Origin of the sequence: Mucilaginibacter jinjuensis, from assembly GCF_028596025.1 — a bacterium.
GTDB lineage: Bacteria > Bacteroidota > Bacteroidia > Sphingobacteriales > Sphingobacteriaceae > Mucilaginibacter > Mucilaginibacter jinjuensis.
The window spans coordinates 285,732-516,417 of record NZ_CP117167.1 but is presented as its reverse complement, the minus strand read 5'-3'; the positions used below and the strand labels follow the sequence as shown (position 1 = coordinate 516,417).

Annotated in this window: 219 protein-coding genes (2 of these 219 only partly in view); 87 read left to right on the top strand and 132 right to left on the bottom strand. The window is 42.5% G+C overall.

The window, feature by feature from the left end; genetic code table 11:
* The 28 genes from PQO05_RS02415 to PQO05_RS02280 all read right to left on the bottom strand — a co-directional run.
* Positions 1–607 carry the 5' portion of a 16S rRNA (uracil(1498)-N(3))-methyltransferase gene (locus PQO05_RS02415; protein ID WP_273631048.1) on the bottom strand. 101 nt of this gene lie to the left of the window's left edge, so 607 of the gene's 708 nt are visible here — the first part of the coding sequence; the start codon lies at positions 605–607; its stop codon lies beyond the left edge, outside the window.
* Positions 608–620: 13 nt separating this feature from the next.
* A complete protein-coding gene (locus PQO05_RS02410) occupies positions 621–1,964 on the bottom strand; it encodes a hemolysin family protein (protein ID WP_273631047.1) in 1,344 nt (447 codons plus the stop codon).
* Between the two features lie 6 nt (positions 1,965–1,970).
* Positions 1,971–2,519, bottom strand: coding sequence for an inorganic diphosphatase (locus PQO05_RS02405; RefSeq protein ID WP_273631045.1), 549 nt, complete (start codon positions 2,517–2,519; stop codon positions 1,971–1,973).
* Positions 2,520–2,540: 21 nt separating this feature from the next.
* The gene (locus tag PQO05_RS02400) at positions 2,541–3,182 is read right to left on the bottom strand and encodes a DedA family protein (RefSeq protein WP_273631043.1); all 642 of its coding nucleotides are present in this window, start codon (positions 3,180–3,182) and stop codon (positions 2,541–2,543) included.
* A 50-nt stretch (positions 3,183–3,232) separates the two neighbouring features.
* Positions 3,233–4,615 carry an NADH-quinone oxidoreductase subunit N gene (locus PQO05_RS02395; RefSeq protein ID WP_273631042.1) on the bottom strand — a complete coding sequence of 461 codons (1,383 nt, stop codon included), beginning with the start codon at positions 4,613–4,615 and terminating at the stop codon, positions 3,233–3,235.
* Positions 4,616–4,665: 50 nt separating this feature from the next.
* On the bottom strand, positions 4,666–6,153 hold the full coding sequence (locus PQO05_RS02390) for a complex I subunit 4 family protein (RefSeq protein WP_273631041.1): 1,488 nt from the start codon (positions 6,151–6,153) through the stop codon (positions 4,666–4,668).
* A 24-nt stretch (positions 6,154–6,177) separates the two neighbouring features.
* The gene (nuoL, locus tag PQO05_RS02385; RefSeq protein WP_273631040.1) at positions 6,178–8,079 is read right to left on the bottom strand and encodes an NADH-quinone oxidoreductase subunit L; all 1,902 of its coding nucleotides are present in this window, start codon (positions 8,077–8,079) and stop codon (positions 6,178–6,180) included.
* Positions 8,080–8,179: 100 nt separating this feature from the next.
* The gene (gene nuoK / locus PQO05_RS02380) at positions 8,180–8,512 is read right to left on the bottom strand and encodes an NADH-quinone oxidoreductase subunit NuoK (protein WP_174311993.1); all 333 of its coding nucleotides are present in this window, start codon (positions 8,510–8,512) and stop codon (positions 8,180–8,182) included.
* A complete protein-coding gene (locus tag PQO05_RS02375; RefSeq protein ID WP_273631039.1) occupies positions 8,512–9,012 on the bottom strand; it encodes an NADH-quinone oxidoreductase subunit J family protein in 501 nt (166 codons plus the stop codon). Before PQO05_RS02375 ends, nuoK begins: the two co-directional genes overlap by 1 nt.
* 58 nt (positions 9,013–9,070) lie before the next feature.
* Positions 9,071–9,583 (bottom strand): NuoI/complex I 23 kDa subunit family protein, encoded by a 513-nt coding sequence (locus PQO05_RS02370; protein WP_273631038.1) that lies wholly within the window; start codon positions 9,581–9,583, stop codon positions 9,071–9,073.
* A gap of 17 nt (positions 9,584–9,600) precedes the next feature.
* Positions 9,601–10,629, bottom strand: coding sequence for an NADH-quinone oxidoreductase subunit NuoH (gene nuoH / locus PQO05_RS02365; RefSeq protein ID WP_273631037.1), 1,029 nt, complete (start codon positions 10,627–10,629; stop codon positions 9,601–9,603).
* Positions 10,629–11,630: an NADH-quinone oxidoreductase subunit G gene (locus PQO05_RS02360; protein ID WP_273631036.1), complete on the bottom strand. Its 1,002-nt coding sequence runs from the start codon at positions 11,628–11,630 to the stop codon at positions 10,629–10,631. Before PQO05_RS02360 ends, nuoH begins: the two co-directional genes overlap by 1 nt.
* 2 nt (positions 11,631–11,632) lie before the next feature.
* Positions 11,633–12,025, bottom strand: a complete 393-nt coding sequence (locus PQO05_RS02355; RefSeq protein ID WP_273631035.1) for a gamma-glutamylcyclotransferase family protein — start codon at positions 12,023–12,025, stop codon at positions 11,633–11,635.
* Positions 12,026–12,150: 125 nt separating this feature from the next.
* Positions 12,151–13,512 (bottom strand): NADH-quinone oxidoreductase subunit NuoF, encoded by a 1,362-nt coding sequence (nuoF, locus tag PQO05_RS02350; RefSeq protein ID WP_273631034.1) that lies wholly within the window; start codon positions 13,510–13,512, stop codon positions 12,151–12,153.
* A complete protein-coding gene (locus PQO05_RS02345; protein WP_273631033.1) occupies positions 13,512–14,036 on the bottom strand; it encodes an NADH-quinone oxidoreductase subunit NuoE family protein in 525 nt (174 codons plus the stop codon). The genes nuoF and PQO05_RS02345 overlap by 1 nt, the downstream gene beginning before the upstream one ends.
* A complete protein-coding gene (locus PQO05_RS02340) occupies positions 14,029–15,240 on the bottom strand; it encodes an NADH-quinone oxidoreductase subunit D (RefSeq protein WP_273631032.1) in 1,212 nt (403 codons plus the stop codon). The genes PQO05_RS02345 and PQO05_RS02340 overlap by 8 nt, the downstream gene beginning before the upstream one ends.
* A gap of 3 nt (positions 15,241–15,243) precedes the next feature.
* Positions 15,244–15,750 (bottom strand): NADH-quinone oxidoreductase subunit C, encoded by a 507-nt coding sequence (locus PQO05_RS02335; protein WP_273631031.1) that lies wholly within the window; start codon positions 15,748–15,750, stop codon positions 15,244–15,246.
* Positions 15,750–16,292 (bottom strand): NADH-quinone oxidoreductase subunit B, encoded by a 543-nt coding sequence (locus PQO05_RS02330; protein WP_273631030.1) that lies wholly within the window; start codon positions 16,290–16,292, stop codon positions 15,750–15,752. Before PQO05_RS02330 ends, PQO05_RS02335 begins: the two co-directional genes overlap by 1 nt.
* Positions 16,293–16,397: 105 nt before the next feature.
* Positions 16,398–16,775: an NADH-quinone oxidoreductase subunit A gene (locus PQO05_RS02325; RefSeq protein ID WP_273631029.1), complete on the bottom strand. Its 378-nt coding sequence runs from the start codon at positions 16,773–16,775 to the stop codon at positions 16,398–16,400.
* Between the two features lie 87 nt (positions 16,776–16,862).
* On the bottom strand, positions 16,863–18,554 hold the full coding sequence (locus tag PQO05_RS02320; protein WP_273631028.1) for a tetratricopeptide repeat protein: 1,692 nt from the start codon (positions 18,552–18,554) through the stop codon (positions 16,863–16,865).
* 28 nt (positions 18,555–18,582) lie between these two features.
* On the bottom strand, positions 18,583–19,503 hold the full coding sequence (locus PQO05_RS02315; RefSeq protein ID WP_273631027.1) for a PstS family phosphate ABC transporter substrate-binding protein: 921 nt from the start codon (positions 19,501–19,503) through the stop codon (positions 18,583–18,585).
* On the bottom strand, positions 19,493–19,723 hold the full coding sequence (locus PQO05_RS02310) for a hypothetical protein (protein WP_273631026.1): 231 nt from the start codon (positions 19,721–19,723) through the stop codon (positions 19,493–19,495). Before PQO05_RS02310 ends, PQO05_RS02315 begins: the two co-directional genes overlap by 11 nt.
* A 6-nt stretch (positions 19,724–19,729) precedes the next feature.
* A complete protein-coding gene (locus tag PQO05_RS02305; protein WP_273631025.1) occupies positions 19,730–20,557 on the bottom strand; it encodes an energy transducer TonB in 828 nt (275 codons plus the stop codon).
* A 41-nt stretch (positions 20,558–20,598) separates the two neighbouring features.
* Entirely contained in the window at positions 20,599–21,132 is a 534-nt protein-coding gene (locus PQO05_RS02300) for an ExbD/TolR family protein (protein WP_273631024.1), read from the bottom strand.
* A gap of 3 nt (positions 21,133–21,135) precedes the next feature.
* A complete protein-coding gene (locus PQO05_RS02295; RefSeq protein ID WP_273631023.1) occupies positions 21,136–21,747 on the bottom strand; it encodes an ExbD/TolR family protein in 612 nt (203 codons plus the stop codon).
* 93 nt (positions 21,748–21,840) lie between these two features.
* Positions 21,841–22,674: a MotA/TolQ/ExbB proton channel family protein gene (locus tag PQO05_RS02290; RefSeq protein ID WP_273631022.1), complete on the bottom strand. Its 834-nt coding sequence runs from the start codon at positions 22,672–22,674 to the stop codon at positions 21,841–21,843.
* Between the two features lie 387 nt (positions 22,675–23,061).
* Positions 23,062–23,403: a translation initiation factor gene (locus PQO05_RS02285; protein WP_273631021.1), complete on the bottom strand. Its 342-nt coding sequence runs from the start codon at positions 23,401–23,403 to the stop codon at positions 23,062–23,064.
* 4 nt (positions 23,404–23,407) lie between these two features.
* On the bottom strand, positions 23,408–24,295 hold the full coding sequence (locus PQO05_RS02280) for a diacylglycerol/lipid kinase family protein (RefSeq protein WP_273631020.1): 888 nt from the start codon (positions 24,293–24,295) through the stop codon (positions 23,408–23,410).
* A 221-nt stretch (positions 24,296–24,516) separates the two neighbouring features.
* On the opposite strand from PQO05_RS02280, the gene metK reads away from it, so the two are divergent.
* The 3 genes from metK (at position 24,517) to PQO05_RS02265 (ending at position 27,263) form a co-directional block, all read left to right on the top strand.
* Positions 24,517–25,767 carry a methionine adenosyltransferase gene (metK, locus tag PQO05_RS02275; protein ID WP_273631019.1) on the top strand — a complete coding sequence of 417 codons (1,251 nt, stop codon included), beginning with the start codon at positions 24,517–24,519 and terminating at the stop codon, positions 25,765–25,767.
* Positions 25,768–25,871: 104 nt separating this feature from the next.
* Positions 25,872–26,435 (top strand): NUDIX domain-containing protein, encoded by a 564-nt coding sequence (locus PQO05_RS02270; RefSeq protein WP_273631018.1) that lies wholly within the window; start codon positions 25,872–25,874, stop codon positions 26,433–26,435.
* 45 nt (positions 26,436–26,480) lie between these two features.
* Entirely contained in the window at positions 26,481–27,263 is a 783-nt protein-coding gene (locus PQO05_RS02265; RefSeq protein ID WP_273631017.1) for a lysophospholipid acyltransferase family protein, read from the top strand.
* Between the two features lie 74 nt (positions 27,264–27,337).
* On the opposite strand, the gene PQO05_RS02260 is transcribed toward PQO05_RS02265, so the two are convergent.
* The gene (locus tag PQO05_RS02260; RefSeq protein WP_273631016.1) at positions 27,338–28,069 is read right to left on the bottom strand and encodes a LytR/AlgR family response regulator transcription factor; all 732 of its coding nucleotides are present in this window, start codon (positions 28,067–28,069) and stop codon (positions 27,338–27,340) included.
* 2 nt (positions 28,070–28,071) lie between these two features.
* A complete protein-coding gene (locus PQO05_RS02255; protein ID WP_273631015.1) occupies positions 28,072–28,992 on the bottom strand; it encodes a sensor histidine kinase in 921 nt (306 codons plus the stop codon).
* Positions 28,993–29,286: 294 nt separating this feature from the next.
* Between PQO05_RS02255 and PQO05_RS02250 the strand changes: the two genes are divergently transcribed.
* Genes PQO05_RS02250 through PQO05_RS02240 form a run of 3 tightly spaced genes read left to right on the top strand, consistent with a single transcriptional unit; the run spans position 29,287 to position 31,174 of the window.
* Positions 29,287–29,493, top strand: coding sequence for a hypothetical protein (locus tag PQO05_RS02250; protein ID WP_273631014.1), 207 nt, complete (start codon positions 29,287–29,289; stop codon positions 29,491–29,493).
* The gene (locus PQO05_RS02245) at positions 29,487–30,392 is read left to right on the top strand and encodes an ABC transporter ATP-binding protein (RefSeq protein WP_273631013.1); all 906 of its coding nucleotides are present in this window, start codon (positions 29,487–29,489) and stop codon (positions 30,390–30,392) included. Before PQO05_RS02250 ends, PQO05_RS02245 begins: the two co-directional genes overlap by 7 nt.
* Positions 30,389–31,174, top strand: a complete 786-nt coding sequence (locus PQO05_RS02240; RefSeq protein WP_273631012.1) for an ABC transporter permease — start codon at positions 30,389–30,391, stop codon at positions 31,172–31,174. The genes PQO05_RS02245 and PQO05_RS02240 overlap by 4 nt, the downstream gene beginning before the upstream one ends.
* 78 nt (positions 31,175–31,252) lie before the next feature.
* Here PQO05_RS02240 and PQO05_RS02235 read toward each other — a convergent pair whose 3' ends face one another.
* Entirely contained in the window at positions 31,253–31,801 is a 549-nt protein-coding gene (locus tag PQO05_RS02235; RefSeq protein WP_273631011.1) for a transposase, read from the bottom strand.
* Between the two features lie 116 nt (positions 31,802–31,917).
* Positions 31,918–33,270 carry a M28 family metallopeptidase gene (locus PQO05_RS02230; RefSeq protein WP_273631010.1) on the bottom strand — a complete coding sequence of 451 codons (1,353 nt, stop codon included), beginning with the start codon at positions 33,268–33,270 and terminating at the stop codon, positions 31,918–31,920.
* Between the two features lie 124 nt (positions 33,271–33,394).
* Here PQO05_RS02230 and PQO05_RS02225 point away from each other — a divergent pair, with 124 nt between their 5' ends.
* On the top strand, positions 33,395–34,237 hold the full coding sequence (locus PQO05_RS02225) for an NAD-dependent epimerase/dehydratase family protein (protein WP_273631009.1): 843 nt from the start codon (positions 33,395–33,397) through the stop codon (positions 34,235–34,237).
* Positions 34,238–34,355: 118 nt separating this feature from the next.
* Here the strand turns inward: PQO05_RS02225 and PQO05_RS02220 are convergent, their stop codons facing one another.
* The 4 genes from PQO05_RS02220 to PQO05_RS02205 form a co-directional block, all read right to left on the bottom strand.
* Positions 34,356–37,514 (bottom strand): ATP-dependent helicase, encoded by a 3,159-nt coding sequence (locus PQO05_RS02220; protein ID WP_273631008.1) that lies wholly within the window; start codon positions 37,512–37,514, stop codon positions 34,356–34,358.
* 51 nt (positions 37,515–37,565) lie between these two features.
* Positions 37,566–37,850: a type II toxin-antitoxin system RelE/ParE family toxin gene (locus tag PQO05_RS02215; protein ID WP_273631007.1), complete on the bottom strand. Its 285-nt coding sequence runs from the start codon at positions 37,848–37,850 to the stop codon at positions 37,566–37,568.
* Positions 37,847–38,068, bottom strand: a complete 222-nt coding sequence (locus PQO05_RS02210) for a hypothetical protein (RefSeq protein WP_273631006.1) — start codon at positions 38,066–38,068, stop codon at positions 37,847–37,849. The genes PQO05_RS02215 and PQO05_RS02210 overlap by 4 nt, the downstream gene beginning before the upstream one ends.
* An 80-nt stretch (positions 38,069–38,148) precedes the next feature.
* On the bottom strand, positions 38,149–39,876 hold the full coding sequence (locus tag PQO05_RS02205) for a glycoside hydrolase family 3 protein (RefSeq protein WP_273631005.1): 1,728 nt from the start codon (positions 39,874–39,876) through the stop codon (positions 38,149–38,151).
* 127 nt (positions 39,877–40,003) lie between these two features.
* Here PQO05_RS02205 and PQO05_RS02200 point away from each other — a divergent pair, with 127 nt between their 5' ends.
* Positions 40,004–40,678, top strand: coding sequence for a porin family protein (locus PQO05_RS02200; RefSeq protein ID WP_273631004.1), 675 nt, complete (start codon positions 40,004–40,006; stop codon positions 40,676–40,678).
* Between the two features lie 70 nt (positions 40,679–40,748).
* Here the strand turns inward: PQO05_RS02200 and PQO05_RS02195 are convergent, their stop codons facing one another.
* Positions 40,749–41,570 (bottom strand): glycosyltransferase family 92 protein, encoded by an 822-nt coding sequence (locus PQO05_RS02195; protein WP_273631003.1) that lies wholly within the window; start codon positions 41,568–41,570, stop codon positions 40,749–40,751.
* Between the two features lie 193 nt (positions 41,571–41,763).
* On the opposite strand from PQO05_RS02195, the gene PQO05_RS02190 reads away from it, so the two are divergent.
* On the top strand, positions 41,764–42,852 hold the full coding sequence (locus tag PQO05_RS02190) for an acyltransferase family protein (RefSeq protein ID WP_273631002.1): 1,089 nt from the start codon (positions 41,764–41,766) through the stop codon (positions 42,850–42,852).
* Here the strand turns inward: PQO05_RS02190 and PQO05_RS02185 are convergent.
* The 6 genes from PQO05_RS02185 to PQO05_RS02160 form a co-directional block, all read right to left on the bottom strand.
* Positions 42,829–43,767, bottom strand: coding sequence for a glycosyltransferase family 2 protein (locus PQO05_RS02185; RefSeq protein ID WP_273631001.1), 939 nt, complete (start codon positions 43,765–43,767; stop codon positions 42,829–42,831). The two genes, PQO05_RS02190 and PQO05_RS02185, sit on opposite strands and share 24 nt — an antisense overlap.
* A gap of 14 nt (positions 43,768–43,781) precedes the next feature.
* The gene (locus PQO05_RS02180; RefSeq protein ID WP_273631000.1) at positions 43,782–44,714 is read right to left on the bottom strand and encodes a nucleotide-diphospho-sugar transferase; all 933 of its coding nucleotides are present in this window, start codon (positions 44,712–44,714) and stop codon (positions 43,782–43,784) included.
* Positions 44,715–45,311 (bottom strand): glycosyltransferase family 4 protein, encoded by a 597-nt coding sequence (locus PQO05_RS02175; protein WP_273630999.1) that lies wholly within the window; start codon positions 45,309–45,311, stop codon positions 44,715–44,717. It abuts the gene before it with no gap.
* A 124-nt stretch (positions 45,312–45,435) separates the two neighbouring features.
* Complete coding sequence (locus PQO05_RS02170) at positions 45,436–47,268, bottom strand: ABC transporter ATP-binding protein (protein ID WP_273630998.1); 1,833 nt, start codon at positions 47,266–47,268, stop codon at positions 45,436–45,438.
* 182 nt (positions 47,269–47,450) lie between these two features.
* The gene (locus tag PQO05_RS02165) at positions 47,451–48,425 is read right to left on the bottom strand and encodes a glycosyl transferase family 90 (RefSeq protein WP_273630997.1); all 975 of its coding nucleotides are present in this window, start codon (positions 48,423–48,425) and stop codon (positions 47,451–47,453) included.
* A 4-nt stretch (positions 48,426–48,429) separates the two neighbouring features.
* On the bottom strand, positions 48,430–49,452 hold the full coding sequence (locus tag PQO05_RS02160; RefSeq protein WP_273630996.1) for a glycosyltransferase family 4 protein: 1,023 nt from the start codon (positions 49,450–49,452) through the stop codon (positions 48,430–48,432).
* 127 nt (positions 49,453–49,579) lie between these two features.
* Between PQO05_RS02160 and meaB the strand changes: the two genes are divergently transcribed.
* Positions 49,580–50,464, top strand: coding sequence for a methylmalonyl Co-A mutase-associated GTPase MeaB (gene meaB, locus PQO05_RS02155; RefSeq protein ID WP_273630995.1), 885 nt, complete (start codon positions 49,580–49,582; stop codon positions 50,462–50,464).
* A 5-nt stretch (positions 50,465–50,469) separates the two neighbouring features.
* On the opposite strand, the gene PQO05_RS02150 is transcribed toward meaB, so the two are convergent.
* On the bottom strand, positions 50,470–50,976 hold the full coding sequence (locus PQO05_RS02150) for a hypothetical protein (RefSeq protein ID WP_273630994.1): 507 nt from the start codon (positions 50,974–50,976) through the stop codon (positions 50,470–50,472).
* Positions 50,977–50,985: 9 nt separating this feature from the next.
* Entirely contained in the window at positions 50,986–52,275 is a 1,290-nt protein-coding gene (locus PQO05_RS02145) for an aminopeptidase P N-terminal domain-containing protein (protein ID WP_273630993.1), read from the bottom strand.
* Between the two features lie 149 nt (positions 52,276–52,424).
* On the opposite strand from PQO05_RS02145, the gene PQO05_RS02140 reads away from it, so the two are divergent.
* From PQO05_RS02140 to PQO05_RS02115, 6 genes are all read left to right on the top strand, one after another.
* Complete coding sequence (locus PQO05_RS02140) at positions 52,425–53,786, top strand: OmpA family protein (RefSeq protein WP_273630992.1); 1,362 nt, start codon at positions 52,425–52,427, stop codon at positions 53,784–53,786.
* 67 nt (positions 53,787–53,853) lie between these two features.
* Positions 53,854–53,997, top strand: coding sequence for a DUF6728 family protein (locus PQO05_RS02135; RefSeq protein ID WP_273630991.1), 144 nt, complete (start codon positions 53,854–53,856; stop codon positions 53,995–53,997).
* A gap of 11 nt (positions 53,998–54,008) precedes the next feature.
* A complete protein-coding gene (locus PQO05_RS02130) occupies positions 54,009–54,389 on the top strand; it encodes a RidA family protein (RefSeq protein ID WP_273630990.1) in 381 nt (126 codons plus the stop codon).
* Between the two features lie 9 nt (positions 54,390–54,398).
* Positions 54,399–56,504: an ATP-dependent DNA helicase RecG gene (recG, locus tag PQO05_RS02125; RefSeq protein ID WP_273630989.1), complete on the top strand. Its 2,106-nt coding sequence runs from the start codon at positions 54,399–54,401 to the stop codon at positions 56,502–56,504.
* A gap of 256 nt (positions 56,505–56,760) precedes the next feature.
* Complete coding sequence (locus tag PQO05_RS02120) at positions 56,761–58,155, top strand: M20/M25/M40 family metallo-hydrolase (RefSeq protein WP_273630988.1); 1,395 nt, start codon at positions 56,761–56,763, stop codon at positions 58,153–58,155.
* Between the two features lie 60 nt (positions 58,156–58,215).
* Positions 58,216–59,532, top strand: a complete 1,317-nt coding sequence (locus PQO05_RS02115; protein ID WP_273630987.1) for an MFS transporter — start codon at positions 58,216–58,218, stop codon at positions 59,530–59,532.
* 281 nt (positions 59,533–59,813) lie between these two features.
* Here PQO05_RS02115 and PQO05_RS02110 read toward each other — a convergent pair whose 3' ends face one another.
* From PQO05_RS02110 to rplM, 10 genes are all read right to left on the bottom strand, one after another.
* Positions 59,814–60,026, bottom strand: a complete 213-nt coding sequence (locus PQO05_RS02110; RefSeq protein WP_174312125.1) for a PLDc N-terminal domain-containing protein — start codon at positions 60,024–60,026, stop codon at positions 59,814–59,816.
* A gap of 4 nt (positions 60,027–60,030) precedes the next feature.
* Entirely contained in the window at positions 60,031–61,800 is a 1,770-nt protein-coding gene (locus PQO05_RS02105) for an ABC transporter ATP-binding protein (RefSeq protein WP_273630986.1), read from the bottom strand.
* A 77-nt stretch (positions 61,801–61,877) separates the two neighbouring features.
* Positions 61,878–62,441 (bottom strand): ribosome recycling factor, encoded by a 564-nt coding sequence (gene frr, locus PQO05_RS02100; protein ID WP_273630985.1) that lies wholly within the window; start codon positions 62,439–62,441, stop codon positions 61,878–61,880.
* 127 nt (positions 62,442–62,568) lie between these two features.
* Positions 62,569–63,078, bottom strand: a complete 510-nt coding sequence (locus tag PQO05_RS02095; protein ID WP_273630984.1) for a lipocalin family protein — start codon at positions 63,076–63,078, stop codon at positions 62,569–62,571.
* A 323-nt stretch (positions 63,079–63,401) separates the two neighbouring features.
* Positions 63,402–64,106, bottom strand: a complete 705-nt coding sequence (pyrH, locus tag PQO05_RS02090; RefSeq protein WP_273630983.1) for a UMP kinase — start codon at positions 64,104–64,106, stop codon at positions 63,402–63,404.
* A 38-nt stretch (positions 64,107–64,144) separates the two neighbouring features.
* Complete coding sequence (nagA, locus tag PQO05_RS02085) at positions 64,145–65,260, bottom strand: N-acetylglucosamine-6-phosphate deacetylase (protein WP_273630982.1); 1,116 nt, start codon at positions 65,258–65,260, stop codon at positions 64,145–64,147.
* Between the two features lie 192 nt (positions 65,261–65,452).
* Positions 65,453–66,304 carry a translation elongation factor Ts gene (tsf, locus tag PQO05_RS02080; protein WP_273630981.1) on the bottom strand — a complete coding sequence of 284 codons (852 nt, stop codon included), beginning with the start codon at positions 66,302–66,304 and terminating at the stop codon, positions 65,453–65,455.
* A gap of 149 nt (positions 66,305–66,453) precedes the next feature.
* The gene (gene rpsB / locus PQO05_RS02075; RefSeq protein ID WP_273630980.1) at positions 66,454–67,275 is read right to left on the bottom strand and encodes a 30S ribosomal protein S2; all 822 of its coding nucleotides are present in this window, start codon (positions 67,273–67,275) and stop codon (positions 66,454–66,456) included.
* An 18-nt stretch (positions 67,276–67,293) separates the two neighbouring features.
* Positions 67,294–67,680, bottom strand: coding sequence for a 30S ribosomal protein S9 (gene rpsI / locus PQO05_RS02070; protein ID WP_273630979.1), 387 nt, complete (start codon positions 67,678–67,680; stop codon positions 67,294–67,296).
* Positions 67,681–67,706: 26 nt separating this feature from the next.
* The gene (gene rplM, locus PQO05_RS02065; RefSeq protein ID WP_273630978.1) at positions 67,707–68,144 is read right to left on the bottom strand and encodes a 50S ribosomal protein L13; all 438 of its coding nucleotides are present in this window, start codon (positions 68,142–68,144) and stop codon (positions 67,707–67,709) included.
* 458 nt (positions 68,145–68,602) lie between these two features.
* Between rplM and PQO05_RS02060 the strand changes: the two genes are divergently transcribed.
* Positions 68,603–69,274: a hypothetical protein gene (locus PQO05_RS02060; protein WP_273630977.1), complete on the top strand. Its 672-nt coding sequence runs from the start codon at positions 68,603–68,605 to the stop codon at positions 69,272–69,274.
* Positions 69,275–69,442: 168 nt separating this feature from the next.
* On the opposite strand, the gene PQO05_RS02055 is transcribed toward PQO05_RS02060, so the two are convergent.
* Positions 69,443–69,877, bottom strand: a complete 435-nt coding sequence (locus tag PQO05_RS02055) for a response regulator (RefSeq protein ID WP_273630976.1) — start codon at positions 69,875–69,877, stop codon at positions 69,443–69,445.
* A 22-nt stretch (positions 69,878–69,899) separates the two neighbouring features.
* Complete coding sequence (locus tag PQO05_RS02050; protein WP_273630975.1) at positions 69,900–71,069, bottom strand: sensor histidine kinase; 1,170 nt, start codon at positions 71,067–71,069, stop codon at positions 69,900–69,902.
* A gap of 387 nt (positions 71,070–71,456) precedes the next feature.
* On the opposite strand from PQO05_RS02050, the gene PQO05_RS02045 reads away from it, so the two are divergent.
* From PQO05_RS02045 to PQO05_RS02030, 4 genes are all read left to right on the top strand, one after another.
* Positions 71,457–71,912, top strand: a complete 456-nt coding sequence (locus PQO05_RS02045; protein ID WP_273630974.1) for a ferritin-like domain-containing protein — start codon at positions 71,457–71,459, stop codon at positions 71,910–71,912.
* Between the two features lie 269 nt (positions 71,913–72,181).
* The gene (locus PQO05_RS02040; protein WP_273630973.1) at positions 72,182–72,913 is read left to right on the top strand and encodes an acyl-CoA desaturase; all 732 of its coding nucleotides are present in this window, start codon (positions 72,182–72,184) and stop codon (positions 72,911–72,913) included.
* A gap of 61 nt (positions 72,914–72,974) precedes the next feature.
* Positions 72,975–74,228 carry a pyridoxal phosphate-dependent aminotransferase gene (locus tag PQO05_RS02035; RefSeq protein WP_273630972.1) on the top strand — a complete coding sequence of 418 codons (1,254 nt, stop codon included), beginning with the start codon at positions 72,975–72,977 and terminating at the stop codon, positions 74,226–74,228.
* Positions 74,229–74,435: 207 nt separating this feature from the next.
* Positions 74,436–75,527 (top strand): AI-2E family transporter, encoded by a 1,092-nt coding sequence (locus tag PQO05_RS02030; protein WP_273630971.1) that lies wholly within the window; start codon positions 74,436–74,438, stop codon positions 75,525–75,527.
* A gap of 56 nt (positions 75,528–75,583) precedes the next feature.
* Here PQO05_RS02030 and PQO05_RS02025 read toward each other — a convergent pair whose 3' ends face one another.
* Positions 75,584–76,297, bottom strand: coding sequence for a hypothetical protein (locus tag PQO05_RS02025; RefSeq protein ID WP_273630970.1), 714 nt, complete (start codon positions 76,295–76,297; stop codon positions 75,584–75,586).
* 59 nt (positions 76,298–76,356) lie between these two features.
* Between PQO05_RS02025 and PQO05_RS02020 the strand changes: the two genes are divergently transcribed.
* The 3 genes from PQO05_RS02020 to PQO05_RS02010 all read left to right on the top strand — a co-directional run bounded on the left by PQO05_RS02020 (position 76,357) and on the right by PQO05_RS02010 (position 79,104).
* Entirely contained in the window at positions 76,357–77,067 is a 711-nt protein-coding gene (locus PQO05_RS02020) for an SAM-dependent methyltransferase (RefSeq protein ID WP_273630969.1), read from the top strand.
* Positions 77,067–78,671, top strand: a complete 1,605-nt coding sequence (locus PQO05_RS02015) for an FAD-dependent monooxygenase (RefSeq protein ID WP_273630968.1) — start codon at positions 77,067–77,069, stop codon at positions 78,669–78,671. Before PQO05_RS02020 ends, PQO05_RS02015 begins: the two co-directional genes overlap by 1 nt.
* Before the next feature lie 67 nt (positions 78,672–78,738).
* Positions 78,739–79,104, top strand: a complete 366-nt coding sequence (locus PQO05_RS02010; protein ID WP_273630967.1) for a response regulator — start codon at positions 78,739–78,741, stop codon at positions 79,102–79,104.
* A gap of 2 nt (positions 79,105–79,106) precedes the next feature.
* Here the strand turns inward: PQO05_RS02010 and PQO05_RS02005 are convergent, their stop codons facing one another.
* The 5 genes from PQO05_RS02005 to PQO05_RS01985 form a co-directional block, all read right to left on the bottom strand.
* The gene (locus PQO05_RS02005; protein WP_273630966.1) at positions 79,107–79,706 is read right to left on the bottom strand and encodes a MiaE family protein; all 600 of its coding nucleotides are present in this window, start codon (positions 79,704–79,706) and stop codon (positions 79,107–79,109) included.
* Between the two features lie 103 nt (positions 79,707–79,809).
* Positions 79,810–79,989 (bottom strand): hypothetical protein, encoded by a 180-nt coding sequence (locus PQO05_RS02000; RefSeq protein ID WP_273630965.1) that lies wholly within the window; start codon positions 79,987–79,989, stop codon positions 79,810–79,812.
* 143 nt (positions 79,990–80,132) lie between these two features.
* Positions 80,133–80,705 carry a nicotinate (nicotinamide) nucleotide adenylyltransferase gene (gene nadD, locus PQO05_RS01995; protein WP_273630964.1) on the bottom strand — a complete coding sequence of 191 codons (573 nt, stop codon included), beginning with the start codon at positions 80,703–80,705 and terminating at the stop codon, positions 80,133–80,135.
* Positions 80,706–80,798: 93 nt separating this feature from the next.
* Positions 80,799–81,368, bottom strand: a complete 570-nt coding sequence (gene gmk, locus PQO05_RS01990) for a guanylate kinase (protein WP_273630963.1) — start codon at positions 81,366–81,368, stop codon at positions 80,799–80,801.
* Positions 81,369–81,467: 99 nt separating this feature from the next.
* Positions 81,468–82,343, bottom strand: coding sequence for a YicC/YloC family endoribonuclease (locus tag PQO05_RS01985; RefSeq protein ID WP_273630962.1), 876 nt, complete (start codon positions 82,341–82,343; stop codon positions 81,468–81,470).
* A 270-nt stretch (positions 82,344–82,613) separates the two neighbouring features.
* Here PQO05_RS01985 and PQO05_RS01980 point away from each other — a divergent pair, with 270 nt between their 5' ends.
* Positions 82,614–83,303, top strand: a complete 690-nt coding sequence (locus tag PQO05_RS01980; RefSeq protein WP_273630961.1) for a hypothetical protein — start codon at positions 82,614–82,616, stop codon at positions 83,301–83,303.
* On the opposite strand, the gene rnc is transcribed toward PQO05_RS01980, so the two are convergent.
* From rnc to PQO05_RS01965, 3 genes are read right to left on the bottom strand one after another with little or no spacing between them, the layout of a single operon-like run.
* Positions 83,300–84,025, bottom strand: coding sequence for a ribonuclease III (gene rnc, locus PQO05_RS01975; RefSeq protein ID WP_273630960.1), 726 nt, complete (start codon positions 84,023–84,025; stop codon positions 83,300–83,302). The two genes, PQO05_RS01980 and rnc, sit on opposite strands and share 4 nt — an antisense overlap.
* Before the next feature lie 11 nt (positions 84,026–84,036).
* On the bottom strand, positions 84,037–85,290 hold the full coding sequence (gene fabF / locus PQO05_RS01970; protein ID WP_273630959.1) for a beta-ketoacyl-ACP synthase II: 1,254 nt from the start codon (positions 85,288–85,290) through the stop codon (positions 84,037–84,039).
* A 20-nt stretch (positions 85,291–85,310) separates the two neighbouring features.
* A complete protein-coding gene (locus PQO05_RS01965) occupies positions 85,311–85,547 on the bottom strand; it encodes an acyl carrier protein (protein ID WP_008508386.1) in 237 nt (78 codons plus the stop codon).
* A 150-nt stretch (positions 85,548–85,697) separates the two neighbouring features.
* Between PQO05_RS01965 and PQO05_RS01960 the strand changes: the two genes are divergently transcribed.
* The 3 genes from PQO05_RS01960 (at position 85,698) to PQO05_RS01950 (ending at position 89,039) form a co-directional block, all read left to right on the top strand.
* A complete protein-coding gene (locus tag PQO05_RS01960; protein WP_273630958.1) occupies positions 85,698–86,123 on the top strand; it encodes an IPExxxVDY family protein in 426 nt (141 codons plus the stop codon).
* Positions 86,124–86,197: 74 nt separating this feature from the next.
* Complete coding sequence (gene pyk / locus PQO05_RS01955) at positions 86,198–87,634, top strand: pyruvate kinase (RefSeq protein ID WP_273630957.1); 1,437 nt, start codon at positions 86,198–86,200, stop codon at positions 87,632–87,634.
* 775 nt (positions 87,635–88,409) lie between these two features.
* Positions 88,410–89,039, top strand: a complete 630-nt coding sequence (locus tag PQO05_RS01950) for a porin family protein (protein WP_273630956.1) — start codon at positions 88,410–88,412, stop codon at positions 89,037–89,039.
* Positions 89,040–89,111: 72 nt separating this feature from the next.
* Here the strand turns inward: PQO05_RS01950 and PQO05_RS01945 are convergent, their stop codons facing one another.
* Positions 89,112–91,220: an LruC domain-containing protein gene (locus PQO05_RS01945; protein WP_273630955.1), complete on the bottom strand. Its 2,109-nt coding sequence runs from the start codon at positions 91,218–91,220 to the stop codon at positions 89,112–89,114.
* Positions 91,221–91,495: 275 nt separating this feature from the next.
* Here PQO05_RS01945 and PQO05_RS01940 point away from each other — a divergent pair, with 275 nt between their 5' ends.
* Complete coding sequence (locus PQO05_RS01940; protein ID WP_273630954.1) at positions 91,496–92,287, top strand: DUF3108 domain-containing protein; 792 nt, start codon at positions 91,496–91,498, stop codon at positions 92,285–92,287.
* On the opposite strand, the gene PQO05_RS01935 is transcribed toward PQO05_RS01940, so the two are convergent.
* Together PQO05_RS01935 and PQO05_RS01930 are read right to left on the bottom strand one after the other, a co-directional pair.
* The gene (locus tag PQO05_RS01935) at positions 92,284–94,008 is read right to left on the bottom strand and encodes a M56 family metallopeptidase (protein ID WP_273630953.1); all 1,725 of its coding nucleotides are present in this window, start codon (positions 94,006–94,008) and stop codon (positions 92,284–92,286) included. The genes PQO05_RS01940 and PQO05_RS01935 overlap by 4 nt on opposite strands.
* 9 nt (positions 94,009–94,017) lie before the next feature.
* On the bottom strand, positions 94,018–94,389 hold the full coding sequence (locus PQO05_RS01930; protein ID WP_273630952.1) for a BlaI/MecI/CopY family transcriptional regulator: 372 nt from the start codon (positions 94,387–94,389) through the stop codon (positions 94,018–94,020).
* 184 nt (positions 94,390–94,573) lie between these two features.
* Here PQO05_RS01930 and PQO05_RS01925 point away from each other — a divergent pair, with 184 nt between their 5' ends.
* Complete coding sequence (locus PQO05_RS01925; RefSeq protein ID WP_273630951.1) at positions 94,574–95,971, top strand: MBL fold metallo-hydrolase RNA specificity domain-containing protein; 1,398 nt, start codon at positions 94,574–94,576, stop codon at positions 95,969–95,971.
* Here PQO05_RS01925 and PQO05_RS01920 read toward each other — a convergent pair.
* The 3 genes from PQO05_RS01920 to PQO05_RS01910 all read right to left on the bottom strand — a co-directional run bounded on the left by PQO05_RS01920 (position 95,968) and on the right by PQO05_RS01910 (position 98,502).
* Positions 95,968–96,147 carry a hypothetical protein gene (locus PQO05_RS01920; protein WP_273630950.1) on the bottom strand — a complete coding sequence of 60 codons (180 nt, stop codon included), beginning with the start codon at positions 96,145–96,147 and terminating at the stop codon, positions 95,968–95,970. The genes PQO05_RS01925 and PQO05_RS01920 overlap by 4 nt on opposite strands.
* Positions 96,148–96,205: 58 nt before the next feature.
* Complete coding sequence (locus tag PQO05_RS01915) at positions 96,206–97,225, bottom strand: PorP/SprF family type IX secretion system membrane protein (RefSeq protein ID WP_273630949.1); 1,020 nt, start codon at positions 97,223–97,225, stop codon at positions 96,206–96,208.
* Positions 97,226–97,440: 215 nt separating this feature from the next.
* On the bottom strand, positions 97,441–98,502 hold the full coding sequence (locus tag PQO05_RS01910; RefSeq protein ID WP_273630948.1) for a glycosyltransferase family 4 protein: 1,062 nt from the start codon (positions 98,500–98,502) through the stop codon (positions 97,441–97,443).
* Between the two features lie 141 nt (positions 98,503–98,643).
* On the opposite strand from PQO05_RS01910, the gene PQO05_RS01905 reads away from it, so the two are divergent.
* Complete coding sequence (locus PQO05_RS01905; protein WP_273630947.1) at positions 98,644–99,519, top strand: PfkB family carbohydrate kinase; 876 nt, start codon at positions 98,644–98,646, stop codon at positions 99,517–99,519.
* Here the strand turns inward: PQO05_RS01905 and PQO05_RS01900 are convergent.
* A complete protein-coding gene (locus PQO05_RS01900) occupies positions 99,516–99,752 on the bottom strand; it encodes a helix-turn-helix domain-containing protein (protein ID WP_273630946.1) in 237 nt (78 codons plus the stop codon). The genes PQO05_RS01905 and PQO05_RS01900 overlap by 4 nt on opposite strands.
* 184 nt (positions 99,753–99,936) lie before the next feature.
* On the opposite strand from PQO05_RS01900, the gene PQO05_RS01895 reads away from it, so the two are divergent.
* Complete coding sequence (locus tag PQO05_RS01895) at positions 99,937–101,106, top strand: TlpA family protein disulfide reductase (RefSeq protein WP_273630945.1); 1,170 nt, start codon at positions 99,937–99,939, stop codon at positions 101,104–101,106.
* Between the two features lie 34 nt (positions 101,107–101,140).
* On the opposite strand, the gene PQO05_RS01890 is transcribed toward PQO05_RS01895, so the two are convergent.
* Positions 101,141–101,836: a 3-keto-disaccharide hydrolase gene (locus PQO05_RS01890; RefSeq protein WP_273630944.1), complete on the bottom strand. Its 696-nt coding sequence runs from the start codon at positions 101,834–101,836 to the stop codon at positions 101,141–101,143.
* Positions 101,837–102,099: 263 nt separating this feature from the next.
* Here PQO05_RS01890 and PQO05_RS01885 point away from each other — a divergent pair, with 263 nt between their 5' ends.
* The 8 genes from PQO05_RS01885 (at position 102,100) to PQO05_RS01850 (ending at position 107,735) form a co-directional block, all read left to right on the top strand.
* Positions 102,100–102,447 (top strand): MmcQ/YjbR family DNA-binding protein, encoded by a 348-nt coding sequence (locus PQO05_RS01885; protein WP_273630943.1) that lies wholly within the window; start codon positions 102,100–102,102, stop codon positions 102,445–102,447.
* Positions 102,448–102,561: 114 nt separating this feature from the next.
* Positions 102,562–102,945 (top strand): VOC family protein, encoded by a 384-nt coding sequence (locus PQO05_RS01880; protein ID WP_273630942.1) that lies wholly within the window; start codon positions 102,562–102,564, stop codon positions 102,943–102,945.
* Positions 102,946–102,980: 35 nt separating this feature from the next.
* Positions 102,981–103,379 (top strand): DoxX family protein, encoded by a 399-nt coding sequence (locus tag PQO05_RS01875; protein ID WP_273630941.1) that lies wholly within the window; start codon positions 102,981–102,983, stop codon positions 103,377–103,379.
* Positions 103,379–103,918, top strand: a complete 540-nt coding sequence (locus PQO05_RS01870) for an SRPBCC family protein (protein ID WP_273630940.1) — start codon at positions 103,379–103,381, stop codon at positions 103,916–103,918. The genes PQO05_RS01875 and PQO05_RS01870 overlap by 1 nt, the downstream gene beginning before the upstream one ends.
* Before the next feature lie 18 nt (positions 103,919–103,936).
* The gene (locus PQO05_RS01865) at positions 103,937–104,374 is read left to right on the top strand and encodes a VOC family protein (protein ID WP_273630939.1); all 438 of its coding nucleotides are present in this window, start codon (positions 103,937–103,939) and stop codon (positions 104,372–104,374) included.
* Between the two features lie 8 nt (positions 104,375–104,382).
* Positions 104,383–104,592: a hypothetical protein gene (locus tag PQO05_RS01860; protein ID WP_273630938.1), complete on the top strand. Its 210-nt coding sequence runs from the start codon at positions 104,383–104,385 to the stop codon at positions 104,590–104,592.
* 210 nt (positions 104,593–104,802) lie between these two features.
* The gene (locus PQO05_RS01855; RefSeq protein ID WP_273630937.1) at positions 104,803–106,773 is read left to right on the top strand and encodes a KUP/HAK/KT family potassium transporter; all 1,971 of its coding nucleotides are present in this window, start codon (positions 104,803–104,805) and stop codon (positions 106,771–106,773) included.
* A gap of 98 nt (positions 106,774–106,871) precedes the next feature.
* Entirely contained in the window at positions 106,872–107,735 is an 864-nt protein-coding gene (locus PQO05_RS01850; protein ID WP_273630936.1) for an alpha/beta fold hydrolase, read from the top strand.
* 122 nt (positions 107,736–107,857) lie between these two features.
* Here PQO05_RS01850 and PQO05_RS01845 read toward each other — a convergent pair whose 3' ends face one another.
* Together PQO05_RS01845 and PQO05_RS01840 are read right to left on the bottom strand one after the other, a co-directional pair.
* Positions 107,858–108,535: a pseudouridine synthase gene (locus tag PQO05_RS01845; protein ID WP_273630935.1), complete on the bottom strand. Its 678-nt coding sequence runs from the start codon at positions 108,533–108,535 to the stop codon at positions 107,858–107,860.
* A 36-nt stretch (positions 108,536–108,571) separates the two neighbouring features.
* The gene (locus tag PQO05_RS01840) at positions 108,572–110,308 is read right to left on the bottom strand and encodes an alpha-L-arabinofuranosidase (protein ID WP_273630934.1); all 1,737 of its coding nucleotides are present in this window, start codon (positions 110,306–110,308) and stop codon (positions 108,572–108,574) included.
* A 243-nt stretch (positions 110,309–110,551) separates the two neighbouring features.
* Between PQO05_RS01840 and PQO05_RS01835 the strand changes: the two genes are divergently transcribed.
* The 3 genes from PQO05_RS01835 (at position 110,552) to PQO05_RS01825 (ending at position 113,613) form a co-directional block, all read left to right on the top strand.
* A complete protein-coding gene (locus PQO05_RS01835) occupies positions 110,552–112,033 on the top strand; it encodes a DUF5687 family protein (protein ID WP_273630933.1) in 1,482 nt (493 codons plus the stop codon).
* Between the two features lie 2 nt (positions 112,034–112,035).
* Positions 112,036–112,743: an ABC transporter ATP-binding protein gene (locus PQO05_RS01830; RefSeq protein WP_273630932.1), complete on the top strand. Its 708-nt coding sequence runs from the start codon at positions 112,036–112,038 to the stop codon at positions 112,741–112,743.
* A gap of 369 nt (positions 112,744–113,112) precedes the next feature.
* Positions 113,113–113,613 carry a GNAT family N-acetyltransferase gene (locus tag PQO05_RS01825; protein ID WP_273630931.1) on the top strand — a complete coding sequence of 167 codons (501 nt, stop codon included), beginning with the start codon at positions 113,113–113,115 and terminating at the stop codon, positions 113,611–113,613.
* Here PQO05_RS01825 and PQO05_RS01820 read toward each other — a convergent pair.
* The 5 genes from PQO05_RS01820 to PQO05_RS01800 form a co-directional block, all read right to left on the bottom strand.
* The gene (locus PQO05_RS01820) at positions 113,610–114,938 is read right to left on the bottom strand and encodes a M28 family metallopeptidase (RefSeq protein WP_273630930.1); all 1,329 of its coding nucleotides are present in this window, start codon (positions 114,936–114,938) and stop codon (positions 113,610–113,612) included. The two genes, PQO05_RS01825 and PQO05_RS01820, sit on opposite strands and share 4 nt — an antisense overlap.
* Entirely contained in the window at positions 114,914–116,782 is a 1,869-nt protein-coding gene (locus PQO05_RS01815) for a M61 family metallopeptidase (protein ID WP_273630929.1), read from the bottom strand. Before PQO05_RS01815 ends, PQO05_RS01820 begins: the two co-directional genes overlap by 25 nt.
* A gap of 89 nt (positions 116,783–116,871) precedes the next feature.
* On the bottom strand, positions 116,872–117,165 hold the full coding sequence (locus PQO05_RS01810) for a HigA family addiction module antitoxin (RefSeq protein WP_273630928.1): 294 nt from the start codon (positions 117,163–117,165) through the stop codon (positions 116,872–116,874).
* Positions 117,166–117,172: 7 nt separating this feature from the next.
* Entirely contained in the window at positions 117,173–117,487 is a 315-nt protein-coding gene (locus PQO05_RS01805) for a type II toxin-antitoxin system RelE/ParE family toxin (protein WP_273630927.1), read from the bottom strand.
* Between the two features lie 63 nt (positions 117,488–117,550).
* A complete protein-coding gene (locus PQO05_RS01800) occupies positions 117,551–118,669 on the bottom strand; it encodes a DUF4407 domain-containing protein (protein ID WP_273630926.1) in 1,119 nt (372 codons plus the stop codon).
* Positions 118,670–118,790: 121 nt separating this feature from the next.
* On the opposite strand from PQO05_RS01800, the gene PQO05_RS01795 reads away from it, so the two are divergent.
* From PQO05_RS01795 to PQO05_RS01785, 3 genes are read left to right on the top strand one after another with little or no spacing between them, the layout of a single operon-like run.
* Positions 118,791–119,105 carry a rhodanese-like domain-containing protein gene (locus PQO05_RS01795; protein ID WP_174315129.1) on the top strand — a complete coding sequence of 105 codons (315 nt, stop codon included), beginning with the start codon at positions 118,791–118,793 and terminating at the stop codon, positions 119,103–119,105.
* A gap of 1 nt (position 119,106) precedes the next feature.
* Positions 119,107–119,298 carry a DUF6358 family protein gene (locus PQO05_RS01790; protein ID WP_273630925.1) on the top strand — a complete coding sequence of 64 codons (192 nt, stop codon included), beginning with the start codon at positions 119,107–119,109 and terminating at the stop codon, positions 119,296–119,298.
* 24 nt (positions 119,299–119,322) lie between these two features.
* Positions 119,323–120,225, top strand: coding sequence for a prohibitin family protein (locus PQO05_RS01785; RefSeq protein WP_273630924.1), 903 nt, complete (start codon positions 119,323–119,325; stop codon positions 120,223–120,225).
* Positions 120,226–120,746: 521 nt separating this feature from the next.
* Here PQO05_RS01785 and PQO05_RS01780 read toward each other — a convergent pair.
* Positions 120,747–121,223 (bottom strand): hypothetical protein, encoded by a 477-nt coding sequence (locus PQO05_RS01780; protein WP_273630923.1) that lies wholly within the window; start codon positions 121,221–121,223, stop codon positions 120,747–120,749.
* Between the two features lie 157 nt (positions 121,224–121,380).
* The gene (gene pepT, locus PQO05_RS01775; RefSeq protein ID WP_273630922.1) at positions 121,381–122,628 is read right to left on the bottom strand and encodes a peptidase T; all 1,248 of its coding nucleotides are present in this window, start codon (positions 122,626–122,628) and stop codon (positions 121,381–121,383) included.
* Between the two features lie 70 nt (positions 122,629–122,698).
* On the opposite strand from pepT, the gene PQO05_RS01770 reads away from it, so the two are divergent.
* The 4 genes from PQO05_RS01770 (at position 122,699) to PQO05_RS01755 (ending at position 125,849) form a co-directional block, all read left to right on the top strand.
* Positions 122,699–123,052 (top strand): MmcQ/YjbR family DNA-binding protein, encoded by a 354-nt coding sequence (locus tag PQO05_RS01770; RefSeq protein ID WP_273630921.1) that lies wholly within the window; start codon positions 122,699–122,701, stop codon positions 123,050–123,052.
* A 67-nt stretch (positions 123,053–123,119) separates the two neighbouring features.
* Complete coding sequence (locus tag PQO05_RS01765; RefSeq protein ID WP_273630920.1) at positions 123,120–123,416, top strand: GIY-YIG nuclease family protein; 297 nt, start codon at positions 123,120–123,122, stop codon at positions 123,414–123,416.
* Positions 123,417–123,481: 65 nt separating this feature from the next.
* Positions 123,482–125,233, top strand: coding sequence for a M14 family zinc carboxypeptidase (locus tag PQO05_RS01760; RefSeq protein ID WP_273630919.1), 1,752 nt, complete (start codon positions 123,482–123,484; stop codon positions 125,231–125,233).
* Position 125,234: 1 nt separating this feature from the next.
* Positions 125,235–125,849, top strand: a complete 615-nt coding sequence (locus PQO05_RS01755; RefSeq protein ID WP_273630918.1) for a rhomboid family intramembrane serine protease — start codon at positions 125,235–125,237, stop codon at positions 125,847–125,849.
* Positions 125,850–125,996: 147 nt separating this feature from the next.
* Here PQO05_RS01755 and PQO05_RS01750 read toward each other — a convergent pair whose 3' ends face one another.
* Positions 125,997–127,118, bottom strand: coding sequence for a hypothetical protein (locus PQO05_RS01750; RefSeq protein ID WP_273630917.1), 1,122 nt, complete (start codon positions 127,116–127,118; stop codon positions 125,997–125,999).
* Between the two features lie 118 nt (positions 127,119–127,236).
* Between PQO05_RS01750 and PQO05_RS01745 the strand changes: the two genes are divergently transcribed.
* Positions 127,237–127,398, top strand: a complete 162-nt coding sequence (locus tag PQO05_RS01745; RefSeq protein WP_273630916.1) for a hypothetical protein — start codon at positions 127,237–127,239, stop codon at positions 127,396–127,398.
* 11 nt (positions 127,399–127,409) lie between these two features.
* On the opposite strand, the gene PQO05_RS01740 is transcribed toward PQO05_RS01745, so the two are convergent.
* Positions 127,410–128,402, bottom strand: coding sequence for a hypothetical protein (locus PQO05_RS01740; RefSeq protein ID WP_273630915.1), 993 nt, complete (start codon positions 128,400–128,402; stop codon positions 127,410–127,412).
* A gap of 53 nt (positions 128,403–128,455) precedes the next feature.
* Here PQO05_RS01740 and PQO05_RS01735 point away from each other — a divergent pair, with 53 nt between their 5' ends.
* The 4 genes from PQO05_RS01735 to PQO05_RS01720 all read left to right on the top strand — a co-directional run bounded on the left by PQO05_RS01735 (position 128,456) and on the right by PQO05_RS01720 (position 131,462).
* Positions 128,456–129,469, top strand: a complete 1,014-nt coding sequence (locus PQO05_RS01735; protein WP_273630914.1) for a dipeptide epimerase — start codon at positions 128,456–128,458, stop codon at positions 129,467–129,469.
* 87 nt (positions 129,470–129,556) lie between these two features.
* On the top strand, positions 129,557–130,417 hold the full coding sequence (locus PQO05_RS01730; protein WP_273630913.1) for a 3-keto-disaccharide hydrolase: 861 nt from the start codon (positions 129,557–129,559) through the stop codon (positions 130,415–130,417).
* A 249-nt stretch (positions 130,418–130,666) separates the two neighbouring features.
* Positions 130,667–130,936 (top strand): hypothetical protein, encoded by a 270-nt coding sequence (locus tag PQO05_RS01725; protein ID WP_273630912.1) that lies wholly within the window; start codon positions 130,667–130,669, stop codon positions 130,934–130,936.
* Between the two features lie 280 nt (positions 130,937–131,216).
* Positions 131,217–131,462, top strand: a complete 246-nt coding sequence (locus tag PQO05_RS01720) for a hypothetical protein (protein WP_273630911.1) — start codon at positions 131,217–131,219, stop codon at positions 131,460–131,462.
* 252 nt (positions 131,463–131,714) lie between these two features.
* Here the strand turns inward: PQO05_RS01720 and PQO05_RS01715 are convergent, their stop codons facing one another.
* Both PQO05_RS01715 and PQO05_RS01710 read right to left on the bottom strand, forming a co-directional pair.
* On the bottom strand, positions 131,715–132,917 hold the full coding sequence (locus PQO05_RS01715) for a TlpA disulfide reductase family protein (protein WP_273630910.1): 1,203 nt from the start codon (positions 132,915–132,917) through the stop codon (positions 131,715–131,717).
* A 122-nt stretch (positions 132,918–133,039) separates the two neighbouring features.
* Complete coding sequence (locus PQO05_RS01710; RefSeq protein ID WP_273630909.1) at positions 133,040–134,179, bottom strand: acyl-CoA dehydrogenase family protein; 1,140 nt, start codon at positions 134,177–134,179, stop codon at positions 133,040–133,042.
* A 390-nt stretch (positions 134,180–134,569) separates the two neighbouring features.
* On the opposite strand from PQO05_RS01710, the gene PQO05_RS01705 reads away from it, so the two are divergent.
* From PQO05_RS01705 to pnuC (PQO05_RS01695), 3 genes are all read left to right on the top strand, one after another.
* On the top strand, positions 134,570–134,812 hold the full coding sequence (locus tag PQO05_RS01705) for a helix-turn-helix domain-containing protein (RefSeq protein ID WP_174313382.1): 243 nt from the start codon (positions 134,570–134,572) through the stop codon (positions 134,810–134,812).
* Between the two features lie 94 nt (positions 134,813–134,906).
* The gene (locus tag PQO05_RS01700; RefSeq protein ID WP_273630908.1) at positions 134,907–136,958 is read left to right on the top strand and encodes a M13 family metallopeptidase; all 2,052 of its coding nucleotides are present in this window, start codon (positions 134,907–134,909) and stop codon (positions 136,956–136,958) included.
* 121 nt (positions 136,959–137,079) lie between these two features.
* Positions 137,080–137,676 (top strand): nicotinamide riboside transporter PnuC, encoded by a 597-nt coding sequence (pnuC, locus tag PQO05_RS01695; RefSeq protein WP_273630907.1) that lies wholly within the window; start codon positions 137,080–137,082, stop codon positions 137,674–137,676.
* Here the strand turns inward: pnuC (PQO05_RS01695) and PQO05_RS01690 are convergent.
* The 6 genes from PQO05_RS01690 to PQO05_RS01665 form a co-directional block, all read right to left on the bottom strand.
* A complete protein-coding gene (locus tag PQO05_RS01690) occupies positions 137,669–138,688 on the bottom strand; it encodes a ferredoxin--NADP reductase (RefSeq protein ID WP_273630906.1) in 1,020 nt (339 codons plus the stop codon). The two genes, pnuC (PQO05_RS01695) and PQO05_RS01690, sit on opposite strands and share 8 nt — an antisense overlap.
* Positions 138,689–139,684, bottom strand: a complete 996-nt coding sequence (locus PQO05_RS01685) for a zinc-binding dehydrogenase (protein WP_273630905.1) — start codon at positions 139,682–139,684, stop codon at positions 138,689–138,691.
* Between the two features lie 149 nt (positions 139,685–139,833).
* Entirely contained in the window at positions 139,834–140,442 is a 609-nt protein-coding gene (locus PQO05_RS01680; RefSeq protein ID WP_273630904.1) for a superoxide dismutase, read from the bottom strand.
* 73 nt (positions 140,443–140,515) lie between these two features.
* A complete protein-coding gene (locus PQO05_RS01675) occupies positions 140,516–140,992 on the bottom strand; it encodes a nucleoside deaminase (protein WP_273630903.1) in 477 nt (158 codons plus the stop codon).
* Positions 140,989–141,324 (bottom strand): tRNA-binding protein, encoded by a 336-nt coding sequence (locus PQO05_RS01670; RefSeq protein ID WP_273630902.1) that lies wholly within the window; start codon positions 141,322–141,324, stop codon positions 140,989–140,991. Before PQO05_RS01670 ends, PQO05_RS01675 begins: the two co-directional genes overlap by 4 nt.
* Before the next feature lie 81 nt (positions 141,325–141,405).
* Positions 141,406–142,269, bottom strand: a complete 864-nt coding sequence (locus tag PQO05_RS01665; protein WP_273630901.1) for a hypothetical protein — start codon at positions 142,267–142,269, stop codon at positions 141,406–141,408.
* A gap of 99 nt (positions 142,270–142,368) precedes the next feature.
* Here PQO05_RS01665 and PQO05_RS01660 point away from each other — a divergent pair, with 99 nt between their 5' ends.
* Positions 142,369–143,559 (top strand): class I SAM-dependent rRNA methyltransferase, encoded by a 1,191-nt coding sequence (locus tag PQO05_RS01660; protein ID WP_273630900.1) that lies wholly within the window; start codon positions 142,369–142,371, stop codon positions 143,557–143,559.
* A gap of 328 nt (positions 143,560–143,887) precedes the next feature.
* On the opposite strand, the gene PQO05_RS01655 is transcribed toward PQO05_RS01660, so the two are convergent.
* From PQO05_RS01655 to PQO05_RS01605, 11 genes are all read right to left on the bottom strand, one after another.
* Positions 143,888–145,195, bottom strand: coding sequence for a DUF4097 family beta strand repeat-containing protein (locus PQO05_RS01655; protein ID WP_273630899.1), 1,308 nt, complete (start codon positions 145,193–145,195; stop codon positions 143,888–143,890).
* A gap of 36 nt (positions 145,196–145,231) precedes the next feature.
* Complete coding sequence (locus PQO05_RS01650) at positions 145,232–146,596, bottom strand: hypothetical protein (RefSeq protein WP_273630898.1); 1,365 nt, start codon at positions 146,594–146,596, stop codon at positions 145,232–145,234.
* Complete coding sequence (locus PQO05_RS01645; RefSeq protein WP_273630897.1) at positions 146,577–147,140, bottom strand: hypothetical protein; 564 nt, start codon at positions 147,138–147,140, stop codon at positions 146,577–146,579. Before PQO05_RS01645 ends, PQO05_RS01650 begins: the two co-directional genes overlap by 20 nt.
* Positions 147,137–147,697, bottom strand: coding sequence for an RNA polymerase sigma factor (locus tag PQO05_RS01640; RefSeq protein WP_273630896.1), 561 nt, complete (start codon positions 147,695–147,697; stop codon positions 147,137–147,139). The genes PQO05_RS01645 and PQO05_RS01640 overlap by 4 nt, the downstream gene beginning before the upstream one ends.
* A 63-nt stretch (positions 147,698–147,760) precedes the next feature.
* Entirely contained in the window at positions 147,761–148,294 is a 534-nt protein-coding gene (locus PQO05_RS01635) for an ATP-binding protein (protein WP_273630895.1), read from the bottom strand.
* A gap of 91 nt (positions 148,295–148,385) precedes the next feature.
* A complete protein-coding gene (locus PQO05_RS01630; protein ID WP_273630894.1) occupies positions 148,386–149,543 on the bottom strand; it encodes a PepSY-associated TM helix domain-containing protein in 1,158 nt (385 codons plus the stop codon).
* Positions 149,544–149,546: 3 nt separating this feature from the next.
* Positions 149,547–151,961: a TonB-dependent receptor gene (locus tag PQO05_RS01625; protein ID WP_273630893.1), complete on the bottom strand. Its 2,415-nt coding sequence runs from the start codon at positions 151,959–151,961 to the stop codon at positions 149,547–149,549.
* A gap of 153 nt (positions 151,962–152,114) precedes the next feature.
* Entirely contained in the window at positions 152,115–153,050 is a 936-nt protein-coding gene (locus tag PQO05_RS01620) for a hydrogen peroxide-inducible genes activator (protein ID WP_273633565.1), read from the bottom strand.
* A 59-nt stretch (positions 153,051–153,109) separates the two neighbouring features.
* Entirely contained in the window at positions 153,110–154,951 is a 1,842-nt protein-coding gene (glmS, locus tag PQO05_RS01615) for a glutamine--fructose-6-phosphate transaminase (isomerizing) (protein ID WP_273630892.1), read from the bottom strand.
* A gap of 112 nt (positions 154,952–155,063) precedes the next feature.
* Positions 155,064–156,479, bottom strand: a complete 1,416-nt coding sequence (locus PQO05_RS01610; RefSeq protein WP_273630891.1) for a DUF4270 family protein — start codon at positions 156,477–156,479, stop codon at positions 155,064–155,066.
* A gap of 16 nt (positions 156,480–156,495) precedes the next feature.
* Positions 156,496–157,320, bottom strand: coding sequence for a glycogen/starch synthase (locus PQO05_RS01605; RefSeq protein ID WP_273630890.1), 825 nt, complete (start codon positions 157,318–157,320; stop codon positions 156,496–156,498).
* 153 nt (positions 157,321–157,473) lie between these two features.
* On the opposite strand from PQO05_RS01605, the gene panC reads away from it, so the two are divergent.
* From panC to PQO05_RS01585, 4 genes are all read left to right on the top strand, one after another.
* Positions 157,474–158,310 carry a pantoate--beta-alanine ligase gene (gene panC, locus PQO05_RS01600; protein WP_273630888.1) on the top strand — a complete coding sequence of 279 codons (837 nt, stop codon included), beginning with the start codon at positions 157,474–157,476 and terminating at the stop codon, positions 158,308–158,310.
* A gap of 45 nt (positions 158,311–158,355) precedes the next feature.
* A complete protein-coding gene (gene panD / locus PQO05_RS01595; RefSeq protein ID WP_273630887.1) occupies positions 158,356–158,706 on the top strand; it encodes an aspartate 1-decarboxylase in 351 nt (116 codons plus the stop codon).
* Between the two features lie 29 nt (positions 158,707–158,735).
* On the top strand, positions 158,736–159,728 hold the full coding sequence (locus PQO05_RS01590) for an energy transducer TonB (RefSeq protein ID WP_273630886.1): 993 nt from the start codon (positions 158,736–158,738) through the stop codon (positions 159,726–159,728).
* A 63-nt stretch (positions 159,729–159,791) separates the two neighbouring features.
* The gene (locus PQO05_RS01585; protein WP_273630885.1) at positions 159,792–160,805 is read left to right on the top strand and encodes an energy transducer TonB; all 1,014 of its coding nucleotides are present in this window, start codon (positions 159,792–159,794) and stop codon (positions 160,803–160,805) included.
* 53 nt (positions 160,806–160,858) lie between these two features.
* On the opposite strand, the gene PQO05_RS01580 is transcribed toward PQO05_RS01585, so the two are convergent.
* Positions 160,859–162,253 carry a Gfo/Idh/MocA family oxidoreductase gene (locus PQO05_RS01580; RefSeq protein WP_273630884.1) on the bottom strand — a complete coding sequence of 465 codons (1,395 nt, stop codon included), beginning with the start codon at positions 162,251–162,253 and terminating at the stop codon, positions 160,859–160,861.
* A 318-nt stretch (positions 162,254–162,571) separates the two neighbouring features.
* On the opposite strand from PQO05_RS01580, the gene carB reads away from it, so the two are divergent.
* The 3 genes from carB to PQO05_RS01565 all read left to right on the top strand — a co-directional run bounded on the left by carB (position 162,572) and on the right by PQO05_RS01565 (position 166,514).
* Positions 162,572–165,391 carry a carbamoyl-phosphate synthase large subunit gene (carB, locus tag PQO05_RS01575; protein WP_273630883.1) on the top strand — a complete coding sequence of 940 codons (2,820 nt, stop codon included), beginning with the start codon at positions 162,572–162,574 and terminating at the stop codon, positions 165,389–165,391.
* Between the two features lie 84 nt (positions 165,392–165,475).
* Entirely contained in the window at positions 165,476–165,991 is a 516-nt protein-coding gene (locus PQO05_RS01570; protein WP_273630882.1) for a DUF2199 domain-containing protein, read from the top strand.
* Between the two features lie 25 nt (positions 165,992–166,016).
* Complete coding sequence (locus PQO05_RS01565) at positions 166,017–166,514, top strand: hypothetical protein (RefSeq protein WP_273630881.1); 498 nt, start codon at positions 166,017–166,019, stop codon at positions 166,512–166,514.
* Between the two features lie 448 nt (positions 166,515–166,962).
* Here PQO05_RS01565 and PQO05_RS01560 read toward each other — a convergent pair whose 3' ends face one another.
* Entirely contained in the window at positions 166,963–167,439 is a 477-nt protein-coding gene (locus tag PQO05_RS01560) for a DUF4920 domain-containing protein (RefSeq protein WP_273630880.1), read from the bottom strand.
* Positions 167,440–167,749: 310 nt separating this feature from the next.
* Between PQO05_RS01560 and PQO05_RS01555 the strand changes: the two genes are divergently transcribed.
* The gene (locus PQO05_RS01555) at positions 167,750–169,012 is read left to right on the top strand and encodes an NHL repeat-containing protein (RefSeq protein ID WP_273630879.1); all 1,263 of its coding nucleotides are present in this window, start codon (positions 167,750–167,752) and stop codon (positions 169,010–169,012) included.
* A 177-nt stretch (positions 169,013–169,189) separates the two neighbouring features.
* Here PQO05_RS01555 and radA read toward each other — a convergent pair whose 3' ends face one another.
* The 5 genes from radA to PQO05_RS01525 all read right to left on the bottom strand — a co-directional run bounded on the left by radA (position 169,190) and on the right by PQO05_RS01525 (position 174,419).
* Positions 169,190–170,638 carry a DNA repair protein RadA gene (radA, locus tag PQO05_RS01550; protein WP_273630877.1) on the bottom strand — a complete coding sequence of 483 codons (1,449 nt, stop codon included), beginning with the start codon at positions 170,636–170,638 and terminating at the stop codon, positions 169,190–169,192.
* Positions 170,639–170,732: 94 nt separating this feature from the next.
* Complete coding sequence (locus tag PQO05_RS01545; RefSeq protein WP_273630876.1) at positions 170,733–171,266, bottom strand: hypothetical protein; 534 nt, start codon at positions 171,264–171,266, stop codon at positions 170,733–170,735.
* 204 nt (positions 171,267–171,470) lie between these two features.
* Positions 171,471–173,021 carry an Rne/Rng family ribonuclease gene (locus PQO05_RS01540; protein WP_273630874.1) on the bottom strand — a complete coding sequence of 517 codons (1,551 nt, stop codon included), beginning with the start codon at positions 173,019–173,021 and terminating at the stop codon, positions 171,471–171,473.
* A gap of 219 nt (positions 173,022–173,240) precedes the next feature.
* On the bottom strand, positions 173,241–174,104 hold the full coding sequence (locus tag PQO05_RS01530) for a tetratricopeptide repeat protein (RefSeq protein ID WP_273630873.1): 864 nt from the start codon (positions 174,102–174,104) through the stop codon (positions 173,241–173,243).
* Between the two features lie 15 nt (positions 174,105–174,119).
* Complete coding sequence (locus PQO05_RS01525) at positions 174,120–174,419, bottom strand: HU family DNA-binding protein (RefSeq protein WP_166585570.1); 300 nt, start codon at positions 174,417–174,419, stop codon at positions 174,120–174,122.
* A gap of 162 nt (positions 174,420–174,581) precedes the next feature.
* Between PQO05_RS01525 and mutY the strand changes: the two genes are divergently transcribed.
* From mutY to PQO05_RS01510, 3 genes are all read left to right on the top strand, one after another.
* Complete coding sequence (gene mutY, locus PQO05_RS01520) at positions 174,582–175,652, top strand: A/G-specific adenine glycosylase (RefSeq protein ID WP_273630872.1); 1,071 nt, start codon at positions 174,582–174,584, stop codon at positions 175,650–175,652.
* Between the two features lie 6 nt (positions 175,653–175,658).
* Positions 175,659–176,081 carry a single-stranded DNA-binding protein gene (locus PQO05_RS01515; RefSeq protein WP_273630870.1) on the top strand — a complete coding sequence of 141 codons (423 nt, stop codon included), beginning with the start codon at positions 175,659–175,661 and terminating at the stop codon, positions 176,079–176,081.
* 95 nt (positions 176,082–176,176) lie between these two features.
* Complete coding sequence (locus tag PQO05_RS01510) at positions 176,177–177,676, top strand: serine hydrolase (protein ID WP_273630869.1); 1,500 nt, start codon at positions 176,177–176,179, stop codon at positions 177,674–177,676.
* Between the two features lie 7 nt (positions 177,677–177,683).
* Here the strand turns inward: PQO05_RS01510 and PQO05_RS01505 are convergent, their stop codons facing one another.
* Positions 177,684–178,160: a hypothetical protein gene (locus tag PQO05_RS01505; protein WP_273630868.1), complete on the bottom strand. Its 477-nt coding sequence runs from the start codon at positions 178,158–178,160 to the stop codon at positions 177,684–177,686.
* 98 nt (positions 178,161–178,258) lie between these two features.
* Positions 178,259–180,430, bottom strand: a complete 2,172-nt coding sequence (locus tag PQO05_RS01500) for a S9 family peptidase (RefSeq protein ID WP_273630867.1) — start codon at positions 180,428–180,430, stop codon at positions 178,259–178,261.
* Positions 180,431–180,502: 72 nt separating this feature from the next.
* Here PQO05_RS01500 and PQO05_RS01495 point away from each other — a divergent pair, with 72 nt between their 5' ends.
* Positions 180,503–182,044 (top strand): serine hydrolase, encoded by a 1,542-nt coding sequence (locus PQO05_RS01495; RefSeq protein ID WP_273630866.1) that lies wholly within the window; start codon positions 180,503–180,505, stop codon positions 182,042–182,044.
* A 325-nt stretch (positions 182,045–182,369) separates the two neighbouring features.
* On the opposite strand, the gene PQO05_RS01490 is transcribed toward PQO05_RS01495, so the two are convergent.
* The 3 genes from PQO05_RS01490 to aspS all read right to left on the bottom strand — a co-directional run bounded on the left by PQO05_RS01490 (position 182,370) and on the right by aspS (position 186,413).
* Complete coding sequence (locus PQO05_RS01490; RefSeq protein WP_273630865.1) at positions 182,370–183,677, bottom strand: amidohydrolase; 1,308 nt, start codon at positions 183,675–183,677, stop codon at positions 182,370–182,372.
* Positions 183,678–183,960: 283 nt separating this feature from the next.
* Positions 183,961–184,449, bottom strand: a complete 489-nt coding sequence (locus PQO05_RS01485; RefSeq protein WP_273630864.1) for an FKBP-type peptidyl-prolyl cis-trans isomerase — start codon at positions 184,447–184,449, stop codon at positions 183,961–183,963.
* Positions 184,450–184,667: 218 nt separating this feature from the next.
* Positions 184,668–186,413, bottom strand: coding sequence for an aspartate--tRNA ligase (aspS, locus tag PQO05_RS01480; protein WP_273630863.1), 1,746 nt, complete (start codon positions 186,411–186,413; stop codon positions 184,668–184,670).
* A gap of 414 nt (positions 186,414–186,827) precedes the next feature.
* Here aspS and PQO05_RS01475 point away from each other — a divergent pair, with 414 nt between their 5' ends.
* On the top strand, positions 186,828–187,835 hold the full coding sequence (locus PQO05_RS01475; protein ID WP_273630628.1) for an IS110 family RNA-guided transposase: 1,008 nt from the start codon (positions 186,828–186,830) through the stop codon (positions 187,833–187,835).
* A gap of 559 nt (positions 187,836–188,394) precedes the next feature.
* Here PQO05_RS01475 and PQO05_RS01470 read toward each other — a convergent pair.
* Positions 188,395–189,288 (bottom strand): DNA adenine methylase, encoded by an 894-nt coding sequence (locus PQO05_RS01470; protein ID WP_273630862.1) that lies wholly within the window; start codon positions 189,286–189,288, stop codon positions 188,395–188,397.
* Positions 189,263–190,507 carry a hypothetical protein gene (locus PQO05_RS01465; RefSeq protein WP_273630861.1) on the bottom strand — a complete coding sequence of 415 codons (1,245 nt, stop codon included), beginning with the start codon at positions 190,505–190,507 and terminating at the stop codon, positions 189,263–189,265. The genes PQO05_RS01470 and PQO05_RS01465 overlap by 26 nt, the downstream gene beginning before the upstream one ends.
* 538 nt (positions 190,508–191,045) lie before the next feature.
* Between PQO05_RS01465 and PQO05_RS01460 the strand changes: the two genes are divergently transcribed.
* From PQO05_RS01460 to PQO05_RS01435, 6 genes are all read left to right on the top strand, one after another.
* Positions 191,046–193,502, top strand: a complete 2,457-nt coding sequence (locus PQO05_RS01460) for a TonB-dependent receptor (protein ID WP_337942335.1) — start codon at positions 191,046–191,048, stop codon at positions 193,500–193,502.
* 12 nt (positions 193,503–193,514) lie between these two features.
* Positions 193,515–194,138, top strand: a complete 624-nt coding sequence (pnuC, locus tag PQO05_RS01455; protein ID WP_273630860.1) for a nicotinamide riboside transporter PnuC — start codon at positions 193,515–193,517, stop codon at positions 194,136–194,138.
* A gap of 2 nt (positions 194,139–194,140) precedes the next feature.
* On the top strand, positions 194,141–195,247 hold the full coding sequence (locus PQO05_RS01450) for an acyl-CoA dehydrogenase family protein (protein ID WP_273630859.1): 1,107 nt from the start codon (positions 194,141–194,143) through the stop codon (positions 195,245–195,247).
* 287 nt (positions 195,248–195,534) lie between these two features.
* The gene (gene pafA, locus PQO05_RS01445; protein WP_273630858.1) at positions 195,535–197,214 is read left to right on the top strand and encodes an alkaline phosphatase PafA; all 1,680 of its coding nucleotides are present in this window, start codon (positions 195,535–195,537) and stop codon (positions 197,212–197,214) included.
* Positions 197,215–197,406: 192 nt separating this feature from the next.
* Positions 197,407–198,033, top strand: coding sequence for a thiamine phosphate synthase (locus PQO05_RS01440; protein ID WP_273630857.1), 627 nt, complete (start codon positions 197,407–197,409; stop codon positions 198,031–198,033).
* A gap of 34 nt (positions 198,034–198,067) precedes the next feature.
* Positions 198,068–199,114 (top strand): acyltransferase, encoded by a 1,047-nt coding sequence (locus PQO05_RS01435; RefSeq protein WP_273630856.1) that lies wholly within the window; start codon positions 198,068–198,070, stop codon positions 199,112–199,114.
* Between the two features lie 253 nt (positions 199,115–199,367).
* Here the strand turns inward: PQO05_RS01435 and PQO05_RS01430 are convergent, their stop codons facing one another.
* Entirely contained in the window at positions 199,368–201,137 is a 1,770-nt protein-coding gene (locus PQO05_RS01430; RefSeq protein ID WP_273630855.1) for a glycoside hydrolase family 9 protein, read from the bottom strand.
* Positions 201,138–201,382: 245 nt separating this feature from the next.
* Between PQO05_RS01430 and PQO05_RS01425 the strand changes: the two genes are divergently transcribed.
* From PQO05_RS01425 to PQO05_RS01405, 5 genes are all read left to right on the top strand, one after another.
* Positions 201,383–202,126, top strand: coding sequence for a FecR family protein (locus PQO05_RS01425; protein ID WP_273630854.1), 744 nt, complete (start codon positions 201,383–201,385; stop codon positions 202,124–202,126).
* 146 nt (positions 202,127–202,272) lie between these two features.
* Positions 202,273–204,627, top strand: a complete 2,355-nt coding sequence (locus PQO05_RS01420) for a glycoside hydrolase family 3 C-terminal domain-containing protein (protein ID WP_273630853.1) — start codon at positions 202,273–202,275, stop codon at positions 204,625–204,627.
* Positions 204,628–204,769: 142 nt separating this feature from the next.
* A complete protein-coding gene (locus PQO05_RS01415; RefSeq protein WP_273630852.1) occupies positions 204,770–206,671 on the top strand; it encodes a beta-N-acetylhexosaminidase in 1,902 nt (633 codons plus the stop codon).
* Between the two features lie 156 nt (positions 206,672–206,827).
* Positions 206,828–207,157 carry a YbjQ family protein gene (locus PQO05_RS01410; RefSeq protein ID WP_273630851.1) on the top strand — a complete coding sequence of 110 codons (330 nt, stop codon included), beginning with the start codon at positions 206,828–206,830 and terminating at the stop codon, positions 207,155–207,157.
* A 379-nt stretch (positions 207,158–207,536) separates the two neighbouring features.
* Positions 207,537–208,523: a Kelch repeat-containing protein gene (locus PQO05_RS01405; protein ID WP_273630850.1), complete on the top strand. Its 987-nt coding sequence runs from the start codon at positions 207,537–207,539 to the stop codon at positions 208,521–208,523.
* 3 nt (positions 208,524–208,526) lie between these two features.
* On the opposite strand, the gene PQO05_RS01400 is transcribed toward PQO05_RS01405, so the two are convergent.
* The 3 genes from PQO05_RS01400 to PQO05_RS01390 all read right to left on the bottom strand — a co-directional run bounded on the left by PQO05_RS01400 (position 208,527) and on the right by PQO05_RS01390 (position 212,202).
* Entirely contained in the window at positions 208,527–209,399 is an 873-nt protein-coding gene (locus PQO05_RS01400; protein WP_273630849.1) for a CPBP family intramembrane glutamic endopeptidase, read from the bottom strand.
* 164 nt (positions 209,400–209,563) lie between these two features.
* On the bottom strand, positions 209,564–210,880 hold the full coding sequence (ahcY, locus tag PQO05_RS01395; RefSeq protein ID WP_273630848.1) for an adenosylhomocysteinase: 1,317 nt from the start codon (positions 210,878–210,880) through the stop codon (positions 209,564–209,566).
* A gap of 437 nt (positions 210,881–211,317) precedes the next feature.
* A complete protein-coding gene (locus PQO05_RS01390) occupies positions 211,318–212,202 on the bottom strand; it encodes a M23 family metallopeptidase (protein WP_273630847.1) in 885 nt (294 codons plus the stop codon).
* Between the two features lie 147 nt (positions 212,203–212,349).
* Between PQO05_RS01390 and PQO05_RS01385 the strand changes: the two genes are divergently transcribed.
* From PQO05_RS01385 to PQO05_RS01370, 4 genes are all read left to right on the top strand, one after another.
* The gene (locus tag PQO05_RS01385) at positions 212,350–212,760 is read left to right on the top strand and encodes a BrxA/BrxB family bacilliredoxin (RefSeq protein WP_273633563.1); all 411 of its coding nucleotides are present in this window, start codon (positions 212,350–212,352) and stop codon (positions 212,758–212,760) included.
* A gap of 856 nt (positions 212,761–213,616) precedes the next feature.
* The gene (locus PQO05_RS01380; RefSeq protein WP_273630846.1) at positions 213,617–214,900 is read left to right on the top strand and encodes a metal-dependent hydrolase family protein; all 1,284 of its coding nucleotides are present in this window, start codon (positions 213,617–213,619) and stop codon (positions 214,898–214,900) included.
* Between the two features lie 5 nt (positions 214,901–214,905).
* On the top strand, positions 214,906–217,383 hold the full coding sequence (locus PQO05_RS01375; protein WP_273630845.1) for a M1 family metallopeptidase: 2,478 nt from the start codon (positions 214,906–214,908) through the stop codon (positions 217,381–217,383).
* Positions 217,384–217,607: 224 nt separating this feature from the next.
* Positions 217,608–218,144, top strand: coding sequence for a DUF2911 domain-containing protein (locus PQO05_RS01370; RefSeq protein WP_273630844.1), 537 nt, complete (start codon positions 217,608–217,610; stop codon positions 218,142–218,144).
* Between the two features lie 148 nt (positions 218,145–218,292).
* Here PQO05_RS01370 and cdaA read toward each other — a convergent pair whose 3' ends face one another.
* The 10 genes from cdaA to PQO05_RS01320 all read right to left on the bottom strand — a co-directional run.
* The gene (gene cdaA / locus PQO05_RS01365) at positions 218,293–219,084 is read right to left on the bottom strand and encodes a diadenylate cyclase CdaA (protein ID WP_273630843.1); all 792 of its coding nucleotides are present in this window, start codon (positions 219,082–219,084) and stop codon (positions 218,293–218,295) included.
* Between the two features lie 287 nt (positions 219,085–219,371).
* The gene (locus PQO05_RS01360) at positions 219,372–220,430 is read right to left on the bottom strand and encodes a TerC family protein (RefSeq protein ID WP_273630842.1); all 1,059 of its coding nucleotides are present in this window, start codon (positions 220,428–220,430) and stop codon (positions 219,372–219,374) included.
* A 1-nt stretch (position 220,431) separates the two neighbouring features.
* Positions 220,432–221,403: a polyprenyl synthetase family protein gene (locus PQO05_RS01355; RefSeq protein WP_273630841.1), complete on the bottom strand. Its 972-nt coding sequence runs from the start codon at positions 221,401–221,403 to the stop codon at positions 220,432–220,434.
* Between the two features lie 324 nt (positions 221,404–221,727).
* The gene (locus PQO05_RS01350; RefSeq protein ID WP_273629386.1) at positions 221,728–222,759 is read right to left on the bottom strand and encodes an IS110 family RNA-guided transposase; all 1,032 of its coding nucleotides are present in this window, start codon (positions 222,757–222,759) and stop codon (positions 221,728–221,730) included.
* 810 nt (positions 222,760–223,569) lie between these two features.
* Complete coding sequence (eutC, locus tag PQO05_RS01345) at positions 223,570–224,325, bottom strand: ethanolamine ammonia-lyase subunit EutC (RefSeq protein ID WP_273630840.1); 756 nt, start codon at positions 224,323–224,325, stop codon at positions 223,570–223,572.
* Between the two features lie 7 nt (positions 224,326–224,332).
* Entirely contained in the window at positions 224,333–225,709 is a 1,377-nt protein-coding gene (locus PQO05_RS01340; RefSeq protein WP_273630839.1) for an ethanolamine ammonia-lyase subunit EutB, read from the bottom strand.
* Between the two features lie 2 nt (positions 225,710–225,711).
* The gene (gene eat / locus PQO05_RS01335) at positions 225,712–227,064 is read right to left on the bottom strand and encodes an ethanolamine permease (protein ID WP_273630838.1); all 1,353 of its coding nucleotides are present in this window, start codon (positions 227,062–227,064) and stop codon (positions 225,712–225,714) included.
* A 65-nt stretch (positions 227,065–227,129) separates the two neighbouring features.
* Positions 227,130–227,750 carry a tetratricopeptide repeat protein gene (locus PQO05_RS01330; protein WP_273630837.1) on the bottom strand — a complete coding sequence of 207 codons (621 nt, stop codon included), beginning with the start codon at positions 227,748–227,750 and terminating at the stop codon, positions 227,130–227,132.
* On the bottom strand, positions 227,738–228,922 hold the full coding sequence (locus PQO05_RS01325) for a tetratricopeptide repeat protein (protein ID WP_273630836.1): 1,185 nt from the start codon (positions 228,920–228,922) through the stop codon (positions 227,738–227,740). Before PQO05_RS01325 ends, PQO05_RS01330 begins: the two co-directional genes overlap by 13 nt.
* Positions 228,901–230,686, bottom strand: partial view of an urea transporter gene (locus PQO05_RS01320; RefSeq protein ID WP_273630835.1) — the 3' portion only. The gene runs 362 nt beyond the window's last position; 1,786 of the gene's 2,148 nt are visible here — the last part of the coding sequence; its start codon lies off the right edge, out of view; its stop codon occupies positions 228,901–228,903. The genes PQO05_RS01325 and PQO05_RS01320 overlap by 22 nt, the downstream gene beginning before the upstream one ends.

The window sequence follows — 230,686 nt, the reverse complement described above, 5'->3', positions numbered from 1 at the left end:
AAGCTTCATCTATTTCGTGGGGTGTAAAATCGCCTTCAGGGCCAATCAACACTAAATATTTTCCATGAGGTTGGATAGCCGATTTGAGATCAATCTTCTCTCCCGGCTCACAATGGGCCATAAACTTTTGTCCGTCGAAAGGCTTAGCAAGCAGTTTAGGCAAGGCTACAGCTTCGTTTAGGATAGGATGATAAGCTTTTAATGATTGCTTTACAGCAGCAGTAATAATCTTATCCAAACGTTCTATTTTAGCTTCCTTACGCTCTGACCGCTGGCATATAATTAATGAAATTTCATCAATGCCAATCTCGGTAGCCTTCTCTAAAAACCACTCAATGCGTTCAATATTTTTTGTGGGGGCAACTGCGATGTGCAGATAATGGTTGCGCCTCTGATATTCTTGCTGTGCAGATGCAATACTCAGTAATGTACGCTTAGGATGCGGATCAGCAATTACGGCAGTATATAGTCCGCCTTTACCATCTATCAACTGAACTTCGCTATCCTTCTCCAAACGAAGCACACGGATGCAATGCTTGCTCTCTTCTTCGTTAAGCTGATAATGGGATTGACCGGCAATTAGATCGGGCGTGTAAAACAAGTGCATGGCACATCAGTTTTTAGTGAATATCTACCGTATCTTCTTCGTTAAGTAAAAGCTCCAGCTTAACCGATTCAATGTTTTGATCCGACTTTTTCAATACGGTAATATTGTAACCATTAGCTTCTTTTTGCTCACCAACATCAGGGATCTTTCCGAAGATATCGCCCAACCAACCTGATACGGTATCAAAGTCACCGTCTTCCGGCAGATCATGTGGTAATTGTTCGTTTACATCATAGATAGATGCAAGCGCATTTACAATAAACTCCCGATCATTTACTTTCTCAACAATTGGCTTTTCTTCATCATACTCGTCCTGTATTTCACCTACCAGTTCTTCCACAATATCCTCCAGCGTAACCATCCCGGCTGTTCCACCAAACTCATCCAGCACAATAGCTATCTGGATCCGTTTTTGTTGCAGTTCGGCCATCAGATCGCTGATCTTCTTGGTTTCTGGAATAAAATATGGCTTGCGGATAATGCTCTTTAAAACGATGTCTTCATTACGGGCCAGCAAAGGTAAGATATCCTTGGCATGTACAATACCGATAATCTTATCAATTACATCATCATAAACCGGCATACGTGAGTAGCCTTCGGTAATCACACAGTCGAGCAATTCGGCAGGTGTAGCATCAATGTCGATACCCGAAATTTTGGTACGGGGCACCATAATGTTTTTAACCACGCGCTCATTAAAATCGAATACATTTTTAATCAATTCGTGTTCGGAAGAGTCGATCGCACCACTCTCCTTACCCTGATCTAAAATGTATTGCAGCTCTTCAGAACTATGATGTGCTTCTTCACCATGTATTGTCTTTACCCCGAAAATGCTCAGGATAAAATTGGCGAATGTATTTAACAACCATATCGCAGGCCTGAACACTATATAAAAGAAACGTAGTGGTAATGACACAGCCATAGCTGTACGTACCGAACGTTGTATGGCCAACGTTTTAGGTGCAAGTTCACCGAATACAATATGCAGAAATGTGATAGCAATAAAGGCAACCACATGGCTTGTACTGATGATAAATGAGGAGGTAATTGTTAAGCCGCAAAGCTTAAACAGGTTAAGCATAATATTGGTTACCACCGATTCGCCCGCCCAACCTAAGCCAAGCGATGCTATGGTGATACCCAGCTGTGTGGCAGCCAGGTATCCGTCCAAATTATGCATTATGCCCCGTGCTACTTTAGCCATCTGGCTACCAGCCTTGGCTTGTATTTCTATCTGTGAACCCCTAACGCGAACTATCGCGAACTCTGCGGCCACGAAAAAGCCGTTCAGGAGGACCAGAAATATGGTAAGAAATATATAAAAACCGTTTATGTCTAAATTCGCAGGGTCCATTCAGTGTTATTGTTGGTACTCGGGGAAAGTTGAAGTATATAATTCCAAACTTTCAGCAATTACTTTATGAGCGTAACGTCGGCCTAGCAGATGCTCAATGGTAACGTTTTTACCTTCCAATTTCTTATAATCCTGGAAGAAACGCACAATCTCTTTCATTGCGTGTGGCGGCAACTCATTTAAATCGTTAATATAGTTAACAGACATGTCGTTTTTAGCAACTGCAATGATTTTATCATCCTGTTCGCCGTTATCAACCATGTGCATTACACCGATAACTTTGGCCTCAATAATAGACATTGGGAATACGTCAACAGAACATAATACCAGGATATCCAACGGATCTTTATCATCGCAATAAGTTTGTGGGATAAAGCCATAGTTGGCCGGGTACATTACAGAAGAAAATAAAACGCGGTCAAGTTTCAACAAACCTGAATCTTTATCTATCTCATATTTTGCTTTTGATCCTTTAGGGATCTCAATAATTGCATTAACTACCTCAGGAACGTTTTCGCCTGTTGATACCTGGTGCCAGGGATGTTGTGTACTCATTATTAATGTAAAAGTGAATTTTTATACTTGTGTTTCGTTTTTAGATAATGTTTTTCTGAAAAAGGCAATAACCAGCGGGATTGTTGTAACTGTTATTAATCCCAGTATAATATACTGAAGATAATCCTTTAGTTGCGGATATCTTTTTCCTAAAAAATATCCTGTTAATGTGAGGGTTACTACCCAAGCTATACTGCCAATTATATTATATAAGGTAAACTTTCTGAACTTAACTTTAACAACTCCTGCAAAGATAGGAGCAAAAGTTCTGATTATCGGGAAAAACCTCCCCAATATTAGTGCCATTCCTCCATATTTTTCATAGAATTTTTCGGCCATTACAATATACTGCTTTTTAAAAAAGATTGAATCATCTTTATTAAAAAGTAATGGCCCGGTTCTGTAACCAAACCAATAACCCATATAGTTGCCTAAAATGCCCGCTGCTATAAGCGATGATACCAGCGTGTAAACAGATACGTCAAAAGCCCCGGTTGCGCACAGCAGCCCAGCCATAAACAGCAGGTAATCCCCTGGTAAGAAAAAACCAAAGAATAAACCCGTCTCCGCAAATACAACCACAAGCAGAAGGTAAAAGCCCCCCTGGCTTATAATAGATTTAGCATCGGTAATATTATGCAGGTGATCCCAAAAGCTTTCCATTCACAATATTCGTAAAACTACAAATATTATATCAAACGAAGTATAGCTATTTATATGAGGTCGGAAATTATACCAGGATAAATACCAATTAAAATAGTTACAAAGGCCGAAAGACCTAACACAAAGCTGAAATAAGCCGGTACAGTAAGTGCAATACGCTCTGTTGTACTACGGAAATACATAGCAATGATAACTTTAAAATAATAGTAGATACTGATAATGGCGTTAATTACAGCCACAATAACCAAACCTATATGGTAGCGCGATAATGCGCCGGAGAACATAAAGAACTTACCTATAAAACCCGCAGTTAAGGGGATACCCGCCAATGAAAGCATAGCAATGGTTAACACAACAGCCAGGAATGGGTTACTTTTACCTAAACCATTAAAGCTTTCGAAATCGTCATTACCAGCTTGCTGCTGAATCAATATTAATACGCCAAAGGCGATGATAGATGCAATTGAATATGCTGTAGCATACATAAATACAGAGTTGGCAGAGGCCGAACCCAAGGCCACAATAGCAAACAGCAGGTAACCCGCATGCGAGATACTTGAGTAGGCAAGCATCCGCTTAAAGCTATGTTGGTACAGTGCTGTGATGTTACCGATAAACAAAGTAAGGATGGTAATCACCAATAATACCGGCATCCAGAAATCTGCAATACTTGCAAAGCAGGCAGAGAACAGACGTAAGAAAGCTGCAATACCTGCCGTTTTAACAACGGTTGACATAAAGGCAGTTACCAGGGATGGAGAACCTTCATACACATCCGGAGTCCAGAAGTGGAAAGGTGCTGCACCAAGCTTAAAGCAAAGGCCAACGATGATCATCAGGATACCTACGTAAAACATCGGATCGATGGTACGCGGGTTGTTTAAAGTATAATCGCGAATGGCAGCCAGGTTAAATGAGCCTGATGCCCCGTATAATAATGTAATACCGAATAATAAGAAACCTGTTGAGAAAGCCCCCATCAGGAAGTATTTTAATGAAGCCTCATTAGATGCGATATCTCGTTTACGGATCCCTGCAAGGATATATAAGCTTACCGACATAATTTCGATGCCGATAAACAGCATAACCAGGTTGCTGTATGATACCATAACCACAATACCTGCCAATGAGAACAGCATGATGGCATAATACTCGGCCACATGCTCACTGATCCTTTCGAAGAAGCCTTTCGACAATAAAACGATCAGGACAGTTGAAACGATAGTGATTACCGAAAACGCGATCGCAAAACGATCAAACTGCATCATATCATGAAAAATAGGCTGTGCATTGCTGTTCCATTCTTTAATGGCTAAACCGGCAGCTACTAACAAACCAATAACAGTAACCGGTAGCAGCGCATTCTTGGCTTTGTATAAGCCTAAATACAACAGTACTATAGGTAGAACAGATATTAGTATTAAGGTATTCATTTTTAAATTTCTTCGCTAAATTATTAAGTCCGTACAGTTACCAGTTAAGCTTAATATTGCTTGCCGCTTGGTATAGCTGTGCCGTGGAAAATTTTATCGTTAACAGATTGTACCAGGTTTTGCACGGCCGCATCTGATAAATGCATTACCGAGTTAGGATAAATACCCAGGAACAATATTAAAACACAGATAGTACATAATACCACTTTCTCGGTACCGGTAACATCTGTAAAAAGTATAGTTAATGCGTTGGTTTCGCCCTGCATTACTTTCTTATACATACGCAGCATATATACCGCACCAAATATGATGGTTAAGCCACCAAATGCGCACAGTAAAATGTTATACTCATATAAACTGTTCAGCAGTAAAAACTCGCCGATAAAACCATTGGTTAATGGTAACGCAACAGTACCTAATACAATGATCAAGAATGCGATAGCAAATTTAGGAGCAACCTTAGCAATGCCACCCATTTGATCTAATTCGCGGGTTTGCAAACGGCGGCTGATGATGTCCATCACAAAGAACATACCCACCACGTTAATACCGTGATTTAAACATTGGTATAAAGCACCTTGTACGCCGGTAACTGTCCAGGCAAAAATACCTGCAGCAATTAAACCAACGTGGGCGATGGATGAATAAGCAACCAAACGCTTACCATCTTTTTGGTTAAAGGCAATTAACGATGCGTAAACAATACCAATAGCTGCAAGTGCAACTACTACATATTGCCATTTATCAAAGCCCAATGGCACAACCGGGATCATCCAGCGGATAGCGCCGTAAACACCCATCTTCAACATAATACCACCTAATAACATGGTACCTGCTGTTGGTGCTTCGGTATAAGTATCGGGTTGCCAGGTATGTAAAGGGAATACCGGCATCTTGATAGCAAATGCAAGGAAGAAAGCCCAGAACACCCAGCTTTGTTGTTTAACAGTAAGGGTAAGATTATAAAAATCGTGCAGATCGTAAGTGCGAGATGGTGTTTGCAAATGCAGGTAGATGATAGCCAACAGCATAAACAATGAACCGGCAAACGTATAGATAAAGAACTTGATAGTAACCTTAACACGGTTCTCTCCGCCCCAGATAGCGCAGATAAAGTAGATTGGTATCAATGCTGCTTCCCAGCTTACATAGAACAAGAACCCATCTATCGCAGTAAACACAACCAACATGGCAGCTTGCATAAATAAAATGAGCGCGTAAAATGCGTTGGCATTTTTGTAATTATGGTTGTACGATGCCAGAATGATGATAGGCACCAACAATACGTTGAGCAATATCATAATCATACTGATACCATCGATACCTGCTGTAAAGTAAATACCCAGTTTAGGTATCCACGGATAATCTACAGCAAATTGGGTTGTGGCGTTGGGTACAAACTTGGTTAAGAAAACCACTGCAACCGCAAGCTCAACAACAGAAAAGAATAGCGCCGCGTGTTTTGCTGTTTCATTTTTGAACAGTAACACAGCAATAGCTGCTATTAGTGGTAGAAAAAGTAATATAGAAACCGTCATTTTCTAATACGTAAACGCTTGTGGCTAAAATTTAAATACACTATAAACCAATACGGCAATAATACCTATCACCATCATAAATATGTAGAAACCAACATTACCAGTTTGCAATAAACGTAAGCCTTTGCTTGTTTCTACAGTACCGCTTCCTAAGCCGTTCACTAATCCATCGATACCCATCTTATCAACTACCTTATAGAAGAAGTTAGAAAGCGCATCAAGTGGCTTGCGGATAATCAGATCGTATAATTCGTCGATATAAAATTTGTGGTATGATAATGCAGTCAATAATGGGCGTTCTTCGGTATCGGCAACAGGAAGATCTGATTTGCTGATGTATTTAATGTAAGCGTAGATTAATGCTAACACAGCAGCAGCTACAGAGATCAGCATTAAGCCCATTTCTGGGATGCCACCTTCGTGTGCAGCTTCTTTTGGTGTACCGAATAGTGGAGTTAACCAATGTGCTAACCACTCGTGCCCACCTAATATAGCCGGAACGTTAATTAAACCGCCCACTACAGAAAGGATAGCGAGGATGATTAATGGGATAGTAATAGTTGCAGGCGACTCGTGCAAATGATGTTCCTGCTCATGTGTACCTCTAAACTTGCCGAAGAAAGTAAGAAACAACATGCGGAACATATAGAACGAAGTGAACATCGCCGTAATAACACCGATGAAATACATAATCGGGCTATACTGGTAAGTGTGAGCCAGGATCTCATCTTTAGAGAAGAAACCCGAGAATGGAGGGATACCAGAAATTGCAATGGTACCCAATAACATGGTCCAGAAAGTTATTGGCAGTTTTTTATAAAGGCCACCCATTTTACGCATATCCTGCTCGCCGCTTACTGCGTGGATAACAGAACCAGCACCCAGGAATAACAGGGCCTTGAAGAATGCGTGTGTAATAACATGGAAGAATGAACCGGTGTATGCACCAACGCCCAAACCCAGGAACATATAACCCAGTTGAGATACGGTTGAATAAGCCAGTACCTTTTTAATATCTGTTTGTGTTAAAGCAATCAGCGCAGCAAATACGGCTGTTGCTAAACCAATGATGGCAATAATATTGCTAGTGAACGGAGCCAGATCAAACATTACGTGTGAGCGGGCAATCATGTAGATACCTGCAGTAACCATGGTAGCAGCGTGGATCAATGCTGATACTGGTGTTGGACCAGCCATCGCATCAGGCAACCAGGTAAACAACGGAATCTGTGCTGATTTACCAGTAGCACCTACGAACAGCAACATGGTAATCATCGTTAACAGATGAGTCACTTTATCGCCATGTAAGCCCGGTACTTTCGGGAATATATCTGCGTAGTTTACACTGTTAAAGTAGTGTATCATAATGAAGATGGCGATCAGGAAGCCTAAATCACCAATACGGTTCATCACGAATGCCTTTTTAGCAGCATCGGCATAATCGCCATTGGTAAACCAGAAACCGATTAACAGGTACGAGCATAAGCCCACGCCTTCCCAACCGATAAACATGACAATGTAGTTAGAACCCATTACCAGCAGTAGCATGAAGAATACGAACAGGTTTAAGTAAGAGAAAAACTTACCAAAGCCTGCATCATCATGCATATAGCCGATAGAGTATAAATGGATCAAGAAGCCTACGCCAGTGATGATGAGCAGCATAATAGCGCTAAGCTGATCTACCAGAAAAGCAAATGGAACGGTGAAGTTACCAACCTTAATCCAGGTGAATATGTTTACGTTGATTGGATGACCGGTTGATTGCACTTGCAAAAAGGCTTCAACACTTAAACCGAAAGCAACAAGGATAACCAGGCTGCCAATAGCACCGATTAAATTTTTAGGTAAAGCATTTCGGCCAAGTCCGTTAATAATAAACCCTGCGAGAGGTAGTAAAGGAATAAGCCAGAGATAATTATTCATTGTTTTACGTTGGACGTTTTACGTATGACGTTAGACGTTTTTAAACTTTTAATTACTTTATAATAAATCCGAAATCGAACATCCGACCTCCGAAATCAATCTACCATTTTAACCTGCTCAACACATTAATATCTGTTGAGTGTGTGTTACGATAAATCATGACGATGATAGCCAAACCTACTGCAACTTCTGCTGCAGCCAGCGCCATAACGAAAAACACGAACACCTGGCCCGAAGCATCACCCTTATAAACAGAGAATGCCGTAAGTAACAGGTTAACCGCGTTAAGCATCAGCTCAACCGACATAAAAACTACGATAGCGTTACGACGGATTAATACGCCGGTTACACCGATCGAAAAAATGATGGCACTTAACAATATGTAATGGTTAAGCGGTACAGTTTGTATGGTTTGTGTTATGCTGTTTCCCATTATGCTGTTGCTTTTGGTTCTTTCTTAGCCAGTAATACCGCACCTACCATTGCCGATAACAGCAATACAGATGATATTTCGAAAGGCAATAAAAATTCGCTGAATAATACTTTACCTAAGTTTTTCACTAAGCCCAGGCCCGGATCTTTCAAAACCACAGGTGCCGATAACTTGTAAGCTTTTAATGAGCCTACCAGGGTAATCAGCAAACATCCGCCGGCAATTACACCAGCCAGTTTGGCTAAATAATGTTTGCCCGGCTCGGTGTCCTTGTTTAAGTTGAGCAACATCATTACGAATAAGAAAAGCACCATAATTGCCCCCATGTAAACTATAAAGTTTACCACGGCCAAAAATTGCGCGTTTAATAAAATGTAATGGATGGTAAAGGTGAAAAATGTGAGTATAAGATACAACACACTGTGCACCGGATTTTTTGCAAAAATTACCAGCAGTGAAAAGAAAATAGATAAAAATGCGATGAAGTAAAATGTACTCATGATGTATTACAAAATACCTTTGCTCATTTTTTAAGGATGGGCAAAGGTATAAAACTTCTTATTGATTTAGTGGCGGCTCAACTAATTTGTCTTTGCCGTATATAAAGTCTTTTCTTAAAAAATCTGTCGGTACAATATCACCGTCCAGATATATGGCCTCTTTAGGGCAAGCTTCTTCGCATAATCCGCAGAAAATGCAACGCAGCATATTAATCTCGTATACTGCCGCGTATTTTTCTTCGCGATACAGGTTTTCTTCACCTGGTTGACGCTCGGCAGCAGTCATGGTGATGGCTTCTGCAGGGCACGATAAAGCGCATAAACCACAGGCGGTGCAACGCTCTTTACCATTCTCATCGCGTTTAAGCGAGTGCTGGCCGCGGAAGTTTTCAGAAAACTCACGTTTGTGCTCCGGGTAACGAACAGTTACTTCCCCCTTAGCAAAAGCAACTTTTACAAAGTGCTTCATCGTAATGCCCAAACCCTTTACAATCTCCGGCAGATACGATCTTTCCATCAGATTGAGGGGTTTAAAGTCTAATACTTTTCGCTTATTACTTAGTGGTTCCATTAATTCTTAGTTCCTGATTATAAAAAAGTAATAAAAAGTCCGGTTAATACAATATTCACAATGGCTAATGGAATCAATGTTTTCCAGCCCAGGTTCATCAACTGATCATAGCGGAAACGCGGGATAGTCCAGCGAACCCACATAAAGAAGAAGATGAACGCAAATACCTTAGCAAACATCACCGCAACGCCAATTAAAGGCGCGATAATTGGGCCAACGTGTGCAGCCATCCAATCCATACCCGGATAGTTATAACCGCCCCAATACAGGGTTGCCATTACTGCCGATGAGATAAACATGTTGATATACTCTGCAAACAGGTAAAAACCCAGTTTCATTGACGAATATTCAGTATGATAACCACCCACCAGTTCGGTTTCACATTCAGGCAAATCGAAAGGGCTACGGTTGGTTTCAGCAAAGGCACACACAATAAAAATGATAAAGCCAAGTGGTTGTCTCAATATATTCCAATGCCAGCCGTGCTGTTGTTCTGTAATTTCTTTTAAGCTTAAAGTACCTGTAACCATCAGCAGGGCGATGATAGATAAGCCCATCGAAATTTCGTAGCTGATGTTTTGTGATGCTGCGCGGATAGCTCCCAGCAACGAGTATTTATTGTTAGATGCCCAGCCACCAATCATGATACCGTAAACACCCAGTGATACTACACCAAATATGTACAGGATACCTACATTAATATCTGTAACCTGAAGCGGGATAACGTGTGACCCAATAGTAATAGCCTGACCCCATGGAATAACAGCCGAACCGATACAAGCCGTCATAATGGCCAACGATGGGCCAACGATGAACAGTAAACTGCTTGCACGGGTAGGGATAATTTCTTCCTTCATAAACATTTTGACACCATCGGCCAAAGGTTGGAACATACCACCCGGGCCGGCTCTGTCTGGGCCTACCCTGTCCTGAAAAAAGGCAGCTAACTTACGTTCAGCATAAGTAGAGTACATGGCCACTACCAGGCTGATCAAAAAGATAACTACGATGAGTATAAATTTTATACCAATATCAAAAAGTTCCATTATAGTCTTGTCTCCCTTTCAAATTGCTCTTTATTCGCTTCCTGTAATAACGGGTTAGTTTTAACCACAGGTAGCGGTTTTAATGTATCGTAATGGTTTGAGCTGATAACCGATTGGTTAGAAACCTTGCGCGGGCCTTCAATAACCCAGTCGCTGGTTTTCTTTTTATCGAAACGGCAGGTATTGCAGATAAATTCTTCAACCTCGCCATATACATCTTTACGGGCAGTAACGCGGATCACATCCTCGCCTTTGTACCATAAAGTAACCTTACCATTACATTTTTCGTGATCGCAATCGCGGTGTGCTTCAACAGGTTTGGTAAACCACACCCTGTTTTTAAAGCGGAAAGTTTTATCGGTTAACGCACCTACCGGGCAAACGTCAATTACGTTACCAGAGAAATCGTTATCAACCGCTTGTTGGATATAAGTTGAGATTTCTGCGTGGTCGCCACGATTTAGGATACCATGTACCCGTTTGTCCGTGATCTGATCGGCGGTGAAAACACAACGGTAGCACAGGATGCAACGCGTCATGTGCAGTTGAATTTTATCGCCAATATCAATACGCTCAAACTTACGGCGGTCAAACTCGTAACGGGTTTTAGCAGCGCCGTGCTCATAGCCTAAATCTTGCAGGTGGCACTCACCAGCCTGGTCACAAACAGGGCAATCCAGCGGGTGATTGATCAACAACATTTCTACCACACCTTTACGTGCTTCAATAACTTCTGGCGAAGTAATGTTTTTTACTTCCATGCCATCCATTACCGTAGTACGGCACGATGCTACCAGCTTAGGCATTGGGCGCGGGTCTTTTTCTGAACCTTTGCTTACTTGCACTAAGCAGGTACGGCATTTACCGCCACTGCCTTCCAGTTTCGAATAGTAGCACATTGCCGGCGGAACAATATCGCCCCCAATCTGCCTTGCGGCATTCAGGATCGTTGTTCCCGGCTCTACTTCAACAGGTATTCCGTCTATTGTTACTTTAAACATTATCAACCTTTATTAACATAAGCGATGTAATCGCCGTCTATTATTCTTTTATGTTCGGGGCGAAGCTGTTGCTGAAAAATATAGATCCAGCTTTCCACTTTTTCACCGTCCGGCAGTTCTATTGTTTTCCTTCTTCTGATGTATTCAGGCTCGTCATCAAACAAACCTTCGTATTTATCGAGAATTTCAAATACCCTATCGATTTTATCTATACGGTATAACTCACCTTTAACTTCCCCAAATGGTTCTTCAACATAACCGGGGTAATTTCCTAAATCGTACAAAGCGCCTTTAATAGTTGCTTTGCTGATGAATTGCAAGTGTTCTTCTATAGGAAGCCTTGCTGTGTGCTTAAAGTCTTTCAGTAATGTTCCGTAAACAAACAGATATTCCATTGTAGACTTTAAACTTCTTGTCATTGCGAGCGATAGCGTGGCAATCTCCTCGTATTCCTCTTCGATCTGTAGAGCTACGAGATTGCTTTGTACCTCGCAATGACAAATTATTTATTTCAATTCAATTAACCAGCCTTTTCAGCTATAACTAATGGATCTGCATAATGCGCAATACCATAGTTCCGTGTTACTGCAGTTGCCGCATTGGTAACATGCCATTCAAACTCATCTCTGAAGTGGCGGATAGCGCTGGCCACCGGCCATGCAGCTGCGTCACCCAGCGGACAAATTGTGTTTCCTTCTATTTTCTTAGAGATATCAACCAGCATGTCCATATCGCTCATTTTACCGTGGCCGTTCTCTAAGCGGTGCAATACTTTTTCCATCCATCCGGTACCTTCACGGCAAGGCGAACATTGTCCGCAGCTTTCGTGGCTGTAGAAACGGGTGAAATTCCAGGTATTACGTACGATGCACTGATCTTCATCAAAAGCAATGAAACCGCCCGAACCCATCATGGTACCAGTAGCAAAACCACCGTCTGATAATGATTCGTAGCTCATTAAGCGTGCTTCGTTGTTAGCTGTTTTCAGGAACAAATTAGCAGGTAAAATTGGCACTGATGAACCACCTGCAACAACTGCCTTTAAGCGTTTGCCGTTGGCAATACCTCCGCAATATTCGTCAGAGTATAAAAACTCTTCGGCAGGTAAACCTAAATCAATCTCATATACACCTGGCTTTTTAACATTACCACCTGCAGAGATCAGCTTAGTACCTGTACTACGGCCAATACCCAGTTTAGCATATTCGTCGCCACCTTCATTAATGATAGGCACAACGGCAGCTATAGATTCTACGTTGTTTACCACAGTTGGGCAGCCATACAAACCAGCAATAGCCGGGAATGGTGGCTTAATACGCGGGTTACCACGTTTACCTTCCAGTGATTCTAACAATGCAGTTTCTTCACCGCATATATAAGCGCCGCCTCCGGGTTGTACATAAAGCTCCAGATCGTAACCTGTACCCAGAATGTTTTTACCTAAAAAGCCGGCATTTTTTGCTTCAGCAATAGCACGTTCCAGTATGCGGATCTGCGGCATCATTTCTCCACGTACGTAGATGTATGATGTTTTAGCACCCAGTGCATAACTGGCAACAATCATTCCCTCAATTAATAAGTGAGGGATATAAGTCATCAGGTAACGGTCTTTAAAAGTACCCGGCTCCGATTCATCGGCATTACAAACCAGGTAGCGGGCAACACCCTCGGGCTTAGCCAAAAAACTCCACTTCATACCGGTTGGGAAACCGGCACCACCGCGGCCACGTAAGCCCGATTTTTTAACCTCTTCTACCACATCTTCCGGCGAAAGGGTTTTTAAAGCCTTTTCAACAGAAGCATAACCACCTTTTGAGCGGTAAACATCGTAAGTATTGATGCCCGGTACGTTTATATGTTCAAGTAATAATTTACGTGCCATTAGTTATTAGCTTTTGCTGTTAAGTCACTAATCAACTGATCTACCGAAGCTGGTGTCAGGTTTTCGTAGAAAGTATATTCAGGGCCAATTTGCAATACCGGGCCAAAGCCACAGGCTGCAAGGCACTCTACACCTCTCCAGCTAAATAAACCATCGGGAGTAATCTCGCCTTCTTTAACACCTAACTTTTCTTCCAGATAGTCCATTATTTTTTCGGCACCTACCAGGCAGCAAGGGCCGGTACGGCAAACCTCCAAAAAGTATTTACCTTGAGGACGCATCAGGTACATGGTATAAAAGGTAGCAACCTCATATACTTCGATAGGTTCAATTTTTAAATATGCGGCTACTTTATCCATAGCCTCGGGGCTTAACCAACCTAATTCGGCCTGCACATCGTGCAGTATAGGCAGTAAGGCCGATTTTTGCTTACCTTCCGGGTAGCGGCTTACTTTATCGGCAAACTGGGCTAACAGTTTTTCCGAAAATTCAACCGGTGCGCTGGTATGTTGTACTTTAAGCATCTAATTCTCCGGCAATAATGTTTAAACTACTCATGTTAATAATGGCGTCTGACAGCAGCATGCCTCTGCTCATTGGCGCATAAGCCTGGTAATTAATAAAACTTGGGCGGCGGAAGTGCAGGCGATAAGGCGAGCGGCCACCATCATTTATAATATAAAATCCAAGCTCTCCGTTTGCACCTTCTACACTGTGGTAAACTTCGGCAACAGGAGTTTTAACTTCACCCATCACAATTTTAAAGTGATAGATCAATGCTTCCATGTTGTTATACACTTCCTCTTTCGGAGGCAGGTAAAACTCAGGCACATCGGCATGGAAAATATTTGGATCTTCTTTTTCTATTTTGGTCAAAGCCTGCTCAATTAAGCGTAAGCTCTGTTTCATTTCTTCGTTACGAACCAGGAAACGATCGTAAACATCGCCCCTTGTACCCACCGGAACCTCAAAGTCAAACTCATCGTAAGAGCAGTAAGGGTTCATAGCACGTACATCGTAATCAACACCGGTAGCGCGTAAAATCGGGCCGCTCCAGCTGTAGCTTAAAGCTTGCTCTGCAGTTACAGGCGCAACATCTTTAGTACGGTCAATAAATATACGGTTACGGTTAAACAGGCTTTCGAACTCGGATAAAGCTTTCGGGAAAGTTTCCAGGAACTTACGGATCTTCGCGAAAGCGATATCATTATAGTTACGCTCGAAACCACCGATACGGCCAACGTTGGTAGTTAAGCGCGAACCGCAAACTTCTTCGTAGATCTCGTAAATAGCCTCACGGTACTCCATCATGTAAAGGAAACCGGTGAATGCGCCAGTATCAACACCTAATACACCATTACAAACAATGTGATCGGCAATACGCGCCAATTCCATAATAATGATGCGCATGTAATCAACACGCTTAGGAGTTTCGATACCCAATAACTTCTCGACCGATAAATGCCAGCCCATATTGTTAATAGGCGAAGAGCAATAGTTTAAACGGTCTGTAAGCGGCGTGATTTGATAAAACGGCCTGTGTTCTGCTATCTTTTCAAAAGCGCGGTGTATATAACCAATGGTTGAAACACCGCTTACAATGCGCTCGCCATCCAGCTGCAAAACGTTTTGGAAAACGCCGTGTGTAGCCGGGTGAGTTGGCCCCAGGTTAAGGGTTGATAACTCGCTTTGTAAATCAGTGTCGGTATATGCCGGAAAATTTTGCATGTTCTATCTTCCAAAAAAATAATCTTTCTTATCTACCCTGTTCGGGTCTTCGAGCGGAAACTCTTTACGCATCGGGAAAACAGTCATATCGTCAACGTTCAAGATCCTGCGCAGATCAGCGTGACCAGTAAAGTTCACACCAAAAAAGTCGTAGGTTTCACGCTCCATCCAGTTGGCACCATTCCAGATGGTGGTTGCCGTAGGGATGTTGATATCGCCTTCTGCAAGGAAAACCTTAACACGGATACGGATATTATTTACCAGGCTATGCACGTGGTAAACAACTGCCATCTCTTTACCCTGCAGCTCAGGATAATGTACTGCGGTAATATCTGTTAAGTAGGTAAACTGCAAAACAGGCTCGTTGTATAACCAGTTTAACAAATCAATAATTTGCTCACGGGTTGTATCAACAGTTAGCAGGCCGTATGACTCTGTAACGTTGCTTACATTTTCGCCAAATTGAAGCTTTAACTTTTGAAGCAGCTCTTCGTTGGTTATCTTACCCATTATAGAATTCCGTATTGTGATAATAATTTCTGGTACTCTGGCGAATCTCTTCTGCGCAGTGATTCTGTTTGAACCAGTTTCTGAATATTGATAAAACCATCAATAATGGCTTCGGGGCGTGGCGGGCAACCGGGTACGTAAACGTCAACCGGGATAACCTCATCAATACCTTGTAAAACAGAATAAGTATCAAATATACCACCGCTTGATGCACAGGCACCAACAGCCATAACCCAACGAGGCTCGGCCATTTGCAAATAAACCTGGCGAAGCACGGGAGCCATTTTTTTAGAAATGGTGCCCATAACCATCAGCAGATCGGCCTGGCGGGGTGAGAAACTTAAACGCTCGGCACCAAATCTCGAAAGATCATAGTGCGAAGCCATGGTGGCCATAAATTCAATACCACAGCATGAAGTAGCAAATGGAAGCGGCCATAATGAATATGAACGTGCTAAACCAACAGCCTTATCAAGTGATGTGGCGAAAAAACCTGCCCCTTCGACGCCTGGAGGCGCATCAACTATTTGTATATCGCTCATTGAATTATCTCAAAAAAGATATGCTTATCCATAAAAGATAAGCACAAATTTACAATAAATAACGTTTTTACAGCCACCGTAGTCGCTTACAGTGCGTATTTAGAATTAATCTAAACGCCAGTCTAAAACGCCTTTTTTGATAACGTAGAAAAAGCCCAGTAACAACGTAGCCATGAAGATGAACATTTCGATCATGCCATCTTTACCCAAATCGCGGAAATTTACCGCCCATGGGTACATGAAAATCACCTCCACATCAAACAATACAAACAGTATAGCTACCAGGAAGTATTTGACGGAGATAGGTGTACGTGCGTTACCAATAACTTCGATACCCGACTCGAAAGGGGTAAGTTTATCTTTTGTTTTACGCTGCGGGCCCAGTTTATGCGTAACAAACATTGTAGTTACCACAAAGCCGATGGCCACCAGCATTTGAAATATAATCGGTAAAAAATTAACCGGTAAACTTTGTACTTCCATAGTGCAAATATAGTAATGAGATAAAATAAAAAAAGACCTCTTTTTCAGAGGTCTTTTTTATTCAGCTTTTAAAGCTGATGTAATAAATTATTTACCCTTTGCAGGTGCCCCCTTAGCGAAGAAGGCCTGTGCTTGTTTATTGTTAGGGTCTAAATCCCGGGCCTTGGTAAAGTTATCCGTAGCCTTGGCATTATCCTTTTCTTTGTACTGATAGTAAGTACCCAGGTAAGCGTAAGCAGAAGCTAATGATTTCTTATCAGCATCGGTTACACCTTTAGTAGTTACGATCTCGATGTATTTCTCATAGAAAGGTTTTGCATAACCTTTAATGTTCTGGCGGTCGCGATCTTTAGTATCATTAACATAAGCACGGTACAATGCAACAGCTGCAACCGGGGTAGTAGCTGTGTGCTCGATGTGTGCGAAAGCCGAATCTGCTTTTACCAATAACATGGTATCTGCTTTCGGGTTTTTCTCATCGTAAGCAAAGTAGTAGCTGGTACCTTCGCGGAAATAATCGTTCAGGTTACCTTTACGTGATTTTTGGATATAAGTAGCATAAGCATCACCAGCTTGTGCATATTTCTTTTTACCGTAGTAGTTTTTAGCAATCTCATTAAATACATCTGCTTGAGTAGTATCTAACTGATATGCTTTTTGCAATGACTGGATACCCAATGAATCCTGACCAGAAGCGATTTGCAAACGGCCTAAGTACAGGTAATCACGTGGGATAATACGTTTTTCACCAGCCTGGCTAATCCATTTGTTCATGGCAGTTAAACCGGCAGCATAATCACCATTCTCATAAGCTGAATAGCCTAAATAACGATAGATACGTAAGTTAGTATTTGCAGATGAAGATAAAGCAGCTGCTTCAGTTTGTAAGGTTTTGTAATCACCAGCCTGAATTAAGAAGTCGGCATAACGCATACGTGACTCAACAGACATATCAGTTAAGCTTAAGTATTTGCGATACTGATCAGCAGCTTGTTTTACTTTTTCTGAAGCCATTTTTGGTTCGGTTAAAGCCCAACGCAAATCTGTTTCAGCCCACTCGCGATAAGCAGGGCCAAAGTTAGGATCGATGCTGATCGCTTTTTGGAATTGCTTTTCGGCATCCTCAAAGTTGTTTGCAAATTTCCATAACACACCGATAGCTACGTTAGCCACTGCAGATTGCGGGTTAAGTGCAACTGCATCTGAATAATATTTGTAGGCATCGTTGCTCTTTAATTGCGAACGGTAAGCATCACCCAGGGCAACGTTCAAATCAACATCTTTTGCGTTTACTGCTAAACCCTTTGTTAAAACAGCTATAGCTGCATTAGCATCGGCAGCAGCAACAGTAGTACCTTTACCCGGAGGCAATAACAGGTAACCTTTACCTATATATACATAAGGTTTGCTGTCTTTAGCGGCATTAGCTATTGCTTTATCGAAGTTCATTGTGGCGCTAGAGTTGTCTTTATCCAAATGTGCTACTACGCCTAAACCAGCATAGTTTAATGCTGATTTTGGGTTAGCTGTTACACCCTGGTTAAATACAACTTTTGCTGAATCTGTATAATCTTGTATGGTATACACCCAACCTAAATAAAAGAAGTTTTCATCTTTTGTAGGTTGTGTGGTTGTCAGATTTTTTAAGATCGACTTAGCTTTCTGATATTGTTCGGCGTCAATAGCTTTTTTGGCGTCGGCAAGACTCTGCGCAAAAACTGATGAACCTATAAATACCAAGCCCGCTGCGGCATACGCTACTTTACTTAATAGTTTCATGGCTTAATTTATAGTTTTAGTTATTCTTTTACTCTTTAATATTTATTAACCTCTGCGGAATAGAATCCGGCAATAAACCCGATTTTAAAATAATCCGCTGTCCTCTTTCACTGGCCAAAAAGTCGGTAAACCCTCTGCCTAAACCCAATTTGCCTGTACTGTTAATAATATACAAGTGGCGGCTTAAAGGATACTGCTTTAAAGCAAGTGTTGTTTGTGATGGTTTGTAGTATTCTTTAGCAAATTGCTTGCTGCCTTCATCGCGAACGCCCACAATTTTAACATTGTTAACGGCAGCGGCATAATCGGGATCTGGGTCATTTAACCAGCTGAAACCTATTATACCAATTGCATTTTCATGCGTACTTACATAATTAAGTACCTCTTTGTTTGATTTTAGCGCGTAGATATTTTTCTGCGTCAAATCCTTGCTCCCTGTAAACTCTTTCAAATATCTTACCAAACTCGAGTTCGGATTATCAAAAACGATACTCTTGTCTGTTTTAGTCTTTCCGGCAAGCATATTTTTTATATCTGCTACCGTAATCAGCGTATCATTTGACGCTTTGTTTACAATTAACGACACTGCGTCAACAGCAAACGGGATGATTTCGGGTGGCAATGTACGATTTTTTAAAATTCTCGTCTCATTGGTATCAAGTTTTCTTGATAATATAGCAACCCTTACACTATCGTTAAAAAAACTACGCAATACGTCATTTTCTGTCTCGTACTTAAAGTTGGGTTTGGCCTCTGTGTATATCCCTTTAAACACATAAGCTTCTTCATCAACTATAGGCTTAAATGATTCATCAACGGCAATATTTATTTCGCCTTTGTGAGGTTCATCATCGTTGGCTTTATACTTATCAGCCTTTTTTTGCTGGCAAGTAATAAACAACAATATTAAGACAGAACTTAACAGCATTAGTTTAATACTATTCTTCATCAGTGTCTTTCTTAAATAATCTTGAAAATCTTAGTATAGCGTATAAAATCACTAACGAACCGAAAATATAACGCTGCACCTTAGAAAGGTTTAAAGGCATCCGGTCCCAGAAGGCAATCATCAGGCCAAGGGCCAGGATGAATGCAAATGTAGTAGCTCCTAAAATAAGCAAAAACCGCCTTTTGAGCGATTTTTGCTTACCATGATTTTGATATGACATGAAGTATTATTGATCTTGCAGGGTAAAGCTGATAGGCACAGTGTACTGCTGTCTAACAGGTCTACCATTTTGGATACCTGGTTTCCACTTTGGTGAATTTTTAAGTACACGGATTGCTTCTTCATCGCAACCGCTACCTAAACCACGTACTACGTGAATATCTGTAAGTGAGCCGTCTCTTTCAACAACGAACTGTACAATTACACGACCTTGTACGTTATTCTCGCGGGCAACAGCCGGGTAGCGGATGTTGTTACCAAGGTATTTACCAAATTTATCTAAACCACCAGGGAACTCAGCTGATTGCTCAACAGAAGTAAAGATCTGGTTAGGGTCTTCTTCTACTACTTGCTTAACGTCTGATTTACCAACCGGCTCATCGATACGTACTTCAGCATTAGGGTCACCCTTAACATCTTGCTGACCTGGATCAGCAGTTTTTAACTCCTGGATGGTCGGTGGATCTTTCTCACGCACCTCGTTATCCGGTTTTACTACCGGAGGTGGGAAACGCACCTGGTCTACCTTTGGTTTAGGCGGCTCAGGAGGCGGCGGAGGTGGTTTTTTAGTTTGGTCTACTGGTGGAGGTGGCTGTAACACCACATCGGTTACCTTAACCTTTTCATCGGCTTTAGGTATGATGCCCTCAATCCAGTTGATGATGGTTGGCAAAGACACAACAAAAACAAATAGTGCTATAGCGATAACCAAAGATTTATTAGTGTTCTTTGGGTTTTCTTTTCTAAGCTCGTAAGCACCGTAAGCTTTGTTACGACCAGCAAACACAACATCAAGCCATTCGGGCTTCAATATGTCTAACTTTGATCCTAACATCTTTTAGGTTTTAAATTTTTAACGTTGTTAATTAACAAATATTATTGATAGATGTTGTCCTTTTTCAACAGATCTATCTCGGGCTGAGAGATGTCTACAATACCATAGCTCTGTATGTTGGCAATGTTCATTTCGTCAAGGATATCAACCATGTTTTTGTAAACAGATTTATCACTTGGCTTAACAATCACAAACATATCTTTACCTGTGGTTTGTTTCACTTTCTGGCTGTTCTCAAGCAATGTTTTACGGATACCGTTTTTACCATATCCTTCTACAGTTGGTGCTGATTTACCAGGCTCGCCGATATACCATTCTATTTTGTCACCGCTACCAAGCAATATGGTCATGGTTCTTGACGCTGCTACCGCTAACTGATCAGTTTGTTTCTGATCTTTATCGGGCATGGCCAAATCCATCGCTTGCGGCTTATTTAAGGTTGTGGTAAGCATGAAGAAGGTAATTAACAAGAATGCTAAATCCACCATTGCTGTTAGATCCACACGGGTTGATGCTTTCTTACTTCTTACTTTCCCGCCTTTACCTTCCTTGGAGGAGGTGTCTAATTCTGCCATGTTTTATTTTTTAGCACTTCTTAAAGAAGTAATTAAACTAAACTTGTTAACTTTTTGCTTCTGCAGAATATCAATAACTTTTTTAATGGTTGGATATTCTTCTTTGCTATCACCTTTGATAGATAAGCGCAGTTCGGCACCATTTAAAGCTTTTGTTGCAATACGTGATTCGCGGATCCAGTTAAACATTTCGTTACTTACCGAATCGGTAGGTATACCTGACTGTTGGAACTTTTCGCGCTGATCGCTTTCTAAATCCAAATATTGTTTCATTTGGGCCATAGGAACACCTACACCCTGCATGTTAGCATATCTGGTTTTTTCGGCATCGGTAAATGCAACACTGTATTTCTGGCCCATTTGCTCAAGCGTTGCAATACGGATCTTTGCTCCTGTGATATCGTAAAAAGCTTTGCCTTTACCAACTATAACAGTCGCAATATTCTCCTCTGGTTGCTTAATGGTAGTAGAAGATGCCGGAATGTCAATGTCAACCGGATCTGGTACTTTAGGTTTTGCTGTTAAGATGAAAAACGTAAGCAGCAGGAACGCAACGTCGCACATCGCCGTCATGTCTGTTACTGTACTTTTTCTTTTGATTTTTACTCTGGGCATATCGTCTAATTATTAAAAATATAAAGTGTTTAAGGTTATATATATCCCGCCTTATCTAAGATAAGACGGGACCAAAACTATACACTAAATATTTTAACGTTTGTGAGATGCAGCAAATGTTTGCACAATGCTGAAACCAGTTTCATCAATAGCATAAGTAAGTTTATCAATTTTTGATGTAAAGATGTTATACATGATAATTGATAAACATGAAGTTAAGATACCGATTGCAGTGTTGATCAACGCCTCAGAGATACCAGCAGCTAATTGTGATGAGCTTGCTGCACCTGAGCTACCTAACGCCGCGAAAGCCGCGATCATACCACGTACTGTACCTAACAGACCGGTTAATGTACCGATTGATACTAAAGTAGCAAGGATAGTTAAGTTTTGCTCTAGCATTGGCATTTCTAAAGCAGTTGCTTCTTCGATGTCTTTTTGGATGGCTAAAGTTTTTTGATCAACATCCATAGTTGCTTCAACTTCCATCTCTTTGTATTTTTTCAAACCAGCTTTGATAACGTTTGCTACAGAACCTTTTTGTTTGTCGCACTCTGCAGAAGCTGCATCGATGTTACCAGCGTTTAAGAAACCTTGAATTCTTTTAACGAATGCATCAACACTGCTTGTGCCAGATGCTTTACCAATAACGATAAAACGCTCGATAGAGAAAATAAATACCATTAACAGGTAAGTTACAAGTACAGGTACAATTGGACCACCTTTGTGGATTACACCAAAGTAATCGCCGTCTGCGGCTTCACCTGCTGGGTTACCACCTTTAAAGTGACTTGGGTCTCCAAGAATAAAAATGTAGATAAGAACTGCTACAACAAATGCAATAGGAATTGCAAGAGTAGCGAATGCGCCTGAAGTACCTGAGCTTTCCTTTTTAACCGGTGTAGTTGGTTTTGGTGCGTTTGCCATTACTTTTTAATTTTAGTTTTAGTTTTTGTTTATAATATAAGTTAATTAATGTGCATGCTTTAATGCGGATAACAAATTTAATATTTTATAATTATAAAAACCCGAAATGAAATTCTTAATAATTATTTAATACAACTGACAGCCGACTTTTTCTAATTCGTTAATAAGAACAGCTAATCGAATAAAAAATTGTATTACCCGCAGACAATTTTTTACAATAAAAACTATTTTTTTTAATAATAACAAGCAATACCCCACAAAAAGTATGTAACTAAGGTGATATAGTGTATTTTAAACAATTACTAAATCAAATCCCGGCTACTTAACTGCCTGAAATACTTTGACTAAGATATTAAATAAATTAAACAGCTTTTATTTTTTGCTTAATTATCCGCCGGCTTTCTTGGCTTTATAGCCATCGGCCTGTAAAAATCCGAGTATTTTTTCCCTGAAATCGCCTTGTATCAGTATTTCTCCGTCTTTAACAGAGCCCCCTGTACCACATTTGGATTTTAGCTTTTTACCAAGCGTTTCCAGATCTTCATCGGTACCAATAAAGCTATTTACACGGGTTACCAGCTTGCTGCCGCCTTTGCGGTCTAAAAATATTTTAAGGTTCTGCTGCTGTGGCGGCAAAGTATCCTGGCTGTTACCACCTTCTGCCTGGTATTGAAAATCGGGATCGGTAGAATATACTACGCCAAATACCTGTTTGTTTTTATTTGCCATATCCTTATCGTTTATATCCTTTACCTACTATTATATTTAATGTATGCGGTACTACTTCTATATGCAGGTCGGCCCCTAATATTTGTGGTTCGCCATCTAAATGTACAGGGCCTTCTTCTAATCGCTTTACCTCTATTTGTTTACCTTTTATAATTTCTACATAGTTTGATTTATCGGCGGTTTTAAAAAACATCCGTAAACCCATACGCGGAAACAGGTACAACGGAAATGGCTTGATGATACAAACATCAAGTAAACCATCCTGTACCGATGCCATGGGCGAGATATGCGCATTGTTGCCATACTGTGATGAATTGGCAAAACTTAGCATAAATGCTTCGCGTTTGTATGGCTTGCCATCAATGGTTAGCTGGTAGGTTTGCGGCTTGTAAGTGCTTATTTCTTGTAACGATGATTTAAAATAAGTGCTAAACCCGCGCTCTTTCTGCTGGGCAAAAACGGCGCTGATGTGAGCATCGAATCCCATGCCTGCCATATTGAAGAACCACTTGCCGTTCATTTTGGCCCCGTCAATAGTTTCAGTACATAAATAATTAAGGTTTTTTATGGCTGCCGCAGTATCCATCGGGATATGCAAAAACCGTGAAAGGCCATTACCAGAACCATACGGAATAACGGCAAACGTAGCTTTACTACCTGCTACTGCCGATGCAATTTCATTAACGGTACCATCGCCGCCTACTGCTACAATAATATCATAATCATTAATGGCTTGTTTGGCTATCGTGCTTGCTTCTGCAGGCGCCTGGGTGTAGGCTATTTGATAGGTGAAAATATTTTCATCCAGATAGCGGGCTATTAACTCCGGTACTTTATCCTTACTCTTTCCTCCGGCAATGGGGTTAATAATAAATAATGCCTTCTTTTTCAACTTAATTATAATAATGCAGCCAAAAGTAAACGTAATTTGGCTTTAATTAAAAATGTTTTAATTTTGACGACAGGAAGTGGACTGATTTTTTGTCTTATACCAATTGATAAGACCGGATTGCAACCACATAAAAAAGTGCTAAACCGTGCTCCTTTTTTTAAAGTTTGCCTTGCGCAGCCTCCTTCCCTATTTTTCCGTATATCTATTTTTAAAAAATAATTATGCCCTATTTATTCACTTCAGAATCAGTATCAGAAGGCCACCCAGATAAAGTAGCCGACCAGATTTCAGACGCATTAATAGATAACTTTTTAGCTTTCGACCCCGAATCAAAAGTAGCCTGTGAAACCCTGGTAACCACCGGACAGGTAATTTTAGCGGGTGAGGTAAAATCAAAAGCATACCTTGATGTACAAAAAATTGCCCGCGATGTAATCAACAAAATTGGTTATACCAAAGGCGAATATATGTTCGATGGCAGCTCTTGCGGTGTGCTTTCGGCTATTCATGAGCAATCACCTGATATCAATCAGGGCGTTGACCGTACTGCCAAAGAAGAGCAGGGCGCCGGCGACCAGGGTATGATGTTTGGTTACGCAACCAGCGAAACCGATAACTACATGCCTTTGGCATTGGATATTGCCCATGCTTTATTACTGGAGCTGGCAGCTATCCGCCGCGAAAATACAGACATTAAATATTTACGCCCGGATGCAAAATCGCAGGTTACGCTGGAGTATGATGATAACAACCAGCCGGTACGTATCGATGCTATCGTTATCTCAACCCAACATGATGATTTTGATGAAGAAAAAGCAATGCTGGCTAAAATCAGTAAAGACATTGTTGGTATCCTGATTCCTCGTGTTAAAGCACGTTACCCTAAATATGCGCACTTCTTTAACGACGCTATTAAATACCACATTAACCCTACCGGCAAGTTTGTAATTGGTGGCCCGCATGGCGATACAGGTTTAACAGGCCGTAAAATTATTGTGGATACTTATGGTGGTAAAGGTGCGCACGGTGGTGGTGCTTTTTCTGGTAAAGACCCATCGAAAGTTGACCGCTCTGCCGCTTATGCAACCCGCCACATTGCTAAAAACTTAGTAGCAGCAGGTATTGCAAACGAAGTATTGGTACAGGTATCTTATGCTATCGGCGTTGCACAGCCAATGGGTATTTATGTAAATACTTATGGTAGCAGCAAAGTAAACTTAACCGATGGCGAAATTGCTAACAAGGTTGAGAGCATTTTTAACATGACGCCTTACGCCATTGAAACCCGTTTTAAACTGCGTAACCCTATTTATAGCGAAACTGCAGCTTACGGCCACTTTGGTAAACCAAGCGAAGTTGTAACTAAAACTTTCTATACCCCAAACGGCGAATCGATCCAAAGAGAAGTGGAGCTGTTTACCTGGGAGAAACTGGATTATGTTGATAAAGTAAAAGCCGCTTTCGGTTTATAAGATCAACTTCATTTTGATATAGAAAAGCGACCTGAGTATATCGGGTCGCTTTTTTGTTTTAGAAGGATAAGTATTATGGCTTGCCTATCATTATCTTTACTCCCATGCACCACCCAACCCATAACCCCTGGAAAGTAACCGGCGAAAAGGAAGTTTACGATAACCCATGGATCAGCCTTACAGAATATAAAGTACTTAACCCGGCTGGCAACCCGGGCATATACGGCAAGGTACATTTTAAGAACCGGGCGATTGGTGTGTTTCCGTTGGATGATGAGATGAATACATATTTGGTAGGGCAATACCGCTTTACCATTAACCAATACAGCTGGGAAATGCCCGAAGGCGGAGGCCCTTTGGATGAAGCCCCATTAGAAGCGGCAAAACGTGAACTTTTGGAAGAAACCGGCTTAAAAGCCAAATACTGGACAGAGTTGCAACACATGCACCTATCCAATTCGGTAAGTGATGAGTTTGGTATTATTTACCTGGCCCGCGGCCTCGAACAATTTGAGGCAGAGCCCGAAGAAACCGAACAATTGATTGTGAACAAAGTACCCTTTAACCAGGTGTACCGCATGGTGTGCAACAATGAAATAACCGACTCGCTTACCGTGGCAGCTGTTTTACGTGTGCAACTTTTAATATTAGAAAACCGCCTACCTTAAAAACCTGTTTTAGCATTTAGCGCAAAAGCATAACTTTGCTCCTTTATGAAAAGACTTTTCGGAATTATTTTAACGCCAATACATTATATATTATTTGGCCTTATACTTCTCGTTTTCCAACCTATTCAATGGGTTTGTTACTGCGTTTTTGGATACCGTGCGCATAAATACTCGGTTGATGTTTTAAATTTTTTCCTTACCAGCAGCTACCTCGCGTTGGGTAACATTATAAGCTTTACCAATAAGCAAGCGTTGCCACTTGATAGACCAAAGATTTTCGTAGCCAACCATCAGAGCATGTACGATATACCGCCACTTATCTGGCGTTTGAGTAAATATCATGCTAAATTTATTTCTAAGATTGAGCTTACTAAAAATATCCCATCCATCTCCTACAACCTTAAAGTAGGTGGTGGTGCTAATATCGACCGTAAAGATCAGCGCCAGTCGATTACTGAGTTAATGAAACTGGGTGCGAGAATGAAGGAAAACAATTGGTCGACTGTTATATTTCCCGAAGGTACACGCTCGCCAAATGGTAATGTTAAATTTTTCCGTGCAGCGGGTATTGCTACCATTTTGAAGAAATGCCCGGATGCGTTGATCGTGCCTATCGCCATAGAAAATTCATGGAAAATGGTGCGTTACGGCGCATACCCATTAAGTACTTTCGAACACCTCAAATTTACCGTACTAGAACCTATTGAGCCTAAAAGCGGCACAATCGAAGAAGTAGTTTTAAAAGCCGAAAACGAGATCAGGGCGTTTTTAGGACAGCCACCTGCGGTAGATACAAGAGATAAGAAGCAAGAGACAAGACAGGAATAGTTTACTGGATGAAAGATAAAGGAGTAAGGACTGGAAAGATAAATCCGAAATCGAAACTCCGAAATCCGAAATCTCTATATGTTCCTATCCTCTATCTTATCAAAAAACAAATCGCGGTAGGTATCACCAATCGGGATCACTTTTTCGCCTATGCTGATGCGGCTGCGCTCAATACTGTCAATCTTGTTCAGTGCTACAATGTATGATTTATGCACGCGCACAAAATGCTTTTCGGGCAGGGCATCTTCCATCTTTTTCATGTTTTGCAGGGTGATGATCCGCTCTTCGGGGGTGAAAATGGAGATATAATCTTTCAGGCCTTCAATAAACATAATATCGTGCAGGTACACTTTCTGTATTTTATGCTCTGTTTTCACGAAGATAAAATCGCTCATAAAATCATCGTACTGGGCTGGTTGCGGCTCTTCTTTTACAGCAGGTTTAGCAGCAGGTAAAATAACCCCCTGGGCTTTTTGTGCCGATTTAAAGAATCGATCGAAAGCAATTGGTTTCAGCAGGTAATCAACCACATCCAGTTCATAACCCTCGAGAGCATATTGCGGATAGGCTGTGGTTAATATTACTTTGGCTTTGCCGTTAGAAATCTTCAGAAATTGCAGGCCGGTTAGTTCGGGCATTTGCACGTCTAAAAACACGAGGTCAATACCTCCGTCCTGTACTAAAGTTAAAGCTTCTATGGGGTTTGTGGTGGCCTTAATCAGTTGCAAAAACGGTACTTTGGAAATATAATCTTCCAGTATATGCAGGGCTAAAGGCTCATCATCAACTACCAGGCATCTGATCATGGCTATAAAACTAATGATAATTCACAAGAATAAGTATCCTCCTCGTTATGTATAGTGAGGTTATATTTACCCGGATACAATAAATTAAGGCGGCGTTGTACGTTGTTAAGGCCTATGCCACCGGCAGCATCGCGGTTGTGCTGGTGTTTTTTATTATGTACATAAAAGTTAAGCTTGGTTTCGGTAACCGTAAGCGCCAATACAATCGGGTGCCCGGGGTCGTTAGCCACACCATGCTTAAAAGCATTCTCTACAAAGGAGATTAAAATCAACGGAACAATGCGCTGATGGTCAACTTCGCCAATAACACTATAATCTATAAAAGCCTTATCACCAAAACGGATCTTCTGCAGATCGATATAGTTTTGCAGGTATTTTAACTCTTTATCCAGGTCAACCTTATTATCGTTACACTCATAAAGCATATAACGCATAATCTCCGACAGTTTTAAAACAGCCTCAGGCGTAGTTTCAGATTGCTGATAGGCCAGCGAATAAATAGTATTGAGCGAATTGAATAGAAAATGCGGATTGATCTGCGATTTCAAAAAGGATAGTTCGGCAGTTAAGCGCTGGTTTTCCAGATCGCGCTGTACACGTTCGTTCAGGAACCAGTCAGTCGTAAATTTTAAAACCGTGCTCAGAAAAATAAAGATCAGACTGGAAATTAAAGTGCTTAAGAAATAAACCCCAAAGGTAATTACATGCCCTTTTTCAACCAGTATATAAGGTTTAAACAATAAAGCAACGCCATATTTACCAACACCCAAAGCAACAACCGTAGGTATAAGAATTAAAGCATAAGTTTTAAACTTCTTCTTATCCAGAAACTTAGGGATGTAAACCAGGAAATTGAGGTAGAACAAACCAATATTAATAATGCCGAACCCAAGGAAATAGATGAGCACCTGTGGCCAGCTCATTTTTGAATTGCTATGGATTACCCATACAAAAAACGAGATTACACATACCCAAAAAAACACATGCCAGAATATTTGCCAGCCTCTCTTCATGGCATCTAAGATAATATTAGCATCAAATTAACCCGCAGCTATTATATATATACCCAGCTTTGACCGATGAACTGGCATTTTGTTACGACGAACCGGTAATAAACAGTAATTAACCGTTCATCTATAATAGTTGGCAGTTGGTCTAAATGTTTTTAGTAGTAAAATAATTAGATGTTCCTTTGTTATGTCAAAACAATCACAGAGATGAAAAAGATAGTATCTAACCTTAACCCATTTATATTATTGTTAATACCGGTAATGATTGCCCTTGTTATGGGTATCAACTACCAGGTAGAACAAGCCAAAGAATTTGCTGCCGATAATACCATAGTGCACGCTACCTCGCTGTTCCACAAAAGCGTTGTTGTAGTTAAAGCTGTGTGTGCTATAGCCCAGCAAAATATATGGTAATACAAACCGAAGGGCTGTCATTTAACTTTGGCATCCAGCAGGTAGTAAAGTCATTATCACTTCATGTACCCGAAGGCAGCATTTATGGTTTTTTAGGACCAAATGGCGCCGGAAAGACAACCACAATAAAATTGCTGCTTAACCTGTTAAAAACACAGGAAGGCAGCATTTCTATTTTTGGGGAAGACCTGCAACACAACCGCATCAAAATTTTATCGCAAATAGGTTCGCTGATAGAGCAACCTGCCATATATGCCCACCTAAGCGGCAAAGAAAACTTACAAAACCGAGCATCATTATTACAACTATCCCGCAAACGGGTTGATGAAATGCTGAACCTTGTGCAGTTGGAAGAAGCTGCCGATAAAAAGGCCGGCAATTATTCTTTAGGTATGAAACAGCGATTGGGAATTGCATTAGCACTACTGCCCGATCCACGTTTGTTAATTCTGGATGAGCCTACGAATGGATTAGATCCTAACGGGATTATTGAAATACGCGAACTGCTGATTAAGCTGGTAAGCGAGCACAAAAAAACGGTGTTTGTATCGAGTCACATGCTATCTGAGGTAGAGAAGATGGCTACCCATGTAGGCATCATTAATCATGGCGAATTGTTGTTTCAGGGCGATGTGAAAGACCTGGAAAGCATTAGCCAGCCTATGATACAGGTTGAAGTTGCCAATACCGATGTAGCTGCACAGTTCCTTTCTCAAAACGGAATTATTGTTGCTGATATTAAAAAGGATATTTTATTGGTCCCCTACACATCGCAAGCAGCCATGGCCGCAACCAACCGCTTACTGGTTGAGGGCGGGCACACCGTTTACAGTATCCGCAAAGTGCATAAAGACCTCGAACAACTTTTCTTATCCATTACCCAAAAAGCCCAGGTATGAAAGGATTTATATTATCATTTCGCTCCGAATATTATAAGAGCCGCAAAACGTTGGGTTTCTGGTGTGCTATTTTGTTGCCGCTGCTTATTTGTTCGCTCATACTATGGGGTTCGTATGTACACATGCGCCCAGCCCAACCCATGATATTATGGCTCCAGTTTGCCGGCTCTATACTCAATGTAATGGGGAGTTTACTGCTACCCATGTATATCATTTTTATAGCCTATTCTGTAAACAGCCTTGAACACAGGGCCGACACCTGGAAAACATTGTTCAGCCTGCCTATATCTAAATGGTCAGTATACTCAGCCAAATACTTTTACAGTATGTTCCTGGTTTTTATTTGCCTGCTATTATTTTCTGTTTTAACCTTTGGCTATGGCAACTTATTAGGCTTCCTGAAACCCGAATTAAAGTTCAATGATTATGCAATAAGCAATCTGCTATTCCAGGTTTACCTTAAATTGTTTTTATCGTCGCTGGGTATCCTATCTATCCAATTTTTGCTCAGTCTGCTTTGGAGCGACTTTTTAAAGCCGATGGGTGTCGGCTTTGTATGCACCATAGCAGGTGTAATAGCCGCCGCCTCTCATTATAAATATGCTTACCTGTTTCCCTATTCACATCCCATGCTGGCCATAACCGGCATATCGCCCAAACAAGGACAAGCCATGCAATTTGATGCTAATCTGTGGAATAAGGAAATTTTTGTAAGCCTTATTATAGCCGTAGTAGTGTTTATCGCCGGGTATTTTATTGTGGAAAAAAGAAGCGTGAAGTAATTCCCGTAGAGACACAATACTTTGTGTCTCGGTGCTTTGTATTATCACACCTGTACAGAGACACAAAGTATTGTGTCTCTACGGAGAAAATAAAATATTATCAGGATCTGATTTCCAACGAGTGGGATTTTCTGCTATATAATATGTTATATTCTGATATTCCTTTTCATCTCTTATTACCCGATCGTGGTACTTTGACTGCCATTTAAAATCTATGCTGTTCATTGTAGCATATTTCTTAACAGAGGATTTGTAACCTCTAATTATTGACGCCAAATTCTGACTTTGAGAACCGAATTTGTTTATCTCCCAATTTACCTTATCCGGTCTATTAATAAATACTATCCCGTGTAAATGATTTGGCATTAATACAAACTCATCTAATTCAATGTAAGGATGATATTGAGGAATAGATAACCAATTCTGACGAGCTATTTCTGCAATTGGTGTTTCCCGTAGAGACACAATACCTTGTGTCTCTGTACAGGTCTCATTTATCTCTCCGAAATAATGAATTCGTTCATGCGTACAAATCGTAACAAAATACAATCCATGCGAACCATAATCCCAATTTGGCTTTCGAAATGATGATGTACGATATTTGTTTTTATATCTATCTTCTTCCATTCTCAACGTAGAGACACAATACTTTGTGTCTCGTGTCAAATTACGAAATCTGTTCAGAGACACAAAGTTTAGAGACACAAAGTATTGTGTCTCTACGGATTCGACAATTGACAACTTTATTTCACTGGTTTAGGATACACCATCTGGCTCTCGTGCCCGTCGGCATCAACGGCCTGTACGGCGAAGAAGTAATTATCCTTTGAATAATCCAATGTAGCGGTAGTATCAGTTACATAAAATTTCTTTTCCCAATACGGACTGATGGTTTCGCGCATCAAAACATAGTAACCGGCAGGCTTTTTACCTTCGGCCGGAGCTTCCCATTTCAGGGTGCTTTTATTGGTTAGGCCGCTGGTGGTGATACCTACATTTTGCGGCTCGGCAGGTGCAAGGGCAAGATTAGCCAATACCGATAAATTCATGCGGGCTACTTTTTGAATGTAGTCGTAATCGGCAAAATCAGGTTTATCACCATAATCAACCCCATTTTCTACACGTACATTTTGGTGTTGGCGGGTAAAATCCTCATTCATCTCGGTAAAACGTACTGCAGTAAAACCCTGTTGTAAGAAAGGTGTATGATCTCCACCTCGCAAAAATCGATCACGGCGATAAATTAACTTTACATCCAATTGCGATACATAACGCTCGGCCACTTCTTTAATATAGCGGGCAAGCTCGCGCGACGGACTATCGTTTTCACCTCCATTACCAATCAGCGCAGCTAAAGCTTTCTCATTGCCTGTTACGGTCGATGGTACACCTTCGCTAAATACGCGTACGCTGCGGTTATCTTTCAGGTTGGTTTCCATACCATGGGTATTGCCCACAATATCATTATTCAGCATGGCATCAACAGCCCAGTTTTCGGCCTTGGCACGTTTGGCTACGTTGGTAGATCCGTTTAACCCCTGTTCTTCACCCGCAACAGCCATAAAAATAATGGTAGCAGGGAATGATTGTTTAGCCATTACCCTGGCAATTTCCATAGAAACAGCCGTGCCCGAAGCATCATCAACCGCACCTGGGGCAACAGATTTAGCATCCATAATATCATTAACGCGAGAATCGTAATGACCAGACACAATATAGATCCGTTTATCGTTGGGATCAGTACCTTTCAAAACAGCCAGCACGTTTTTAAGCACAGTAGGTTTATCAATCCGACCACCGGCAGGCTGGGTAAAAGTATCAAACTCGACATGCATGCGACCGTTAGATGCCTTAGCATATTGTTCCATTTCGCTCTTAATCCAGTTACGGGCAGCGCCTATGCCTTCGGTTTTACTCAAGGTATCACTTAGCGTATGGCGGGTTTTAAAACTTACCAGCTTTCGTACAATGGCCTCTATATTTTTTGATGATACCTCATCAACCATTTGCTCAATTTTGGCATCCTGCCTGATGGTAGTGGTCTGCGCAGCAGCAGGTAAAGCAAAAAGTAAAGGGAGTAAAAATTTACACTTCATAGTTTAAAGGGAGTTAGTACTGCAATGTAGCACTATAAAGCGTTTAGAAGCAAGAGGCCAGATACAGGAAACAAGATTTTTACTTTGGATGAATCCTTCATGCTTTTTGTATTTATATTTCGGCATGAAAATTTTGGTTACAGGCTCTGCAGGGAAATTAGGTTCGGTTACTGTTGAACATTTAAGAAAGCACAATTATGAAGTAACCGGTGCTGATATTATCACTTCGACCACTACCAATCTGATACTTGATATTAAAGATAAGCAAGCCGTCTTAGAAGCAACACAAGGCTACGATGCCATTATCCATACTGCCGCTATACATGGCAAACATTATGAGCTTGGCTACCCACGCGAACTTTTTATTGATACCAACATTTACGGCACACTTAATTTACTAAATGCCTGTGTTACCAACGGCATCCGTCAGTTTTTATACATCAGCACGACCTCTATTTATGGTAAAGCCATGGTTGATGAAAACCAGGCCGTTTGGGTTACCGAAGAATTACAAGAACAACCACGCGACATCTACGATATTACCAAACAAACGGCAGAGCAGCTTTGCAAAGATTTCTTTTATAAGGAAGGTTTGCAGACCTCTGTATACCGTGTCGGCCGCTTTTTGCCCGAGGATGATAACCTGCAAGCCAATCACCGTTTATACCGCGGCCTAGATGAAAGAGATGCAGCCGAAGCTTTAAGATTAGCCTTATCGCACATCTTCATCGATTTTGAAGTTTTTAATATCACCAGCGGCTCGCCATTTAACGAAGCTGACGTTACCCGACTAAAGCATTTTCCGGTAGAAGTAATCAAGCAATATTACCCTGACATTGAAGCAATATATAAAGCAAAAGGCTGGATATTACCCACAAGCATTGACCGGATTTACAGATGTGATAAGGCGCAGCAATATTTAGGTTATAAACCGAAATTTACGTTTGATTACTTGCTTGGAGAGTAAGTGTTTTATGATAGCTTCTGCGCTATTAAAGACTGTGCTAATCGGTCTGAGATTGCTTCGTACCTCGCAATGACGCTCAGATTGTTACTGCTACTGCAACTTAAAAACGGCCACTATCCTATTCCTCACTCACTTCCAATATCTTGCCCGGCTGTTTAAAGTTGGTACGCACAAACCTGCACCAATCGCAATCTGCTTTGCCGCAGCCTGTACTGAACTCGTGGTTCATGATTTTTTGGTATACATCTTTAATCTGGTTGCTTACCAGTATCAGGTCGTTAGGGTTAATTACAAATTTTTCCTGGTAGTATTCGCCTTCGTTAACAGGTTCTATAAAGTCGAATACGGCGCTTACAGCATACCAATCGTTGGTACGGTCGTTATCTACCAGTAGTTTGTAGAATACCGCCTGGCGCCAGTAATCGCCACCGTTGGGATTGTCAGGATCGGGGCGGGCCAACTTTTCTTTGGCATATTTTACTTTGCCGGTTTTATAATCTACCACGGTAACCTGGTTGCCGTTAAATTCAATTTTATCGAGGTTACCTTTTACCGGCACACCTTCAATCGCCAGGTTTTTAATGCTGCGCTCGGTAACGGCAACTTTGTTCCAAACCGGTACATGCGACTCGTAATACGGCGGTAAGATCTTTTCGCCATAGCTCAGTCGCAGTTTAAATTCATCCTGCGAAAACAAGTCGCTGTTACGGTACATAAACCAGCGGAACTCGCGCAGAAAATCATCAACCGGGCCAAATTGGTCGTTATTATCTTTCAATTTTCTAAACACCCTGTTAAGCGCATAATGCACTGCCGAACCAAAGGCTGCGGCTGCACTAAGCCCAGACGGTACTCTAATCAAATTCTGAAAATAAAACTTCAGCGGGCAGTCCAGATAACTATTAAGGTGTGATACCGAAAGCGTATAGTTTTGCAACAACACATTGATATATGTACTGTCGATAAGATCTAACACTGGCTTATCGTCTTCGTTAAACTGGGTGGCCATATAAGTAAGCAGCGCATCGGCACTAACCTGTGGCCGCTGAACGGTCAGATGTGTTTCGGCCAATATCTCGCCCACAAACTGCGAAGCCTCCAATGGTTTACCCTTTCTATCCTCAGCCGGGTACGAGATAAACAAGTGTTGCTTAGCACGAGTAACGGCCACATAAAATAACCGGCGCGATTCTTCGCGCTGTGCTGCATCATCAGTTGCTGCCTGTATTAGCGTATCAGGGTAACTGTAGCCCATATTTCGGCCTTTGGTATCCCAAACTTTTTTATTACAGCCGATGAGGAAAACGTACTCAAACTCCAGTCCTTTTGAACCGTGAGCAGTCAGGAAATTAATACCGTTTTCAGAGTAAATTACCTGATTCAGATCTAACCTGATACCATTACGCTTCATCAGGTCGATGGTGGAGATGATGTTTTTTAATTTGGTATCTGCATTTTTCCGGTGCTCATCTTTAATAAAGTTAAACAGATTGGTAAGCACCTCCATGTGCCAGCCTTTATCGGGCTGCTTCATAATATAAGCCAGGATACCCAGTTTGGTAATTACCTGCTGAAAGAACTGCTGCAAACTTAAACTTGCCGAAGCTTTCAGCAAATCTTCAATATCATTCACCAGTTGCTTCATTTCTGTTTCCTGGATGGTATCAAACAATCCGGGCTGGCGTGCTACGGCCACTTCACTGATATACCGGCGGATAGAAGTTTTCTCCCCTTTCTCCCAGGTACTATAATTCACTTTCGATACCTCGATACTGGCACGCGCTACATCAACAGGTTTAATGTTGAAGAAATCATAGTGCATAATCTCGAACAGCAGGTCATCACCACTATAAGGCGAATCGAACTCGGCCGCGAGGTAACGTAATATATTGATGATCTTTTCGCCGAAAGGTAGGGTCAGGATGTCTATTTTCCGTTTGGTGTTAACGGCAATCTTCTGCATATCCAGATAATGGATCAGTTCCTCGGCCTGATTATGGTTACGGTAGATCACGGCTATTTCGCCTGCTTCTACGCCTTGTTTTATCAGTTTTTCGATCTGGTTACCTACATCAACCAGTTCATGATCTATATTATCATACTCGCGGATCTCGGGTTCTGCAGCAATTTTATCGAAACGGGGATGTGATGCAATCAGGTTTTTATTCAGCCTCAATTGACGGGTTAACCTTTCCTGGTTATTATCGATCAATACTTTCGAGATATCCAGAATAGCCTGATTAGAGCGATAGTTATTTTTAAGCACAACGGTGTGCAGCACGTTCGAATAATCATTAGCAAAATCCAATATATTCTTCATGTTGGCACCCTGGAAACGGTAAACCGACTGATCGTCATCGCCCACCACAAATACGTTGGGTGTACCCCAATAGCTGAGCAGGTGTTTCAGTAATTCGTTTTGCGAACCGCTGGTGTCCTGAAACTCATCAACCAGTATATATTGATACCGCTCCTGGTAACGGCGTAACAGGTCTTCATTTTCGCGGAAAGCACGAAGTACCCAAATGATCATATCGTCATAATCATAACGGTTCTGCAACTTCATTTTGGCCTCGAAGTTCTTGTACTCTGCTACGGCTGCCAGCAGCTTTTTCATTACCTCATGTGCCGCATCAATATCTTTTTGTTTAAGATCACCTTTTTGAATACCACGGGCAGCGTTGGCTTTTTTGTAGATGAATTCTTCACGATTGGGCAGATCTGCCAGGTATTCGTTGACCGCCTTTTCGATCATCGCCGAATCCCAGTTCTCATTTTTCATGGTCGAGAACAGCCTTTTCAAACGGGGAGCTTCGTAGTAGATATCACCGGTAAAGCGTTTGAGTAAATGATCATTCGGGAATTCATCTACCAACTCACGGAACAACATGGCCGATTCCAGATCGGTTAAAGGCTCTAAAGTCAACTTGCCGAAATAATCCAGGTTCTCCTGAATTACCTCATTACAAAAAGCGTGAAATGTATAAATGCCAATACGATATGCATCGGGGCCAATAAATTCGAAAAGCCTTTTGCGCATAGCAACCGCACCGGCATCAGTATAAGTTAAACACAGAATCTCATCGGGGCGGGCATCGGTATCCAATAAAATTTTACCGATACGTGCCGCCAAAATCTGCGTTTTACCTGTACCCGGGCCAGCCACCACCATCACCGGGCCATCTATTTTGTTAACGGCCGCCAGCTGTTCTTCATTTAGTCCCGAGATGATCTCCTGAAACTTAGCGTTATATCTATCTGCCAGTGTTTGATTCATTGAATTTAATTTACAAAAAGGTTAGGTTTAACGCACTGACTGAATTTGATTTCAGAACAGTGGATTTTGCCTGTTATCGTAAAAGAATAAGATAACTATCGAATCATTTTGTACTGTATAAAACATGGAGGTTTGTTTGGTAATAACTACCTGTCTGCAATTTGGGATTGATACTTCCTTAAACATGTAAGGTTGTATACTGATAAGCATTATAACCCTTTGCACATGACTAATAAACTCTGAAGCAGATTTGTGCCCCCATTTTTGATCTATCAGTTCAACTATTCCATCAAAGGTTTCCTGAGCTTCATCGGTCCAGTTTACCGCTAAACTCACAGGTATTTGGCATATTTTTTCATCACCTCATCATGTGGGGTTAAGAGCCCGTCTGATGCTTGTTTTAATGATCTTTGGATTCCCTCTTTCACATGCTCCGGCAAGTTTTCTTCTACGTGATGATTCTCGAACACAACTTTTATTTGCTGCAATAATTCTTCATCATCAGTTTCCAATAACCGTTTGGCCAACTCTATTTTTTCTGTCTGCACATCCATAAGTTTATACCATTATCTTATTACTAAGTTAACAAATTTCAGTCTTGTTTCCTGTCATCTTATTTCTTGCTTCTAACAATCTACCTCATCACAATCCCCATCCCATTAGTAAAATACAAATTCACACTCACCGGCAATTTACCTGCGGCCTTAATTTGTTTGGTTATTATTTTGGTGGCGGCTATCTGCATAAAATCATCTTTCTGATAGCAGGCCAGCAGGGCTCCTGCTTTTTCAATACCTGGCAGTCCTGCTATAGTGTAAGGGTTGGCGAATACGCTGATCACCGTATTAGGCAAACTGGCTAATTGGGCAATCATCAGCTTTACGTTGCTGGTATAATCGAGCTTACTGGCCGGGCGAAGGCGCATATCATGTATCCCAATAATTATCTGATCGTATCCTTTCAAATTTTGCAGCAGGGTGTTCATATCAGCAACCGACATATCCTTGGGGATATAAAACGGCATGCTATTAGTGAAATAATGGCCTAACGCTTGCTGATATGGTGTTAACGCAGTTACCCCGATGCTGATTAAGGCAGTACGCTTATTCGCGTCCAATCTATCAATCAGGCTGTCTCCTTTTAACAGGGTTACGGCGGCATCGCCCAACTGCTGTACCAATGCTTTGGCAGGTGCATTATTAATATCAGCACTCAGGTTGGTGGTATTTACCGGTTGATAATGATTTAAGCCTACCCAATATTTAGCTGACAGAACCTTTTTTACCCGTGCTTTAAGCTCGTCTTTAGTGATTTCATCATGGCGCATGGCTTTGCGGATTAGTTTAATCGCCCGTTTAGAATCTTCTGATAATTCCAGAATATCATTACCTGCCAAAAACGCACGAACATCAGCTTCTCCGTTAGGGAAAAATTTGGTTACGCCTTTCATTTCCATGGCATCTGATACTACGAGGCCTTTAAAGCCCAGCGAGTCTTTCAGTATTCCGGTAATAATGGGCCGCGATAGGGTTGACGGCAATTTTGCCGTTGTATCCAATGCAGGGATATTCATGTGGGCAATCATTACACCGCTGATACCTGCTTTAATGGCTTCTCGGAAAGGATATTCTTCCAGAGAATCCAATCGATCTTTACTGAATGGTAATTGCGGCAAATCCTGGTGCGAATCTACATTGGTATCGCCATGGCCGGGGAAGTGTTTGGCGGTGGTGAGCAAACCGCCGCTTTGCATGCCCTGCATGTAGGCAATCCCTTTTTCGGCCACGTTATATTTATTATCGCCGAACGAGCGGTAGTTAATTACCGGGTTATCGGGGTTATTATTTACATCCATATCGGGCGCAAAATTCATCTGCGCGCCAATGCGTTTAAACTGGGCGGCTACTTCCTGGCCCATTTTGTAGATCAGCTTATTATCCTGTATGGCACCGAGTGTCATCTGGTATGGGAAGGCAATCGTAGAATCCAGGCGCATGCCTAAGCCCCATTCACCATCCATGGCAACCAATAGAGGTACATGCGCCAATTTTTGATAAGTATTTACCAAATCGGCCTGACGGCCGGGGCCTCCCTGAAAGAAAACCAAACCACCCACTTGCTGATCTTTGATAACCTGCCCAACAGAATCGGCATAAGCTTGCCCTTTGTTAGTATGTGCACGAACGAATAGTAATTGCGCCACCCGCCGTCTTTTGGTCAATTTTTTATAAACCGAATCAACCCAGTGGTTTTGATCTGTCAGCGAGCCAATAAATGGCTGTTGTTGTGCAGATGCACCAAGTGTAAGCAGGCAAAATAAAAGTAATAGGGGTAAGCAAAACTGGTTTTTACAAACGGTCATGAGGTAGCTTTCTTTTTGAGCAGCAGGTTATTACCCACCGCCTTAATTAATTTTTTTAACAGCAAATAAACCTTTTAAGTTCTATCTGCTCTAAAAATAGATTTTACGAAATTAAATAAACATAATTATGAAAAAACACTTCTTCGTTGCAATAGTCCTGTTTTTTATAGCAGGATCGGTTAGCGCCCAGTATTACCAGCCCCGCCCAAGGCCAAGAGCCCACAATCGCCAGGAAACTTATAATGATAATTTTCGCCCGGCATTTAGCATTATAGGCGGTATTAACGTGGCTAATGTTATTCAGGGCCACGGCGATTACGCGTATGGTACCGGCACTAAAATTGGCGCTAACATTGGTGTTGGAATGGATTTGCCTATCATTTACCCCTTATCTTTTGCCCCTGAGGTTCTGTATTCGCAAAAAGGATATACTTCGGTAACTTCTTATGGTGAGTATAAACAACGTACTGATTATATTGATGTACCCCTGCTGGCTAAGATCCACGTTGTACCGGGCTTTAATATCTTGTTCGGTCCGCAAATCTCATTCCTGGTATCAACAACCAATACTTTTGATAATGGTTATTCGCAATCAACGCAGCAGTACTATAACAACAGCAGCAATGGTTACAATAAAACCATGATTGATGGTGTGGCCGGTGTAAGTTTTGACCTAAGCCGTAATGTTGAATTACGTGCCCGTTACACTATCGACTTTAATGAGATTAACAATAATGGCGATGTTTATGTACCAAACTATCGCAATCAGGCATGGCAGTTTGGCTTAGGCTTCAGATTCTAAGATTTTGTTTTGTGTAAGTGATTGATTGATGAGCCATCCGGTAATTGTACCGGGTGGCTTTTTCGCTTTACTAAGACCTGGCAATTTCGAGGGCCGATATATCTTCTACCTCATTGGTATCGGTATCATGATAGTAGAACCGGTCAATAGTACGCTCCACTTTACGATCCGAATATCCTCTTTTCATTTTATCCTGGAACTGATCGAACGATTTACAGTAATAATGATTGATCTGAACTTTATCGACACTCGGATCAGAAAAAGCATCAACAACCCGGTTAAAATTTTCGTTAACCGCATAGTATGGCGCCCTGTAAATAAAGCTATGCGGATCATGTACCGATTTTACATGGACAGGTTGTACAATACTTTTAACGTGCCTGTTAATATGAAAATCTTTTTCTGCCCGTTGTAAGAAACTCTCAACTACCGGCTTTCCTGTACGTTTAACATGGCCTGCAGAACCAAACATTTGCCAGTTGATAGCCAGGCCTCCATAAGCTTCATACTCTTTTAACAGCGCGGGCAGGTTGCCATGGGTTAATTTGGGTACAATAAACTCATCAACATCAATAAAAGCAATCCAGCGCGAAATAATCCTGAACCTTTTAATGCAGTTAGTGTAAGCAACCAACTGTTTCACCTCGCCGGCTATAGGCACCACAGTAACATATTGGCTTAAGTTAAGCTCTTTCATTAGCTGCTTAACCGGCTTAGTACTTTGGTTATCATAAATAAAAAAATGCTGAACCCCAATTTTAAGGTGGTAGTTAATCCACTCTTCCAGGTACTCATCCTCATCTTTTACAATACAGCCTATCGATAAATAATAACTTTTCCCCCTCCAGAAGGCGGCAGAATAAACCCAGTTTCTTAATGTTTTAAATGCCATAGCTTAATGTATGCCAAAGCTAATAAAATTGGCCTGTTATGTATTTAAAGCTTTTAAATACTTGCACCAATGCTATACTTGATTAAAAAAGTTGTTACAAAACCCTAATATTGTCAATTAATTGTAATGTTGTATACCCTACGGCACATTGTTTACGTTGTAGAGGGATTATATTTTTTTTACCTGTTTATTTATGCAAAACTTAGTTAACGATACACCACAACCCAAAAGAAATTATGCTTTTGTTGATTCTATCAGGTGTATTTGCATGATGAGCATTGTGATGGAGCACGCCACAAATTTTAGTGATGGCATGTATCACCCCAAATCGGCCATGGAGGCCAATATATTTTCGTTTATCACGCAGTTCGGCAAGTTTGGCACTATTGGCTTTTTCTTGTTAGCGGGTTTTTTAATCGGTGAAAAATTTACCGACTATACACCCGGCCAATACCTTAAGCGCCGGTTAGACAGTACTTTTATTCCCTGGTTATTTTGGACCACCGTATTTTTATTAACGCTGTTGATTGACGACTTTATCCGCATTACCCGCTTTAACCACGGGGTTATCCCGCCCGAGTTTCATGATAAACTGATGTGGCAACTTAGCATTGTTTACCTGTACAGCAGTTTCTGGTTTATTCCTAACTTCTTAATCTGCATTACCATATTACTGATGTTTAAAAAACATCTTTACAACAAATGGTTTGGGGCCATACTGCTGGGCTTTACTTTGCTGTATGCTGTAAATATTTATACCGAAACGATACAGCCACGCCACTCAACCGCTATTTTGGGCTTTGTTTTCTTTTTATGGCTGGGTGCGCAGTTTAACCAAAAGCTTGATGCTTTGGAGAAATGGATTAGCGGGACATCATACACCTTATGGATAGTGTTGTGTATTGTAACCTTGCTTTTAGGCATGTACGAGGCCGAAATATTAAAAGGGATGAACAGCGTTGATCCTTTTAATACTCTGCGTGTAAGCAATATATTGTACTCGCTGGCCTGCTTCTTTTTATTATTGCGAATAAAGCAGTTTAACTTTGTAAAGTTCTTAAAACCACGCGAAACAACCTATGGCATTTACCTGCTGCAAACCGTTATTGTAAGCAGCATATTACCATTGATATTTAAGCCGTTAAAATATTCGTGGGAGTCGCTTTCATTTCCTATGGTTTTAGGCTTTCTGTTATTGCGAACCGTGCTTACCTATTTCTTAGCCTATTTCCTGGTAAGGCTGCTCAATGCCTCCAAATTAAAGTGGATCGTTGGCCGCTAACCAGAAATCGCGGGTGTGAAAACTGGCTTTACGGATATAGTTGATTTTACTGATGTTGCTTTTCTTTTTAAAGAAATACATCTCTTTATAATTAGCCAGCAACAGCTGGAAAAGCTTGAACGAGTTTAGTATATTTTTGTGCTCAAGCAGGTATATGAGTTTGGTTATTACACCGTACGATTTACCTTTTACCGTAGCCATGTGGTATAGGCCGGTTAACTTAAACTCTTTGTATTTAACAGGGTTTATAAGCGCCTTTCCCTTATCCCGTGCTTTCAGTATATCTGTGTTGGCAGTGCCGTGCTGCCTGTAATTTACTAAAGGCATGTTTAAAAACTTAATACGCCCAAAGCTTCCGGCTACAAAGGCAATCCACCAATCATGAAAGTAATTAGGGTCAAAGCTTCCCAAATGAGGTACCAGCTCCTTTTTAAACATACAGCTATGGCCCGATACACAGTTGTAAAAAACAAAAGGCAAGGGGCTATCGCCTTCGTACATATTCAGCACTTCTGATAGCAGGCATATTGGTTTCCCACCTTCTTCAACCAATAATGAATTGTGATAAATGAGGATATTATCGCCGATGTTTTCAACAAGCAGCTGGATCTTATTTAAATCCCACTCATCGTCCTGGTCACTAAGCGCAATAAAATCGCCAGTACATAAACCAATGGCTTTTTCAAAGTTTTTTACGTAACCAAGGTTTTTTTCATTCCGGATAAATCTGATACGGGCATCTTGTGCAGCGTAAGCATTAACCATATCAACGGTTGCATCTTTCGAGCCATCATCTACAATAATGATCTCCAGGTTTTTGTAGGTCTGGTTGATAAGCGAATCTATCTGCTGTTTCAGAAAACGTTCGCCATTATAGGTGCACATGGCAATTGAAACCAACTTGTTATCCGTCATTTATGTAATCCTTGTTATCTTTTGTTTTTAAACCAACGTTTTATCCGGCGATGTAGTTTAGCATTCTTGCGTTTTATCCGCTCCACATCAAAATCATACGCCAGCGTATTATAGTCGGCTTGCTTTTGAGGCACAATGTACAAAGGATGCACAATATTGCCCAATGGCTGATGTGGCAGCGAGGCATACCTGTTTGCAGCATCAATTGTATGTGTAGCGCCATCACCAAAACCGATATTACTGATAAGGTTTACATTGGGTATTATTGAAAGGCTGTTATTAAAAAAATTGATGAAAGTAAGCTGATAATCCCAGGTATCAATTTGCCCGGCATTTAGTTGCTTAAACATTTGCACCCAGGTATTAACGATGATGGGCTCGGTAAAAATATTGGCGAATGCATTCTGCACATCTTCGGCAGTATAAGCAGTTAATTCTTTATCGTACTGCTGCCATACCCTGCGCCAGCTTGCCCAGCCCCAAACATGGGTAAGGTTAGAGCAATAATAACTGGCTTCGCCCCATTGCTTGCCTTGTTGCAGGTTGCTCCCGCCAATATGCCTGATACGGGTATCGAAACGGTAGCGCTCCAGCATTTGATCACAAAACCGAAAGAAATCGTTGGATGGCAGGCAATCATCTTCAAGGATAATACCTTCTTCTTCCTGCTCAAAAAACCAATCTATGGCAGATGATACGGCTTCTTTACATCCCAGGTTTTGTTCCCGGAACAATGTTTTTACCTCGCATGGCCAATCAATATGATTAACTACTTCTTTCGCCTCTACGCATAATACAGCTTCCTGCTCACGATCTTTTCGCGGGCCATCAGCAGCGATATATAAACGCGCAGGTGCCGCCAGCCTGATAGCCTCAAACACCCGCCTGGTAGTATCGGGGCGATTAAATAATAGCAGTAATACCGGCGAATGCGTTTTATAATTCATTTATTGGCGGCCTGTTACCTTGGTATAAAAGTTCAGGGTATCTTCAATCTCGCGTGCTAAAGCAAAATGTTTTAGCTGCTCGTACCCTTCATCAATATACTGCTTTCTGAGCAAAGTATCAGCCAATAATTCGTGAATGGCCTTGTACATGCTGTGGGTATCGTCTGGGTTAAAGTAATGTACGGCATCGCCACCTACTTCAGGGAAACTGCTGGTATTACTGGCAGCTACGGCACAACCTATTTTAAAAGCATCGAGCAGCGGGTAACCAAACCCCTCATATAACGATGGGAATACAAACACTTTGGCCTGCTGGTACAGGTAATTTAATGAGGACTCATTTACGTTAATCTGGCGGCAATGTTCATTAATATTCAACTTTTTAATCAGCAGAATTTCTTCTGTATTAAAAGCTCCTCCATTGGCACAAATAAGGTACAAATCCGGATGTTGATTGATGAGACCGGCAAAACAATGTAATAAACGGTTGAAATTTTTATGCGCTGTACGTTCACCAACATATAATAAATAGTTAGCCGGCAAGCCAGATATGGCTTCTGTAGTAATTGTGTTATTGTGAGAGTCGTGGTATATCATTTATGTCTATTACGCCAGCGATTAGGGTTTAGGTTTATTAAATTTACCATAACCCTTATTATAAAGTACGGGTTATGGCAGATGTTATGTTACAGGCAGGTTTATTTTTATTTCCTGCCGGATTTTATGAATTAAAAGTTTGCATATCAATCAGCTTACGGTATAAACCATTGGCAGCAATCAGTTCGGCATGCGTACCTTGCTCTACCACCTTGCCGGCTTCGAGCACAATAATTATATCGGCATTTTGTATGGTACTTAAACGGTGCGCAATGATAAGCGAAGTACGGTTCTTCATCAAATTGTTCAAGGCATCCTGAACCAGTTTTTCAGATTCGGTATCCAATGCTGAGGTTGCCTCATCCAACAACATCAATGGCGGATTAGCCAGCACCGCCCGAGCAATACAGATCCGCTGACGTTGGCCGCCTGATAGCTTGGTACCGCGGTCGCCGATATTGGTTTGATAGCCTTGCTCCGTTTCTTCAATAAAATTATGCGCATTGGCAATGCGGGCAGCGGCCATCACCTCTTCGGGCGTAGCATTTGGTTTAGCAAATGCTATGTTATTATAAATGGTATCGTTAAATAAGATCGACTCCTGGTTAACAATACCCATCAGTGCACGTACCGATTCTGTAGTCAGGCTGCGAATATCCTGGCCGTCTATTAATATTTGTCCGGTTTGTGGTTCTATAAAACGCGGAATCAGATCCATCATAGTAGATTTACCTCCGCCTGATGGGCCAACCAATGCTACTGTTTTACCTTTGGGCACCGTGAAATTGATATGCGAAAGCACCTCCTTCTCGTCGTAAGCAAAGGTTACATCTTTAAACTGGATGCCCTGTTTAAAGTCGGTAATGGCTACAGCATCCGGCGCATCAACAATGGCAGGTTTGGTATCAATTAACTCCAGCACACGCTCACCTGCAGCTATGCCCGAGTGGATGTTACTAAATGAATCTGAAATGGCCTTTGCCGGGCGCATGAGTTGTGAGAACAAAGCGATGTAGGCAATAAACTGCCCCGGGCTTAGCTCCGACTTATGGTTAAGAATCAGGTACCCTCCATATAACACAATAAAGGCAACCATGGTAACACTCATGGCTTCCGAAACCGGTGATGCCAATTGTTGGCGCCTTGCCATTGACTTGGTGATTCTCGAATAATTAGTGTTTTCGCTGTTAAAACGGCCTTTAATAAAATCCACCGCATTAAAAGCCTTAATAATTTTGATACCCGAAAGCGCTTCGTCAAGGTAACTAATCATATTTCCGTAAGACTGCTGCGCTGCTATTGCTTGCGCCTTTAAGCGTTTAACAATGCGTGATATAATAAAGCCCGATACCGGTATTACCAGCAACGAATACAAAGTTAATTTGGTTGATATTAAAAACAGGGTTACCAGAAATGCAATAAGTGTTACCGGCTCTTTAAATATAACCTGCAAAGTACCTGTTACCGAATATTGTACCACCTGCACATCAGAAGCTATTTTTGATATAATATCACCTTTACGCTCGTTACTGAAATAGCCCAGATGCAGGTTCATTACGTTATCAAAAACTGCTTTTCTGAAATTCAACAAGGTATGTACACGCAAATTTTCCATAGTGCGGGCAGAGAGATACCTAAACAGGTTGCCTAATACAACTGCAACTATAATTACCCCGACTACAAATTTTAAAGCCCCCCAGGCTCCATAATTATGTACATAATATTGCAGATAATATTTAAACCATGCCTCAAAATCAAGATACGAACCTGGCTTTGCTAACAAAACCGTGTGCGTACCCGCAGCAATATTTGTTAGAAACAGGGTATTAAGCAAAGGCCCTAATAAGGCCAACACCGTAGTACTGAAAAGAACATATAAAAGGGTAAACACGATATAAGGAATGGCAAACTTCTCGATGGGTTTTGCGAATGAGAGCAGCCTGAAATAAGTCTTCATCTAAAATATTATAGTTTGCAAAAATATTAATAACGGTGGTTATTACCTATTTAATTTGAGTTGGCTATTTAAGCAATGTTACAACACCGTTAATTTCTGCGAAAAACATCACTGATTATTACGTTGATAGGGATGATATATTATATAAAGACAAAAACCTTACGTAACAATTATAATGGCAATCAGATAGATCGCTCAGCTATTTGTGAGGTATAATAAAAGTATTTCTCCAGTACCAGCAGGGCAATCAGATCTTCCTGCTTTTTATTAAAAAATTGTTTAACAAAGGCATTGGCATTGTTTACAATAGCCTGTGCTTTTTCGGGATGGGCGATATAGTACTGTAGCTTCTCTTCCAGGTCACTATAGTCATCCTTAATTAATATATAATGATGATCGGCAACTAAGCGGCCTTCCATAAACCAGGTTTCGTATTTAGGTTTGGGCATTACGGCGATGGAACTTGATGACATGATCCACTTTAGGTTGGTGGCTACATCATTACCCTCCAGGCTTAATATAAACTTGTAAGCTAAATGTTCGGCTATCGAAATTTTAGGTTTGATCCATTTCGGGTTGCCGCCTTCTTTATTCACCTGCCCCAGATCGCATAGTGGATTATCGAAGTATTGCTCCATAAACCTGATCCGATGTGGCTGGGTCATGTTACCGCGACCAATCAGCATATCTTTCTTATCGCTAAACTTTACATTATCCTTTATAAATACAAAGTGGCGCTTTTTATCCAGGTTCAATAAAACGGCATTGACATTATCGCCATCAACGGGACGGCTTTTCTGTATAGATGGTGTATCCGGCACATGGGTAACATCGCCGCGCAGCAAACTAATTTTAAGATTTCTGTCGAAGTACCGGCTATACTCAAATGTGTCGAAGTTGTATGTTTTGGGGCTTTGGCGCATCTGCATATCTTTTAATGCAAAGGCATCATCGCCTAATTCTGTAGCTTTGTTAAGCTTGTTATAATAGTCCACCCGCTCGGCCAGGTAAGCTTTATCAAACTGCTTAATAGTTGTTAGCTTTTTAGATAACATGCTTTCGTAAAGCCCGGCCGGAGGCAATTGCCTTAGAAAGGTTTTGGCGTAATAACCAATCCTGTTCTTCCTGATCTTTGCGCTTAACTTCTTAAAAAACATCGGCCTAACTGTTTAAACAATCCCGGTATAATTGCAGGTATTGCTGAGCGCTCTTCTCCCACGAAAATTGGGCCGCATGTGCTGCAATAGCCTCAGATGGATTGGTTTCTGCATACTCGCGCATACCTTTATTAAAAACCTGCTGCATATCTTCCGGCTCAAAGGTGTCGAAATACCAGGCCTTGTCTCCGCCAACTTCTGGCAGAGAAGTAAATTTAGACAAGAAAACAGGCTTGCCGAAATGCATGGCCTCAATAACAGGCAAACCAAACCCTTCGGCAATGGATGGAAAAACAAAGGCACTGCAGTTTTTAAAATACCAGGCTTTGTCATCATCACTTATCGTTCCGGTTATAGTTACCCTATCCTGCACATTGTATTTTTCGGCCTCCTCAATTATTCTTTGCTTGTGCGGGGTTTCCGGGCCCGAGATCACCAGTTCGTAATCGTTATCCTTCAACAAACAAGGCAATAGGTGAAAGCCTTTTTGCACTGATAGCAAACCAATAGTAAACAGGAGTTTCTTTTTGGGCAGATAAGCAGGCTGATGATTTTCGGGCACAACCAACCTGTCGGCACCATTATATATTACACTTAGCTTATCCTTGGTTTCGGGCATATAGGTTAATATATCCTGCGCTACAAATTTAGATATCGCAACCACCCTGTCGCACTGGGCAACGTACCGCCTCACCTTTTCTACATAAGCCTTTATGCGGTGCGGTTTGCTTTGTTTAATATGTACCTTATTTAAATCGTGGATGGTGATGATCTTTTTACTTTTTACCGACTTGGGCTTTAAGCGGCATCTCGGGTCTGTAAAATGCACCAGGTCAAACTCATTTCTCTGCGGGAAATAGATATTGTACAGTTTAGAGAGGTATACAATATCAACCTTGCCGTCAAACTGATATTCGGTGCTTTTAAACAGGTAATAGTGCAGTTTAAACAGATCGTGGTTTTGATCAATCAGCGCATCGCCAAGCCCCCGACCGAATGAATGATAACCAGAATTTGAATTAAACATGGAATCAAACGTGACTAACACCGAGGGTTTTGACATACTACAGGATAATATTCGAATAAATTGAGCGCGTAAACGCATCAAATCACAAAGATATGCTAATTTTATTGATTGCATTTAATCTTTCGCGATGGCCCGTACCGGTAGCTTAGACATGATAACCCATCAAAATTTTCGGTCAGTTGCCCGGGCGTTAACCGTCGTCGAAAATAATTTAGCCGGGGCTGATGAACTACTGCAATCACTAACCATCAACCAAAACATTCCCGTTATAGGCATAACCGGCCCACCGGGCGCAGGTAAGAGCACCTTGGTAAATAACCTGATCACAGAGTTGATTAAAGACGATAAACACGTTGCCATTTTAGCCATCGACCCAACCTCGCCCTTTAACTTCGGTTCTCTACTGGGCGACCGGATCCGGATGACACCACATTTTAATAACCCGCAGGTTTATATCCGTTCGCTGGCTACCCGGGGTTCGCTGGGTGGTTTATCAGCCAAAACCATTGAAATGACTGATGTACTCCGCGCAGCGCAGTTTGATTACATTTTGGTTGAAACCGTTGGCGTAGGACAGTCTGAAGTGGAGATTGCCGGATTGGCTGATATTACGATGGTGGTATTAGTCCCCGAAGCCGGTGATGAGATCCAGAACATAAAATCGGGCCTGATGGAAATCGCCGATGCCTTTATCATCAACAAAGCCGACCGCCCTGGTGCCGATGAGTTTACAGGCAAGCTTAAAAAACTTTTAGCCGATCAGCATGATAACATCCCGGCATTTAAAACCATCGCATCGGAAAATGCAGGAATTGGTGAGATAGCAAAGTTTATCCGTCAGTCAAATAAAACCAACGATCGCAAAACTTTCCTCGCTGCCGAAAAAGCATACCATATAATAAAGGAGCGCCGCATGGCCAATATCGACAAAAAAAAGCTCCGGCTTGATATTGCCGAAGCTTTAAAAGATGATCCGCAGTTTAATCTGTACAGTTTTGCTAAAAACTATTAACTAACTCAATCAGCCGGATATAATAAATGGTCTATTTTGTATTGTCCGTCTTCTTTAGTCAGCAACAGCATTATTGTTGTAAGCCTTAAATATTCTTTATGCTTTTTATCCAAATCAGGAGAAGAATAGCTTACATAATAAACGTTGGAATTTTCTTGGTCGTTTTTAAAAACAAGCGATTTTGTCCACTTTTCATCGCTGTCCTGGCCGTTTACAATCGCATCCATATCCTGCTCATCTCCTATATGTACATAATCTTTTTGCGCATTAGCTGTAAGATACTTTGCTCTCAATTCAAGCATCACTTGCTCTCCTTTGTGTGCGTCCTTTATTGAAAAGGCAGACATATAAGCTGTATAAAAGCTTTTTAGCATTAGTATTGCTTCAGGATCTGTATCTGGTTTGCTTTGCCTTTTTAAAGTTATGCTCATTAAAAATAATGCAGCACAACCCACTATAACATACTGGCCACCGTGTTTTAAAAAGCGCTTAATAACTGCTTTAAATACCATCTTAACATACTATGAATTCATAATCTCTTCAATATGATCTGCCTCAATCGGAATTTCAGCCATCAAATCAATGTTACCACCTTTAGTGATCAGGATATTGTTTTCTATACGGATGCCCAAACCCTCTGCAGGGATATAAATGCCCGGTTCGCAGGTTAAGATATTGCCAACTTCAAATGCTTTGTAACGGCTGGCATAGTCGTGCACATCTAAACCCAAATGGTGCGAGGTGCCGTGCATAAAATACTTCTTATATAAAGGAGTGGCAGGGTCCTGGTTTTTAACGTCGGTACTGTCCAGTAAACCAAGGCCAATTAGTTCGCTGGTCATAATTTTGCCAACCTCATCATGGTACTCGTTCCATATCGTGCCTTCAACCAATAGTTTGGTAGCCTCGCGCATTACACGTAATACCGCATTATACACATCGCGCTGGCGTGGGGTAAAGCGGCCGTTAACCGGGATAGAGCGGCTCATGTCTGCATTGTAATTGGCGTACTCTGCACCAAAATCAAACAATATTACATCGCCATCCTTACAAACCTGGTTGTTATCTATATAATGGAGTACGTTAGCATTAGGGCCCGAAGCAATAATTGGGTTATAGGCGTGACCACTGGCACGCTGCCTGATAAACTCATGGATAATCTCGGCTTCAATTTCATATTCGGCAACACCCGGTTTCACAAACTTCAGTACACGCCTAAAGGCATCGTTAGTAATGGCGCAGGCTTTTTTGGTAAGCTCAACCTCAATGTCTGATTTTACTACACGCAGGTCGCGCAATATGGGAGCCGAACGCAGAAAGTTATGCAAAGGGTATTTTATACGTAACTGCTCAAATTTGCGAACATCGCGGGTCGGCATTTCATATACATAGCGGTCGTTTTCGTTAGTGTTGATGTAAACATTTTCTGCATAGTTAATGATACCATGCAAAACGCTGTCAAAACTATCTAACCAAAGTACTGTTTTAATGCCCGAAGCAGCGAAAGCTTCGTCTTTGGTATATTTATGTCCTTCCCATATAGCAATGTGTTCGCTGGTTTGTCTTAAAAAGAGTACTTCTTTGTATAGTGGATTAGGACAATCGGGATAAAGCAGCAAAATACTTTGCTCCTGATCTATACCCGACAGATAAAAAAAGTCGGGGTTCTGTTTAAAAATGTAATTTTGGTCGCCGCTGCGGTTAAATTCATCGTTTGAATGAAATAGAGCGATAGAATTGGGTTTCAGTCGCGAAACGAAATTATTTCTATTCTTAGTAAATAATTCATTATTTATAGGGAGATATTTCATACTTCTTATTTGATTATACATTTATTAAACAAATTTTTATTCTATTTGTCTAACTTAATAGCAGTTTTGGAACGGTGTTTGGTAACGTTTCAAACATAATTACTAATTTTGAAAAAAAATCACAATTAAAATTGTTTAATCTAAAAACTATGAACTATTCTACATTAAAGAAAACAGTCGCTTTATCAGTTGCGTCTTTAATGGCAGTAGGGATGGTGAAAGCGCAAACTTCAACCACTACTACCACCACAGACACAATGAAAACTTCTGGAACTACTACGGCTAAGGTATTTGGCGGTAGAGGACAGTACAACACCTGGAGCTTAGGTATCAACGGAGGTGTAACAGCACCTGTTGTTGCAACCGGCGGTTCTAACGATTACACCAATTGGAAAGCAAGCTACGGTTACGGTGCATCATTAAGATGGCAAGTAGCTCACTCTTTTGGTATCGAAGGTGATTTCCACGGAGGTAAATTAGAAGGTAACAACAAAGATGCCCTTAACGGTATCCGCGATGATCGCCAATCTTTCTCAACTAAATTCTACAGCGGAACAATTACCGGTGTTGTTAACGTAGCAACTATCGATTACTTACGCCGTAAAAATGCAATCAATTTCTTCGTTACTGCCGGTGCCGGTTTAGTATGGTATAACCCTACTATGGTATTAGGTAACGGTACTAACTTCGTTTATCAAAACGCTGATGGTTCTAACCACTACGTAAAAAGCTTAGTTATCCCTGTAGGTGTAGGCGTTAAATTCCGCTTAGCTGATGCATGGGCTCTGAACTTAGGTTACACTGAAAACTTCACTGATGATGACATCCTTGATGGTTTAAACAGAGGTTATCCTTCAAAAGATAAATACTCTTACGGTTATGCTGGTTTAGAGTATACTTTCGGTCCTAAATCTAAAGCTAACTTAGACTGGGTTAACCCGGTAGCTATGATGTATGACGAATTATACGATGCAGCTTTACGCCAAGAAGTTGAAGCTTTAAAAGGCCGTGTTACTAACGTTGAAAACGCAGTTAACGACCTGAAAAAAGATTCTGACGGTGACGGTGTATCTGATCAATTCGATAAATGCCCTAACACTCCTGCAGGTACTGTAGTTGACGGTGCTGGTTGCCCATTGAAGAAAGATACAGTTATGGTAGGTGGTGCTGCTCAAGCTCCTGCTGCTTATACTAACATCCAATTCGATTTCGATAGCTCAGTATTAAGAACTTCATCTTACCCAACTTTAGATGCTGTTTCTGCTGACTTACGTGCAAACACTGCTAAGAAATTACAATTAGATGGTTTCGCTTCATCTGAAGGTACTGCTGCACACAACATGCGCTTATCTAAAGACCGTGCTAACTCAGTAAAAACTTACTTAGTTAACTCTGGTGTTGAAGCTAAACGTGTAACTGTTAAAGCTTTTGGTGAAACTAAACCAATCGCTGACAATTCAACTGAAGAAGGACGTGTTCAAAACCGTCGTGTTGAATTCGAACAAAAATAATTTAGCACAAAATTAGTATTACGAAAAGGCGTCCCGATGGGACGCCTTTTTTGTTTAACTTTGTTTTATGTACTTCTTTCGCAAAAAGGATCCAAACCGTCCGGACAATTTTAACCTGAGAGTAATGCATTTTATCAATGCACTGGCTATCATCATGTTTATAGCCGGCATCATCTGGAAACTGATTGATGTATTCTTTATTAAAAAGTGAAATTACAACCCATGAAAACCATTATTAACACTACAAATGCGCCTGCACCTATAGGCCCATACAGCCAGGCCGTAAAAGCAGGTAATTTTTTGTTCGTATCAGGCCAGATAGCGCTCGACCCTAAAACCGGCGAACTGGTAGTTGGCGACATCCCTTCTGAAACCAAACTGGTAATGGAAAACCTGAAAGCTATTTTAACCGAAGCAGGTACGGATTTTACAAGCATTGTTAAAACCACCATCTTTTTAAAAGACATGGGCAACTTTGCTACCGTTAACGAAATTTACGGCTCGTATTTTACGGATAACTTCCCTGCCCGCGAAACTGTACAGGCTGCTGCATTGCCTAAAAATGTGAATGTAGAAATTTCTGTTATCGCAGTATTGGGTTAAGCACCTCGTTTGGATCAGTTATTTAAAACATCGGTTGATTATGTTAGGGGCGTTGGCACCACCCGTGCCGAAGTTCTTAAAAAGGAACTGGGCATCTTCACTTTCGAAGACCTGCTCCGCCATTTCCCGTTTAAATATATTGACCGCACCAAGTTCTACAAGATCCGCGATATTCATGACGATCTGCCACACGTGCAGGTTATAGCCCGCCTTACCCATAAAGAACTGGTTGGCGATAAGCGCACCAAGCGCTTGGTAGCCCGTGTACAGGACGACACCGGCGTGATGGAACTGGCCTGGTTTCAGGGTATTAAATGGGCCGAGAAATTACTGGTAGTTGGCAAGGCTTATATCATTTTCGGTAAGCCGGGTTCATTCAACGGCAAGGCCCAAATGGCCCATCCCGAAATTGAGCCCTACAGCCCCGAAGCCTTAAAACGTAAAGGCAACCTTACCCTGCAACCGGTTTACAGTTCTACAGAGAAACTCAAAGCATTCTCGCTGGATAGCAAGGGCATCCAAAAACTTACGGCTACCCTGCTGGAGCAGCACGCCAGGGATATCCCTGAAAACCTGCCGCAATATTTGCTGCAAAAATTCAGGCTGATGGGGCGAAGTGAGGCTTACCGCAGTGCACACTTTCCTGAAGATGCTACAGCATTGCATGAAGCTCAACATCGTTTAAAGTTTGAAGAGTTATTCAACATACAGCTTAAACTGCTTAAAAACAAACTTACCCGTACCCAAAAGTACCGGGGTAATGTTTTTGAGAAGGTTGGCGAATACTTTACCGGCTTTTATGAGCATAAGCTACCCTTTGCGCTTACCAATGCACAGAAGAAAGTTTTAAAAGAAATAAGGCTCGATACCCAGCGCGGCGTACAAATGAACCGGCTGCTGCAGGGCGACGTAGGCAGCGGCAAAACCGTAGTTGCCCTTATGACAGTACTGATGGCCATAGATAATGGCTTCCAGGCCTGCTTAATGGCCCCTACCGAGATTCTGGCAACGCAGCACTACCACTCCATCAAGAGTTTAGTAGGCGATGATTTTATTGAAGTGGCCCTGCTCACCGGTTCAACCAAACAAAAGGCCCGCAAACCCATCCACGAAAAACTGGAAGATGGCTCACTGCAACTTCTCATCGGCACACATGCTTTGCTTGAGGACAAAGTACAGTTTAAGAATTTAGGCTTAGCGGTTATTGATGAGCAGCACCGTTTCGGCGTTGAGCAACGCTCTAAGCTTTGGCGCAAAAATGCTTTGCCGCCGCATGTTTTGGTAATGACGGCTACACCTATTCCACGCACATTGGCGATGACGTTATATGGTGATCTGGATGTATCCGTCATCAACGAATTACCTGCCGGACGGAAACCTATCGAAACTATCCATTTTTACGAAAACCAGCGCCTGCGCATGTTTGGCTTTATGAAGCAGGAAATTGCCAAAGGCCGCCAGGTTTATGTGGTTTATCCGCTGATTAAGGAAAGCGAGAAACTGGATTTGAAAAATCTTGAAGATGGTATAGAAACTATGTCTAGAGAGTTTCCATTACCTGATTATCGCATCAGCGTGGTACATGGCAAACTCGCTGCCGCAGATAAAGAAGCCGAGATGCAACGCTTTGTAAAAGGCGAAACCCACATTATGGTAGCCACTACTGTAATTGAGGTGGGTGTTAACGTACCCAATGCCTCGGTAATGATCATTGAGAATGCCGAACGTTTCGGCCTATCTCAATTGCACCAGTTACGCGGTCGTGTGGGCCGGGGTGCAGAGCAATCATATTGCATACTGATGAGCAACCACAAGCTCAGCCGCGAAGGCCGCATCCGCCTGGATACCATGGTATCTACCAATGACGGCTTTAAGATCTCCGAGATCGACTTAGAGCTGCGTGGCCCGGGTGATATTGAAGGCACCCAGCAAAGCGGCGTGCTCGACCTTAAAATGGCCAACCTTGCCACAGACCAGGAACTCCTGATGACCGTACGCCACCAGGTTGAAGAGATCTTCGAAAAAGACCCCCAACTCTCCCATCCTGAAAACCAGGTGTTGCATCAAATGCTGCAGACTAAGAGTGGTGGTTTGACGTGGGATAAGATCTCGTAAAGTATTGTTTGTGTCATTGCCACCCTACCCGTCATTGCGAGGTACGAAGCAATCCCCGACTGTGCAGTTCAAACATACAGAGCCTCTCTGTATAGTTCGCGATTGCTTCGTACCTCGCAATGACGTGGTTTACAGTTATGACGTGCATGTTTGTCTTGTTTCTTGATTCTTGTCTCTTGATTCTCTTCACCATTGTTACTTTGACATTCCCCATCAAACCGTTATCTTTCCACTTACAACACACCCTTAATTACACATGAAACTAAAACCCATACTTTCTGCATTGCTTTTAACTGCGGCAAGGCTATCGGCCAGCGCGCAAAACACCGATTCGCTCGAACTTCGTAAAATTTATGATGAAGCACTTGTAAATGGCAAGGCTTATGAGAGCCTGCATTATTTGTGCAAAAATATAGGCCAGCGCATTAGCGGATCTGATAATGCGCAGAAAGCAGTGGAGTGGGGCAAAAAGTTAATGGAGAGCTATGGTTTCGACAAAGTGTACCTGCAACCCATCATGGTACCGCATTGGGTACGTGGCGAAAAGGAGCAGGGTTTTATTATTAATGGTAAAACACGCACGCCTGTAGCTTTGGTAGCTTTGGGCATGTCGGTTGCTACGCCAAAAGAAGGTATTACTGCTGAGGTAATTGAACTGCACAGCCTGAAAGAACTGGAAACTTTAGGCGCAGATAAAATTAAAGGCAAAATCGTTTTCTTTAACCGCCCGTTTGATGAGCGCTTTATCGAAGCAGGTTCTGCTTATGGTACAGCCGGCGACCAGCGTAATTTAGGTCCTGGCGCAGCATCTAAATATGGTGCGGTTGCGGTTATTGTACGTTCGTTAACATCAGCATTGGATAATTATCCACATACAGGCGCTACCAATTATGGCACCAACACACCTATCCCGGCCGCGGCATTATCAACTATTGCGGCTAATAAATTAAGCGAGACTATTAAAGCAGCCAATGGCAAACCTGTACAATTTTTCCTGAAAGATAATTGCCAGACCTTACCTGATGCACCATCATTTAACGTGGTTGGTGAATTGACTGGTACAGAAAACCCTAATCAATTTATTACCGTAGGTGGTCACCTTGATTCATGGGATTTAGCCGAGGGCGCACATGACGATGGTACCGGTGTAATGCAATCGGCAGAAGTATTGCGTATTTTCAAGGCAACAGGGTATCGTCCTAAACATACCTTACGCGCTGTGTTTTTTATGAACGAAGAGAATGGCGGCCGCGGTGGTAAAAAGTATGCAGAACTGGCAGCCCAAAACAAAGAAGAACATATTGCAGCCATTGAGACTGACGAAGGTGGTTTTACCCCACGTGGTTTCAGTTTCCAGGGTGCTTCTCCTGAGTTCTTAAAGCAAATCAATGCGAATTGGAGATCACTTTTTGCACCTTATGAAGCTGACATGCTGGTAGCTGGTGGCAGTGGTTCTGATATTGGCCCGCTGAAAGGTACGCAGCCATCTGCGGTATTGATCGGCTTCCGTCCGGATTCACAGCGTTATTTTGATATTCACCATACACCAAATGATGTTTTTGAGAACGTAAACAAGCGCGAACTGGAACTTGGTGCTGCCTCAATCGCTTCACTGGTTTATCTGATAGATCAGCACGGGTTGAAATTTTAAATTTTTAAAGGTATTTAAAACTTTCCATCGTAGCTTTGCGCCCAAACATCTATTATCATAGTGACGAACGACGGAGACAGTCAACCCCAGAAAAAAGATTCATTTGCAGCCCTTCGCTTTAAGGACTTTCGCGCATACATCGGCATGCGCTTCTTCTTTACGTTTGCATACCAAATGCAAACAACGGTGCTGGGTTTTTACATTTATCAATTAACACATAGCAAAGTAGCCATTGCCTTCATCGGCCTAAGCGAAGCCATCCCCGCGGTTGGTATAGCGTTATATGGTGGTTACATTGCCGACAAATACGAGAAAAGAAAAATGCTGCTGCTCATATTCGGCGGCGTTTTTCTTTCTTCATTAGTGATGTTCACCGTCACGCTCACCAGCATGAACGCCCTCGACCATGGCTGGATCCTGTACATCCTTTATGCCATGATTTTCTGTAACGGTATTGCCCGCGCTTTTTACGGCCCGGCTACTTTTACCATTTATGCGCACAGTATCCCTAAAGAAGTTTACCCTAACGGCAGCAGCTGGAGCAGTTCGGCCTGGCAATTGGCATCTATCTTAGGTCCGCTTACAGGTGGTTTTTTATATGGATTCTCTGGTAAGATCATTCCGGGCTTATCTGGTATTACGGCCAATTTCTACGTAATACTTTTATTCCTTTTTATTGCACTGATACTGGTTTACAGGCTACGTAAATACCCTGCAGTATTTATCCCGAAAGAAAGTATCTGGGTTAGCTTAAAAGAAGGTCTACATTTTGTCTTCAACAACAAAATGATGTTCTACGCAATGAGCCTCGATTTGTTTTCGGTGTTCTTTGGCGGGGTAGTAGCCTTGCTGCCTGTTTACGCCCTTGATATTCTAAAAGTAGGTTCAGAAGGATTAGGCGTTATGCGTATGGCATCATCATTGGGTGCGGCATTAACAATGCTTGTAATGGTAAAATATTCGCCCATGAACCGCCCGTGGAGAAATTTATTAATCGCCGTTGCCGGATTTGGTGTATGCATTATCGGCTTCGGCTTATCCAATATATTTTATGTGTCGCTGATATTCCTGTTCTTACAGGGTGCGTTCGATAGCGTGAGTGTAATTATCCGCGGTACCATTATGCAACTGCTTACGCCCGATCAAATGCGCGGCAGGGTATCGGCAGTTAACTCGATGTTTATCGGATCATCAAATGAGATCGGTGATTTTGAATCGGGTATTGCAGCGAAAGTATTGGGTACCACGCCAGCGGTATTGTTTGGTGGCTGCATGACATTACTGGTAGTAACGGTTACTTATTTTAAGACCAAGAATTTGATACCGAGTACGTTAAAGGATATTCATTCGCCAGAGGCTACTGAGCCGGTTGTGTAAACCCCTCTTTCAATTTTATCATTGCGAGCGATAGCGTGGCAATCTCGTAGTTTACAGATCGGATTTGTATAGCTACGAGATTGCTTCGTACCTCGCAATGACAAATTTTTTATAGTCTTCAGAATATTTATTTTGTCTTTCCGAGGTACGAGGAATCTTCTGCGCTATGCATTTTCGATTAGCATGACGAAGAAGATATTTCACTACGTTCAATATGACAAGTACGGATTTTAAGAAAGCTCTATAGTCTTTCTTCCTCAATTCCATTGTCCTTCCTCCCCTTAATTCGCTACCCTTTTCACCAACCGCCAAAACAAATACACCAGCGAGCCCAGGATAGGTACTACAACCATAATCACTACCCAGAGCCACTTGTTATTGCGGTCGATGTTTTTGTTCCCGATGGCATGGAAAAGGGTGAAGATGAGCAGCGCGAGCCACACGATCATCAATATTAAACCTAAGGTTCCTGATACCAGCGGGAGATTTTCCATTTATTTATACGTTAGCTAAAGGTTCTTCTGTACTGTACTTTTCGCCTATCTGCTGGCGCCACATGGCATAGTACAATCCCTTTTGTGCTAAAAGGTCGGCATGTTTGCCCGATTCGATGATGTGGCCTTTCTCGAGCACGTAAATACGGTCGGCATGCATAATTGTAGAAAGTCTGTGAGCTATCAGGATGGTGATATGATCTTTCAACACAGAAACATCGCGAATGGTTTCAGTAATTTCCTCTTCGGTTAATGAATCCAGGGCTGATGTTGCTTCGTCAAATACCAACAGATCCGGCTTACGTAATAAGGCACGTGCAATTGATAAACGTTGCTTCTCGCCACCAGATACTTTTACACCACCTTCGCCAATCACACTATCCAAACCTTTATCGGCACGGGCCAGTAAGCTTTGGCAGGCCGCACGGTGCAGTACGTTCATACACTCCTCGTCGGTAGCATCCGGGCGAACAAATTTTAAGTTCTCGCGAATAGTACCAGAAAACAGCTGCGTATCCTGCGTCACAAAACCAATTTTCTCACGCAGCTGATCCAGATCAATCTCTTTGCTCAGTACATTATTGTACAAAATATCGCCTTCCAATGGCTGATATAAACCAACGAGCAATTTAACCAACGTAGTTTTACCTGACCCCGATGGGCCAACAAAAGCCAGTGTTTCACCGGTATTCGCTTCAAAATCTATCGTATTTAATGCGTTACGGTTAGCAGTTAAATGCTTAAAACTTACCTTATCAAAAGTCAGCTTTCTTAACTTTTCGATCATTACCGGCTTTGCCGGTTTTTCATCGATAGGGATATTTAAAATACTTTCAAAATTCCCGAGCGAAACCTGTGCTTCGCGCCATGATTGGATTACGTTACCCAACTCTTGAAGCGGGTTAAACAGGAAGAACGAATAAAATAAGAAGGTAAAATATTTACCCGGAGAAAGCTCGCCTTTAAAGATCAGCATTAGCAGAACCACAATCATACAGCTACGCACCAGGTTTACTATAGTACCCTGTACAAAGCTCATGCTGCGTACAAATTTTACTTTTTTCAGCTCCAGGTCTAAGATCTGGTACGTGGTTTTATTTAAACGCTCAATCTCTTGTTTGGCCAAACCTAAGCTTTTAACCAATTCAATATTACGTAATGATTCTGTGGTTGAACCGGCCAGACTGGTGGTTTGCCCTACAATTTTTTTCTGAATTACTTTAATACGTTTGCTTAGTAATGAGCTCACTAATGCAATTACCGGGATAGCCGAAAAGTAAACCAGCGTTACCTTGTAACTTACGCTAAGCGAAAAAACAATAACGAAGATCATCCCCACTAAACTCACAAAAAGTATACTGATGAATGATGTGATAAACTTTTCGCAATCGAGACGAACTTTTTGAAGTATGCCCAATGTTTCGCCGCTTCGCTGATCTTCAAATACCTGGTAAGGCAGTTCGAGCGAGTGCTTTAACCCATCCGAGTACATTTGTGCACCGGTTTTTTGGGTGATGATATTGGTAAAATAATCCTGAAAGTTTTTGGCAATACGCGAAACCATAGCGGCGCCAATAGCCAAACCAACCAGTATTAACGAGCCGTGCAAGCGTTCATCATAAGTAAGGTGCTGTTTAGGCACCATGTACTGATCTACAATTTTACCTGTGATATATGGATCGAGCAGTGAAAAACCGATGTTGAACCCAGCCAGCACCAGTGCCAATATTACGATACCGCGATAGCGGGATAAGTATGTTAAAAGTATTTTCATGTTGTAAGCGCAAAAATAAAAAAGGGAATGGCGTAATCCGCTCATTCCCTTTAATTTGACATTTGGTTTATTATTGCTTAAACCGTCATGATATCTTTTTCTTTTGCTTCGTACAGTTTATCAACTTTAATGATGTAAGCATCAGTTAGTTTCTGCACTTCGGCTTCGCCTGTTTTCATCTCATCTTCAGATACACCATCGGCTTTCAGTTTCCTGATTTTCTCGTTGGTATCCTTACGGATGTTACGTACAGCAATTTTACCGTTCTCTGCTTCGGCTTTAGCTTTTTTAGCTAAATCACGGCGGCGCTCTTCGGTTAGCGGTGGTACGTTTAAGCGGATAATTACACCGTCGTTTTGTGGGTTAATGCCCAGGTCGGCTTCTTTTATCGCTTTTTCAATCGGGTTTAACATCGATTTTTCCCATGGCTGCACAACAATAGTACGTGCATCGGGGGTATTTATATTCCCAATTTGGGCCAGTGGCGTTGGCGTACCATAGTAATCAACCATAATACCGTCAAGCATTGCGGGGCTTGCTTTGCCAGCGCGTATCTTGCCTAATTCATAGTCTGTATGGTCAATGGCTTTATCCATTGAAGCCTTTGCATCATTCAACTGGGTTTTAACGAGTTCGCTCATTCTGAATAATTTTTGCCAAAAATAAGAAAAACTATCATTTAAGCGAGACAGTCTTTGCTACAGTTGTAAAAAACTAAGCAAGCTTTCCTGGTAAAACAGGTATTTGTTAACGATATGGTGATAAAACTTAACCATTATGATTTTGTGAAGTCAATTTTTCTACCGCGTAACCTTTGGCTTTGCAACGCGCTACAATCTCATCATACAGTTTTTTATCCATCGATGGCTTGCGGCTCATGATGAACAAAAACTTATGATCAGGATGGCCAACCACTACGTACGAATAATCGTCACCCAACTCAATAATCCAGTAATCAACCTTGTAAGGCCATATAAACTGCGCTTTCATTTCTGAGTTATTGCTACCCTCTACCTGGAACAGTTTTGATTTGTAGGTATGCACCTCTTCGTCATTTTGTTTTTTGTAGGTGGTGAGTACATCGTAATAACCTTTAGTATCCCAATTGTAAGTGGTAGTGGTTTCACGGCTGCCTTTATCAAAAAATGTGGGGATCGAATAGAGCGAGTACCACTTGCCTGCATATTTATTGAGATCAACTTTTTCGACAGGCCTGTTTACTGCCGTGCTGAATGCCGACAGGATGATAAAAGCTAGTAAGGTGCATAATGTTTTCATAGGTAGATGTAGCGAAATGTCTTTTAATAAACAGGTGTAGGTGTCGTTATTATAAAAACGAAATTGCTGATAGTGTGGATTTTAGATTGTGATAGCGTGAGGTTGTGGGATACCCTCTTAAGCTATACACGTCATGCTGAACTTGTTTCAGCACCCCACAGGACAGGTCTGCAATTGCAAGGTAGTCGACATGCATAGCCGCTTAGCATGTGGGATCCCGAAACAAGTTCGGGATGACGAGTGGAGATAAAGCAAAAAAATAGCGACACAAAATATTGTGTCGCTACGGTATAGTCTTGTATCTTGACTCTTGTTTCCTGGCTCTATTTTACAAGAGTACCAATGGCTTCGCCTTTGGCGATGCGCTCAAAGTTTCCGGCTTTGTTCATGTCGAAAACGATGATTGGGAGCTTATTTTCCTGGCAAAGGGTAATAGCAGTCATGTCCATTACGTTTAAGCCTTTTGCATATACTTCGGCAAAGCTGATCTCATCGTAACGGGTTGCAGATGGATCTTTCTCCGGGTCGGCGGTGTAGATACCATCAACACGGGTACCTTTCAGTACCACATCGGCTTTAATTTCGATAGCACGTAATGATGCTGCGGTATCAGTAGTAAAATAAGGGTTACCGGTACCTGCGCCGAATATTACGATACGGCCGGTTTCCAAATGTGTCATAGCACGGCGACGAATGTAAGGCTCACAGATCTGCTCCATTTTAATGGCCGATTGTAAGCGGGTTTCTACACCGATACCCTCCAATGCGCTTTGTAAAGCCATACAGTTAATTACTGTAGCCAACATACCCATATAATCAGCCTGTGCACGCTCCATGCCCGATTTCTCGGCACTCAATCCACGGAAAATATTTCCGCCACCAACAACAACGGCTATTTCAATGCCTGCATCAAACACTGTTTTAATGTCATGTGCGTATTGCAGTACACGGTTGTTATCAATACCGTACTGTCTTTCGCCCATCAATGATTCGCCGCTAAGCTTCAATAATATCCGTTTGTATTTCATATAAAGTAGTTTAGTTAGTTAGTTTTTTATTCGGGTTCTCAGGAAAACTGATACGTTTTGCCGGCCATGCAAGTTGCCGCTACTTCAAAAGTATCACTAAAAATTACTAAATCCGCATGGAATCCAGGGGAGATGCGGCCTTTGTTTAAACCAGCCAGTTGTGCCGGGTATAAGCTTGCCATGTTAATAGCCTCGGCTAAATCAATGCCAACATGCTCTACACAGTTTTGCACCGCCTTAAGCATGGTTAAGCTTGAGCCAGAAAGTGTACCATCGGGCATTACATATTTACCGTTCACCATCTGATGCTTGTACGCACCTTCTGTTGCCGCGGTTACAGCATCGGTTATCAGGTACAGTTTATCGCCCAATTCCCGTTTAGCGAGACGGATCATGGCAAAATCAACATGGATACCATCGGCCACTATACTGGTATATGGCTTTTCCTCAAATATGGCTGGGATATATCCCGGCTCGCGATGGTGCATTGATGGCATGGCATTATATAAATGCGTAACTGCCGGGATTGGTTTGTTTAAAAATGATTTTCCTTCGGCATACGTCGCATTGCTATGGCCCGATGATATAATTACACCCTGCGCGTGCAGATAATCAATCACCTCCTGGTCCTGCAATTCAGGCGCAATGGTCATCATTTTTATTTCGCCTTCGGCAGATTCAACCCAACGCTTTACCTTCTCTAAAGTTGCCTTTTGGATATATTCTTCGGGATGGGCTCCTTTGCGGATTGGGTTCAGGAACGGACCTTCGAGGTGCAAACCTAAAAAGTTACCATTGCAAATCTTGCGGTATGATTTGGCAGATTCGATGCCTTGTTCAACAATCTCATCCGTATTGGTGCCAATGGTTGCAAAGAAGCCGACTGTACCTTGTTTGAGTAAGTCGTCCTCTAATTGCTTTAATGCAGCAACCTCAGGCGTACCGGCAAATAACTTGCCGCCACTGCCATAAATTTGCAGATCGAGCATGCCCGGGGCAAGGTAAGCACCATGAAGATCGATTTTGTCAGCACTGGCGGGAATCTCGCTTTCGGCTATTACGGCTTTAATTTTTTTGTCCTCAACTAAAACGGCTTTGCCGCTGGTAATGGTACCATTGTCGATCAGTTGCAGATGATAGAAGGCAGTTATCATAGATGCGTCTAAGGATGTAAGGACAAATGTAAAATTTTGTTTCACCTATTTGTTATTCTGAGCAAGATGAATAAGCTTGTTTGCTAATCGCTTGTTGCAGAAGATCCTTCGCTATTGCTCTGGATGACAAACAGGACAGAAAGAAAAGGGCAAAAAAAATCCCCTCGTTTAAAAAACGAGGGGATAAATAAATTAGGCTCCTAAAACAACCCGCTTAAATGCGGTAACTGTTAAGCCTTTCTCAACACCGTTAAGGAATTGAGCAATATTTTTAGATGGGTCTTTAACAAACTCCTGGTTTAACAAAGTAGAATCTTTGTAGAATTTGTTCAGTTTACCAGCAGAGATTTTCTCAACCATTTCTTCTGGTTTACCTTCAGCACGGATTTGCTCACGTGCAATTTCAAGCTCACGCTCAATAACTGAAGAGTCAACACCGTCTTTATCAACAGCAACCGGGTTCATGGCAGCAATTTGCATTGCAACGTCTTTACCAGCTTCGTCAACACCAGCAGGGTTAGCGTTTAAAGCAACCAATACACCTAAACGGAAGTTACCGTGGATGTAAGGAACAACTTTCTCGCCGATCAATACTTCGTAAGTGCTGATAACGATACGCTCACCGATTTTACCAGTCATGTCTAATAATGCATCAGCAATTTTAACACGGCCTGTTTCTGTATCGATTTCTAATTGGCCAAGTTCTTCAACTGTGGTCGGTAAGTTTTGTACTGCAATGTTAGCAACCGCGTTAGCGAAAGCGATAAACTCAGCGTTTTTAGCTACGAAGTCAGTTTCGCAAGCTAAAACGATGATCACACCGTTTTTACCATCTTCTGAAGTACGAGCGATAACAACACCTTCGTTAGACTCACGGTCCGAACGGCTTGCTGCTACTTTAGCACCTTTTTTTCTTAAGTAATCAATTGCCGCTTCAAAATCACCGTTAGTTTCGGTTAAAGCTTTTTTGCAATCCATCATACCTGCACCGGTTTGTTGGCGCAGTTTATTTACATCAGCTGCAGAAATTTGTACTGTAGACATAATTTTTTATAGTTGTGAGTTGTGAGTTATAAGGTGCGAGTTAGCAAACCATTATAACCTTTAGCCCGATTTAATTTTAAGTTTATATGAAAAATGATGAGTTGCGAATATCTAAACTACTCACAACTCACCATTCACAATTCCACTAATTACTCTTCTGTAGAAGGAGTTTCAGCTTCTGCGGCTACTTTACGAGCTCTTTTACCACCTTCGGCAGTTTCAGGAGCGTCAGCTTTAGTTTTTGCAGCTACTGCTTCTTTTTCAGCTTCGTCTTCTTTTTCGCGTTTGCGCTCATCTAAACCTTCCTGGATAGCCTGGATAATGATACCGGTAATCAAAGAGATTGATTTGGTAGCGTCATCGTTAGCAGGGATAGGGAAATCGATGTTTGAAGGATCAGAGTTAGTATCCACCATTGCAAAGGTTGGGATGTTTAACTTTAATGCTTCAGAAACTGCGATATGCTCTTTCTTAACGTCGATCAGGAATAATGCTGCCGGTAAACGGTTTAAATCAGAGATACCACCCAAAAGTGATTCTAATTTAATACGCTCACGTTGAATCATTAAACGCTCTTTCTTAGAAAGGTTGCTGTAAGTACCGTCTTTAGTCAATTTATCGATGTTTGACATCTTTTTGATCGACTTACGTACAGTAGCAAAGTTGGTTAACATACCACCTAACCAACGCTCGGTTACGAAAGGCATGTTTACTGTTTTTGCGTAATCAGCAACGATGTCTTTCGCTTGCTTTTTAGTAGCTACGAATAAAACCTTACGTCCTGATTTTACAATTTGTTTAATAGCTGCAGCAGCTTCTTCAACCTTAGTTAAGGTTTTATTTAAATCGATAATGTGGATACCGTTACGCTCCATAAAAATGTACTGAGACATTTTTGGATCCCATTTGCGGGTAAGGTGACCAAAGTGTACACCTGCGTCAAGTAAATCCTGATATGTTGTTCTTGCCATTGTTGTGTCCTCCTGATATTAACGTTTACTGAATTGGAATCTTCTACGAGCTTTTCTACGGCCCGGTTTTTTACGCTCAACCATACGGTCATCACGAGTCATTAAACCTTTAGCACGTAATGCAGGTTTCTTTTCAGCATCAAGTTCAACAATTGCTTTAGCGATAGCTAAACGAACGGCTTCTGCCTGTCCTTTAACACCACCACCAGCTACGTTTACAGTAATATCGAATTTACCCTCTGAACCAGAAACCAGTAAAGATTGGGTAGCAACGTATTGTAAAGGTAGAGTTGGGAAGTATTCTTTGTAATCTTTACCGTTAACGGTAAGTGCACCAGCACCATCATTTAGATAGATGCGTGCAACAGCGGTTTTTCTTCTGCCTGAAGTGTTTGTTGTTGGCATTTCTTTTTTCCTTTAAAAATTAAAAGTTAAATGGCTTTTGGGCTTTGTGCTGCATGAGGATGCTCGGCACCTGCGTAAACATGCAGATTGCCAAATAAGGCGCGGCCCAAACGATTTTTAGGTAACATACCACGTACAGCTTTTTCAACTACACGCTCTGGATGTTTTGCCATTAACTCCTTAGGAGAAATGAAACGCTGACCACCTGGATAACCAGTATAAGAAACATATTGCTTGGTGGCAAATTTGTCTCCAGTCAGTTTTACCTTGTCTGCATTGATAACAATAACATTATCTCCGCAGTCTACGTTCGGGGTGAACCCTGGCTTGTGTTTTCCTCTGATGATCGCTGCGATCTTAGAAGACAAGCGCCCCAAAATCTCGCCATTAGCGTCAACAACAACCCATTCTTTGTTAACGGTCTTTTTGTTGGCTGAGACAGTTTTGTAACTTAACGTATTCACTTGCTTTAAATTAATTTAATTAAATACTTTATTATACCCGCATTTTTCGGGACTGCAAAGATACGTGTATTTGTTTAATTTACAAGTGCTTTTTCAGGAAATTTGCATTTAGTGCTGAGGCAATTAGGTGGTTATGGTTGGTGTATTGTAAAAATATAAGCTCCATTTGCCCAATATGTACTAAACAACTGATTTGCAAAGGGGTATAGAAGTTTATATTGAAGCTGTGAAAGGTGCTTGCAAACTATCGTCAGCAATTCTTCGGCACCGGCAGCCCCGCTTTCCGCTTATACTGCACAGGCCTTAACCACGCTGGCCGGTATCCGTTGCAACCAGGTTTAAGATTGAGGGGCCCGCGGTTCTATTTTGCAACCCCCAAATCATTCTATTCATTTCAAACTATTCTCTTTGCGCACTCCCCCTTTATTTATATTTTAGAGAAAACTTAGACTTTATATATGATACATCTAAAACAAACCTGGGCTACGCTGGCAGCTATTTGCCTTATTTCTGTTCTTTTTACATCCTGCGGAAAAAAAACTTCAGATGATCCCAATCCTGATGACAGCAAAACAACTTCTACATCCTATCAACCCCTCACAGTAAATTCTACCTGGACATATTTAACAGACTATCCCACTACCGACAACGTTGTACTAACGGCCACCGCCTCAACCCAAACCTTTAACAATAAAGCTTATACAGTAGTGCAGTCCAAAGGCGCAAAACTTGGTTCACAAAACCAATATTTTTACAACGCCAATCACCTTTATAATTACAGGGTACCGATTGACGGCATGGGCACAATTGACTTTACTTATTTAAATGATAACGCTGCAGTAAATGCCACATGGAAAGCCAATGTTACCGATAATGGCTCTCTTAATGGTATACCAGCACAAATGACTGGCACAATAACTGAAAAAGGCATTACAAAAACAGTTTCGGGCAAACAATATACAGATGTTATTCATACTACCATACTACTCCAATACAACGTCGCATCAACTTATACCACCTTTGCCACCTATGAATTTTATGTTGCCAAAGGTATAGGCATTATCGAAATGGATTCGAGCACCTTTGGGTTAACAAGCACATTAAAACTACAGAGTTATCAGATAAAATAGGCTCATCTTTTTTCCTGTCGTTCTGAGTGCTAACGAAGAATCTTCTACTTCAGGAATTTCTGGCGAAGAAGATTCTTCACTATCGTTCAGAATGACAAAAACGGAATTGTAAGTATCACGCGAAACAACTACTCACCAATCAACTCAATCCAACTACTCACTAACACCTCAACTCGCCTGCGGAAAATAAGTATTCACCAGTTTTACAACCGTTTCCGGGCGCAGGGGTTTGTGCATAAAAGTTACAATATCTTCATCACGAAGGGCGCGTTCTCTGTCGTCGGGGTTTAAGGAAGTGGTGAGCATAATAACCACCATGCGCGATTTCTGGCCTTCATCCAATCCGCGGTAAACATCCATAAAGTCCCATCCGTTCATACCGGGCATATTAATATCTAAAAATATAATACCAGGGCGGGGAATGGTATTGGTATCGGCATACTTACCTGTATAAGTTAAAAATTCGAGCCCTTCTTTAGCTGATGTGGCCACCTGTACATGTGCCGGAATGCTCGATTTTTCGATAACCTTGCGGTGGATAAAGTTGGTTGGGATATCGTCGTCTATTAATAAAATGCAGTTAAGGTGGTTTAAACTATTCATTAGTTATATGGAGGGGTGCTTATTAAATTTCTATGTTAAAATAAAAGGTACTGCCTTCGCCGGGTACCGATTCGGCCGAGATTTCGCCGTTGTGGAGTTCTACTATCTTTTTGCAATGCGCCAGGCCAATGCCGCTGCCATCATAAGCATCGCGGGTATTAAGGCGTTGAAATATCAGGAACACTTTTTCTATGTATTCGGGCTCTATACCAATACCGTTATCAGAAACAGCAAAACGCCAGCCATCGCTATAAGATTGTGCCGAAACCGAAACCAGTGGTACCACATCCTTTTTCCGAAACTTAATGGCATTGCTTATGAGGTTGTAAAACAACTGCTTTAGTTCAGGTTCGTACCCCATAATTACCGGCATCCGCCCATAATCAACCTGTGCGCCCGATACCAGGATTTCATCATGCAGGTCAATGCAAACGTCGGATAATAATTTTTGGCAATCTACATCACTAAGTACACGCTTACGGCCAATGCGCGAGTAGTCGAGCAAACTTTTCACCATGTTACGCATCCTGGCAGATGATTGTTTAATGAATGAAAAATACATCGCCTGGCTGCTGTCAAACTCCTGGCCGTACTCTTCTTCAATCAGTTCAACAAAATTTTGTGCGGTTAGCAGGGGCTCCTGCAAATCGTGCGAAGCGATGTATATAAACTGATCAAGCTCCTTGTTCTTCACCTCCAGATCATGCACATGTTGTTTAATCGCTTTTTCGGCCAGCATTTTAGTGGTCAGATCGTGCACTATCTTAATAAAGCCTATTACCTGCCCATGCTCATCATGCAAAGCAGTAATAACCACGCTTCCCCAAAAACGCGAACCGTCTTTACGGATGCGCCAGCCATGCTCTGCAACCTTACCATTGCGTTTAGCAAGGTCTATTAAAGTTTCGGGCCGGCCGTTGCGGCGATCTTCATCATTATAAAATATGCTGAAATTTTTACCGATTACTTCGGTTAGCTGGTAGCCTTTTATTTTTTCGGCCCCTTTGTTCCAGTTTTCAATATTACCGCCACTATCGAGTGTTAAAATTGCGTAGTCCTCAATTTCTTCAACAACCTTTAATAAACGCAAATCCCGAAGCTCCTGGTCAGACCGCTCGTTTTGTTCCAATGTAATACAATAGTTTTTAAGGGTAGTATCGCATTTAATATCGCAGAACATTAAATACAGCATTTAAATATAGGTAAGGTATTGTAACTATATAAGCCGGCAAAGTAACTAACCTGTTACCATTGTTTTTTAAATATAACACAGCGCAAGTATTTACCCAATACAACAAATGCCTTAACTAATGAATAAACATTTAATTAAAAATCACACAGCAGCTATACAGTCTGCACTCATTTATACACATTGCTTTTGCTTACTTCTTTTAGTGGTGCTTTTTATTTGCTGCTTTATAGCGTACTAAACAGTATCTGATATATTCCTAATATGCAGCATTGGCCAAACTTAACTTATAAATAAATAAAAATAACCCTTAATTAATTGTTGGCATATTAATTGTAAACTTCACCATGTATTGCAGATGCAGTACAGAAACAAATAAATATCTATACCATGGAAACCATCGAAAAATCAGTAGAAGTATTAAACGACTTAATAGAAATTAACAATGACCGCGTTGAAGGTTTTGAGAAAGCGATTGCAGATTTATCTGACAATGACTCGGACCTGAAATCATTATTTCAGGACTACGCAACACAAAGCCGCAGAAATACGCAGGAGTTAACGCAAGCCGTATCGAGATATGATAATGACGTACAAACCGGCTCGAGCGTAAGCGGAGCTATCCACCGTGCCTGGATTGATGTACGTGCCATATTTACCGGTAAAGACCGCGCAGGTATTTTAGCCGAATGCGAACGCGGCGAGGATGCCATTAAAAAAGCATACCAGTCGGCCTTAACAGACGGTGATCTGTCGGGCGAATTATCTGTACTGGTATCTCGCCAGGCACAGGAACAAAAATTAGCGCACGACAAAGTGAAAGCTTTGCGCGATAGTTCAAAATAAATCAATAGGTAAGTTTTACTAATAAAGAAGGCCGGTCCATAATAGATTGGCCTTCTTTATTATACACCCGATTGTAATCATTCAACTTATCAACAATTATTAACACATTAATAATATACTACTCAAACTATATTCATAAGCATTTCGTTATTTACAATATACTAATTGCTTAAGAGCCAATTTTAAACAGCTTCGAAAAAACCGGGGCATGTCCATAAAAATTTTGTACTTTTGCAGCATTTTATAAACACCTTCATATAATACGTTAAGTGGTTATTCTTATATTCTTTTTGGCTCACTGGTTTCTGTCTTTGTTCTTTCAAACATTCTTTTTGCACAGATACGCTTCTCATAAAATGTTTACTACAAACAAATTTTTTGAGCGCACCTTCCATGTGATGACCTTTATTTGCCAGGGTTCATCTTTCTTAAACCCAAGGGCTTACGCCATTATGCACCGCGAGCACCATGCTTACAGCGATACCGAGAAAGATCCGCACTCACCTCACTTTTTTACTGATGTAATTCAGATGATGTGGCATACAGTATTAAGCTTTCGCGAACACGAAAAACAACTGAGAGAACCCGAAGCCCGTTTCAAAGGCAACTACCCGGAATGGCGCTTATTAGACTATTATGGTTCAACTTTGGTGTCGCGTATCATTTTCGGTTTGCTATATGTAGCTTTTTATGTAGTGTTTGCTACTCAATGGTGGATGTACCTTTTATTGCCTATCCACTTTATGATGGGCCCTATCCACGGTGCTATTGTTAACTGGTGCGGCCATAAATATGGTTATGCCAATTTCGACAATAATGATAAATCGAAAAACACCACCCCGTTCGACTTCTTAATGCTGGGTGAATTATTTCAGAATAATCACCATAAGCACCCTAATAGCGCTAACTTTGCTAAACGTTGGTTCGAGTTTGATCCTGTTTACCCGGTTATGAAACTAATGCACTGGGCACGCATTATCAGGCTGCGCAAGGCCTATTAACTAACCAATAATATTATAAGCCCGTAAAAGCGGGCTTTTTCAATTTTCAATAATATACCCTATGAGCACTTCACAGCTTGCACAAACCCTTAAGGGATCGGAGATCATTAAGATTGGTGCCGAAATTAACGAGTTAAAAAGACAAGGACAGCAAATTGCCAACCTAACCATCGGCGATTTCGATTCTAACATTTATCCGATACCCGATGAACTGAAGCAGGGTATTATTGATGCTTATAACCATAACCAGACCAACTACCCACCGGCTGATGGTGTAGCTACCCTGCGCCAGGAAGTGTCTGATTTTCTGAAAAAACATTACGGTTTAGATTATAATTCAAATCAGATCCTCATCAGCAGTGGCTCTCGCCCGTTGATCTATTCTACCTTTTTGGCTTTGGTTGATAAAGGCGACAAAGTGGTTTACCCTGTACCATCATGGAATAACAACCACTACTGCCACTTAACCGCAGCCGAAGAAGTACAGATAGTAACCCGTGCAGAGCATGATTTTATGCCAACGGCAGATGATATCCGCCCGCACTTAAAAGGCGCTACATTACTGGCGCTGTGTTCGCCATTGAACCCAACGGGTACCATGTTCGATAAAAAGGATCTTGAAGAAATTTGCGATCTGGTTATCGAAGAAAATGCATCACGCTTACCGGGCGAGAAACCATTGTACATGATGTACGATCAGATCTACTCTATGTTAACCTTCAACAAAGAGCATGTTGATCCTGTTAGTTTACGCCCCGAGCTGAAAGATTATGTGATCTACATCGATGGTATCTCTAAATGCCTTGCTGCAACCGGCGTAAGAGTAGGTTGGGGCTTTGGTCCGGAGAAAATTATTGGTCAAATGCGTTCAATAGTAGGTCACATGGGTGCATGGGCTCCAAAACCAGAGCAGGTTGCTACTGCCGAGTTTATTAAAAGCGAAGAACCGTTAAACAATTACTTAACCAAATTTAAAGGCGAAGTAAAAACCAGCCTTTCGTTACTTTATGATGGTTTCCAGCAATTAAAGGCAGAAGGGTTTAGTGTTGATGCCATCCAGCCAATGGGTGCCATTTACTTAACCGTTAAGGTTGATTATATCGGCAAAACTACCCCAACCGGCGAGGTATTGAATTCATCAGCAGATATTAATTTCTATTTAATTAAAGAAGCTAAGGTTGCCCTGGTACCATTCTCTGCTTTCGGTACAGATGATAGCATTACCTGGTTCCGCGCTTCGGTTGGTACCTGTACGCACGAAGATATCCGCCAAATGATACCGCGTATTAAAGATGCGCTGGCAAAGTTGAGTTAGACGTGGGACGTTTTACGTTAGACGTTTAAGAAGCAAATAAATGTTAAAAAGCCTCTGGATTTATCATCCAGAGGCTTTTTTAGTTTAATAATACAACCAATTAAAACATATCTGCCCCTAATTGTATTACGTATTATTAAACACACACGTTTTATAGGCTACCTGCCTTAAAACGTACAACGTCCCACGTAAAACGTATAACGTACAATGACCCGAGGTAAAGAGAAAGCAGAAACTGTAGAAAAAGAACTAACCTATATCCAAAAAGTATGGCATACGGTTGCCATTGTAGCCCTGTTGGTAGTAGTAATACTAATAGCACGGGTAGCATTTAATGTGCTGTTGATGGTGCTGGCGGGCGCATTAATATCTACATATTTCCACGGACTTGGTGATATTATTCAGCGTAAAACTAAATGGGGGCGCAAACCGGCTATGTATTTATCGGTAGTTGGTACTTTTATCATCGTGGCTGCATTGCTTTGGTTTATGGGCGCCAATATCCAAACCCAGGTAAAGGAATTAAGCGATACCCTGCCGCATACCGTAGCCAATTTTAAATCTAAACTGGCAGAAACATCACTCGGCCAAAAGGTGCTCGATTATACATCTGACGATGATAACTCGCAGAAACTTTTTGTAACCGCACAGCATTTTTTCAGTACCAGCTTCGGTGTTTTGGGCAATATTTATATCATACTGTTCTTATCCATCTTCTTTACACTAAACCCCTCTGTATATAAAGATGGCATCATCATCCTCATCCCTCATGATCGTAAAGAACTGGGCCGATGTATTATAGACCGTATCAGTTTCTCATTAAAAGGCTGGCTTAAAGGCATGCTACTATCAATGGTATTAATTACCATTATGCTGCTTATCGGGTTAAATATCATGAGTATACCGGCGACATTGGTACTGGCCTTATTTGCGGGTATGCTTAAAATCATCCCCAACTTCGGTTCATTGGCGGCTATGATACCGGGTGTTTTATTGGCTTTAACCGTAAGCCTTAATACAGCGATTATTGTATCGCTCATTTATATCGTATCGCAAACCATCGTTAGCAATATTGTAACGCCGATTATCCAGAATAAGATGATCAAGCTGCCACCTGCGTTAACCATTATCAGTCAGGTTTTAATGGGTACGCTTTCGGGTGCATTGGGGATCATCCTGGCCGTACCATTGCTATCAATTGTATTTATTTTGGTTGATGAGCTCTACGTTAAAAAGATCAATGACCCCGAAGATGTGAAAGCAGTAAAAGCCAAACCTGATCCGGAGTTAACGGATTAAAGAGTTGGACGTTATACGTAGCCCCGACAACCGATAACTGGCAACCGACAACAGAATCACGCTGCCGATATAAACTTCACCAAACTCCGTTTAGCTACAGGCAATAAGGTTTGTTCCAAGGGGAAAGCAATATCACTCTGTACATAATATACTGCCGGGTTGGGCAAATGCTTGCGGTGTTTAACCAGATCAAGCTTTACAGATTCGGGCGTATTGGCAATTCCTTGCTCAAAAGTGTCTATAAACTCAATGTTGATGCCGCGATACTTATCGTCCTTATTTTCAAAAAAAGTGATGTGATATTCGTAAATCCAGTTGGTTTTATCACTGCCATTACGCAGGCTAAAGTAACCATGATAAGGCAGCAACGGCACCACACCTACCGGGTCTATATTGATATGCCGTTCCACAAAATCATATAGCTCTTTACCTGTTTGTATAGCCGGATCCATTTTACTGATGGCGTAGGTAATAATGCGTTCAATCTCATACATCGAGTTATCGTCCTGTATAATCTTTTTGTACGTGAGCTTTACTGCTTCAATATCTGCTTTACTTAAACGTTGCGGAAAGGCCTGCTGCAACACCGATTTGTTGTGCTTAAAATCCATCAGGTTATTGTAATGGAATATCAGGTCGGTAAGGTTAGGGTACAGGTTGTTTTTATCAAAATGGCGGTTAATCTGCTGCATATAATCCAACAGGATATATTTTTTATGTTCAAAGTCAATACAGCCGTCAATAAACCAATTAATACCCAACGATTTCATTTTTGATTAACTCCTTTCTGATAACCTTAAATTAAATAAAAAAAGGCATTTTTGCAATTATGCCCACCGGAACACTTTACTTAATACCAGTTCCGCTTGCCGATGCTGCAGCGGCAAAATCTTTTACGCCCTACCTGGTACAAACTATTAATAGCATTACCGAGTACATTGTTGAGAATGAAAAAACTGCCCGCAAGTTTCTGAAAGAAGCCGGACTGCAAACACCGCAAAGTCAACTCATTATCCACGATTACAGTAAACATGCCCGCAATGCTGACATTAGCACTTTCTTTACCGGACTATTAGCCGGCCGGGATGCAGGCTTAATGAGCGAAGCCGGCTGCCCTGGTGTAGCTGACCCAGGTGCCGATGTGGTTGCCGAAGCGCACCGCCGAGGTATTAAGGTAGTGCCATTGGTTGGGCCCAGTTCTATCCTGCTGGCTATTATGGCTTCAGGTTTTAACGGGCAAAGCTTTACATTTCACGGGTATCTACCCATTGATAAAGCCGATCGTAGCCGACGTATTAAAGAATTAGAAAGCTTTACCGAACGCTTAAAGCAAACACAGCTGTTTATTGAAACCCCTTTTCGCAATAATGCTTTGTTGGAAGAGATATTGAAAAGCTGCAAGCCCAATACCCGCCTTTGCATTGCCTGCAACTTAACAGCCGAAGACGAGCTGGTGAAAACACAAACCGTTGTGGCCTGGAAAAAAGCAACGCCCGACTTGCATAAAAAACCAACCATATTTCTATTATTCCACGCCTGATGAATATTAGCAACCAGCACACCAAAGTTTTAATTGTGGGCGCAGGCCCCTCGGGTTTAATGATGGCAGCGCAGTTGTTGCGATACGGTATTGAACCTGTTATTATCGATAGCAAACTTGGCCCAACAGATCATTCACAGGCATTGGCTGTGCAGGCCCGGTCAATGGAGATCTATCGACAGATGGGTTTGGTAGACCAGGTTTTAAAAGAAGGTAAACCCAACGCCGGGTTGCAGTTTTTTTATGGCGATAAGCTCACGGGTAAATTTCCACTATCCGATACAGGCCAGGGCGAAACGCCTTACCCTTATATATTCATCTACCCGCAAAATAAAAATGAGCGTGTACTACTTGGCGATTTAACCAAAAACACCACGCCTGTTTACTGGAATACCAGTTTAACGCAGCTCGTTCAGAAAAGCAAAACTGTAGAGGCCACGGTAACTACAAATGGTATTGAAGCCACAATTACTGCCGACTGGGTTATTGGCGCCGATGGTGCACACAGCACAGTGCGCAAACAATCAGGCATTCATTTTAGTGGTGATACTTACGCCCATCTGTTTTATTTGGCCGATATTATATCGAACCACGATGATGATTACATTAAACTGCATTTAACAAACAAGGGCTTCGCCGGCTTTTTCCCTACACCCGATAAAAACGGCTTCCGGGTGATTGGCAGTCTGCCCCCTGAGTTTGAAGGTAAGGAGGATATTAAGCTGGAAGATATTTTACCGTATGCAGAAGAAATAACACAAGGCCCTATCGTAGTCAACAAATGCAACTGGTTTACCACCTATAAATTACATCACCGTATGGCCGATAAATTCCGGTCAGGCCGCTGCTTTTTAATTGGCGATGCCGCACATATCCACTCCCCCGTTGGCGGTCAGGGTATGAACACCGGTTTACAAGATGCCTACAACCTGGCCTGGAAACTGGCCGGTGTTATCAACAATAAGATACACGAAGGTATACTGAACAGCTATGCTGCCGAGCGGATGCCGGTTGCCAAACAATTATTAGAAACCACTGACAAGGCTTTTAATATCATTATGTCGCAAGCCTGGTGGGCGCGTTTTTTTAAAAGATTTGCACTGCCTAAAATACTATCTATGATGTGGGGTAATGCTGGTGTTAAGCAAAACTTTTTTCAGCGTGTATCTCAGCTTGGTATAAACTATCGCCACAGCCATATTAACCTACACCTAAGCCATGCCCATAAAATCAAGGCAGGTGACAGGCTACCCTACCTGAAACTATACGACGAGAAGAAGCAAATAGAGACAGATCTGCATGCCTGGTGCAGCAAACCCGGTTTTACTATGATTATCTTCGGTAGATTGGCCGAGTTGGAACTGTTAGCTTTTGCCCGCTGGATCACTCATTTTTATGGTTCGGGGCTTAACTTTTTTTATCTGCCACCATCAGACCGAAACCAGCATATTTTTGAGGCTTTTGAGATCAGACAGGACCATGTAAAAACTCTTGTGGTAAGGCCCGATAATTACATTGGCTTTATGAGCGACACAACTGATATAGACATCATTAATAATTATATGCAGAGTACTACCGGATTAATCAGCCTAAAAAAATCCTGATTGACAAACTGTTAAACATTTAGTGGCACAATGATTGCATTTGCCAACTATATGTAATTATTGTAATATGGGAAAGCGCATTTTAGTGGTCGATGACGATACCGGGGTTTTAGAAGTACTAACAGAGATACTTTACATTTATGATTTTGATGTAAAAGCTATTTCGCAGGGAGAATTGGTTTTTGCCGAAGCGAATAATTATCACCCCGATTTAATTTTAATGGATGTAATGCTCTCGGGCATGGATGGCCGTAATATTTGCAAAAGCCTGAAGGCCGACCCCGAATTAAACCGTATACCGGTGATCCTGCTTTCGGCTAATGTTAATGCTTATAATGTAATGTTTGATAAAGGCGCACCCAATGATTTTGTAGCCAAACCTTTTGATATGGATAACTTAATCCACCGCATCGAGCTGCAATTAGCTGCCTGATATTAGCCGTGTATGTTCTCTATTTTGCCGTAGTTTTTAATTACGTTGGCTTCGTAAACCAGGAAATCGGCCCAGCGCTTATCTACATCAATCCCATCATTGTATTTTTTGGCAAATTTCAGGAACATGGTATAATGCCCGGCTTCGCTGATCATCAGTTCGTGGTAAAATTCGGATAGCTCCTGATCGGCAATATTCTCAGATAAAACCTTAAAACGTTCGCAGCTGCGAGCCTCTATCATCGCCGAAAACAGCAACCTGTCTACCCGTTGTATACTGCGGCCACCGCCTTTGTGCAGAAACTTAAAAAGCTCGTTCACATAGTGGTCTTTCCGTTCGCGGCCTAATGTATATCCACGCTTAACAATAAACTCGTGTACGCGCTTAAAATGATCCATTTCTTCACGCACCAAATCGGCCATTTCCTGTACCAGATCGGGCAAGTCGGGGTTTTGTACAATAATGGTGATGGCATTACTGGCCGCCTTCTGTTCGCAAAAAGCATGGTCGGTCAATAATTCTTCAATATTGCTTTCCACCACATTTTTAACCCAAAGCGGGTCTGTAGGTAGCTGTAATTTTAAAATGGTTTTCTCGCTCACAAAAGCAAAGATAACGTAAGATATTAAGAACCGGGGTAATGATTGTAGAAAAGCGGGGTAGCACAGTGGTGAGAATATGCTACGACCCGATTAGAGCGATTTGTTACATTGCAAATGCTAAGGTTCTTTCTACCGGCTTATCACCTGCGTTTTCGCGGTTTTTAACCTGTAGTCTGGCCTTCTCAATATTCTGCCATAACAGCAATTCATCTACCAGATCATCAACAGAAAATGTATCCGGAAGTTGATTAATTAGTTCTTGAACTTTGTGTTTCGTTAACATATTAATCTCGTTTATTTCTGGTGTCAAAGATACAGATTTACTAACATGGGTTAACTTTTTCTACAAAAATGACAATTGAGAAACCCACCCACTTTTTATTCTGTGTTACAATAAAGTTAAAGAAATATTATGCCGGAAAGCAACTAACTATACAGATTTTTATTTTCTATAAACTTCAAAACCGGGTCGGGTACAAAGTATTGCACATTCTTTTTAGCCGCGATAGACTTGCGGATAAACGTTGCAGAAAGCTCCATCAGCGGTGTCATGGTGATGGTTACCGATGGGTGATTAGCCAGGTCGGCATTTTCATAACCGGGGCGTGGGTATACGTAAACGCGGTAATCGCGCAGTATGAGCTTATAGTTTTTCCACTTGGGTAATGAGATCAGGTTATCAGAACCCATAATGAGCGCAAACTCATGCTCGGGATATTTCTCTTTAAGCAGGGTAAGGGTATCGATGGTGTACGATGGTTGCGGCATTTTAAGCTCAATATCGCTAACCGAAATATTCTCCGAATTATCTGTAGCCAGGCGCGCCATCTCAAGGCGGTCGTAGGTATTAATCAGGTCGCCCAGCTTCTTGAAGGGGTTTTGCGGCGATACTACCAGCCAAACTTTATCAAGTTCGGTATGGTTGGCCATATAATTAGCAATAATTAAATGGCCTATATGTATAGGGTTAAAAGAGCCGAACAACAAGCCTATCTTCATTTTCTACAATACCGGATTTTGAATTATATAGGCAATATATTATAATTCCATTAAGAAAACAACTAAGTGTTTAATAATATCAAACCAAACAGCTTATTCCTTTATAAAATCTTTTACCAACTGCTCTGCTTCTTTACAGGCAGTTTCAAGGTCGTGATTTTTTAGTATCACATCAAAGCGTGGTGCGTAGTTTAATTCCTTTTCTGCTTTCTCAAATCGCTCTTCCAGCTTTTTAACGCTATCGGTACCGCGGCCGGTTAATCTTTCTTTCAATACCTCCAGTGATGGTGGCTGAACAAATATGGCCAAAGCCTGGTTGCCATACTTGCGCTTAAGGTGCAAGCCGCCCTCAACATCAATATCAAATATCACGGTTTTACCAGTTTTCCAGATACGTTCAATTTCTTCGCGCAGCGTACCGTAAAACGTGCCGCTATATACTTCCTCAAACTCAACAAAATGCTTTTTGGCAATACGGTGCAAAAATTCTTCTACACTAATAAAATAATAATCGGTTCCGTTACGCTCGTCGCCTCGTGCTTCGCGCGTAGTTGCCGAGATAGAAAACTCCAGCTCGGACATTTTAGATAGCAGGTGATGTACTATGGTAGTTTTACCGGCTCCCGACGGTGCAGAAAATATAACCAGTTTGCCTTGGGTCATAATATAGTTTTGAGTTAGTGAATGAGTGAGTTAGTGAGTTATATCGAATGGTGAGCTTGACATTCACAACTCAACACTCACTAACTCACTAACTATCCACTACAACACGTTTAATAGTTGTTCTTTAATTTTTTCAAGTTCTTCTTTCATGCCTACTACCAGCTTTTGGATGGCAGCGTCATTGGCTTTTGAGCCCAGGGTATTAATTTCCCGGCCTATTTCCTGCGATATAAAGCCAAGTTTTTTACCATTGGCATCATCACTTTTCAGGGTTTCCAAAAAGTAGTCGCAATGGCTTTTTAGCCTTACTTTTTCTTCGGTAACATCAAATTTGTCGATGTAATAGATCAGTTCCTGCTCCAGGCGGTTCTGGTCAACGTTTTCACGGCCAACGGCATCAGAAAGGAAGGTTTGCAAACGTTCGCGAACCTGGGCAACACGCTTTGGTTCTTCTAAAACTACCTGCTCCAGGTTTTGCAGTATGATAGCAATGCGGCCACGCACTTCGTTCTCCAAAACAGCGCCTTCATCAATCCTGAACTGCTGAAATGCTGCCATAGCCTGCTTAAAGGTTTTATCGGCTTCTTTCCATTGCTCGTCTGATAGGGTTTCTTCATCAAACTTAACCACCTCTGGTAAGCCTAATGCCAGTTGCAGCAGGTTACTGGTAGGTTCGTTTAGGCTTTCGCTTACCGATTTAAGCTGATCATAATAGTGTTTCAACAAAACGGTATCGATACCTGCAGCTTTGGCTTGCTTGTCAGCTTGCTCAATATTAATGCTGAGGTTTACTTTACCACGCTCGATCTGCTTGTTACAGTCCGTACGTAATTGAAACTCTTTTTCGGAAAAAGCTTTGGGCATGCGCAGCGACAACTCGAGGAACTTGCTGTTGAGCGATTTAATCTCAACTGTGTATTTGGTGCTGCCAGAGTCGGAAACAGCGATGCCGTACCCTGTCATTGACTTTATCATGTGCAAAGATACAGTTTTGTTGATTAAGTTGGAATACGTTGATTGAGTTAGGGCTTTAGTTGATTGGGGTTGACATGTTAAGTAGTTGATTAAGTTATATAATACAGAACTTAATCCAACTCAATCAACAATCAACTTACTTAACTCACTCCAACCACTCACTAACCTTTAACACTTTTTCACAATTCAATTACATGGTTATGGCTACCTTTGTACGATATGTTGAGGGGAATTTTCAAGAGCTTAATACTTTACATCTGCTTTTTACCTATGCTAAGCTATGGGCAACAGGTAGAGGCAATACGTGGAATTGTGTTTAAAAAAGGTATGCTCGAGAAAATCGCGGGAGCTAACATTACCAACTTAAAAACTAATGTTACCACATCAAGCAACCTATACGGCGAATTTAATGCCAAGGTGAGTGTGGGCGATACGTTGCTGATTATAAAAGATGGATATACCCCTTTTAAGCAGGCTATCGGAAATTTCAGTACGCTTTATATTAGTTTATTACCCGTTATTGCGCTTAACGAGGTGCAGGTAAAAGGACAAACCAAAAAGCAGGAATTGAGCGGTTTTATGAACGATTACCGCAGTAAAGGCATTTATTACGATGGCAAACCATCGGTACTTAATTATATTACCAATCCCATCACTTCGTTATACGAGGCCTTTGGTAAAGCACCGAGCCAGGCCAGAAATTTTGCCCGCTTTGCCAAGACAGAACAGGAAGCAACTGAGGTGGATAAAAAATATACGCCTGAAATAGTATCACGCACCACAGGTATGCAGGGAGACAGCGTTCGATTATTTATGCTGAGCTACCGCCCATCACACGATGATATTGCCAAATGGGACGATTATGAGATTATCCTGTATATCAAAAAATCGTACGCTTCTTTCAAGAAAAACGGAGCTATTGTACCGGTTAATATCTTTAAACAACCGAGCAATAATTAGATCCCAAGCGCTTCGCAGGCCTTTTCGGCAGCCAATTTTTCGGCCAGCTTTTTGCTGAATTCTTTGCCGCTGCCCATCACCTCGCCATCTATGTTTACCGAGATGGTAAAAAGTTTGTTACTTTCACCTTCCTGGTTAGTAATCTGCTCAAAAACGATGTCTTTGCCGTGGCGCTGGCACCACTCAATCAGCTTACTTTTAAAGTTAGTTTCGGTCTGCTCCAGCGTATGGATGTCGATGTGCGACTTGATAATGTGATTGATCAGGAAGTTCTTGGTGAAATCGTAACCCTTATCCAGGTAAACAGCACCAACCAATGCTTCAAAAGCATCTCCTAATAATGATCCCTGCCGGGTGGCGCTGATCATGCGGTTATCATACTCAACCAGTTTATCAAAACCCAGTTTGCGGGCCAGCTGGTTTAAATTAGCACGGTTAACAATTTTTGAACGTAGTTCGGTTAAAAAACCTTCGTCTTTGTAGGGGTAAAGTTTAAACAAAACTTCGGCTACAACGCTGCCTAAAACGGCATCGCCCAAAAATTCGAGCCGTTCGTTGCTGTTCTTAACACCTTTCTTAACGTTTTGTGCAACCGATTTATGGCGAAATGCCAACCGGTATAAAGACAAATTGCCCGGCACAAAGCCGAGCAAATTCTTTAATGTTTTTACGTACTTTCTGCTTGGTGATAGATAAAGCTTATAAAACCGTCTTACTGGCATTAAACCGTTAATTAGTCTTCGTACTTTTTAAATATCACAGAAGCATTATGGCCGCCAAAACCAAAACCATTACTTTGCGCAGCACGCACTACACGTTTCTGAGCTTTATTAAAGGTAAAGTTGATCTTAGGGTCGAACGCCGGATCATCAGTAAAATGGTTGATGGTAGGCGGAATAATGTCATTTTTAACAGCCAGAATAGCAGCAATAGCTTCAACCGCACCGGCAGCACCTAAAAGGTGACCTGTCATTGATTTGGTAGAGCTAATGTTAATACGATGAATATGCTCACCGTAAGCCTCTGTAATGGCCTTAACCTCTTGCGGATCGCCTATTGGTGTAGATGTACCGTGTACATTCACATAGTCGATATCTGCAGGGGTCATGTTAGCATCTTCTAAAGCGGCTTTCATTACTAAAGCGGCGCCTAAACCTTCGGGGTGCGGTGCAGTCATGTGGTAAGCATCGGCACTCATGCCGCCGCCCATCATTTCTGCATAAATTTTAGCACCACGCGCTTTAGCGTGTTCCAGTTCTTCCAGTATAATGGTACCTGCACCTTCGCCGGCTACAAAGCCGTCGCGGTCAAGATCAAACGGGCGTGAAGCCGTTGCCGGGTCATCATTACGGGTTGATAATGCATGCATGGCGTTAAAGCCACCAATACCAGCCTCGTTAATAATAGCCTCAGAACCACCGCTGATAAACATATTTGCTTTGCCTAAACGGATATAGTTAAAGGCATCGATAAGCGAATTATTTGAAGAGGCACATGCCGAAACTGTGGTAAAGTTCGGTCCGCGTAACCCGTATTTAATAGAGATATGGCCTGGGGCAATATCGGCAATCATTTTAGGGATAAAGAAAGGATTAAAACGCGGTGTACCATCACCTTTAGCAAAAGCAACTACCTCATCCAGAAACGTTTTAAGACCGCCAATACCTGATCCCCAGATAACACCTATACGGTTGGTATCCAGTTTATCAAAGTCAAGGCCAGCATCTTTAACCGCTTCTTCGGTTGAATATAGTGCGTATTGCACAAAAGGATCTAACTTGCGGGCATCTTTGCGGCCCAAAAAAGCATCGGCATCAAAGTTTTTTACCTCGCAGGCAAACTTAGTTTTGAAGTTGGTTACGTCAAAACTTTTAATAAAGGCAGCCCCACTCACTCCATTGATCAAACCGTCCCAGTATTCTGGAACGCTATTGCCAATTGGAGTAAGTGCGCCAAGCCCGGTTACTACAACTCTTTTAAACTCCATTTAAACGTAGTAAGAGGAGCTTATTTAACGTTTTTTTCAAGGTAAGCGATAGCCTGGCCAACAGTACCAATTGTTTCAGCCTGATCGTCAGGAATAGCCACGTTAAATTCTTTTTCAAACTCCATGATTAATTCCACGGTGTCTAATGAATCTGCACCCAGGTCGTTGGTGAAGCTTGCTTCTGGTGTAACTTCACTTTCGTCAACACCTAATTTTTCTACGATAATAGCTTTTACTCTTGAAGCGATATCAGACATGGTCTTTGATGTTTAATTGATTAATAAATTTTCTGTGCAAAGAAAGTCAAATTCTATTAAATATCAAATCTAAAAATCTATGCATAATTCATAACAAATTTTTAGTGCTACGGTTTGTATTAGTAATTTTACCGGGTTATATATTATATAGTGGTTTTAAATAAGCGGATTTTAAAGTTTGAGATCGACCTGGATTTCATTTTAATCGCGATAACTTCGTCATTGAAGGACTATCGCATCTGCTACTATATTAATAAACAGTTAAATTTTAACTTCATCAGGCAACCAGATCTGGGTGTTGATATTCATCATAGTAATGATCCGGTACTTTTTTCTATCTTTCACCATTATTGGGAAGCAAGCGAAACAGATTTCTATTTTATTGCAAATAAGGGCTCAGACGGCCTTTTAATACCCGAGATGCGTAGCGTTGATTACTTCTTAATGATAAAAAATTACATCGATCCACGAGATTTGGAAGACATGATTACACAGTTAAATAAGTTGCCCGAGATAGTGGCGGCTGTAAAGATTGATCCTAAAAAAATAAAATCCCGTGAAAATCTTTTATTTTAGCGCAAATTTTAAAAAATACTACAGTATAACGACTTTACATTATATAGTACAGCCAGTTTAACCCCCGCATTAATATGAAATTATCCTATAACAGAACTAAGATTGTGGCTACCATGGGCCCTGCTTCGGCAAAAAAAGAAACTTTACTGGCCATGGTAAAAGCAGGTGTAAACATTTGCCGCTTAAACTTTTCGCATGGAAAAGCAGAAGATCACCAGAAAGTTATTGATACTATCCGCGAAATTAACGCGCAGTACAAATTAAACATCGGTATCCTGGCAGATTTACAAGGACCAAAAATCCGTATTGGTTTGGTAAAAGACGGCGGTATCAATTTAGTTAATGGCAAACATATCAAAATCACTACCAATGAGTGTATTGGTGATGATGAGCAGATCTACATTACTTATGATACCTTCCCACAGGATGTACATGCCGGCGAAACCATCTTATTAGATGACGGTAAACTGCAGCTTAAAGTAATTGAAACCAACAGAAAAGATACCGTAATATGTGAAGTATTACACGGAGGTATCTTAACCTCACGTAAAGGCGTTAACCTGCCAAACACTAAAGTATCTATCCCAAGCTTAACCGAAGAAGATTTAGTTAACCTGGAGCAGGCTTTAGCAAATGATGTGGAGTGGATCGGCCTTTCTTTCGTTCGTAACGCAGAGGATATCGTTGACCTGAAACGTATTATTGCAAAAAACAATAAAGCATCACGCGTTATTGCTAAAATTGAGAAACCAGAAGCTATCGATAATATCGACGCAATTATTGCTGTTACAGACGGCGTAATGGTTGCCCGTGGAGATTTGGGCGTTGAAATGCCTTTAGAAGAAGTGCCTTTGCTGCAAAAAATGATTGCACGTAAATGCCGTGCGGCTTCTAAACCGGTTATCGTTGCTACCCAGATGTTAGAATCAATGATCACTACCCCGCGCCCAACACGTGCCGAGGTTAACGACGTTGCCAACTCTGTACTGGATGGTGCTGATGCAGTAATGCTAAGCGGAGAAACTTCAGTTGGTGAGTTCCCGGTTATTGTTATCGAAACAATGGCTAAAATTGTACGTAACGTTGAAGAAAAAGGCTACCCATATAATAGCAATAAAGAAGTAAGCCAGGATACTACTTCGCAAAACTACCTGAGTGATGCACTTTGCGGTTCGGCTGTTTACTTAGCTGAACATACCAATGCATCAGGTATTGTATCAATGACTACTTCTGGTTACACTGCGTTTGAAATTTCATCTTACAGACCGTTTGCCGGCACTTATATATTCACATCTAACAGAAACTTATTAAATGCACTAAGCTTACTTTGGGGCGTTAAAACTTTCTACTACGATGGTTTAGAAAGTACTGATAAAACTATTGCCGATGTTAATGCTATCCTTAAAGCTGAGAACCTGATCGAAGCTGGTGATGTAGTAATTAACACTGCCGCTGTGCCAATTGCTGCACAAGGCAAAACTAACATGCTGAAAGTAACTGTTATTGAATAACCGGTACCACTAAGCAAGAAAAGGGAATGATCATAAGATCATTCCCTTTTTTATTTTTTACCGGCCTGTTTACCGGTGTTTTTGTCTTTGGCCTGCGATAAACTATTTATCTGCAATTAACGACCTGTGGGGGTAAGGATTCCGTCTCTTTGCTTAATAAACTTCGGCTCTAAAAACCTTTCCTTGTAGTTTACCAATTTTCGCAAAGCGATAATCCCAATACATTCTTAATATACTCATAACGCCGTGTTTTAGTAATGCTTTTGACCAATAATTAAAACAATGGTTTAAAGCATGCTATAATATTTAGTGCTTTAACATGGCGAAAGTATGAAAAATTTCTTAAATACAATCTAAGCTAATAGTTTTCAACAGAATTAATGCACTATAAATCAGGCTAATAAATTTAAAATTTCATCAATACAAGCCCTTTTACAAACACGTGTTGATAACTCCAAAACTGCACCAATGCCTTAGAAGGATAAATTTGAGATAAGCCCCTGTTAATTTCCTCTGATTGATTTACCGGTTACTTTATTTTAACACAGTTTTAACGTTTCGATAAAGCATTAACACGGCAACTATTGTGTTACATAATAAATATCCATTAGCCCCTATCTGCTGCAAAAGCGCGGGCTTGCCATGGTTCAAGCTTTTGTTATATAAATAAGTTAGTCTAATGTGTGGGCCCCGTCGCAAGCGGGGCTTTTTTGTGAACAGATCATAAAAATTAACTGGAAATATTACCTTTCAAAAACTTAAATAAATCACGCTCATGCTTAAACCAATCTTTACACTTTTACTTGCTTTCGGTATTTATACCGCTGCATCCGCCCAAACAAAAGGGAATACAGAATTCGGGATTAATGTGGGTTTAAATACCTCAACCGTTTTTACAAACAGTGGTTACGGCTACTATGGCTATACCAACCCTGATTATAGGGTAGGGTTTAACGTAGGCCTCACTGCCGATCATTACTTCTCTGATCGCTGGAGCCTTAAAGCCAAACTAATTTACGACCAAAAAGGCTGGAATAGCGGCTATATTTCATTTAATGACAATAGTAGTTATGCTACCGATTATAAGCTCAACTACCTTACCATCCCGGTTATGGCTAACTGGCATTTTGGCCGCACCAGAAACTGGTATCTTAACTTTGGCCCTTACATCGGTATTTTGTTAAACGCCAAAGAGAGCGCAAAAAATACAGATGTAAAACCCTATATCAATAACCCAGATGGTGGTTTGGCCGTGGGTATTGGCGTAAAATTCCCGATCGGCGAGGGTTCTAAATTCTTTATAGAATACCTTGGCCAGGGAGGTGTTGGCGATGTATTTAAAAACAATTTCGATTCATCTGTTAACAACAGCGTGTCGAGCTTTAACATCGGTATCACATTTTAATTAAAGCCCTACAAAATAAAAAGCCATCCCAACGGTTTGTCAGGATGGCTAATCAATAGTTAATCTGTTAGTTTACTTGCTATAGATGTTACTCGAGTTACGATAGCCTGATGTTGTATTGGTATACCAGTCTACATAATTAGCGCCGCTTGACGAAGCCCAATCAGAGAAATGCAGGTATGCCTGGTTAATTGGCACGGTTTCAATTGGCCAGCTAAATGGCTGGCTAAAGTTGATAGCCCATGGCCAGTTTTCTTTCGATAGATAGTAACGTCCTGTTGCTGGTGTAGAGCTATCATCACCCGTACCAAATAAGGCCGTATTGGCTTTATCTGTTGGTGCATAGCCCGGCAAGTGTGCCTCATAGCCACGGCGCAGGTTGCTGATCAGGAATGGGTTAAATGCTGATACCGTTAAGGTTGATGCAGCAATAGGCGTGTTAAAATTAATATCAACTGCTGCGGTGGTACCGTTTGTAACCTTATCTTTAGTGGTTAAGGTATTGATAAAGAATGAAGCATCCGGATTTTTGATCAATGCCTCGTGATTATCAAATGGAATAATTACTGCCTTTGATTGCCCTGCTTCTACACCGTTAGATGCGAAGGTGATATAATTACTAATAGCTTGCTGCCCTGTTACCGAAGCCACTGCCGAAGCCGGAATAGGTAACTGCACACCGAAACCATTGTGGAATGACGCACCCGCGGCACCTACGTTAAAATTACCCTTTAACTCAACAACCTGGTTAGAGGCATTGCTGATAAAGGCGTATTGGTAGTTTACCACTAAATCATTCATATCATAATCGCCTTTGGTTGGGAAGTTATCCTCGAACGCAATGGTAGAGAATGTTGTTGACGACGGATAGTAGCTGATATAAGCACGATTTGGATCATTAGGGAAAGCATCCTGTGCATCGGCAACACCATCACCGTCGGTATCGCCACCTCTGTCAATGGTAGATACGCCCGTGGTTGATATAGCCGTAATTGGATTGGCAGTTGCGTATACCACTAAATCATTAAAATCGTTATCAGAACCACCGGTTTGCCTGTTGGTATCTTCAAAGCCCATTAAGTAAAGCTTATGTACATCATCATATAACATTACAGTATGTCTTTTTAATGATGTAGTAGTTTCAGGGTTAAAGCTATCCTGGGTATAGAATTTGGTTGCGTTGGTATTAACACCGCTGCCTGTCCACGCATTTTGTAGCAATACAAAACCGATAGAAGTACCTGCGCTGAATGTACCCAGCTTAACTTTATCGCCCGAAACCAAACCACCGCCCGAACCGGATGCCGAAGCATTAGGGAAGATATAAGTGATTTTATCGATACCGCCTAGCAGTGTGCCACCCGAAGATAAACCCGGCGGGTTGCTTGTTTGATAGGTATAGTAAGCCAGTGTATTTTGGTAACCTGCACCTTCTGATACGAACGTAACCCATACATCTGATGTAGCAGTTACGTTGATGGTGTTAACTGCCGTAGTAGCCAGGTATGATGGATGCGATGTAGTTACCGGGGTACCTTCTGGCAGGGATGCATTTACATACGAAAGTAACGAAGCAGGCACCACATCACCCGTTGCTTCCAGATAAGCCGGGCGGCCCAGGTTAGTTGGGCTGGTAAATGCATTTGATGACGTATAGCCGGTTGGGTAACCAATATCAGTGTTCAGCAAGCCATTAATGCTGATTCTCCCAGTTGATGAAGAGCCGGTTGGGATATTGTTAATGGCATCGGGTGTAATGTCGCCGCTGTAGCCTGTTTTACCACCAATAGTAGCTGTAACTGCATTGTTGTTAATAACAGCCGTGGCATTATGTAACAAGCCGATATAAGCCGGATCTATCACCAGGCTGCCATAATAAGCCGGGACAGTTATTTTAGCTGTAACCTTACCAGATTTATCTGATACAGCCCTAAATATGGCTGCACTTGGGTTGGTACTACCCGGCGCATATACGCTTACAACAACACCGGCTAGTGGGCCATTGCTATTATCCTGAAGTGTAAGGTTTAAGCTTACATCTTTTGAAGTAGCAAAATTGAACCCATCGGGAGCAATTTTGTTCACCGGCGTGGTTGGACCATCGCCATTCGAGTGATCCTTTTTGCACGATGTAAAAACCGCCACACCCGCAATCAGGCAAAAAGTAAGGAATCTGTTCATAAAAAATTAACTATCAGTAAATAAATTTATTCGCTTTCTACGGATAGCTTTTATAAAAGTTTCTTATTACATATATAAATATAAACTATTAGTTATTTTAATATCTCTAAAAGATGTCAAAAATCAATTTGGATTAAATTCAAGCATTGTAAATAACTATTAAGATAATTTATTTACCATTGCAACACCTGCTCACTTTTGTTCATTTTATTCATTTCTCGATTTTGTAACATTTCTATTTAACTGCTTCTCTAAAAGAGACATAAGCACTTCTCATGAAAATTAACAAATACACTTTTGCCCTCGTGCTGTTACTGTGCACAAGCTTCACAGTATTTGCACAAACAGACACCATCACGGCCGACAATCATAAACTCATTACAGCCCAGCTTAAGCCCGGGCTCAGGCAATACCTGGTATATTTTCAGGTACCTAAGCAGCCTAAAATATTAAGGCTTTCTTTATGGCTCCGCAATATTGCTGTTGAAAAAATAAATGGGGAAGATGTATTTGTAACCACCCAGCATTGGTACAGCCCTGATACGGCAAGCTATCGCACCTTTAGATCGATCAATAAGAAAGCTGATTTTGCCCCTGTATTTCACGAGGAAAAAGCAGGCGGAAAGTTAAAGGCCTATAACTGGGCTGCAACAAAAATTACGGGTGCCGATACGGTAGCAGATAATTCAGCCAAAGGCTTTTCACTAAATTTTGATCGTGCCAACCTAAACTGGAACCTGGATATAGAAACCTTTGAAATGCTGCCGCTTGCCGCAAATAAAGTGTTTGCTATTTATTTTTACGATGCAGGCTTAACTCCCCCGGCTTATGTTATTTACAAAGTAATTGGCAACGAAACTGTAAGCCTTAACGACAATAAAAACATAGACTGCTGGAAACTATTTACAGAAGGCAAGTTATCCAACGGTACCCCTTACACCGAGACTTACTGGATCAGCAAAAAGAACCACGAGCTGCTAAAAGAAGAAGATTTTTATAACGGCATGTACCGCTATAAAATTAAGCAGCCCGGCATTGCGCAAGATCTCTTAAAGAGATTTAATTAATGCTTTTTAGTAGTAATTAAAATAACACCATTTACACCCCGTTCGCCGTATATATTCGGGTCTCCATCTTTAAACACGTTAATACGTTCAATATTTTCAGCCTTAACACCTTTCATCTCGGCAAGTGTAATTTCCTTATCATCCAGATAATACAGCGGTGGTGATGAAGTTACCTTTATAGAGTTGGTCTGTATCTTATAAACGGCTTTAGATGTGGTATCACCCTGCCTGCGCGTATAAGTTACGGTTGAAAAGACGGTAGAAGGGCTGCTATTATATTGTAATGGATTGCTTTGCACATAGATCATTTGATTATCGTGCTTACGGGTTACCATTGTATCAGCAGTGTGCTGTGCTATTTTATCATCTTCCAATTTAAAGCTTATCGGTATTATCATCCGCGATCTTATCGTGGCACCATCCTGTACACCAGGGTTCCATTTTGGCGAAGCGCTTATAACGCGTACAGCCTCCTGGGCGCCAATTGTATTTAGCTCTGTTAAAGGTTTAATATCTGACAATGAACCGTCTTTTTCAACAAAAAACGACACAACTACCCTGGCCTCATGATGCTTTTCACGCCACTCTGCCGGGTACCTGATGTTTTGACCAAGATACTTTGAGAATTCCGGTAAGCCTCCTTTAAAAGAAGCCGGACTTGCCGTCACCGTTAATAACCGGGTATCTTTTACGGTATCAATTTTAATTCCTTTTGATGGAACCGGCCTCGCTTCCGGTTTAAAATCTTTCACCTCTGGTATAACAGAAAGCCCTGTAGCTAATTTGCCATGTGTAGCAGTTGATGTAACCGTGGTGTACACATTTTGCAAAGCAGGCGGTGCGGCAGGTACCATCATTATTTGCTCTGCTTTATCACTAATAATAGTAATGGCCAAATTGGTGCGGGTTGTAGCTGATGATAATATCAGCATCAAGGCAAACAATGGCGCCGATAATCCATATTTTAACAATGCCGTACGCTGCGAGTTATTTTTCTGCAGCATCAATATCCGTTGCTTCAGCAAGCTGTGATTAAAGAAAGGATTAACCAGCTCGTGTGCCGGGGTTTTAAAGGTTTCACTCAATAACAGCAGGGCATATTCCTGTTTGCTGGTACCGGCTTTCAGGGCATTACGATCGGCAATAAACTCATGAATGTGTTTGATAGCTTTGCGATAGAAATACACAGCCGGATTAAACCAGTTGATGATCATAATAGCCTCGATCAACATTACATCGGCCGAGTGCCATTGCCGGGCATGCACTTCTTCGTGCGCCATAATTACATTGCGGCTATTAACGGTTTCGCCCAGCTTAATGGTTTTAAAAAAAGAGTAGGCATCTTCACTTTCATTATATTTAATATTGTAGCGCAACACCATTAATTGCAAAATAAAACGCGAAGCGAGTAGTATAATACCGCCTACGTAAACAATGGCTAATACCTGCCCAACGGTGAGGTGCTGACTTGGTGCTGCAGGGATCTGGTAAATTACCACCGGATCGAGATGATAAATGGTTTGTTTAAGCTGCTGTGTTATAAACAGGTTACGAGCCCATTCGGCCTGTACCAAAGGCAGCATAAATGATAATATGGCCGAACCTACCAGGTAAAACCTGTTTAATTGAAAAAACGTTTCGCGGCGAAGCAGCAGGGCATAAAACCCGTAAAACAAAATCAGGTAAACATTCGCCAGTATCAGATATTGCCACCAGGTCATAAAATGTTATTATTTGTCTTTCAACTTTTCAATCAATTTCAAAATCTCATCAGCCTCTTTCATGTCAATCTTTTCTTTCTGCACAAAAAACGAGAACATGCGTTTTACCGAATTATCAAAATAGCCGTTCAGTAATTTATCGGTCGCAAAGTTCTGGTATTGCTCCTTGCTGATGAGCGGATGATACTCATGGCTTTTACCAAAGGCGGTATGGCCTACAAAGCCCTTGGTTTCCAGTATCCGGATAAAAGTCGACACCGTATTGTACGCCGGTTTAGGCTCGGGCAACTGGTCGATAATGTCCTTTACGTAAGCTTTTTTTAATTGCCAAAGCACCTGCATCAGTTGTTCTTCTGCACGTGTTAGTTCTTTCATTTCCATAATTTTAGTTTAATGGCATCCTCAAAAAACAATCGGATCTCAATATGCAAACCTTGTGTTTGCAGCTGTATTATTTTATTGCGCTCTATAAAGTTGCAACTAATGCATTAGTTATCCAAATTTATATTTAAGAACATTATCTTGCATACGTGGTTATCAATCACGTTAAACTTAAATTATACTAATGCATATTACTTTTCATGGTGCGGCACGCAATGTAACCGGCAGCAAACACATGGTACAATTAAACGATGGCACCAATATATTGCTCGATTGCGGTATGTTTCAGGGACTCGAAAACGCTGATGATTTAAACGGACACTTCGGTTTCCGTCCGGATACGGTTGATTATATGGTTTTATCGCACGCCCACATCGACCATTGCGGCTTAATACCCCGTCTGGTTGCCGAAGGTTTTAAAGGCCCGATTTACTGTACCCCGCCCACCATGAACCTTGCGCGAATCTTGATGGCAGATTCGGCACGTATCCAGACTTCTGATGCCGAGTACGCCAATACTTATCGTGAGCGAAAAGGCCTGCCCTTAGAAGAACCGCTTTATACCGAAGAAGATGCGATGAAGGCACTTGGTCAGTTTAAGGTGGTGGAGTATAATGAAGAGTTTGAGATCACCCCGCGTGTAAAAGTATTATTTACCGATGCCGGGCATTTGCTGGGCAGCGCCGCCGTGCACCTCAATATTCTGGAAGATGGTAAATACACCCAGCTTACCTTTAGCGGTGATGTTGGCCGATATGGCGATATGATATTAAGAAGCCCGGAGAAATTCCCGCAGGCTGATTATATTTTGCTGGAATCAACCTATGGCGATTCGTTGCACAAAGACCTGAAACCTATTGAGAATGCCCTGCACGATATTATCCAACACACTTGCATGGTAAGGCACGGCAAGGTAATTATCCCGGCCTTTAGCGTTGGCCGTACGCAGGAACTATTATATGCCCTTAATGCCCTGGAATTACAAGGCCGCCTACCGGATGTACCTTATTATGTGGATAGCCCGCTGGCCGACCAGGCCACACAGGTATTAAAAGAACACCCCGAAGTTTATAATAGCGAAGTAGAGAAGGTAATGAAGGTAGATGCTGATCCGTTCAGCTTTAAGGGTTTGCGCTTTACCCAATCAACGGAAGAATCTATCGCCTTAAACAATGATCCGCGCCCATGTGTCATTATCTCTTCATCGGGCATGGCCGAGGCAGGCAGGGTGAGGCACCATATCCGTAACAACATCGACAAAGAAAGAAACACCATACTGATTGTAGGTTACTGCGAGCCATCATCACTGGGCGGCCACCTGCTGCGCGGCGATAAAGTGGTTAACATCTTCCATGAAGACTACGATGTGAAAGCCGAAGTACGTTCCATTAAATCAATGAGTGCGCATGGCGATTATGAGGATCTGCTCAAATTCATGTCGTGCCAGGACCCTAAACTGGTAAAGAAAGTATTTTTAGTACATGGCGAATACGATGTACAGCAACACTTCGCCAAAAAACTACAGGATGTTGGGTTTGAACAGGTAGAGATACCGTACCAGCACCAGCGCGTAGAGATTTAGTGGCAGGGGTTAGTGGCAGTGGCAGTCTCTACCGACGAAAGATAAAGGACTGAAGGATAAAAGAAACGAAAGGAGAATGGCTTAAGGATGTAACAAACCTTTTGCTCATTCTTCTTTTCGTCTTTTACACTCCTGCTGCTGCCACTCGCCACTGCTACTCTTTTGTCTATTCTCATTTTTCTTTTCGCCTTTTCTCTTCCTGCCACTTGCCACTGCTATTACTACTCCTCCCCCCTAAAACGTCCGCATAGGGCAGGTAACTTTGTAGCGGTTGTTTAGCAAGATGCCAATTACAATCTCGTGCGTACCGTTGCTTACCGTGTTGAGAGTAGAAGTAGTTAAATCGTACGAGTAGCCAATATTAATAAACGAGCTGATATTTAAACCTGCCAATGCAGAGAACGAATCATTGTGCCGGTACGAACCACCGATCCAGAACCTGTCGCGGAAGGCCAGTTTGCCGGTAATGTCGTAGGATACAGGTACCGGGTTAATCACCTTCAGCATTATCGAGGGCATAAAAGAAACATCATCAGATACCGGCAGCTTCACACCCGAGGTAAAGAAATAATGCGGCACTGTTTGGCTTTGATTATAGGTAGATGTATTAGTGCTGAAATATAAATTTGATTTAAGCAATTGCTGCGCCGATGCGCCCACATAAAAATTAGAAGTATAAATCCAGATCCCGGCGCCCAAGTCGGGTTTCCACTGACCGGCAATACCGTTGGTAATGGCCGGGTCGTTATCAACCTCCAACGTAATTGCCGATGTGTTTAAGCCTACATAACTAACACCAGCCGCAACACCTACCGCCATGTTCCATTTTGGGCTTAAGCCGATATGATAAGCATAAGTAGCATCAATGTTAGTTTCGGTTAACGGGCCTGCTTTATCGCTCACAATCGTCATACCTATACCGTGGTGCGGGGCGGCGGCCTGGTAATCCTGCACGTACGAACGGCTCATAGGGTTTTCGGTGCCTCCGGCTGGCGAGCCAGCAGCATCACCATTCAAAAATTGATTGCCGATGGGCATATTAAAGGTTAAGTATGATGTAGTTGGTGCGCCGTCGAGGCCAGTCCATTGTTTGCGGTAACCCATTTTAAGATCGGTATAATTTTCAATACCAGTTACGGCAGGGTTAAGCAGGTAGTTATTAAAAACGTATTGGGTATACTGCGGGCGCTGTTGTGCTAAACCAATATTTGCTGCAATAGAAAAAATTATAATCAGGTTAAAAACTCTCTTCATGTATACCGCCCAGCTTTTTACAAATAAGCGCCTGCTTTTCAGCAGGCGCCATCTTCTATGAAAACATACCAGGGAAAAACTCGAATCGCATACAATAATCCCCTGCTATGTTTTAAAGGTGGCAATTGCTATAGGCTACAGCAATGATGTATCGCTAAACAAGCCTTATGTATAGATGAATGCCGCAACATTAACTATTGATAAAATACAGGCAATTATTTGCTTAAGATTTGTTCGTAAAGCTGCAGGTATTGCTGAGCCGCACGGTCCCACGAAAATTTCATGGCTTGTTGTTTGATTTCCCAGGATAGGTTTCTGCTGAGAAAATCGTCCATACCATTCTTAAATGTTTGCTGCATGGCAGCAGGTTCTAAGCTGTCGAAATAATAGGCAACGTCTCCACCAACCTCGGGCAAGGAGGTATACTTCGACAGAAATACCGGTTTCCCGAAATGCATGGCCTCAATAACAGGCAAACCAAAACCCTCCGTTCTTGAAGGAAATAGAAAAGCAGTACAATTTTGATAATACCAGGCCTTGGCCTCATCAGATACCGGGCCGGTGATATGAAGCCGGTCTAAACAGCCAAACTTTTTAGCTTCCGCTATAATCACATTTACGTGTGGTGTTTCAATCCCGGCAATAACCAGTTCTAATTCGTTATCCTGTAATAAAGCAGGTAATAAGTGAAAGTTTTTTTGCCGCGAAAGCAGACCGATTGTAAAAAGGAACGGTTTAGTTGGTGCAACAACCGGTTTGTAACCATCGGGCACTGTCAACGCATCCGCGCCATTATAAATTACAGTTACTTTGTCTTTAGTTTGGGGGAAATAGTGTTGGATATCGTTAGCCACAAATTGTGATATAGCCACAATGTGATCAACCTGTTCAATATTCTTTCTTAACTTTTGAAGATACTTCTCTATCTCTTCCGGCGTACTGGTTTCTACGTGTACCCTGTTCATATCATGAATGGTCATGATCTTCTTCGCGTTAACCCAGGCAGGGTTTAAGCGGCACATATCATCGGTAATGTGTACTAAATCATATTTATTACGATTAGGAAAATAAAGCTGATGCCATTTGGAGAGTTGCAGAATATCAACTTTATCATCAAACCGGTAAGCCGTCCTTTGATGCAAGTAAAATTCGAGATGAAACCTATCGTGATTATTATTAATTAAGCCATTACCCAACCCTTTACCAAAGTAGAAGTATCCACTGTTGGCATTCTTCATAGAATCAAAAGTTACTAATATCGATGGTTGGTGTGTCACAGCTTAATGCTTAAAATGCCCGTAAAAATATATAAATTAAGTTGGCTTGCTTATAAACCGAATAGCACAACATTAACCATTAATAAAATATAGGTTAAAAATCTTTATTTTGCCCGATTATAAATCTTCAGTCCCGAAATCATGTTCGACATTTGCTGCATAGGCCACATCACTCTCGATAAAGTAGTTACCAGCCACTCTAAAAAGTATATGGCAGGCGGCACATCGTTCTACTTTTCGAACGCCATTAACCAGATGGATGTGAGCTATACCCTGGTAACTGCCGTTGCCCTGAGCGAAATGCACTATGTAAAGGACCTGCGATCAAAAGGCATTGAGGTAAAGGCATTACCAAGTACCTATACTGTATATTTCGAAAACACCTACGGCATTGACCAGGATCACCGCACTCAGCGTGTTTTGCAGGAAGCGGATCCCTTTACTATTGAGCAATTAAAAGATATTGAAGCTAAAATATTTCACCTCGGTCCGCTGCTTGCAGGTGACATTCCAGTTGATTTGATTAAAGATCTATCTACCCGTGGCCAGGTATCGTTAGATGCACAAGGTTATTTGCGTGATGTTAAACATCAAAAAGTACACCCTATCGACTGGGTTGCCAAACAAGAAGCCCTTGCCTATATCCACACCTTAAAAGTAAACGACCACGAAATGGAAGTACTTACAGGGGTGAAAGACATCAAAGAAGGTGCAAAAATACTGGCCGACTGGGGCGTTAAAGAAGTAGCCATTACCTTGGGTAGCAAAGGTTCGGTTATTTATGCTGATGATATATTTTATACCATCCCCGTTTGTAAACCATTGAGAGTTGTTGATGCTACCGGTTGCGGCGATACCTATATGGCAGGCTACCTATACAAACGTATTAAAGGAGCAGGCATACAAGAAGCTGGCGAATTTGCGTCGGCTATGGCAGGCTTAAAGATCCAGTCTTCAGGACCGTTTACAGGTACTGAAGAAGACGTGATTGCGTTCTTGAACGAGAAAAAGTGCTAAACAGCAAGCATTTGGGGCCTGATAATGTTTACCACATCAACCTCCAATATATCGGCAATACACATTAAACGGTTAATGGTAATATTGCTTTGCCCGAGTTCAATTTTGCTATAGGCATTTTGCGACATCTCCAGCTTTGCTGCCAGATAATCCTGCGTATAATTCCTGTCTTCTCTTATCTTGCGGATATGAGCAGCCACCGTTCTGGTTCTATCGTCACACAAAGCTTTCATTGAGACTATCGTAATAAAGTAAGGCCCTTAAATTTAATTGATATCTATTAGTAAGATATACGAGACTTAACAAGCAACAGGTTAAAATGTAACAACTTTTATCAGAGCCACAGGTTGTATAAACATCAATTGATTTTACTGATCCAGATTAACTATGTTTATATTGCGTAAACCGAATATCACAATGAAAAATAACCTATTCTTATTACTCACACTATTTACTGTACCTGCCCTTGCATCAAACCATAATAACGAAGCCAATAAAATATTAACACAAACGGCCGACAAGTTATTAAGCATACAAACGGTAAGCTATCATTATGAACGAGACATTAGCTATCCAAAAGAAAACTATCATTCAAAGGCATCTGCTCAATGTTATCTTGAATTTGATAAAGAAAAGGTTTCGAAGTTTCAATTAAATTCAGAAGCAACCTTCCAGGTTTATAACGGTACCGAATATTTTTCGCTTGATAAAAAAGCCAAAACTTATGAGTTGAAAGAGCAGCCGGATGGTAAAGCATTTAATTCTTTCTCTTATTTCTACAATTCTATCCCATCGTTCAGGAGTATATTGTATCAGATTATCCGGGATGATTCTATTAGTAAAACAACCCGCGATACAGTAATAGCAAATAAACCTTACCACATTGTGAGCCTGGCTATGCAAAATAAGGGGATAGATTATCTGGGGAGTTTCAGAAATTTCACAACGGTTATGGCTATGTACTACGACATAATTATTGACCCTGCCAGCAGTTTACCTTACCAAATTATAGAGCGCAACAGTCACGAAAAAACTGATATTACCAAGGTTACATATACCGATATAAATATTAGCCCTAATAAACCTCAAGAAACATCGTGGTATTATTCTACCTATACCAAAGAATATCAACCAGAGAAAAAAATAGCCAACAAACCGATGATAGCCGCAGGGGCAATACTTCCAGATTGGCAGCTCCCTGTTTACAAAGGTGATACCTTAACTACGCTGCAAAACAGCAGCTTAAAAGGTAAAGTTATACTAATGGAGTTTTGGATTAAAAACTGCAGCTATTGTATGGAATCATTTACATACTTAAAAGAGCTTCAGCAAAAGTTTAACGCCGCCAATGTGCAGATAATAACCATAAACGCTTACGACTCACCTAAAGAAATAGGCTTTTTCTACAATCGGGAAAAACCGGCTTACAAAATGTTGTACGCAGGCCAAGCATTGGCAAAAGATTTAGGCATATATAGCTATCCGCAAGCTATATTAGTTGATAAAAGTGGCAAAGTTATTTTTGCAGGAACTTTTGGAAAAGACAGTAAAACACAGATAGAACAGCTAATAACAAAACAGCTATAAAAGTAAAAAGGCCCCTAACCGGGGCCTTTCTCTTTTACAATTCTTTAATCTTAATATTTTTAAAGGCAACCACATGCCCATGGTCCTGTAAGGCTATTTTACCTTTAGGGTATTTGGCAAAGTTGGCCCAGGTTTTAAACTTGCTGTTATTCAAGAGTTCATTCCACTCGGGGCTGCCCATTTGCACGTTGATGATCTCGGTACCATTCAGCCAGAATATGAGGTGGCCATCTTTTTTCGAGATCTTGGCTACGTTCCATTCACCCGCTGGTTTGGCTACAGATGATGATGGTGCTTTCATATCATACAATGAACCTGCAAGGTGGTTAGCTTTTTTATTGTCTTCGGCTTTTTCATTATCCAGCACCTGCATTTCAATACCACTTAAATAAGTTTGGTTTAAGGAAGCATCCTCATGCACGCCGAAGATGATGCCGCTATTACCTTCCGGAGAGATCTTCCACTCTACCGAAAGTTCGTAGTTCTCATATTCTTTGTCAGTTACTAAATCGCCCTGGTCTGGAGCTTTGGGGTCTAATTGTAATACGCCGCCTTCTACTTTCCAGGCAGGGCTTGCTGTTGGTTTTAAATAAGAGTGCCAGCCTGTGGTGGTTTTACCATCAAACAATAAATGCCAGCCTTCTTTTTGTTCTTTTTTAGTTAGTTGGTTTTGTGCCGATGCGCTGTATGTAACAGCTAAAGCGCAAAGCAATGCAAACATGTTTTTCATTATCAATTTTTTAGGTATAAAAGATGCTTGTAAGATATACAGTTAATTGCAATATCGCAATGAGAGTTTTAACTTGGTGAAGATAGGTGTGAATTATCATCCCATTTCTACCCCTTATTAAAGTAGGTAGTGTTAGCAGGGCCATTGCCTTCTCCTTTAAAGGGGAACACTACTGCCTGTGCAACTTGCAGCAACATTAATAAGGGGTAAAATTTAGATGGGTACAACTTTAGTTAAATTGAGATATTAATTTAATAAGAACCATGTCCTATAACGCGGAGCATATACTTCAAGTGATAAGGGAAACTTTATTGCCCTTGCCCGGCACCCGCGAGGGTATTTGCTTTGGCGCAACAGCTTTCTATATCCAAAAGAAATTGCTGTGTACCTTAAAGCCCGACGGTGTAACTATGTACCTCTATCACCACGACCGCGACGAGCTGATTGTCATTAACCCCGATATTTATTTCACAACCGATCATTATAAAAACTGGCCATCTGTACTCATTAATCTACCCCTGATTACTGACGACGACCTTAAACCACTGTTGATTAACGCATGGAAGTTAAAGGCCAGTAAAACACAATTAAAGGCATTCGAAAAGGTGTAGTACGATTTGCACAATCAGCCCCTTAGATTGTCGTATTTGCCCCTGCCGGGTTTGCGTAAATGATAATATGTTTGTAATAACCTCTAATTAAACCAATTAATAAAAACATAAATTATGTTTAAAGACACAAAAGCATTCAGCGGATTTTCGGTAAATGATGTAGCCGCTGCCAAAGCATTTTACAGCGATATATTAGGATTGGAGGTTGAAGAGAACCCCGAAATGCAGGGCATACTAACCTTGCACATTGCTGGCGGTGGTAAAATAATTATTTACCCCAAGCCCAACCATACCCCGGCCAGCTTTACTATACTCAACTTCCCGGTAGCTGATGTGGCCGAAGCTGTAAAGCAACTTAAAGCCAAAGGCGTAAAATTTGAAAGCTACGACTGGCCCGGCTTTAAAACCGACGACGATAATATTTTCCGGGACGGTGGCCCGCTCATTGCCTGGTTTACAGATCCGGCAGGGAATATTTTATCCGTAATACAGGAATAGGCAATTATAAATCTAAAACAATCACTTCTTAAATTATGGCAACCGCACCCCAAAGCACAAAATCAACCCGGGTTATATACTGGATATTTACCACAATTTTTGTTCTGTTAGATTCTGTAATACCCGCCCTTACCTTCAACAGCCCGCTTGCAAAAGCGGGTATAGCCCACTTAGGCTACCCCGATTATTTCAGGATCGAACTTTCTATCGGTAAAATTATCGGCGGTATATTATTAATTCTGCCGATGATACCACCGCGGTATAAAGAATGGGGATATGTAGGTTTCGGCATCTCATTAATCTCGGCCCTGGTGGGCGATGTGGTGATGGACGGCCCCAAAGGTGCTATACTGCCAATTGTAGGTATGGTTATCCTGCTGGTATCATACATTACCTACCATAAAATATACGCACCCTTTAAATCAAATGTATAATGAGTGCACTACTATACATAGTTATCAGCATAGCCATTGTTGTGGCTGTGTTTTTATTACTGGCCGCCGTTACCAAAAGCGAATATACGGTAACACGAAGTGTAGTGATCGATCAGCCCAAACAGGTAGTTTTCGATTATATCAAATATCTTAAAAATCAGGACAACTACAGTGTATGGGTGATGATGGACCCTGGGATGAAGAAGGAATACACCGGCACGGATGGTACGGTTGGATTTAAATCCAGTTGGAACAGCGATAATAAAAAGGTAGGCCAGGGCGAACAAACCATTACCGGCATTAACGAAGGCGAAATGCTGAACAGCGAAATCCACTTTATTAAACCTTTTGAAGGACTGGCCAAAGCCAGCATGATTACCGATGCACTGCCACTCAATAAAACTAAAGTAACATGGACATTCACCAGCAAAATGGCTTACCCTATGAATATTATGCTGCTATTTATGAACATGGATAAAATGATAGGCGGCGACCTTGAAACCGGACTTGTTAACCTGAAAAATGTATTAGAAGCATAAACACTAAAATCTACAATTATGATAGCAATTAACCCGTATTTAAACTTCGACGGTACTACCGAAGAAGCTTTCAATTTTTACAAATCGATTTTCGGTGGCGATTTTGCCATGATCATGCGCTTTGACGGCATGGACGGTTCTGAAAATATGAGCGATGAAGACAAGCAAAAAATTATGCACATCGCTTTGCCTGTTAAAGGCAATATGATAATGGGCACAGATGTACTGGGCTCAATGGGCCAGCAGTTAACCGTCGGTAATAACTTTCATTTAACATTAGGCACAGAAAGCAAAGAAGAATCAGACGACCTTTATACCAAACTTTCAGCAGGCGGAGAGAAAACGCTGCCCATGCAGGATATGTTTTGGGGTGCCTACTACGGACAGCTTACAGACAAATTTGGTATACAATGGATGATTAGCTACGACCCGCGCTTTACTACCCAGCACACCTAACATTTAAGATGGTAGAAGTATTTAAAACCAATGTAAAATACCAATCGCAAGCCCAGGGCTTGCTCACTTTACTGCGGCAGTACTTCCCAAAAAGCAGGGCTAATTTTGACCTGGACGATTGCGATAAAATACTCCGCATCCAGGGCGACGAATTTTGCCCTGTTAAGATAGCCGAACTCCTCAAAACAAATGGTTTTGAGTGCTATATCTTAGATTAACCCTACCAAAATGGAAATAAAACCACTCCATTTTGGTAGGGTTTTAAATTTACTAAAAAGCAAATCCTCGTTTAAATAACATCAAGGGCATATTTTTTCAAAATGGCATGGTGGTTGAACATGGGCGATTGTTATGTATTTACAATTCCCCTATTTAATCACAAGAACAGTTTGCCTGTCTGGCAGCTGTTCTAATATTTCTCCCCATTCATGAGCTCACACGTCAGAAAGCTATCAGCCGCCGGCGTGTTAATTACGCTGGGCATCATCTTTGGTGATATTGGTACTTCGCCACTATACACATTTCAAACATTATTAAAAGAAGGCGGCAGCCACGGCGAGTTCCTCGTTCTGGGCGCAATCTCCTGCGTGTTCTGGACACTTACGCTGCAAACTACCTTCAAGTACATCTTTATTACCCTACAAGCCGATAACCGTGGCGAAGGTGGTATCTTTTCCCTTTATGCCTTGGTGCGCCGTTATGGTAAATGGCTGGCTATCCCATCCATAGTTGGTGCAGGTACGTTGCTGGCCGATGGTATTATTACCCCGCCTATCTCGGTAACCTCAGCTATCGAGGGTTTGGGCCTGGTGCCATCGCTGGCTAAAGATTTCGTGCCGGGCAATATGCTTATATTGGGTATTGTTATCGGTATCATATTGCTGCTGTTTTTTGTTCAGCAATTTGGCACCAATGTGGTTGGTTCATTATTCGGGCCGATAATGCTCATCTGGTTTGTAATGCTGGGCACATTGGGGATGATGCAAATTGTTCATTTCCCCGAAATTTTCAAAGCATTGAACCCGATGTATGGTTTCCATTTACTGCGCGAACATCCACGTGGTTTCTGGCTATTGGGTGCTGTATTTTTATGTACCACAGGTGCCGAGGCTTTGTATTCAGACCTTGGCCATTGCGGCCGTAAAAACATCCAGGTAAGCTGGATCTTTGTTAAAACCACTCTGGTATTAAACTACTTAGGGCAGGGCGCATGGGTTTTAACCCAACATAAATATGTCAACTTTGCGGGTGTAAATCCATTCTTCGAAATTGTTCCGCATTTCTTTTTAATCCCGTCTATCGGTATTGCTACATTGGCTACTATTATTGCCAGCCAGGCTTTAATCAGTGGTTCATTTACATTGATTAGTGAGGCTGTGAGCATGAATTTCTGGCCGAGGATCACCATTAAATATCCATCAAACATTCGCGGGCAAATTTATATCCCGAGCATTAACTGGTTATTGTGTTTCGGTTGTATTGCGGTTACGATGTATTTCCGTACTTCAGAGAATATGACGGCAGCTTATGGTTTCTCTATCACCGTAGCCATGATCATGACCACGATATTGATGTATTACTTTATGCGTTATGTAAAGCACTGGCCGCTGTGGCTGGTGGTGATTATCGTTTCTATATTCCTGACTGTAGAGTTCTCATTCTTTGTAGCCAACGCCGTTAAATTGCTGAAAAGATTATTCTTCCTGGTATTCGAGATCGGCTTGATATTTACCATGTACATCTGGTACCGTGCACGTAAGATCAACAACCGTTTCTTAAACTTTGTTGATCTGAAGGATTACATCCCGATGCTGCAAGCTATGAGTAACGACCAGGGGATCCCGAAATATGCTACTCACTTAATCTACCTCACTAAAGCTAATAATAGTAAGCAGATTGAGCAAAAGATCATCTATTCGATATTAAGCCGTAAACCTAAACGCGCCGATGTTTACTGGTTCATCCACATTGAACGCATGGACGATCCATACACCATGGAGTACAGCGTACAGGAGCTTGAAGATGATAAAGTGATCCGTGTGGAGTTCCGTTTAGGATTCAGGATCCAACCGAGAATCAATGTACTGTTCCGCAAGGTGGTTGAAGATATGATAAGCCGCGGCGAACTGGATATTACCAGCAAGTACGAATCGCTGAGCAGCTACAACCTGCCTGCCGATTTCCAGTTTATCATTATGGAAAAATTCCTGTCGTACAATAACAACTTCAGCGTTAAAGAAGGATTTATCCTCAATAGTTATTTTGCTATTAAAAGCTTGGCTCAAAGCGAAGCCAAAGCCTTTGGTTTGGATACCAGTGAAACCCGGATTGAGAAAATACCACTGGTTGTAAACCCGTTAAGCAATATCAAATTGAAACGGGTGGAGATGGAAGCATAAGCTTTCCCGATCAGTATATTGTCAGAAACCTGAACAGGTGCATTGCAAAGCGAACCATTATTTTAGCTTTGTAATGCACCTTTCTATTTGCTGAGCCTATGAAAAAGCTGAAGAGCATCATTAACGATATAAAAACTGCCACCGACAAAACTACGCCGGAGTATAACCAACTGCTTTGGCAGCTGATCTGCTACTCGCCTAAAATGCCGGTACGCTACCCGGTAAATTTGCTTTTGGACGAGGCCCACAAATTTACGCTGAAAGCACTCGATGCCTTCTTCACCAAATCGGAGCTTAACTTTAACGGTTTTATCTGGGGAGCAGGCCGAAGGAAAATTCTCTTAACCCACGGCTGGGCATCCAAAGCGGCAGATTTTTATGAGCTGATTACCCAACTGCGTACCATCCCAGATACCCAGATCATCGCTTTTGACGCACCGGGAAACGGTAGTTCTGAGGGCGATTTAGCCAACTTGTTAATGTATGTGCAGGCGACTAAAGCGATAATCCGCGAGTATGGCGAGCCCGATATTTTGATCGGACATTCCCTTGGTGCTATAGGCAATGTGATTACCATTAATGAAACCGGTATCAGGCCTAAACTACTCATCAGCCTTACACCTTTGGTACATTTAAAAGAAAACTTTAAAGCCACCATGAACGCTAATGAAGTACCGGTTGAAGCACAGGAAGTTTTCTATGCCGATTTCAGGCGCGTGTTTAATGATAAGTTTGCCAATTTTACCTTAGATGCCCGTTATAAACATGATGCCAGCCTGAACCACTGGATTGCCTATGATGAAACGGATAGGATTGCACCATACCAATACTTGCAAGAATTTCTATCAACCCGAAATTTCATCAAAACCAAAGCCTACAACGGCGCAGGCCACGATAAAATTTTGATAGAACCGAATATGATTGCCGATGTGGTTGAAATGATAAACGATACGCTGTCTTAAGCTGTCGCAAGTTTAGCGCAGCGTAACTTGTGACAGTACAGTTGTAAGCTTTCAGCTTACGGTAAGGTGAAACCTTACCATAGTTTTACCATCCCGATGTTAATCGGGACGATAGCGATAGCCTACCAGTTCATCAAATTCATAACCCTGTTAAACTCATCATGCACCGGGGCTTCAATCTCCACAATCTCGCCGGTTAGGGGATGTGTAAATTTCAGGTAAGATGCGTGGAGTAGCATGGTTTCCATTTCCCATTGTTCCAGAAACAGTTTGTTCTGCTTATTACAGCCATGTGTACGGTCGCCGATAATGGGGTGAAAAATATGCTTGAAATGCTTGCGCAACTGGTGCATACGGCCGGTTGTTGGCGTGGCTTCCACTAATGAATAACGCGAAGTAGGGTGATTACCGAAAGCAACCGGCAGTTCCGACTGCTTTAATGTAGTGTAAGCCGTAAAGGCATCTTGTAAAGTACCGTTCTCTTTACGTAATGGGTAATCAATTTCGCCAATGGGATCTGTATAACCACGCACAATGGCAAGGTACTTTTTTACTACAGCCTTGTTCATAAACTGTTGCTGCATGCTGATATCGGTGGGTTTATCTAACGCAAAAAGCAATATCCCGGCAGTTTTGCGATCGAGGCGATGCACAGGGTAAACCGGCTGACCAATTTGATCGCGCAGTAATTGCAAGGCGAACACATCCGTATCGTCGGCAATTTTAGAGCGGTGCACCAGCAGGCCGTGGGGTTTGTTAATGGCAATCAGGTGCTCATCGCGATATAAAATACTCAGCATAAGTTTGCGAAGATAAGCACTTTCTGTTCGTGCATACTATTTACCTTCAACAGCTAAAAATACAGCACCATAAGCAGGCACATTAACTTTTAAGCCTTTGGCCACATTGGTGGAGAATGGTTTCACCGAAACATAATCATCCGGCCCGCCCGATACCCCTGATGGCCCGATACCATTCACAATAACCTGGCGCGAGAAGGTAGCATCCGTACCTCCTTTTAAGGTGTAGTAGTAAAAACGTGCGCCTGGTTTAAAGTTCTTCATATCCAGCGTAACCACATGGTCGGCAGTCCCTTTATTAACAAGTACCACACCCGCCTGGCCAGAATTAAAGGTAGATGCATAGCTCATCACATCCGTACTTCCGGTAACGGTTGAAGCCACCATGCGGTCGCCAAAATATTTCTGGAAATAATACATGTAAAAAAATGCGGGCCGCGGCGACCACTTAGCAGCTCCACCTGGCTCATCGCCTGCATTAAACATGCCCATATCATCACCTTTATTCCATACACCGGCCAGTGCCCATCGGCTGGCCTCACCATATTTGGACTGGATAACTTCGCCCAAAACCATCGCTGCATGTAAGCCTGCAATGTTCGATACATCCTGGTTATTTCCTACGGCCTGGATATTCCATTCGCTTAATGCAATAGGCTTGGGAGCTACGCTGGTTGACTCCTGGATATAGGTCATCATATTGCGTGTTTCGGTAGCAGGGGTATTGAGGATGGTTGCAGCTGTCGAGTTTTCGGCAAACGGGGTGTAGTAGTTGTGTACCACGTAGAAATCGGCATAGCTATTAATGGCGCTTAATACATCAGCATTCCAGTTAGGGATGATGGTTCCGCCCAATACGGCGCTGGCCGTCATCACTGCACCAATTTTAATGGTACTGTTTACTTCGGCGGCAGCTTTGCGCATCGAATCGGCAAATACTTTAAAGTGCTGGCCGTATAATGCGCCGGTCAGGGTTTCGGGCTGGCCGTCTTTATTTTGGGTAACATCTATTTTATAACCTGCTTCCCACATACCGTAGTTTTCGTTACCAATTTCCCAGAATTTGGTGCGACCCCTGTCGTAACGCACCCATTCGGCTGCCATGTGGGCAGCAGTTTGGTCGGGGTGGGCGCTGGTGCCATAACGGGCATAACCATAGTTAATGGTAATAATACCTGTGCTGTTAGTGGTTTGCAGGGTTTGGTAGTAATTATCTACGCTCAAAGTCCACGGGGCAGTGTTTTTTCCATACCAGAAAGCGGTATCCGTGCCCAGCTTATTACCCATTACCGTAATAGTAGCCGGTACATCCGTTGGCTTTACGCTGGGAACGGCGCTCCAGAAAAACAGATCAGATAAGCTACCGCCCGGTGCGCGGACAATCTTTGGCGCCAGGTTGGTTATATTTTTAATAAGCGCAGGTTCGGTTACTACCTGGCTCATAAAAGTGTTAATATTATTGCCGAACAGGTATGGCGATACTTTAGTAATTACATCTTTGGCATCAATGGTTACTGTGGCGTCAACAACGCCGGTTGGCACCGTTTCCACATCAGTAAACATGGGTACAACTAAGCTTTTGGGCTGCCAGTTATCTAAAAAGAAGCCTTGCGTGGCAGCAATAGCAGGATCAGTTGGTTTAGTGACAACAATACCACTATCTGGCTTTATGCCATCCGACTTCAGGCTTGCGCTTTTGGTACAGGCCTGCAAACCCAGAAAGAGTAAAAAAGAGATCAATATTGGTTTAATTAAAATAGGGTGCTTATTCATGTACAGGCAGAGGTTTACGCAAACGTAAAAATAAATGTTTCAATGTTAAGTCGGTAAATTCAGTCTGTTAGATTAATGTGACGAAGGGATAACATACTGCTTCTAAGTTACTGGATAACTAAGCATTAAGTCTTTATTTTGTTTCGATTAAAAAAAGCCTGCACCACCTTAGGTTGTGTTTATTTTATTAATTATCTTGAGCGCTGATTAATTTAAACTTAACACAAACCTGCCTTTATATAAATGATATCAACCTTTGCACAACACGAACTAAAAGCCTTTTGGCGATCTAAAAATACAGGCAAAACTATTGCCATACGCATTGTAATGGCTATACTGGTATTATACCTGCTGCTTAACATACTGGTGGTTGCCTTTTATATGGATAAGATCCTCGATAAGGTTTTACCGGATGAAGACCTGATCCCTGCATTTTGTGGCATCATCCTCTACTATTACCTGTTCGATCTGCTGATGCGCCTGCAACTGCAGGAACTGCCCACCCTGCGCGTACAGCCTTATTTAACCTTGCCTATTAAGCGCAATACGCTGGTGGGTTACTTATCATTTACAGCCATATTATCGGTATTTAACCTGTGGCCGCTTATCCTGTTTACGCCCTTTACATTTAAGATCATCGCGCATGAAAACGGTGCCGGAGTAGCAACGGTATTCATGCTGGGCATCATCGGTTTAACTATATTTAATAATTACCTGGCGCTATACATCAAACGTAAATCGAACTTAAACGGCTGGGTGTTTTTAGTAGCTGCCGCCGTATTGATATTAGCCGGCATAGGCGATTTTTCGTGGCACCTGTACTCTATCAGCAAGGCATCAGGCTTTTTGTTCGGGCATTTAATTGCGCAGCCGGTTTGGGTGTTGTTACCGTTGTTATTAGGCGGGGTGATGTATTACTTCAACTTCCTGTATCTTAAAGATAACCTTTACCTCGAAGAGTTGGGTTCGCGCAAGGCATCAGCCTATAAAAGCAGCACAGAAATTCCTTTGCTGGGATATTTCGGCCACATTGGTGATCTGGCAGCTAATGAGATTAAATTGATTCTTCGTAATAAGCGCCCCCGCTCATCACTGGTGGTTTCGTTGTTATTTATGTTCTATGGAATTATATTTTATGCCAATCCACATTACCAAAACATGCCCGGCATTAAGTTATTACCAGCTTTATTAATGACGGGCATTTTCATCATCAGCTACGGGCAATACATGTTTAGCTGGCAAGCCAGCCATTTCGATGGTATACTGGTAAGCAAGGTTGATTTTAAGGATTTCCTCCGGGCTAAATACCTGTTATTTTCGCTCGTATCAACCATTGTATTTATACTTACCATCCCTTATGTATATTATGGCTGGCATATCCTGCTTGTGCAATTTGCCATGTTTCTCTGGAATCTGGGCATTAATGCAACCATTGTGCTGTTTTTTGCGAACCGCAACTATAAGCGTATCGACCTATCTAAAGGCGCATCATTTAACTGGGAAGGTGTTGGTGCAACCCAATTACTGCTCAGTTTCCCGTTGATGATTGGCCCTTATCTTATTTACTGGCCATTCTCATTACTGGGGCATGCCGATATTGCATTTATAGCTTTAGGGATAATAGGCCTGCTATTTATAGCAACCCGCAGTTACTGGGTTAAGCTGCTCGAAAAAGATTTTATGACCAAAAGATATACCATAGCCGAAGGCTTCAGAAATAAATAATCATGATTGAAGTAAAAGATTTAAAGAAAGTTTACGCAGGTGTTGCTGTTGTAAACATACCGGAGTTAAGTATTGCCAAAGGCGAAAGCATTGGTTTGATAGGCAATAACGGCGCGGGTAAAACCACGCTGTTCAGGATGATGCTTGATCTGATCCGCCCCGAGCAAGGCGAAGTAATTTCAAACGGCGAACCTGTTGCCGGACATGAGCATTGGAAGAACTTTACCGCCGCTTACCTCGACGAAGGTTTCCTGATTGATTACCTTACCCCCGAAGAATACTTCTACTTCATAGGCGGCCTGCACAAATATACCCGCGCCCAGGTTGATGAGTACCTGGCAAGCATGGCCGATTTTTTTAACGGCGAGATCCTGAAACGCGGTAAATACATCCGCGACTTATCCAAAGGAAATCAATGTAAAGTTGGCGTTGCATCTTGCCTGCTGCAAAACCCAGAGTTTTTAATGCTGGATGAACCCTTCGCCAATATCGACCCAAGTACGCAGATCCGCCTTAAAAATATTTTAAAAGAGCTCAACGGCAAAGGTGTAACCACCCTGGTATCGAGCCACGATTTAAACCACGTAACCGATGTTTGCGACCGGATCTTACTCATGGAGAAAGGTAAGATTATTAAGGACATTGAAACTAATTCATCAACATTAGCAGAGTTAGAGGCTTATTTTGCTGTGGGAGGGCAAGTGGTATAGACATCGCCATTAACCTCCACTCGCGTCATTGCGAGGAACGAAGCAATCTCAGACCTACAAGGTACTGACTTCAATATCGCAGAAATCCGTTTTCCATTAGGAATGGTAGGGTAACTATATGAATAGTCAGTGGATGTTACTTTCTTTTTCCGCAAAAGAAAGAGTAACCAAAGAAAACTCGTGGCTGCTCAATTTTCTATGAAAGGGTGTGCTGTGGCCAACATGTGCTATCCGAAAATTAAGATGCCACATTTATTAGGTTATTTTCGGTTCGTGCAGATAGCTTCCAATTTTATTATTTTTTTCTTTAGACAGACATCTTGTTTCCTGTCTCTTGGCTCTTGATTCTAATCTTTCTACTTTAGCATTATGTACACTATTACCACCGCCACCATACAAGATGTTGAAACTATCCGTCAGCTCGCTGAAGCTACCTGGTGGCCTACTTACTCACCTATACTGGAGGAGGAACAGATCCGTTTTATGCTCGATCTGATATATAATGCAGAGGGACTGGAAAGGCAAATAACGAACAGCGAGCAAATATTTTTATTGTTGAAAGAAGGTGATAAAGCCGTAGCATTTGCAGGTTACTCGCCTTATGATGGGGAAGCTGCTACATATAAACTGCATAAACTTTATTGCCTGCCTGAAACCCAGGGCAAAGGTTATGGCCGTGTGCTGATTGATACCGTGAGCCGCATTGCTGCCGATGCCGGGGCAAGTAAACTATTGTTGAACGTTAACCGCTATAATAAATCACTCTCTTTTTACCAAAAAATGGGCTTCGGCATTGCCCGTGAAGAGGACATTGCCATAGGCCCATATTGGATGAATGATTATATAATGCAGAAACCGCTAATCCCTTAATTTACCGTTGCGGGCGGGATGCGTGTTGGTGTATCTTTACCTGCAATAATAGTTTGGGAACTTAACGCTATCGCACGAATGGTTGAAGTAATATTGGCAACATCCAAAGTGCTCAGCTCATCTTTAACCGTGTGATAATATTTATCAATATCAATCTGATCTGTTGAGATAGTATGCGCCGGTACGCCTACACGGGCTAATGAAGCATTATCACTGCGGTAAAATAGGTTTTGTTCTGTGTATGGATCGGGATAAAATTTAAATTGGGTTCCCTCCAGATTCTTTTGTAAGATCTTACCAAAATCAGATCGCTCATAACCTGTAATAAAGGCTGAGTTCTCGCCGAATTTCGATGCTTTACCAATCATTTCAATATTAAACATAGCCGATACTTTTTGAGGATCAACCTGAGTAGCAAAATATTGTGAGCCGTACTCGCCAATCTCTTCGGCAGTAAATGCTACGAAGATGATAGTGCGGGCATTGTTGTTCAGTTTCTTGAAGTATTTAGCCAAAGTAATAACCGCGGTAGTACCAGATGCATCATCATCAGCGCCATTGGCAATACTATCACCTTCCATCGGTTTAAGGATACCCAGGTGATCATAATGGCCGCCGAAGATCACATACTCATCCGGTTTGGTTTTGCCTTTAATCATACCTGTAACATTGAATAATGGCAATTGCTCGCTTTTGATTTCAACATTAACCGTGTACGATTTTACATCATCAAAAGTGCCCAGTACAAATACAATCTGAGGCCCGCCTTCGGCCGGCTTTAACGAGTTTGTGCCTTTTCCAAATGCGTTGTGGATACGGCTAAAATAGTCTGCAAATTTTGGATCAACCAGCACCAGTGCGCTTTTACCGTTCTTGCGGATATTGCGGAACTCGGTTTGGAAGTTTTGATCTGCTCCAACTTTTATTACAGGGATATCGGCATTGTTAGCCCAGTTAATGGTACTGTTGCTCATGGCAACGATGTGATCAGCTGGTACATCTGCTCCATTAATACTGGCCTGCAATTTTACCGGCGTAACGTGCGTCATTTTAAAATTCTGACGAAAATCTGCATTCCCCGGCAATGGCTCTAAACCTGCTTTTTTGTATTCGCCTTCAATAAACTGTGCGGCTTTCTCAATACCGGGTGTAAAAGTTGCGCGGCCCTGCATGTTATCATCGGCCAGCGTGCTGATCACTTTGCGTACATCATCTTCCTTAATCAGTTTGTTTACATCCTGACTAAAGCCATAAGCGCTGCTTAATACAAGCGCCGTTGCTATAAGGGTTTTCTTCATCATCATTTTACTTTGGTTGATAGCCATGCGTTACGCAAAGCCAATTGTGATTCGGTTGGTGTTTTACCAGCTTTCTCGTAAGCTACAACTTCGTAAGTTGGGTCTTCTTCTAAAGCAATGGTTGTTTTATGCTCGCCGGTACGGTTGCTATAAACTACTTCTATTTTATCGCCCGGCTTTTTGGCAGCTACAATGGTATTGAATGATGCACCATCTTTTATCGGTTGGCCATCGGCCTGGGTAATCCTGTCACCACCATCTAAGCCTGCTTTGTATGCCGGTGTGCCTACTTGTGTGCTCGAAGTAATCAGCAAACCATCGCTACCTGCGCTGCGCGACTGTCCCTCGCTTCCACGAAACGATGGTGCAGCAATACGGCCAGCCCATGCTTTACCCGGGTTGGCACGTTGTAATATTAAACCGGCTTTATCCAATAAAGCAGCGTAATCGTTTTTCTCTAAACCGTAAACGTATTTCTTATAAAAGTTGGCAGCAAAAGTTGGGTTCTTAGTAAGGTTAGCCAATACCTTTTGCAGATCTGGGATGGTATAAGCTTTTTCTACCTTGCCATGTGCCAGCCATACCTGGCGCATATAATCATCCAAAGTGATGTTAAACTCGCTACGTAAACGCAGATCGAGCGCCAGGGCAACTGCACCTCCGTAGCTGTAATAGCTATTAAAAATATTGTTTTTATTGGTTGGATCGATGGCTACACCAGCATCTGCAAACACCGCGTAACGACTGGCCTGTACTGCCGAATAGTTAGTACCTCCCGGCGTATTTAATACCGAATTGATCAATCCGGCTGCGCTTTTATAAAAATCTTCATTGGTGTTAAAACCGGCACGGCTTAATAATAGCTCGCCATAATATTGGGTAAAACCTTCGGCAAACCAAAGCTCGTTGCTCATGTTGGCATGCTCAAAATTAAATGGCTCCAGGGTTTTAGGGCGGATGCGTTCCACATTCCAGCTGTGAAAATATTCGTGCGAGAATGTACCTAACAAACGTTTTTCATTGCCCGCAATTTTAGCTGCTGGCTGCGTGATACAGGTAGAGTTGCGGTGCTCCATACCATCGCCAGAATCTGTTGGGTATACATCCTGTATAAATGTGTATTCGCCAAAATCGTAAGTAGGCAATTCGCCGTAAACGGCTTTTTCTTCAAGCACTACACGCTGTACCATTTTGCCGAAAGCATCAACCGTAGCCTGGTCATCATCAGAGTGGCTGGTTAAGTGGATCGGCTCTTTCTTGCCATCGGTATTCACCACTTCCCAACTATATTCTTTGTAGTTAGATAGTTCGGTTGGGCTATCCATTACATATTGCAGATCGGTGGCCATGTAGGTATTATAACCTTCTGATTTTAGTTGGGTAGCTACTTTCCAGCCATGTTTCTCCACATCAGGGAACTGGATGTGGATAGGACGTTTATCCATCCCTATAGCCCACATCAGCGTGGCGGGCATGTTAAGGTGGGCATGGCTTTCGTCGATGCCCACATAGGTACCATCAACCCAGTTACCAAAAAGGGTATACGTTATCTTTACGCCGTCATCATGGTTTTGTATTTCGTATACATCGCCTTCCAGTTGGTTAACAACAAGTGGCTTTTCGTTTTTATCTACAGCTTTTACGTTGTACACATTTTTACCGAACTCGTGCGTTGCATACCTGCCCGGCGACGAACGGCTCATCCTGAATTTTAACGGACCGCTTGGCACCTGAGTTAAACGCATGCTGATTTCGGCTTCGTGATGCACCGCATTGGGGAACGCGATAGAGTAGTATACGGGGCTCTCCTGCGCAACCGCAGCCGCCGACCATAGCCCGAGGGCGCTAACAGCAAGTAATAGTTTTTTCATTGAGACACAATCAATAGGTCTCGAATTTAAGAGATTATCCTAATAATTGATGTGTATAAGGATGATTGTCGCAGATATTTTGTAGGAGGCTAAGCAGCATGCTCCTGCTCACGGGCATGCATTAGGTCAAAAGCCGATTGCAGGCCAAGCCAATATTCAGCACTGACACCAAGAGCTTTCTCCAATTTAACCGCAATGCGGGCATTAATATTACGTTTGCCTTTAAATAATTCGCTTAAATTACCGGGTAACATGCCAATCTCTTTTGCGAATTCAGTTTTCTTTAAACCACGCTCTTCTACCTCTTCCAGCAAAAATTCGCCCGGATGAAATGCTACCGATGTTTTTATCTCGTTACCTTCTTTATCAAATACATTTGCCATAGCAACCTTATGAATAATGATTATTTAACTCTTCTACACAAATAATTTCAACCCTTGTATTATTACCATCCTTTTCAATTCTGAAAACAATACGAAAAGCTTTATTAACCCTGATTGAATATTTGCCAGACAAATCACCACTTAATTTCTCGAAATGAAGAGACTTTAAAACACGTAAATCATTTGTGCTTTGGGCTTGCTCCATTTGAGTTATACGCTTAATAAAACCTAATTCAATATCTATATTAAATCTGGGCTTTCCACTGCTTTTACCATTGTGATATAGGTTAGCTAAATAGTCGTCTTCAATAATGACGCGCATTTAAATTTTGATTTATTCAAATATAAACAAATAGAATTTATTTACCAATAATAGGTAAATTCTCTACTCATAACTATGCCGCCCCAAATCATATTCAGATTGCCCGGTAATGAGTTTTTTTCGGTGCTCTACATCATTGGCTAACTGGTAATCGTAAACCTCGTCGGTAACGGCCATGTCGCGGTCTTTGTCGCGCTCGGCAAAGTGCATGTTGGCTTCGGAGATCTTGGCAAGGGCAACATCATAAGGGCCTTTGGGCGACATCAGCTTAACAAATACCGGCAAACACTCGAACAAGATAAACAGGTATCCAATAAATGATTCGGCAAGATAAGTATCAAGATCGCGGGTGCCATTGGCATTATATGAGAGCTGACCTAAAGCCCAGTTACGGTCGGCAAAACCGGCCACATTGGCCAAACTATCCAACTGTTGATCTGAGAATAAGCGGAGGTTGTTTAACCCTTCGTAATTTTTTCTCTGGCCCAGGTAGTTGTCCATTTTACCCAGATCGTCAGTAACGGTTTTCAGCCTCGCTTCTTTTTCCTGTAATACGGCCTGCTTTTGTTTAGCGTAAGTACCGTAGCCCGAAATGCCCGAAGTTTGGTTGGTTTTATCGCCAAAAACTTCCTGGTTTAACTCGTAGCGTGAGTGGTTAATGTCTTTTTCCAATGAATCTTTTTCTTTCTTCAGGTCGAGGTTGTGGCCAAGCTCCATCGCATATTTTTGCTGATACGTTTTTTGCAGCGTATCAATTTTGCTGTGCTGGCCCTTCATGTAAGCCGTTTTCAATTTCTGCCGAATTTCTTTGTCAAAGATCTTCAATTCAAGTGGACGGGAGATCACCACACCAATCATTATGGCCAGTAAAATACGCGGTGAAGCTTGTAAAATCTGCGAATTAGTACTGCCTTGTTTATTAATGCTGGATACAATGTAGCGGTCCATATTAAAAATGGCCGTGCCCCAGAGTAAGCCAAACAATATAGCAAACCCAACGGCAAAAGCATTACCGCTGAAAACAAAATACATTGCGTAACCGCCCGAAAGCGACGCAAAAAGCGCTGTAAAGAATATAGTAGCCCCTATACCAACATACTTATTATGTTCGATAGGGTATTTTTTTAGTGTACCTATATGTGCGCCCGAACAGAACCAAAAGAAACGGGTGATTTTATTCATGGTAATAATATGTTAAAACACATTTGTTATATTAAAACGCTCTTACCCCCTGATTGTTACAAAACTCCTGCCGCAATATTTAATCCTAAAAAAGTATACCTTTGATTTATAATATTTAACCATGAAAGAAATATCAGTACAGGAACTAAAAGAAATGAAAGATAGCGGTGCAGACTTTCAATTGATAGATGTGCGCGAAGACTTTGAATACCAAATGTCGAACCTTGATGGCGAGAACATTCCGCTGGGTGGCATTTTAATCGAAACAGATAAAATAAGCCATGATAAACCGGTGGTTATTATGTGCCGTAGCGGCAAACGCAGCGCGGTAGCTTTATACCAGTTAGAGCAACAAGGTTATACTAATTTATCCAATCTGCAAGGCGGCATACTGGCCTGGCAACAAGATATCGATCCAACTATAACTGTATATTAATATGGGTAAGAAAATGCTCCTCAATACAGTGTATACTGTAGGTATAGTGGTTTGTATAGCTATATTAATATGGGGTGTACAAAACAACCGCTACGAGTTTGTAATGGCTGCCGCATTGCTTGCAGCTGTATTTGTTGTACTAAAAATTAAGCTGCTTAAAGAAGTACGCGGCATCATCAACAGTAAAAAATAATTTAACCTTTAAATCCCCTAAACCATGTTCATTGCAATTGTTGGCCTCATAGTGCTTATAGCAGGCTTTGGGGTAAAACGTTCGCCCTCTGATGCCAGCCATTACGGCGGGCTGATTACCAAAGTAGGGATCGCCATTATTGCGCTTGGCGTGATACTCGCGTCATTTAAAATAATTGATCCCGGCAAGGTGGGCGTGCAAACGCTTTTCGGCAAGGTGCAGGATGAGGTATTACCCAGCGGGTTGCACATTATTAACCCGCTGGTTGATATCACCACTTTTAGCATCCAGACCGAAAACTACACCATGAGCGCAGTAAACAGTGAGGGACAAAAAGAGGGTGATGATGCAATCAGGGTACTTTCTTCTGACGGGCTGGAGGTTACCATCGACCTATCTGTTTTATACAAGGTTGACCCTAATAAGGCGCCTTTTATTTATCAGAATATCGGCCCCGAGTATGTAGAGAAGATCGTTCGCCCGGTTACGCGTACCGCCATTAGAGATAATGCGGTTAACTACCAGGCAGTTGATCTGTATTCGGTAAAACGCCAGGAGTTTCAGGAAAGGATAAACCGTACCATTATGGCCAACTTTGCTAAAAACGGGTTAGTGTTGCAGCAGATCTTGGTACGTAACGTAAGTTTACCGGCATCTGTAAAGGCCAGCATCGAATCAAAGATCAATGCAGAGCAGGAATCGCAGAAAATGCAATTCGTGCTTGCCAAAGAACGCCAGGAAGCCGACCGTAAACGCGTAGAAGCTCAAGGTATAGCCGATTATCAGAAGATCCTGTCGACAGGTTTATCTGACAAGCAACTGCAATACGAAAGTATTAAAGCGCAAAAGGAAATTGCCCTTTCGCCTAATGCCAAAGTGATTATTATGGGCGGAGGGAAGAACCCGATTATTTTAAGCGATAAATAGTTGGGGAGAGAGGCAAGAATCGAGATGCTTAATTACAGCGTCACCCGTTCGTCATTGCGAGGTACGAAGCAATCGCGAACTGTACAGAGTGGCTCTGTATAGTTGAACTGCAGAGTCGGGGATTGGTTCGTACCTCGCAATGACGCGTTGGTATTATAACAATCCAGAGGAAAATCTTATAAAATTCAAAAGCCCCGGCTCCCCGGGGCTTTTTATTGTTAGGAAACTTAATTAAACAAACTATAAAGAACGCATGAAGGATAGCTAACCCTACCCTATGTATTTTTTATCCACTTTTTAACAGACGCAGTAAATTTGGAAATGTTACCGATTGTGCCTTTTAAAGTTTCGAAATAATTTTCTTTTAGCTGTTAACTGCATTCCACGCCGCTTATTATTCCTGCCATTAATATTATTATTGAAACTTTGAATTTTCTGACGCATAAGTATGTATTTGCGCATCGTATTCGAGGAATATTGGCAAATGGATGTTAAAACCTGATAAATGTTTATGAGCCGAATCAGGTAATTATCGGCCCGTCGGGGTCATGAAGAGAGGTTTCTTCATGATGAGCATCCATACTTTCGGCCATCGGCTCAAACTTATACACCCAAATCCCGGCAGCAATAGTAATGGGATAAAACATCACCCAAATAAAATCGGGATTGGTATAGTGGGGCAATGAGTCGCCCGCGTAGGTTACAAATGGGAGCAGGGCTATCACTACACCTGCAAGTGTCAATGTAATTTTTATGAAGCGGATATTAGCAGTAAACTGATTGGTTAACCAGGCACTCAGCCAAAGCAAAAACCAGCAGGGTATAGAAAATAACCAACCGCATATCAGCATATACAGCAGGTAAATTATGGTATCGTGCACCGAAGCAAATTTGTAGGGTATCTGCGTTATTAATTGCACGATGATTTGCAGCACAGGCGCTACGGCTACGCTGGTAAGCCAAACTTTTAAAGTATATGGAAGCACCCGGTATTTCATCCAATTAGCGTATACTTACTAATATAGCGATTTGTTACAATCTTCGGAAGAAATACCGGACTGGTTTTAATTCAATTAGCCAATTTGTTAATTCGACAATTTGTCAATGCCTTATCGTGGCCCAATTAATATAGCTTAAAATGTTAATCCCCAAACCTTAACTATTTTCTTCCCAAACCTCTGCCAGGTTCAAAATAACTTCCACTGCCTTTTGCATATCCTGTATAGAAACCCATTCCTGTTTACCATGAAACGCATGCTCGCCGGCAAAAATATTAGGGCAAGGCAATCCCATAAATGATAAGCGCGAACCATCAGTACCACCACGGATGCTTTTCAGCTCTGGTTTTAATCCGGCACGTTTAATAGCCTCTAAACCATATTCGGTAATTTTAGGATGTTGATCCAGTACCTTTTTCATGTTTCGGTATTGTTCCTTCACTTGTAGATCAAACGTCGTACCCGGGAAACTTTTAATTACCCCATTAGCAATACTGCGAATCACGTTGGCATAGTCAACCAATTTTTCATCCTCAAAATCGCGGATAATAAAATCAATCACCGCCTGCTCGGCGTGGCCGCTTACCGATACCGGGTGCACAAAACCTTCCATACCTTCGGTGCCTTCGGGCGAAAGTTCGTGTGGCAGGGCAGCAATAATCTTTCCCGCAATTTTAATAGCGCTTTGCATATTACCTTTGGCAAAACCAGGGTGTGAGCTAATACCGTTGATAATCAATTTAGCACCATCGGCAGAGAATGTTTCATTCTCGAAATGGCCTGCGCTTTCACCGTCCATGGTATAGCCCACATCGGCACCTAATTTTTTCAGGTCGGCTTTATCTACGCCACGGCCAATCTCTTCATCAGGTGTAAACAATATCCTGATCTTACCGTGTTTAATTTCAGGGTGATTAATAAGCTGATAGGCTGCATCCATAATTTCGGCAAGGCCTGCTTTATTATCGGCACCCAATAAGGTTGTACCGCTGGCAGTAATTACATCATTACCTATCTGGTTTTTCAAATCAGGATGTTCTGCCATTTTCAGCACAATGCTATTGTCATCCGGCAAAACCAAATCCTGTCCCTGGTAGTTTTTGTGCACTAAGGGTTTCACGTTCTCGCCGCTGCAATCGGGCGAAGTATCCATGTGCGAGCAGAAACACAGTACCGAGATATTATCTTTATCGCTCGTGGCCGGAATGGTGGCATATACATAACCGTTCTCATCTATTTCGGCATCAGTAAGGCCAATGGCTAATAGTTCTTCAACTAAAAGTCTACCTAAATTCTTTTGTTTTTCTGTTGATGGGCAGGTTGGCGATTCGCCGTCCGACTGGGTATCTATGGTTACGTAGCGCAGAAAACGCTCGGCTACAGTAAAATTTAATTGGCTGTTCATACGCAAAAAATATTGTGCAAATTAGGGCTTTATTTGCAGCTCTGTCAATTCATTTTAAAAACAGCTACCCATGAATGTTGAAGAAGTCCGCGATTACTGCATGCAAAAGCCCGCCACCACCGAAGGTTTGCCCTTCGGCGAAGACACCCTGGTTTTTAAAGTAGCCGGTAAAATATTTCTGTTGATCGGCCTCGAACAGGGCAACCGATTCAACGTAAAGTGCGACCCCGAACTGGCCATTGAGCTGCGCGAGCAACACACCGAAGTACAGCCCGGTTACCACATGAATAAAACGCATTGGAATACGGTTTTTATTGATGGTTCACTCACGTATAAGCAGATCTATGGAATGATTGATCATTCGTACGCCCTGATTGTTAAAAGTTTGCCCAAGAAGGTGCAGGCGGAGCTGGCGGGGGATTGATTCGCCCGCATGGATAAAATTTGTCATTGCGAGGTACGAAGCAATCTCGTAGCTATACCAGGCAAACATGAAGGTACATAACTATAACGTTTATATAATTTGCAACAAAGCCAATACCGTTTTATACGTCGGTGTAACAAGTGACTTACAAGGCAGAATTTGGGAGCACAAACAAAAAGTATTTAAAGGGTTCAGTGCCAAATACGATTGTAATAAGTTAGTTTACTTTGAAGAATTTCAATGGATACAAGATGCCATTGCCAGAGAAAAACAATTAAAAGGCGGTTCACGACAAAGTAAAATCGATTTAATTGTCAGTGAGAATCCGGCCTGGAATGACTTAAGCAGTGATTGGTATGATTAGCGACGAGATTGCTTCGTACCTCGCAATGACAAATTGGATTATTAACTACAGATTATTTCTAACACATGAAAAAACACATACTCCTCTTCTCCTTCCTCTTTTCGTCCTTAATTCCTTTCGTCTCTTATGCCCAACTCACCCCATTTGAGCTCAGCAAGGATAAAAACTATACTGCCAATTACGCGGAAGTTATTGCCTATTACCATCAGCTGGCGGCCAAATATCCGCAAATGAAGCTGATTAATTATGGGATGACAGATATTGGCAAGCCGTTAACCCTAATCGTGCTTTCGAAAGATAAAGTGTTTGACCCGGCACAAATCAAGAAGCAAAACAAGCGCGTGCTTTTGATCAATAACGGCATCCATCCCGGCGAGCCGGAGGGTATTGATGCCAGCATGATGTTGAGCCGCGATTTGCTGAAGAATAACAAGCTGCCCAATGATGTGGTTGTTTGTATAATTGCCGTTTACAATATTGATGGTTGTTTAAATAGAGGCGTATCGAGGATTAGTCAGAATGGTCCGCGTGCTTATGGTTTTCGTGGCAACTCTCGCAACCTGGATCTGAACCGCGATTTTATTAAGGCCGATAGCCGTAACGCATTGGCTTTTGAGCAGATTTTAAACACCTGGCAGCCCGAAGTTTTTCTGGATAACCACACCAGCGATGGCGCAGATTACCAGTATGTAATGACGCTGATTGAAACGCAGAAAGACAAGCAAAACCCGATATTGGCTAAGTATACTTCAGAGACCTTATCGCCCGAGCTATACAAACGAATGAAAAAAAGCGGTTATGAAATGATCCCTTATGTGGAGAGTGAAAAGGGTACGCCGGATTCGGGCATTGTATCTTTCCTGGAAACCCCTCGTTTTTGCACCGGCTATACTGCCCAACATAACATCATCAGTTATATAACAGAAACACACATGCTGAAACAGTATGACAAACGCGTGTATTCGACTTATGATTTTATGGATCATCTCATCAGCATCGTGGAGCGCGACCATGTCCTGATCGGCCAGTTAAAACAGCAGGTAGATGCATCTGTCGCCAAACAAAAAACATTCGCCCTCAACTGGGATCTGGATCAGGAGCATTTCGATACCATCACCTTTAAAGGTTATGAGTTTGGCCATAAGCCGAGCGAAATAAGCGGTTTGCCTCGTCTATATTACGACCGCAACAAGCCATATACAAAAACTATAAAGTATTATAACACTTATAAAGCTACTGCCTTTGCCGATAAACCGGTGGCTTATATAATCCCGCAAGCCTGGGGCAAAGTGATTGATCTGTTTAAGCTGAACAAGGTAGCGATGCACAGGTTAAGCCACGATACCACCCTCAATTTGCAGATGTACTACATAGCCGATTACAAAACCGGCCAGCGCCCCTACGAAGGCCATTACCTGCATAGCGATGTGAAGCTGAACCCGATACAAAGCAGCATTAAGTTTTACGCAGGTGATTATGTAGTATACACCAACCAAGCCATTAACCGTTATATTGTAGAAACCCTGGAACCGCAGGGCGTGGATTCATTCTTTGCCTGGAATTTCTTTGATTCGGTGCTTGGCCAAAAGGAACATTACTCTGATTATGTGTTTGAAGACACTGCTGCTGAGTACCTAAAAAACAACCCCGATCTGCAAAAGAAACTGGAAGCCGAAAAAGCGAAGAACCCTAAACTGGCTGCCAGTGCATCCATGCAGTTAGAATTTGTATACCATAATTCGCCATGGTTCGAAAAAACCTATCTTCGTTACCCGGTGAGCCGTTTGCTTACCGATACCAAACTTGATTTAAACTAACATGCTCGAATATCTTATTGCTGCGCCGGTTGCTTCGGCCATATTTGCCATAACACTAATTACCTCTTTATTTGCTTTTTATAACGAAGAGTTTTACTCCCGTGCTACGCTGCATCCATACAGTGTATCGCGCGGAACCCGTATTTATACCCTGATCACCAGCGGCTTAATTCACCGCGATTGGAGCCATTTGTTTTTCAATATGCTGTCGTTCTACTTTTTTGCCTTTCAACTCGAGGCAGGTTATCTGGGGCATTGGCAGTTTGGGGTACTATACGCAGCCAGCTTAATACTGAGCGATTTGCCAACGGTGCAAAAACACAAAAACGATTTGTGGTACCATAGCCTCGGCGCATCGGGTGCTATCAGCGCGGTAATTTTTAGCTTTATTTTATTTAGCCCGCTAAGTAAAATGTACCTGATGTTTATCCCGGTGCCAATTCCGGCCATCTTATTCGGTGTGCTTTACCTGGTGTACTGTGCCTGGGCCTCTAAAAACTCGCGCGATAACATTAACCACGATGCTCACTTTTTTGGCGCCATCAGCGGTTTGGCTATTACCATTATATTATATCCGCATATTATTCCGATGTTTTTACAGCAGTTTGGATTGTAGGGAATAGAAGCAAAAAACAGGAAACAAGACCACCATGTCCCCTCACCGTCATTGCGAGGAACGAAGCAATCGCGAACTATACAGAGCCGCTCTGCAAGTCGGGGATTGCTTCGTACCTCGCAATGACGTGGGTTTATATTGAGGTTCTTAATTATTCTTCAACCCCAGTTTATGATCATCATAATCTAACATATACGCGTTATTCAGAAAATACTCCAAACTGATAATCGATACAGCCCCTCCCGACGAATTTGGGTTTTCTACATAAGTTAAATAATCGGTGGCTGTTGTATTGAAACTGTAATTAAAATTACTGCTGGTGGTAACAGACACATTGGTACCGGTTGGTAACAAGGTAACTTTGCTGGCTGCGGTTGGGTCCTGGAAGTACGAGTAAGGTTCGGTACCCGTATCAAATACTTCATAAGCCTTAGAAACCGTTTTGCCGCCATAAGTATAACTGCCCGGAATAACAACCGAATAGCCATAACCCGGATCGGACGTTAAGGTATGCATGGTGAAGCCCGATGTAGAGCTCAGATCGGACGAGGTAAGGCCAAGTGAAAGCACATTGGGTACATAAGTACCATTTACCGAAAAGTTGCTTGTACCCAGCGCGGCCATTTTAAACCCTTTGGTAAGCCCGGTAGCCGGCACAAAATAACTAAGCGGACTGGTGATATAAGCGCCATTATTGAAGGTTACATCATACTCAGAATCTACGCCGAAAATATCAAACGCGCCTACATCCTCAGTTTTACCCTGGCTATCGGTGCCTTTATAGTATAAAAAGAAAGGCAATCGTTTCACAGAAATGGTACCGTCATGGTCGCCAATGGTTACTGTGGCGTAAGCCAGGTTGCCGTATACTTTTTCTGTGGTGGCATCATCTGCCCCATAAGAGATAGTAGAAGTTTGGTTGGTGATCGTAATACCATCAACCACGGTCGAGTCGCCGGTAAAATTAAACCCGCTACTGGTAACCATAGAGGCGGGTAAAACTTCATGCGCATCAATCACCATCCCTCCCGAGCCGGTATCAAATATCATGAACTGGTTTACCGTTTGCGTGCCAATTTTAGGCACCGCAATAAAAAGCAACTTATAAATAGATGAATCTGACTCGTAAAGGCCCAATTTGGTAGGCGTTGGCGTGTTTACAAGCGTATTGGTATTATTGGTAATATTGTCAGTATTATCTTTTTTACAGGACGCAAAAAAAATGATCAGCAATAACAGCGCAGGGAAATAGTAAGTAGTTTTTTTCATCGGGGGTATTATTATATAACTATATACCCTGTTTTAACTTATCGGTTTTAAATTTATTATCTGAAATACAGCATTTAACGTAATATTTTTTCCCAATCAACGTATTATTATTAATTCAATGCCCCATACTATTATTATGAAACTCGCTAAAATAACAAGCATTGCCCTTTTGGTAGCTTTAGGCTACAATACCGCATCAGCACAAATGGTGCGTAACCGTTCTGTTCATTTCAACAGGCACAGGGTTACACACCATCATAACCATACTAAGGTTAAATAAGCTTTTGGGGCTTATTTTTCTAATCCTAAGCTGTCGGCAGGTTTAAAATTACCTTCGGCATCAAATAAATGGCTTACCGGGTTATCTGGGTCTTTGATGATCTCCAGTAACAGGTAGCCCCATTTTTCCCAGAAATTTTCGAGCACCTGTCCGTATGTTTTTACCTGCCATTCATCAAACATGGGCTTAGGGCTGGTGCCACGCAGTTGCTGGGGCTCTATATAGATCTCGTCGCCAACCGGCATAATATCATAATTCGGCAAACGGTTAAACAGGTATGCCGAATAAAACACCCTCGCCGAAAACTCCTCGAACTGGATAGGGTGAAGGGTTTGATCTTTGATCTTATCGTATATCGCCTGGTTATAACGGCCGATGGTGCCGTTATCTTGCAGATTGATAATCAGGCCAAAATCATTGATTCTCAGGGAGAATGTTACCGTACTTACTTCATCGCGATAGGCAAACTCATTCTCTGCATTATCCACCTTAAATAAGAAAAGGCTATAAGGCTTAAAATCCTCTTCGAACTTAATGGACAGGTTAAGCGTTTGCAGCATCACATGCAAATTGGTAAAGCGCTGCAAAATAGATTGCGATACGCTAAACTCTTCACCCTCTGCATTTTGCTGGCGCATGGCGGCTTGTAGCTCATTAAATATAATACCGTGCAGCCACTTGGCAGCCCATTGAAATATACGGAGCTCATCCAGTTCTTTTACAGCATCGTAGCCTTTAGTAAAGGCTGCTTCAATTTCGCGCTCTAAAGGTTCAACATAAAGTTCGTTAGCTTCAGCGCTACAAGGTAATTTGAGGTCTTTATAGGTCAGGATGCTTTCATCGAGTAACTTAAAGGGCTGATCTTCCAGCTTATAACGGCTCATGAGCCATTGCGGGAAAACGGTTATCTGTTCTTCAGAACTATTTAGTGGTTTTCCCGTTAAAAAACATAACTTTTTACTTGCTTTAAAGCTTTGAAACGGGTAATAAATTTGCTCGGCCATGGTGCAAAGATAAACATGATTTTTACCTTAAATTTTTAGCTTTACTTTTTAACATGAAACTGACTTATCGCACATACGAGCTCGAACTGAAACATCGCTTTACCATCGCTAAATTTTCGCGAACCTCTACCCCAATCATTTTATTACAGATTGAACATGAGGGACTTACAGGCTATGGCGAGGCTTCGATGGTGCCGTATATGGGCGAAAATCACCAATCGGCTATTACTTATTTAAGTAAGGTAGAAATGGCGAGTTTTAGCTATCCATTCGACTTTGAGAGCACATTAAACTACCTGGATAGCCTTGCTCCGGGGCAGCCCGCCATCAAGGCCGCGATCGATATGGCTCTGCACGATCTCGATGGAAAATTACAAGGCAAACCCTGCTGGCAAATTTTTGGCAGCGACCCGGCACTAATGCCGGTCACCAGTTTTACCGTTGGCATTGACACGCCGGAAGTGATCCGCGAAAAAATTAAAGGGGCAGATAATTGTAAGGTGATAAAAGTAAAACTCGGCAGAGACAGTGATAAGGAACTGATCAATACCATCCGCTCCATCACCGACAAACCACTCTATGTTGATGCCAACCAGGGCTGGACAGATTTGCAGCAAAGCCTCGATATGACTCACTGGCTGCACGAACACGGCGTAGTATTAATTGAGCAACCCATGCCCAAAACCGACTTAGATAGCAATGCCTGGCTCACCGAACGCAGCCCCATCCCCATTATTGCTGATGAGGCCGTACAGCGCCTAGACGATGTAGCTAAGGCTGAGGGTATATATCACGGTATCAACATTAAACTCATGAAATCGGCAGGGATTTTTGAGGCTCAACGCATGATTGCCAAAGCGCGGGAATTGAACCTAAAAATCCTGATCGGTTGCATGAGCGAAACCAGTTGCGCTACTTTAGCCGCGGCAGCATTGGCACCACAATGCGACTGGGCCGATCTGGATGGCCCTTTTCTGACCAGCAACAATCCTTTTGTGAACCCCAATTTTGCCGATGGTAAATGGATCCTGAACAACGAACCCGGCCTCGGCTTAAAACTCATCTAACATCAGGCAATTATTAGCGGATGTTTTGTTAAAATATCAGCACAATTGCGGCTTGCGAATAACTAAGTTTGTACAAACCTCATGATCATGAAATCTCTATCAATTAGCTTTTGCGCGGGTGCTTGCCTGCTGTTCTGTACCTCTTTTCAACCGGCTGGTAAGTGGGTGAATTTGTTAGATAAAAACATGAGCCGGTGGGACAAGTACCTCAGCTTTAAGCACACTGATGGCGACGGTGGCAAAATACCTAAAGATGCCCAGGGTAACGATATAAAAGCTATCGGCTACAATAAAGATACCGCCCATGTATTTTCTGTAGTGATGGAAAACGGCCAACCAGTGTTGCGCATCAGCGGCGAGATCTATGGCTGTGTATTTACGAAGCAGGATTTTGCAAATTATCGCCTGAAACTGAAGATTAGATGGGGCAAAAATAAATTCGTCCCGCGTTTGCATGATTATATGGACTCGGGCGTACTCTACAACTCGCAGGGCCCTGCCGGGGTTGATTACTGGCACTCGTGGATGTTGGGGCAGGAGTTCCAGGTGGGCGAGGGTACGATGGGCGATTACTGGCCGATTGCATCATCGCATATAGACATCCGCTCTACCAAAAGACGTGATACCACAACTTATATCTTCGACCCCAAAGGTGAGAAGCACGATTACGGCGGCTACTGCCAGGCCATTGCCGATTACGAAACCAAAGGCCCCGGCGCATGGACAGAATTGGAATTGATTGTATTCGGCGATAAAGCTTTGCATATTGTGAACGGGCACGTGGCTATGGCATTATCGAACTCGCGTTACAAAGATGGCGATGTGATTAAACCGCTTACCCATGGTAAAATTCAGCTGCAAAGCGAATCGGCGGAGGTGTATTATAAAGACATTCAGATTCAGCAAATTACCGCTTTACCTGCGCAATACGAGGCTTATTTTAAATAGTATATCGTTTAACGTTGGACGTATTACGTTATACGTTTTCTGGGATAGCGTATGGTAGTTGATTACTTAGAATCAAACATATAACGCCGCCCGTATAACGTATAACCTCTTCTCCTTATAAGTTCCTTTCTATAAACAAAGGTGGATAATAACCTATTAAACAGGTGTTTTCACGGGTTGATTTCGTTGGAGTTAATAGTTACCTTTAATACACTAATTTACTTAACGCTCCCTAAAATCTTTATCATCATGTCAATACAAAAAATTCTAAGCGAGGACTGGTCGTGGGTTGATGAAAAAAAGAAACCGGAGGACCGCGGGTTTATCACGTGCGAAGAAATTTATGAGGTTGAATACCTGATAGATCTTTTCAAAAAGCATTGTCCGGTTAAATCCGAAAAAGAAATTATTTATGCTATTGCCGCAGGCCTGCGATCGACGCAAGGCCTAAAACCGCGACGACAGTTCCTGGAAACCGTAAACTCCAAGCTGTTTGCCCGCGAAGCTCTGGTTGGATAAAACCTTAGCTAATCATCCTATTAATAACAACTTTACCCCTTTAAAAATATTTTTCATGCTGAGCCCCGTCGAAGCATAGGCATCAGGGCTTTGCTATGGCATAGCGAAGCCTGTACCCATTTGTCATCTCGACGATAGGAGAGATCTTCTGCGCTTAGAAGTTCTGTCGTATAAGATTTCTCCTATCGTCGAAATGACAATTTTACTCGCCGTTGTTGGTGTTGTTACCAACAACACTTGATGAGTGAATAGTTAATAATTGTTGGTGACAACACCAACAATGGCGACGAGCACACAAGGCCGCCATGTTCTGCCCGCTTTTGGCCGAAGCTGTTTGTCAGAAAAAGAGAGCCAAGAATCGAGAGTCAAGAAACAAGATCAAAGTCAAAAAAGAGAAGCATTAGGACAATCAAAAGAAGCGGTGGCCCGGACGCAAAAGCGTGGCCGTGGAGTGGATGTGTGCGGTGGAGCTTTTTTGCGTCTTGATGTTATTCACACTTTAATTGTTTTTAATAGGTGTTCATGAAATCGCTGCGCTAAGTATTGGTTACTTTTGGATCAAGCCAAAAGTAACAGCCAACCCGCGGCGATTGAGCGGGGCTAACGTACGTTACAGCACAAACAAATGATCACAGTTATTGCGTTAATCAAAGCACTGTCTCTGTAGGTCGGGGATTGCTTCGTTCCTCGCAATGACGGCAGGTGGTCATCGATTTAAATAAGAAAGGCGATTGTATGCAATCGCCTTTCTTATTTATCTTACGTCTCTCTACCAAAACTATTTCTCTGCCAACAAATCCTGCGTTATTTTCTCAAACTGGCTGATAAACTCGGTGTAATACTCACCGGTACCGGGGCCGCTAAAGCCGGTATAAATTTTACGCACGTCGCCTTTTTTATCGATGATAAGCGTGGTTGGGAACGAGAAGAAATTGGCCAGCGCGGGCAGGCTTTCGCCGGTTTCCTTTTTGTTGCTGGTATGGCCGGTAATTAATATCGGGTAGGGTATATTGAAGTGATTTTTCTCGCGTAGCAGTGATGCCTTCGATTTGTTGAAATCTGTAGTGCGCTCGTAAGCAAGGTCAACCACCTCTACGCCTTTGTTGTGGTATTTTTTATAATAGTTTACCAGGTAAGCGGTTTGATCCATACAGTTAGGGCACCACGAACCCATAATTTCTACAATCACAACCTTATTTTTAAAGCGGGCATCGCTTAAGGATACTTTGTTACCGTCCAGATCAGGGAACGAGAACTCCAGTTTTTTATAACTCGGTTTCAGGAAGGTAAGCGAGTAGGCATCCGGTAGTTTAGCATTCTCGTTACGTACCGCATGCCACGGCGTTTTACCGAAAAGGCCATCAACCAGCGTATACTCATCTTTTAAAGTAGCGGTGAACAAAAATGCATGGCCGCCATCAAAGCACGACAGGGATAGCTTATTACCCGAGAGTGATCCCTCCAAATAGCGGTAATCGCCGGTGGTGGTTAAAAACGTGCCGGTTACTTTACTGCCGGTTTGTTTAAATATAGCCACAGTGGTATCAGGCTGATCAACCCCAATAATGGCCGACCACGTGCCGGCAATGCTATACTTAGTAGGCTCACTCTCTTTAAAACGATAAGCTACGCCCGGCTCTGCCGCAAAAGGGATCAGCACATCACGTTCGCCCAGGTGGCGGACCCAGTTTCCTTTTAGGCTCGCTCCTTCAAACTTCAGCTTAAATTCTGAGTCAAACAGCGGCATCTGGATCAATACCGAATCGTCCTTAATTTTAATATTATTAACCCTAAAGCGCTCGCTGCCATTAATAATAGCTATTTGCTGGTGCCCGGCAGTATCCTTAACCTCAAAATTAAAAGGCAGTTCGCCGGAAGGTATCTGTAACGTACCCCTCCAAATACCTTTGGTTAATTTTTGTTGTGCAAAAGTGCTGGCGCTTATTAACAGCAGGGCTAAGAGTACGATGCGGATTTTCATTGCAAGAGTTTGTTTTTTAAATATAACGATATGCCACGAGCAATGGTTGTTTTTTTAAAGCCGGGGGCAAACGTATAGTCTACCAAAACAGTAGTCTTAGCAAAGGTAATAACAGCGGCCAATTATTTCAATAATTCGCGCGATATGACAATTTTCTGAATCTCAGACGTACCCTCATAAATTTGTGTGATCTTGGCATCACGCATCAATCGCTCTACATGGTACTCTTTTACAAAGCCATAGCCACCGTGTATCTGTACTGCTTCTACAGCAACTTTCATAGCCGCTTCTGATGCAAACAGCTTAGCCATAGCACTTGCCGAGCCATAAGGTTGTCCATGATCTTTTAACCAGGCGGCACGCAGGCAAAGCAAACGGGCAGCGTCAATCTCGGTAGCCATATCAGCCAGTTTAAACTGAATGGCCTGGTGGTCTGATAATGGCTTACCAAAAGTTTTGCGTTCTTTCGAGTAATTCAGCGCTAGCTCATAAGCACCCGATGCAATACCCAAGGCCTGTGCCGCAATCCCGATGCGGCCACCCTCCAGCACTTTCATGGCAAAAGGGAAGCCCGAACCATCTTCGCCAATACGGTTTGCTTTGGGCACTTTAACATCTGTAAACATGATCGAGTGTGTATCTGAGCCACGGATACCCATTTTGTTTTCTTTGGGGCCGATGGTAAAGCCTTCCATGCCACGCTCAACAATAAGCGCGTTGATTCCCTTACCGCGTTTTTCGGCACGTGTTTGTGCAATAACGATATAGGTAGATGCCGAGCTGCCGTTGGTGATCCAGTTTTTGGTACCGTTAAGCAGGTAATAATCGCCCATATCAATAGCGGTGGTATGCTGCGATGTAGCGTCTGATCCTGCCTCGGGTTCCGAAAGGCAAAAAGCACCTATCACTTCTCCTTTGGCTAATGGTACCAAATATTTTTGTTTTTGCTCTTCGCTGCCATATTTCTCCAATCCATAGCATACCAGCGAATTATTAACCGAAACTACTACCGATGCTGAAGCATCAATTTTAGATAGCTCTTCCATCGCCAGTACATACGATATGGTATCCAAACCACCACCGCCATATTGGGGCGATACCATCATGCCTAAAAAACCGAGTTCGCCCAGTTTCTTCATTTGTTCGGCAGGAAACTTTTGGTGTTCGTCGCGGTCAATCACACCGGGCTTTAATTCATTTTGCGCAAAATCGCGCGCAGCCTGGCGAATCATCAGTTGTTCTTCAGTAAATTCGAAATTCATATATGCGGTATATATTGGTATTCAAAGATATGGAATACTATGCATGCATAGTAAAATTTAGACGCAAAAAAAAGAGAGCTCTTGCGAAGCTCCCTTTCCCCTAATTAATTTAAACTATTGATTAAACCCAAAACAAAGAACAAAAAACCTCAGCTTGGGCGTCTGAGAATTCAAAAACAAATTTTCTACAGGTAGATGTTGTTTTTCATAGATGATGTAGAGTCATTAAGAACATTACAAAAGTAAAGCCACAATTTTAATTATATCCTTACTAATACGTCAGAATTTACTATTTTCACCTTATATTTTATTGCTTTCTGCGAAACCATATTAACTAATTTGCAGCGGCAGCGAATTATTAAGATGACCCCTAAAAAATAAAAGTAAAATATGTTACTAACTGATTTTGAATACCTTAACAATTCAGAAGATGCCTTTAAAAAGAAGGTTGCATTGCAAATTAAGCGTCTTCGCCGCCAAAACCAGGTTACACAGGAGCGGTTCTACAGCGAAACCAGTATTAATATTGCACGACTGGAATCGGGCAAAATTGACGTTAGGTTAGACACGCTACGCAAAATTTGCTACTATTTTGACGTTTCTTTATCAGGTTTTTTCCAGGGTATTTATTAAAACACTAATTTTTAGTGTAGTATTTTAAAAACAATTCCATTTTTCTATACAGCAATTCCTAAATTGTGTACAGAACCAAATACAATCTATCAAAATGAATAAAAAGATACTCTCAGGCCCGCTATGCGCGGCCGCTGCATTGATGCTATTAAGCGCATGCCACAATAATGCAACACCAGATTATGCTGCAAATGATGCGGTATATAAAAATCTGGACACTACCGTTAAACCCGGCGACGACTTTTTTAAGTATGCCAACGGTGGCTGGATAAAAAAGAACCCCATCCCTCCGGCTTACTCGCGCTGGGGTATTGGCAACCTGGTTAGCGATGAACTACGCGACCGCTTAAAGAAGATCAACGAAGACGCGCTGAAAGAAAATGCCGCAAAAGGCACCAATTCGCAAAAAATTGGCGATTTCTACTATAGCGGTATGGATACCGTAGGTATTGAAAAACAGGGCCTATCGCCATTAAAAGCTGAACTGGATAAGATTGAGGCAGTAAAGGACACCAAATCATTACTGGATGAATTTGCGCATTTATCAAACATTGGCGTAACCACACCTATTGGTGCTTACGTTGGTCAGGATGCCAAAAACAGCGATAAAATGATGCTTCAGTTGTATCAATCGGGTATCGGCCTGCCTAACCGCGATTATTATTTTAATAAAGACGAGCAGAGCGCCAAGATCCGTACCGACTATCAGCAAACGCATTTACCTGCTGTTTTAAAACTATCAGGACTGGATGATGCCGCCGCTACTGCCGGAACACAGAAGGTTTATGACCTGGAGAAATTTTTGGCAGACAGCTCACGCAAATTGGAAGACCTGCGCGACCCGTACAAAAATTACAACAAAATGCCGGTGGCTGAGCTGAGCAAGTTAACGCCACAAATAGACTGGAAAGATCTGTTTGAGAAAATGGACTATAAAAAAGTAGATACTGTTATTGTTGGTCAGCCGGAGTACTACCGTGCCCTAAGCAAAGCACTGACTACTTACAGCATTGCCGACTGGAAAGTTTACCTGCGCAAAAACCTGGTAAGCGAGTTTAGCTCACAGCTAAGCAAATCATTCCGTGACGAAAACTTCCGTTTTAACGGACAGGTAATTTCCGGTAAGAAAACACAGTTACCACGCTGGAAACAGGTTATTGACGCAGAAAACAGCCTGATGGGCGAAGTACTGGGCCAGTTATTTGTGAAAGAATACTTCCCGGAGCAAACCAAAGAGCGTTATGTAAAATTGGTTGAAGCCATCCGCAGCAGCTTTAAAGAGCATATTGAGAAACTGGACTGGATGAGCAGCGCAACCAAAACGAAAGCACTGGATAAACTATCGAAAGTAAACCCTAAGGTTGGCTATCCTGATAAATGGAAAGATTTCTCTGACTTAACCATCGTGAAAAGCCCTTATGCCCAAAACGTAATTAATGCCGCTCTTTTCTGGCACAAACGCGAGGCCGGCAAACTGGGTAAACCAGTTGACCGTACCGAATGGGATATGACACCGCAAACCTACAATGCATATTACAATCCATCTAACAACGAGATTGTATTGCCGGCAGCCCAGTTTATGATCCCCGGTGTTAAGGATGAGGATGTGGATGATGCCGTAGTTTATGGTTATGCAGCAGCATCAACCATCGGCCACGAAATTACCCATGGTTTTGATGATGAAGGCCGCCAGTTTGATGCCAAAGGAAACCTGAAAGCATGGTGGACTTTGCAGGATTCTGCTAAGTTTACGCAACGCGCACAGGTTATCATCGATCAGTTTAACAACTTTACCGTATACGGCCTGCATGTTAACGGCAAGGCTTCACAAGGCGAAAATATTGCCGACTTAGGTGGTATTGTAATCGGAGTTGATGCATTCAAGAAAACCGAGCAATATAAAGAAGGTAAAAAAATCAATGGATTAACACCGATGCAGCGTTTCTTCCTGGGTTATGCCTTAGGCTGGCTGGGCGAAGAGCGTGAAGAAGCCCTGAAAAACCAGATTGTTACCGACGTACATGCCCCAGGCTTTTTACGAGTAAATGGTCCGTTTGCCAATGTACCCGAGTTTTACGAAGCCTTCGGTATTAAAAAAGGCGACAAAATGTGGGTTGATCCTGATAAACGGGTGAAGATCTGGTAGATAATTAGCCAATTTGTTAATTCGGCAATTTGTCAATGAACGCTATGTGTAGAATTTCTCATTGACAAATTGCCGAATTGGCTAATTGACAAATTAATTAACAAATTGCCGAATTAACAAATTGACAAATTATATAGAGCTGATTGGTGTTATTACGGGTTTGCTGTGCGTTTACCTGGCTGCCATTAATAACATCTGGAACTGGCCTTTCGCCATAATCAGCGTAACGCTTTATATCTTCATTTTTTTTGAAGCCCGCCTGTATGCAGATATGGGTTTGCAGTTTTATTTTTTAGGGGCTAATATTTACGGCTGGTATTTTTGGAGCCATAAGAAAGAACCGGAGGTTAAGATTCCGGTAGTATCTATCACTAGCAAGCAAATTATCTGGACTATAATTGCTATTGCTTTAATCACACCTTCATTAGGTTATACGCTGATTAAACTTTCCCCCATTCTACATTATAAACCCGCCGCTTACCCATATCTCGATAGTTTTTGTACAGCCGTGAGCCTGATAGCCCAGCTATTTATGGCCCGCAAAATTTACCAGAACTGGCTGATGTGGGTATTTGTTGATCTGATCTATATCGGAGTTTACTTCATCAAACACCTGCAGCCCACAGCAATTATGTATGCCATTTACGCCGTTATTGCTTTTATGGGCTACCTGGACTGGCGTAAGGAGTTTAACAAACAACAAGCAAAGCTTAATTAAACTCAATCACTACATCATCATCAAGCGGGTGGCCGGTACAGGTTAGTATGTAACCATTCCTCATATCATCAGGTGTCAGTACTTCGTTACTGGCTACTTCAACCTTGCCGTTGGTACATCTGGCGAAACAGGCCGAGCATGCACCGCTTCGGCAACTATAAGGTAACTGGATATTATTTTGCAGCGCAGCTTGCAGTATAGATTGATTTTCGCCCACCATCAGATCGTACCACTCATTTTTTAAATGGATCTTAATTTTATGGGGCGGGAAATTGGTGATGCTGCTGGTTACCGGGATGGTTTCGAGCACAAAGTTTTCCTTATGGATATTGCCCGAATGTACACCCATATAATGCAACGCAAACTGGATCATCCGCATATAGGGAAACGGTCCGCAGATGTAAAATAACGTATCATCGTAATGGCCGTTGGTGAGTTGTTTCACCAGTTTTTCTACCATCAAATTATTGAGGCGATTGGCTTCGTCGCTGATGAGGTATTTAATTGACAATTGATTTGGATGGCTAAGTGATAACTCATCCAGCTGTGCTTTAAAGATAATATCGGTAGTAGACTGGCTGCTATAGATCAACGTAAACCGCAAATCCATTCCCTCCGCCAAAGCATATTTCAACTGAGCAAAAACAGGCACAATGCCGCTACCTGCTGAAAAGTAAATCAGTTGGCGATGGCTTAGATTCTCAGGTAATACAAACCTACCAGCGGGTCGAATAGCCGTCAACGTATCGCCTGCCTTTACATGAGCCAGCATAAACCGGGAAATTTCACCGTTTGAAATCCGCTTAACCGTGATCGACAACAACTCTTCATGAGGTGATGAACTCAACGAATAAGATCGCGTAATCTCCTCATCATGATGCGTAAATATCAGCGTAATAAACTGCCCGGCCTGATAAATTATCTGCTCGCCATTAGCAGGGCGGAGGTAAAAAGTAGCCGTATCGCGGGTTTCCTGTTTTATGCTGTCAACAATCAGCTGGATGGTATTCATTTAGTTGGTGAGTACAAGCTTACCAAATTGTGATGAATTTTCCATTTTACCAAAAGCTTTTTCGGCATCGGCCATCGTAAATACCTCGTCAATTACCGGGATAATCTTTTTATCGTTTACCAGTTTCAGCATGGCTTCAAACTCCTCGGGCGTGCCCATAGTAGTACCAAGCAATTGCAGCTGCTTCCAGAAAAGCGGACGGGCATTAAACGCCGGGATATTGCCAGCCGTACCGCCAAATGTAACAATTCGCGCTCCGGGGTTACACAGATCAATCACCTTGGCAAAATCATTTCCCAGCGCACTATCAATTACCACATCAAAACCACCTGCCATGTGTTTCAGTTCTTCAGCCCAATCCTGTGCTTTATAGTTTACACCGGCCGCCGCGCCTAAGTGCCTTGCACGATCTATCTTTTCGCCGTTGCCCGATGTTACAAATACCTGGCAACCCGCAGCCACAGCCCATTGCAAAGCGAATGTCCCTGTGCCAGATCCTACACCAACTATCAGCACCTTATCACCTTTTTTAGCCTGCCCTTTAGTGAACAGCGCACGATAGGTAGTCAACCCAGCCAAGGGAATAGCCGCAGCCTGTTCCCAGCTCAGGTGTGCCGGTTTGTAATGCAAGTATTTGACTTCCACCTTTACATATTCGGCCAATGTGCCATAATCTGGCAGGCCAAGAATTTTAAAATCGTCTGATTTATAACTCGCACTATCTCCCCAGTTATTACTTGGGTTGATGATTACTTCCTGGTTTAGCCAATGCTTGTCGGTCTCATCAAAAACCTCAGTCACAATACCCGAACCATCAGAACCCAATACCGAAGGATATTTAATCCCGGCATACTTGCCAATGGTAATCCAGTAATCGCGGCGGTTCAACGCAGCGGCTTTAATCTGAACTAAGGCTTCGCCCGGGCCTAAAACCGGTTTATCAATCTCTTTATATACAATTGGCCTTTCGGCGCTTTCTAATACTACTGCTTTCATAGCCTCGCCCCCTTGCCTCCGCCGTAAGGCGGATGAGAATGGTTAAATTTATTAATGTGTTACTAATAGTCATTAAACAAGAACACCATTGCATTTGTGTGCAATGGTGTCCTTATATTTCCTTACACCCCCTTTAGGGGGCCGGGGGGTTAAACCGCTTTTGCGTATAATTCAGCAACGTGGTTCCAGTTCACTACATTCCAGATAGCTGCAAGGTAGTCCGGGCGACGGTTCTGATATTTAAGGTAGTAAGCGTGCTCCCAAACATCGATACCGAAAATTGGAGTACCTTTTACCTCAGCGATGTCCATTAAAGGGCTATCCTGGTTAGGGGTTGAGGTGATAGCCAGTTTTTTATCAGGCGTAACAATTAACCATGCCCAGCCAGAACCGAAACGGGTTGCACCGGCTTCGCTTACTTTAGTTTTAAAATCGGCGAATGAACCGAAAGTGCTTTTAATTGCATCAGCCAGTGCGCCTGTAGGCTCGCCGCCACCGTTAGGTGAAAGCCAGGTCCAGAACAAAGAGTGGTTATAGTGGCCACCGCCGTTGTTGCGTACTGCTGCAGGGAATTTTGAAATATTTTTAACGATATCTTCAATATTGCTGGTTGCTTCTGGTTTACCCTCAAGCGCTTTGTTAAGGTTAGTAACATAAGCCTGGTGATGTTTGCCATGGTGAATTTCCATAGTCAATTTATCAATGTGTGGTTCCAGTGCGTCGGTTGCGTATGATAGCGCCGGTAGTTCGAATGCCATAATCGTATTTTTAAAGGTTAAAAGAATGTGTTACAAATATAAAGCCCTATGTTCATTATTTGTTCTGTTAATGTCAAGTTTTCTGGCGGCGGCTTTTAAAGAAGTCTTTCACCATCTGCCCGCACTCATTTTCGCGAATGCCACCGGTAATTAATGTTTTGGGATGGGTGATTTTCTGGTTCAACCTGCCGAAACCCAGCCGGGCATCATAAGCCCCAAAAACAATGCGGCCAACCTGGAACCAGTACGATGCACCTGCGCACATAACGCAGGGTTCCATGGTTACATATAGGGTACACTCGGGTAAATACTTGCCGCCCATATAATTGGCTGCGGCTGTTAGAGCCTGCATTTCTGCATGGGCCGAAACATCATTTAGCCGCTCGGTTAAGTTATGCCCGCGACCGATGATCTGCCCTTTGCAAACCACAATGGCACCAATAGGGATCTCATCTTCGGCCAAAGCCAGTTTGGCTTCGCGGATGGCTTCGTTCATGAAAAAATCATCGGGCGAAATGATGGCTTCGCCCTCAAAATTGATATACCTCATATTAGTTTGCTTCCGTTGGGTACCGGGCGTTCAATTGCCGTTAGTACGATATCGCCGTTCTCGTCAGCCAGTCCTGTTACCAGAAACTCCGACATAAATTTACCGATCTGTTTTTTAGGGAAATTAATCACACCCAAAATTTGACGGCCAACCAACTCTTCTTTCGTATAATGTTTCGTAATCTGCGCACTCGACCATTTGATGCCGTGTTCGCCAAAATCAACCCTTACCTTATAAGCAGGTTTACGTGCTTCGGGATAATCAATCGCTTCCAGTATGGTGCCAGCATGCAGGGCTACCTTTTCAAAATCGTTCCAGGTGATGGTTTCCATGGAGGCAAAGATAGTTTTTTTGGTTGTCTGTTATCGGTTGTCTGTTGTTGAGAGGGCTACTTCATCTTACTCATAAGTGGATTATCGCTTTCTAATCAGTTTATATTTCAGCTTATCTACTAAGAGCAGGGTTGAATCGGCATTGGGACGCGTTTCATAAAGGCTTAATGTATCGGCCATTATTTTAAATGTATAAGACTGTTGATGTTTGGTGTATATATCAAATGTAAATCCATCTAAATTATTCATCGGTTCACCGCCAAGATCATAATCAATCATATAGCTTTTAAATGAAGACAACCCTGTAATTTTCCCGAAAGGACTTAAAACAACATCGGCTTTCTTGCCAAGGCTGTCAATTACAAAATATTTTCCGGCCACCAAGCCTTTATTCATTAGATAAACAAGACCATCATCTAAATCGCCATCATGTTTAAAAGGTCTTTTTAATACTCTGATATACATTGTTGTAGGAACATCATCGGTTTTAGTTTTATAAAGTATTAGCATCGTATCCCTTCCGTGAATTTCATAGCCCAGCTCACTTCCATTTAACAATATGGTTGAAGCCCTTTTACCGCTATGGAATTTTATCTTCATATCAGCACCTTCATGATTATCCCAACCACCATGTGCTACCAGGCTATCGCCTCTAATTGAGTCTAAACTAACTTTAAAGGTCGTTAATCCAATTGCCAAGTCCATTGCCTCAAAAGGAGACTTAGTTTTAATCACCTTATCAATATAATCTTGCTTTACCCAGACACCGTTAATAATAGGGCCAAATTTTTTAATTAATTGTTGAGCTTCTTCAGTTGGAGCTGTTTTAGCAGATGTCGTAGTGGTATTGCTAAGCGTATTATGTGATGATTTGCTTTTGCAGGAGCCCCAAACGAATACAGTAAAAACTAAAAGTATAAAGGGTTTGATATGATAATTATACATTATGAAAGATTTCGATAAATATATAAATCTCTCACGACGAAAATCATTGTACCGACAACTGATAACCGACAACTGCCAACCAAATCTTATCTTTGCACCATGATTGATGTGATCCTTAAAAAAGGGAAAGAAAAAGCGGTAATGCAAAGGCACCCATGGTTGTTCTCGGGTGCGATAGATAAGGTGAAGGGCAAACCGGCCAATGGCGATGTGGTGCGCCTGCTGAGTACGGATGGTAAGTTTATGGCTTACGGCTTTTACAACGATCAATCGCGCGTGGCGCTGCGACTGCTGGAGTGGAACGAGGATGTGGCTATTGATGGCGACTGGTTCCGTAAGAAAGTGGCAGTGGCAGTAGCAAGTCGTGCCGAATTATTGTCCGATGGCAGCACCAATACCTGCCGCTTAATTTTCAGCGAGGCTGATTACCTGCCGGGGTTAATCGTTGATAAATATGCTGATTATCTTTCTTTACAGATCCTCACATCGGGTATCGAAAACAATAAAGCTGTTATTATTGATGAGCTGGAGAAACTGTTGCAACCTAAAGGCATCTTCGATAAAAGTGACGCTTCATCGCGCGAGCATGAGGGACTTGGTGCATCAAACGGCGGCGTACTGGCCGGTGCCCATCCACCCGAAATTGTGGAAGTGAAAGAGAACAATGTAGTTTACGGCATCAACATCGCCGAAGGCCAGAAGTCTGGTTTCTACTGCGATCAGCGGGATAACCGCCATATTGTGGCTGCGCATACCAAAGGCAAAAAGGTGTTGGATTGCTTTTGCTATACCGGCGGCTTCACCTTAAATAGCCTAAAGCAAGGCGCAGTTTCGGTTACCAGTGTAGATAGTTCGGCACTGGCGATAGAAACCCTGAAACAAAATATTGAACTGAACGGTCTGAATGCCGATATACATAGAGCTTTCCAATCCGACGTAAACAAGCAACTGCGCAAGTTTAAAGAAGATGGCGAGACGTTCGATCTGATCGTTCTCGATCCACCTAAATATGCGCCATCACGCTCGGCGCTTGATCGTGCTGCACGTGCTTACAAAGATTTGAACCGTATTGCCATGCTGTTGCTGAACAAAGGCGGCTTGCTGGCTACCTATTCATGCTCTGGCGCTATGGATATCGATAACTTTAAACAAGTACTGGCCTGGGCGGCATTGGATGCAGGTAAGGAAGTGCAATTTATCTACCAATTTTGCCAGCCGGAGGATCACCCGGTTAGGGCTTCGTTCCCGGAAGGGGAGTATTTGAAGGGATTGTTGTGTAGGGTGTTGTAGGATTTCGGAAGTCGGATTTTCGATTTCGGATTTTTCAAGAAAATCGTCATTGCGAGGAACGAAGCGTTTGTCATGCTGAGCTCCGTCGAAGCACCCGACTTGCAGAGCCGCTCTGTATAGTTCGCGATTGCTTCGTACCTCGCAATGACGGTAATAGTTCATGACTTAAGCGCATTGTCATGCTGAGGCACTCGAAGCATGGTGCAGAGGGCCGACGCTTATGCTTCGAGTGCCTCAGCATGACAGGCCGACCTTTAAAAAGTAAACCCTGCTTTTTACGGCAGGGCTTGCAAAAACAAACTAATCATAACGCTTCTTCAACAGCCGCTTACTGATCAAACTTAATACTGGTGAAGTTTGATTTAATAGTAACCGTTTTGGCCGAACCACCTTTACCGGCGTGGCCTTTGTAGGTTTTGTTAGGGTTGTAGTATTTGCGTTCGCCATCTGTGGGGGTAGTGTTGGTTACACTTACGGCAGAGTCATCGTAATTAAAGCCGCCCATTTTTGTGCTAATATCAAAATCGAAATTGTCTTTCGGGTTAAGTACCACTTTGCTGAAAGATGCATCAATGTTGAGGCTCTTCAGGTTTTTATCCAGTTCGCCCACTTTAAAACCAGTACCACCGCGGGTATATTTTAAGGTGATGTCGCCTGATGAGGTTAGCTTATCCACATCTAAACCTGCAAAGCTTACTTTGGCTTTCAGCTTATCGGCAGTACCAATTTTAGCGGTTCCGTAGCTGATGTTAAACTCGTCGCTGTTTAAGTTTGCGATGGTGGCGTCGCCAAATTTTACGTTGATCTCGTTCATTGGGTTAGACAGATCTTTGGCAGTAAGGTTGCCGAACTTTACATCAAGCGATAGTTTACCGCTCAGATCGGGGACGGTAACTTCACCAAACCTGTTGCTGATGCTCAGGGCATTTTTTGCAGGCATATAAACCGTGTAGTTTACTACCACACGCCTAACATGGCTTTTACCATCATCGTCCCACGATCCCCAGTTGTTCTCCTCGCCGGTTTTTTCAATATCTGTTTTAAAAGATACGCCCTCGCCTTCTTTACCATCTTTAATGGTCACCCTATCCAGTATCTTCTGCGCTTCAGTATCATTATCGCCATCGGCTTTAATTTCTACATCAACCTTCACCTCGTTTTTGGCCCAGGTATTTACGTTTACTTTACCAAACTGGTTATCTATCGCAATTTTATCGGTTGCGCTAATGGTGTAGCTTTTGGTGTACGGCTTGGTTTTCTCTTTCACCTCGCCGCTGGCTATCTTTTTGGCAATGTAATCATCACCTCTCATGTAAGTACGGTGGCCGTTTTCATCGCTGCCGCCTATAGAGAAGCTACGGTCATTTATCTTGTCGCCCATGGCCTGCACGTGCTCCATATTTAATTTGGATTGCTGGGCACGCAGATCATTCATTTGCCTTTGCACGTTACGCATCTGCTCTTGCAGATTTCGCATTTTTTCGCGGTAGTTAGTGGCAGTAGTATCAGTGCCGCTGCCTGAAGCAGCCGGGGTTTCTGATACTGTTGATGAGGTATCGCCTTTCTGTTGGGCAAACGTTCCGTTGGCTGCAAAAAGGCAAAGCGCGGCCAGAACAACTTTTTTAAGTGTTTTCATATTGTTAGGTTATGGTGATTAAGGGACTATCGAATATTAATCGAATTTGACGCTACCGAAGGTTGATTTGATGGAGATCACTTTATCTGCATTGCCTTTACCTACTTTGCCTTTATAGGTTTTAGTAGGGTTAAAGCCCCGCTCGCCATCTTCGGGCGTTTTGCTGGTAATGCTTACCGGTACAGAGCCGTAGCTAAAGCCGCCGTAGCTTACCGATACGTTAAAGTCGGTGTTCTGATCGTTGCTCAGGCCCAGTTTTACACCAGAGTATGATGAGTTGATGGTGAGGTTGGTTACGTTTTTGCCTACGTCGCCCACTTCAACCGTGCCGCTGAAACGTGCATTGATATTACCAGACGAAGTTAGTTTAGTGATTTTAGCAGAGCTGTAGCTTACATCAGCATTCAACTTATCGCTTTCGCCAATTAACAGGCTGCCATAAGACACCTTTACTTCACTGCCTGACAGGCTTTCTATTTTGGCAGAACCGTATTGTACTTTGATCTCATTATCAGGGTTGTTTAATGCTTTGGCAGTTAAGCTCCCATAAGCACTGTTGATAATTACCTTACCGCTTAAAACATCAGCCAATACTGTACCGCCATAATTGTTGGTAATGGTAAGCGGGTTTTTAGCCGGCATGTACACCGTATAGTTTACTTCTATTTTGCGCACGTGGCTTTTGCCCGAACCAAACCATGAGCCCCAGTTACCACGGTCGTCATTACCGATACGGGTTTTAAAGTGCACACCGTCGCCATCTTTGCTGTCGCTGATGCTTACGCCATCGAGTAGTTTTTGTGCAGCATCATCGTCATCCGCAGCGGCTTTCATTTGTATATCAACCTTTATTTCGTTGCGGGTCCAGGTATTAACTGTAACACGGCCAAATTTATTCTCGATCTGTAGTTTATCGTTGCCATCAACACTGTAGGTCTTGCTGTAGTTCTTAATCTTCTCCGCAGCATCGCCGCTTTGGATCTTTTTGGCGATATAATCGTCGTTGCCATTTACAATGGTTACGCTATTTGAACCGCTGTTCGACAGTACGCCCAGGCTTTTGTTTAGGCCCGATACATTATCTTCATATGTATAGCTTAAACTTTTCGAGCTTTTCTTTAACTTCTTACTGGCCTCGCGCATGGCCAGTTCGGTCTTTTTGAATTCTTCAACGCGGATGCTGTTCATTTGCTTTTGCAGGTCGCGCATCTGGTCCTGCAGCTTATGCATTTTATCAGTGTAATCTTTGCTTTGATTAGCATCGGCACTGTTGGTATAAGGGTCTGCCGGGGTAGCCGGTGTGGCAGGTTTAGCAACGGCCGAGCCCTGTGCGAAGGCCATGCCTCCTCCAAATAAGCACATTGCTGTTATAAGGGCCGTATTAAATATTTTTGCTTTCATCTTGACTTTTAACTTGATTGTATTGTTCAATAACTTGTAACTGCTGGTTTAAAACCTCGGTCTGTATCTGCAAGTTCCGGATCATTGCTCGTAACACACGCTCCTGGTTAGGGCTGGTTTTTAACTCACTTGTTAGCTTTTTATAGGTAGAATCCATTTTAGCGATCTCGCCGCTAAACTCTTTATATAACTGAGGGTCTGATTTTGCAATCAGGTTCAATTCTGATCTTTTTGCTTTTACCAGCGATGCATATTTAACCTGCTGTTTGGCATACTCGGGGTTAATGGCTGCCAGGTTAACGCCTCCTGTTGTTCTTGCGCTTCTCAGGTAGAATACGAAACCTACGCCCATTACCATAATGATCATGGCGGCCACTCGTAATACGAAGCCAAGTGAGAAGGTTTTGGCTTCCCGCTTTTTTGGCGCCTCTTCCTCCGTAAAAGTTAGTCTGCTTTCAATATTGTCCCATAAAGCTGCTCTTGGCTCCAGTTCATCAAAACCATCCCGGTTATCATGAATGAAATCTTCTAATCGCTTGCTCATGCTACTTTTCCTCTCTGTTTTAATATTTCGGTCAGTTTTCGTTTTGCTCTTAAAAACTGGGTCCTTGATGTATTTTCGTTAATTTTTAATATCTGTCCAATCTCTTCATGGTCGTAACCTTCCAGCAGGTAGAGCGATAATACCACCCGGTAACCTTCGGGCAGCAGCTGTATGGCGCGCTTCACCTCTTCTACCTGGTATTGTATTTCTTCATCGTCAAACCCCGGGTCATCGGCTATGTTTTCCAGTTGTTCGCTCTCCATTTCCACCAGTTCAAGCTTGCGCTTTCGAAGCAGGTTGATAGAGCGGTGAACAACAATTTGTTTCATCCACAGGCCGAAGGTTGTTTCCTGCCTGAAATCTTTCAGTTTGTTAAAAGCATCTACGAACGATTCCTGCAATACATCTTCAGCCTCCTCAATATTGCCCACTATCCGGTAGGCCACATTAAGCATAGCTTTCGAGTATAAACGGTAAAGCTCGTAGCAGGCTTTTTTACTTCCCTGCTTACACTCAGCCACCAGGCTGTAATGTTTGTCTATGTAAACGGCTTCCAATGTGATTAGCTTTCGAGTATAAGAGACGCAACGTTTTTACCAACGTTGCACGAAAGCTAAAAATTAACGAAAAGAATTGAGAAAATCTCCAACGGCGCTAACTGCATTAGCGTAACGATCGGCTCCTGTGCCCGAAATAACGACGTAGCGGGCATTTAAGGCTTGTAGCTCTTTGTGCCAAACATCCATAAAATGTTCGCGCATGTTGGGGAAATCGCGCAATGGATCATCTTCCCAAGCCAGGTCGATGTTTAAAAGTAAGTATAAATCGTAGGGGTGTTTGGGCAGTTCGTCCAGCACTTCCTGTGGCGATTTACCAAAGAGCTGATCGCTCCAGATCTTGACGGTGATAAATGTGGTATCGCAAATAAGAAGTTTGTTGGCTTGAGGTTCCAGTTCTTTCTCCAGTTGCAGCTGGCCGTAAAACATATTGATCTCATCCTGCCAGGTATAATCGCCGGTCAGGTTTTCGCAATAGCCGCGGGCAAACTCGGGCACCCAAACGGTATTAAAGTAATCGGCCAGGTATTTAGACATGGTTGATTTACCTGTTGATTCGGGACCTACTACAGCTATTTTGAAGATCTTATTTTCCATAAAAATGCCTCTGCGAAGTTCCGAAGATACTCACAAAGGCATTAGATCATAAAAGCTATTGAAAATAATACAATCAGCAGAGAATTAGCTGTTATGCCAGGTGGTGCTTCGTCCGCCTATCGATAGCATGCCTTACCTTTTTAGTTTTAGGCTTTTTACGCTTACCCAGCCAGATAATAAAACCGGTGATAGGTAAGGTGGCACAAATCAGGCTGGCCAGAAAAGCGATGATCTTACCGGTGAGGCCCAGTATCTGCCCTACGTGAACATCGTAGTTCATATCATTCAATTTCATGCCTATGCTCTTCTTCGCATTGGGAGTTACCAGTAAGAGCTTGCCGGTATAACGCTCGAAGTAGTAGTTATCGGTATGATCGAAATGCATCGATTGTGGGTAAGCTGTTATACCAACCGTACCTGCAGCGGATTGATCATCATTCACCAAAAACATTTGTGCCGTGGCCGAATGTTCCTGAGCATATAAAAGCGCATGGTCAATCACCGGATAATTTACAGCCTTTGCTTTGTTGAGCGAATCTGACTTAGGGAAAGTTTTCTCTATCGCATAGCCTTTACCCAGGTTACCTGCGCGGTAAATCCCTTCACGTACCCAATCAAAAGTCATGGATACGCCAGTTATGGCGAGGATAATGGCAATCGCGGTAGAATAAAAACCTAATACATTGTGCAGGTCGTAATTGACACGTCGCCATTTGGCACCCCATTTTATGGTGAAGCTACGTTTGCGGTCAGATTTGCGTTTAGGCCACCAGAGGATAATCCCGGTAATCATGATTGCCACAAATATCAATACCGAAATCCCTACTATCATTCCACCTATCTTGGGTGGCAGTAACAGGTAAAGGTGAATGTACTCGACAATTACAAAGAAGTTTTTGGCGTAGATCTCTGAGTGTAAATATTCGCCGGTATAAGGGTTATAATAAGCAGCCAGAAAGCCATCTTTTTTACTATTTACCAATACAGCCGCGGGGCGCGTTTTGCCATAGTAGTAAATATAATTGGCAGTTGCGCCGGGATATTTACTAAGTGCCTTTTGCTTTAAAACCGAAGGTGTAAGGTATGGTTTCGCGCTTGCCTCTACATGTCGATAGCTGTATAAAGCATCCTGTATCTCGTCCTGAAAGCAATAAATACAGCCGGTAACACTCACTATAAACACCACCAGCCCGGTGATGAAACCGAGCCAGCGATGCAAAAAGAGTATGGTCTTTTTAAATACAGTCATTATTTAAAAGCGAAATGCAAAGCTCGCTAAATATTGTCTTAACATTTGTGGGTTAACAGATGAATAACCTGTATAGTATTCTTTATTGGTTAAGTTATTGCATGATAAACCAATGCGGTAAACACCTTTATCGTAAAATACAGTTGAGTTAAGGATAGTGTATTGAGGTAAGATAAATACACCCTGGCTCACGCTGTTAACTACTTTGTTATCGCTTGCGTAGTTACCACCAAAACCTACACCTAAGCCTTTGATCTTAGCTGCCTGGAAACGGTAGCTTACCCATAAGTTAGCCGTATATGGCGAACCTGCAGTACCCGGGCGCAGGCCATCAACATCGTCGCTAACGTTTTTGTATTTCGAATCATTGTAAGCAAAACCTGCCACCACGTTTACGCCGGTTACCGGGTTGGCAATAACTTCGGCCTCGAAACCTTTACTTACTTGTGTACCACTTTGGATTTGGAAGTTTGGATGTGCAAGGTCGGTACGTAAAATGTTATCTACCTTAATATCGTAGTAGCTTAACGTACTGCTTAACTTACCATCAAACACATCCAGTTTAACACCACCCTCAATTTGGTTGGCATGCTCTGGTTTAAATGGATTGCTGTTAAAATCAACGCCTGGTTTGTTAGTGAAGCCGTTTTGGTAGTTGCTAAATAATGATACATGATCTTTAACAACCTGGTAAATTAAACCAAATTTTGGAGAGTATGCTGTTTGCTTATACGCGCCGGTTTTAGCACCGGTTGTGGCATCTTTATTACCATCAAAATCAAATCTGTCTATACGTAAAGCAGCAGAAGCAATTAAACGATCAGTGATGTTTAACACATCAGATACATAAGAACTATATGTGCTCGAGCTATACATGTAAGGATATTTACTTGCACCACCACCTGCATAAACCGCACCCAGCGTAGCTGTATTAAAGGTATTATAGTTGAAGGTACTGCTTTGTAATGGAGCAATATCATAAGCAGTACTTAAGAAAAGCTGGTTTGAGTTAACGTTCAGATAATCTAAACCGACTACGATGCGGTTTCTCATTTTACCGATCTTGAAGTCGCCATTGAAATTTTGCTGAATCTCAGTTGTAGTTGCTTTGCTGTTTTGGGTAGATTGATCTTCGCGTGAGATCTGCTTATTTGGCAACAAATAGAAATATGGGCCATAACCATTAGAGAAGCTGTTTACAGAGCTAAAATTGGTTTGTGAAGTCCATTCTTTAGAGATTTTGTAGTTTACCTGGCCCAGATAGTTTGCGCTTCTGGTACGTTGTGTTAAGCTTTTATCGAAGTAAGAACGTTTGTAATCGATACCTAATTCATCGGCACGGCTAGCACCTAATTGTGCAATTGTGTTTTGGTATGGGAAGAAGTAGATGGTGTTTAAAGCATTACGGCCATAAAACAATTCGGCTTCTGCTTCAATGGTTAATCTGTCGTTTACTTTGTATAACAAGCTTGGTGCAATAGCTACATTTTTGCTGAAGCCATTATCCTGAAAACTATTTTGATCTGTGTAAGCCGTATTTAAACGGAACAACACTTTCTTTTGCGGATCTAATGGTGTATTTACATCAGCGCTTACACGGTTTAAGCCATAGCTGCCACCTGTATAAGTAACCTCGCCGGCAGTACCTTCAAAAGGCTGTTTGGTAACACGGTTAATTAAACCACCGTAAGATGTTAATGAACTACCAAATAAGGTAGCAGACGGGCCTTTAATTACCTCAATACGATCGAGGTTAATAGCATCAATAGCGTTGGTTACGTTACCGGCAACACCGTTACGCAATTGGGTTTGTACCACAAAACCGCGTAAGGTATAGTATGCACCACCATCGCCACCACGACCAGTTGCATCCCACATTTTTTGCAGACCAGATACGTTTTTAACCGCATCATCGGCAGTGAAGATGTTTTGCTCGGTTAACAGCTCGCGACTGATAGAAGTATAGGATTGTGCATTTTCAAGATTATTCAAAGGCATCTTGGCCACATCGGTACTTAGCTTTCTTTTAAAGCGGTTCACCTTACTGCCATTTACGGTTACTTCCTGCAAACCGCTGCTATTTAAGTCAATAGTGAGATCGTTAACCACTGTTGTTTTACCGGCAGTAACGTTTACATCAATTTCTTTGGTTAGCATACCCACGTGAGATATCACTAATTTATATGTACCCGCTGCTGCTTTTAACGAGAAGATACCGTCTTCGCCTGTAACAGTGGCCGAGTTGGTTGATTTTAGAGTTACAGTTACGTTATCGGCAGGTTTGCCTTCGGCGTTAAATACTTTACCTTTTACAGTGCCTTTAGCTGTTTGTGCGTAGCTAAAACCAGTGGCAAAGCAAAGCACTATGGCTAAGAGATATATTAAGAAATGATAGGATTTTGTGGATAGTTGAACCATAATATTATTTAGACTAATTATAAAGAATGGCGCAAATGTAGAATATACAGTTTAATTATCCAAACTATTTAGACTAAATCTAAACAATACGCACCCACAAATAGTTACATATTGCCAAAAATTCAAAAAGAATACAGAATGTTTTCTATAGAGTTAGATCTCGATGAGTTCCTTTTTCTTCTTTGTCTTCATACGCTTAGGCACAAATTCAAGGATCTCAGATTTCAACGCTTCTATCAGGCGGCGCTTAACGAAGTTTTTCTGGGTGACGATACTGATCTCGCGGGCAGGTTCGGGCGATTTAAAGTAACGCACTTTATCGAGTTGTTTATCAGTGAGATCAACTAAAGCTAGCTCTGGTAATATGGTGGTACCGTTGTTTTGATCCACCATGCGTTTCAGCGTTTCTATACTGCCGGTATTGTATTCGAAATGCTGGAAGCCTTTGCTGCTTTTACGGCGCTGGCAGATGTTAAGCACCTGATCGCGCATGCAGTGGCCTTCGTTTAATATCCATAGCTCTTCCATGTTAATATCATCGGGATTGATATTTTTCTTTTTGGCCAGGATACTATTTTTGGCTACGTAGGCTACAAAGTTTTCGTAAAACAGCGGGGTTTCTGTGAGGTGCGATTCATGTAGCGGGGTAGAAAGGATACCGCAGTCTATCATCCCCAGTTTTACTTGTTGTACAATCTGATCGGTGGTTTGCTCCCAAACCACCAACTTTACCTGGGGGTATTTATTAATAAACTGGGTGATTATCTTAGGCAGGATATAAGGGGCAACGGTTGGAATGATGCCAATTCTCAATTCGCCGGCCAGGTCTTTTTGGCGGTCGCTGATAATCTCCTTAATTTTTTGATGTTCTGATAATAAGATACGTGCCTGGGCAATAATATCGCTGCCTATTTCGGTTGGCACTACAGGTTGCTTAGCCCGGTCGAAGAGTTTTACGCCTAAAGTATCTTCCAGTTTCTGCACCTGCATACTTAAGGTAGGCTGGGTAACAAAGCACTTTTCGGCAGCAGCTACAAAGCTGCGATAAGTATCAACGGCAACAATATATTCGAGCTGAACAATAGTCATATAGTTTGTATCTTTTTTCAAAGATACAAACTATTGATTTTATCTATAACCCCGAAAGGTTATTCTACTGTCACAGATTTAGCCAGGTTACGTGGCTGATCAACATTACAACCACGCATAACCGCAATGTGGTATGATAGCAATTGCAATGGAATAGTAGCCAGTAAAGGCACAAATGCCTCTGAGGTTTGCGGGATTTCGATCACATAATCGGCCATGTCACGTACCACGGTATCACCTTCTGATACAATGGCTATAACGTGCCCGCCACGTGCGCGTACTTCCTGGATGTTACTGATCACCTTCTCGTATGATGAGTTTTTGGTGGCGATAAATACAACCGGCATATCCTCATCAATTAAGGCGATAGGGCCGTGTTTCATCTCTGCCGCAGGGTAACCTTCGGCGTGGATGTAAGAGATCTCTTTCAGCTTTAAGGCTCCTTCTAAAGCAACCGGGAATGAACTGCCACGGCCAAGGAACAAACAGTTGGTGGAGTCTTTAAACTTATCGGCAATGATCTGTACGTGATCGTTAGTTTTTAAGGTTTTCTCTATCAGCGTAGGGATCTCGTTAAGCTCGGTCAGGTATTCAATCAGTTTGCTTTCTGTAATGGTACCACGCTGCTGGGCAATGTAAAATGCCATTAAAGTAAGGGCGGTAACCTGTGCAGTAAATGCTTTGGTTGATGCTACGCCAATTTCCGGCCCCGCGTGTGTATAAACACCTGCATGGCTTAAACGCGGGATAGATGCACCCACTACGTTACAGATACCAAATATGGTAGCGCCTTTTTCTTTAGCCAGCTCAATAGCAGCCATGGTATCAGCAGTTTCGCCAGATTGCGAAATGGCAATTACCAGGTCTTTCTCAGTAATGATCGGGTTACGGTAACGGAACTCAGAAGCATATTCAACTTCAACCGGTACGCGTGCATATTCTTCGATCAGGTATTCGCCAACCAAACCGGCGTGCCATGAAGTACCGCAGGCCACAATGATAATGCGGTCAACATTTTTCAGTTTCTCTACATACTCTTTTACACCACCCAATTGTACTTTACCCTGCTGCGGGTAAATACGGCCGCGTAAACAATCGCGTACCGAGCGTGGCTGCTCGTAAATCTCCTTCAGCATAAAGTGATCGTAACCACCTTTCTCAAGCATTTCCAGTTGCAGCTCCAGTTTCTGGATATATGGTGTTTGTACAGTGTTATCGATATTTTTAATCAGCAGATCATCTCGGCGGATGTAGGCGATCTCATTATCGTTCAAATAGATTACGTTTTTAGTGTACTCAACAATCGGGGTAGCATCAGAAGCAACAAAATATTCGCCTTTGCCAACACCAATTACCATCGGGCTACCTTTACGGGCTGCTATCAGTTCGTCAGGAGCATCTTCGCTCATGATTACAATAGCGTAAGCGCCAATAACACGGTTCAGGGCCACACGAACTGCTTCGCGCAGGTCTAAACCAGTTTCGCTTTGAATATCTTCGATCAAATGGATTAAAACCTCGGTATCTGTATCGCTTAAAAACACATGGCCTTTAGCCAGTAATGCTTCTTTAATACTGCTATAGTTTTCGATAATACCATTGTGAATAATGGTAAGCTTGCGATTGCCTGATGAATGTGGGTGCGAGTTACGGTCGCTTGGTGCACCGTGGGTTGCCCAGCGGGTATGGCCCATACCAATGGTACTGGTAGTATCAATATCTTTTACAAAATTTTCGAGATCGCTAACCTTACCGGCTTTTTTATAAACTTTAAGTTCTTCGTCTTTATTAAGCAATGCAACGCCGGCGCTGTCATATCCGCGATATTCCAAACGGTGCAAGCCTTTTATTACAATAGGGTAAGCATCACGAAACCCAATATATCCTACAATTCCACACATAAATAGAGTGATTTAAATACTGCTACAAAGGTATAACAGCGGTTCAACAAAATGTTTGCTAAGCTAATAATTTGACGGCAAAAAAAATCCCCCTGTTTAGAGGGGGATTATATTATTTTGTTGCCTTGGTATAAATAATATTGAGCTTCATCCGGTACGGGTAATTGGCCGATGCCTTGTTAGTAACCGCCCCCACAGCAATAGTTCGGCCGGATGTTTGGGCCGTTGCTGCAATATCTACACTAAGTGTATTGGCATTATCAACCGGGCCTATAAAGGTACCATAGTCAATAATTTTACCCCGCATTAAATCTGATATATAACCGGTAATAATGAAGTGATATGCTTTTTCGGCGCTTGCATAGTTGCCACCAAAAGTAGCCACACTAATAAAGCGTGGATCAGTCGCGGTTGTACTACTACCCATTGCATCAGGTACCTCTGTACGCTGCAGTGCAATATCATAACGGTATAAACTTAGCTTAGGGTTGGGGATGTACGGTATATCGGTACCTGCGGCTGCGGTTACAACCAGCTCTGCCCTGTTTATGATAACATCACTACCCGCATCCTTAATTATGTTTTTTAGATAAGGGAAACTGATCTTAGTCCTGGTACCGCCCAAACCTTCGTAATAAACAATTTCCTGCGATGTTGCAGTGCTGTTTAAAGCAGCCTGTACAGCGGTGCTGTAGGTACGTTTAATTTCGGCAGCACGGTTTGCAAGCGGCAATGTAACCATAGCGGTATCAATAGTTGTACCTGTTGTTGCCTTGTAATAAATATCAACACGGCTAGAATCGAGGCTGATATTAAAACGGCCGCCATTACCCTGCTGGTTTTTATCTAAAGTTAAATACAAACCCTTTACCTGGTTTTGAAACAGGTTATTTGAATTTAATACCGCTGTAGAAGCACCAAAAAGGTTATTATAAATAAAGTTAGGGCTAATTTTTACACGCAGTTGCGCAGGTACCGTTTTAAGGGTATCCTTAGCACCAGCCACAATATTTGTAATCTGTATTGGGGTGTGGGTACGTGAGTTAAATGTTTGCGAACCCAAAACGGTGCCTTTATTAACCTGCCAGCTTTTGTTGCCATAATAAACCGAAGTAGAACTTGGCTGCTCGGCAAGCTGGTACACATTGATCTTGTATTTCGAGGTCAATGAATCTCCGTAAAAGCCATCATTGAAAGGCAGTACCAATACAGCCGAGTCAATGGTAACTGTACCCGAAGGTAAAGTATAGGCTGCGCTGTTAGGCAAACTTAGCAGGGTTGCAATATTAGCTTCGGATGTACCGATAGCCGGGTCCTGAAAATAAGCCAGCGGTGTTTTAGGCAGGCCCGATGTAACCACGCTATCTTCGGGGATAGTTTTGGTTGTTAACGTTGCGGTGTCAATCAGGGTGCCGTTAATTTGCTGCGCCGGATCAACATTTAAACCAAGGTTATCCTGGTTTTTACAACTATTTAAAATAAAAAGACTTATCAACAGGGTTAATAAGTCTAATCGGAAAAATTTCATATATATCTTCAAATCTTTAAGCAACGTTCACCAGTTCTTCGTTGGTAATTTCGTCGTAAAAGTTGTAATAATTTTCGAAATCTGCTGTAGAATTAAATTCCAAAACCGATTTTTGGCTGTTTTTAACATTATTTAACACATCAGCATCAATGTTTTCGCTGGCCAAAACTATCCCGTCACTATACTGGATAGCGCCGGCATATAAAGCTGAGTTAGTACCTGGCTTGTATACTTCGGTGTGCGCCTCGGTCATATCGCTCATTACTGCTTTGCGTGCAAAATCATCGTCCATTTTTTCTTTGAAATCATTCTCATAAATAGAGTAAACTACTTTAGAATGTTTAAAGGTTGGATCATCTTTGTATGTATTTTTAAGGTAAGCAGGTACCAATGCACTCATCCAGCCGTGGCAGTGAACGATGTCTGGCGACCAGCCTAATTTTTTAACAGTTTCCAATGCACCTTTGCAAAAGAAAATCATACGCTCATCATTGTCCGCATAAAACTTCCCGTCTTTATCATTGAACACATGCTTACGCTGAAAATACTCTTCGTTATCCAAAAAGTACACCTGCATACGAGCCGAAGGAATAGAAGCCACCTTAATGATCAGCGGATTATCATTATCATTGATAATAATGTTCATTCCCGACAAACGTATTACCTCATGTAAACGGTTTCTTCGCTCATTGATATTTCCAAAACGCGGCATCAGGATACGGATCTCAAATCCTTTATCCTGCATAGCTTGTGGCAACTGCCTTGTTATTTCAGAAATTTTAGTGAGTTCGAGGAAAGGCGACATTTCATGAGTTATAAACAGAAGCTTAGATTTACCCATTCTAATCAGAATTTAAAATTTTAATATCGCTCAAAAAAAATTTGAGTGTGCAAATATACACAATATGTTAAGAACTATCAATGGATTATGCAAGTAAGTTTGGTTATTTTTAATTAAAAGCACAACTTTGCCAACTTTTTTACGAGATAAGGTTTGAAAATATTTACAACCAGGCACGAGTTGCAGCAATATTTGCAGCAATGCCGCCAAAATGGCGAAACCATTGGTTTAGTGCCTACTATGGGTGCACTGCACGAAGGCCACCTGTCATTACTGGCCCTTGCACGGCAGCAATGCAGCATTTCTGTTTGCAGCATTTTTGTAAACCCTACCCAGTTTACAAACGCCAGCGACCTGCAGAATTACCCCCGCCCAATTGAAGCCGATATAGCCAAATTAACTGCCGCAGGCTGCGATGTTTTGTTTAACCCAAGCGTAAATGAAATGTATGCCGCTAATGAGCAATGGCATATCGACCTTGGCCAACTGGAGCATTTGCTGGAAGGCGAGTTTCGCCCGGGGCATTACCAGGGGGTAACCCAGGTGGTGTTTAAACTGTTTGATATTGTAAAACCCGACCTTGCCTTTTTTGGCCAGAAAGATTACCAGCAGGTACTGGTAATTACCAAAATGGTACAGCTGCTTAACCTGCCGGTTAAACTGGTAATGGTACCCATCTCACGCGAAGCGGAAGGCCTGGCCATGAGTTCGCGCAATATCCATTTATCGGCAGATGACAGGCTTCACGCGCTTGTATTATCAAAAGCATTGCGCCATGTTACCGAAAACTTTAACGGTAGTAATCTGCAAAAAGTAACTGCCGAGGCTATTGAAATGATCAATGCAGAGCCTGGCGTAAAGCTCGAATATTTTGAGGTTGCCGATGGCGAAACCTTATTACCGGCAACCGAAGCCAATACGCATTTAGTAGCCCTAACAGCTGCGCAGGTAGGCAAAACCAGGCTGATAGACAATATGATAATCCGCTGATTTTGCACTCTCCCAATTCCAAATTCTATATTATAACTTTGTAAAATGATTATTGAGGTTTTAAAATCAAAGATCCACCGCGTTAAGGTAACACAGGCTGAATTGAATTACGTTGGCAGCATTACCATCGACGAGGACCTGATAGACGCAGCCAATATTATCCCGAACGAAAAGGTGCAGATTGTAAATAATAATAACGGTGCACGTTTTGAAACTTATGTAATTAGGGGCGAACGGGGTAGCGGTATCGTATGTTTAAACGGTGCAGCAGCACGCCTGGCACAAGTTGGTGATATTGTGATCATCATATCTTACGCTTCGATGGAGATGGAAGAAGCACGTAAATTTGAACCCATTTTAGTATTCCCTGATACGGATAATAAATTAATTAAGTAGTTTAGTTGCGCTTAACCTTAGCGCAACTTATGAAGTTTTTATACCTCCTTCTATTCGTTTTTTCAGCGGCTTTTTGCTTTGGCCAAAAGGCTCCTAAGCCTACCAAAAAGTACAATACTTACTTTTATAACAATGAGCACGAGCGTGTTCGTTCGCTCGATAGTGCCGATTTTATTCAGTTTGTGATTGAGCCTGACAAGGGCTCAAGCCTTTATAATGTTGAAGAATATTATAAAAACAACACACAGCGATTTGTTGGAAAATCATCAAGGATCAGCCCGGTAATGCTTCAGGACCAGGGCATGTCTTTTTATCCGAACGGCCATAAAAAGCAGGTAGCCCAATACCTCAATGGCCAAATAACCGGCACTGTTTACCAGTTTTACCCTAACGGCCAGCTATACATGGTTAAAGAATATATTGCAGATAAGAAAGATCTTGCAAAACATGGCGGCTATGCTATTAAAGATTCATCTATTACCGCTGTATATGATTCGACCGGAAAATCAATGGCGGAAGACGGCAACGGGCATTATGTAAGATACGATGATGATTTCAAAAACATTGAAGAAGAAGGTGCACTAAAAGGTGGCAAACCCGATGGAAAGTGGAAAGGTAAAGATATACTTCGCCACATTGGTTTCGAAGAAGATTATGCCAGTGGAAAACTTATTAAAGGATCGGCAACAGACTCTGCCGGTATAAACTATACTTACGAAAAAAGATCAGTAGCTGCCGAATTCCCCGGGGGTATCGATGCTTTAGGGCAATATATAGGGCACAATCTCAGGTATCCGCCCGCATCCCGCGAAAGGGGAATGCAGGGTACCGTTGTCATAAACTTTGTTATAAATACAGATGGCACAATCTCAAAAATAAAATTTTTAAACAGGGTGGATAACGACATTGATAATGAAGCGCTGCGAGTTATTAAAAGCATGCCCAAATGGGCGCCAGGTATTGCTTACGGCAAAACAGTAGCATTTAAATACACCATCCCTATATCATTTACATTACAATAGTTCTTTGCTATTGGGATAATAAATTAATTAAGTAGTTTAGTTGCGCCTTACTTAGCGCAATTTATGAAGTTTGTTTATACCCCTATCCTGCTTTTAATTTCTGTGGTTTGCTTTGCCCAGAAACCACTTTCCGTTACTTATTACAAATATGGTTTCCATACAGTACGATCAATAGACAGTGCCGATTTTATACGTGCTGTTTTACTTCCTGATAGTACCTCTCCGTTTTACCGGGTAAGAGATTACTACGCAAGCAATAAAAAAATAAAATTTGCTGGCTTTGTTGAAAACCGTACCAACCTTAGTAGCTATGAAGGTAAGTGCGAAGCTTTTTACCCAGATGGGCACCCAAAGCTTAAAGCCTTTTACCGCCAGGGCCGCATGTTGGGCTTTGTGTACGAATACTACCCCAACGGTAAACTGCACTCTTTAAAAAAGTACCCAGCCTCACAACCCGGTGAATTGATGCCCGACCCTTTGGTGATAACTCTCCTCGACACAACAGGCGTACCCATTGTAAATAATGGCAACGGTTTTTACAAAGGCTACAGAACCAATATTGATTTTGATGACGATCGTTTATATGAGGAAGGCCCAATAGCAAGCGGATTGCGTAATGGCAAATGGCAGGGCAGCACCAACCCGGTTATTTTGCCGTACAATATGCCAACATCCATCTCACCTAAAATTAAATTTACGGAGCAGTACGAAAACGGCCATTTAGTTTCTGGCACAGCAACTGACTCTACAGGTACAGAATACCGTTACACCCAGCGAATGCGATCCTTTACGTATAAAGGAGGGATGCAAAAGTTTTCGGAATATTTACAAAAAGAGATCGTGTATCCGGTTTCTGCCAGGCAGCAGAATATCCAGGGAAGGGTTTTTGTCTCTTTCCAGATCAATCCCGATGGCTCAATCAGCGATATTAAAGTAGCAAGAGGTGTTAACTTCGACATTGATAACGAAGCACTACGGGTAATTGAGCAGTCGAAACACAAATGGTCGCCCGAAGAAGAATTTGGCATCCCGCTTTTATCCCGCGTAACTATACCTATCAGTTTTACCTTAAAATAATTAGCCTTCAGTTTACTAACAGCCTGCACAAAACGCAGGCTGTTAGTATTTGTTTACTCAATCAAATACATTTCTTCCGGGTTCCAGTAAACTATCTTGTTAAAGAAATAACTGTCGTTACAAGCCAGGCAAGGTGCAGCGGCACGGAAACCAAACGTGGCATCTTCTACCACAGGCTTACCGGTACGGATGCTATCCATAAAATTGGCAAAATGATCATTAGAGGCACTGTAACCTTGCGGTGCCATATAATTTATATCAGCCAGTTTAGGCACCTGCTGACTGGCGGCCGAATACTTTTGCCCATAGGCATCTAATAGTTGTTTCTGCATGGCTTCGGGGTAAGTAGCTAATGAATCCCAGCCCCCGATACCCGGCGCTGTTGGCATTTTATTTTTGCGGATGGTAAAGCCATCTCCTTCGCCATACAGATCAATCACTCCCTCACTGCCGATTATTTTGGTAGACGAATGCTCGCCCTCGCCACTTACAAAATTTACCCTTAATGAAACCTGGAAAGCGGGATGCTCTTTTGTCTCAGGATACTGGATAATAGCACTCATAATATCAGGCACGTTGCGGCCATCTTTCCAGTAGTTTAATCCGCCTATCGCACAAATTTTCTCCGGGCCTTTTGAATCTGTTATAAAGTGGATGCCGGTAAGCAGGTGTACAAACAAATCGCCTGCTATGCCGGTGCCGTACTCGCGGTAATTTCTCCAGCGGAAAAACCGGTTACTATCATAAGCCTGCTTCACCTTATCATTTGCCTGAAACCTATCCCAGGCTACGGTTTGCGGCGAAGCATCCAGCGGGATGGTATATTGCCAGGCACCCAATGCGCTTTGGCGGTTAAATGAGGCTTCAACAGAATTAATCTGCCCTATCTCGCCTGCCTTGTACAACTCTTTCGCTTTTTGAAATGCAATACTGCTGATGCGCTGGCTGCCCACCTGGAAAATAGCCTTAGTTTCCTGTTGAACTTTAATTTCGTTTAACCCCTCACTGATCTTATGCACCATTGGTTTTTCGCTATACACGGCTTTGCCCTTGCGCATGGCTTCAATAGCTATGGTGCTATGCCAGTTATCGCTGGTTGCAATAATTACGGCATCAACATCTTTACGGTCAAGTATCTGCCGGTAATCATTGGTTACATCAATATTAGGGTACAGTTCTTTTGCCCGCTGCAAACGGCCCTGGTATAAATCGCAGCAGGCCACCAGTTCAACACCCGGTACAGTTAAAGCAGCACGGGTATCATTAAAACCCATTATACCCATACCAATGGTGGCTATACGTATTTTATCGTTGGCGCTTATGCGTTTTTCGGCGTGTAAAATTCTTCGTTCAATATCTTCCTGCGCAGCCAAGCTGTTTAGCGATGCTGAGGTTAAAATTACAGCACTGCCAAATTGCTTCAAAAATTTACGGCGATCTGTCGACATAAGCATTTTAAATTAAGGTTATTTAATTAGTTTTTATGGGGCCAAAAATCGCTACCGAAAGGCGATTATAGGCTACACATTATGAAGCCAATATAGTAATGAAATACTGTATTTATCACCGCAGTATAAAAATCAAAATATTCCCCACGTGTAAGCTATAAAGTCCTATCTTTGCATCCCGACGCTGAAAGTCGGAATTCCTGCTTCCAGCGCATAGTATTAATCAGTTCAAAGTTGGCAGTTTAAGTTCATAATCAAACATTTATGCAGCTTCAACTAAAAACACAAACTTTAAACTAAAGACTTAAAAAAAGCACTATGCCAAAAGACACCTCCATCAAATCGGTCTTAATTATTGGTTCAGGTCCTATCATCATAGGCCAGGCTTGCGAATTTGACTACGCAGGTTCACAAGCTTCCCTTTCACTGAAAGACGAAGGCATTACCGTGTCTATCATCAACAGTAACCCGGCAACCATTATGACCGACAAGGTTATTGCCGATCACGTTTACCTGTTACCGCTTACTACCGAGAGTATCGAAAAAATACTCCAGGAACAAAAAATTGATGCCGTATTGCCTACCATGGGTGGCCAAACTGCATTAAACCTTTGTATAGAAGCTGATGAACAAGGCCTTTGGAAAAAGTATGGCGTACGCATTATCGGTGTTGATATTGCAGCCATCGAAAAAACAGAGAACCGCGAGGCTTTCCGCCAGTTAATGGTTGATATTGGTGTTGGTGTAGCCAAATCAAAAATTGCCAACTCGTTTTTAGAAGGTAAAGAAGGTGCACAGGAAATCGGCTTCCCGCTGGTTATACGCCCAAGCTATACCCTGGGTGGTAAAGGTGCAGGCTTTGTACACAGAAAAGAAGATTTTGATGCAGCCCTAAGCCGCGGCTTACAAGCATCGCCAACCCACGAAGTATTGGTTGAACAGGCTGTTTTAGGCTGGAAAGAATACGAGCTGGAGTTATTACGTGATAGCAATGATAACGTAATTATCATTTGCTCTATCGAAAACTTCGACCCGATGGGGATCCACACCGGCGACTCGATCACCGTGGCACCTGCCATGACCCTGAGCGACCGCTGCTACCAGGAAATGCGCGACCAGGCTATTAAGATGATGCGCGCCATCGGTAATTTTGCAGGTGGCTGTAACGTACAGTTTTCGGTTAACCCGGCTGATGAGGCTATCATTGCCATCGAGATTAACCCACGTGTATCACGCTCATCAGCACTGGCATCAAAAGCAACAGGTTACCCTATCGCTAAAATAGCTTCTAAACTGGCTATCGGTTATAACCTGGACGAATTAGAAAACCAGATCACCAAAACAACTTCGGCTTACTTTGAGCCAACTTTGGATTACGTGATCGTTAAAATTCCACGTTGGAATTTCGATAAATTTAAAGGCGCCAACAAACAATTGGGCTTGCAGATGAAATCTGTAGGTGAAGTTATGGGTATTGGCCGCAGCTTTACCGAGGCATTGCAAAAAGCTTGTCAGAGTTTGGAGATTGGTCGCGCCGGTTTAGGCGCCGACGGTCGCCAGAGCCGCAACCTTGAAGAAATAATGGATAGCCTTGAGCACCCAAGCTGGGACAGGTTGTTCCACATCTATGATGCCTTGAGCCTGGGTGTGCCAATCGAATCAGTTCGTAAAGCAACCAAGATAGATCGTTGGTTCCTGAACCAGATACAGGAACTGGTTAACCTCGAAAATGAGTTACGCCGCTACTCGGTAAACAACATCCCGCAGGATATTTTCATGACTGTTAAACAAAAAGGTTTCTCAGATCAGCAAATTGCCTGGATTTTAGGTGGCAACACTACCGAAGAGGATGTTTACCAACGCCGCAAAGTTTTAGGCTTAAAACGTGTTTACAAAATGGTTGATACCTGCGCTGCAGAGTTCCAGGCCAAAACACCTTACTACTACTCAACTTACGAGGGCGAGAACGAATCGATCGTATCTGATAAAAAGAAGATCATTGTATTAGGCTCTGGTCCTAACCGTATCGGTCAGGGTATTGAGTTTGATTATAGCTGTGTACATGGTTTACTGGCCGCTAAAGAAGCAGGCTACGAAGCCATTATGGTTAACTGTAACCCAGAGACGGTATCTACCGACTTTAACATGGCCGATAAGTTATACTTTGAGCCGGTGTTCTGGGAGCATGTACGCGACATCATCGAACTGGAAAAACCAGAAGGTGTGATCGTACAGCTTGGTGGTCAGACTGCCTTGAAAATGGCTGAAAAACTGCACGAGCAAGGCATTAAAATTATCGGTACATCATTCAACGATATGGATATTGCCGAAGACCGCGGCCGTTTCTCTGACCTGTTGAAAGAATTGGATATCCCTTACCCTAAATACGGTGTTGCCGAAACTGCTGAAGAAGCTATCGAGGTAGCACACGAAGTAGGTTACCCGGTACTGGTTCGCCCAAGTTATGTACTGGGTGGCCAGGGTATGAGCATCGTTATTAATGATGAAGACCTGGAGAAAGCAGTAGTGAACCTGTTAAAGAACTTACCAGGTAACCGCGTACTGATTGACCATTTCCTTGACCGTGCATCTGAAGCAGAATCTGACTCGATCTCTGACGGTGAGGATGTACACATCATTGGTATGATGGAGCACATTGAGCCTGCCGGTATCCACTCTGGCGATTCATTTGCCGTATTGCCTCCGTTTGATTTGAGCGAAAGCGTAATCAGCCAGATGGAAGAATACTCAACCAAAATTGCCCGTGCTTTAAATGTACGCGGCTTGCTGAACATCCAGTTTGCCATTAAAAACGATAAAGTATACGTAATTGAGGCCAACCCGCGTGCATCACGTACGGTGCCTTTCATTGCTAAAGCTTACGATGTGCCTTACATTAACATTGCAGCCAAAATAATGCTGGGTGTTAACAAACTGAAAGACTTTACCATAATACGTAAGCTTGAAGGTTATGCCATTAAAGAGCCTGTGTTCTCTTTCGATAAATTCCCGGAAGTAAACAAAGAACTGGGCCCGGAAATGAAATCGACCGGCGAAGCCATCCGCTTTATCCCTAACCTCGAAGACCCTTACTTCCGCCACCTGTACAAAGAGAAATCAATGTACCTGAGCAAGTAATTCTGTTAGATAAAGGATGAAAGATATAAGGACAAGGGTTAAGGCTCTTGTCCTTTTTTGTTTAATTTAGGCTTTATAAACCTCATGAAAAACATGAATTATACCTGCAAATGCTGCGGAACAACTTATGACAAAATACCGCTATGCTTTGGCAATGATTATCCGGATTATTATTTGTCAGTTCCTGTTGAAGAAAGAGAGGCGAGAGTCGAGTTAACTGAAAGCTTATGCGTTATCGATGACCACTTCTTTCATCGGGGAAGGCTAATTATACCCATAATTGATTTTCATGAAAATCTAATTTTTAATGTCTGGACATCCATAAGCAGAGAAAATTTTGAGTTAAGAAATGATCTTTGGAACGACGCGACAAGAATAAATCAACCTCCTTATTTCGGATGGCTGCAAACACTTGTGGCTACTTACGATGAGACTTTGAATATAAAAACGATAGCTTATGAAGCTGAGATCGGTTATATACCCACGATTGAAGTAATAGAAGAAAATCATCAATTGCAATATGACCAGATTAATGGTATCTCGTTTGAAACCGCTATGGCTAAAGTTGAACAAATATTAGCGCATAGACATACAATTTAAGCCTGTTTTCATATTCATCAACAATATGTTAGACCTAAACGATTCGCGTTGGAAACTCCTAATAGGTGGTTATAAGATACCCTATGATGCTTCCATTCCATTAAGAGCATTGATGCATATAGATAATATACATGATGCCAAAACTATCATCGATGAACTATTTGATGAATTGCATCATCAGGGAGACGTTGATTTAGCATCTTATTATGCTGTACCCCATCTTGTATCTATCGCACAAATCAAACATTTTATCATTGCCGATATATTATCATTGATAATCACGATCGAAATTGTAAGGCACAATAACATCCCAGTTCCGAATGATCTTGAACATGATTATAACAATGCCTTGAAAGATATCGGGACATTAGGACAATCGTTAATTAATCACGACTGGGACTTAGGTTTAGCTGCAATTTCACTTGCTGCAATAGCTATTTCAAAAGGGCAAACAGATTTGGCCCATGCTATTACTATTTTGGAAGATCCGGGAACATTAGATGAATTACTTGAGAGCTACTAACTTGTCGTTTATTTCTATACAGTGCGATAAGCATTGGCTACGAGATTATTAATGTAGTTTGTTTTCATCGGTATTAATGAGCTCCCTCCCGGTCGGTTGTCCACGCTATTGCTCGCAATGACAAATCTTAAATAACACCGTAAGAATTACTGTGATGAACCCTAAATAACCTAACAATTGTGGCATCTCAATTTTCGGATAGCACAACACTGGCCTCAGCACACCCTTTGAAAGAAAATTGAGCAGCCACGAGTTTTCTTTGGTTACTTTCTTTTGCGGAAAAAGAAAGTGACATCCACTAACGATGAATAACTCGCGCTACCATTCCTAATGGAAAACGGATTGTGCTGTATTTACGTCAGTGCTCTGTAGGTCTGAGATTGCTTCGTACCTCGCAATAACGTGCTAAATCCTTTATCCTTTCGTCCTTTATCCTTCGTCTGCTCAACTATTTGTTCACCATTAACCCCTTAACTTCAAAAGTTAACTTCTCTTTAGGGTTGGTTTTAACCTGGTGTTGCTTTTTCCCTTGTACCGTATCTCCGGCCATGTGCTGCAGATCATCAGCTATGAATTGTTTTTCGGCTACACCGTCGATGATTACCTGGCGGCCTTTTAAATCTGCAGGGATTTTGATGTTGTAATCGCGGAAATGAGCGGCTATTACTTTGCCATTGCCTGCATCCATCTCAAACCAGCCGCCTTGCTCTTTGGTAACCTGCAATACCTTACCATAAATAACAACGCTGATGCGTGTGCGCTTGCCCATAAAAGTTTCGAGCTTAGCGGCGGGCATCTGGTTTATATTAGATGGCGTGCTGCCAAATATCATTCCATGTGGTAGGGGTGTATGCTTTTGGGCAAATATGGTGGTCGATGCACCGGCCATCAACACAAACATGATCAGCTTAATTAACGGTTTCATACCCAAGTAAACAGCATTTAACCGATTTCGTTTAGCAAATACCTAAAAGAAAAGGGCCAAGGGGTAATAAAAATGTTAAAATATAGTTAAAGTGGCAGGTTACAGGATTGTATAACCGATACAATCCTGTAGCTTTGCATAATAACCGGCATATTTAATTTATTTAGCCGTATTGAATTCAGTAATTTAGTTTATAACCTCAGTGAAGAAAAATCTACTCGTAAAAATTACGTTAACAACAGCTCTGATTTTCGTTGTATTATTTCAATTTAGTTGCAGCAAAGACTCTAATAGTACCACTATACCTGTTATGTTAACCAATAACATTATTGCCGGGGTAACTACTACTACTGCAACAAGCGGCGGTACGGTTGTATCATCTGGCAGCGCTACTATAACTGCTATAGGTGTTTGCTATAGTACAACATCGCAAACCCCAACTGTTTCAGATCCGCATACCAGCGAAACTGTTACCTCGAGTTTTACCAGCAACATAACCGGTTTAGCGGCAGGTACAACTTACTATGTACGTTCGTATGCAACAAGCACTGCAGGTACAGGTTATGGCGGTACGGTTAAATTTACTACAAGCACATCTGCTAATGCTACTACTGCAACTGTAACTACCTTTGTTGGTAACGGCAGCGGCGGGTTTGTTAATGGCACCGGTACAGGCGCACAATTATACAACCCATTGGGTATGGCCTCAGATGCTGCAGGCAACCTGTATGTGGCCGATCAGTTTAACCACGTTATCCGTAAAATTACGCCTGCCGGTGTGGTTTCTACTTTTTGCGGTAGCGGCACTAACGGCCATGTTGATGGCCCGGCTAATATTGCGCAGTTCTCGAGCCCTAATGCCATTGCGGTAGATAAATCGGGCAACGTATATGTAACCGACCAGGGCAGTAACCTGATTATAAAAATTACGCCTGATGGTACGGCTACTACACTTGCAGGTATTGGCGCGCCAGGATATGTTAACTCATCATCGCCGCTTAAGGCTGCGTTTAACAATATGCAGGGTATTGCAGTTGATGCAACCGGAAACGTATTTGTTGCTGATGTTGGCAACAACCGCATCCGCGAGGTTAACACCAAAGGTTCTGTTACTACACTGGCCGGAAGCGGTGCTTATAGCCAGATTGACTCTACCAGTACTTTCGCTTCATTTAACAAGCCTGCCGGATTAGCATTTAACTCAAAAGGGCTGTTATATGTTGCTGATAACTTTAATCATGCCATTCGTACAGTTACTACTGATGGTACTGTTAAAACTATTATTGGTAATAACGTACAAAGCGGCTTAATTGGTAACCCGGTTGCTATTACCTTCGATGCTAATGATAACCTTTATATTGTTGATGTTACCGGTCGTGTATTAAGATATAACTCTACAACCAGCAGCGTATTATTTGATTTGGCAGGCACCGCTGGTACCTATGGCTTTGCTGATGGAGTAAATACCGCAGCACAGTTTAATTCGCCAAATGGTGTTGCAGTGGTATCGGGCGTTCCGTATATCTCTGATTCTAATAATAACCGTATCCGTAAAATGGTTGTTGCCAACTAATACGGGGGTAATCATAAAAAAAGAAAGAGCCTTGCTGATGAAGCAAGGCTCTTTCTTTTTATACACCACGTCATGCTGAACTTGTTTCAGCACCCCACTCGCTAAGTATACAGTAAACAAATAGCAGACTTGTCCTGTGGGGTGCCGAAACAAGTTCGGCACGACGTATTTTTATACCTATCCAAACAACAAACTAAACACCTCCTCAATACTCGCTACCGGTATAATCTCAATCGTGTACCTCGATAAGTCTATCCGCTGGTGCTTATCTTGTTTTGCCGATGGCAGGTTATATTTAGAAATAAAAATCCGTTCGAAGCCTAGTTTTTGTGCTTCGGCAATGCGCTGCTCTACCCGGTTAACGGCACGGATCTCGCCTGATAATCCCAGTTCGCCTGCAAAGCAGGTTTTAACAGGGATGGGCATATCCTCATGTGAGGAGATAATGGCCGCAGCCAAACCCAGGTCTATAGCGGGGTCTTCTACACGGATACCACCTGTTATATTCAGGAACACGTCCTTAGCCCCTAATCTAAAGCCACAGCGCTTTTCGAGCACAGCCAGCAACATATTCATACGTCGGGTATCGAAGCCCGTAGCCGACCGCTGAGGGGTGCCGTAGGGCGAAGTACTTACCAGCGCCTGTGTCTCGATCAACATAGGCCGCATACCCTCCAGCGTGGCAGAAATTGTGATACCACTCAAAGGCTCATCGCGCTGCGATAAAAGAATTTCTGATGGATTAGATACTTCGCGTAAGCCTACACCCAGCATTTCATAAATCCCCAATTCAGATGCCGAACCGAAACGGTTTTTAACCGCACGCAATATGCGGTAAACATGGTGGCGGTCGCCCTCAAACTGCAGTACAGTATCCACCATGTGCTCCAATATTTTCGGGCCGGCTATCATACCGTCTTTAGTAATATGGCCGATCAATATCACCGGCGTACCACTCTCCTTAGCAAAGCGCAGCAACTCGGCAGTACATTCACGAACCTGAGATACACTCCCCGGTGTAGATTCGATATGGGATGAATACAAAGTCTGTATCGAATCAATCACTACCAAATCGGGCTCTGTTTGCTCTATCTGCTTAAATATATTTTGAGTGGATGTCTCGGTCAGAATAAAACACCCTTTTGAAATTTCGGATTCATTTTGACTTTTGACTTCTGACTTTTGACTTTCAACTTGAGTCAGACGTTCCGCCCTCATCTTAATCTGCTTCTCACTTTCCTCGCCAGATACATAAAGTACCTTAAGCTTAGGCATGTTAAGTGCCAGTTGCAGCATCAGGGTCGATTTACCAATGCCGGGCTCGCCGCCTATCAGTATCAATGATCCTGCTACAATGCCGCCGCCCAGTACGCGGTTAAATTCGCCGTCGGGGGTAACGTAACGTTGCTCTTCGTGTACGGTAATATCATGTACAGCTATGGCTTTATTGGCACGTTGCTGGGTGGTCGATCCGGTATTTTTCCAGTCGGGGATAGCCGCGTTGGGCTTCTCTATAATTTCTTCAACAAAAGTATTCCATTGCTGACACGACGGGCATTTGCCCAGCCATTTGGCCGATTCGTAACCGCAGCTCTGGCAGAAGTATGATGTTTTAGTTTTAGCCAAGGTGTTCTAATTTGCTAATTCGATGATTTGATAATTTGTCAATTATTCTAAAATCTAAAGATAGAATATTTTGCTAATATAATTAGCCAAACTTCTATGGCTTTGGTGGAAGAAAAAGTACATGATCCAATTTAGGCATTGGGGGATTTCTAATAACGGCTTCAAATTTAATTGAGTCGGCAGCCTTAGTTAATTTCGCCTTTTTATAAGCACCATTAAGCCATATCATAAATTCTAAAACAGGATCTGATTCACGACCCCATATTCTCAAAAATCTATTTTTCCCAGTTTTGCTATGAATTATTAACTCAAATTCCTCTGAATCGGAAACATGTGAGTTACTGTTTAATGATGCAGATTTAAACTTAGTTTGTTCAACTCTTTTATTTAGGGTATCCCAAAAAGCTGCTGTGATCTTTCCTGAATAGTAATGTTCTGATTTGCTGTTATCCAATCTACCATAGTAGTTACAAATCAAGTTACTATCTATACTTATAATAGCCCCATCATCAGATTCACCACCGGTTCTGCTCAGCTCAATTTTGGTTATTTGGTTTTGATGTGATTGAGTTTTGGTGCAGCCCTCAAAAATCAATATTATAAATAGAGCTGCTATACAATGCTTCATATTGCTAAAGGTATAAATTGTATGTAACAAATGAGGGGGCTGTCATGCTGAGCTCCGTCCAAGCATAAGCGTCGGCCCTCTGCACCATACTTTGACGGAGCTCAGTATGACAGCCATTTTGAGTAAAAACAGAAAGGGCCGATAGTAAACTATCAGCCCTTTCTATTTCTCATTGACAAATTGCCGAATTAGCTAATTGCCAAATTATAACTTAATTTCTTCGTCTTTGGTGTTGAAGAAATGGAACTCTGTAATCTGGTAGGCGGGATTGCTCTTCACCTTTATCCACTGGCCATATTTAAAATACCATTTAATCTGGCGTGTAAAAATTCCTTTTTTAATGTATGCCTCAATGTAAGGGTGCACACATAATGTAATCTTTTTCTCGTTTTGCTCAACCAGTATGTAATTGAAATTGGTTTCAATATCATCCAGCAGCAAAATACTTGGCCTGATAACGCCAGTGCCATGGCATGCCGGACAAACTTCGCTGGTTACAATGTTCATCTCCGGGCGAACGCGTTGCCTGGTGATCTGTACCAACCCAAATTTACTTGGCGGCAGTATGGTATGCTTTGCACGGTCGTGCGCCATCTCGTTACGCAGGTAATCAAAAAGATCCTTGCGGTTGGTTGGCTTGTGCATGTCAATAAAGTCAATCACCACAATACCACCCATATCGCGCAGCCTAAGCTGGCGGGCAATTTCGCGTGCGGCTTCTTTATTAACCTGGAAAGCATTTTCTTCCTGGTTTTCTTTATTGGCAGTACGGTTACCGCTGTTTACGTCGATAACATGCAAGGCCTCGGTATGCTCAATAACCAAATATGCGCCACCGGCCAGGTTTACAGTTTTGCCAAACGCAGATTTGATCTGTTTTTCAACACCGTGGTGCTCAAAAATAGGATCCTTGTGCTTGTGCAGGCGAACTATACTTTCGAGATCAGGGGATATCTCGTGTACATAAGATTTCACCTCTTCATAGATCGAGTTATCGTTTACGTAGATGTGCTGAAAATCGGGATTTAATATATCCCTCAATAGCGTTGATGTACGGTCGATCTCGCCTAAAATCTTTTTAGAAGGCTCCGTTGAAGGCAGCCTTGTAATAAAAGTTTCCCACTTCGACACTAAGTCGAGCAGGTCCTTCTGCAATTCTACTACGCCTTTATCTTCAGAAACTGTACGGATAATTACGCCAAAGTTCTTTGGCTTAATACTCTCTACAATTTTGCGCAACCGCGTACGCTCAGTATTGCTTTTTATCTTTTTAGAGATAGATATAGCTTCTGAGAAGGGTACCAATACCACATAACGGCCTGCGATAGACAGGTCGGAACTGAGGCGTGGCCCTTTGGTTGAAATTGGCTCCTTAGCGATCTGAACCGGTATGAGCTGATTTTTGGTAACCACATCGGATATTTTACCCGATTTGCTGATGTCAGCTTCGGCTTTAAAGTTATCGAGCAATTTAGCCTGATAACTACCTCCGCGCACCTGCTTGGTTAGTTTTAATAAGCTTTGTACCTGTGGGCCCAGATCAAGATAATGCAAAAAAGCATCCTTCTCGTATCCTACATCCACAAAGGCAGCATTAAGCCCCGGCATAATCTTTTTGATGCGGCCGAGGTATATATCACCAACTGTATAATTGTTGCTGATTTGCTCTTTATGGAGTTCTACAAGTTGTTTATCCTGTAATAAGGCAATAGTAGCCCCGTTTGGGGATGCATCGATAATTAATTCTTTTACCAACTGCTACTCCATTTCTTATATTGCGATTTCCATCGCAAAAAGGTAAAACAAAAACAAAAAAAATTTACCTGCCTTGAAAAAGGCAGGTAACGAAAGCTAATGTAGCTTATTTCTTTTTATGTCTGTTTTTTCTTAAACGTTTTTTACGTTTGTGGGTAGCCATTTTATGGCGCTTACGTTTTTTACCGCTTGGCATAGTCTAATTTTTTTTATTGTTAATTAATCTTTTAATTCCTTGATAAACTGATCAATGCGTTCTCCGAAAGCCGGATCAGGCATCATCTCTTTACATTTTTGATAAGCTGCAATAGCTTCCTTTTTCATACCCAGCTGCTTATAGCTTTCTGCCAGGTAAAAGTAAGGTTCAACTTCTGGCTTTTGTGCAATCACCGTTTTAAACCTTGTAACCGCTTTATCATACTGGCCCGATTTCATTGCGAACTGGCCCAGGTTCATATTAGCGTTATGGTTTGCCGGATCTTGTTTTACCACATCAAGCAATAAACCAATTCCCTGCATTGGGCTTGGCGCGCCACCGTTTACGTATGCAATACCTAAACCAGCTTCGGCATCCAGATCCTGGGGTTTTAGTTTACGTGCGTGTTCAAAGGCTTCTACCGCATTGGCTACATAAGCAGGCTGTACGGCAGTATCCTGTGTAAATTTATAAGCATCATTAAAACGGGTACCTGCGTTTAACCAATCTTTAAAATCGTTGCTCTTACGGGCAAGATCAAGATAGTAGAAACCTGCAGGTGCGGGCTGATTTACATCGTCCCACTGTTGGGCAAGCTGCTTTTTAACGGCCAGCTTAGCTGCTCCTTCAGGCGCTTTGCTTAACTGATCTTCTAAAGCTGCAATTTTACCTGCTAATGCAGGGCCTACAGCTGCTTTGGCGCTGGCCGATATAGCTTCAACACTTACCTGGGTAACAGGGCGGGCAGCGGCATTTTTACTTGCCATTACACCGTTACTGTGGCCAGACTCGTCTTTAGGCTTTATCAGTCCTTTAACCGGCAACTCATACAAATAGGTCATTAAAGCAATAACTGCTACTATGGTTACTATTTGTTTCCAGTTCATGATACGCTTAATAAATTATTTGCTTGATTTTGTTTTGTTACCGGTTTTTACTTTTTCAACAAAAGTTTTTGCGGGTTTAAAACTTGGCACAAAATGCTCTGGTATAATAATGGCAGTATTTTTTGAAATATTACGCGCTGTTTTTTTAGCTCTTTTCTTAACTACAAAACTACCGAAACCTCTCACGTATACATTTTCGCCACCTACCATAGAGGTTTTTACTACTTTAAAAAATGCCTCAACAGTTTCTTGAACGTCCATTTTCTCGATACCTGTTTTAGATGAGATCTCAGCTATAATCTCTGCCTTGGTCATACCTTATTTTTCTTTAATTATATGATAACTACTTAACTGTTTTGGGGTTGCAAAAGTATGGGTTTATATGGAAACATTGAAATAAAACACTGTATTTTTTTTGTATTGGCCTAAAAACGGCGTATAATGCCATTCTGCTGACAATAATTACCTTTGTTTACAATGAATTTTTCGAACGAAATTACACAATGGTACTCCAATAATAAACGCGATTTACCCTGGCGTAACACCACTGATGCTTACACTATTTGGCTGTCTGAGATCATCTTACAGCAAACCCGTGTGGAGCAGGGGATGCCTTATTTTTACCGCTTTTTAGAACACTATCCAAACGTGGCCGCCTTTGCCGCAGCCAGCGAAGATGACATACTAAAATTATGGCAGGGGCTGGGTTATTATTCGCGCGGCCGCAATATGTTAACCACCGCGCGGCTTGTAAATGAGCTATATAAGGGCACGTTTCCAAACCAATATGAGCAGCTGATTAAGCTGAAAGGAATAGGCGAATACACGGCTGCTGCTATCTCCTCATTTTCGGCCAATGAAGCCAAAGCTGTGGTCGATGGTAACGTGTACCGCGTGCTTGCCCGATATTTCGGCATTAGTGAGCCAATTAACTCAACCAAAGGCAAAAAGTTGTTCCAGGAAACTGCGAATGATATTTTAAATCATGACAATCCCGGCTTGCATAACCAGGCCATGATGGAGCTGGGCGCAATCATCTGCAAACCCAAAAGCCCGGCTTGCGGTATTTGCCCGGTAAACATCGGTTGTCATGCTTTTTTAAACAACGCCACTACACAATTACCTGTTAAACTTAAAACAGTTAAGGTCCGGGAACGTTACCTTAATTATTTTTTAATAACCGATGGCGAAAAGGTATTGATGAACAAAAGAGGCATGAAAGATATATGGGCTAATATGTATGACCTACCCCTGATTGAAACTTCTGAAAAACCCGACCCGTATGAAGTAGTACAACTTAGCGAGGCCGTTGAATATTTTGGGAGTGATGCAGAGGTGATTGAAGTTTCCGGCCCCCTCACACACATCCTTACCCACCAACGCCTGAAGGTGAATTTTATAATTTTAAAAAGCAAAGGGATTAAATTAAAACAAGAATGGTTTTACACAGAAGTAGAAAATTTAAAAAATTTAGCGATGCCTCAAATCATTTTTATATTTTTAACTAATTTTTTTACATTTAAAAATAATTTCCCTTTTTCTAATTAAACTATAATGTCAGGAATAAACAAAGTAATACTCGTAGGCCACCTGGGCAAAGACCCCGAAATACGCCACTTGGAAGGCGGCGTTGCGGTGGCGAGTTTCCCCTTAGCAACTTCAGAAACATTCAATAAGGATGGTAAAAAAGTTGAACAAACCGAGTGGCACAATATTGTAATGTGGCGCGGCCTGGCCGATGTGGCTGCAAAATACCTGCAAAAAGGAAAATTAGTTTACATAGAAGGAAAATTAAGGACCCGCTCTTTCGAAGATAAAGAAGGGATTAAGAAATACACCACCGAAGTTGTTGCCGAAAACTTTACCATGCTGGGCCGCAAAAGCGACTTTGAAGGTGAAGCCCCAAAACAATTAAAACCAAGCGATATTGGCCCCGGTTTTAGTGCCGACGGCGAAGATGACCTGCCTTTTAACTAACCAATTATAACCCAAGCGAAGCCCCGGTAATCATCGGGGCTTTTTTATTTGCGTTACTTTTTTTCATATCTTAAACAACTAAATACCAATTAGATATGAGAAGATATTTTACCTGTCTCTTCCTGTTTATTTTCCCGGTTTTCAGCATGGCGCAATCTGCCGAACAGCTTGCCGCTTTTGACCAATATGTGCAGAAAGGCGTTACCGATTGGCAGGTACCCGGCCTGGCCATTATCGTTGTAAAAAACAACCAGGTGGTATTTAAGAAAGGTTATGGCGTGCTGGAGAAAGGCAAAACCGACAAGGTTAACACGCAAACCATGTTCGCCATAGCATCAACCACAAAAGCTATTACGGCTACCTGTGCCGGCATTTTGGTTGATGAGGGTAAACTGCACTGGGACGATAAAGTAACCGATTACCTGCCCGATTTTCAACTATACGACCCTTATGTAACCCGCGAATTAACCGTGCGCGATTTGTTTTTACACGACAGCGGCGTTGGCAATACCGATTATTTATGGGGCCTGATGGATATTTCGTCTGATGAAATTATGCACCGGTTGAGGCTGGTAAAACCGCAATATAGTTTCCGTGCAGGTTTTGCTTACCAAAACATCTTTTACCTGGTTGCCGGTAAGGTAATTGAAAAAGCAGGCGGCATGCCCTGGGATCAATTCATCAAAACCAGGATTTTCGAACCATTGAAAATGATACGCACTGTACCGTTGATTAAATACACAAAAGGCTTAGGCAATCTATCATCAGCCCACATGAAAATCGACAGCGTTGTGCAAAAAGTACCACTCGATGAAACCGACGAGATCGGCCCGGCTGGAGGTGTATGGTCATGCGTGGACGATATGGGTAAATGGGTACAATGTATGCTGGATAGCAGCAAATACGATCACAACAAACGCCTGCTTAAGCCCGAGACCTGGGCTTATCTCTTAGAACCCCACACCTTTGTAACCAAAGAAGAATTTTACCCCACCATGCAGCTTACCCATCCGCACTGGATAACTTATGGCATGGGTTGGTTTCAGCAAGATTATAAAGGACAGAAGGTTGACTTCCACACCGGCAGCCTGAGCGGCATGATAGCCATCAACGGCATGCTGGTTGATAAGCAGATGGGCGTATACATACTGGCCAACCTCGATCATGCCGAATTACGCCATGCGCTGATGTTTAAGGCTTTTGATACTTTCGCACTGGGTGGCGATACGGACTGGAGTGCCGACTTTTTAAAGCTTTATAACGGCATACACGCCAAGCAGGAAAAGGCAGAAAAAGACGAACTGGCCAAACGTGTAATGGGCACAAAACCATCGCTCGAACTAAGCAACTATGCCGGCAAATACACCGACCCGTTGTATGGCGAAGTAAACGTTAAGGCTGATAAAGATGCCCTGGTTATTGATATTAACCATATCCTCACCGCCACCGTTAAACACTGGCATTACGATACCTTTTACGGCGATTACAGCAATATAGCTTACGGCAAAGCTGCCATAAGCTTTAACCTTAACCCCGAAGATGGCAAAGTAAACAGCATCAGTGTAGATGGCCTCGTTTTAAACCGGGCGAACTAACAATCTGCTATTTCTTTTTATACCATAACAAGCCTATGCAGTTGGCATTTGCCGGGCAATGAATTAACAGCGACAGCGAATCTCTTTTAGCATTAAAACCTACTGAATAGGGGCTGTTATAAGTTTGAGTGCCTACAACCAATTGATTTTCGGGCACAGCGCTCGAGCCGTTATTTGGGATACCGTAATAAACTATATTGGAAAACGAAAGGTCACTGCCATTCAACACATAGTTACCAGTGCTTTTATAAAAATAGCCGAGTGATTGGTTACTTACCGCATCGAACGCCGTCGCATGCGTTTCGAAGGTTCCGTTGGCGCTAAATGTAAAAACCTGGCTGTGCCCGGTTGCGCTTGGGTATATTTGCCGGTTTTCCCAGGTGCCAACAAGCCCGTCATTATTATTTTTTGGTGAATCTTTTTTACAGCTGATTATCACAGCAAAGGCTATCAGCGTAAAAACTAAGTATACAAACGGTTTCATAATAAGTGGTTTATAATCAATACGAACCTTAATAGTATTATGTAACAACCATATTCAAAAAAAGCTCCCGGTTTACCAGGAGCTTTTTTTGAATATGACTATCTGCCGCCCGGCGGGCAATGCTCTTTTAAATATTGGGTATACAAGGTTTTTAAGTGTTCCGTCGTTCCTTCGCCTTCGTTAATGGCATGGGTTCGGTTGGGGTAGGCCATCATCTGAAACTGCCTGTTATATTTAATTAACTGGTTAATCAGCATTTCGGCATTATCAAAATGTACATTATCATCGCCTGTGCCGTGAATGTATAATAAATTTCCCCTCAGATTTTTAGCATAAGTAATGGGCGAACCTTTAATAAACGGCGCACGGCCGTCAGCATCGGTTGGTACGCCCATGTAGCGTTCCTGGTAAATATTATCGTAAGTAAGCTGGTTGCCTACTGCAGCTATGGCTATCCCTGTTTTATAAATTTCGGGGTATTGGAAAAGCAGGTTAAGGGTTGATGAGCCACCACCGCTCCAACCCCAAACTGCTACACGGCTGCTATCAACATAAGGCCATTTCAAAATCTCTTTGGCAGCCATAGCCTGGTCTCGGATGTTAAGGGTACCTATATTTTTGTAAATGGATTTGCGCCATTCCCTGCCGCGCGGGGCAGGTGCGCCGCGGTTATCTACCGAAATGTAGATATATCCATCATCAGCCATACTGCCTTTGTACAAGCGGTTACGGCCAACGCCATAGCTATCGGTAACCGTTTGTGAAGCAGGTTCACCATAAACCATAAACACAACCGGGTATTTTTTATTGGCATCGAAGTTGGTTGGCTTCATCATCCAGCCATCCAGTTGGATACCATCAGTAGTTTTCACCCTGAAGAACTCCGGTTTGTTTTTTACGGCATCGGGATCAATCTTAATCATGCTCCCGCTGATGTGTTGGTGCTGAGGGATATTAATCACCTCTTCTGCAGGCCTTGTATAAGCATTCGAGAAATTATGCAAAGCCAGTTTCCCATTGGGCGAAATCTCATAACCATGCGTACCTAGCTGGTCGAGCGGGGTTATACGGTCGGCGGTAGTGCTGCTGCCATTCAGGGCTACACGGTACAGGTAACGCTGCAATGGGTTTTCGGGCGAGGCAATAAAGTAAACATAGCCGCCTGCTTCATCAATCAGGCTTAGGCTTACTACATCGTAATTGCCTTTGGTTAATAAGGTTTCTTTGCCATCACGGTCAATCTGGTACAGATGTTTCCAGCCGTCTTTCTCGCTTGCCCAGATAAATGATTTACCATTATTTACCCAATCCCAGCCAATGGGTTCTTCCTTAACATCAACCCAGGCTTTGTCTTTATCGGTATAAATTAACCGCGCCGCACCGGTTGTTGTATTGCAGATAAAAATATTGCTCTCATTTTGCGGGCGGTTCAGCTGTTGAAGAATTATTTCATTAGTATTACCCGCCCACTCCATCCGTGGGATATAATGCTGTACAGCATCGCCTGGCACCTTCATCCATAAAGTTTTAGCCGTGCTAATATTAACCACACCAATGCGGCACATACTTGGGTCTGTGCCCGATACCGGGTACTCAACCGGTACCACGTGCGAGTAAACCGAATCGGTAGTATTCAGCATCAGGTAGTTTCTGATCTTCGTTGCGTCAATCTGCCAGTAAGCGATGGTGCGGCTATCGGGCGACCAGCGGAAACCGTCCCTGCAATCAAACTCTTCTTCATACGCCCAATCGAACGTGCCGTTAATCAAGCGTTTTGCACCATCTGTGGTTAATTGTTTAACTACTCCTGTAGTTACATCTTCCACAAATAAATTATGCTCGCTTACGTAGGCTACCTTTTTGCCGTCGGGCGATAGTTTAGCGAACATTAATGACGATGCCGGGCGTGCAGCACCAATTTGTTTGAGCTTGCCGGTTTTAAGGTTATACAACCAGTAATCGCCGCGGGTATCTTGCCGCCATACTTTTTTTGTGTTGTTGTTGATCAGGATCTGCTGCCCGTCTTCAGATACCGTAAACCTGCGGATCTTCAGCGTATCCCCCTTAAGCCCCAGCTTATTTTTGCTCAGTAAAGTTGTGGCTTTACCGGCATCTCGGGCATCATAGATCATGATACTGCCCCTGTCGAGGTCGTAATAATGGAAGCCGTCTTTAGTCCATTGCGTATCGTGTTGTGCGTGCACAGCATTGCTTATGCCCAGCACCAATAATAGTACAAATAGGCTTTTATGGTAGATTTTAAAATTCATCAGAATCAAAAGTGTATAAGTTGTGTTATTAAATTACCAAAGTAGTTTGTAAATATCTAAATTTATCGACCTATGAAAAAGCGCTCCAATGTTTTTTCGGGCTTTTTACTGATGTTGATCTGTGCCGGACTAACCACCCAGGCACAAAATATAAACCGTAGTAAATTTATTCCCGATAGTATAGATAATTATATTAACCGGGCGCTAACCAACTGGCGCATACCCGGGGCTGCTGTGTGTATTGTAAAAGATAACCGCATTGTTTTAATGAAGGGTTATGGCATTAAAGAGCTTGGCGTACCCACCAAGGTTGACCAGAACACCCTCTTCATGATTGGCAGTAATACCAAAGCTTTTACAGCTACCGCCCTGGCTACTTTGCAGGAACAGCATAAGCTATCTTTGGATGATAAGGTAACCAAATACATCCCCGAATTTAAATTGGAGAACAAACTGGCCTCAGAGCAGGCCACCATCCGCGATTTACTTTGCCACCGCTTAGGTATAAGTACCTTTGAAGGCGATTTTACCTATTGGACCAGCAACCTTACCCGCAATGAAGTAATGGAGAAGCTAAGCCTTGTAAAAGCGCCTTATGCTTTCCGTACCAAATGGGGTTATACTAATGCAGCCTTTTTAACTGCTGGCGAAATTATCCCCCGCGTTACCGGCAAAACCTGGGAGCAGTATATCAAAGAAATGATCTTCGCCCCGCTGGGGATGAGTAATTCGCTGTTACTGAGTGCCGATTTTCCGAAATCAATTAATAAAGCATCGGCACATACTTTAGTTGATGGCCGATTGGTGGCCATACCATTTCCGCAGCTGGATAACCTGGCCCCTGCCGGGTCTATCAGTTCTTCGGCGCAGGATATGAGCAAATGGGTTTTCTCTTTGCTCGATCAGGGCAAGGTGGGGCAAAGGCAAGTGCTCTCGGCAGCAGCAATTGAAGCCACCCGACAGCCACAGGATATTGTAGCCAGTGGCATACGCCCAACCGGCGAAAGTTATTTTGAACTTTACGGCCTCGGCTGGTTTTTGCAGGATTATGCAGGTAAACGTTTGGTAATGCACGATGGCGGTGTTAATGGTTATGTATCATCGGTTACGCTGGTACCGTCAGAACATCTGGGTATCATCATCCTCACCAACAGCGATCAGAACAGCCTGTACGATGCCCTGCGCTGGGAAATACTGGATGCCTATTTTAAACGCCCTTTCCAAAATTACAGCGATAAGTACCTCGAAGGCTTTAAATTGCGTTACCAGGCCGATTTGCAAACCAATCAGAAACTGCGCGATACAGTAGCTCTTAACCTGAAACCGGCATTATCGCTTAACGATTATACCGGCAAATACACCAACGAGCTTTATGGTAACCTCACCATAACCAAAGGCGACAACAATGAACTGGAGGTGCGCTTTGAGCACCACCAACGCATGTATGCCAAACTGCAACCGCTGGGCGGTAACCGTTTCTTCGCCACCTTCTCTGATCCAGAATTTGGCAAGGCCGTTTTCCCTTTCACCGTAGACCGAAACCGGGTAATTAGCCTGCAAGTTAAAGTCGCCGATTTTATTGAGCGAACGCCTTACGAGTTTAAGAAGCAGTGATTTTAATTTGCTAATGAGGTAATTTGTTGATTTGTTAATGCCCTTTTATGCAAACCCAACGTCATGCTGAACTTGTTTCAGCACCCCACACGCCAGGTGTAAAATTTGCATAGCGAATGTGACAACTATATACCTGTCCCGTGGGTTCCTGAAACAAGTTCAGGATGACGGCAGGCTAAATGTTAAATGAAAAGCGAATTAGGCATTTCTATTTAAACGCATTGCGAAGTATAGCCCGTCCCGAATTCACTTTGGGACGGGCTGTACCTCGCGATGACGTGTTTATTTTATCATTGACAAATTATCAAATCGACAAATTGCCAAATTATTTCTTCCCATTCATATAATCCAGCGTTAAATTACACATGGCTTTTACGCCGAGGGTAAATCCGCTTTCATCGATATAAAAATCAGGCGTATGGTGCGATGGCGCTTTCTGCGGATCGCCGCCTTTGGGCATGCCTCCCAGAAAGAAGAACAGGCCGGGTACTTTTTGCTCATAAAAGCTGAAGTCTTCTGCTCCGGTTACAGCTGGGCGTAATAGAACATTCTCAGTACCGGCTGTAGCTTGCAATGTAGGCAGCATTTTGGCAGTCAATGCAGGATCATTGTAGGTAACCGGGTAATGATTACTGTATGGGATCTTAACTTCGGCTGTAGCACCATTGGCTTCTGCGGTTTTGGTGGCAATTTGTTTTACACGTTCTATCAGCATTTTCTCGTCGGCACCGCTCAGGGCTCGTATGGTTCCCAGCATTTCTACCTTTTCGGGGATAATGTTCGATCGGTTACCGCCATTAATAGCCCCGATAGTTACTACACCGCCGTTTTGGGTAACATCCAGGTTGCGGCTTACAATAGTTTGGAGGTTATTGATAATTTCGGCCGAAACTACAATCGGGTCAATACTGCTCCAGGGGTATGCACCGTGTGCCGAGCGGCCTTTTACCACAATTTGCATATCGTTTACGGCTGCCATAGTACCACCCGGGCGATAGCCTATTTTGCCAACCTCTGTCTGTGAGTTAATATGCAGACCGAAGATCACATCCACCTTTGGGTTTTCAAGCACGCCTTCTTTAACCATCAGTTCGGCACCGCCTTCTTCGCCAGTCGGTGGGCCTTCTTCAGCAGGTTGGAAAATAAATTTCACCGTACCGTGCAAATCATTTTTCATGGAAGCTAAGATCTCGGCAACGCCCATCAGTATGGCCACATGCGAATCGTGACCGCAGGCAGCCATTACGCCAACCTCGTTGCCATTGTACATGGTTTTTACTTTTGATGCAAAGGGAATGTTTACGCGCTCGGTAACCGGCAGGCCATCCATATCGGCACGCAGGGCCACTACCGGTCCGGGCTTTCCGCCTTTTAATACGCCGACAACACCGGTATGGGCTACGCCGGTTTGTACCTCAATGCCTAAAGATTTTAAGTGTTTGGCTACGATATCAGCAGTACGTACTTCATGGTTACCCAACTCTGGGTGTTCGTGAAAATCGCGGCGCCAGGCAATTACTTTTTGTTCCAGAGCATCGGCTTTTTTGCTGACCAGCGCGTGCGTGGCAGGTGTTTGCGCAAAGGCGCTAACAGAAAATAAGGAGAAGATTAATGGGTAAAGTTTTTTCATCATGCAGTTCAGTTAGTTTAGACTGAAAGATAATGAAAAGAAAGAGAATTTGGCAATTAGTTAATTTGTCGATTTGGCAATGAATTTGTTCAATTTGTCAATTTGCTAATTTGTCGATTTGGCAATGAGCATTACCTAACTAACAAATCGACAATTAGAACGGCATTGACAAATTAGCTAATTGACAAATCAACAAATTGGAACTGTATTAACAAATCAGCTAATTGGCAAATCAACAAATTAGAATTGCATTGACAAATTAACAAATTGCCGAATTGTCAAATTATTAATTCAGCCCGATTAGATCGATAGTAAAGATTAGTACCGAATTGGCCGGGATTTTAGTTTGAGCCGTAGCTCCATAACCCATTGCCGATGGAATAAATAATTTAATCCTGCCGCCTTTGTTAATAAATGGGATACCTGTTTTCCATCCTTGTATAATATTAGCGTTTGCAGAAATAGCAGTCTGGAAACTTAAGCCGGTGTCAAATACAGTTCCGTCTAACAACGCGCCTGTATAATTAACCGTAACAATTGATGAAGCAGTAGGATATGCACCTGCACCTGGTGTAACTATCTGATAGTACAAGCCCGATGCATCTTTAGTTGCAGTGATATTATTTACCGTGAGGTAATTTTTGATCGCATTATCATCTGTTACAGCCTGTGCTGCTGCAGTTGCAGCATTGGCTGCCGCAGAATCGTCGCTGCTTTTTTTGCAAGAACTAATGCCGATAACGGCTACAAATAGTAAGAGTAGGTATTTTTTCATATTGTTATTTTAATGTATTGGGGGTACAAAATCCTTATACACCTGTAACTACGTTTGCAAAGCATTTATTGTAACACCAAATGTTAAAAATGCATTTTAATACTGTTAAACAAACGTATTTAACGCTTTTTAACAAAAAAAGAGCCCGAAGCCTCTTTCGTATATTAATTATCTCAAGACAATCATCTGCACATTTGCATATCTACACATTTGCACATTTAAACAGTTGTCTTAATCTTCAATTCTGTCATCTGCGCATCGGCAATGGTTGATGGCGAATCGATCATCACATCCCGGCCTGAGTTGTTTTTCGGGAAGGCAATCACATCTCGGATCGAATCCAGCCCGGCGAAGATAGAAGCCAGCCTGTCGAAACCAAAGGCAATACCACCATGCGGAGGTGCGCCATATTCGAAAGCATCCATCAGGAAGCCGAATTGTTTCTGCGCTTCTTCTTTGCTAAAGCCCAGATGTTTGAACATTAAGCCCTGCAGATCTTTATTATGGATCCGGATGGAACCACCGCCAATCTCCGTACCATTAATTACCAAATCATAAGCATTGGCACGTACATCGCCAGGGTTGGTATCCAACAAAGCAATATCCTCCGGCTTAGGCGAAGTGAACGGGTGGTGCATGGCGTGGTAACGGCCGCTTTCTTCATCAAACTCCAACAGTGGGAAATCGACAACCCAAAGCGGTGCATAAGTATTTTTATCGCGCAGGCCTAAACGGGTACCCATTTCCAGGCGCAGCTCGTTCATTTGTTTGCGTACTTTATCGGTATTACCGGCTAGGATCAAAATTAAGTCGCCCTGCTCTGCACCGAAAGCTGCTGCCCAGTTGGTCAGGTCGTCTTCGTTAAAGAATTTATCTACTGATGACTTTAGCGTACCATCAGTATTATAACGCATGTAAATTAAACCGGTAGCGCCAATTTGCGGACGTTTTAACCACTCGGTAAGCTCATCCAGTTGTTTACGGGTGTAACCTGCGGCACTCTTGGCGTTGATACCAACCACCAGTTCGGCATTATCAAACACGCTGAAATCTTTACCTTTTACCAGGTCGTTCATCTCCACAAACTCCATCCCGAAGCGGCGGTCTGGTTTGTCAGATCCATATAAACGCATGGCATCAGCGTAGAACATACGCGGAAACTCGTTCAGCTCAATACCTTTTACCTTGTTAAACAGGTGGCGGGTAAGGCCTTCAAATATATTCAGGATATCTTCCTGGGTAACGAAAGATAGCTCACAATCGATCTGTGTAAACTCAGGCTGGCGGTCTGCACGTAAATCCTCATCACGGAAACATTTCACAATCTGGAAGTAACGGTCGAAACCGCTTACCATCAGTAATTGCTTAAATGTTTGCGGTGATTGCGGCAGGGCATAAAACTCGCCCGGGTTCATCCGGCTTGGCACCACAAAGTCGCGCGCACCTTCCGGGGTCGATTTAATCAGTACCGGGGTTTCCACCTCAATAAAGTCCAGGTCGCTTAAATAACGGCGAACTTCCTGAGCCATTTTATGGCGTAAAATAAGGTTGTTACGAATAGGCGTACGGCGTAAATCCAGGTAACGGTATTTAGCACGCAGCTCCTCGCCACCATCGGTATCATCCTCAATCAGGAACGGAGGGATTTTAGCCTCGTTCAATATTTCGATACCCTCAACAGCAATTTCAATTTCGCCGGTAGGGATCTTGGTGTTTTTGTTAGAACGCTCCAGCACCTTACCGGTAACGGTGATCACATATTCGCGACCAAGCCCGCGACCCTGATCTCGCAGTGCAGCATCTGTATCGGTATTAAAAACCAATTGCGTTAAACCATAACGATCGCGGATATCCACAAACGTGGTACCGCCCAAATCGCGCGATTTCTGTACCCAACCCGATAGGGTTACAGTTTCACCTAAATTACTGATGTTTAATTCGCCGCAAGTGTGTGTTCTGAGCATAGCCTCTTAAATTGTCAAAGTCTGCAAAAATGTGTAAAATGTATGAACTTTAGGAACAAACTGGAAAATAGTACAGAAAATTTTATGCTTTTAGTAAAATAGTCCACACTAATCCCGCTTGTCATTTCCTTTAGATTAGCTTCAACACAGTAAACAGGTTGTTATTATTGTTAAAGGTTTCTTTTTGCTTCTTTTTCTTTGTTAATAACCTCGAATTTTGTGGATAAAGTTAACAGCGGTAAAGGCGCATTATTGTCATTTCCAGGTATTGAGGCCTATCGTTCGATTTACTCCTTTACCGCTTGTTTTAAACTAAGGCATCAAATAGAAATTAGAGTTCACGAGGCTCATTAGTAAGGAATTGATGGTGTTTAAAACATGTTAACTGTTTACTTACATAAACAGTGTAAAGTTATGGAATTTGAGTTTTTCATCGGTATCGATGTGTCAAAAAATGAACTGGATTTTGCAATTCAGCAAGGGGATCGATTCTTACTTCACAGAGAGATCGCTAATGAGCCATCGGCAATAGGCTCTTTTATCAAAGAGTTGAATAAGCTTCCGGGTTTCAAGCTGGACAAGGCCTTGTTTTGCATGGAGCACACCGGCATCTACAACAATCATTCGCTGGCTTGCCTACAAAAAAAGAAAGCCCATATCTGTCTGGAAGCAGCTACCCAGATCAAGAACTCATTAGGAAATATTCGGGGCAAGAACGATAAGATAGATGCAAAACGGATCGCTGGCTACGCTTATGATAAACGAAATAAGCTAAGCCTATGGGTTCCAAAACGCGAAGTTGTACAACAGCTGGCCCATCTTTCGGCCACACGTTTGCGATTAATAACGATCAAAAAACAACTCAAGGTCCCGCTAAACGAGCATGCCGTGTTTAACTCCGGTAAGATAGCAAGGCAAAGCCTGCAGATCTGTAGTCATTCATTAAAAGCGATCGATGAGGATATTAAAAGGGCAGACAAAGCCATTGAGCAAATAATCCAGGGAGATACAGAACTTAGTCGCTTATTCAGTCTTGTCACCTCGGTAGTGGGTATCGGTAAAGTGACTGCGCTTCAGACCATTATTACGACCAATGAATTCAAGGACATTAATAACCCTAAAAGCTTTGCGTGTTACTGTGGTGTAGCTCCATTCAAAGAGGATTCCGGTAAGGTTGTCAAAAAAGCCAGGGTATCGCACATGGCAAATAAAAAGGTGAAAACTTTATTGCACCTATCGGCCATCGTTGCTATACAATATAACGCAGATCTAAAACGGTTTTATGAACGTAAGGTATTAGAGGAAAAGAAGAATAAGATGAGTGTGATTAATGCGGTCAGAAACAAACTCATCTTGCGTATTTTCGCTTGCGTAAACCAAAACAGGCCGTACGAAAAAAATTATCATAAATTAATTGCATAGATCATAGAAATCGAACGATAGTGAGAAATCTTATGCGCTTTGCTAATCATACTGTACAAGATTTCTCCTTCGTCGAAATGACAACGCGGGTAAGAACGGTTGATTGTAGATTTATAAAGAACCGTCATGCGGAACTTGTTTCAGCATCCCACACGCCAGGTATACAGCAGGCAAGTAGCAGACTTAGCATGTGGGATCCTGAAATAAATTCAGGATGACGGGTGGTGATCTTGATTCTTGTCTCTCGATTCTTGGATCTAAATTTGAGCGTTGTCATGCTGAGCTCCGTCGAAGCATAAGGGTAGGTCATCTGCGCCATGTCTTGAACCAGAATCTTCAGAATTTAAGAATTAACAGAATGCCTTAAGTTCGGGGAGCTTTCTCTTATTCACTCATCCGATAGCTATCGGATCACAACTCACTCCTTCACTCATTAAATATGGGCGTTGCCTGCGGCCGGGCTATCCGCTCATACTGCACAGGCATTAGCCACGGGGCCGGTATCCGCTGCTATCCCTAACGCGGGCAAGAGAAAGCATCATTTCCGTAAATCAACGTATTAAGAAATTTTATTATTGATAAGTACTGGCGATTTGAGTGTGGTGATGGAATCTTTGTATTCAATCTGATTTGAAAAAATCAAAATTTCATCTCCTATTCTATTAGATGCAGATTGAGACAATTGATACATGACTTTTTGTTGCTCTGTGTAAAGATTTAAAATAAATGGATGATTATCATAAGAAACCATCCACCGCTTTTTCATCTTATGAACATATTTAGAAAGTGCTTCATGATCTTTTTTAGAATAAAAGTTCATATATAAATCTGCTCCTTTCAAATAATAAGGTGGATCTAAATAAATAAATAAATCCTCTTTTTTCTTGTTCATCATATTGATGAAGGCCAGCCCATCAAGATTTGATACAAAAATTCTGTGCTTGAAACTGGCAATTTTTTTTATCCGATCAATTAAATCTTTTTTGTTAAATCGCGCATCGATTTTGTACTTTCCACTCTGGTCATATCCTCCAATTATACCACCTTTTATTACCCCGGATATATTAGTTCTATTGAGAAAGAATGTGGATTGAGCTAATTCGAAATTATCCGCATTAGATATATCATTTTGAATAGCTTTATATTTATTCCAGTTTTCAATAGACACATCTACAGTCTCAATCCATTTGCAAAACTCCTCGGGTCGATTAATGATTGTGACCCAAAATGCATAAATCGCTTTATCAAAATCGTTAATATAAATTCTATTAACATATTCTTCGAACAATAACCTTAGCGCTAAGCCAGAGCCACCAGCATACGGTTCCGCATAGCTACAGCCAATTAAATGATTTTCATAAAAGAGATTTGATACAAAAGGAAATATACAGCTTTTCCCTCCTGGATATCTTAACGGCGAAGAAAATTTATTCACTTTTAACTTCCTTTCCATGAGTGACTGTTAGAATAGCTCCGATAATAATAGATAATGCAATAGTTTGCTCAATGCTACTTGAAGATTTATAAGTGTGGGCGCCCGTGTGTAGCAATTGAGTTATTGAGTCACTGGTTATATTTTGATTTGCCAAAGTAGTTTTAGTATCTTGATCTAACGTTTTTTTTGCCTTTTCAAAAGTACTTTTTAAATACTCATTCATCTTCTTATTACGATTATTTGCTGCTGTTTCACAAATTAAACGTAGCGACATTCTAATTAGTCCTACAAATGAGTTAGATAAGGTATCTATATTATTTAAGTAGAATTGGTACAAATCAGTTATATCTCGATGTAAATCACTTACATCACCCATTTTTAAATAAATTTTACCACCAAATATTTCGGAAGGCTTTTTTTGTGAGCGTCTTGTTTGCCGCTGCTCCTTAGTTTCGTTTGCTGATTTTTTAAAATTGATATTTACAGGGTGTAATTGATTCTGCTGGTTGTGCTCAATTAATTCACGTGAGCTTGGCTCAAGCACTTCAAGTACTTTCCCCCTACTAACCCTTGTCGTAATCTTTTTCTTCTTAATCTTTTGAGAAATGTCTGATAAAATCGAATATCCCTCTTCGTTGCTATGAATACTGTTCAACTTTCCAGCGGTGATGCTGAATCCCATTTTATTTAAAGAATCTTCTTTAAAAACCTCCTCTTTTACAAATCGCTGATTCAGTTCTGGATTCGCACTTATAATACCTGTATCTTCTTCTAATATTAAAAAGGTACTTTTTTCTTCTTTCATAAATTTATGAAGAAAAATATCTCGTTCCAGCGGAAGCCACGATCCAGATTCACTGTGTTTACGATAGACATTTTTTAATGCAATTTTTTCAATGCAAACATTACATGGTATTTCTTCAGGAAATGTTGGAATATTGATATTACTTTCGGCAACAGTAACTAATCCGTGCTTAATTTTTCCAAGAATTATTCTTCTATTTCCATCGTAAACCACCGGCTTATCACCATGATATACAACTGTAGGAAGTTCACTAAGGTCATAATACTCGCCCATTTCTTTTGCTAATTTAGGCAACGTCCATTTCGATAAATTATCAGCCAGTGCTTTATCAACAATTTCTTGGTCTGTGGCGTCTTTATTAATTGGATCGCGGGGATTCTCGTTCCAAAGCACTAAATCTTTAATAGGAATGTATTTTACTTCTTGGTCCATTGTAATAAGTAGGTTTAATAAAAGGTTTTAATTATTTAAGGTAAATAATGATATATAAAATTACGATGTAATAATACCCTTCTATATAAAATGGGTGTTTTCACCCCCGATGAGTTCGATATAGTTACAACTATTTCGAATTGTGAAAATCCTCGCTATATAACATACTTCGACGGAGCTCTGCACGGCTCCCATCCGTTCCAGTCCCTCTAATTTTCACAATTTCTTAATATTCCAAACCAAATACTATATTTGTCGCATATTCTTAAGGGGTGCCTTGCTTTGGTTGCAAACAAACTGCAGATTGTTTACCAAACTGAAAGACAGGCTGAGATCATACCCATTGTTTTGAAGTTCAAAGTCAAAAGTAGTAAGTTCAAAGTCGACAAAACTTTAAACCTTAAACTTTCCACTCTAAACTCAGAAACATGCACCTGATCCGGATAATGCCGGCGTAGGGAATGGTAAAAAGTTAAGTGTACTGCTCGTTGACTCCCTTACGGGCAGATGGTTTAACTATTGTTATTGACAAATTATTTTGAAAAATTTACTCCTGGCTATCACAGCCTTGCTGTTGCCGTTTATGGCATCGGCTCAATTCACGCTATCGGGCACAGTTACCGATAGCCAAACCGGCAACGCCCTCCCCGGCGCAACCGTAAGCATTACCAAGGCACAAACTATTATTGCCGATGCCGTGGGGCATTATCAGTTCAACAATTTAAAAGGTGGTAATTACACCGTCCGGGTTAGTTTTATTGGCTACATTACCGTTAACCAGGATGTTAACGTAAATGCCAATACCACAAGCAACATCGCATTAACAAGCGGCGCTATTATTACCGAAGATGTTAACGTAACCTCTACCCGGGCCAGCAGCAAATCGCCAACGGCGTTTACCAATTTAAGCCGAAAGGAATTGCAGAAAAATAACCTCGGTCAGGATTTACCGATGCTGCTGGGGCAAACACCATCGGCTGTTACTACTTCTGATGCAGGGGCTGGCGTAGGCTACACGGGTATCCGTATCCGTGGCTCAGATGGTACGCGCATCAACGTTACCGTTAACGGGATCCCATTGAATGATTCTGAGAGCCAAGGTAGTTACTTTGTAGATCTGCCCGATCTGGTATCATCTGTTGATAATATCCAGATTCAGCGCGGTGTAGGTACATCAACCAATGGTGCTGGTGCATTTGGAGCCAGTATCAACATCCAAACCACTACCCGCAGGGATTCAGCTTATCTTGAGCTGAATAATGCTGCCGGTTCTTACGGAACGGTTAAAAATACCATTCAGCTGGGTACAGGCTTACTGGGTGGTCACTTTAGTTTTGATGGCCGCTTATCGCGCATTAATTCTGATGGTTATATCGACAGGGCGTTTTCTAAGTTGAAATCCTTCTTCGTAAGCGGTGCCTATTATGGTAAAAGCAGCATCATCAGGGTAAATGTATTCTCTGGTCAGGAGCAAACTTACCAGGCTTGGGATGGCGTTCCGGCTGATAGTTTGGCGCATGGCAACCGCACTTATAATGAGTTGGGTTACATCAACTCAAGCAAAACCTACTACAATAACCAAACGGATAATTACACCCAAAACCACTACCAGCTATTGTACGATCAGCAATTGGGCAGCAAGTTATCCTTCAACGGAGCCTTGCATTATACCAAGGGTTATGGTTATTATGAGGAGTACCGCAATGCGGATTCACTTAAAAACTATAACGTTACCCCAGTAACCATAGGCAATACTACTTTTGATGCTACCGATCTGATTCGTCGCCTATGGCTTAACAATGAGTTTTATGGTGTTACCTATAATTTCAAATATCAACCTACGAACGCATTGAATATTGTTTTAGGTGGTGCTTACAACGAGTACAAAGGCGCGCACTATAATAACATCGAGTGGACGCAGGAGAGTACTAATATCCCGCAGGACTACCAGTATTCGCGCGATGATGCCAAGAAAACAGACTTCAACACCTTTGCACGTGCGGAATGGCATCCGGGAAAATTCCTGCTATATGGTGATTTGCAATACCGCCACATCGGCTACTCATTCCTGGGTTTCGACCGGAACCTTAACAATGTGCAGCAACAAGTTAGCCTCGACTTTTTTAACCCTAAAGCGGGTTTAACTTACGAGATTGACGAGCGTAATAACGTGTACGCATCATTCGCGGTAGGTAACCACGAGCCGGGCCGGGATGACTATACCAGCTCTACCCCGGATAGCCGCCCTAAAGCCGAGAACCTGAAAGATTTTGAAGCTGGTTACCGTACAACACAGGGTATATTTACCGCTGGTATTAATGGTTTTTACATGCTATACAAAAATCAGCTGGTGCAAACCGGGGCTTTAAATGATGTGGGCGCAGCCATCCATACCAACGTAAAAGATAGCTACCGCGAAGGTATTGAGATAGACGGCCGTGTACGTATCACCAAGCAATTAAGCTGGGCTGCTAATGCCGCGTTCAGCCAAAATAAGGTGAAAAACTTTCAGCAGTTTCTGTATAACTACGATACCGGGCTTTATGTAGAAACCGATTACAAGAAAACCGATATTGCCTTTTCGCCAAACGTAGTGGCGGGCAGCGAAATTAGTTTCCGCCCGATTAAGGGAGGAGAGATTGCCTTAATCAGCAAATATGTAAGCAGGCAGTACCTGGATAATACATCGAACATCAACCCAACCGGGCTTACCTCAGCCGGCGACCCTACACTATCTGCCAAAAACAATTCGTATGTGATTAACCGTTATATCAACTCGTACTTTGTAAACAACCTGCGTTTGAATTATAACTTCAGCATCAGATCAGTAAAAAATATTGGCGTCACTTTGTTGATTAATAACATCTTCAGCAATAAATACGAAACCAATGGAGCTACTTATGCAGACATTGAAGGCGGACAAGTTGCCAACTACAATTATTTTTACCCACAAGCACCGCGCAACTTTCTGGCCTCGCTTAACTTAAAATTTTAATCAACCGAAACGATGAATCAATGGGTTGAATTATTAACCGAACAAATACGGCAAACCACTTTAATAGAGTGGGTTGCCGTTATTTTGGGCGTTGCCGAAGTTTTACTGGCGAAAAGAAACAATATTTTGCTTTACCCTGCGGGCATTGGTGGTTCGGCTATCGGCATCATCCTATTTATTAAAGCAGGCTTATTTGCTGATGCCGGGCTCAGTTTTTACTACGTAATCGTTAGTATTTACGGCTGGATCATCTGGAGCCGTCGCAAAAATGAACCTCCACTACAAGTGGCCTACGCCAATAAACAAGAATGGTTTATGACTTTGCTCATCGCCTTTGGCGGCGGCATAGCCATTTACTGGATCCTCATCACCTTTACGCCATCAACTGTACCGGTTATGGATGCCTGGGTAACCTCATCGGCATGGGCTGGTACCTGGCTGCTGGCGCGCAGAAGGATTGAAAACTGGGTTGTGCTTAACGTAAGTAATCTCTTCGCCATCCCTTTATTGTTTTATAAACATTTACCGCTGTTTGCTTTGCTAACCCTGTTCCTGTTCATTATCGCCATTTTTGGCTATTTCGACTGGCAGAAGGTTTATCGCACACAACAAAAACTTCAACCTGTAGCCCAATGATTATGACAGATATAGCACATCCATCTGTTTTACTGGAAACCGAATGGGTAGAGATCATCCGCAAGGAAGCCATGGCTGCCGAGCAGGAAGGTATGCTGCAAGCCGGGCAACTCGAGCTCATTTATCAACAGCAATGGTTTAAATTGTTGGTGCCGAAAGTATATGGCGGCCTGGAACTTGACTTGCCCGACCTGATCCGTATGGAAGAAGCCCTCAGCTGGGCCGATGGCAGCTTGGGCTGGGTAGTTACACTTTGCGCAGGTGCTGGTTGGTTCGGTGGCTTTATCAATCCCGAAACAGCTGAACTTATTTTTGCCGACCCTAAAGTTTGCCTCGCAGGCAGCGGCGCTGCAACAGGTACTGCTACCAAAACAACTAACGGCAATTACATTATTAATGGCGACTGGAAATATGCCAGCGGTGTAAAACATGCCACTCAGTTTACCGCCAATTGCATTATTAAAGAAGGCGACGAGATGCTTACCAATCCCGATGGCTCACTCCTGATAAGGCCATTTGTAATCGACAGTCGCAACGCAACATTAATCCCTGCCTGGAAATATGTGGGGATGATGGGTACAGGCAGCCATGCTTTTGAGATCAATGACCTGGAGGTAGAAGCCAATCGTTGTTTCAAGATTGATGGTGATGCCAAGGTGATTGATTCAGTTTTGTACAATTACCCTTTCCGCCAACTGGCTGAAGGGACACTGGCCGCTAATTTATCAGGTATGGCATTGCACTTTATTGATCTGTGCGGTCCGATATTCGAAGAGCGTTCGCAACTACCCAAACTCACTACCGCTAACCGGGTAACGTTAATGTATGCGCTGGAAGAAGTAAAAACTAATATGCAAAACCTGCGTAATGAGTTTTATGCCGCGATTGATCTTTCGTACCGCAATTTTGCATCAGGTTTTGAGTCGCCCGAAGAGTTGCAGGCCGTGAGCCGTACCAGCAGGGCTCTAGCCATTGCTGCCCGTGAAACTGTAGATCAGTTATTCCCTTATTGCGGCTTAATAGCAGCTTCGCCCGATACTGAGATCAACCAGGTTTGGCGAGATTTGCACACGGCAAGCCAGCATTCGTTGCTGACTTTTGCGGAGTAGTGGCGTGAATTAAATCTTGTCATTTCGAACCCTTGAAGGTTGGGAAATGCAGGGCAAGGGTGAGAAATCTTATGCGACATATATTATTATAAAGCATGTCGCAGAAGATTTCTCCTCACCCCAATGCGCAATATCCCCACCAGTTCGTTCGAAATGACAAGTTTATTAACCAGAACTCATTTTACGAGATTCACACCCACACCAATCTTTATCTATTCATAACAAAAATATCACACGCGTTTTTGTTTACAATCCTCATATTTGCCAAATATTAACGTCCGCTTTAAATGAAGATAAAACATTTTGTATTAGGCTTTTTAGTACTGGCAGGTGCATCGGCATCGGCACAAACACGCAAAAAAGCAGCCGCCCCGGCAGCAGCCTCAACGAGCTTAGCTCACCCTAAACTAGTGGTAGGTATTGTGATTGACCAGATGCGCTGGGATTACCTGTACCGCTATTACGACCGCTACCAGGCCGGTGGCTTAAAACGTATGCTGAACGAAGGTTTTACCTGCGAAAACACCCAGATTGATTACCTGCCTACAGAAACAGGCCCGGGCCATAGCTGTATTTACAGCGGTTCGGTACCAGCAATTCACGGCATTGCATCAAATGATTATATTGAACAGGCAACAGGCCGCCACATGTATTGTGCGGGTGATACTACCGTACAATCTGTAGGTACTACTTCAACAGCCGGACAAATGTCGCCGCGTAATTTACAAGTTACTACCATTACCGATGAGTTACGTTTAGGTACCAACTTCCGCTCTAAAGTAATCGGTGTTTCATTGAAAGACCGTGGCGCTATCCTCCCTGCGGGCCATACTGCAAATGCGGCTTACTGGTTTGATGATGCCAGCGGAAACTTCATTACCAGTACTTATTACATGAACGATTTGCCTGCCTGGGTTAAAAGCTTTAACGCCAGCGGCAAACTGCAAAAATATTTAAGCCAGAAATGGAACACTTTGTATCCGATTGATACTTACGTACAAAGCAACCCCGATAACTCACCTTACGAAGGTAAATACCGTGGCGAAACATCACCGGTATTCCCGCATGATTTATCGGTGATCAGCAAAAAAGAAAACAATGGTAACAGCGCAATCCGCAGCTCTCCTTACGGTATCAGCCTGAGCATTGATTTTGCTGAACAAGCGATTGAAAGCGAAAAACTGGGTCAAAACTCAGTTACCGATTTTCTTGCCCTGAGTCTTTCTTCTACCGATTATGTTGGTCACCAGTTTGGCCCTAACGCCGTTGAGACCGAAGATGTTTACCTGCGTTTAGATAAAGATCTGGCTGCTTTCTTCAGCTACCTGGATGCTAAAATTGGTAAAGGCAACTATACCGCATTTTTAACCGCCGACCATGGTGCTGCACACAACCCGAAATTCTTACAGGATCATGGTGTACCTGCAGGCTATGTTAGTCCGGGTGCTATGGCCCGTGATCTGAATGCCTTCCTTGAAAAGAAATTTGATACCAAAGGTTTAGTATTGGATGCCAATAACTATATGATCAACTTCAACAACGTATTGATCAAAAACAAAGGGTTAAGCACCGACGCTATTATTGCCGAAAGCCTTGGTTTTTTAAGCACCCAGCTGGGCGTTTTATATGCGGTTAACTCACGCAATGTAGAGCAAGCCGGTTTACCTGAGTGGATTAAAACCCGCGTTATTAACGGTTACAATAAAGATTACAGCGGCGCTATACAGGTAATATTAAAACCAGGCTATTATGGCGGCAGCCCTAACGCTACAGGCACAACCCACGGCACCTGGACACCGTATGATACCCACATCCCATTGGTATTTATGGGCTGGGGCGTACAACATGGCGCGTTAAACCGCGAAACCCACATGACAGATATTTCGGCTACGCTTGCAGCCATACTGCACCTTCAAATGCCTGATGGCTGCATCGGCAAACCGATTGCAGAGTTGATTAAACGATAAGTCCGGAAGACGGGAAGTCGGAAAAGTCCGAAAGCAGGAGCCAAATTGGGTTTGCTTTCGGACTTTTTTATTTGATCCTTGTGTTGTCTTGCAGTTTTTCTTTCGGACTTCCTCACTTTCCCGACTTTCGGACTAAAGACTATCTTTGCTTCCCGAACCCTCGGACTTTCCCGACCTCCGGACTCTTTTTCTATGAGAAAATACATATCCCGCTTCCATTACCTTACCCAGGATTTGCCCAATCGTTCGCATATTGAGCAGGTGCAGATTGCCTGCGAGAATGGGGCTAACTGGATCCAGTACCGTTGCCTAACCAAACCGGAAGATGAGTTGATTGAAGAGATTCATCACATCGCATCCATTTGTGATGATTGGGGGGCTACGCTGATTCTCACCAATCACTATCATTTATTAGACCGGGTTGATGCCCAAGGCGTACATATTGAAGACCCGGATGCTGATTTTGCTACCATCCGCGAAGTGATAACGGATGAGAAAACATTAGGTGCATCGGCTTATAGTCAGGAACAGATTTTAGCTTTACAAAATACCGATGTTGTTGATTACTGCGGATATGGTCCATTTGCCAGCACTACCACCAGAAACCACGATAAACCCTTACTGGGCTTCAATGGCTATCGTGAACTGGAAACGTTGAGGCTAAATATTCCGGTAATTGCTGTAGGTGGCATCAAATTAACAGATGTTGAACCCTTATTAAGTACCGGGACTATTGATGGCATCGCCGTATCATCGGCCATTAACTTAGCGCCCGATATGGCCAGTGCCGTAAAAGCTTTTTACCGGGAGATACATTAGCAGATGATTACCGATCTGTGATTATATTTGACGGATGTCAGTCCCCAAACCTCAAAATATCGGGTGGATTAGTAACCTGCGCTTCGTATCATTAATTGCCGTGGTAATGCTGCATGCAAGTGCCGTACTGCTATCGCTATACGGGAAAGTACCACTGGGCGATTGGTTTACGGCAGATGTGTTTAACGCCTTAGTGCGTTTTGCAGTACCGGTTTTTGTGATGATTACCGGGGCACTTAATCTTGGCAAGGATTATGAACTGGGCGATTTCCTAAAAAAGCGATTAAGCCGCATAGTTACCCCCTTTTTATTCTGGAGCTTAATTTTTATCGGCTACTCCTGGTATAATGAAGAGATCAGCTTTGATAACGATACCTGGGCTAACATAAAACTGGTATTACACCAGCTGAAATTTGGCAGCTCTTACCATTTATGGTATGTGTACATGTTAATTGGCCTGTATCTGTTTATGCCGGTTATCAACAAGTTCATAAAAGCGGCTACCGAGCGCGAGATTCAATATTTTTTAGCGTTATGGCTGGTGATTATGTTACTCGAACAACCTTATCTATCGCGCTTTAAGCCAGCTGTTGAGTTCCGTTACTTCGAGGGTTATTTGGGTTATTTAGTTTTAGGGTATTACCTGGCGAATAAAGAGTTTCAGCAAAAGCATTTAAAACCGTTAATGCTGTTGGCCTTTGTGGTTTTGGTAGCTGTTATTTCAGTCGGCACTTATTTAGTTACGTTACATAATTATACCACCACGGTGTTTTACGAACCGCTTGGCCCGTTTATAGTGTGCTTATCGGCAAGCATTTTTATCTTCTTCAAACAAAGTTCAATTGCACTGCCCGGATTTCTGGTAACCATCCGCGATTTTACAGGCAAGTATGCTTACGGCGTTTACCTGTGCCACGCTTTGTTTTTGTACCTGCTCGATTTATGGGGAAACATTAGTTATAAGCTTTACGCACCTGTAATTAGTATACCGCTTACGGCTGTGTTGTGCGTTATGCTTTCGGTATTTACGATATGGTTGCTGAATAAGGTGCCTTTTGTGGGTAAGTATATTGCGGGGTAATTCTTGTTTGCTTTATAAGTAAGGGAGGATGTCATGCTGAGGTACTCGAAGCATGGTGGGATGGCCTCTACAATATTCTTGTATGCTTTACAGACCGACGCTTATGCTTCGAGTGCCTCAGCATGACAACGCTCTTTTGAAGGCACACACTATACCGTCATTGCGAGGTACGAAGCAATCGCGAACTATACAGAGCGGCTCTGCTTATCGGGGATTGCTTCGTACCTCGCAATGACGGTAATAGTTTTATAACTTAATCCACACTCATCGCCGTAACCGCATCTAAAAACCATGCGGCATGTGGTAACCATTGCTCGGTCCAGCGCCATTCGTCGCCTTTGTCTTCTTTTTTAAAGTCGATTCCGCTGCCATCGGGATTGCCTTCTTTACCGGTGATACCGTTAGAGATCCCGCCGCGCTGCGAACCGTGGCCAAAGTTAGAGCTCATATAAGGCACATTGTTTTTCCCAAACTGGTACATAAAGCACATGGCATAAGGGTTGCAGCCCAGTATCCAGGAGAGCTGCTGCGAGGCATACACCGCCAGCGAATCTTTGCGGGCCTGGTTATGATCGGCGGCGTAAAGGATTTTGCTGCCTTCAATAGCCGCAGTAGCTAATGAACCTAAGCGGGCATTCTCGCCCTGCCACCACCAGCCGGTTTCATTTTCATGCGGGATGAAGAAACCTTCCTTAATTTCGTCCTTAATTCTGAAAGTTTGCCGTGCATAACCGAATGGGTTGCTCACATCATTCGTCACGTGCAGGTTGTATTCCAGGGCTTTTCTAATTACAGTAATTGTCTTATTGCGCAAGGCCGGGTCTGCTTCCTTATTTAAGTAACGGCATAAAGCAACAATTGGTAGACCGGCATCGGCAGCGTGCCAGAAAGGGCGTGTACCGTCATCAGCAATAAAATAACCGGCGGGGCTTAGGCGCTTGCTGATGTTACCGGCACGTTTGCGGGCTTCATTTCGATATTGCGGATCGTTGGTGCTTGTCCATAATTCGGTGGCAGCCATCAGGGCGCAGTAGTCGTCTATGATGTTTTCTTTGTGGTCGTCATCATATTTCAGGTTATTTTTTTGCAGGTGGGCAAAGGCACGTTTAGCCGCAGCAAGGTATTGCTGCTGGGTGTAATCACCATGCTTAGTCCAGCGGGCAATGCGGGCCAGTGCGGCGATGGCCATGCCTCCGCCCTCGCGATAGGCACATTGATATTCATCAGTAGTAACGCTATTGGCATGCAGGCCAACTACGCGACGGGCATCTGGGTTCTTATTAAAATAACTGAAGACAATCATGCGGAAATAGCCTTCTTTCGAAAGTGCCCGCATCATATAATCGGCGCCGTACAAAGCTTCATTGCGGATCGAATCCTGAACTTTTAAATCTGCCATGAGCTTAGGCAAACGCTCAGCGGTATTTACCATCGACCAGGTAACCAGCGGAATTTGCTGCGGCGATACAAAGTTGGCATAAGCCAGATGCGAGAAATATTTACTTACATCGCCCGAGGCATCGCACCAGCCACCGTGCATATCAACCCGTTCGTTACTGCCGAAGAGGAGGACTTGCTTATCAGCTGCTAACTCAGCCGGGGTATTGGCGCGTTGGTTATGGTAGTAGTGAATGATAGATGGAATAGTGAGTTTAGCCAGCGCATTATTATCAATCACAAATTCTGTCGATTCATACGGTGCATTCGCTATACTGATGGTTATCTTGTATTTTCCTTTGAGTTGGATGGATGAAAAATCGGCGTAATAGTAGAATTTGCCGGGTGTCCAGTCGTCAACCTGCATGGGGCCGCTTAGTACGCCGGTAAATACGGTTTGGTTGGTGGTGGTATTAACAAGGTTGAAAACGCTTTTCCGGGTTAGCTTTTCATCCAACCCAACAACTGCAATTTTGGGCGATTTACTATCAAAGGCTACCTGGTTCACAAATATTTCGGGCGAGGCCAAACTGCGCAAGCTACTCAGCAGACAAAAAACAACAAGGGCAGATTTTAATATTTTCATGTTAATACACCGTAGCGACACAATACTTTGTGTCGTTTTCATTATTGGATAAGTAGAATTGCTGAAAATTAGTTAAAATTTTTGATTGGCGACAAAGCTATCGGCTTTATAAATTTTACAGTTAAAACACCCGCTTAAAACTCTGATGCAGTATTGGTTATAATATTTATATTTGGGATAACCAATTGCCCTAAATACCTTCTGGGTATAAATTTTCTTGAAACCAATTATGATTTACCTCCCGAATGAAGGTGACCGATAATGATATGCCCGATGAATTGCTGGCGAAGTATCTAAAAGGTAAAGCCACGCCCGATGAGAAACTTATCGCTGAAGAATGGATCAATACCAATGATGCCAACAGGCAATATTATGAGCAATTAAAAATTACGATAGAACCTGATAACCACGAGGAGGCCTGGATACGATTGCAAAACCTGATTAGTAAAAATCATGGCGGGCACATTAATAAACCAGAAAATAAGTTTAAAGCGCGTTGGGTACAATTGGTAGTAACCATAATCCTGATCGGATCAATCAGTTATTTTATCCGAACGCGGTTGTACAGCAACGTTACCCTTAATCTCTCGAGCGGCGCAGATGTTGTACATGATGATTTGCCCGATGGTACCCTAATTACACTCAATACCAATTCGCAGCTTTCTTACCCGGCTCGTTTCACCGGTAATAAAAGATCGGTAACACTCAGCGGTGAAGGCTACTTCGAAATTAAACCAGATAAATCAAGACCTTTTATTATCAATATAAAAAACATGTTCGTTAGTGCAGGTTCGGCTTCAGTAGATATTAAAAGCAGTGATAAACAAACCGAAATAGCTGTTGTAAGTGGTGCGGTAAAAGTAATTAGCCACGGTAAAGAAGTGCTGATTAATAAAGGCGAGCAGGCAATTGTAAATGCCGGCAATTCAATACTTACCAAAGAAAGTTATACCGGTAAAAAAACGCCCGCCTGGGCTATTATTCAATAGCGAACGTCAATCCATATCTCAAATTATTTCCTGTCTGCCAACTGGTTGTGAATTTATTTTCTGAAATATTTTTATAATATAATAAATATATCCTACATTGTGTCACTCTAACACAAAGGTTAGAACATTAACCAATTACAACCATTATGAAACCATTTAAGATACTGTGCCTGGCGCTGTTAGTGCCATCGATACTCAGTGCGCAAAAGAACCCGGCGACCAAGCTACCTCAATTGGGTAAAGCACCACTTAAAAGTGTAGTTGCTGCCATGACGCTTGAAGAAAAAGTAAAACTGATTGTGGGTATGGGCTTCAACATTGAAGGTATCCCTCCCGGCATGCTGCCCCCAGTGGACCCCGCTGATAATGTTGCTGAGAAAGTGGTGGGCGCAGCTGGCCGTTCACATGCTGTTTCGCGTTTGGGTATCCCAACACTAACGTTGTCTGATGGCCCTGCCGGGGTACGTATTAACCCGATCAGGCATAAAGACAGTACTAAAACTTATTACGCAACTGCTTTCCCGGTAGGTACACTTTTGGCATCATCATGGGATACTGCTTTGGTAAAACGCGTGGGCGTTGCTTTCGGGCGCGAGGTACTGGAATATGGTATCGATATATTACTGGCTCCGGGTATGAACATTCAGCGTAACCCGCTGGGTGGCCGTAACTTCGAGTATTATTCAGAAGAGCCAATCATTGCCGGTAACATGGCGGCCAGCTTTGTAAAAGGGATCCAAAGCAATGGCGTGGGTACTTCCATCAAACACTTTGCGGCTAACAACGCCGAGTTTAACCGCATGAACTTAAACACGTATGTAAGCGAACGTGCCCTGCGCGAAATTTACCTGAGGGGTTTCGAGATCGCGGTTAAAACAGCACAACCGTGGACGGTAATGTCGTCATACAATTATATTAACAGCACTTATACTTCAGAAAGTAAAGACCTGTTAACTACCATCCTGCGTAACGAATGGGGCTTTAAAGGCTATGTAATGACCGACTGGTTCGGCGGTAAAAATGCCGTAGCACAGGTAAATGCCGGTAACGACCAATTGATGCCGGGTACAACCATCCAAACCAAAGAGGTTTTAGAAGGCGTAAAAAGCGGTAAAATTTCGATGGAGCAGTTGGATAAAAACGTAACGCATATCCTGAACATCATCCTGAAATCACCAACCTTTAAAGGTTACAAATACAGCGACAAACCAGATTTAAAAGCTGATGCGCGCGTGAGCCGCATGGCTGCTACAGAAGGTATGGTATTGTTGAAAAACAACGACAACACTTTGCCTTTAACCGGTACTAAAAGTATTGCCTTATTCGGTAATACATCTTACGACCTGATTGCCGGAGGTACAGGTAGCGGCGATGTGAATAAAGCCTATGTAATTTCTGTAGATAAAGGCTTTGCCAATGCCGGTTATAAGGTTGATGCAACTTTATCAAGCACTTATAAAGCCTATATCACCGACCAGAAAGCAAAACGCCCAAAACCTAAAATGATGTTTTTAGCGCCTGAACCAATTGGCGAGATGCCGCTTAGCGCTGATTTGTTAAAAGCACAAGCCAACAAATCTGACATTGGTGTAATTACTATTGGACGTTTGGCAGGTGAGGGTGGCGACCGTAAAGAGGCTGACGATTTTAACCTGACTGCGGTTGAGCAAACTATGATCAACGATGTAACCAAAGCTTTTCATGACAATGGCAAAAAAGTGGTGGTTATATTAAATATTGGCGGCCCTGTTGAAACTGCCAGTTGGAGAGATAAGGTTGATGGTATCTTGTTAGCCTGGGACCCGGGATTGGAGGGCGGTAACGCCATTGCAGATGTGTTGAGCGGAAAAGTAAACCCATCTGGTAAATTAACGGCTACTTTCCCTATGGCTTATGCCGATGTACCTAACGCTAAAGATTTCCCTGGTAAAGAATTACCTGGCCAAAAATCAACAAACCCATTGATGGGCAACCCTGCCGAGGTTACTTATGATGATGGTATTTATGTAGGCTATCGTTACTTCAACACTTTTGATGTGAAACCAGCTTACGAGTTTGGCTACGGCTTATCGTACACCAAATTTGATTACAGTAAATTAAAACTAAGCAGCGATAACTTTAAAGGCAAAATAACAGCTTCAGTATTAATTACCAATCAAGGCAAAGTGGCCGGTAAAGAAGTTGTTCAGTTATACCTGAGCGCACCACACAAAAACCTGAACAAACCAGAAAGCGAGCTGAAAGGCTTTGTTAAAACCCGTTTATTAAAACCGGGAGAAGCACAACTGGTGAGCTTTGTACTGGATGCACGCTCATTGGCTTCGTTCAATACTGCAACCGAAACATGGGTAGCCGAAAAAGGCGACTATAAAGTAAAAATAGGCGCATCATCACTGGATATTAAAAAGTCTGAGAAGTTCAGCCTGGCCAATGATCTCAATGTATTGAAAGTACATAAGGCTTTAGCCCCGGCTTCAGAAATTAAAGAACTCACCAAATAATCAGCACATTACACTAACTAAACTATACCCGGCGGCCATCCCTAAAAAGTTGGCCGCTTTTTATTTGCATTATCATCGGTATAATGATAATTTGCACTGCTATACTACCAATTAATTAAAATCTCTCACATTTAATTCTTTTATGAAAAAACTGATAGCCCTTGCTTTTATTAGCAGCATTACGGCCGCATCATTTGGTCAGGCTGCTAAAAAAATAGCTGTTATTCCAGAACCTGTAGAACTTACCGAAACAGCGGGCACTTTTACTTTGCCAAAAACTGTTATTATTTCCGGCGCTAATCAACCGGGAGTAGAGGTGGTTTCAACCTATCTTAAAAAGAAGCTCACCACTGCTTCGGCTGTAACTATTTCAGAGAAAGCTTCACCTGCATATACCATTAAGTTTGTGCTGAACAGCAAACCTGAAAGCGTTATCGGTAAAGAAGGTTATCACTTAACCGTATCGCCTAAAAATATCCTGATTACAGCTAATGAGCCTGCCGGTCTATTTTATGGTGTACAAACCCTGTTGCAATTATTCCCTAAAGAAATAGAAAGCCCAACTGTTGTTAAAAAAACGTGGACCTTACCCTGCGCCAGAATAACCGATTATCCGCGTTTCGGATGGAGGGGACTGATGTTCGATGTAGCGCGTCACTTCTTCACTAAGGATGAGGTTAAACAGTACATAGACCAGATGGTGCGCTATAAATTTAACCTGCTGCACCTGCACTTAACTGATGATGAAGGCTGGCGCATCCAGATTAAAAGCTTACCTAAGCTGACTGAGATTGGTGCTTACCGCGTAAACAAAACAGGTTACTTCGGTACTTTTTCGGCCCCAACGCCTGATGAACCACGTAACTACGGTGGTTTTTACACCCAGGATGATATCCGCGAACTGGTTAAATACGCACAGGACCGTTTTGTAAATATTATGCCCGAGATTGATGTACCGGGTCATAGCTTAGCAGCTATATCTGCATACCCGGAACTATCATGCACACCGGGCGCCGAGAACTATCACCCACGTGCCGGCGAGGTTATTATGGATTGGAGCACCAGACCGCCAAAGGCTTTGGTTGATAACACCCTTTGCCCAGCTAATGAAAAAGTTTATGATTTCTTAGATAAGGTACTAACCGAGGTTGCGCCCTTATTTCCTTTCCCATACATCCACATGGGTGGCGATGAGTGCCCTAAAAACTACTGGGAGCAAAGCGATGCCATTAAAGCTTTGATGGCAAAAGAGGGACTGAAAACCCAGGAAGAGGTACAGGCTTATTTTGAGAAACGCCTGGAAAAAATTGTGGAATCAAAAGGCAAGAAATTTATGGGTTGGGATGAGATCTTAGAAGGCGGCCTTGCACCAGATGCCGCCGTAATGAGCTGGCGTAGCATGAAAGGCGGTATCGAAGCCGCTAAAATGCACCATGATGTGGTAATGAGCCCGGTAGACTTTGCTTACATCGATTACATGCAGGGCGACGTGGCCATTGAACCAAAGATTTATGCAACCCTGCGCCTCTCAAAAACTTACGAATTTGAACCCGTGCCCGATAGCATTGAGGATAAATATATTAAAGGCGGTCAGGCCAATTTATGGACCGAGCAAGTATACAACATGCGCCATGCCGAATACATGACCTGGCCTCGTGGTTTCGCTATTGCCGAAGATCTGTGGACTCCGAAGTCAAGAAAGAACTGGGATAATTTTGTTGGCCGAGTAGAAACGCAATTCGATCGTTACAAGGTGGCTGATATTAAATATGCCCCAAGTATGTACGACCCGATATTTACTGCCAGCCAAACACCCGACCAAAAAGTGCAGGTGTTTATGAGCACCGAAATTAAAGGCCTGGACATTTACTATACGTTCGATAACTCATTCCCGGATAACCATTACCCGAAATATACCGCGCCGGTTGTAATACCTAAAGATGCTTTTCAACTGAAGGTAATTACCTACCGTGGCAATGAGCCGATCGGCCGGATGATTACCATACCGGTTACCGATTTAAATAAAAGGGCCGGGAAGAAATAATTTTGAGTTTTGAATGGTGAGTTAGTAAGTGCTAACTCACCATTTTTTATGGATCATTCTTTAATTGGCAATTGAACGGGACAAACATTCATTAACGTACAACCGTTAATGAGTAACAATTTACCTCATTTTCAATCCAATAATAAAAACCCAATCATGGATCATTCATTAATAACAACCAGCACCAGTTTAGAAGGTTATAAAATCACCAAACATTTAGGCATTGTTCGCGGCATAACCGTGCGTAGCCGTAGTGCACTGGGTAATATTGCGGGTGGCTTTCAGTCGTTATTTGGTGGCCGGTTATCTATTTACGTTGAGCTTTGCGAAAACACCCGCGAAGAAGCTTACCAGCTATTAATACAACATGCCCAGGCTATCGGCGCTAATGGCATTATCAATATGCGCTACGATGCCAATGAAATTATGCAGGGCATTACCGAAGTATTGGCCTATGGCACGGCTGTAGTGGTAGAAAAAATATAATCGAAGATAAAAGTGTTTTGACAGTAATAAGGGGCGGCTTAGTTAATAAGCTTCCCCTTATTTGTAACTACCGTATACCACAAGTTTCATCTACTCAATTTATACCCCTTATTAACGCTGTTGCAAGTTGCAGCCGCTTAGTGTTCCCCTAATTTAGGGGAAGGCAATGACAGTGCTATCACTTCTAACATTAACAAGGGGTATAAATTGCAACAAATTAAAAGATATGGGTAAACGGTAATTATCTAATGGGTAAATTTCGTAGGGGATCAGTAATCCAAACGTTAAAACAAGGTTAGCGGTAACAAAATATTACCAACTAAAAAACTTTTATTTAGCAAGGCCCGTTTAGTATATTAGATTATTAAACCACCTGAATATGAAAGCCTTAAAACACACCTTAATCGCACTGTGCTGCCTTATCTCTGGCATGGTTGCGGCACAATCAACCCCACAAACTAAACTCGAATTTAAAACCCTACACGATATGCCTTACCGTTTGGTATGGCCTGCAACAGTTACCGACGGACAGTATATTTATGCCGTTAACGGCTATGTACCTGCTGGTGGCGGCTATAGTGCAAACGCACTTAAATATGACCCGCAAACTGATAAATGGGTTACCTTTAGTCGTAACGTCGGTTACAAAACACAAGCTGCGGCGGTTTATACAGGTGATGGCAATACTTATATATTTGGCGGGCGGGAATTTTCTGGCCACCGCATATTTCAAGGGGTGCAGAAACTGGATATGCGTACTGGCGAAAGCACAATTTTAAATGTATCAAACCCCATTGCTGCCACCTACGCCTGCGCAACAATTTGGGATAATAAAGTATACCTTTTTGGAGGTACAAGAGATGCCAAACAGACCATTGCATCACTTTACCAATTTGACCCAACCATCTTAAAATTCACCAAACTGGCTGATATGCCAGAGAATTTACAAACCGCCGGAACAATAGTTAATGGCGTACTTTATACCTTTGGTGGTTATGATGAGTTTTTACACCGTGCATCGCAAAGCATAAATGCTTATGATATTAAAACCAATACCTGGCACAAGGTTGGTAAGTTTCCACAGAGTGTGTCGGCCAATTGTGTGGCAGCGAGCGGTAACCTCATATTTGTAGTGGGTAATTATGACGATGAAAGCTTTTTAGGTTATTTTGATGTAAATACCCAAAAATTTACCCAGTTAAAATCGAACATGGAACCACGACGTGCAGCAGGCGTGGCTATTATTGATAACAAACTTTACGTATTTGGCGGTACCTCTAAATTTCATAATGAAGTAGGTGGCATGAACAGCGTACAGATTGCAGATATCAGCGCTTTAGTAAATGCATACTCGGCAAGCCGGTAATAATTAAGCAGCTTCCTGTAAAATAGTATCAGCAGCAACCGGTTGTTCCCCGGTTTTGCTGCTGTATATTTTATACACTATAGCAATTGCTACGAGCTGAAAGATGATGCAGGTTACCGATCCCTCAAAACCAAATTTGCCCCCGTTCCAAATGGTATCGTGCGCTCTTTTCATAATGGTTAAGCTATAAATATCTTGCCCGCTTACATGAAAGCCGCAAAGCACACCCTGGCAAAAATTCCAGCTAAAATGCAGGGCCATCGGGAACCAAAGTTTGCGGGTAAATATGTATGACATGCCTAAAAGTATCCCTGCTAAAAACAGATTAACAAAAGGCAGTACCCCAATATGTGGATTGGCACCATGCATTAAACTAAATATAACTGCTGATAATGCTAGCGCTATATATTTATTAAATGAGTCTAAAAAGTTATTAAGCACGTAACCACGTAACAGTAATTCTTCGGTAAAAGCCACAAATGTATAAAGGAGCACGCTGTAGCACAGATCCGCAGCGTTGAAATTGATTCCTTCATAAGATAGCTGTCGAACTGATAACAGCAAAGCTGACCCGCCAATCATAATAATTAAGCCCATCAACAAGCCGTAAACTACATCCCGGCTTATATACCCGTCGTAAAAACCCAGGTCTATCAAATGGCGGCCATCAATATACTTACAGAATAGCCATATCGTAAGCAATGTACCTGACATGGAAGAAAACGACACCACGCAGGTTTGCAAAGTAGTTTGCGGAAGGTTTTGATAAAAATTTTGCCCGGAAGCATAGACACCAATCAGCTCAAAAACGCTAACGATAATAAGATAAGGAATGATGATTTTGAGTACATTTTTCCAGCCTTGCGATTTATCCATAATTAAGGGCAAGATAAAAAACGCCTGCAAATAAGAACGACCTTACAATACTTTTGTAAATACAAGGGATTAGGATATTATACTTTTCCCATAACAAAAAAGGCTCCCGATCCATCGATCAGAAGCCTTTTAACTTTCTACTTTAGCCTTTCGACTATAAAGAATTAATATCTGTAATACTCAGCCTTAAACGGACCTTCTACCGGTACACCGATATAGTCAGCCTGATCCTGGTCAAGTACTTCCAGCTCTACACCAATTTTAGCCAGGTGTAAACGGGCAACTTTTTCGTCAAGGTGTTTAGGTAAAGTATAAACTTTGTTCTCGTATTGCTCGGTGTGTAACCAAAGCTCTAACTGTGCCAATGTTTGGTTGGTGAACGAGTTTGACATTACGAAGCTTGGGTGACCGGTTGCACAACCTAAGTTAACCAAACGGCCTTCTGCCAGTACGATAACATCGCTGCCATCGATCGTATATTTATCAACCTGTGGTTTAATTTCAATTTTGCTTGAACCGTAAGCACTGTTTAACCATGCCATATCGATTTCATTATCGAAGTGACCGATGTTACAAACGATAGCTTTATCTTTCAATGCGCGGAAGTGTTCTTCGCGAACGATGTTACAGTTACCTGTAGCTGTTACAACAATATCAGCTTCTTTAATGGCAGTACCCAGTTTTTTAACTTCAAAACCTTCCATTGCAGCTTGTAAAGCACAGATAGGGTCGATCTCGGTAACGATAACACGTACACCTGCGTTGCGCAATGAATCTGCAGAACCTTTACCTACATCACCGTAACCGCAAACAACAGCTACCTTACCAGCCATCATAACATCAGTAGCACGACGGATCGCATCTACTAACGATTCGCGGCAACCATATTTGTTATCGAATTTTGATTTGGTAACAGAATCGTTAATGTTGATTGCAGGAATTGGTAAAGTACCATTTTTCATGCGTTCATATAAACGGTGAACACCGGTAGTGGTTTCTTCTGATAAACCTTTAACGCCGGCAACCAGCTCCGGATATTTATCAAATACCATGTTGGTTAAATCGCCGCCATCATCCAAAATCATGTTTAATGGTTTGCGGTCTTCGCCAAAGAACAAGGTTTGCTCGATACACCAGTTAAACTCGTCTTCAGTTAAGCCCTTCCAGGCGTAAACAGAAGTACCCGCAGCAGCAATAGCAGCAGCAGCATGATCTTGTGTTGAGAAGATGTTACATGACGACCAGGTAACTTCGGCACCCAGTTCAATCAGGGTTTCAATTAAAACCGCAGTCTGGATAGTCATGTGCAGACAACCTGCAATACGCGCACCTGCTAATGGCTTAGACGGGCCATACTCTGCACGAAGCGACATTAAGCCTGGCATTTCTGCTTCGGCCAGTTCTATTTCTTTACGTCCCCATGCAGCTAATGATGGGTCCTTTACTTTGCTTTTTACGTACGTAGTCTCTACTGATGACATAGTGTTTGTTTTTTTAGATCACAAAACTAACTAATAAGTATATGAAAATGAAATGAATCGGGTTAGATGTGAGATATGAGATTTTAGATGTGAGACTGTTGGAGTAGAATCAAGGATCGGGGGCAGGAATCCAGAAGCCAACGAAACTTGCGCGCGTTTGCAACGCGTGCTTAATACTTCTGGGGATTTATTAATTCCTGTAACAAATAAACTATATGCTCTGCCTGTTCATCCCTAAACCCGATGGGCGCGGCACGGAGTAAAGCAAACAGCGGGGCTACAGTTACCGAAGTACTGCTGCACGTTCGTTTCAAGTAGCAATAATATTATCAAATAAAAAGCCCTGTATTGCTTAAACAATACAGAGCTTCAAATCTTGCGCGCGTTTGCAACGCGTGCTTAATACTTATGGGGATTTGCAATCCCTCAACCTAATTCTATTGATTTAGCGTTAAATACTGCACGGGGTTAACAGGCTTACCATTTCTACGCACTTCGTAATGCAAATGCGGGCCGGTTGAGCGGCCGGTTGAACCTACTTTACCAATAACATCGCCCACAGTTACATGCTGGCCTTCGTGCACGTTGATGCGTGATAAGTGGCCGTACCATGTTTCGATATTACCTAAATGCTGTATGCGTACGCAGTTGCCATAACCGCCTGCTTTGCCTGTAAATATTACCTTGCCGCTGGCGGTGCATTTAACCGGGTCGCCCACTTTACCTTTAAAGTCCAGGCCGGGGTGAAACTCGTTACGGCCGCCAAAATCGAAGGGGTTACCGCGGTAACCGAAAAACGACGTAAAGTTGGCACTGCGCGGATAGCCCATAGGCACCATGGCTACATTATTTACCAACTGCTGCAGATAATTATTGTATTTAGAATACAACTGCAGGTTGCTTACTTTTTTATCGCTGCCGGTTTTAATGCCTCTGAAAGAAACTGCCCTTAAACCGCGTTTGCCCAGGTAATCATTAATTTTTTTGAGGCTGTTTTGGATGCCATCAATATAGTTTAACGCTTTGCTGTTGCTGCTATCGCTCGATGCTGTAATGGCTTCAAGCTTGGTCGAGCTTTCGTCAACCTGGGTTCTCAGGGCCGAGATCTGTGATATTAACTTGGCATTTTCCTGCGCCTTTTGCTCGCTGGCATCGTGCAATTGTTTAACTGTATAGGTTAAAATTGCGGCCAAACAAACGGCTGCAACTGCTGTAAACTTTAATCTTTTAAAATGCTTTTCTTTAACCTGTAATACTTTTGGCTGAAAATCACGCTCCACCAACACCTCGTCCACACCTAAATCCATTTGTTTTAAGTTCATACAATAGTTTAAATTTTTAATCAGGGTTCCGCACCTTATACGGGTGCAGGCATAAAAAGTAACGTCAACGTAATGTTATTATTTTGTTATGCAAAATTATTTCAGTGCGTATTCGTTATTTTTGTAATCCAAATATATAAGAAAATGATGTACCCAGAATATTTAGTAGCTCCAATGCGGGCTGATTTAACAAACGCAGGCTTCGAAGAGCTGTTAGATGCCGATGCGGTAAAAAACGCTGTTGAAAGCGAAGGTACCGTACTGGTAATGGTAAACTCTGTTTGCGGCTGCGCTGCTGCTAACGCACGCCCTGCTGCTAAAGCGGCTGCTGCTTACGAAAAACGCCCTAACAAATTGGTTACCGTATTTGCCGGCATGGAAAAAGACGCCGTTGATGCTGCACGTAACTACATGTTGCCTTACCCTCCGTCATCGCCATCAATGGCTTTGTTTAAAGATGGTAAACTGGTACACATTATAGAGCGCCACCAAATTGAAGGCCGCAATGCGCAAATGATTGCCGATAACCTGACCCACGCTTTCGATCAGTACTGCTAATCAGCATATAATTTAAACGAAAAAAGCTCTGGGTCGTAATCCGGAGCTTTTTTCGTTTTATGAAATTTGTTGTGATGCTATCCTTTTCGCTTTTCTGATATCCACGATCATAAAACATAACAAAAAGCCAATTATGCCAAGCGTTGAGCTTATAACAGCCATTTTTAGTTTTTCGTGGAAAAGATAACAGGATAGAAATACAGATATGGCAAATCCTGCCACTGATCCCAGTGTAAGGCCTGCCCAAAAATTAACTCTGGGGTTTTTACTTTTAAATAGGGTCATCGGTTGTTTTTAATATGGCCTTGTACGTGGGTAATTACACGAAAGGTTACATATTAATTAGCTGATTATCTAAGCGATGCGTTTATTACGCTGCTTGTTATAGGCAAGCCTTATCAATCTTATAGAAGCGATACCTGCGGTTACATATAAACCGCTTTTTATAAAGTAAAATACAATAACAAGAAAGGCCCCAAAATTGGGGCCTTTCTTGTTATACTGAAGTTCCGCTTTTAATTTTTCGGTAAGCGGTTGCTGCCAGTACAAACAGCAGAAAGGCCACACTGCATATCAATAATAAAACATTGATGTGCCTGTAAAAAAACATAAAACCCTTAGTCGAGTTTGCGGCAACTCCTATTATAAATATAATTGCCATTGATAACACTACTCTAAACGAATTCATACTGTCCTCCTTTTCTATCTGTTAAACACTACAGTTGTTGGTCAATTACGATGCCAGTGGTGCCAGGCTGTAAATTCGGCAAGTAAATTATTTACGCCCTGCTAATTGCCAAAAGTTCATATCTTCAAGCTAAACTAACTTACCGTAACAAAATTCAACCCAAAAAGCATGATGAAAAGACTTTTACCCTTGCTATTAATAGCCACTGCCCAACTGGCCGTTGCTCAAAAAACTTATATCCACTGTGGAAAATTAATTGACGGTGTGGCAAATTCGCCCCAAAGCGAGGCAACAATTGTCGTGGAAGGCAATAAAATTATCGCCATAGAAAAAGGCTACACCACCGGAACATCGGCCGACCAGGTGATCGAGCTCAAAAATAAAACCGTAATGCCCGGCCTTATCGATTGCCATGTGCACCTCGAAGATGAGTTCACCAAAAGTTCGGCTTTAGATCATTTCCGTTTTACCGATGCAGATATTGCTTACCATGCCGCAGTACATGCTAAAACTACACTGATGGCGGGTTTTACTACCGTGCGTGATTTAGGCGGAACCGGCGTAAACATCAGCCTGCGTAAAGCGGTTGCCCAGGGTTTGGTTGATGGCCCGCGCATTTATACCGCCGGTCGTGCTATCTCGGCCAGTGGCGGCCACATGGATAGCTCTGATGGGTTCAGGGATGATGCCTTCGCTCACCCGCAAGGGCCGGATGATGGTATTGCCGATGGCAAGGACGAGCTGATTAAAGCCGTTCGCCTGCAATTTAAACGCGGATCAAATGTTATCAAGATAGCCTCTACCGGTGGTGTGCTGGATTTAAGCGAAGATGGCTCTGGTGCACAATTCAGCATTGAAGAAATTAAAGCTGTTGTTGAAACCGCCAAAGATTACGGCCTGAACGTAGCCTGCCATGCACACGGCGCAGAAGGTATCAGACGTGCCATTTTAGGTGGCGTAACCTCGATAGAGCACGGCACTTTTATGGATGCCGAAGACATGGACCTGGCCAAAAAGAATGGAACTTATTTAGTACCTACCATTATTGCCGGTCGTTCGGTAATGGATTCGGCCAAGGTTAAAGGCTATTTCCCGCCGGTAATTGCACGCAAGGCTTTAGAGGTTGGCCCGCAAATACAAAACACTTTTGGCAAGGCTTATAAAGCGGGTGTAAAAATTGCTTTCGGTACCGATGCTGGCGTTTACCCACATGGCAAAAACTGGATGGAATTTGGTTACATGGTAGAGGCCGGTATGCCGCCAATGGAGGCAATTAAAGCTGCAACCACCAGCGCTGCTGACTTATTAGGCATAACGGCAATAACAGGTAGCATTACTAAAGGTAAATTTGCGGATATTGTGGCCGTTGACGGAGATCCGCTGCAAGACATCAAAGCAATGGGCAATATGGCCTTTGTGATGAAAGAAGGAAAGATTTACAAGAACCAATAATTATTATGCATTTAAAATACCCCGCTTTAGCGATAGCTGCCTTATTTACGGCATCGCTTAAAACATCGGAAGTACAGGCACAAACCGAGACAAATGCCGACCCGATGAGCATTTACCGCGAAACGGTAACCAAGGTGAACGACCTGGTACATACCAAACTGGATGTTAGATTTGATTATAAAAAACGCTACCTGTATGGCAAGGAGTGGGTTACTTTAAAGCCCCATATATATGCTACAGATTCATTAAGGCTGGATGCCAAGGGGATGGATATTCATAATATCTCGGTGGTAAAAGAGGGTAAAAACGTTCCGCTGAAGTATACTTACGATCAGATGTCGTTAAACATCCACCTCGATAAAAAATATACTAATGCCGAGAGCTATACCATTTACATCGACTATACATCAAAACCCGATGAGATGAAAGCCGGCGGCAGCGCGGCTATTAATTCGGATAAGGGCTTGTTCTTTATCAATCCGGACAGCACCGAGAAAGGTAAACCTGTACAGGTCTGGACACAGGGCGAATCTGAAAGCTCATCAAAATGGTTCCCTACTATTGATAAGCCGAACCAGAAGACTACCGACGAGATCAGCATGACTGTGCCTGCTAAATATGTAACGCTATCAAACGGTCGCCTCGCTTCGCAGAAAAAGAATGCCGATGGCACCCGTACCGATACCTGGAAACAAGATCTGCCGCATGCACCATACCTGTTTATGATGGCTGTGGGTAATTTCAAAATTTACCGCGATCAATGGCGCGGCAAAGAAGTAAGCTATTACCTCGAACCCAAGTATGCACCTTACGCTAAAGATATTTTCGGCTTTACACCAGAGGTGATGGAGTTTTACTCTAAAACCCTGGGTGTTGATTATCCTTGGAATAAATACGCGCAGATTGTTGTACGTGATTACGTAAGCGGTGCGATGGAAAATACTTCTGCCACGCTACACGGCGAGCAGGTACAACATACCCGCCGCGAACTGATTGATGGCGGCGACGAAAGCCGGATTGATATTGTGCACGAACTGTTCCACCAGTGGTTTGGCGATTATGTTACTGCCGAAAGCTGGAGCAACCTAACCGTTAACGAATCGTTCGCCGATTTTAGCGAAACCATGTGGATGGAACACAAAAACGGTATGGATGCAGGTAACGAGTATAACTACAGAGCAATGGAGAAATACTTATCATCGCCTAAATTGTATACCGAGCCATTGGTACGCTTCCATTATGATGATAAGGAAGATGTTTTTGACGCTGTGACTTATGAAAAAGGCGGCCGCATTTTAAACATGCTGCGCCATTACTTAGGTAATGAAGCTTTTTATAAGGGCCTCAACATTTACCTTAAAACCAACGCCTTTAAAACCGGCGAAGCTCAGCAAGTACGTTTAGCTATGGAAGAAGCCAGCGGAAAAGATTTGAACTGGTTCTTCAATCAATGGTACTACAGGGCAGGCCACCCGGTATTAAACATCAGCTATCAATGGAATGAGGATACTAAAACCCAAAAGGTTTTCTTACAACAAACCCAGGATGGTGATACCTTTATTTTGCCGCTGAATGTTGACATCTACAACAACAGCAACAAAGAACGCAAACAAGTTTGGATGCGCAGCAAAGCTGACACCTTAACCTTTAAACTGGGCGCTAAACCTAATTTAGTGAATGTGGATGCTGATAAGGTTTTACTGGCCCTTAAGGTCGACAATAAAACACCGGCCGAATTTGCTTACCAATACTTTAACGGCCCGCTTTACCTCGACAGGCATGAAGCGCTGGAAGCCCTTGCCCCTCACCAGGATAATGAAGGTGCGCGTAAAGTGTTAATTGCAGCCTTGCAGGATAAGTATGCGCCACTGCAAATTGAAGCCATAGAAGGCCTTAATTTAAAGAACGATGATATGCGCAATGCCGCCCTCCCAATTTTGGCGACTGTTGCACAAAACAGCAAAAACACACTGGTACAGGCTGCAGCATTAAACGTGTTGGCCAAACAAAAATCGCAAACTTATTACAGCCTGTTTAAACAAGCTATAGGCAGCGAATCGTACGCCGTACAAGCTGCTGCTTTAAACGGCATTTACCAGCTTAATCCTGCCGAAGGTTTAACTTATGCCAACAAACTAAAAGCCGATAGCGAAGGCCCATTAAAAATACGTGTGGTTTACATTTTGGCAGCCAGTGGCGAAGACAAAGAATGGCCATTTGTTTACGAGCAATTTAAAGTATCGCGCCGTGCAGAACGTGTGGAGTTGCTCCAAAACTTTGCCACCCTGACAGCTCACGTAAAATCGCCGGCTTATGCCCAACAAGGTATCGCTGAACTATTAAAAACCGGCAAAATGGTTAGAAATGTTGGTTTTGTAGCTGTAATAAGTGACTATCTCAACAACATTCGCGAAGCACGTTTAAAATTGAATGATGATGCATCGGCGAAAGCTGCTGAAGATGCGATAAAGGAATTGAAGTAAATTAGGTTTGCGTCATCATCTAAAACGTCATTGCGAGGTACGGCCTGTCCCGAATTTACTTCGGGGAAGCAATCGCGAACTTTACAGAGCCGCTCTGTAGGCCGGGGATTGCCTCGTTCCTCGCAATGACGTTTTAAGTATATGACAGCCTTTTCTTTTTATATTTTTATTCAGCAATATCTTGTAACTTGCTTCTTAATTAACCAATTCAAACATTGAATCGCATGAAAAGTATCGTTTTAAAAAAATCACTTCTGCTGTCATTTTTCAGCATGCTGATGGCCGTAACCGTTATGGCACAGGATAAACCAGCCCCGGCAAGCCCTGCCCAGGTAGCAACCGGAACAATTAAAGGCGCTACAGTAACTATTAACTACAGCAGCCCTGCCGTTAAAGGCCGTACAATATGGGGTGGCTTAGTACCTTATGATAAAGTTTGGCGTGCAGGTGCTAACCAGGCAACCATCTTTACAACCGACAAAGCGTTAACCATCCAGGGTAAAACCTTGCCAGCAGGTAAATACAGCTTATATGCAACTCCGGGCGAAAAAGAATGGAAAATTATTTTCAACTCACAAACTGGCCAGTGGGGTATTAACCGCGATGGTTCAACTACAGACGATGCCTCTAAAGATGTTTTAGTGGTAACCGCTAAACCAGTAAAATCATCAGAAACGAATGAGCGCCTGGTTTACAAAATCTCTGACAAAGGCTTTGCTTTAGAATGGGATAACCTGAGTGTACCTGTTTGGGTGAAGTAAGATACAAACCCAATTTTGTCATTGCGAGGTACGAAGCAATCTCGTAGCATGCATATCAAATAACCACAGCTACGAGATTGCCACGTCGTTCCTCCTCGCAATGACAAACTTTAAAAGAAGAAGGCTGCCAATTGGCAGCCTTCTTCTTTTAAAAATCTTTATTCAACAACTTTTCCAACTCCGCAAAGCTAATATTCATTTTCACCCGCCCTTGTTTGGCGTAAGAGATCTCACCCGTTTCTTCGGATACAATGATGGCTGTTGCTTCATTAGCCTCGGTTACACCGATACCTGCGCGGTGGCGTAAACCGAATTGCGGCGGCAGGTTGGTATTATCTGTCAACGGTAAAATACAGCTGGCCGATTTAATTTTATTGCCCGATATAACCACCGCACCATCATGCAGCGGACTAGTTTTCTGGAAGATACTTTCTAACAAACGTTTAGAAATCTTGGCGTCAATCACCTCGCAGCTGTTCTGGTAAAACTGCTCGTCATAAAACTTAGCGAATACAATTAATGCACCTGTACGGGTTTGTTTCAGGCTTTTGCAGGCATCAATAATAGGCTTTATGCGGATGTAGTTGTTCTTCTCCGTTTCTGCTTTGCCGAAGAAATATTTCCACCAAGCCTTGTTTCGCTGCAAGGATGCATTCTTCCCTACCAGCAACAAGAACCGCCTTATCTCTTGCTGAAATACCACAATAACAGCAATAATACCCACATTCATAAAGTTGCCCAGAATGTTGGTAAGCAGGGTCATGTGCAGCGCTTTTACCACAAAGTATAGCAGGCAGATGATAGCCAAACCGATAAAAATATTGGCAGCAATAGTGCCCCTGATCAAGTTATACAACTGGTAAATAATAAGGGCTACCAGCACGATATCGAGGATATCGAAGAAGTTAAATTTCAGGAAACTAAAGTCGAAGTAATGCATGCACCGCAAGTTATAAAGAATTTATTTATCTGCCCAAATGCAAATCATCAGCGGGATGCAATAGTTAATGAGGTTTCTGAAAATGAGCGCTTAGTAGGGCTCGGCACCTGTAGCCCCGCTGTTTGCTCTACTCCGTGCCGCGCCCATCGGGTTTATAGATGAACAGGCAGTGGATATAATTTACGGGGATTAGTAAATCCCCACAAGTATTAAGCACGTGTTGCAAACGCGCGCAAGATCAGTTGGGAGCGATTCTTGTTTCCTGGCTCTTGTTTCTTGCCTCTCTTCTACTCCCCCTTTAGGGAGCCGGGGGGCTTCGGAAACACCAGCGAAGCCACTATACTTACCGCCAGTATCCCTAAAATAATAAACAACGAAGTAGTGGTAGTAATACCCACATGTTCGGCATACTCTCCAGCCAGCATTTTTAGGCCAATAAATGCCAGTAATACTGCTAATCCCGTTTTAAGATAATGAAACTTATCCATCACGTTCACCAGCAAAAAGAACATCGAGCGTAAGCCCAGTATGGCGAATATATTAGAGAAAAAAACGATATAAGGATCTTTAGTTACCGAAAATATGGCCGGGATAGAATCAACCGCGAAAACCAGGTCGGTTACTTCGATGATCAGCAATACAAGGAACAGCGGCGTGATCATCCGTTTTTTATCAATCTTAACGAAAAATTGATCACCAGAAAACTGCGGATATACTGCAAAGTACTTAGAGGCAAATTTAACCACGGGATGGTTCTGCGTATCAACTTCATCCTCCTTATTGCGGTTCACAAACATCATGATGCCGGTATAAACCAAAAACGCACCGAAGATATACAGCACCCAATGGAAACGACTAATCAACGACGACCCGATAAAAATGAACAGTAAGCGCATGATTACCGCACCGATAATCCCCCAGATCAATACCTTATGATAATGTTTCTGCTCTACCGAAAAGGCGGTGAAGATCAGGATCATCACAAAAATATTATCTACAGATAGCGCATACTCTACAATGTACCCGGTAATAAATTCGAGCGAGAGATTTTTACGGTAGATGTCCAGGCTCCCCTCAAAATCATTGGGGTTTAATTTGAGGCGATGGAAGTGACTTAAATTGATTTGCTGCAACCCGGCAAAATCATGAATGTTATGCAGCAGGTGCCCATAGTTGTAAATAAGTGCGTAGAAACCCAATGCCAGGGCAACCCAAACGCCGCTCATAATACCGGCTTGCGTAAGGCTGACCGGTTTATCAGATTTGCTGAACAGCCCGAGGTCTATCGCCAGCATTAAGGCAATAAAAACCAAAAAGCCTGCAATAAACTCTATTTCGGTCGACATGCTATTTGTTCCTTTCCGTAGTAAAGCGTACTAATTGTTCAAGGCCGCGGCGGGCATCGCCGTCGGGCATGGTGTTCAGGATTTCGAAAGCCTCTTCCTGGTATTTCTTCATCTGGCTGTCGGCATACTGCAAACCGCCTGCATCTTTCACAAACTTAATGATCTGGGCTATCTTATCTAAGTCGTTATTATGGTTTTTAACCAGATTAATAATGCGCTTTTTCTCGGTACCAGTAGTAGTGTTGAGTGCATAGATCAATGGGAGGGTCATCTTTTTCTCCTTGATGTCGATACCCAAAGGTTTGCCCACATCATCGGTCCCAAAATCAAACATATCATCTTTAATCTGGAAAGCGATACCCGTTTTTTCGCCAAATAAGCGCATTTTTTCAACCGTTTCGGCATCGGCATTGGCAGCAGCAGCCCCGGCAGCACAACAAGCCGCAATTAACGAAGCCGTTTTCTGGCGAATCACCTCGTAATAGATCTTCTCATCTATATCCATACGACGCACCTTTTCCATCTGCAGCAGCTCACCTTCGCTCATCTGCCTTACCGCTTCCGATACAATTTTCAGCACCTGGAAATCGTCGTGCTCTAATGATAATAGCAAACCTTTCGACAGCAGGTAATCGCCCACTAAAACGGCTATCTTATTTTTCCATAAGGCATTGATAGAGAAAAATCCGCGACGTTGATAAGAGTTATCCACCACGTCATCGTGTACCAGGCTGGCTGTGTGCAACAGTTCAACCAAACTTGCAGCACGATGTGTAGCCTCGCTGATCCCGCCGCAAACGCTGGCCGAAAAAAACACGAACATAGGCCGGATCTGCTTGCCCTTACGTTTTACGATATAATGTGTAATACGATCGAGCAGGGGCACCGAACTATGCATAGAGGATTTGAATTTTTCTTCAAAAACATCAATATCCGCAGCAATGGGTTTCTTAATCTCGTTAATGCTTAGCATCGATAGTGTACAAGCTTTATGTTTCGTTCGGCCCCTCGGCTTTTGTGGCAAACATAGCTAAAATTATTTTCTGAATATAGCTGGTGATGAAAAGTGACTTATTTGTGGAAGGAAGGTAGTGCTTCGTGATTAAAGGTTGCATATCGGTTAAATGTGGTGCATTACGAACGTCAGTCCCGCTCAATCGCCGCGGGTTGGCTATTACTTTGTAGCCACAAAGATTCTGTGTTAAGTATCAAATATATTTTACATTTGTTTTATTAAAGGCGGCTTATGTCAGCTTGTTTAGGGCGGTCAACTTTTTAGTTGTATCGCCCTAACTCTTTAAAATGGTATTTCAATTGCTTTGTGCAGGTATCCAATGTCATAAATTTGACCAGTCTTTGCAATGATATAAGTTAGCTCCAGCAGCTTTCTCTGTATGGCTACTATGGCTTTCATTTTGATCCCATGCTTAGCTATTAACCTGGCGAATACAGCCCTAAAGCGTTCATCGTTTCTTATAGCAGCCAATGCGGGCAAATGCATGGCCTTTCGCAAATGTTTGTTCCCTTTTTTAGATATCCTTGGTTTGCCCTTTACAGAAGTTCCGGATTGCTTTTCCTGGACATCGAGCCCGGCGTAACTGACCAATTGTTTTTTACTTCGGATGAGTTCAAAACCATTCGTTTCAGCAAGTACGGTTACTGCTGTGAGGGTTCCTATGCCGGGTATGGAGGTAATGGTCTTAACCTGCTTAACCAATTGCGGATCATTTTTTATTAATTCTGCCAGTTCTGCTTTGATGTCTTTCTCCTGTCTGTTGAGTAATGTTATCCGCTCATTAACCCTGCTAATACTTCTTTCATTAGGAAAAGCTTCTGCCAGTTCAGCGTGTAGCTGATTTTTAAGCATAGTACGTTCGCCTATCAATTGGTCCCGCTCACGGGTCAGCTGCCTTAAGTCTTTGAATACTTTTTTGGGCCGCTGCCAAATCTCCAGCTTCCTTTCCAGGCCAAACCTGGTTATCGCCTGAGACGCGCTTTTGTCCGTGATCGTCTTAACATCAAGTGTTCTTACATAATTACTGATCTTGTTCGGCAATATAATACTTACCAAGTCTCCCCGATCTGAAAGATAATAAGCCAGGGCTTCATGATAAACCCCGGTGGCTTCCATCGCATAAAGTATCTTTACCTGATCTGAAAATAGCTTCTCTGTCCATTGTATAAGTTGGGAAAAGCCTTTCTTATTGTTACTAAATGTTTTGCCGGCGATCAGTTCGATATTGGTATCCTGGTCCATTTGACCAAGTGATACAACTAATTCATCCTTTGCCACGTCGATTCCGACTGTTTGTTTGAGTAGATTGATCATGTGTTCGCTAAGTTTAAACCTTAAGTGATAACCTTCCTTCGTCTTTTCTCCTGGTGGATATACTGGCTGTATAGATATACCATACGCCTTACATTCTGTTCAGACGCTAAAAGGCAAAAAAGAGGAGGCAGTATCTTTGTGTGAACATGCTTGTAATTGCTGTTTGTAACCAAACCTGCTCTCACTCTTCTTCACTTAATTAGAATACAAACATAGGAGTAACCAAAAGGCTCATCGGCAAAAGGCTTCTTTTCACACAAGGCCATACCACGCAAGCATTCAGAACACACAGGCCGGGATCTTTTGCCCTACTTGCGTTCGCTCAATCCAACCCTTCTGCAAAATCTCCAATGCCTCTTTCCGGCGCACAGGCCACCAATGTTCTGCCCGCTTTGGGCCGAAGCTGTTTGCCGATTTTTCCATTTTGTCATTGCGAGGTACGAAGCAATCTCGTCGTAAGCTTATTCGTTCTGTATAGCTACGAGATTGCCACGCTATCGCTCGCAATGACAAAATTTCAAACTCAACTAAACAACTGCAGTGATGAACCCTCAATAACCTAACAATTGTGGCATCTTAATTTTCGGATAGCACAACATCCGCCTCAATACACCCTTTAATAGAAAATTGAGCAGCCACGAGTTTTCTTTTTGGTACTTTTTCTTTTGCGGAAAAAGAAAAAGTACATCCACTGACGATTCGTTGGATCACACTACCCTTCCTAATGGAAAACGGATTTCTGCGTTAATGAACGTCACTGACTCTGTAGGTCGGGGATTGCTTCGCAATGACGGTAAAGTTTAAAGGATCTTATGACGTTATCAACCCTGCATTATCCTTCAACTCCACCCCCGATAATTTTCTTCTGAAAGCCTCCTGCACTAAATAAAAGATCTTCTCTGCTGCCGGTTCATGCAGTAAACCTTCGGGGCGGATATTAGAAACGCAGTTGCGCATTTCGTCAGTCAACCCCGGTCGGGGATTATAGGTTAAGTAAGCACCCACACTATCTGCAGAACTTAGTCCCGGCCGCTCACCGATGAGCATAATGGATAATTTGGAATTAAGGCCATGTGCAATATGATCGGCCAATGCCACACGCCCCTGGGCGGTGAGGCAAATAGGTGCTATCTTATATTTTACAGAACGGAATAGCCGGATCAAAGCTTCTACCAATTGTACTGCATTGCTGTTTACCGCATGGGCAGAAAGACCATCGGCGATAATGATGCTGAGGTCGTATTTGCCGGTATGTTCTTTTAAAATTTCTACAGATTGCTCATGAAGTAACCGGCCCAGATCCGGTCGTTGCAAATATTGATTGCGGTTTTCGGCTTTACTGTGAAGTTTAAGAATAGGTATGTCAAGGTGTTGCAGATAATAGCTGATAGCCTCGCTGTTGAGTTCAGAGTAAACTGCATCGCGGGCGTGGGCGTGTGCCAGTTTAAATTCTAGGTATTGGGTTAACGGAATGCTGTTGCCCACCCTGCCCATCGCTATGCGTGCAGCGGTAAACTCTTTAAGTGATTCCCAGGGATCAGTGGTTATTACAGCAGGCTTCTTCATTTCAGCATTAAAATAAATGATCCATTAACCTGCCCATCGCCTGGCTGTGCGTAAGCCTGCCGGTATTATCAGTAATGCCCTGCTTCAACAACCATTGCTCAAATTCGGGAGCCGGGCGCAAGCCTAAAACCTTACGCAGGTACAAGGCATCGTGAAACGAGGTGGATTGGTAATTGAGCATAATATCATCAGAGCCCGGTATGCCCATTACAAAATTGCACCCTGCCACACCTAATAAGGTCAGCAGGTTATCCATATCATCCTGATCAGCTTCGGCGTGGTTGGTATAGCAAACGTCTACGCCCATAGGCAGCCCTAACAGTTTACCACAAAAATGATCTTCGAGCGCTGCGCGGATAATCTGCTTACCGTCGTATAAATATTCGGGGCCGATAAAGCCAACCACCGTATTCACCAGCAATGGATTAAATTTCCTGGCCACAGCATAAGCTCTCGCTTCACAAGTTTGCTGATCAACCCCGTGATGTGCATTAGCCGATAAGCAACTGCCCTGCCCGGTTTCGAAATACATTACATTGTTGCCTATAGTGCCACGGTTGAGAGAGAGGGCTGCATCATAAGCTTCGTTAATTAGATCGAGGTTAATGCCAAAACTACTATTTGCCTGCTGTGTACCTGCTATGGACTGAAAACAAAGATCGACAGGCGCTCCGCTGTTAATCAGCTCCAATGTTGTAGTAATATGGCTCAGTACACATGATTGCGTTGGAATATCAAATTGCTGCCTCAGCGTATCAATCAGCTTTAATAAGTTAGTTACACCCGCTGGACTATCCGTTGCCGGGTTAATACCAATAACCGCATCGCCGCTGCCATAAAGCAGGCCATCTATCATACTGGCGGCAATCCCTCTGGGGTCGTCGGTTGGGTGGTTGGGTTGCAGGCGGGTTGAGAAATGGCCTTTCAGACCGATGGTATTTCTAAACCTGGTTACCACTTCACATTTCTGCGCCACGGCAATCAGGTCCTGGTTGCGCATCAGTTTAGATACTGCCGCCACCATTTCGGGCGTTAAGCCCCATTTGAGGCTTTGCAGGGTTGCCGTATCAATATCATCTCCCAATAACCAATCACGAAACTCGCCGACGGTTAGGTGGGCGATGGGTTCGAAGGCAATGATATCGTGACTATCGATGATTAATCGGGTAACCTCGTCAGTTTCGTAGGGGATGATGGTAGTGTTCAGAAAGTCTTTCAGCGGTACATCGGCCAGGGTAATCTGGGCTGCTACGCGCTCTTCGTAAGTGGCGGCTGCAATACCTGCCAGCACATCGCCCGAGCGGAGCGGCGAAGCCTTTGCCAGCAGATCTTTCAGATCTTCGAACCGGTAAACATGCTGGTGTATGGTGTGCTGGTAAGCCATCGTTATTCGGTTGAAATCATTACGGCAGCTTGCTCCAAAAGTACATCATCTTTGATGGCGATCTTGTGTTTACCTGTCAGGATGAAAATCAAAATAGACACCGCCAAACCTGCAAAAAAGATGTAGCTAACCGTTAAATTATAGTACATAATAGCCACCAAACATATTACTGAAATAAGTAATGCCAAAGCCGGAAAAACCGGGTAAAACGGAGCGCTAAATGTGCGCTTTAAACCCGGCTCTTTTTTGCGGAGGATAAACAGGCTAAGCATGCTCATCATATACATCACCACCGCACCAAGTACAGAGAGGATAATTACCTGGCTGGTTGTCCCAGTAAACAAGGCAGCAAAACTTACAAAGCCCCCTGCTATTACCGACCAGTGCGGTGTTTTAAAACGGTGGTTGATCCTGGCCAATCTCCGTGGTAAATAGCCGCTTCGTGCCATAGCAAATACCTGTCGCGATGAAGCGAGGATGGTGCCGTGGAAAGATGCGATCAGTCCGAATAATCCGATGCTGGCAAATATTTTGGTGAGCCCGTTGCCCTTGCCCAGTACTACGGCTATGGCTTCGGGCAGTGGATAATCAAGGTTGGAGAGTTTGCGCCAGTCGGTTATGCCGCCGGTGAGGATCATTACACCCAAAGCCAGAAAGGTAAGTGTGGCAAGGCCGGAGATATAGCCTTTGGGTATATTCTTCTCGGGGTCTTTTACTTCTTCTGCAACCATGGCAACGCCTTCTATCGCCAGGTAAAACCAAACGGCGTAAGGCAAGGCGGCAAAGATGCCCGTCCACCCGAAAGGCATTGGGTTGGCTACATAGTTGGCCATTTTAAAATGCGGGCCGATAACGCCCATAAATAACAGCAGTTCGGCCACCGCCAGTATGGTGATGAAAACTGAGAAGGTGGCCGATTCCTTCACTCCTAAAATATTGATGAAGATAAACACCACATTAAAAAACAATGCCGAAGACAATACCGGGATGGCCGGGTATAAAAAATGCAGGTAACTACCAAGCGCAAAGGCAATGGCAGGTGTGGCCAATAGAAAATCAATAAGGGTAGCATAACCGGCAATTAACCCGCCAAACGGCCCCATGGCGCGATAGCTGTAGGCAAAGGCGCCGCCTGCATGTGGTATGGCAGTGGTGAGTTCGGTATAGCTGAAAATGAAGGTAACGTACATTACCGTGATGATGAGCGTGGCAATTAAAAAGCCAATAGTCCCGGCTACGCCCCAGCCATAATTCCAGCCGAAATACTCGCCGGATATAACCAGCCCTACGGCAATGGCCCACAAGTGAATGGGCTTTAAGCTACGTTTTAGTGTTTGTGCAGATGCCTGGTTCATGGAACAATTTACCCCGCTTTAAGATACTAAAAGCGTGTGAATAAATTAGTTCAGAAAGAGAAATGTTACTTACAGCGGGCGAGTCCATCTTCGCTCGAATCGTCACCTGGTTTAATCAGGAGGGCTTTTTCGAAGTATGGACGAGCCTCTGCCTTCTTGCCGGACAATAGAAGCGACCAGGCAATCATGTGATTTCCGTCATAGTCAAACGGGTATAAGTTAATCACACCCCTAAAGCATTTAATGGCAGAATCATATTGCTTGTGATTGTAATAAATAATACCCGCCCAATAATTGGCCTGCGTATTTTGCGGATCTATTTTTAAGATGGATAGGTACTGATCTAAAACTTTATCCCAGCTTTTTAGAAAAGACAATGGTTTTACATAGCCAAATTTAGCCTCGATCGACCCCGGTTTAAGGTTTACCGCCTTTTGATAGTACGATTGTGAAGCGTTATAATTCTGGTTTAAGTAGTTAAGCCAGCCCAGCCTGATGTTGATTTCGTAGTTATTATCAGCATAATAGGGCGAAATATCATTAATGGCGGCTGTGTAGTTTTTATTCGTCTCGTCGGCATAACTGTTATGAAACGCTTTTTGTAAAACGGCATTAGTTTGTGCCTGTAATTGCAGGGTAAGCAGCAATGCAAGGGCAGTAAATAATGGTCTTTTTAAAACTTCCATAAAAAACCTAAAGTAAGCGAATTTTGGTTATAGTTTATGGGGAAATAGGCATCGGCCTTTTGCTCGTAAGTATAAATTAACCGCAATTGTGCATGAATGTTTAACTGGTAAAAAGCTGTTTCATTAAACTTAAACTTGGTGTTATCAACCGAGTTATAAACATACAAACCGTCAGAATCAAGGTAATCTTCCTGGCTGCCAAACGTTACGCCCGATTCGAGCCATGTATTTTTAACAATCTTAAAGCCAATGGCCTGGTTAAAAATAAAGTGATCTTTGCTTTTCAAATACTTGTCGGACAGGCGGCTTATCGTATACACATTTAGATTGCCCGATGGGTAATAAGTTAGTTTGGCGTTGTATTGGGTAATAGGTTGCTTAATAATATCGCCGAAATTAACATCGCCCTGTAAATCAACATCGGTTCCCTGATATTTAATACCGGCTAACCATAAATTACTGCGATATATAGTGCTGTTATATTTGGTAGTTAAATAATGGTACGAGCCAATCAACGTAAAGTTTTGATTGAGCATATAACTCAGCTTGGCAAAGTATTCGATCTGATCGTCGGATAACTTGTACCTGTCTGATCGTGGTCCGAAACCAATCCGATTGATAATATCCTGGTTGTAATAAATGACAGATTGCTCCAGTTGTAAACGCCAGCCCAGTCGATTGCTAAAGCCGCCATGCGTATAAAAGCCATTGCCGCGCCTGCTGCTGCTCACAAACTTTTCACCGCTTTCAACACCCATGTCAAGCAAGCCGAATGGCGATACGCCTTCTTTTCTTAATGTCCCTTTATCCAGGTAACCGGCGTTGTATGATGCCTGCAGATAGTTGTTTAAAAAGTTGGCGCTGTAGTACGCATAGTAACGGGCAGTTTGGTTGTAGGCATCTTTTTGCAATACCCGGTTATATTCGGCCAGGGCCTCTTTGTAGTTATTGGTAATGAAATAGGCAAATGCAATCCGCAGCCTCAAACCCGGAAAATCGGTACCGGCCGCCAGTGTTTGATGGCCGTAATTAATCATTTCCTGCCAGTTGCCTGCTTTTGATAGTGCTGCCGAAGTACTATCGGCAACCATAAAGCCGTTATCCTGGGCTTTAAGTTTTTGAAAGCCACAGAGCACGATAAACAGCAATATCACATATTTTCTGTAGTCCATTGTGCTTCAATTGTTGTTCCGTTGTAGCGGATGTTAAAACCCTGCAAACTATTATTGGCAACATTTAAGGTGGCTTCCATCACCGGGATACTATTATCTGTTTGTTTTGATTGTATAGCCACACCATTTTTTTGAGGCTGATAACTGCTTTGATATTCGAGCCTGATGAAACAATAAAATGGTGCTATTAAATCCTGTAAGCAAAGTTTTGCCTTGTTAGTGGTTTGCTGTATAGGGTAAACATCGTGTGCTATAATACTTTCATTACTGCTGAAAATTACTTTAAACGCAGTTAGATAAAAATAGTATATCAAGGAATGCTTATCGCCATAAAAACTGGTGAAATAAAATACAGTGCCATTATTAATAAAGTAAGCCGAAGCCCCGGTTTCTTTACTGTAGATGTAAGATTGGTTCAATTCATCGGTATAAACCTCCACAATCTCCGACCGGTTCGCAGTGCTTATTTTAGCCATATAGCCCGGTTGCAAATCGAAAGCTTTTTTGATGGAGGTATTGATCTCGGGCGAACTTAAAACAACACCTTCCTGCGGAATGGTAAAGCTATGGAATGGATCGCCCTGCTTATCATTAGTGGCATAATAGGCAAAAGGATAAGCCAAAGTTTTAGAACCGATGTAAGGTGTAGCCTGCGCCTGGAAATGCAAATGTGGCTCCGGTGAGCGGCCGGAGTTGCCGCATAAACCTAACAGATGGCCTTGCTTTACTGTATCGCCGGGGCTTACCTTGATGGAGAGTTTTTTGAGGTGCGACACTTTAGAGTACAGCCCGTTGGTGTGTTTAATAACTACGGTGTTGCCCCAGTTTTCTTTGTCGTTGGTTTGGCCGATGGCGTTATCCTCGATATAGTCAACTACATTCTCAACCACACCATCGCCGCAGGCCAAAACGGGTTTGTTGAAGCAGTAATAATGTTCAGGCAATGTGCCGGGGAGTTTATATGTTTTTTTGTCCTCGTCTTCAATTACAAAATCGAGCGCCTGGCCCCATTCATTTTTATGGGTGATGGCTCCATCATAGCCTTGCGAAACCGTCCAGCTGCCCATAAATGGTAAATGGAATGGAAAATATTTGAAATCGTTTAACCTTTCGGCATGGTTTAAAAACTGGTACAAATTGCGTTCGGGCGAGTAATGCTGGATGCTGATTAAATTGAGCTGACGAGGATTTTTACGCAGCTTTAATACATACAACAAGGTGATATTAATTAAGCAAAAAGGCAGCGATAGTACCGGCAGATAATAAACGCCGAGGATACCGGTAAAGGCATTCACCAAAATTACAACAACAGGGATAGATAGAACAGCAGCCAAGTATGACCGCCAGGATGGAATGATAAAGAAGCCGCCCACCGCAGCGGTAGTCATCATAAAGTTGGCGCCGAGGTGGTAGTAGCTAATGCCATCGGGATAAGTATGTGTAATGGCATTCAACGCACATGACGCTACAAAGCCAATTACTAACAGGCTAAATGTAATGCGCGAATGAATCAACAAGCCGATGCTCATCAGCATACCAATCAGCATATTATTCTGAAACAATACAGCACTTAGCGAGCGGAAAAACAGGTTAAGATAAAAAGGACACTGAATAACCAGATAACCTTGAAACCCGGCCAGTGTGCCCGGGCAGTTATACAATTCTTCTAACAGGTAACTGCTTTTTTGCTGCAAGCCTGTTTTAAAAATGCTATTGGCGGCCAGCAACACAATCCAAAACGTAATGATAAAAGGTAACGACAAT

Coding starts and splice junctions, on each gene's coding strand:
- pnuC (WP_273630860.1), top strand. CDS start 193,515: ATGAATCAATGGGTTGAATTATTAACCGAACAAATACGGCAAACCACT.
- PQO05_RS01340 (WP_273630839.1), bottom strand. CDS start 225,709: ATGGCTTACCAGCACACCATACACCAGCATGTTTACCGGTTCGAAGAT.
- PQO05_RS02360 (WP_273631036.1), bottom strand. CDS start 11,630: ATGTTTAAAGTAACAATAGACGGAATACCTGTTGAAGTAGAGCCGGGA.
- PQO05_RS02245 (WP_273631013.1), top strand. CDS start 29,487: ATGGTAATACAAACCGAAGGGCTGTCATTTAACTTTGGCATCCAGCAG.
- nuoF (WP_273631034.1), bottom strand. CDS start 13,512: ATGGCACGTAAATTATTACTTGAACATATAAACGTACCGGGCATCAAT.
- PQO05_RS01325 (WP_273630836.1), bottom strand. CDS start 228,922: ATGGACTACAGAAAATATGTGATATTGCTGTTTATCGTGCTCTGTGGC.
- PQO05_RS02160 (WP_273630996.1), bottom strand. CDS start 49,452: ATGTTTAATTCAAATTCTGGTTATCATTCATTCGGTCGGGGGCTTGGC.
- eat (WP_273630838.1), bottom strand. CDS start 227,064: ATGAACCAGGCATCTGCACAAACACTAAAACGTAGCTTAAAGCCCATT.
- PQO05_RS02025 (WP_273630970.1), bottom strand. CDS start 76,297: ATGAAATCGTTGGGTATTAATTGGTTTATTGACGGCTGTATTGACTTT.
- PQO05_RS02170 (WP_273630998.1), bottom strand. CDS start 47,268: ATGAAGACTTATTTCAGGCTGCTCTCATTCGCAAAACCCATCGAGAAG.
- PQO05_RS01635 (WP_273630895.1), bottom strand. CDS start 148,294: ATGGAAAATAAGATCTTCAAAATAGCTGTAGTAGGTCCCGAATCAACA.
- PQO05_RS01435 (WP_273630856.1), top strand. CDS start 198,068: ATGTCAGTCCCCAAACCTCAAAATATCGGGTGGATTAGTAACCTGCGC.
- PQO05_RS02325 (WP_273631029.1), bottom strand. CDS start 16,775: ATGGAAGTACAAAGTTTACCGGTTAATTTTTTACCGATTATATTTCAA.
- PQO05_RS02250 (WP_273631014.1), top strand. CDS start 29,287: ATGAAAAAGATAGTATCTAACCTTAACCCATTTATATTATTGTTAATA.
- PQO05_RS02290 (WP_273631022.1), bottom strand. CDS start 22,674: ATGGCAAACGCACCAAAACCAACTACACCGGTTAAAAAGGAAAGCTCA.
- PQO05_RS01410 (WP_273630851.1), top strand. CDS start 206,828: ATGGATCATTCATTAATAACAACCAGCACCAGTTTAGAAGGTTATAAA.
- PQO05_RS01735 (WP_273630914.1), top strand. CDS start 128,456: ATGAAACTGACTTATCGCACATACGAGCTCGAACTGAAACATCGCTTT.
- PQO05_RS01570 (WP_273630882.1), top strand. CDS start 165,476: ATGAAAAACATGAATTATACCTGCAAATGCTGCGGAACAACTTATGAC.
- PQO05_RS01725 (WP_273630912.1), top strand. CDS start 130,667: ATGTCAATACAAAAAATTCTAAGCGAGGACTGGTCGTGGGTTGATGAA.
- PQO05_RS01835 (WP_273630933.1), top strand. CDS start 110,552: ATGATATCAACCTTTGCACAACACGAACTAAAAGCCTTTTGGCGATCT.
- PQO05_RS02320 (WP_273631028.1), bottom strand. CDS start 18,554: ATGAAACTATTAAGTAAAGTAGCGTATGCCGCAGCGGGCTTGGTATTT.
- PQO05_RS02240 (WP_273631012.1), top strand. CDS start 30,389: ATGAAAGGATTTATATTATCATTTCGCTCCGAATATTATAAGAGCCGC.
- PQO05_RS01840 (WP_273630934.1), bottom strand. CDS start 110,308: ATGAATAAGCACCCTATTTTAATTAAACCAATATTGATCTCTTTTTTA.
- PQO05_RS01380 (WP_273630846.1), top strand. CDS start 213,617: ATGATGAAAAGACTTTTACCCTTGCTATTAATAGCCACTGCCCAACTG.
- PQO05_RS02260 (WP_273631016.1), bottom strand. CDS start 28,069: ATGATCAGATGCCTGGTAGTTGATGATGAGCCTTTAGCCCTGCATATA.
- PQO05_RS02030 (WP_273630971.1), top strand. CDS start 74,436: ATGACCCGAGGTAAAGAGAAAGCAGAAACTGTAGAAAAAGAACTAACC.
- PQO05_RS01920 (WP_273630950.1), bottom strand. CDS start 96,147: ATGAGAATAGACAAAAGAGTAGCAGTGGCGAGTGGCAGCAGCAGGAGT.
- PQO05_RS01915 (WP_273630949.1), bottom strand. CDS start 97,225: ATGAAGAGAGTTTTTAACCTGATTATAATTTTTTCTATTGCAGCAAAT.
- PQO05_RS02135 (WP_273630991.1), top strand. CDS start 53,854: ATGTACTTCTTTCGCAAAAAGGATCCAAACCGTCCGGACAATTTTAAC.
- eutC (WP_273630840.1), bottom strand. CDS start 224,325: ATGAAGAAGCCTGCTGTAATAACCACTGATCCCTGGGAATCACTTAAA.
- PQO05_RS01680 (WP_273630904.1), bottom strand. CDS start 140,442: ATGGCATTCGAACTACCGGCGCTATCATACGCAACCGACGCACTGGAA.
- PQO05_RS01610 (WP_273630891.1), bottom strand. CDS start 156,479: ATGAAATTTTTCCGATTAGACTTATTAACCCTGTTGATAAGTCTTTTT.
- PQO05_RS02185 (WP_273631001.1), bottom strand. CDS start 43,767: ATGACGGATAACAAGTTGGTTTCAATTGCCATGTGCACCTATAATGGC.
- PQO05_RS02000 (WP_273630965.1), bottom strand. CDS start 79,989: ATGTTAACGAAACACAAAGTTCAAGAACTAATTAATCAACTTCCGGAT.
- PQO05_RS01925 (WP_273630951.1), top strand. CDS start 94,574: ATGCATATTACTTTTCATGGTGCGGCACGCAATGTAACCGGCAGCAAA.
- rnc (WP_273630960.1), bottom strand. CDS start 84,025: ATGCCAGTAAGACGGTTTTATAAGCTTTATCTATCACCAAGCAGAAAG.
- PQO05_RS02150 (WP_273630994.1), bottom strand. CDS start 50,976: ATGGTATTTAAAGCAGTTATTAAGCGCTTTTTAAAACACGGTGGCCAG.
- PQO05_RS01590 (WP_273630886.1), top strand. CDS start 158,736: ATGAAGTTTTTATACCTCCTTCTATTCGTTTTTTCAGCGGCTTTTTGC.
- PQO05_RS01980 (WP_273630961.1), top strand. CDS start 82,614: ATGCTAAGCTATGGGCAACAGGTAGAGGCAATACGTGGAATTGTGTTT.
- PQO05_RS01815 (WP_273630929.1), bottom strand. CDS start 116,782: ATGAAAAAACTATTACTTGCTGTTAGCGCCCTCGGGCTATGGTCGGCG.
- PQO05_RS01745 (WP_273630916.1), top strand. CDS start 127,237: ATGCCCCATACTATTATTATGAAACTCGCTAAAATAACAAGCATTGCC.
- PQO05_RS01685 (WP_273630905.1), bottom strand. CDS start 139,684: ATGAAAGCAGTAGTATTAGAAAGCGCCGAAAGGCCAATTGTATATAAA.
- glmS (WP_273630892.1), bottom strand. CDS start 154,951: ATGTGTGGAATTGTAGGATATATTGGGTTTCGTGATGCTTACCCTATT.
- PQO05_RS02300 (WP_273631024.1), bottom strand. CDS start 21,132: ATGGCAGAATTAGACACCTCCTCCAAGGAAGGTAAAGGCGGGAAAGTA.
- PQO05_RS01330 (WP_273630837.1), bottom strand. CDS start 227,750: ATGGAAGTTTTAAAAAGACCATTATTTACTGCCCTTGCATTGCTGCTT.
- PQO05_RS01530 (WP_273630873.1), bottom strand. CDS start 174,104: ATGAACTGGAAACAAATAGTAACCATAGTAGCAGTTATTGCTTTAATG.
- PQO05_RS01475 (WP_273630628.1), top strand. CDS start 186,828: ATGGAATTTGAGTTTTTCATCGGTATCGATGTGTCAAAAAATGAACTG.
- nadD (WP_273630964.1), bottom strand. CDS start 80,705: ATGAAGATAGGCTTGTTGTTCGGCTCTTTTAACCCTATACATATAGGC.
- PQO05_RS02265 (WP_273631017.1), top strand. CDS start 26,481: ATGAAAAGACTTTTCGGAATTATTTTAACGCCAATACATTATATATTA.
- PQO05_RS02140 (WP_273630992.1), top strand. CDS start 52,425: ATGAACTATTCTACATTAAAGAAAACAGTCGCTTTATCAGTTGCGTCT.
- PQO05_RS01820 (WP_273630930.1), bottom strand. CDS start 114,938: ATGGCTATCAACCAAAGTAAAATGATGATGAAGAAAACCCTTATAGCA.
- PQO05_RS02095 (WP_273630984.1), bottom strand. CDS start 63,078: ATGAAAACATTATGCACCTTACTAGCTTTTATCATCCTGTCGGCATTC.
- nuoL (WP_273631040.1), bottom strand. CDS start 8,079: ATGAATAATTATCTCTGGCTTATTCCTTTACTACCTCTCGCAGGGTTT.
- PQO05_RS01565 (WP_273630881.1), top strand. CDS start 166,017: ATGTTAGACCTAAACGATTCGCGTTGGAAACTCCTAATAGGTGGTTAT.
- PQO05_RS01905 (WP_273630947.1), top strand. CDS start 98,644: ATGTTCGACATTTGCTGCATAGGCCACATCACTCTCGATAAAGTAGTT.
- PQO05_RS02370 (WP_273631038.1), bottom strand. CDS start 9,583: ATGGAACCACTAAGTAATAAGCGAAAAGTATTAGACTTTAAACCCCTC.
- PQO05_RS01555 (WP_273630879.1), top strand. CDS start 167,750: ATGTTAACCAATAACATTATTGCCGGGGTAACTACTACTACTGCAACA.
- PQO05_RS01850 (WP_273630936.1), top strand. CDS start 106,872: ATGAAAAAGCTGAAGAGCATCATTAACGATATAAAAACTGCCACCGAC.
- PQO05_RS01510 (WP_273630869.1), top strand. CDS start 176,177: ATGAGAAGATATTTTACCTGTCTCTTCCTGTTTATTTTCCCGGTTTTC.
- PQO05_RS01525 (WP_166585570.1), bottom strand. CDS start 174,419: ATGACCAAGGCAGAGATTATAGCTGAGATCTCATCTAAAACAGGTATC.
- PQO05_RS01945 (WP_273630955.1), bottom strand. CDS start 91,220: ATGAACAGATTCCTTACTTTTTGCCTGATTGCGGGTGTGGCGGTTTTT.
- PQO05_RS01870 (WP_273630940.1), top strand. CDS start 103,379: ATGAGTGCACTACTATACATAGTTATCAGCATAGCCATTGTTGTGGCT.
- PQO05_RS01585 (WP_273630885.1), top strand. CDS start 159,792: ATGAAGTTTGTTTATACCCCTATCCTGCTTTTAATTTCTGTGGTTTGC.
- tsf (WP_273630981.1), bottom strand. CDS start 66,304: ATGTCTACAGTACAAATTTCTGCAGCTGATGTAAATAAACTGCGCCAA.
- PQO05_RS01505 (WP_273630868.1), bottom strand. CDS start 178,160: ATGAAACCGTTTGTATACTTAGTTTTTACGCTGATAGCCTTTGCTGTG.
- panD (WP_273630887.1), top strand. CDS start 158,356: ATGATTATTGAGGTTTTAAAATCAAAGATCCACCGCGTTAAGGTAACA.
- PQO05_RS02015 (WP_273630968.1), top strand. CDS start 77,067: ATGAATATTAGCAACCAGCACACCAAAGTTTTAATTGTGGGCGCAGGC.
- nuoH (WP_273631037.1), bottom strand. CDS start 10,629: ATGGAACTTTTTGATATTGGTATAAAATTTATACTCATCGTAGTTATC.
- PQO05_RS01940 (WP_273630954.1), top strand. CDS start 91,496: ATGAAAATTAACAAATACACTTTTGCCCTCGTGCTGTTACTGTGCACA.
- PQO05_RS01950 (WP_273630956.1), top strand. CDS start 88,410: ATGCTTAAACCAATCTTTACACTTTTACTTGCTTTCGGTATTTATACC.
- PQO05_RS02210 (WP_273631006.1), bottom strand. CDS start 38,068: ATGGATGTGCAGACAGAAAAAATAGAGTTGGCCAAACGGTTATTGGAA.
- PQO05_RS02130 (WP_273630990.1), top strand. CDS start 54,009: ATGAAAACCATTATTAACACTACAAATGCGCCTGCACCTATAGGCCCA.
- PQO05_RS01390 (WP_273630847.1), bottom strand. CDS start 212,202: ATGAACTTAAAACAAATGGATTTAGGTGTGGACGAGGTGTTGGTGGAG.
- PQO05_RS01620 (WP_273633565.1), bottom strand. CDS start 153,050: ATGACTATTGTTCAGCTCGAATATATTGTTGCCGTTGATACTTATCGC.
- PQO05_RS02120 (WP_273630988.1), top strand. CDS start 56,761: ATGAAACTAAAACCCATACTTTCTGCATTGCTTTTAACTGCGGCAAGG.
- PQO05_RS01625 (WP_273630893.1), bottom strand. CDS start 151,961: ATGGTTCAACTATCCACAAAATCCTATCATTTCTTAATATATCTCTTA.
- PQO05_RS01545 (WP_273630876.1), bottom strand. CDS start 171,266: ATGAAGCATTGTATAGCAGCTCTATTTATAATATTGATTTTTGAGGGC.
- PQO05_RS02285 (WP_273631021.1), bottom strand. CDS start 23,403: ATGGCAAATAAAAACAAACAGGTATTTGGCGTAGTATATTCTACCGAT.
- PQO05_RS02200 (WP_273631004.1), top strand. CDS start 40,004: ATGAAAAAACACTTCTTCGTTGCAATAGTCCTGTTTTTTATAGCAGGA.
- PQO05_RS02165 (WP_273630997.1), bottom strand. CDS start 48,425: ATGTTTTTTAAGAAGTTAAGCGCAAAGATCAGGAAGAACAGGATTGGT.
- PQO05_RS01710 (WP_273630909.1), bottom strand. CDS start 134,179: ATGAATTTCGAATTTACTGAAGAACAACTGATGATTCGCCAGGCTGCG.
- PQO05_RS01890 (WP_273630944.1), bottom strand. CDS start 101,836: ATGAAAAACATGTTTGCATTGCTTTGCGCTTTAGCTGTTACATACAGC.
- PQO05_RS01400 (WP_273630849.1), bottom strand. CDS start 209,399: ATGGATAAATCGCAAGGCTGGAAAAATGTACTCAAAATCATCATTCCT.
- PQO05_RS01805 (WP_273630927.1), bottom strand. CDS start 117,487: ATGCGCGTCATTATTGAAGACGACTATTTAGCTAACCTATATCACAAT.
- PQO05_RS02305 (WP_273631025.1), bottom strand. CDS start 20,557: ATGTTAGGATCAAAGTTAGACATATTGAAGCCCGAATGGCTTGATGTT.
- PQO05_RS01985 (WP_273630962.1), bottom strand. CDS start 82,343: ATGATAAAGTCAATGACAGGGTACGGCATCGCTGTTTCCGACTCTGGC.
- carB (WP_273630883.1), top strand. CDS start 162,572: ATGCCAAAAGACACCTCCATCAAATCGGTCTTAATTATTGGTTCAGGT.
- PQO05_RS01765 (WP_273630920.1), top strand. CDS start 123,120: ATGAAGGTACATAACTATAACGTTTATATAATTTGCAACAAAGCCAAT.
- PQO05_RS02205 (WP_273631005.1), bottom strand. CDS start 39,876: ATGACCGTTTGTAAAAACCAGTTTTGCTTACCCCTATTACTTTTATTT.
- PQO05_RS02270 (WP_273631018.1), top strand. CDS start 25,872: ATGCACCACCCAACCCATAACCCCTGGAAAGTAACCGGCGAAAAGGAA.
- PQO05_RS01845 (WP_273630935.1), bottom strand. CDS start 108,535: ATGCTGAGTATTTTATATCGCGATGAGCACCTGATTGCCATTAACAAA.
- PQO05_RS01485 (WP_273630864.1), bottom strand. CDS start 184,449: ATGAAAAAATACCTACTCTTACTATTTGTAGCCGTTATCGGCATTAGT.
- pyrH (WP_273630983.1), bottom strand. CDS start 64,106: ATGAAATACAAACGGATATTATTGAAGCTTAGCGGCGAATCATTGATG.
- PQO05_RS02310 (WP_273631026.1), bottom strand. CDS start 19,723: ATGTCATATCAAAATCATGGTAAGCAAAAATCGCTCAAAAGGCGGTTT.
- gmk (WP_273630963.1), bottom strand. CDS start 81,368: ATGACCCAAGGCAAACTGGTTATATTTTCTGCACCGTCGGGAGCCGGT.
- PQO05_RS02330 (WP_273631030.1), bottom strand. CDS start 16,292: ATGAGCGATATACAAATAGTTGATGCGCCTCCAGGCGTCGAAGGGGCA.
- PQO05_RS01880 (WP_273630942.1), top strand. CDS start 102,562: ATGTTTAAAGACACAAAAGCATTCAGCGGATTTTCGGTAAATGATGTA.
- PQO05_RS02180 (WP_273631000.1), bottom strand. CDS start 44,714: ATGAATTATAAAACGCATTCGCCGGTATTACTGCTATTATTTAATCGC.
- PQO05_RS02020 (WP_273630969.1), top strand. CDS start 76,357: ATGCCCACCGGAACACTTTACTTAATACCAGTTCCGCTTGCCGATGCT.
- PQO05_RS01720 (WP_273630911.1), top strand. CDS start 131,217: ATGGCGACGAGCACACAAGGCCGCCATGTTCTGCCCGCTTTTGGCCGA.
- PQO05_RS01355 (WP_273630841.1), bottom strand. CDS start 221,403: ATGCTAAGCATTAACGAGATTAAGAAACCCATTGCTGCGGATATTGAT.
- PQO05_RS01755 (WP_273630918.1), top strand. CDS start 125,235: ATGCTCGAATATCTTATTGCTGCGCCGGTTGCTTCGGCCATATTTGCC.
- ahcY (WP_273630848.1), bottom strand. CDS start 210,880: ATGTCATCAGTAGAGACTACGTACGTAAAAAGCAAAGTAAAGGACCCA.
- frr (WP_273630985.1), bottom strand. CDS start 62,441: ATGAGCGAACTCGTTAAAACCCAGTTGAATGATGCAAAGGCTTCAATG.
- rpsI (WP_273630979.1), bottom strand. CDS start 67,680: ATGCCAACAACAAACACTTCAGGCAGAAGAAAAACCGCTGTTGCACGC.
- PQO05_RS01885 (WP_273630943.1), top strand. CDS start 102,100: ATGTCCTATAACGCGGAGCATATACTTCAAGTGATAAGGGAAACTTTA.
- nagA (WP_273630982.1), bottom strand. CDS start 65,260: ATGATAACTGCCTTCTATCATCTGCAACTGATCGACAATGGTACCATT.
- PQO05_RS02315 (WP_273631027.1), bottom strand. CDS start 19,503: ATGAAGAATAGTATTAAACTAATGCTGTTAAGTTCTGTCTTAATATTG.
- PQO05_RS01670 (WP_273630902.1), bottom strand. CDS start 141,324: ATGGAAACCATCACCTGGAACGATTTTGAAAAGGTAGCCCTGCATGCT.
- PQO05_RS02405 (WP_273631045.1), bottom strand. CDS start 2,519: ATGAGTACACAACATCCCTGGCACCAGGTATCAACAGGCGAAAACGTT.
- PQO05_RS02390 (WP_273631041.1), bottom strand. CDS start 6,153: ATGACGGTTTCTATATTACTTTTTCTACCACTAATAGCAGCTATTGCT.
- PQO05_RS01830 (WP_273630932.1), top strand. CDS start 112,036: ATGATTGAAGTAAAAGATTTAAAGAAAGTTTACGCAGGTGTTGCTGTT.
- PQO05_RS02410 (WP_273631047.1), bottom strand. CDS start 1,964: ATGGACCCTGCGAATTTAGACATAAACGGTTTTTATATATTTCTTACC.
- PQO05_RS01650 (WP_273630898.1), bottom strand. CDS start 146,596: ATGAAAGCAAAAATATTTAATACGGCCCTTATAACAGCAATGTGCTTA.
- PQO05_RS02235 (WP_273631011.1), bottom strand. CDS start 31,801: ATGGAAGAAGATAGATATAAAAACAAATATCGTACATCATCATTTCGA.
- PQO05_RS02295 (WP_273631023.1), bottom strand. CDS start 21,747: ATGCCCAGAGTAAAAATCAAAAGAAAAAGTACAGTAACAGACATGACG.
- PQO05_RS01420 (WP_273630853.1), top strand. CDS start 202,273: ATGAAACCATTTAAGATACTGTGCCTGGCGCTGTTAGTGCCATCGATA.
- PQO05_RS01760 (WP_273630919.1), top strand. CDS start 123,482: ATGAAAAAACACATACTCCTCTTCTCCTTCCTCTTTTCGTCCTTAATT.
- PQO05_RS02110 (WP_174312125.1), bottom strand. CDS start 60,026: ATGGAAAATCTCCCGCTGGTATCAGGAACCTTAGGTTTAATATTGATG.
- PQO05_RS01800 (WP_273630926.1), bottom strand. CDS start 118,669: ATGAATAAAATCACCCGTTTCTTTTGGTTCTGTTCGGGCGCACATATA.
- PQO05_RS02195 (WP_273631003.1), bottom strand. CDS start 41,570: ATGGCATTTAAAACATTAAGAAACTGGGTTTATTCTGCCGCCTTCTGG.
- PQO05_RS01770 (WP_273630921.1), top strand. CDS start 122,699: ATGAATGTTGAAGAAGTCCGCGATTACTGCATGCAAAAGCCCGCCACC.
- PQO05_RS02340 (WP_273631032.1), bottom strand. CDS start 15,240: ATGCAAAATTTTCCGGCATATACCGACACTGATTTACAAAGCGAGTTA.
- PQO05_RS01605 (WP_273630890.1), bottom strand. CDS start 157,320: ATGGGTAAATCTAAGCTTCTGTTTATAACTCATGAAATGTCGCCTTTC.
- nuoK (WP_174311993.1), bottom strand. CDS start 8,512: ATGGGAAACAGCATAACACAAACCATACAAACTGTACCGCTTAACCAT.
- PQO05_RS01790 (WP_273630925.1), top strand. CDS start 119,107: ATGGGTAAGAAAATGCTCCTCAATACAGTGTATACTGTAGGTATAGTG.
- PQO05_RS01490 (WP_273630865.1), bottom strand. CDS start 183,677: ATGATGAAAAAACTTTACCCATTAATCTTCTCCTTATTTTCTGTTAGC.
- PQO05_RS01665 (WP_273630901.1), bottom strand. CDS start 142,269: ATGTATAATTATCATATCAAACCCTTTATACTTTTAGTTTTTACTGTA.
- PQO05_RS01360 (WP_273630842.1), bottom strand. CDS start 220,430: ATGTCGACCGAAATAGAGTTTATTGCAGGCTTTTTGGTTTTTATTGCC.
- PQO05_RS01895 (WP_273630945.1), top strand. CDS start 99,937: ATGAAAAATAACCTATTCTTATTACTCACACTATTTACTGTACCTGCC.
- PQO05_RS01930 (WP_273630952.1), bottom strand. CDS start 94,389: ATGGAAATGAAAGAACTAACACGTGCAGAAGAACAACTGATGCAGGTG.
- PQO05_RS02255 (WP_273631015.1), bottom strand. CDS start 28,992: ATGAGCTGGCCACAGGTGCTCATCTATTTCCTTGGGTTCGGCATTATT.
- metK (WP_273631019.1), top strand. CDS start 24,517: ATGCCCTATTTATTCACTTCAGAATCAGTATCAGAAGGCCACCCAGAT.
- PQO05_RS01370 (WP_273630844.1), top strand. CDS start 217,608: ATGAAAAGTATCGTTTTAAAAAAATCACTTCTGCTGTCATTTTTCAGC.
- PQO05_RS02355 (WP_273631035.1), bottom strand. CDS start 12,025: ATGGAATATCTGTTTGTTTACGGAACATTACTGAAAGACTTTAAGCAC.
- PQO05_RS01795 (WP_174315129.1), top strand. CDS start 118,791: ATGAAAGAAATATCAGTACAGGAACTAAAAGAAATGAAAGATAGCGGT.
- PQO05_RS01900 (WP_273630946.1), bottom strand. CDS start 99,752: ATGAAAGCTTTGTGTGACGATAGAACCAGAACGGTGGCTGCTCATATC.
- PQO05_RS01465 (WP_273630861.1), bottom strand. CDS start 190,507: ATGGACCAAGAAGTAAAATACATTCCTATTAAAGATTTAGTGCTTTGG.
- PQO05_RS01740 (WP_273630915.1), bottom strand. CDS start 128,402: ATGGCCGAGCAAATTTATTACCCGTTTCAAAGCTTTAAAGCAAGTAAA.
- PQO05_RS01440 (WP_273630857.1), top strand. CDS start 197,407: ATGAGAAAATACATATCCCGCTTCCATTACCTTACCCAGGATTTGCCC.
- PQO05_RS01780 (WP_273630923.1), bottom strand. CDS start 121,223: ATGAAATACCGGGTGCTTCCATATACTTTAAAAGTTTGGCTTACCAGC.
- PQO05_RS01660 (WP_273630900.1), top strand. CDS start 142,369: ATGATTGATGTGATCCTTAAAAAAGGGAAAGAAAAAGCGGTAATGCAA.
- PQO05_RS01730 (WP_273630913.1), top strand. CDS start 129,557: ATGAAATCTCTATCAATTAGCTTTTGCGCGGGTGCTTGCCTGCTGTTC.
- PQO05_RS01630 (WP_273630894.1), bottom strand. CDS start 149,543: ATGACTGTATTTAAAAAGACCATACTCTTTTTGCATCGCTGGCTCGGT.
- PQO05_RS01385 (WP_273633563.1), top strand. CDS start 212,350: ATGTACCCAGAATATTTAGTAGCTCCAATGCGGGCTGATTTAACAAAC.
- PQO05_RS02375 (WP_273631039.1), bottom strand. CDS start 9,012: ATGAGTACATTTTACTTCATCGCATTTTTATCTATTTTCTTTTCACTG.
- PQO05_RS02010 (WP_273630967.1), top strand. CDS start 78,739: ATGGGAAAGCGCATTTTAGTGGTCGATGACGATACCGGGGTTTTAGAA.
- rpsB (WP_273630980.1), bottom strand. CDS start 67,275: ATGGCAAGAACAACATATCAGGATTTACTTGACGCAGGTGTACACTTT.
- PQO05_RS01495 (WP_273630866.1), top strand. CDS start 180,503: ATGAAAAAGCGCTCCAATGTTTTTTCGGGCTTTTTACTGATGTTGATC.
- PQO05_RS01750 (WP_273630917.1), bottom strand. CDS start 127,118: ATGAAAAAAACTACTTACTATTTCCCTGCGCTGTTATTGCTGATCATT.
- PQO05_RS01470 (WP_273630862.1), bottom strand. CDS start 189,288: ATGGAAAGGAAGTTAAAAGTGAATAAATTTTCTTCGCCGTTAAGATAT.
- PQO05_RS01860 (WP_273630938.1), top strand. CDS start 104,383: ATGGTAGAAGTATTTAAAACCAATGTAAAATACCAATCGCAAGCCCAG.
- PQO05_RS01405 (WP_273630850.1), top strand. CDS start 207,537: ATGAAAGCCTTAAAACACACCTTAATCGCACTGTGCTGCCTTATCTCT.
- PQO05_RS01645 (WP_273630897.1), bottom strand. CDS start 147,140: ATGAGCAAGCGATTAGAAGATTTCATTCATGATAACCGGGATGGTTTT.
- PQO05_RS01810 (WP_273630928.1), bottom strand. CDS start 117,165: ATGGCAAATGTATTTGATAAAGAAGGTAACGAGATAAAAACATCGGTA.
- PQO05_RS01430 (WP_273630855.1), bottom strand. CDS start 201,137: ATGAAAATATTAAAATCTGCCCTTGTTGTTTTTTGTCTGCTGAGTAGC.
- PQO05_RS01875 (WP_273630941.1), top strand. CDS start 102,981: ATGGCAACCGCACCCCAAAGCACAAAATCAACCCGGGTTATATACTGG.
- meaB (WP_273630995.1), top strand. CDS start 49,580: ATGGCCCGTACCGGTAGCTTAGACATGATAACCCATCAAAATTTTCGG.
- fabF (WP_273630959.1), bottom strand. CDS start 85,290: ATGGAGTTTAAAAGAGTTGTAGTAACCGGGCTTGGCGCACTTACTCCA.
- PQO05_RS01350 (WP_273629386.1), bottom strand. CDS start 222,759: ATGATCAATCTACTCAAACAAACAGTCGGAATCGACGTGGCAAAGGAT.
- PQO05_RS02055 (WP_273630976.1), bottom strand. CDS start 69,877: ATGAATAGTTTAAACCACCTTAACTGCATTTTATTAATAGACGACGAT.
- PQO05_RS01705 (WP_174313382.1), top strand. CDS start 134,570: ATGTTACTAACTGATTTTGAATACCTTAACAATTCAGAAGATGCCTTT.
- PQO05_RS02050 (WP_273630975.1), bottom strand. CDS start 71,069: ATGCTGTATTTAATGTTCTGCGATATTAAATGCGATACTACCCTTAAA.
- PQO05_RS01715 (WP_273630910.1), bottom strand. CDS start 132,917: ATGAAAATCCGCATCGTACTCTTAGCCCTGCTGTTAATAAGCGCCAGC.
- PQO05_RS02145 (WP_273630993.1), bottom strand. CDS start 52,275: ATGAAATATCTCCCTATAAATAATGAATTATTTACTAAGAATAGAAAT.
- PQO05_RS02400 (WP_273631043.1), bottom strand. CDS start 3,182: ATGGAAAGCTTTTGGGATCACCTGCATAATATTACCGATGCTAAATCT.
- PQO05_RS01700 (WP_273630908.1), top strand. CDS start 134,907: ATGAATAAAAAGATACTCTCAGGCCCGCTATGCGCGGCCGCTGCATTG.
- pyk (WP_273630957.1), top strand. CDS start 86,198: ATGAAATTATCCTATAACAGAACTAAGATTGTGGCTACCATGGGCCCT.
- PQO05_RS01865 (WP_273630939.1), top strand. CDS start 103,937: ATGATAGCAATTAACCCGTATTTAAACTTCGACGGTACTACCGAAGAA.
- PQO05_RS02230 (WP_273631010.1), bottom strand. CDS start 33,270: ATGAAGTGTAAATTTTTACTCCCTTTACTTTTTGCTTTACCTGCTGCT.
- PQO05_RS02045 (WP_273630974.1), top strand. CDS start 71,457: ATGGAAACCATCGAAAAATCAGTAGAAGTATTAAACGACTTAATAGAA.
- mutY (WP_273630872.1), top strand. CDS start 174,582: ATGAATTTTTCGAACGAAATTACACAATGGTACTCCAATAATAAACGC.
- PQO05_RS02175 (WP_273630999.1), bottom strand. CDS start 45,311: ATGATATACCACGACTCTCACAATAACACAATTACTACAGAAGCCATA.
- PQO05_RS01580 (WP_273630884.1), bottom strand. CDS start 162,253: ATGTCGACAGATCGCCGTAAATTTTTGAAGCAATTTGGCAGTGCTGTA.
- PQO05_RS02345 (WP_273631033.1), bottom strand. CDS start 14,036: ATGCTTAAAGTACAACATACCAGCGCACCGGTTGAATTTTCGGAAAAA.
- PQO05_RS01690 (WP_273630906.1), bottom strand. CDS start 138,688: ATGAATACCATCCAGCTGATTGTTGACAGCATAAAACAGGAAACCCGC.
- cdaA (WP_273630843.1), bottom strand. CDS start 219,084: ATGCATTACTTCGACTTTAGTTTCCTGAAATTTAACTTCTTCGATATC.
- PQO05_RS01785 (WP_273630924.1), top strand. CDS start 119,323: ATGTTCATTGCAATTGTTGGCCTCATAGTGCTTATAGCAGGCTTTGGG.
- PQO05_RS01450 (WP_273630859.1), top strand. CDS start 194,141: ATGACAGATATAGCACATCCATCTGTTTTACTGGAAACCGAATGGGTA.
- PQO05_RS01415 (WP_273630852.1), top strand. CDS start 204,770: ATGAAAAAACTGATAGCCCTTGCTTTTATTAGCAGCATTACGGCCGCA.
- PQO05_RS02190 (WP_273631002.1), top strand. CDS start 41,764: ATGCAAAACTTAGTTAACGATACACCACAACCCAAAAGAAATTATGCT.
- pepT (WP_273630922.1), bottom strand. CDS start 122,628: ATGAACAGCCAATTAAATTTTACTGTAGCCGAGCGTTTTCTGCGCTAC.
- PQO05_RS02060 (WP_273630977.1), top strand. CDS start 68,603: ATGATACATCTAAAACAAACCTGGGCTACGCTGGCAGCTATTTGCCTT.
- PQO05_RS02220 (WP_273631008.1), bottom strand. CDS start 37,514: ATGAATCAAACACTGGCAGATAGATATAACGCTAAGTTTCAGGAGATC.
- PQO05_RS01425 (WP_273630854.1), top strand. CDS start 201,383: ATGAAGGTGACCGATAATGATATGCCCGATGAATTGCTGGCGAAGTAT.
- PQO05_RS02035 (WP_273630972.1), top strand. CDS start 72,975: ATGAGCACTTCACAGCTTGCACAAACCCTTAAGGGATCGGAGATCATT.
- PQO05_RS01515 (WP_273630870.1), top strand. CDS start 175,659: ATGTCAGGAATAAACAAAGTAATACTCGTAGGCCACCTGGGCAAAGAC.
- pafA (WP_273630858.1), top strand. CDS start 195,535: ATGAAGATAAAACATTTTGTATTAGGCTTTTTAGTACTGGCAGGTGCA.
- PQO05_RS01935 (WP_273630953.1), bottom strand. CDS start 94,008: ATGACCTGGTGGCAATATCTGATACTGGCGAATGTTTACCTGATTTTG.
- PQO05_RS02395 (WP_273631042.1), bottom strand. CDS start 4,615: ATGAATACCTTAATACTAATATCTGTTCTACCTATAGTACTGTTGTAT.
- aspS (WP_273630863.1), bottom strand. CDS start 186,413: ATGCTCAGAACACACACTTGCGGCGAATTAAACATCAGTAATTTAGGT.
- PQO05_RS01965 (WP_008508386.1), bottom strand. CDS start 85,547: ATGTCTGATATCGCTTCAAGAGTAAAAGCTATTATCGTAGAAAAATTA.
- PQO05_RS02225 (WP_273631009.1), top strand. CDS start 33,395: ATGAAAATTTTGGTTACAGGCTCTGCAGGGAAATTAGGTTCGGTTACT.
- PQO05_RS02335 (WP_273631031.1), bottom strand. CDS start 15,750: ATGGGTAAGATAACCAACGAAGAGCTGCTTCAAAAGTTAAAGCTTCAA.
- PQO05_RS01675 (WP_273630903.1), bottom strand. CDS start 140,992: ATGAGGTATATCAATTTTGAGGGCGAAGCCATCATTTCGCCCGATGAT.
- PQO05_RS01655 (WP_273630899.1), bottom strand. CDS start 145,195: ATGAAAACACTTAAAAAAGTTGTTCTGGCCGCGCTTTGCCTTTTTGCA.
- PQO05_RS01500 (WP_273630867.1), bottom strand. CDS start 180,430: ATGAATTTTAAAATCTACCATAAAAGCCTATTTGTACTATTATTGGTG.
- PQO05_RS01825 (WP_273630931.1), top strand. CDS start 113,113: ATGTACACTATTACCACCGCCACCATACAAGATGTTGAAACTATCCGT.
- PQO05_RS02105 (WP_273630986.1), bottom strand. CDS start 61,800: ATGAAAATACTTTTAACATACTTATCCCGCTATCGCGGTATCGTAATA.
- PQO05_RS01375 (WP_273630845.1), top strand. CDS start 214,906: ATGCATTTAAAATACCCCGCTTTAGCGATAGCTGCCTTATTTACGGCA.
- PQO05_RS01855 (WP_273630937.1), top strand. CDS start 104,803: ATGAGCTCACACGTCAGAAAGCTATCAGCCGCCGGCGTGTTAATTACG.
- PQO05_RS01560 (WP_273630880.1), bottom strand. CDS start 167,439: ATGAAACCGTTAATTAAGCTGATCATGTTTGTGTTGATGGCCGGTGCA.